Source organism: Methylobacterium sp. Leaf125 (assembly GCF_001423085.1).
Classification (GTDB): domain Bacteria; phylum Pseudomonadota; class Alphaproteobacteria; order Rhizobiales; family Beijerinckiaceae; genus Methylobacterium.
Window position 1 is genome coordinate 56714 of record NZ_LMNU01000001.1, and the last position, 228593, is coordinate 285306.

Annotated in this window: 206 protein-coding genes and 4 pseudogenes (1 of these 210 cut by a window edge); 112 read left to right on the plus strand and 98 right to left on the minus strand. The window is 70.0% G+C overall.

Annotated features, from left to right (window positions below; translation table 11 throughout):
• Nucleotides 1-243, plus strand: partial view of a CsbD family protein gene (locus ASF58_RS00255; RefSeq protein ID WP_055945897.1) — the 3' portion only. The gene continues 102 nt to the left of window position 1, outside the view; only the last 243 of its 345 coding nucleotides appear in the window; its start codon lies off the left edge, out of view; the stop codon is at nt 241-243.
• Between the two features lie 73 nt (nt 244-316).
• Here the strand turns inward: ASF58_RS00255 and ASF58_RS00260 are convergent, their stop codons facing one another.
• The 3 genes from ASF58_RS00260 to ASF58_RS00270 form a co-directional block, all read right to left on the minus strand.
• Nucleotides 317-1102, minus strand: a complete 786-nt coding sequence (locus tag ASF58_RS00260; RefSeq protein ID WP_055945900.1) for a 3-hydroxybutyrate dehydrogenase — start codon at nt 1100-1102, stop codon at nt 317-319.
• 128 nt (nt 1103-1230) lie between these two features.
• Nucleotides 1231-1974, minus strand: a complete 744-nt coding sequence (locus tag ASF58_RS00265) for an acetoacetate decarboxylase (RefSeq protein ID WP_055945904.1) — start codon at nt 1972-1974, stop codon at nt 1231-1233.
• Nucleotides 1975-2003: 29 nt separating this feature from the next.
• Entirely contained in the window at nt 2004-3122 is a 1119-nt protein-coding gene (locus ASF58_RS00270; RefSeq protein ID WP_055945907.1) for a patatin-like phospholipase family protein, read from the minus strand.
• A 535-nt stretch (nt 3123-3657) separates the two neighbouring features.
• Here ASF58_RS00270 and ASF58_RS00275 point away from each other — a divergent pair.
• Together ASF58_RS00275 and ASF58_RS00280 are read left to right on the plus strand one after the other, a co-directional pair.
• Entirely contained in the window at nt 3658-4620 is a 963-nt protein-coding gene (locus tag ASF58_RS00275) for an acetyl-CoA carboxylase carboxyltransferase subunit alpha (RefSeq protein ID WP_055945910.1), read from the plus strand.
• Between the two features lie 330 nt (nt 4621-4950).
• Nucleotides 4951-6438, plus strand: a complete 1488-nt coding sequence (locus tag ASF58_RS00280; protein ID WP_156375495.1) for a murein L,D-transpeptidase family protein — start codon at nt 4951-4953, stop codon at nt 6436-6438.
• Between the two features lie 34 nt (nt 6439-6472).
• On the opposite strand, the gene ASF58_RS00285 is transcribed toward ASF58_RS00280, so the two are convergent.
• The 4 genes from ASF58_RS00285 to ASF58_RS00300 all read right to left on the minus strand — a co-directional run bounded on the left by ASF58_RS00285 (nt 6473) and on the right by ASF58_RS00300 (nt 11142).
• The gene (locus ASF58_RS00285) at nt 6473-7099 is read right to left on the minus strand and encodes a LysE family translocator (RefSeq protein ID WP_055945913.1); all 627 of its coding nucleotides are present in this window, start codon (nt 7097-7099) and stop codon (nt 6473-6475) included.
• Between the two features lie 165 nt (nt 7100-7264).
• The gene (locus ASF58_RS00290; RefSeq protein ID WP_055945918.1) at nt 7265-7522 is read right to left on the minus strand and encodes a hypothetical protein; all 258 of its coding nucleotides are present in this window, start codon (nt 7520-7522) and stop codon (nt 7265-7267) included.
• Between the two features lie 133 nt (nt 7523-7655).
• Nucleotides 7656-8372: a PhoH family protein gene (locus ASF58_RS00295; protein WP_055945921.1), complete on the minus strand. Its 717-nt coding sequence runs from the start codon at nt 8370-8372 to the stop codon at nt 7656-7658.
• 403 nt (nt 8373-8775) lie between these two features.
• A complete protein-coding gene (locus ASF58_RS00300) occupies nt 8776-11142 on the minus strand; it encodes a UvrD-helicase domain-containing protein (RefSeq protein WP_055945923.1) in 2367 nt (788 codons plus the stop codon).
• Nucleotides 11143-11341: 199 nt separating this feature from the next.
• Between ASF58_RS00300 and ASF58_RS00305 the strand changes: the two genes are divergently transcribed.
• Both ASF58_RS00305 and ASF58_RS00310 read left to right on the plus strand, forming a co-directional pair.
• Nucleotides 11342-11593 (plus strand): hypothetical protein, encoded by a 252-nt coding sequence (locus tag ASF58_RS00305; RefSeq protein WP_055945926.1) that lies wholly within the window; start codon nt 11342-11344, stop codon nt 11591-11593.
• A gap of 115 nt (nt 11594-11708) precedes the next feature.
• Nucleotides 11709-15317 (plus strand): AsmA family protein, encoded by a 3609-nt coding sequence (locus ASF58_RS00310; RefSeq protein WP_055945930.1) that lies wholly within the window; start codon nt 11709-11711, stop codon nt 15315-15317.
• Nucleotides 15318-15327: 10 nt separating this feature from the next.
• Here the strand turns inward: ASF58_RS00310 and ASF58_RS00315 are convergent, their stop codons facing one another.
• The gene (locus ASF58_RS00315; protein WP_055945933.1) at nt 15328-17481 is read right to left on the minus strand and encodes a S9 family peptidase; all 2154 of its coding nucleotides are present in this window, start codon (nt 17479-17481) and stop codon (nt 15328-15330) included.
• 452 nt (nt 17482-17933) lie between these two features.
• Between ASF58_RS00315 and ASF58_RS00320 the strand changes: the two genes are divergently transcribed.
• Entirely contained in the window at nt 17934-18368 is a 435-nt protein-coding gene (locus tag ASF58_RS00320; RefSeq protein WP_055945938.1) for a MucR family transcriptional regulator, read from the plus strand.
• Between the two features lie 213 nt (nt 18369-18581).
• Nucleotides 18582-19493 (plus strand): DUF6456 domain-containing protein, encoded by a 912-nt coding sequence (locus tag ASF58_RS00325; RefSeq protein WP_244477141.1) that lies wholly within the window; start codon nt 18582-18584, stop codon nt 19491-19493.
• Nucleotides 19494-19511: 18 nt separating this feature from the next.
• On the opposite strand, the gene ASF58_RS00330 is transcribed toward ASF58_RS00325, so the two are convergent.
• The 3 genes from ASF58_RS00330 to ASF58_RS00340 form a co-directional block, all read right to left on the minus strand.
• A complete protein-coding gene (locus ASF58_RS00330; protein WP_055945943.1) occupies nt 19512-19937 on the minus strand; it encodes a SufE family protein in 426 nt (141 codons plus the stop codon).
• A 69-nt stretch (nt 19938-20006) separates the two neighbouring features.
• Nucleotides 20007-21047, minus strand: coding sequence for a PAS domain S-box protein (locus tag ASF58_RS00335; RefSeq protein WP_055945946.1), 1041 nt, complete (start codon nt 21045-21047; stop codon nt 20007-20009).
• Nucleotides 21048-21192: 145 nt separating this feature from the next.
• Nucleotides 21193-22197 carry a D-glycerate dehydrogenase gene (locus ASF58_RS00340; protein WP_055945949.1) on the minus strand — a complete coding sequence of 335 codons (1005 nt, stop codon included), beginning with the start codon at nt 22195-22197 and terminating at the stop codon, nt 21193-21195.
• A 277-nt stretch (nt 22198-22474) separates the two neighbouring features.
• Between ASF58_RS00340 and ASF58_RS00345 the strand changes: the two genes are divergently transcribed.
• Entirely contained in the window at nt 22475-23056 is a 582-nt protein-coding gene (locus tag ASF58_RS00345) for an SH3 domain-containing protein (protein WP_055945952.1), read from the plus strand.
• Between the two features lie 25 nt (nt 23057-23081).
• On the opposite strand, the gene ASF58_RS00350 is transcribed toward ASF58_RS00345, so the two are convergent.
• Nucleotides 23082-23513, minus strand: coding sequence for a cupin domain-containing protein (locus ASF58_RS00350; RefSeq protein WP_055948488.1), 432 nt, complete (start codon nt 23511-23513; stop codon nt 23082-23084).
• A 241-nt stretch (nt 23514-23754) separates the two neighbouring features.
• Nucleotides 23755-27807, minus strand: coding sequence for a diguanylate cyclase (locus ASF58_RS00355; RefSeq protein ID WP_156375496.1), 4053 nt, complete (start codon nt 27805-27807; stop codon nt 23755-23757).
• A 1112-nt stretch (nt 27808-28919) separates the two neighbouring features.
• Here ASF58_RS00355 and ASF58_RS00360 point away from each other — a divergent pair.
• Entirely contained in the window at nt 28920-30200 is a 1281-nt protein-coding gene (locus tag ASF58_RS00360; RefSeq protein ID WP_055945958.1) for a terminase family protein, read from the plus strand.
• 35 nt (nt 30201-30235) lie between these two features.
• On the plus strand, nt 30236-31441 hold the full coding sequence (locus ASF58_RS00365; protein WP_055945962.1) for a phage portal protein: 1206 nt from the start codon (nt 30236-30238) through the stop codon (nt 31439-31441).
• Nucleotides 31442-31923: 482 nt separating this feature from the next.
• Here the strand turns inward: ASF58_RS00365 and ASF58_RS00375 are convergent, their stop codons facing one another.
• The gene (locus tag ASF58_RS00375; RefSeq protein WP_055945966.1) at nt 31924-32238 is read right to left on the minus strand and encodes a hypothetical protein; all 315 of its coding nucleotides are present in this window, start codon (nt 32236-32238) and stop codon (nt 31924-31926) included.
• Nucleotides 32239-32426: 188 nt separating this feature from the next.
• Here ASF58_RS00375 and ASF58_RS00380 point away from each other — a divergent pair, with 188 nt between their 5' ends.
• From ASF58_RS00380 to ASF58_RS25505, 3 genes are all read left to right on the plus strand, one after another.
• Entirely contained in the window at nt 32427-33059 is a 633-nt protein-coding gene (locus ASF58_RS00380; RefSeq protein ID WP_055945968.1) for an HK97 family phage prohead protease, read from the plus strand.
• Nucleotides 33060-33199: 140 nt separating this feature from the next.
• The gene (locus tag ASF58_RS00385) at nt 33200-34390 is read left to right on the plus strand and encodes a phage major capsid protein (RefSeq protein ID WP_082512837.1); all 1191 of its coding nucleotides are present in this window, start codon (nt 33200-33202) and stop codon (nt 34388-34390) included.
• Nucleotides 34391-34918: 528 nt separating this feature from the next.
• Nucleotides 34919-36772, plus strand: a complete 1854-nt coding sequence (locus tag ASF58_RS25505; RefSeq protein ID WP_156375497.1) for a hypothetical protein — start codon at nt 34919-34921, stop codon at nt 36770-36772.
• A 214-nt stretch (nt 36773-36986) separates the two neighbouring features.
• Here the strand turns inward: ASF58_RS25505 and ASF58_RS00390 are convergent, their stop codons facing one another.
• Complete coding sequence (locus ASF58_RS00390) at nt 36987-37934, minus strand: trypsin-like serine protease (protein ID WP_244477142.1); 948 nt, start codon at nt 37932-37934, stop codon at nt 36987-36989.
• A gap of 113 nt (nt 37935-38047) precedes the next feature.
• Nucleotides 38048-38857, minus strand: coding sequence for a trypsin-like serine protease (locus ASF58_RS00395; RefSeq protein WP_082512740.1), 810 nt, complete (start codon nt 38855-38857; stop codon nt 38048-38050).
• 40 nt (nt 38858-38897) lie between these two features.
• On the opposite strand from ASF58_RS00395, the gene ASF58_RS00400 reads away from it, so the two are divergent.
• From ASF58_RS00400 to ASF58_RS00435, 8 genes are read left to right on the plus strand one after another with little or no spacing between them, the layout of a single operon-like run.
• Nucleotides 38898-39467 (plus strand): hypothetical protein, encoded by a 570-nt coding sequence (locus tag ASF58_RS00400; protein WP_055945975.1) that lies wholly within the window; start codon nt 38898-38900, stop codon nt 39465-39467.
• Between the two features lie 24 nt (nt 39468-39491).
• Entirely contained in the window at nt 39492-39860 is a 369-nt protein-coding gene (locus tag ASF58_RS00405) for a head-tail adaptor protein (protein ID WP_055945977.1), read from the plus strand.
• A complete protein-coding gene (locus ASF58_RS00410; protein WP_055945980.1) occupies nt 39857-40291 on the plus strand; it encodes a DUF3168 domain-containing protein in 435 nt (144 codons plus the stop codon). The genes ASF58_RS00405 and ASF58_RS00410 overlap by 4 nt, the downstream gene beginning before the upstream one ends.
• Nucleotides 40292-40339: 48 nt before the next feature.
• The gene (locus ASF58_RS00415; protein ID WP_055945983.1) at nt 40340-40747 is read left to right on the plus strand and encodes a phage major tail protein, TP901-1 family; all 408 of its coding nucleotides are present in this window, start codon (nt 40340-40342) and stop codon (nt 40745-40747) included.
• Nucleotides 40747-41070: a gene transfer agent family protein gene (locus ASF58_RS00420; RefSeq protein WP_055945986.1), complete on the plus strand. Its 324-nt coding sequence runs from the start codon at nt 40747-40749 to the stop codon at nt 41068-41070. The genes ASF58_RS00415 and ASF58_RS00420 overlap by 1 nt, the downstream gene beginning before the upstream one ends.
• Nucleotides 41067-41285: a phage tail assembly chaperone gene (locus tag ASF58_RS00425; protein ID WP_055945989.1), complete on the plus strand. Its 219-nt coding sequence runs from the start codon at nt 41067-41069 to the stop codon at nt 41283-41285. The genes ASF58_RS00420 and ASF58_RS00425 overlap by 4 nt, the downstream gene beginning before the upstream one ends.
• A 16-nt stretch (nt 41286-41301) precedes the next feature.
• Entirely contained in the window at nt 41302-41877 is a 576-nt protein-coding gene (locus tag ASF58_RS00430; RefSeq protein WP_055945992.1) for a phage tail tape measure protein, read from the plus strand.
• A gap of 20 nt (nt 41878-41897) precedes the next feature.
• Nucleotides 41898-42551 carry a DUF2460 domain-containing protein gene (locus ASF58_RS00435; RefSeq protein WP_055945995.1) on the plus strand — a complete coding sequence of 218 codons (654 nt, stop codon included), beginning with the start codon at nt 41898-41900 and terminating at the stop codon, nt 42549-42551.
• Here ASF58_RS00435 and ASF58_RS00440 read toward each other — a convergent pair.
• A complete protein-coding gene (locus ASF58_RS00440; protein WP_055945998.1) occupies nt 42532-43482 on the minus strand; it encodes a pyridoxamine 5'-phosphate oxidase family protein in 951 nt (316 codons plus the stop codon). The two genes, ASF58_RS00435 and ASF58_RS00440, sit on opposite strands and share 20 nt — an antisense overlap.
• A 28-nt stretch (nt 43483-43510) precedes the next feature.
• Nucleotides 43511-44125, minus strand: coding sequence for a glutathione S-transferase (locus ASF58_RS00445; RefSeq protein WP_055946002.1), 615 nt, complete (start codon nt 44123-44125; stop codon nt 43511-43513).
• A gap of 147 nt (nt 44126-44272) precedes the next feature.
• On the opposite strand from ASF58_RS00445, the gene ASF58_RS00450 reads away from it, so the two are divergent.
• Genes ASF58_RS00450 through ASF58_RS00460 form a run of 3 tightly spaced genes read left to right on the plus strand, consistent with a single transcriptional unit; the run spans nt 44273 to nt 46605 of the window.
• Nucleotides 44273-45178, plus strand: a complete 906-nt coding sequence (locus ASF58_RS00450; protein WP_055946005.1) for a LysR family transcriptional regulator — start codon at nt 44273-44275, stop codon at nt 45176-45178.
• Nucleotides 45179-45218: 40 nt separating this feature from the next.
• On the plus strand, nt 45219-46112 hold the full coding sequence (locus ASF58_RS00455) for a DUF2163 domain-containing protein (RefSeq protein WP_055946008.1): 894 nt from the start codon (nt 45219-45221) through the stop codon (nt 46110-46112).
• A 37-nt stretch (nt 46113-46149) separates the two neighbouring features.
• Entirely contained in the window at nt 46150-46605 is a 456-nt protein-coding gene (locus ASF58_RS00460) for an NlpC/P60 family protein (RefSeq protein WP_055948495.1), read from the plus strand.
• On the opposite strand, the gene ASF58_RS00465 is transcribed toward ASF58_RS00460, so the two are convergent.
• Nucleotides 46602-46976 carry a helix-turn-helix transcriptional regulator gene (locus ASF58_RS00465; RefSeq protein WP_055946011.1) on the minus strand — a complete coding sequence of 125 codons (375 nt, stop codon included), beginning with the start codon at nt 46974-46976 and terminating at the stop codon, nt 46602-46604. The two genes, ASF58_RS00460 and ASF58_RS00465, sit on opposite strands and share 4 nt — an antisense overlap.
• 56 nt (nt 46977-47032) lie before the next feature.
• Nucleotides 47033-47287, minus strand: coding sequence for a type II toxin-antitoxin system RelE/ParE family toxin (locus ASF58_RS00470; RefSeq protein ID WP_055946015.1), 255 nt, complete (start codon nt 47285-47287; stop codon nt 47033-47035).
• An 85-nt stretch (nt 47288-47372) separates the two neighbouring features.
• Here ASF58_RS00470 and ASF58_RS00475 point away from each other — a divergent pair.
• Nucleotides 47373-51266: pseudogene (locus ASF58_RS00475) on the plus strand (glycoside hydrolase/phage tail family protein).
• A gap of 42 nt (nt 51267-51308) precedes the next feature.
• Complete coding sequence (locus ASF58_RS26920; protein ID WP_055946018.1) at nt 51309-52829, plus strand: DUF2793 domain-containing protein; 1521 nt, start codon at nt 51309-51311, stop codon at nt 52827-52829.
• Between the two features lie 15 nt (nt 52830-52844).
• Here ASF58_RS26920 and ASF58_RS00485 read toward each other — a convergent pair whose 3' ends face one another.
• Nucleotides 52845-53066: a hypothetical protein gene (locus ASF58_RS00485; protein ID WP_055946022.1), complete on the minus strand. Its 222-nt coding sequence runs from the start codon at nt 53064-53066 to the stop codon at nt 52845-52847.
• 87 nt (nt 53067-53153) lie between these two features.
• Here ASF58_RS00485 and ASF58_RS00490 point away from each other — a divergent pair, with 87 nt between their 5' ends.
• From ASF58_RS00490 to ASF58_RS00515, 6 genes are all read left to right on the plus strand, one after another.
• A complete protein-coding gene (locus tag ASF58_RS00490; RefSeq protein ID WP_082512742.1) occupies nt 53154-53921 on the plus strand; it encodes a lysozyme in 768 nt (255 codons plus the stop codon).
• Nucleotides 53922-53971: 50 nt separating this feature from the next.
• The gene (locus ASF58_RS00495) at nt 53972-54508 is read left to right on the plus strand and encodes a hypothetical protein (RefSeq protein WP_055948498.1); all 537 of its coding nucleotides are present in this window, start codon (nt 53972-53974) and stop codon (nt 54506-54508) included.
• 48 nt (nt 54509-54556) lie between these two features.
• Nucleotides 54557-54904, plus strand: a complete 348-nt coding sequence (locus ASF58_RS00500; protein WP_055946025.1) for a hypothetical protein — start codon at nt 54557-54559, stop codon at nt 54902-54904.
• 9 nt (nt 54905-54913) lie between these two features.
• Nucleotides 54914-55123 (plus strand): hypothetical protein, encoded by a 210-nt coding sequence (locus ASF58_RS00505; protein ID WP_055946027.1) that lies wholly within the window; start codon nt 54914-54916, stop codon nt 55121-55123.
• A 100-nt stretch (nt 55124-55223) separates the two neighbouring features.
• Nucleotides 55224-55595 carry a PepSY domain-containing protein gene (locus tag ASF58_RS00510; protein ID WP_055946030.1) on the plus strand — a complete coding sequence of 124 codons (372 nt, stop codon included), beginning with the start codon at nt 55224-55226 and terminating at the stop codon, nt 55593-55595.
• Nucleotides 55596-55697: 102 nt separating this feature from the next.
• The gene (locus tag ASF58_RS00515) at nt 55698-56375 is read left to right on the plus strand and encodes a response regulator transcription factor (RefSeq protein WP_055946034.1); all 678 of its coding nucleotides are present in this window, start codon (nt 55698-55700) and stop codon (nt 56373-56375) included.
• 2 nt (nt 56376-56377) lie between these two features.
• Here the strand turns inward: ASF58_RS00515 and ASF58_RS25510 are convergent, their stop codons facing one another.
• On the minus strand, nt 56378-56524 hold the full coding sequence (locus tag ASF58_RS25510) for a type II toxin-antitoxin system VapC family toxin (RefSeq protein WP_200930152.1): 147 nt from the start codon (nt 56522-56524) through the stop codon (nt 56378-56380).
• A 62-nt stretch (nt 56525-56586) separates the two neighbouring features.
• On the minus strand, nt 56587-56826 hold the full coding sequence (locus ASF58_RS00520; protein WP_055946037.1) for a type II toxin-antitoxin system VapB family antitoxin: 240 nt from the start codon (nt 56824-56826) through the stop codon (nt 56587-56589).
• A 285-nt stretch (nt 56827-57111) separates the two neighbouring features.
• Between ASF58_RS00520 and ASF58_RS00525 the strand changes: the two genes are divergently transcribed.
• From ASF58_RS00525 to ASF58_RS00560, 8 genes are all read left to right on the plus strand, one after another.
• On the plus strand, nt 57112-58530 hold the full coding sequence (locus tag ASF58_RS00525) for a sensor histidine kinase (protein WP_055946040.1): 1419 nt from the start codon (nt 57112-57114) through the stop codon (nt 58528-58530).
• A 208-nt stretch (nt 58531-58738) separates the two neighbouring features.
• Nucleotides 58739-60274, plus strand: coding sequence for a c-type cytochrome biogenesis protein CcmI (gene ccmI / locus ASF58_RS00530; protein ID WP_055946042.1), 1536 nt, complete (start codon nt 58739-58741; stop codon nt 60272-60274).
• 144 nt (nt 60275-60418) lie between these two features.
• Complete coding sequence (gene ccmE / locus ASF58_RS00535; RefSeq protein ID WP_055946045.1) at nt 60419-60940, plus strand: cytochrome c maturation protein CcmE; 522 nt, start codon at nt 60419-60421, stop codon at nt 60938-60940.
• A gap of 76 nt (nt 60941-61016) precedes the next feature.
• Nucleotides 61017-63017 carry a heme lyase CcmF/NrfE family subunit gene (locus tag ASF58_RS00540; RefSeq protein ID WP_055946048.1) on the plus strand — a complete coding sequence of 667 codons (2001 nt, stop codon included), beginning with the start codon at nt 61017-61019 and terminating at the stop codon, nt 63015-63017.
• A gap of 44 nt (nt 63018-63061) precedes the next feature.
• On the plus strand, nt 63062-63487 hold the full coding sequence (locus ASF58_RS00545; protein WP_244477189.1) for a cytochrome c-type biogenesis protein: 426 nt from the start codon (nt 63062-63064) through the stop codon (nt 63485-63487).
• A 209-nt stretch (nt 63488-63696) separates the two neighbouring features.
• The gene (locus ASF58_RS00550) at nt 63697-64392 is read left to right on the plus strand and encodes a DUF1007 family protein (protein ID WP_055946054.1); all 696 of its coding nucleotides are present in this window, start codon (nt 63697-63699) and stop codon (nt 64390-64392) included.
• Nucleotides 64383-65402 carry a nickel transporter gene (locus ASF58_RS00555; RefSeq protein WP_055946057.1) on the plus strand — a complete coding sequence of 340 codons (1020 nt, stop codon included), beginning with the start codon at nt 64383-64385 and terminating at the stop codon, nt 65400-65402. The genes ASF58_RS00550 and ASF58_RS00555 overlap by 10 nt, the downstream gene beginning before the upstream one ends.
• 91 nt (nt 65403-65493) lie before the next feature.
• Entirely contained in the window at nt 65494-66207 is a 714-nt protein-coding gene (locus tag ASF58_RS00560) for a hypothetical protein (protein ID WP_055946060.1), read from the plus strand.
• A gap of 109 nt (nt 66208-66316) precedes the next feature.
• On the opposite strand, the gene ASF58_RS00565 is transcribed toward ASF58_RS00560, so the two are convergent.
• Nucleotides 66317-66901, minus strand: a complete 585-nt coding sequence (locus ASF58_RS00565; RefSeq protein WP_055946063.1) for a histidine phosphatase family protein — start codon at nt 66899-66901, stop codon at nt 66317-66319.
• A gap of 152 nt (nt 66902-67053) precedes the next feature.
• Nucleotides 67054-67563 (minus strand): Fur family transcriptional regulator Irr, encoded by a 510-nt coding sequence (gene irr, locus ASF58_RS00570; RefSeq protein WP_055946066.1) that lies wholly within the window; start codon nt 67561-67563, stop codon nt 67054-67056.
• 335 nt (nt 67564-67898) lie between these two features.
• Here irr and fabA point away from each other — a divergent pair, with 335 nt between their 5' ends.
• The 3 genes from fabA to fabI all read left to right on the plus strand — a co-directional run bounded on the left by fabA (nt 67899) and on the right by fabI (nt 71134).
• Nucleotides 67899-68480, plus strand: a complete 582-nt coding sequence (gene fabA / locus ASF58_RS00575) for a 3-hydroxyacyl-[acyl-carrier-protein] dehydratase FabA (RefSeq protein WP_055946069.1) — start codon at nt 67899-67901, stop codon at nt 68478-68480.
• 133 nt (nt 68481-68613) lie between these two features.
• Entirely contained in the window at nt 68614-69840 is a 1227-nt protein-coding gene (gene fabB, locus ASF58_RS00580; protein ID WP_055946072.1) for a beta-ketoacyl-ACP synthase I, read from the plus strand.
• Nucleotides 69841-70300: 460 nt separating this feature from the next.
• Nucleotides 70301-71134 (plus strand): enoyl-ACP reductase FabI, encoded by an 834-nt coding sequence (gene fabI / locus ASF58_RS00585; RefSeq protein ID WP_055946075.1) that lies wholly within the window; start codon nt 70301-70303, stop codon nt 71132-71134.
• Between the two features lies 1 nt (nt 71135).
• Here the strand turns inward: fabI and ASF58_RS00590 are convergent, their stop codons facing one another.
• From ASF58_RS00590 to ASF58_RS00610, 5 genes are all read right to left on the minus strand, one after another.
• Nucleotides 71136-71705 carry an NUDIX hydrolase gene (locus ASF58_RS00590; RefSeq protein WP_055946078.1) on the minus strand — a complete coding sequence of 190 codons (570 nt, stop codon included), beginning with the start codon at nt 71703-71705 and terminating at the stop codon, nt 71136-71138.
• Between the two features lie 76 nt (nt 71706-71781).
• Nucleotides 71782-71961 carry a hypothetical protein gene (locus ASF58_RS00595; protein ID WP_055946080.1) on the minus strand — a complete coding sequence of 60 codons (180 nt, stop codon included), beginning with the start codon at nt 71959-71961 and terminating at the stop codon, nt 71782-71784.
• Between the two features lie 24 nt (nt 71962-71985).
• The gene (locus tag ASF58_RS26595; RefSeq protein ID WP_244477143.1) at nt 71986-72435 is read right to left on the minus strand and encodes an RNA polymerase sigma factor region1.1 domain-containing protein; all 450 of its coding nucleotides are present in this window, start codon (nt 72433-72435) and stop codon (nt 71986-71988) included.
• Nucleotides 72436-72635: 200 nt separating this feature from the next.
• A complete protein-coding gene (locus ASF58_RS00605) occupies nt 72636-73679 on the minus strand; it encodes a YihY/virulence factor BrkB family protein (protein WP_055946086.1) in 1044 nt (347 codons plus the stop codon).
• Between the two features lie 64 nt (nt 73680-73743).
• Nucleotides 73744-74751 carry a LysR family transcriptional regulator gene (locus ASF58_RS00610; RefSeq protein ID WP_082512743.1) on the minus strand — a complete coding sequence of 336 codons (1008 nt, stop codon included), beginning with the start codon at nt 74749-74751 and terminating at the stop codon, nt 73744-73746.
• Nucleotides 74752-74878: 127 nt separating this feature from the next.
• Here ASF58_RS00610 and ASF58_RS00615 point away from each other — a divergent pair, with 127 nt between their 5' ends.
• The 5 genes from ASF58_RS00615 to ASF58_RS00635 all read left to right on the plus strand — a co-directional run bounded on the left by ASF58_RS00615 (nt 74879) and on the right by ASF58_RS00635 (nt 79838).
• On the plus strand, nt 74879-75502 hold the full coding sequence (locus tag ASF58_RS00615) for a YceI family protein (protein ID WP_055946089.1): 624 nt from the start codon (nt 74879-74881) through the stop codon (nt 75500-75502).
• Between the two features lie 34 nt (nt 75503-75536).
• Nucleotides 75537-76139 carry a cytochrome b gene (locus ASF58_RS00620; RefSeq protein ID WP_055946092.1) on the plus strand — a complete coding sequence of 201 codons (603 nt, stop codon included), beginning with the start codon at nt 75537-75539 and terminating at the stop codon, nt 76137-76139.
• A complete protein-coding gene (locus ASF58_RS00625; protein ID WP_055946094.1) occupies nt 76136-76717 on the plus strand; it encodes a YceI family protein in 582 nt (193 codons plus the stop codon). The genes ASF58_RS00620 and ASF58_RS00625 overlap by 4 nt, the downstream gene beginning before the upstream one ends.
• Nucleotides 76718-77066: 349 nt before the next feature.
• Nucleotides 77067-78545, plus strand: coding sequence for an MmgE/PrpD family protein (locus ASF58_RS00630; protein ID WP_055946098.1), 1479 nt, complete (start codon nt 77067-77069; stop codon nt 78543-78545).
• Nucleotides 78546-78650: 105 nt separating this feature from the next.
• Nucleotides 78651-79838 carry an MFS transporter gene (locus ASF58_RS00635; protein WP_200930171.1) on the plus strand — a complete coding sequence of 396 codons (1188 nt, stop codon included), beginning with the start codon at nt 78651-78653 and terminating at the stop codon, nt 79836-79838.
• A 67-nt stretch (nt 79839-79905) separates the two neighbouring features.
• On the opposite strand, the gene ASF58_RS00640 is transcribed toward ASF58_RS00635, so the two are convergent.
• Nucleotides 79906-80985, minus strand: a complete 1080-nt coding sequence (locus ASF58_RS00640) for an acyltransferase (protein WP_055946103.1) — start codon at nt 80983-80985, stop codon at nt 79906-79908.
• A gap of 121 nt (nt 80986-81106) precedes the next feature.
• Here ASF58_RS00640 and ASF58_RS00645 point away from each other — a divergent pair, with 121 nt between their 5' ends.
• The gene (locus tag ASF58_RS00645; protein WP_162242020.1) at nt 81107-82477 is read left to right on the plus strand and encodes an O-antigen ligase family protein; all 1371 of its coding nucleotides are present in this window, start codon (nt 81107-81109) and stop codon (nt 82475-82477) included.
• Here ASF58_RS00645 and ASF58_RS00650 read toward each other — a convergent pair.
• Nucleotides 82425-83516 (minus strand): acyltransferase, encoded by a 1092-nt coding sequence (locus ASF58_RS00650; RefSeq protein ID WP_162242021.1) that lies wholly within the window; start codon nt 83514-83516, stop codon nt 82425-82427. The two genes, ASF58_RS00645 and ASF58_RS00650, sit on opposite strands and share 53 nt — an antisense overlap.
• Nucleotides 83517-83732: 216 nt before the next feature.
• Here ASF58_RS00650 and ASF58_RS00655 point away from each other — a divergent pair, with 216 nt between their 5' ends.
• The gene (locus ASF58_RS00655) at nt 83733-85262 is read left to right on the plus strand and encodes an oligosaccharide flippase family protein (protein WP_055946113.1); all 1530 of its coding nucleotides are present in this window, start codon (nt 83733-83735) and stop codon (nt 85260-85262) included.
• Nucleotides 85263-86158: 896 nt separating this feature from the next.
• Here the strand turns inward: ASF58_RS00655 and ASF58_RS00660 are convergent.
• On the minus strand, nt 86159-88378 hold the full coding sequence (locus ASF58_RS00660; RefSeq protein WP_082512746.1) for a polysaccharide biosynthesis tyrosine autokinase: 2220 nt from the start codon (nt 88376-88378) through the stop codon (nt 86159-86161).
• A 927-nt stretch (nt 88379-89305) separates the two neighbouring features.
• On the minus strand, nt 89306-90490 hold the full coding sequence (locus tag ASF58_RS00665; protein WP_082512747.1) for an acyltransferase: 1185 nt from the start codon (nt 90488-90490) through the stop codon (nt 89306-89308).
• A gap of 341 nt (nt 90491-90831) precedes the next feature.
• On the opposite strand from ASF58_RS00665, the gene ASF58_RS00670 reads away from it, so the two are divergent.
• Nucleotides 90832-91965 carry a glycosyltransferase family 4 protein gene (locus ASF58_RS00670; protein WP_055946121.1) on the plus strand — a complete coding sequence of 378 codons (1134 nt, stop codon included), beginning with the start codon at nt 90832-90834 and terminating at the stop codon, nt 91963-91965.
• Between the two features lie 34 nt (nt 91966-91999).
• Here the strand turns inward: ASF58_RS00670 and ASF58_RS00675 are convergent, their stop codons facing one another.
• Entirely contained in the window at nt 92000-92284 is a 285-nt protein-coding gene (locus ASF58_RS00675) for a hypothetical protein (RefSeq protein ID WP_055946125.1), read from the minus strand.
• 668 nt (nt 92285-92952) lie between these two features.
• Between ASF58_RS00675 and ASF58_RS00680 the strand changes: the two genes are divergently transcribed.
• Nucleotides 92953-98268: a VCBS domain-containing protein gene (locus ASF58_RS00680; RefSeq protein WP_082512749.1), complete on the plus strand. Its 5316-nt coding sequence runs from the start codon at nt 92953-92955 to the stop codon at nt 98266-98268.
• Nucleotides 98269-98584: 316 nt separating this feature from the next.
• On the opposite strand, the gene ASF58_RS00685 is transcribed toward ASF58_RS00680, so the two are convergent.
• From ASF58_RS00685 to ASF58_RS00700, 4 genes are all read right to left on the minus strand, one after another.
• The gene (locus ASF58_RS00685) at nt 98585-99697 is read right to left on the minus strand and encodes a glycosyltransferase (protein ID WP_055946131.1); all 1113 of its coding nucleotides are present in this window, start codon (nt 99695-99697) and stop codon (nt 98585-98587) included.
• A 302-nt stretch (nt 99698-99999) separates the two neighbouring features.
• Nucleotides 100000-100578 carry a hypothetical protein gene (locus ASF58_RS00690; RefSeq protein ID WP_055946134.1) on the minus strand — a complete coding sequence of 193 codons (579 nt, stop codon included), beginning with the start codon at nt 100576-100578 and terminating at the stop codon, nt 100000-100002.
• A 314-nt stretch (nt 100579-100892) separates the two neighbouring features.
• Nucleotides 100893-101345 (minus strand): acyltransferase, encoded by a 453-nt coding sequence (locus tag ASF58_RS00695; RefSeq protein ID WP_055946137.1) that lies wholly within the window; start codon nt 101343-101345, stop codon nt 100893-100895.
• Nucleotides 101346-101354: 9 nt separating this feature from the next.
• Complete coding sequence (locus ASF58_RS00700; protein WP_055946140.1) at nt 101355-102464, minus strand: glycosyltransferase family 4 protein; 1110 nt, start codon at nt 102462-102464, stop codon at nt 101355-101357.
• Between the two features lie 84 nt (nt 102465-102548).
• On the opposite strand from ASF58_RS00700, the gene ASF58_RS00705 reads away from it, so the two are divergent.
• A complete protein-coding gene (locus tag ASF58_RS00705) occupies nt 102549-103184 on the plus strand; it encodes an SGNH/GDSL hydrolase family protein (RefSeq protein ID WP_082512750.1) in 636 nt (211 codons plus the stop codon).
• 322 nt (nt 103185-103506) lie between these two features.
• Here the strand turns inward: ASF58_RS00705 and ASF58_RS00710 are convergent, their stop codons facing one another.
• Complete coding sequence (locus ASF58_RS00710; protein ID WP_082512751.1) at nt 103507-104823, minus strand: polysaccharide biosynthesis/export family protein; 1317 nt, start codon at nt 104821-104823, stop codon at nt 103507-103509.
• A gap of 541 nt (nt 104824-105364) precedes the next feature.
• On the opposite strand from ASF58_RS00710, the gene ASF58_RS26835 reads away from it, so the two are divergent.
• From ASF58_RS26835 to ASF58_RS00725, 7 genes and pseudogenes are all read left to right on the plus strand, one after another.
• Entirely contained in the window at nt 105365-105616 is a 252-nt protein-coding gene (locus ASF58_RS26835; protein ID WP_156375499.1) for a hypothetical protein, read from the plus strand.
• An 825-nt stretch (nt 105617-106441) separates the two neighbouring features.
• The coding region (locus ASF58_RS26840) for a heparin lyase I family protein (protein ID WP_156375533.1) at nt 106442-107338 on the plus strand (897 nt) is incomplete at its 3' end.
• 1972 nt (nt 107339-109310) lie between these two features.
• A pseudogene (locus ASF58_RS26845) lies at nt 109311-109949 on the plus strand (hypothetical protein); the annotation flags it as partial.
• A 19-nt stretch (nt 109950-109968) separates the two neighbouring features.
• Nucleotides 109969-110456: pseudogene (locus ASF58_RS27410) on the plus strand (calcium-binding protein); the annotation flags it as partial.
• A 99-nt stretch (nt 110457-110555) separates the two neighbouring features.
• The coding region (locus ASF58_RS26600; RefSeq protein WP_280137528.1) for a calcium-binding protein at nt 110556-110933 on the plus strand (378 nt) is incomplete at its 3' end.
• Between the two features lies 1 nt (nt 110934).
• Nucleotides 110935-111558: pseudogene (locus ASF58_RS26605) on the plus strand (calcium-binding protein); the annotation flags it as partial.
• A gap of 332 nt (nt 111559-111890) precedes the next feature.
• On the plus strand, nt 111891-113339 hold the full coding sequence (locus tag ASF58_RS00725; RefSeq protein WP_055946152.1) for a phospholipase D-like domain-containing protein: 1449 nt from the start codon (nt 111891-111893) through the stop codon (nt 113337-113339).
• On the opposite strand, the gene ASF58_RS24670 is transcribed toward ASF58_RS00725, so the two are convergent.
• From ASF58_RS24670 to ASF58_RS00740, 3 genes are all read right to left on the minus strand, one after another.
• Nucleotides 113230-114057 carry an endonuclease/exonuclease/phosphatase family protein gene (locus ASF58_RS24670; RefSeq protein WP_082512754.1) on the minus strand — a complete coding sequence of 276 codons (828 nt, stop codon included), beginning with the start codon at nt 114055-114057 and terminating at the stop codon, nt 113230-113232. The two genes, ASF58_RS00725 and ASF58_RS24670, sit on opposite strands and share 110 nt — an antisense overlap.
• 70 nt (nt 114058-114127) lie before the next feature.
• Nucleotides 114128-115054, minus strand: coding sequence for a histone deacetylase family protein (locus ASF58_RS00735; protein WP_055946158.1), 927 nt, complete (start codon nt 115052-115054; stop codon nt 114128-114130).
• 94 nt (nt 115055-115148) lie between these two features.
• The gene (locus ASF58_RS00740; RefSeq protein WP_055948501.1) at nt 115149-115697 is read right to left on the minus strand and encodes a cupin domain-containing protein; all 549 of its coding nucleotides are present in this window, start codon (nt 115695-115697) and stop codon (nt 115149-115151) included.
• 180 nt (nt 115698-115877) lie between these two features.
• Here ASF58_RS00740 and ASF58_RS00745 point away from each other — a divergent pair, with 180 nt between their 5' ends.
• The 6 genes from ASF58_RS00745 (at nt 115878) to ASF58_RS00770 (ending at nt 122817) form a co-directional block, all read left to right on the plus strand.
• On the plus strand, nt 115878-117215 hold the full coding sequence (locus ASF58_RS00745) for an aspartate aminotransferase family protein (protein WP_055946159.1): 1338 nt from the start codon (nt 115878-115880) through the stop codon (nt 117213-117215).
• Nucleotides 117216-117249: 34 nt separating this feature from the next.
• A complete protein-coding gene (locus ASF58_RS00750) occupies nt 117250-118749 on the plus strand; it encodes a CoA-acylating methylmalonate-semialdehyde dehydrogenase (RefSeq protein ID WP_055946162.1) in 1500 nt (499 codons plus the stop codon).
• Between the two features lie 737 nt (nt 118750-119486).
• Nucleotides 119487-120653 (plus strand): nucleotide sugar dehydrogenase, encoded by a 1167-nt coding sequence (locus tag ASF58_RS00755; protein ID WP_055946165.1) that lies wholly within the window; start codon nt 119487-119489, stop codon nt 120651-120653.
• Nucleotides 120654-120667: 14 nt separating this feature from the next.
• Nucleotides 120668-121111, plus strand: coding sequence for a glucuronosyltransferase (locus ASF58_RS00760; protein WP_244477144.1), 444 nt, complete (start codon nt 120668-120670; stop codon nt 121109-121111).
• Nucleotides 121108-121578: a glycosyltransferase gene (locus tag ASF58_RS00765; RefSeq protein ID WP_055946168.1), complete on the plus strand. Its 471-nt coding sequence runs from the start codon at nt 121108-121110 to the stop codon at nt 121576-121578. The genes ASF58_RS00760 and ASF58_RS00765 overlap by 4 nt, the downstream gene beginning before the upstream one ends.
• Nucleotides 121579-122085: 507 nt before the next feature.
• A complete protein-coding gene (locus ASF58_RS00770) occupies nt 122086-122817 on the plus strand; it encodes a hypothetical protein (RefSeq protein WP_055946171.1) in 732 nt (243 codons plus the stop codon).
• A gap of 266 nt (nt 122818-123083) precedes the next feature.
• Here ASF58_RS00770 and ASF58_RS00775 read toward each other — a convergent pair whose 3' ends face one another.
• The 3 genes from ASF58_RS00775 to ASF58_RS00785 all read right to left on the minus strand — a co-directional run bounded on the left by ASF58_RS00775 (nt 123084) and on the right by ASF58_RS00785 (nt 126565).
• Entirely contained in the window at nt 123084-123419 is a 336-nt protein-coding gene (locus ASF58_RS00775; RefSeq protein ID WP_156375500.1) for a hypothetical protein, read from the minus strand.
• Between the two features lie 685 nt (nt 123420-124104).
• Entirely contained in the window at nt 124105-125100 is a 996-nt protein-coding gene (locus tag ASF58_RS00780) for an SDR family oxidoreductase (RefSeq protein ID WP_055946177.1), read from the minus strand.
• Between the two features lie 118 nt (nt 125101-125218).
• Nucleotides 125219-126565 carry a sorbosone dehydrogenase family protein gene (locus ASF58_RS00785; RefSeq protein ID WP_055948505.1) on the minus strand — a complete coding sequence of 449 codons (1347 nt, stop codon included), beginning with the start codon at nt 126563-126565 and terminating at the stop codon, nt 125219-125221.
• 282 nt (nt 126566-126847) lie between these two features.
• On the opposite strand from ASF58_RS00785, the gene ASF58_RS00790 reads away from it, so the two are divergent.
• Both ASF58_RS00790 and ASF58_RS00795 read left to right on the plus strand, forming a co-directional pair.
• Nucleotides 126848-127795 carry a TAXI family TRAP transporter solute-binding subunit gene (locus tag ASF58_RS00790; protein WP_055946180.1) on the plus strand — a complete coding sequence of 316 codons (948 nt, stop codon included), beginning with the start codon at nt 126848-126850 and terminating at the stop codon, nt 127793-127795.
• Between the two features lie 61 nt (nt 127796-127856).
• On the plus strand, nt 127857-128369 hold the full coding sequence (locus tag ASF58_RS00795) for an SRPBCC family protein (RefSeq protein WP_055946183.1): 513 nt from the start codon (nt 127857-127859) through the stop codon (nt 128367-128369).
• A 24-nt stretch (nt 128370-128393) separates the two neighbouring features.
• Here the strand turns inward: ASF58_RS00795 and ASF58_RS00800 are convergent, their stop codons facing one another.
• Nucleotides 128394-129869, minus strand: a complete 1476-nt coding sequence (locus ASF58_RS00800; protein WP_162242023.1) for a sensor domain-containing diguanylate cyclase — start codon at nt 129867-129869, stop codon at nt 128394-128396.
• Between the two features lie 309 nt (nt 129870-130178).
• On the opposite strand from ASF58_RS00800, the gene ASF58_RS00805 reads away from it, so the two are divergent.
• Entirely contained in the window at nt 130179-130433 is a 255-nt protein-coding gene (locus ASF58_RS00805; protein ID WP_055946190.1) for a hypothetical protein, read from the plus strand.
• 25 nt (nt 130434-130458) lie between these two features.
• On the opposite strand, the gene ASF58_RS00810 is transcribed toward ASF58_RS00805, so the two are convergent.
• Complete coding sequence (locus tag ASF58_RS00810; protein WP_055946193.1) at nt 130459-130746, minus strand: MTH1187 family thiamine-binding protein; 288 nt, start codon at nt 130744-130746, stop codon at nt 130459-130461.
• Between the two features lie 263 nt (nt 130747-131009).
• Between ASF58_RS00810 and ASF58_RS00815 the strand changes: the two genes are divergently transcribed.
• Nucleotides 131010-131555 carry a hypothetical protein gene (locus tag ASF58_RS00815; RefSeq protein ID WP_244477190.1) on the plus strand — a complete coding sequence of 182 codons (546 nt, stop codon included), beginning with the start codon at nt 131010-131012 and terminating at the stop codon, nt 131553-131555.
• Nucleotides 131556-131660: 105 nt separating this feature from the next.
• Here the strand turns inward: ASF58_RS00815 and lpdA are convergent, their stop codons facing one another.
• The 8 genes from lpdA to gloB all read right to left on the minus strand — a co-directional run bounded on the left by lpdA (nt 131661) and on the right by gloB (nt 142904).
• Entirely contained in the window at nt 131661-133061 is a 1401-nt protein-coding gene (gene lpdA, locus ASF58_RS00820; RefSeq protein WP_055946198.1) for a dihydrolipoyl dehydrogenase, read from the minus strand.
• 114 nt (nt 133062-133175) lie between these two features.
• On the minus strand, nt 133176-134498 hold the full coding sequence (odhB, locus tag ASF58_RS00825; protein WP_055946201.1) for a 2-oxoglutarate dehydrogenase complex dihydrolipoyllysine-residue succinyltransferase: 1323 nt from the start codon (nt 134496-134498) through the stop codon (nt 133176-133178).
• 110 nt (nt 134499-134608) lie between these two features.
• Entirely contained in the window at nt 134609-137581 is a 2973-nt protein-coding gene (locus tag ASF58_RS00830) for a 2-oxoglutarate dehydrogenase E1 component (RefSeq protein ID WP_055946206.1), read from the minus strand.
• A gap of 193 nt (nt 137582-137774) precedes the next feature.
• On the minus strand, nt 137775-138659 hold the full coding sequence (gene sucD, locus ASF58_RS00835) for a succinate--CoA ligase subunit alpha (protein ID WP_055946209.1): 885 nt from the start codon (nt 138657-138659) through the stop codon (nt 137775-137777).
• 8 nt (nt 138660-138667) lie between these two features.
• Nucleotides 138668-139864: an ADP-forming succinate--CoA ligase subunit beta gene (gene sucC / locus ASF58_RS00840; protein WP_055946213.1), complete on the minus strand. Its 1197-nt coding sequence runs from the start codon at nt 139862-139864 to the stop codon at nt 138668-138670.
• Nucleotides 139865-139999: 135 nt separating this feature from the next.
• Complete coding sequence (mdh, locus tag ASF58_RS00845) at nt 140000-140962, minus strand: malate dehydrogenase (RefSeq protein WP_055946216.1); 963 nt, start codon at nt 140960-140962, stop codon at nt 140000-140002.
• A 273-nt stretch (nt 140963-141235) separates the two neighbouring features.
• On the minus strand, nt 141236-141865 hold the full coding sequence (locus ASF58_RS00850; RefSeq protein ID WP_338011819.1) for a TetR family transcriptional regulator: 630 nt from the start codon (nt 141863-141865) through the stop codon (nt 141236-141238).
• Between the two features lie 259 nt (nt 141866-142124).
• Entirely contained in the window at nt 142125-142904 is a 780-nt protein-coding gene (gene gloB, locus ASF58_RS00855; protein ID WP_055946218.1) for a hydroxyacylglutathione hydrolase, read from the minus strand.
• Between the two features lie 249 nt (nt 142905-143153).
• Here gloB and ASF58_RS00860 point away from each other — a divergent pair, with 249 nt between their 5' ends.
• From ASF58_RS00860 to ASF58_RS00885, 6 genes are all read left to right on the plus strand, one after another.
• Nucleotides 143154-143888: a methyltransferase domain-containing protein gene (locus tag ASF58_RS00860; RefSeq protein WP_055946221.1), complete on the plus strand. Its 735-nt coding sequence runs from the start codon at nt 143154-143156 to the stop codon at nt 143886-143888.
• A 4-nt stretch (nt 143889-143892) separates the two neighbouring features.
• Nucleotides 143893-144630: a MarC family protein gene (locus tag ASF58_RS00865; RefSeq protein ID WP_055946224.1), complete on the plus strand. Its 738-nt coding sequence runs from the start codon at nt 143893-143895 to the stop codon at nt 144628-144630.
• Nucleotides 144631-144707: 77 nt separating this feature from the next.
• Nucleotides 144708-145505, plus strand: a complete 798-nt coding sequence (dapB, locus tag ASF58_RS00870) for a 4-hydroxy-tetrahydrodipicolinate reductase (RefSeq protein ID WP_055946227.1) — start codon at nt 144708-144710, stop codon at nt 145503-145505.
• 211 nt (nt 145506-145716) lie between these two features.
• The gene (locus ASF58_RS00875; protein ID WP_055946230.1) at nt 145717-146355 is read left to right on the plus strand and encodes a 2,3-bisphosphoglycerate-dependent phosphoglycerate mutase; all 639 of its coding nucleotides are present in this window, start codon (nt 145717-145719) and stop codon (nt 146353-146355) included.
• Nucleotides 146356-146366: 11 nt separating this feature from the next.
• Entirely contained in the window at nt 146367-147044 is a 678-nt protein-coding gene (locus ASF58_RS00880; protein ID WP_055946233.1) for an alpha-ketoglutarate-dependent dioxygenase AlkB, read from the plus strand.
• Nucleotides 147045-147191: 147 nt separating this feature from the next.
• A complete protein-coding gene (locus tag ASF58_RS00885; RefSeq protein ID WP_055946236.1) occupies nt 147192-148151 on the plus strand; it encodes a hypothetical protein in 960 nt (319 codons plus the stop codon).
• A gap of 222 nt (nt 148152-148373) precedes the next feature.
• Here the strand turns inward: ASF58_RS00885 and grpE are convergent, their stop codons facing one another.
• Nucleotides 148374-148991 carry a nucleotide exchange factor GrpE gene (grpE, locus tag ASF58_RS00890; protein WP_055946239.1) on the minus strand — a complete coding sequence of 206 codons (618 nt, stop codon included), beginning with the start codon at nt 148989-148991 and terminating at the stop codon, nt 148374-148376.
• A gap of 104 nt (nt 148992-149095) precedes the next feature.
• A complete protein-coding gene (locus tag ASF58_RS00895) occupies nt 149096-151885 on the minus strand; it encodes a [protein-PII] uridylyltransferase (protein WP_055948511.1) in 2790 nt (929 codons plus the stop codon).
• Nucleotides 151886-152142: 257 nt separating this feature from the next.
• Here ASF58_RS00895 and ASF58_RS00900 point away from each other — a divergent pair, with 257 nt between their 5' ends.
• The 3 genes from ASF58_RS00900 (at nt 152143) to ASF58_RS00910 (ending at nt 154176) form a co-directional block, all read left to right on the plus strand.
• Nucleotides 152143-152622, plus strand: a complete 480-nt coding sequence (locus ASF58_RS00900; RefSeq protein WP_055948513.1) for a hypothetical protein — start codon at nt 152143-152145, stop codon at nt 152620-152622.
• 190 nt (nt 152623-152812) lie between these two features.
• A complete protein-coding gene (gene rpiA / locus ASF58_RS00905; RefSeq protein ID WP_055946242.1) occupies nt 152813-153520 on the plus strand; it encodes a ribose-5-phosphate isomerase RpiA in 708 nt (235 codons plus the stop codon).
• Between the two features lie 68 nt (nt 153521-153588).
• The gene (locus tag ASF58_RS00910) at nt 153589-154176 is read left to right on the plus strand and encodes a DUF2059 domain-containing protein (RefSeq protein ID WP_055946245.1); all 588 of its coding nucleotides are present in this window, start codon (nt 153589-153591) and stop codon (nt 154174-154176) included.
• A gap of 153 nt (nt 154177-154329) precedes the next feature.
• Here ASF58_RS00910 and ASF58_RS00915 read toward each other — a convergent pair whose 3' ends face one another.
• Together ASF58_RS00915 and ASF58_RS00920 are read right to left on the minus strand one after the other, a co-directional pair.
• Nucleotides 154330-155703: a PleD family two-component system response regulator gene (locus ASF58_RS00915; protein ID WP_055946247.1), complete on the minus strand. Its 1374-nt coding sequence runs from the start codon at nt 155701-155703 to the stop codon at nt 154330-154332.
• Between the two features lie 60 nt (nt 155704-155763).
• Nucleotides 155764-156144 carry a response regulator gene (locus ASF58_RS00920; protein ID WP_055946254.1) on the minus strand — a complete coding sequence of 127 codons (381 nt, stop codon included), beginning with the start codon at nt 156142-156144 and terminating at the stop codon, nt 155764-155766.
• 75 nt (nt 156145-156219) lie between these two features.
• Between ASF58_RS00920 and ASF58_RS00925 the strand changes: the two genes are divergently transcribed.
• Together ASF58_RS00925 and ASF58_RS00930 are read left to right on the plus strand one after the other, a co-directional pair.
• Complete coding sequence (locus ASF58_RS00925) at nt 156220-156522, plus strand: DUF3572 domain-containing protein (protein WP_055946257.1); 303 nt, start codon at nt 156220-156222, stop codon at nt 156520-156522.
• A gap of 149 nt (nt 156523-156671) precedes the next feature.
• Complete coding sequence (locus ASF58_RS00930; RefSeq protein WP_055946260.1) at nt 156672-157079, plus strand: DoxX family protein; 408 nt, start codon at nt 156672-156674, stop codon at nt 157077-157079.
• 24 nt (nt 157080-157103) lie between these two features.
• Here ASF58_RS00930 and ASF58_RS00935 read toward each other — a convergent pair whose 3' ends face one another.
• Together ASF58_RS00935 and ASF58_RS00940 are read right to left on the minus strand one after the other, a co-directional pair.
• On the minus strand, nt 157104-157763 hold the full coding sequence (locus ASF58_RS00935; protein ID WP_055946262.1) for a methyltransferase: 660 nt from the start codon (nt 157761-157763) through the stop codon (nt 157104-157106).
• A gap of 67 nt (nt 157764-157830) precedes the next feature.
• Nucleotides 157831-158433, minus strand: a complete 603-nt coding sequence (locus ASF58_RS00940) for a hypothetical protein (protein WP_055946264.1) — start codon at nt 158431-158433, stop codon at nt 157831-157833.
• A gap of 133 nt (nt 158434-158566) precedes the next feature.
• Between ASF58_RS00940 and ASF58_RS00945 the strand changes: the two genes are divergently transcribed.
• From ASF58_RS00945 to ASF58_RS00955, 3 genes are all read left to right on the plus strand, one after another.
• Entirely contained in the window at nt 158567-159856 is a 1290-nt protein-coding gene (locus tag ASF58_RS00945) for a DNA topoisomerase IB (RefSeq protein WP_055946267.1), read from the plus strand.
• A 120-nt stretch (nt 159857-159976) separates the two neighbouring features.
• On the plus strand, nt 159977-160987 hold the full coding sequence (locus ASF58_RS00950; protein WP_055946270.1) for an SDR family oxidoreductase: 1011 nt from the start codon (nt 159977-159979) through the stop codon (nt 160985-160987).
• Between the two features lie 128 nt (nt 160988-161115).
• A complete protein-coding gene (locus ASF58_RS00955) occupies nt 161116-162525 on the plus strand; it encodes a cytochrome ubiquinol oxidase subunit I (protein ID WP_055946273.1) in 1410 nt (469 codons plus the stop codon).
• Nucleotides 162526-162583: 58 nt separating this feature from the next.
• Here the strand turns inward: ASF58_RS00955 and ASF58_RS00960 are convergent, their stop codons facing one another.
• The 9 genes from ASF58_RS00960 to crcB form a co-directional block, all read right to left on the minus strand.
• The gene (locus tag ASF58_RS00960) at nt 162584-163267 is read right to left on the minus strand and encodes a response regulator transcription factor (protein WP_055946276.1); all 684 of its coding nucleotides are present in this window, start codon (nt 163265-163267) and stop codon (nt 162584-162586) included.
• A 261-nt stretch (nt 163268-163528) separates the two neighbouring features.
• On the minus strand, nt 163529-164425 hold the full coding sequence (locus ASF58_RS00965; RefSeq protein ID WP_055946280.1) for a diguanylate cyclase: 897 nt from the start codon (nt 164423-164425) through the stop codon (nt 163529-163531).
• Nucleotides 164426-164524: 99 nt separating this feature from the next.
• Nucleotides 164525-165055: a hypothetical protein gene (locus ASF58_RS00970; protein WP_055946283.1), complete on the minus strand. Its 531-nt coding sequence runs from the start codon at nt 165053-165055 to the stop codon at nt 164525-164527.
• A gap of 227 nt (nt 165056-165282) precedes the next feature.
• Entirely contained in the window at nt 165283-165552 is a 270-nt protein-coding gene (locus ASF58_RS00975) for a hypothetical protein (RefSeq protein WP_082512841.1), read from the minus strand.
• Between the two features lie 204 nt (nt 165553-165756).
• On the minus strand, nt 165757-165915 hold the full coding sequence (locus ASF58_RS26610; protein WP_200930155.1) for a hypothetical protein: 159 nt from the start codon (nt 165913-165915) through the stop codon (nt 165757-165759).
• A gap of 93 nt (nt 165916-166008) precedes the next feature.
• A complete protein-coding gene (locus tag ASF58_RS00980; protein ID WP_055946289.1) occupies nt 166009-166335 on the minus strand; it encodes a hypothetical protein in 327 nt (108 codons plus the stop codon).
• A 17-nt stretch (nt 166336-166352) separates the two neighbouring features.
• Nucleotides 166353-166547 (minus strand): hypothetical protein, encoded by a 195-nt coding sequence (locus ASF58_RS00985; RefSeq protein ID WP_055946292.1) that lies wholly within the window; start codon nt 166545-166547, stop codon nt 166353-166355.
• A 211-nt stretch (nt 166548-166758) separates the two neighbouring features.
• A complete protein-coding gene (locus ASF58_RS00990) occupies nt 166759-167196 on the minus strand; it encodes an EamA family transporter (protein ID WP_055948516.1) in 438 nt (145 codons plus the stop codon).
• Nucleotides 167197-167218: 22 nt separating this feature from the next.
• Nucleotides 167219-167587: a fluoride efflux transporter CrcB gene (gene crcB / locus ASF58_RS00995; RefSeq protein ID WP_055946296.1), complete on the minus strand. Its 369-nt coding sequence runs from the start codon at nt 167585-167587 to the stop codon at nt 167219-167221.
• 400 nt (nt 167588-167987) lie between these two features.
• Here crcB and ASF58_RS01000 point away from each other — a divergent pair, with 400 nt between their 5' ends.
• Nucleotides 167988-169103, plus strand: a complete 1116-nt coding sequence (locus tag ASF58_RS01000; RefSeq protein WP_055946300.1) for a DUF2778 domain-containing protein — start codon at nt 167988-167990, stop codon at nt 169101-169103.
• Nucleotides 169104-169167: 64 nt separating this feature from the next.
• Here the strand turns inward: ASF58_RS01000 and ASF58_RS01005 are convergent, their stop codons facing one another.
• Genes ASF58_RS01005 through ASF58_RS01015 form a run of 3 tightly spaced genes read right to left on the minus strand, consistent with a single transcriptional unit; the run spans nt 169168 to nt 172980 of the window.
• Nucleotides 169168-171435 (minus strand): xanthine dehydrogenase family protein molybdopterin-binding subunit, encoded by a 2268-nt coding sequence (locus tag ASF58_RS01005; protein WP_055946303.1) that lies wholly within the window; start codon nt 171433-171435, stop codon nt 169168-169170.
• Between the two features lie 10 nt (nt 171436-171445).
• The gene (locus ASF58_RS01010) at nt 171446-172459 is read right to left on the minus strand and encodes a xanthine dehydrogenase family protein subunit M (RefSeq protein WP_055946305.1); all 1014 of its coding nucleotides are present in this window, start codon (nt 172457-172459) and stop codon (nt 171446-171448) included.
• Nucleotides 172456-172980 (minus strand): (2Fe-2S)-binding protein, encoded by a 525-nt coding sequence (locus tag ASF58_RS01015; RefSeq protein ID WP_055946308.1) that lies wholly within the window; start codon nt 172978-172980, stop codon nt 172456-172458. The genes ASF58_RS01010 and ASF58_RS01015 overlap by 4 nt, the downstream gene beginning before the upstream one ends.
• A gap of 433 nt (nt 172981-173413) precedes the next feature.
• Here ASF58_RS01015 and ASF58_RS01020 point away from each other — a divergent pair, with 433 nt between their 5' ends.
• The 5 genes from ASF58_RS01020 (at nt 173414) to ASF58_RS01040 (ending at nt 180510) form a co-directional block, all read left to right on the plus strand.
• Entirely contained in the window at nt 173414-174808 is a 1395-nt protein-coding gene (locus ASF58_RS01020) for a M20/M25/M40 family metallo-hydrolase (RefSeq protein ID WP_055946310.1), read from the plus strand.
• 191 nt (nt 174809-174999) lie between these two features.
• Nucleotides 175000-175707, plus strand: a complete 708-nt coding sequence (locus ASF58_RS01025) for a hypothetical protein (RefSeq protein ID WP_055946313.1) — start codon at nt 175000-175002, stop codon at nt 175705-175707.
• Nucleotides 175704-177608: a glycosyltransferase gene (locus tag ASF58_RS01030; protein WP_348271563.1), complete on the plus strand. Its 1905-nt coding sequence runs from the start codon at nt 175704-175706 to the stop codon at nt 177606-177608. The genes ASF58_RS01025 and ASF58_RS01030 overlap by 4 nt, the downstream gene beginning before the upstream one ends.
• Nucleotides 177605-179659, plus strand: a complete 2055-nt coding sequence (locus ASF58_RS01035; protein ID WP_055946317.1) for a glycosyltransferase — start codon at nt 177605-177607, stop codon at nt 179657-179659. The genes ASF58_RS01030 and ASF58_RS01035 overlap by 4 nt, the downstream gene beginning before the upstream one ends.
• On the plus strand, nt 179656-180510 hold the full coding sequence (locus ASF58_RS01040) for a hypothetical protein (protein WP_055946321.1): 855 nt from the start codon (nt 179656-179658) through the stop codon (nt 180508-180510). The genes ASF58_RS01035 and ASF58_RS01040 overlap by 4 nt, the downstream gene beginning before the upstream one ends.
• A gap of 26 nt (nt 180511-180536) precedes the next feature.
• On the opposite strand, the gene bioD is transcribed toward ASF58_RS01040, so the two are convergent.
• The 9 genes from bioD to ileS all read right to left on the minus strand — a co-directional run bounded on the left by bioD (nt 180537) and on the right by ileS (nt 191318).
• Nucleotides 180537-181235 carry a dethiobiotin synthase gene (gene bioD, locus ASF58_RS01045; protein ID WP_055946324.1) on the minus strand — a complete coding sequence of 233 codons (699 nt, stop codon included), beginning with the start codon at nt 181233-181235 and terminating at the stop codon, nt 180537-180539.
• A complete protein-coding gene (locus ASF58_RS01050; RefSeq protein WP_055946326.1) occupies nt 181232-182005 on the minus strand; it encodes a ferredoxin--NADP reductase in 774 nt (257 codons plus the stop codon). Before ASF58_RS01050 ends, bioD begins: the two co-directional genes overlap by 4 nt.
• A gap of 146 nt (nt 182006-182151) precedes the next feature.
• Nucleotides 182152-183087, minus strand: coding sequence for a ring-cleaving dioxygenase (locus ASF58_RS01055; protein ID WP_055946329.1), 936 nt, complete (start codon nt 183085-183087; stop codon nt 182152-182154).
• 103 nt (nt 183088-183190) lie between these two features.
• The gene (locus ASF58_RS01060; protein ID WP_055946332.1) at nt 183191-183796 is read right to left on the minus strand and encodes a HupE/UreJ family protein; all 606 of its coding nucleotides are present in this window, start codon (nt 183794-183796) and stop codon (nt 183191-183193) included.
• Nucleotides 183797-183959: 163 nt separating this feature from the next.
• A complete protein-coding gene (locus ASF58_RS01065) occupies nt 183960-185258 on the minus strand; it encodes a pitrilysin family protein (protein WP_055946335.1) in 1299 nt (432 codons plus the stop codon).
• A gap of 87 nt (nt 185259-185345) precedes the next feature.
• Complete coding sequence (locus ASF58_RS01070) at nt 185346-186725, minus strand: pitrilysin family protein (RefSeq protein WP_055946338.1); 1380 nt, start codon at nt 186723-186725, stop codon at nt 185346-185348.
• A gap of 155 nt (nt 186726-186880) precedes the next feature.
• Complete coding sequence (locus ASF58_RS01075) at nt 186881-187516, minus strand: hypothetical protein (protein ID WP_055946341.1); 636 nt, start codon at nt 187514-187516, stop codon at nt 186881-186883.
• Nucleotides 187517-187724: 208 nt separating this feature from the next.
• Nucleotides 187725-188213, minus strand: a complete 489-nt coding sequence (gene lspA, locus ASF58_RS01080) for a signal peptidase II (RefSeq protein ID WP_055946344.1) — start codon at nt 188211-188213, stop codon at nt 187725-187727.
• 123 nt (nt 188214-188336) lie between these two features.
• Entirely contained in the window at nt 188337-191318 is a 2982-nt protein-coding gene (ileS, locus tag ASF58_RS01085; RefSeq protein WP_055946346.1) for an isoleucine--tRNA ligase, read from the minus strand.
• A gap of 403 nt (nt 191319-191721) precedes the next feature.
• Between ileS and ASF58_RS01090 the strand changes: the two genes are divergently transcribed.
• Nucleotides 191722-191988, plus strand: coding sequence for a hypothetical protein (locus ASF58_RS01090; RefSeq protein ID WP_055946349.1), 267 nt, complete (start codon nt 191722-191724; stop codon nt 191986-191988).
• On the opposite strand, the gene ASF58_RS01095 is transcribed toward ASF58_RS01090, so the two are convergent.
• Nucleotides 191979-192860 (minus strand): DMT family transporter, encoded by an 882-nt coding sequence (locus ASF58_RS01095; RefSeq protein WP_082512758.1) that lies wholly within the window; start codon nt 192858-192860, stop codon nt 191979-191981. The two genes, ASF58_RS01090 and ASF58_RS01095, sit on opposite strands and share 10 nt — an antisense overlap.
• A gap of 327 nt (nt 192861-193187) precedes the next feature.
• Between ASF58_RS01095 and ASF58_RS01100 the strand changes: the two genes are divergently transcribed.
• Nucleotides 193188-193481: a hypothetical protein gene (locus ASF58_RS01100; RefSeq protein WP_055946352.1), complete on the plus strand. Its 294-nt coding sequence runs from the start codon at nt 193188-193190 to the stop codon at nt 193479-193481.
• Between the two features lie 56 nt (nt 193482-193537).
• Here the strand turns inward: ASF58_RS01100 and ASF58_RS01105 are convergent, their stop codons facing one another.
• The gene (locus ASF58_RS01105; RefSeq protein WP_244477191.1) at nt 193538-194074 is read right to left on the minus strand and encodes a MarR family winged helix-turn-helix transcriptional regulator; all 537 of its coding nucleotides are present in this window, start codon (nt 194072-194074) and stop codon (nt 193538-193540) included.
• Nucleotides 194075-194509: 435 nt separating this feature from the next.
• On the opposite strand from ASF58_RS01105, the gene rfbF reads away from it, so the two are divergent.
• Genes rfbF through ASF58_RS01130 form a run of 5 tightly spaced genes read left to right on the plus strand, consistent with a single transcriptional unit; the run spans nt 194510 to nt 199137 of the window.
• Nucleotides 194510-195277, plus strand: a complete 768-nt coding sequence (gene rfbF, locus ASF58_RS01110) for a glucose-1-phosphate cytidylyltransferase (protein WP_055946355.1) — start codon at nt 194510-194512, stop codon at nt 195275-195277.
• Nucleotides 195278-195319: 42 nt separating this feature from the next.
• The gene (gene rfbG, locus ASF58_RS01115; protein ID WP_244477147.1) at nt 195320-196444 is read left to right on the plus strand and encodes a CDP-glucose 4,6-dehydratase; all 1125 of its coding nucleotides are present in this window, start codon (nt 195320-195322) and stop codon (nt 196442-196444) included.
• On the plus strand, nt 196441-197700 hold the full coding sequence (locus ASF58_RS01120; RefSeq protein ID WP_055946357.1) for a class I SAM-dependent methyltransferase: 1260 nt from the start codon (nt 196441-196443) through the stop codon (nt 197698-197700). The genes rfbG and ASF58_RS01120 overlap by 4 nt, the downstream gene beginning before the upstream one ends.
• Before the next feature lie 4 nt (nt 197701-197704).
• A complete protein-coding gene (locus ASF58_RS01125; protein WP_055946359.1) occupies nt 197705-198235 on the plus strand; it encodes a dTDP-4-dehydrorhamnose 3,5-epimerase family protein in 531 nt (176 codons plus the stop codon).
• Nucleotides 198232-199137 (plus strand): NAD(P)-dependent oxidoreductase, encoded by a 906-nt coding sequence (locus ASF58_RS01130; protein ID WP_055946362.1) that lies wholly within the window; start codon nt 198232-198234, stop codon nt 199135-199137. Before ASF58_RS01125 ends, ASF58_RS01130 begins: the two co-directional genes overlap by 4 nt.
• Before the next feature lie 12 nt (nt 199138-199149).
• Here ASF58_RS01130 and ASF58_RS01135 read toward each other — a convergent pair whose 3' ends face one another.
• Together ASF58_RS01135 and ASF58_RS01140 are read right to left on the minus strand one after the other, a co-directional pair.
• The gene (locus ASF58_RS01135) at nt 199150-199536 is read right to left on the minus strand and encodes a response regulator (RefSeq protein ID WP_244477148.1); all 387 of its coding nucleotides are present in this window, start codon (nt 199534-199536) and stop codon (nt 199150-199152) included.
• Nucleotides 199537-199731: 195 nt separating this feature from the next.
• Complete coding sequence (locus tag ASF58_RS01140; protein WP_055948532.1) at nt 199732-200985, minus strand: adenosylmethionine--8-amino-7-oxononanoate transaminase; 1254 nt, start codon at nt 200983-200985, stop codon at nt 199732-199734.
• Between the two features lie 218 nt (nt 200986-201203).
• Here ASF58_RS01140 and ASF58_RS01145 point away from each other — a divergent pair, with 218 nt between their 5' ends.
• The 4 genes from ASF58_RS01145 to ASF58_RS01160 all read left to right on the plus strand — a co-directional run bounded on the left by ASF58_RS01145 (nt 201204) and on the right by ASF58_RS01160 (nt 208198).
• Nucleotides 201204-203453, plus strand: a complete 2250-nt coding sequence (locus tag ASF58_RS01145) for a TonB-dependent siderophore receptor (RefSeq protein ID WP_082512759.1) — start codon at nt 201204-201206, stop codon at nt 203451-203453.
• Nucleotides 203454-203669: 216 nt separating this feature from the next.
• On the plus strand, nt 203670-205865 hold the full coding sequence (locus ASF58_RS01150) for a TonB-dependent siderophore receptor (protein WP_055946365.1): 2196 nt from the start codon (nt 203670-203672) through the stop codon (nt 205863-205865).
• Nucleotides 205862-207112, plus strand: coding sequence for a PepSY-associated TM helix domain-containing protein (locus ASF58_RS01155; protein ID WP_244477149.1), 1251 nt, complete (start codon nt 205862-205864; stop codon nt 207110-207112). The genes ASF58_RS01150 and ASF58_RS01155 overlap by 4 nt, the downstream gene beginning before the upstream one ends.
• A 72-nt stretch (nt 207113-207184) precedes the next feature.
• Complete coding sequence (locus tag ASF58_RS01160) at nt 207185-208198, plus strand: bifunctional riboflavin kinase/FAD synthetase (RefSeq protein ID WP_055946370.1); 1014 nt, start codon at nt 207185-207187, stop codon at nt 208196-208198.
• Nucleotides 208199-208206: 8 nt separating this feature from the next.
• Here ASF58_RS01160 and ASF58_RS01165 read toward each other — a convergent pair whose 3' ends face one another.
• Nucleotides 208207-208761 carry a YcgN family cysteine cluster protein gene (locus ASF58_RS01165; RefSeq protein ID WP_082512760.1) on the minus strand — a complete coding sequence of 185 codons (555 nt, stop codon included), beginning with the start codon at nt 208759-208761 and terminating at the stop codon, nt 208207-208209.
• A 302-nt stretch (nt 208762-209063) separates the two neighbouring features.
• On the opposite strand from ASF58_RS01165, the gene ASF58_RS01170 reads away from it, so the two are divergent.
• From ASF58_RS01170 to ASF58_RS01180, 3 genes are all read left to right on the plus strand, one after another.
• Nucleotides 209064-211307, plus strand: coding sequence for a PBP1A family penicillin-binding protein (locus ASF58_RS01170; protein ID WP_055946373.1), 2244 nt, complete (start codon nt 209064-209066; stop codon nt 211305-211307).
• A gap of 147 nt (nt 211308-211454) precedes the next feature.
• Nucleotides 211455-212048, plus strand: a complete 594-nt coding sequence (locus ASF58_RS01175) for a DUF1214 domain-containing protein (protein WP_244477150.1) — start codon at nt 211455-211457, stop codon at nt 212046-212048.
• Entirely contained in the window at nt 212045-212641 is a 597-nt protein-coding gene (locus ASF58_RS01180) for a hypothetical protein (protein WP_055946376.1), read from the plus strand. The genes ASF58_RS01175 and ASF58_RS01180 overlap by 4 nt, the downstream gene beginning before the upstream one ends.
• A gap of 8 nt (nt 212642-212649) precedes the next feature.
• Here ASF58_RS01180 and ASF58_RS01185 read toward each other — a convergent pair whose 3' ends face one another.
• Together ASF58_RS01185 and ASF58_RS01190 are read right to left on the minus strand one after the other, a co-directional pair.
• Nucleotides 212650-213465, minus strand: a complete 816-nt coding sequence (locus tag ASF58_RS01185; protein ID WP_055946377.1) for a hypothetical protein — start codon at nt 213463-213465, stop codon at nt 212650-212652.
• 22 nt (nt 213466-213487) lie between these two features.
• Nucleotides 213488-213700, minus strand: a complete 213-nt coding sequence (locus ASF58_RS01190) for a hypothetical protein (protein WP_055946379.1) — start codon at nt 213698-213700, stop codon at nt 213488-213490.
• A 603-nt stretch (nt 213701-214303) separates the two neighbouring features.
• On the opposite strand from ASF58_RS01190, the gene ASF58_RS01195 reads away from it, so the two are divergent.
• Complete coding sequence (locus tag ASF58_RS01195) at nt 214304-214516, plus strand: hypothetical protein (protein ID WP_244477193.1); 213 nt, start codon at nt 214304-214306, stop codon at nt 214514-214516.
• A 75-nt stretch (nt 214517-214591) separates the two neighbouring features.
• The gene (gene gshB / locus ASF58_RS01200) at nt 214592-215548 is read left to right on the plus strand and encodes a glutathione synthase (protein ID WP_055946383.1); all 957 of its coding nucleotides are present in this window, start codon (nt 214592-214594) and stop codon (nt 215546-215548) included.
• Nucleotides 215549-215622: 74 nt separating this feature from the next.
• Here gshB and ASF58_RS01205 read toward each other — a convergent pair whose 3' ends face one another.
• The 4 genes from ASF58_RS01205 to oxlT are packed head-to-tail and all read right to left on the minus strand — an operon-like array spanning nt 215623 to nt 220381.
• Complete coding sequence (locus ASF58_RS01205; protein ID WP_055948543.1) at nt 215623-217179, minus strand: acyl--CoA ligase; 1557 nt, start codon at nt 217177-217179, stop codon at nt 215623-215625.
• A gap of 20 nt (nt 217180-217199) precedes the next feature.
• Nucleotides 217200-218210: a 2-dehydropantoate 2-reductase gene (locus tag ASF58_RS01210; RefSeq protein WP_055946386.1), complete on the minus strand. Its 1011-nt coding sequence runs from the start codon at nt 218208-218210 to the stop codon at nt 217200-217202.
• 55 nt (nt 218211-218265) lie between these two features.
• The gene (locus ASF58_RS01215) at nt 218266-219030 is read right to left on the minus strand and encodes a fumarylacetoacetate hydrolase family protein (RefSeq protein WP_055946388.1); all 765 of its coding nucleotides are present in this window, start codon (nt 219028-219030) and stop codon (nt 218266-218268) included.
• Between the two features lie 4 nt (nt 219031-219034).
• Nucleotides 219035-220381 (minus strand): oxalate/formate MFS antiporter, encoded by a 1347-nt coding sequence (oxlT, locus tag ASF58_RS01220; RefSeq protein WP_082512762.1) that lies wholly within the window; start codon nt 220379-220381, stop codon nt 219035-219037.
• Between the two features lie 356 nt (nt 220382-220737).
• On the opposite strand from oxlT, the gene ASF58_RS01225 reads away from it, so the two are divergent.
• From ASF58_RS01225 to ASF58_RS01245, 5 genes are all read left to right on the plus strand, one after another.
• A complete protein-coding gene (locus ASF58_RS01225) occupies nt 220738-220950 on the plus strand; it encodes a CsbD family protein (RefSeq protein WP_055946396.1) in 213 nt (70 codons plus the stop codon).
• Nucleotides 220951-221096: 146 nt separating this feature from the next.
• On the plus strand, nt 221097-221480 hold the full coding sequence (locus ASF58_RS01230) for a CsbD family protein (RefSeq protein ID WP_055946399.1): 384 nt from the start codon (nt 221097-221099) through the stop codon (nt 221478-221480).
• A 160-nt stretch (nt 221481-221640) separates the two neighbouring features.
• On the plus strand, nt 221641-222423 hold the full coding sequence (locus ASF58_RS01235) for a creatininase family protein (RefSeq protein ID WP_055946401.1): 783 nt from the start codon (nt 221641-221643) through the stop codon (nt 222421-222423).
• A 252-nt stretch (nt 222424-222675) separates the two neighbouring features.
• Nucleotides 222676-223284, plus strand: coding sequence for a sigma-70 family RNA polymerase sigma factor (locus ASF58_RS01240; protein ID WP_055948545.1), 609 nt, complete (start codon nt 222676-222678; stop codon nt 223282-223284).
• Nucleotides 223277-223936 (plus strand): NrsF family protein, encoded by a 660-nt coding sequence (locus ASF58_RS01245; RefSeq protein ID WP_055946404.1) that lies wholly within the window; start codon nt 223277-223279, stop codon nt 223934-223936. Before ASF58_RS01240 ends, ASF58_RS01245 begins: the two co-directional genes overlap by 8 nt.
• 5 nt (nt 223937-223941) lie before the next feature.
• Here the strand turns inward: ASF58_RS01245 and ASF58_RS01250 are convergent, their stop codons facing one another.
• A complete protein-coding gene (locus ASF58_RS01250) occupies nt 223942-224520 on the minus strand; it encodes an isochorismatase family cysteine hydrolase (RefSeq protein WP_348271567.1) in 579 nt (192 codons plus the stop codon).
• 323 nt (nt 224521-224843) lie between these two features.
• Here ASF58_RS01250 and ASF58_RS01255 point away from each other — a divergent pair, with 323 nt between their 5' ends.
• Nucleotides 224844-225698 (plus strand): manganese catalase family protein, encoded by an 855-nt coding sequence (locus ASF58_RS01255; RefSeq protein ID WP_055946408.1) that lies wholly within the window; start codon nt 224844-224846, stop codon nt 225696-225698.
• A gap of 66 nt (nt 225699-225764) precedes the next feature.
• Here ASF58_RS01255 and ASF58_RS01260 read toward each other — a convergent pair whose 3' ends face one another.
• From ASF58_RS01260 to ASF58_RS01270, 3 genes are all read right to left on the minus strand, one after another.
• Nucleotides 225765-226640: an alpha/beta hydrolase gene (locus ASF58_RS01260; RefSeq protein ID WP_103709001.1), complete on the minus strand. Its 876-nt coding sequence runs from the start codon at nt 226638-226640 to the stop codon at nt 225765-225767.
• 138 nt (nt 226641-226778) lie between these two features.
• Nucleotides 226779-227633, minus strand: coding sequence for a 2,3,4,5-tetrahydropyridine-2,6-dicarboxylate N-succinyltransferase (dapD, locus tag ASF58_RS01265; protein WP_055946411.1), 855 nt, complete (start codon nt 227631-227633; stop codon nt 226779-226781).
• 246 nt (nt 227634-227879) lie between these two features.
• Nucleotides 227880-228281, minus strand: a complete 402-nt coding sequence (locus ASF58_RS01270) for a hypothetical protein (RefSeq protein WP_146056331.1) — start codon at nt 228279-228281, stop codon at nt 227880-227882.
• Between the last annotated feature and the right edge of the window lie 312 nt (nt 228282-228593).

Consider the following 228593-nt stretch of genomic DNA (forward strand, 5'->3'; position numbering starts at 1 on the left):
GGCCGCTACCGCGAGGCCGAGGGTCGCGCGCAGGACATCTACGGACAGGCCAAGGACACCCTGCGCGACGTGGCCGACAACGTCTCGGATTACGCCGGCGACGCCTACGAGCGCGGCGGCACCTACCTGCGCGACGGCAGCCGGGTGGTGGGTCACCGCGTCGAGGAGAACCCGTTCATCGCCCTGGTGATCGCGGGCGCCGTCGGCTACGGCCTCGCCCTGCTGCTGCACGGGCGCCGCTAGAACCCAGCCCCGCTCCGTCCCGCTCCGACCGCCGTCGCGGCGGGACGGAGCGGGGCGGCCATGCGGGACCGCGCTACTGCGCCGTCCAGCCGCCATCCATGGCCATGTTGGCGCCGGTGATCTGGCTCGCCGCATCGGAGGCCAGGAACACGGCCAGGGCCGCCACCTGGTCGATGGTGACGAACGCCTTCGTGGGCTGCGCCTTGAGCAGCACTTCGTTGATGACCTCGTCCTTGGTCATCCCGCGCGCCTTCATGGTGTCGGGGATCTGGCTCTCGACCAGGGGCGTCCAGACATAGCCCGGCGAGATGCAGTTCACCGTGATGCCGTGCGTCGCGAGTTCGAGAGCGGCCGTCTTGGACAGGCCGACGAGGCCGTGCTTGGCCGCCACGTAGGCGGACTTGAAGGGCGAGGCGACCATCGAGTGCGCCGAGGCCGTGTTGATGATGCGGCCCCAGCCGCGCTGCTTCATGCCGGGGATCGCGGCCCGCATGGTGTAGAAGGCGGAGGACAGGTTCAGGCTGATGATCTGCTCCCACTTCTCGGGCGGGAAGTCCTCGATCGGCGAGACGTGCTGGACGCCGGCATTGTTCACGAGCACGTCCACGGAGCCGTAGGTCTCCTCCGCCAGTCGGATCAGCCCCTCGATCTCGGCGGGCTTGGTCAGGTCGGCCGGCGAATAAGCCGCCTTCACGCCGAACTCGGTTTCGATCCCGGACCGCGCCGCCTCGATATCCTCGGGCTTGCCGAAACCATTGAGGACGATGTTGGCTCCCTCCTTGGCGAAGGCGCGGGCGCAGGCCAGGCCGATGCCGCTGGTGGAGCCGGTGACGACGGCGGACTTGGATTTCAGGATCATGGAAGCCTCCTAGGGGCAGTCTTCGACGAGGGGGACCCAAGCGCGCCGGACAGGCGCGCGGTCGAACAAAGCCTGAGCGCGGTGGCCGGTCCGGGCAGGGTCGGGCACGACGCGGGACGTCTGGTCGATCAGGCGAGATAATCGTGCAGCACCTGCCCGTAGGGCAATGTGAAGTCGACGACCATGTGCCGGCCGCCGACGATGCGGCGCACGGGCAGGTCGGCCACCCGGCAGTTCACGTGCGGGATCAGGTGAAGGCGGGCCTCCCCCTCCCAGGCGCCGTGGACGGTGATGTCCTCCAGGCGATAGCCGACGAGTTGCGCGACCTTCGGGCCGCCGCCGACATCCGGCAGCAGCTTGAGGTTGACGTTGAGCTTGCCCAGGCCCTGCTTCACCGCGGCGAGATCGTGCTCCAGGCTCCGATGCTTGTAGGTCATGGTGCCCATCGCGACCCGCTCGTCGTCGTAGTGCAGCGTGCCCGTGAGGGTGTCCTTGGTGAGCTTGAGGCGGGGCACGCCCCACTTCTTCGGGAAGCCCCAGATCTCGCGCCCGGCCGTGATCGGCGGCTCGTCGTCGAGGTACATTTGGATCGAGAAGTTGCAGGGCTCGCCGTTGAAGCTGGCGAGAGCTCCCGAGCCGCTCTCCTCGTAGTCGCCGAACCCGGAGGAATCCGGCATCTTCATCCACTCGTAGTAGACGAGGTTGTCCGGGTGCGGCTCCAGGGGCTCGGGCAGGGCCCGACGCAGGGCGTCCGCATCGGTCTCATAGGTCACGATCAGGTATTCGCGCCGCAGGAAGCGATACGGCCCGCGCGGGTAGCTCGGGCTGAAGGCGGGCATCGAGGGCGTCTCGAGGATCTCGTCGCGGGTCACGGGCTCGTCTCCCTGGGGGTGAAGGGCGTTCAGTCCTGCGCGGCGCGGGTCAGGTCGAGCACGCAGATGCCGCTCGCGTCGGGCCGGCGGTCGTGCCAGGCGGGCGCTCGCAGGGACCGGCGCATGTCGTCGAGCCCCGCGGCCCAGTGCTCCAGCATGGTCGTGCGCGAGAACTCGTAATCCTTCGAATTCCCCTCGTAGGCCTTGCGACGGTAGATCAGCTGCATGATCGTCACGACGTTGTCGTGACTGATCCCTCGCAGAAACTCGACATCGGGGTCGCCGAGCCATTCGGGCGGCAGCTTGGCCAGGAGGCTGCGCGTGGCGGCCTTGGCCTTGCGGATCTCCAGGCTCATGTCGGTGTTGAGCCGGGTCCGGCTGGAGAAGCGGATGTCCTTCTCGCGCTCGGCCGCGTCGATCAGGGTCCGGGGCATCGCTCCGCGCGCGGAGAACAGGTCCACCTGGAACACCATGAGGTCGCGCCCGCGCTCCTCGTCGAGGACGTATTGCAGCGGCGTGTTCGAGACGATGCCGCCGTCCCAGTAGGGCTCGCCCTCGATGGTGACCGGCGGGAAACCCGGGGGCAGGGCACCGGAGGCCATGATGTGCTCGGGCGTGATCCGGTCCCGCCGGGTGTCGAAGTAGGCGAAGTTTCCGGTGCGCACGTTGACGGCGCCGACGCTGAGGCGGGTCGGCCCCGCGTTGATCAGGTCGAAATCCACGAAGCGTTCGAGGGTCGCGCGGAGCGGGGTCGTCTCGTAGTAGCTCAGCGCCTCCGGCGCGCCGGCCGGATAGAAGCCGGCGGGCGGAAAACGGGGCGTGAAGAAGCCGGGCACCCCGAAGGTGGCGATCCAGCCCGCGCTCGCCTCGTTGAACGCTGCCCGGGCCCTCTCGCCGGGAAACCAGGGCGCTCCCGTCACCCCGGAGGAGACGAGCTCCCAGAAGGCTCTCATTCGCTCCACGCGCCGCTCGGGCGGGTTTCCCGCGATGAGCGCCGCGTTGATGGCTCCGATGGAGATTCCCGCGACCCAGTCCACCGCGTGGCCCTGGGCCGCCAGCGCCTCGTAGATGCCCGCCTGGTAGGAGCCGAGCGCCCCGCCGCCCTGGAGCACGAGAACGTTGGTTTCGCCGCTGGGAAATGCCGACACGACAGGCCCTCTCGCGATATGGACCACCCACCGCCTCGGGGATCCCGCGAGTCGTCCCGCCAACGGCGAGGCGCCAACCCACGGTTGCCCGGTGCGTGCGGCGCACCATGACGCAAGCCCGGGGCGACCGCCATCCATCGGATGGGACGAAGCGGCTCGGTTGTCAGGCCCTCGATCTTCGCCCAGCGGCGCCCGGCTTCGGCGGCAGGACCGCCCGGTCGGGTTGGCCGCCGAAACGGTGAGACATGGCTGTCTGGCGGGAGGGTCTGACGAGGGTGTCCGGCGAGCGCGTCGGCAGAGAGTGCCGGGCCGGATTCGCGTCCGAGGCCCTCGACACCTGGGCCGAACGTCCGGCCGAACCGCGCCCGCGAGTCTCGCGGTCGGGCCCGACCCGGGCCCTGTGGACGGTTGACAGGCGGAGTTCCTTCGCCAACACCCCCCGCCCAGTCGCGGCTTTTCCCGCACGCCCTCCGCCGCCATCGTCCCTGACCCGGCCGCCCCGCGCGCGATGGCGACGAACAAGGATCCCTGACCCATGTCGGTGACGCGCTCCTATCTCGACTTCGAGAAGCCGGTGGCCGAGCTCGAATCCAAGCTGGAGGAGCTGAAGACCATGGCCGCCCGCGACGGTGCGGTCTCGATCAGCGAGGAGGTCGGCCGCCTGGAGGCCAAGGCCGCCTCCGCCCTCTCGGACATCTATGCCGGGCTGACCCCGTGGCAGAAGACCCAGGTCGCCCGCCATCCGCAGCGGCCGCACTTCATCGATTACTGCGCCGGCCTGATCACGGATTTCAGCCCGCTCGCCGGGGACCGCGCCTTCGGTGAGGACCAGGCGATCGTGGGCGGCTTCGGACGCTTTCGCGGCCGTCCGGTCTGCGTGCTGGGCCAGGAGAAGGGCTCCACCACGGAGACTCGCCTGCGGCACAATTTCGGCATGGCCAAGCCCGAGGGCTACCGCAAGGCCGTGCGCCTGATGGAGCTCGCCGATCGCTTCGGCCTGCCCGTGCTGGCCTTCGTCGACACCGCCGGCGCCTTCCCGGGCATCGAGGCGGAGGAGCGCGGCCAGGCCGAGGCCATCGCCCGCTCGACGGAGGCCTGCCTCGCCCTCGGCGTGCCGAATGTCGCGGTGGTCATCGGCGAGGGCGGCTCGGGCGGCGCCATCGCGCTCGCCACCGCCAACCGGGTGCTCATGCTGGAGCATGCGATCTACGGCGTGATCTCGCCGGAGGGCGCGGCCTCGATCCTGTGGCGCGACCAGGGTCGCGCGTCGGACGCCGCCACCGCCATGAAGATCACCGCCCAGGACCTGCTGCGCCTCGGCATCATCGACGGCATCGTGCCCGAAGCGACGGGCGGGGCCCATCGCGGACGCGAGGCCGCGATCGAGGCGACGGGGGCCGCCATCGAAGCCGCCCTGGTGGAGTTCCAGGGGCTCGGCCCGGACGAGATCCGGGACCGGCGCGCGGCGAAGTTCATGGAGATCGGTCGGAAGCTCTAAGATCGCGACACTCCGCCGCAGATCGAGGCGGGAACCAATGGGCCCGTCGGCTTGCCGGCCGCTGCCAAGGTTTCGCCACATCGACGCGCGGCGGAGCGATGGCGAAAAACCTGCGAAATCAATCCGTTTCCTTCCCGCCCGCCCGACGCGGCGTCAAATGCGGCGAGATCGCGTCGACGGGCCGGTGATGTCCGCAATCCACATCCCGCCCGGGCCGCCGCGGCCGTCTCCTTGCGGTAACAACCGGGTAAGTTTAACGACGCTAAGGGGTTGGGGAGTGGCATGCCACGGGCGTGAGCCCGGGGCTGCGTGACTGAGGATAGGTTCCCCATGGCTATGCGCCCGCTCGTGGCCGCCGGTTTCGCTCTGCTCGCCCTGTCGCTCGGCGCCTGCCAGGACGGTTCGACGGGCGGTGGCGTTCCGCTGCGGGCCCTGGCCCCGGTGCCGCCGAAGACCCTCGCGCTGATGGCCCAGAAGGGCATGTCGCAGAGCGATCCCATCCTGATCCGTGCCTACAAGCGGGAAGCGGAGATGGAGGTGTGGAAGCGCGGGACCAACGGCCAGTACGCCCTGCTCAAGACCTTCCCGATCTGCCGCTGGTCGGGCCAGCTCGGCCCGAAGACCAAGCAGGGCGACCGTCAGGCGCCCGAGGGCTTCTACACCGTGACGCCGGGTCAGATGAACCCGAACTCGTCCTACTATCTCTCGTTCGACACTGGCTATCCGAACGCCTACGACCGAGCAAACGGGCGCACCGGCAACTACATCATGGTGCACGGCACCTGCTCTTCGTCGGGCTGTTTTGCCATGACCGACGAGTCGATGGGCGAGATCTACGCCCTGGCGCGCGATTCCTTCGCCGGCGGCCAGCGCGCATTCCAATTTCAGTCGTATCCGTTCCGGATGACGGCGACCAACATCGCCAAGTTCCGCAACGACCCCAACGCGCCGTTCTGGAAGAACCTCAAGGAAGGCTCCGACTACTTCGAGGCCCTGCGCGAAGAGCCGCGGGTCGGCCTGTGCGGAACGAAGTACGTCTTCGGCGGCGCCGACGCGGCGGCCGGCTCCTGCACCCCCAAGGTCGAGCCCCAGGTGGCGGAGAAGCGTGAGCGCGACAACCGCGAGATCGCCGACCTGATCGCCAAGGGCGCGCCCGCGACCCGCTTGGTCTACGACGACGGCAGCCAGAACCCGGTGTTCCGCGGTCCGCAGACGCCCGCCAGCACTCTCACCTTCGCGAGCCTCGGCAAATCGACCTCCGAGCCCGAGCTGCCGTACGATCCCAAGGAATATGCCCAGCACAAGCTCGGCGACGTCAGCCGCCCCGAGAGCTTGGCCGCCGGCGAGCGCGAGATCGAGGTCGACGCCAAGGGCCGTCCGGTGATGATGGCTGCGGCCGCTCCGATCCCCACCAAGGCCGCCGCCGCGAACCTCGCCCGGAAGGGCGCCGCGCCGTCAGCCAAGCCCGAGCCCGTGGTGGCCGAGCCGGCCAAGCCCGCCCGGGTGATGGTGGCCGACGCCGAGGGCGATCCAGCCGCCTACAAGAAGCTGATGGGCAACCTGTTCAGCAACGGCGCCCCCGCGACCCCGGCCGCCGACGCCGCCACCGTCCCGGCCGTGGCTGCAGCCGAGCCGGAGCCCGTCGCGGCCAAGCCTGCGGCTAAGCCCGCGCCCGCGAAGGCGGCTCACGCTGCCCTCGCCCCGGCCAAGGGCGGCAAGCCGGACGAGGACAAGGCGGCGAAGCCGGCCCACAAGACCGCCTCGGCGGCCATGACTGCGTCGCCGAAGACCACCGGCTCCACCACGCCCAAGAATTGAGGCGCGGAATCGTCTTGAGCCGAGTTGCCCCGGTTCAGCGCGTGCCGAGGAGCATGGCGCCGAAGCCGAGGAAGATCCCGCCGGTGATCCGGTCGAAGGCCCGCCGCAGCGCCGGACGGGTCAGGGATGCGGCGAGCCGGCGGCCGCCGAGGGCGTAGACCCCGTACCAGAACAGCTCCGCCGCCGCGAAGGTGACGACCAGGATCGCGAATTGCGGGGCCTGCGGCCGCGTCGGCTCGACGAATTGCGGCAGGAACGCGCTGGCGAACAGCAGGAGCTTGGGGTTGCTCAGGCCGATCAGCAGCCCGTCGCGGTAGAGACGACCCAGCCCGACCGGCGCCGGGATCCCCGCAGGGCCGGGGATCTCCAGCGCTCCGTCCTGCCCGCGCCAGGCCCGGACGCCGAGCACGACGAGGTAGGCGACTCCGGCGTAGCGCAGGCCATCGAACAGGACCGGCGAAGCCAGGAGGACGGCGCTCAGTCCCGCGGCGGAGGCCACCAGCACGAGGACCACGGCGCTGAGGCATCCGGCCATGGCGGCGAGGCTGCGGCGCCAGCCGACGCGGACGCTGCGCGCCAGGATGTGCAGCATGTTCGGCCCCGGCGTGCCGGACAGGAGGAAGACGGCGCTGAAGAACAGCCACCAGGTCTGGAAGGTCACGGCCGGTCTCCCGATCGAGGGCGCGCGCCCCGGGCGCGATACCGGCAATCTCCTAGCAAACGGCGCCCGGGTCGGCGCCCGGCCGGGACGCGGGGCAGCCCGGCGCCCAACGAAAAAGGGCCCCGCGAGGGACCCTTCTCCAGATCGGTCAGACCGATCGACCGATCACATGCGGTGCATCATCCGGCGCTCCATGCGACGGTGCATCATGCGGCGCTCCATGTGACGGCGCATCATGCGACGCTCCATGCGACGGTGCATCATGCGACGCTCCATCCGGCGCTCCATGCGCATCTGAACGGTGGACACCGTCTCGGGGGCGGTCACGCCCATCGGGGTGCCCGGCGCGGCCGAGGCGGAGGTGGCGAGGCTGGCACCGCCGAGCGAGGCGAGCACGGCGAAAGCAAGGGTCAGTTTCCTCACGTGTAGACTCCCATTCTCTTTTGGCCGAGCGCGGCACCCGGTTGGTTCTCTCGCGCACGAGGCCGAGAAATTTGTGTCGCGCACCGGAGTGAGCGGCAGGCCCCGTTCCGACCTGCCGCTGACAACACCTGAGTCAGAGATTCGTTTCCTCGAAAGCGCGCACCCACTCAGCACAAATTCCGGAGCGGACGATATCGTCGAGGGTAAATTCTACCACCGGGATCGGCATCATCCGACTTTTGATCAGGTGGATCACCGTGCGAAGGCCCGACGTCTCGCGTAAGTCCGTCTGGGAGACGTCGCCGTTGATGATCACCTGGCAATCGTCGCCGATGCGGGTGAGGAACATCTTGATCTCGGCGGTAGTGGTGTTCTGCGCCTCGTCGAGGATCACGAGGCAGTTCTTGAAGGTGCGCCCACGCATGACCTCGAAGGGCACCACCTCGATGTCGCCGGTCTTCACCGCGATCTCGAAGGCGGCCTCGCCCATGCGCTCCTTCATGGTCTCGGTCAGGGGCGCAACCCAGGGGGCGATCTTCTCTTCCAGCGTTCCGGGGAAGAAGCCGAGGGAGCGGCCGGATGGCACGTTCGGCCGGGTGATGATCACCTTGGCGATACGGCGCTGGCGGAGTTGATCGGCGGCGCGGGTCCCGGCGATGAAGGTCTTGCCGGTGCCGGCGGGGCCGAGAACGATAACCTGTTTGTGAAGGGCAAGGGCGTCGAGGTACTGCGCCTGCCGGTCGGTGAGGGGCTGGATCGGACTGAGATTGCGTTCTTCGTCGAAGCGGGTCTTGTGCAGCCGGACCGGACGGTCCTCAACGAGTTCAAGTCGTGCGCGGCGTCTCTTCATCGATCAACACTCCAACCGGACTTGCCAACCTGGATTTAATCTGAGCCTGACTTGCTGAACTTGCTTCGCATCACTTGTGACTGATCCCGTTTCGGCGATCCTTTCGACCTCGCCCGCTTCACAGCCAATCCGGAGACCGCCCTCAAGTTCCGGGCGGGTCCCTCAAGGCTGTGGATTCCCGATACGGCCCCGATGACCGCAGGACGTTGCGTTGCACGCACCATGCCGCGCCGGGCGCGACAGGGGCGTGACAACAACTATTCTTGAAAATGATGTAAAAAGTCTGCGCCGATGCTGCACTGCGGGGGAAAGGCGGCCGCAATTGCCGATTGCCCCGGGCTGTGTCGTGGAAGACGCAGTCCGCATCCGTGCGTCGCTCTCCGCAGCTATGGCGTCCCGCGTATCAGGCCGCCTGAATGAAGCTGTCGAGGACCATCTTCCGGCCGGCCTTGTCGAAATCAACGGTCAGCTTGTTGCCGTCCACACCCGCCACGGTGCCGGGGCCGAACTTGGTGTGGAACACCCGCATGTCGACGCTGAAGGCGGAGGGTGCGCCCGTCGACTTGGCGATGAGTTCGCCCTCGATCTGGCGCGGGCCGCCCCGGCTGGCCGGCGAGCGGTTGCCGACCCCGTAGCCGTTGGCGTTTCCGGACTGCGCCGTGTTGGCCTGGGCCCGCTGCCAGCCCGGCGTGCCGTAGGACGAGCCGAAGGGCGTCGGGTTCCGGTCGAAGCGCGAGGCCCCGGCCGAGAAGTGGGCGGGCGCGTCGATCACGTCGACGCTGTCCTCGGGCAATTCGTCGATGAAGCGGCTCGGCACCGTGGAGGACCACAGGCCGTGAATGCGCCGGTTGACGGCGAAGGACAGCTTGGCGCGCTTGCGGGCCCGGGTCAGGCCGACATGGGCGAGGCGGCGCTCCTCCTCCAGCCCGGCCCGGCCGCTCTCGTCGAGCGCCCGCTGGTTCGGAAACAGGCCATCCTCCCAGCCCGGCAGGAAGACGGTGTCGAATTCCAGGCCCTTGGCGGCGTGGAGGGTCATCAGCGAGACCCGGTCGGCGCCCTCCTGCTCGCTGGCCTCCATGACCAGCGAGACGTGCTCGAGGAAGGCGGCGAGGTCCGGGAACTCCTCCATGGAGCGGACGAATTCCTTGAGGTTCTCCAGGCGCCCGGCCGCATCGGCCGACTTCTCCTTCTGCCACATCTCGGTGTAGCCGGATTCCTCCAGGATGGTCTGGGCCACCTCCGAATGCGGCTGCGTCCCCACCAGCCGGGACCATCGTGAAAAGCTCTCGACCAGGGCGCGGACGCCGGACCGGGCGCGGGGCTTCAGCTCGTCGGTCTCCACGACGAGGCGGGCCGCCTGAAGCAGCGGCACCCGCTCGGCCCGCGCATAGGCGTGCAGCGCCTGCAGGGTGGCGTCGCCGAGGCCCCGCTTGGGCGTGTTGAAGATCCGCTCGAAGGCGAGGTCGTCGGAGGGGTTGGCCGTGACGCGCAGATAGGCGAGTGCGTCGCGGATCTCGGCCCGCTCGTAGAAGCGCGGTCCGCCGATGACCCGGTAGGGCAGGCCGAGCTGGACGAAGCGGTCCTCGATCTCGCGCATCTGGGCCGAGATGCGCACCAGCACGGCGATCTCCGAGAGGGCATGCTGCTTGGCCTGGAGACTCTCGATGGCCTCCGCCACCTGGCGGGCCTCCTCCTCCGAATCCCAGGCGCCCGACACCGTCACCTTCTCGCCGGCGACGTCCTCGGTGCGCAGGGTCTTGCCGAGGCGGCCCTCGTTCTTGGCGATGAGGCCCGAGGCGGCGCTGAGGATGTGGCCGGTGGAGCGGTAGTTGCGCTCGAGGCGGACCACGACGGCGCCGGGAAAGTCGTGCTCGAAGCGCAGGATGTTGTCGACCTCGGCGCCGCGCCAGCCGTAGATCGACTGGTCGTCGTCGCCCACGCAGGCGACGTTGCGGTGACCCTGCGCCAGCAGGCGCAGCCAGAGGTACTGGGCGACGTTGGTGTCCTGGTACTCGTCCACGAGGATGTAGCGGAAGCGTTGCTGGTAGTTCTCCAGCACGTCCGGGTTCTCGCGCCAGAGCTTCAGACAGAGCAGCAGCAGGTCGCCGAAATCGGCGGCGTTGAGGGTCAGGAGCCGGGCCTGATAGGCGGCATAGAGCGTGCCGCCCTTGCCGAAGGCGAAGGCCTGGGCCTCGCCGGGCGGCACCTGCTCGGGCAGCAGGCCGCGGTTCTTCCAGCCGTCGATGGCCGAGGACAGGGCCCGGGCCGGCCAGCGCTTCTCGTCGATGTTCTGGTCGACGATGACCTGCTTCATCAGCCGAAGCTGGTCGTCCATGCCGAGGATCGTGAAGTCGGAGCGCAGGCCCACCAGCTCCGCGTGCCGGCGCAGGATCTTGGTGCCGATGGCGTGGAAGGTGCCGAGCCAGGGCATGCCCTCGCCGGCCGGCCCGATGAGCCCGCCGATGCGGTGCTTCATCTCGCGCGCGGCCTTGTTGGTGAAGGTCACCGAGAGGATGTCGAAGGGCCGCGCCTTGCCGGTGGCGATCAGGTGGGCGATTCGCGTCGTCAGCACCCGGGTCTTGCCGGTGCCGGCCCCGGCCAGCACGAGCACCGGCCCGTCCGTCGCCTCGACGGCGCGGCGCTGCTCGGCGTTCAGCCCTTCGAGGTAGGGACTGCCCTGCGGCCGCAGGGAGGCCATGGCACGGGCGGCGATGGAGGTCGGGGCGGCGTCGGAGGCGGTGGGGCCGGCCGCGTCGGAGTGCTGGGTCATGCCGCATCCCTGGACCAAAACGCGAACGGCGTCGAGGGTGATGCCCGTGTCGGCGGCGCGTCGACGAGGGCGCGCCCCCTGGATTTCGGGCTGACACCGACGCAGCGCCGCAGGAGCCTGAGATTTGGGAACTCGCCTTTCCAACGATGCGTCGTCTTACCAGATCAGATCTCATTCCGTCATCGCCAAGGACGCCGCCATGCGTAGCTCCCCCGCCCTTCTCGCCGGCCTCGCCGTTCTCGCCGCCAGCCCGGCCCTCGCCCAGGTCTCGTCGCGGGGCGTCGACAGCCTGAATGCCACCAACGAGCGCCTGTCCAACCGCAGCGAACTCCGGGGCATCGAGCAGCGCCAGCAATTCGACACCAACCAGTCGCGCCTGCAGATCCAGCGCAGCGACCTGTTCCGGCCGAGCGCGCCCCCTGCCCCGATCGTCGTTCCGGGCCGTCGCTGAGCCGCAGCGCGGGGACGCCGGAGGCGGCGCGGGCCCTGGCGCGCTGGGGCCTTGCCTGTGCTATGTCCGCCGGCGAAGCGGGACCCGGTCCGGATGACGAGGCGGAACAGAGACGGTGCGTGACATCCTGACCGCGCTGGCGGGCGCCGTCATCCTGCTCCTCGTCGCGGCGCTCGCCGTCCCGCCTTTCGTGGCCTGGGAGGGCTATCGCGGCACGATCGACCGGACGATCGCGCGCTCCCTCGGGGTCGCCGCTCAGACCGAGGGCCGTATCGGCGTCCGGCTCCTGCCCTCGCCACGCCTCAAGCTCGATCGCCTGCGGCTGGGATCCGGGGCTGGCGCCGCGCAGAAGTCCACCCTCGACCAGCCCCAGCTCGACCTGCAGTGGATCAAGGCCGAGATCGCCCTGGCGCCGCTGCTGAAGGGCGAGATCCGCTTCACCGAGACGCGGGTCGGCCGGGCGGAGGTCAAGCTCCCCGTGACCGATGGCGAGGCGATGCTGCTGCCCGCGCGCGGGCTCTCGGCGGCCCTGCGGCGCGACCTCGCCATCGAGGATCTGTCGATTCGGCAATTCGTGCTGACGACCCAGGTGCCCGCGACCGGCCGGACGGAGCAGTTCTACGCCGAGGCGCTGCAGGTCTCGGCGCCGGCCCTCGTCGGACCCTGGCGGGCCGAAGGCACCAGCCGGGGCGTTCCCTTCCGGGTCTCGACCGGCGAGCTCGGACCCGACGGCGTCAGCGTGAAGATCGCGGGCGGCGGCGACACGCAGCCCCGCTTCGAGGCCGATGCCCGCATCGGCCTCGCCCCCGCCGGAACGGGAACGGGCGGCCGGCGCCTGGCCTCGGCGGTGGCCGAAGGCAGCGCCCGGATCGTCGTCGGGCCGCCGGTCCAGGCGGCGGGCGCCTACCTGCCCTTCTCGCTCGCGGGCAAGTTCAAGGGGCGCGGCCTGACGGCCCGATTCACCGACGTCGCCCTTGAGATCGATCCCGGCGGCCAAGCCCTGCGCCTGGGCGGCACGGGTCAGCTCGACCTGAAGCAATGGCGCGGTGCCCTGGCGCTCTCCGCCCGTCGCCTCGACCTCGACGCCTTCCTGACCTCGGCGGCCGGGCAGGCGCTGATCGCCCGCGGCGTGCCGAGCACCGGCAGCCGCAACGGCCTCGGACTGCCGATCATGGTCGATCTCGATCTCGCGGTGGAGAGCCTGGCCCTCGGCCTCGACGAATGGACGGGCCTCGCCGCCAGCGGCACCCTCGACCGCACCGGTGGCGTGGTGCTGCGCCGGCTCGACGTCACGGCGCCGGGCGCCGCGGTCCTGGGCGCCAGCGGGGAGATCGACACCGAGACCGGCCTGCGCTTCACCGGGCACCTGTCCCTCGACACGCCGGCCTCCGACGGGTTCGGCCGCTACCTGCGGCGCCTCGGGCTCGAAGGCCCTGCCGTGGCGGTGATGGACGGCCGTCCGGTGCAGGGGACGACCGACCTCTCGGTCGCCGCCGGCACGGTGTCCCTGCGCAATCTGCGCCTCGGGCTCGGCGAGGCTCGCATCACCGGCAATGCCCGCTACATCGCGGCCGAGGGCACGGAGCGGGGGCGCTTCGACGCGCAGCTCGCCGCGCAGGGCCTCGACATCGCCGCCCTGCCGGTGCTGGGCAGCACCCTCGCCGACCTGCGGGGCCACGATGTCGGGATCACGCTCCAGGCCCGGGACGTGCGCTACGGGACTGCCGGCACCCATGGGGGCAACGGCACCATCGCGGCGAGCATCCAGTCGGACGGCCCGAGCCTCGTGGTCGACAGCCTCGACATCACCGACCTGGCCGGCGCCAATGCCAAGCTCTCGGGCCGGATCAATCCGGACGGCACGGGTCGGATCGCCGGGCAGGTCTCGGCGGCGGTGGCCGCTCCCCTGTTCGCGCTCCTCGACCGAGTCTGGGTGACGGAGGCCCGCCAAGTCCCGGCCTTCCTGCGGAACGGGGCCCTCGACCTCGCGGTCAACATCGAGCGCGATGCGGGCGCGGCCGACACGCTGCGGGTCGGGGCGAAGGGCAACGCGGCGGGCGGCACCCTCGACCTCGACCTTCTGAGCCGGGCCGGCCGCATCGACACCCTCGACCTCACCATCGCGACGGCGAACGCGGCCTCCTGGTTCGGGCGCACCGACGTCCCGGCCCTGCGCCGGCCCGGTCGCCTGCGCATCGCCGGCGTGCCCGCCCCGTCCGATGACCCCGCGTCGCCCGGAGGCCTCGCCCTGCGCCTGAGCGGGACGGTCGCCGACATCGCGATCGCGACGGTCCAGCCGCTCCGCCTCGACGCCGCCGAGACCTTGCCGCGAGGCGGCGAGATTCAGCTCGCCCTGCCCGATCTCGCGCCACTCCTCACCCTGGCGGGCAGCGCCGGGCCGATCCCCGGGCCGCTCCCGGCCGATCTCGGCCTGCGCCTGTCGCGCGCCGGCCCGGACCTGCGCCTGGGGGTCGTCGGTCGGATCGCCGGCCAGCCCGTCTCGGCCGACCTCACCCGCACGGCCGAGGGCGCGATCGGCGGCAGCGCGTCCCTGACCCGCCTGTCCCTGCCGATGCTGGCCAGCGCCACCATCCTGCCGACCGAAGCCCCGCGCGGGCCGGGGCAGAGCCCCGCGAGCGCGCGGTTCGCGCCGGTACCGGCGGGCCGGCCACCCGTCTCCCTCGGCCTCCGGGTCGACAGCCTCGAGCTCGGGCGTGGGCTTACCGCCACCGGCGCGACCCTCGGTGTCACCCTCGACGGCGAGACCCTGACCCTGCGTGACCTCGACGCGACCCTCGCCGGCGGACGCATCGCGGGACGCGTGACCTCGACACGTCAGGGCGGTGCCGCCGCGCTCTCCGGCGAGGGCCAGATCACCGACGCGACGATCCCCGGACTGATCGGCCCGGGGTCGGTGGAAGGTCGTGTCACCGCCCAGCTCCGCTTCGGCAGTTCGGGTGAGAGCCTGACCGTGTTGATGAACAACCTCGGCGGCAGCGGCACCCTCACGCTCACCGACGTCAGCCTCCCGGGGGCCGATCCGGCCGGTCTGGATCGGGCGCTGACACTGGCCCTGACCGAGGACGACCCCCTGCGAGAGGGCCGCCTTCAGGCCCTCGTGGCCGAGGAACTCGGCGCAGGCCCGCTCACCGTGAAGGGATCGGTTTCCAGCCCTGCGAGCCTCGTCGGCGGCACCCTGCGCGCCGGCCCGCTGACCTTGGCCCTCGGATCCGCCCGCTGGATCGGAACGCTCGGCATCGACCTGCGGGACGCACGCATCGATGCGCGCGGGTCTCTCGTCGCGAGCCAGTCGCCCAAGGGCTGGAGCGGGGCGAACCCGTCGATCCAGCTCGGCTTCAGCGGTCCGATGCGGAATCCCGAACGCAGCATCGACGCCGGACCTGTAACGAACGGGCTCGCCGCCCTGGTGCTTCAGCGCGAACTCGAGAAGATCGAGCTGTTCGAGGCCGACCAGAGCGAGCGCCAGCGGCGCCGCGCCCGCATCGAGATGGACAAGGCCCGCATCCTCGCCATCAAGGCCGCGGCGGACAAGCTGGCGGCCGAGAGAGCGGCCTCCGAGGAAGCCGCCCGCCAAGCACGTCTGCGGGCGCAGCAGGCGGCCGACGAGGCCGCACGCGAAGTGCAGGCGCGCGAGGCCGAGGCGGCACGCCGCCAGGCCCCGGAGGCGAATGCTCCGCAACCCGAGGCGGCCCCTCGCCCTTGAGCGAGAGCCCTCAGGCCCTGCCGACGGCCTGCAGGGCGAAGGCCTGGATCAGGCCGACCTCCTCCAGGCGATCGAAGCGCCCAGCGGCGCCGCCATGCCCCGCCTCCATGTTGATGCGCAGGAGGATCGGTCCACCCCCCGTCATGGTCGCCCGCAGGCGCGCGACCCACTTCGCCGGCTCCCAGTAGGTCACGCGCGGGTCGGTCAGGCCACCGAGCGCCAGGATCGCGGGGTAAGCCTTGGCCGCCACGTTGTCGTAGGGCGAGTAGGCCAGGATGGTCTCGAAGGCCGCGAGGCTCTCGCGCGGGTTTCCCCATTCCGGCCATTCGGGGGGCGTCAGGGGCAGTTCACCATCCAGCATGGTGTTCAGCACGTCGACGAAGGGCACGTCGGCGACGATGCCGGCAAACAGCTCGGGCGCGAGGTTGGCGACCGCACCCATCAGCATGCCGCCGGCCGAGCCGCCATGCGCCACGATGCGGCCCTGGGCGGTGTAGTTGGCCTCGATCAGAGCGCGGGCACAGGCAACGAAATCCGAGAAGGTATTGGGCTTCTTCTCGCGCTTGCCATCGAGGTACCAGCGCCAGCCCTTCTCGGTCCCACCCCGCACGTGGGCGATGGCGTAGACGAAGCCGCGGTCCACCAGGGACAGCAGGTTGGTGCGGAAGGCCGCCGGCATCAGCGTCCCGTACGAGCCGTAGCCGTAAAGGAGCAGCGGGGCGGTGCCGTCGAGCGGGCAGTCGCGCCGGTGCAGCAGCGAAATCGGCACGGTCTCGCCGTCCGGTGCGGTGGCGAACAGGCGCCGGGTGACGTAGTCCGCAGGATTGTGGCCACTCGGAACGGCTTGCCGCTTGCGCAACTGCCGGGCCCGGGTGACGCAATCGTAATCGTAGGTCTCCGCGGGCGTCGTCATCGACGAGTAGGTGAAGCGGATCACCGCCGTCTCGAACTCATGCCCCGGCTGCAGGCCGAGGGAGTAAGCCTCCTCGGCGAAGGCCACCACGTGCTCGTTGCCCTTGGTGTCGCGCACGACGATGCGCGGGCGGGCATTCTCGATCTCGAGGCGCACGAGATGGTCGGCGATCACGTGCTGGTGACGGATCATGACGCCCGGGCGGTGGGCAATGACGTCGGCCCAGTTCTGGCGACCGGGAGCCTCCACCCGGGCGGTGACGATCTTGAAATCCTCGGCCCCGTCGGCATTCGTGAGGATGAAGAGGTGGTTGGCCCAGTTCTCGACCGAGTAGATCAGCAGCGGCTCGCGCGGCTGCACCACGGTGAGCGTGCCCTCCCCCGTCCGACGATCGAGCAGATGAACCTCGGACGTCTCGTGGTCGCTGGCCGTTACCGTGAGGTAGTCGCCTGACTGCGTCTCCTCGATATGGACGAAGAAGCCGGAATCGGCCTCCTCGTAGACGAGGGTATCAGCGTCCTGCGTGGTACCGAGGCGATGGCGCATGACCCGCGCGGGCCGGTGGTTGTCGTCCACGGCGACGTAGAAGAATGCTAGGGAATCGGCGGTCCAGACCACCTCACCGGTGGTCGCTTCGACGCGGTCCGTCAGCTCGGAGCCTGAATCAAGGTCGCGCACTCGAATGCTGTGCAGTTCCGAGCCCTTGGTGTCGGCACTCCAGGCGAGCAACCGGTGGTCGTCGGAATGGACGGCTGCGGCGATCTCGAAGAAGGCCAGCCCCTCCCCCTCGCGGTCACCATCGATGAGGATGGCCTCCCCCTCTTCCGGCCCCCCGTCGGCCGCCGTCTCGGCGCCCTGGCCGGGGATCACCACGACGGTGCGCGGACGCCGGCACACCAACGGATGCTGTCCACCCTCGCGATGGCGGGTGTAATAAGCATGGGGGCCGTCGGGTTCGGGCACACTGCTGTCGTCCTCCCGAATCCGCGCGCGCATCTCGGCAACGAGTGTTTTGCGCAGTGCAGCGGTGCTCGCGAGCGCAGCGTCCGAGTAGGCGTTCTCGCTTGCCAGGTGTTCCCGGATATCAACAGGTAAGGCCGCGGGATCCTTGAGGACATCCCGCCAATTGTCAGCCTTCAGCCAAGCATAGTTGTCGCGGATCATGCGACCATGGACTTCGTAGGTGTGCGGGCGCACGTCCGCGACCGGAGCGGTGGCCGAAACCGAAATGCTTGTTGACTGGGAAGCCATTGCGAAAAATCCTGACGCAGGGTCGAGACACGGAGACGCGTCGCTCCACGTTGTCGTGCCATGTGGCGCGGACGTGGGCAGCAAGCAAGCATGCGGGCCGCCGTGAGCTGAACCGACGAACGCGGCTGCGGCTGCGGCAATCTGTCCAAGGGTTTCACGGGGCTGGTGCTCAGTCAGCTGGGATGAAGATCCCGAGAATTCGGCACGGTTGAAATATTGTTCGCAACAGTTGCTTGACGTTATCGAACTGCGCATGCCCGTCTTGCGATGTCATCGAGAATAGCATATCAAGAAATCGTAGCAGGCGAAGTTGCTGCGCATTCTATAGCGCATGCAGGACACACGGTGACGCTGCGGGATCGCCCCACAGAACGAGCGAGCATCGGCGCGATGGCGGTCGAGTTGCTTGCGTACCTTATCCACTGCACCGCGTCAGGAGAGCTCTTCCGATTATGACCGACATCGAACACTCCGCGGATTATGTCGAACTGACCGTCGACATCGTTTCGGCTTACGTGAGCAACAACCCGGTGCCTCCCGGCGAGTTGGCTCAATTGATCACGCGCATTCATGGGGCGCTGACCCAAATTGCCAGCGGGCAGATCGAGGCCAAGGCGCCTGCAGCGTCGCTTCAGCCCGCAATCTCCGTGAAGAAGTCGGTGACGGCCGATCACATCATTTGTCTCGAAGACGGCCGGACCTTCAAGTCGCTGAAGCGCCACCTGCGTGCCAAGTACGACATGAGCCCCGAGCAATACCGCGCAAAGTGGGGCCTGCCGCCCGACTACCCGATGGTTGCTCCGAACTACGCCAAGGCGCGCTCCGACCTGGCGAAGGCGATCGGTCTCGGACAAACCCGCAACGGAAACTACGACGAAGCGGCGTAAGCTTGCGAGCGCTCCGGAGCGCCCGCGGCGTCCGGAGCCTATCTGCGTTTGCGAAGTTCCTTGAAGCGCGTGTGACCGGGCCCGATCATTCCGAGTCGGGACTGGCTGATGGGCGTTCGGCGAAATCGCCGTCAAGACTTGTGTTAGGATATTTTTCCCGTACTGTCGGCATTCCGGCGCGTGGCGCTGTCGTCTTGAGTACTGGAACAAAACATGAACATTGAGCGGACTGTCCCGTCGATCGCTGCCGTGCAGCCGGCTCAGGAGCACGGATCCCGCCTCGCGCGCCCTCAGCCCGCCCATCGCGGAAGCGAGACGCTGGGCTCCGAAGCCCGTCGTTTTCTCAACGCCCTGGCGCAGGAAGGGGCCTACGCGCTGCCCGATCCCACCGAGACGGAGGACTGGATTGTCCGGGAGGGCGGTACCGGCATCTCCATCGGGGGTGGTCGCTTCGGACGAAGCGCCGGTGCCGAACTGCTGGCACGTGATCTGGCGGAACACGGCTCGGGACGCCGGGCCCGCATGACGATCAGCCCGGCGGGACGGGCGCGGCTGCGCAGGGAGGCGGCCGGCTCGCAGACACCGTATCTCGCCCAGCACCTCGATCTCGTGAGCAGCTCCCTCGCGCCGGATCGGCCGGTCCGGGATGCATCCGAGAGCCCCCTGGCCTGGATGGCACGGCGGCGGGATCGCGACGGCACCCCCCTCATCGACGCAGCCTGCTTCGAGGCGGGGGAACGCCTGCGACGGGACCTGACCGGGGCGGCGCTGATGCCGCGGATGGGTCAGGATTGGAGCGGTGTGAAGGTCGATGGATCAGGTCCGCGGGATCCGGCCGCAGGCTCCAACGCAATGCTGGCCGCTCGCCAGCGGGTCCGGGCGGCCCTCGACGCTGTCGGCAGCGACCTGTCCGGCCTGCTGATCGACCTGTGCGGCTTCCTCAAGGGCCTCGAGCGGATCGAGGCGGAGCGACGCTGGCCGGCCCGCTCGGCGAAGGTGGTGGCGCGCATCGCCCTGGCGCGCCTGGCCGAACATTATGGACTGGAGCGCGCCGCGGTCGGACCGGACCGTGCCCGCCCGCGCCTGTGGCGGGACGCTTCGCTGAACGTCGCGCGGCGGAGCTGACCGGTTCTGGGGGGCCGTTCAGGCGGCCGTCAGGCGGATCGCGTCCCGGTGGATGCGCTCCGCCATGGCCCGGACGCCGTTGGAACGCTTCGAGGTCAGATGGGCCCCGAGCCCGATCTCCTTGAAGGTCTGGAACACATCGACCTTGGCGATGTCTTCCGGCGCCTTGCCGTCGTGCAGGGCCATGACAAGGGCAATCAACCCCTTGGTGATCACGGAATCGCTGGTCCCGCGCAGGTGCAGGCGGGGCGGGGCCTCGGCGCGGTCGATACGGGCGTCGACCCAGACCTGGCTCTCGCAGCCATGGACTCGATTCTCCTCGGTCAGCAACGCCTCCGGGAACGGCGGCAGGGCTCGCCCGAGTTCGATCAGGTACTCGTAGCGGTCCGGCCCCTCATCGAGGATGCTGAAGTTGTCGATGATCGTCGCGATGTCTGGAAGCATGGGTGGGGGAACGGCTCCTGCGCAGCGGCACCCTCGCGCATATAGTTCATCCCAGCGCCAATGCGATCCTCAGGACGGCTGCGCGAGGACCTCGGGCAGTTGCAGTTCCAGGGGCTCGGCGGCGGTGCCGACGCCCCGAACGGCGATCTCGGCCTGGGACGCATAAGCGGCGATCAGGCGAGGGCCGAGATTTGGTACCTCGAGCTTGCCAGGGGCAGCGCCCTCCCCCGCGCCGGAGACGATGCTCAGGCGCACGGGGCCGCCGGCTGCCGCGTCGATCTGGATCGCGATGGCGCAAGCGACCGTCTCTGCGGTGGTGTCGAGGCATTCCGACACCACCTCGGCGACGATCATCCCCAGGGCGTTGGCGGTGCGCGGCTCGACCAGGCTGCTGCCGTGACCGCCGACGGTGACGCCGATGCGCCCGGCCCGGCGCAATTGGCCGAGGCCGGAGGCGAGACGGTGCAGGTAGTCGCGCAGGTCGATGGAGGCGATGTGCGGTGCCTCGTGCAAGTGCTGCTGCACGAGGGCGATGGCACGGACCCGCTGACCGAGCGCCTCGAAGCTGCCCCGGCAGGGGGCCGGCGCGGCGCGGCCGTAGAGGCCGATCAGGCTGACCATCACCTGGAGGTTGTTGCGCACCCGGTGGTAGACCTCGGCGAGGAGCGCCTCCTTCTCCACCAATGCGCGCTCCGAGTGCTCCTCGGCATGCTTGCGGTCGGTGATATCGAAGCAGGTCCCGAGGAAGCCAACGAAATCGCCGTTCTCGAGCAAGGGCTTGGCGGTATCGAGAAGCCACCGGTAAGCGCCGTCGTGCCGGCGCAGGCGGAACTCGGACGTGAAGGGTTCCTGGGCGGCGAAGGCCTTGGCCACGATGGCGGCATGGCGCTCGAGGTCGTCGGGATGGAGGCCGCGGCGCCAGCCGTGGCCGAGTTCCTCCTCGACCGAGCGGCCCGTGAAGGCGAGCCAGGACTCATTGTGATGGACGGCGGCTCCCTGGGGATCGGCACGCCACATCATCAGAGGCACGAAATCGGCGAAACGCCGGAACTCGCCGCACCCCATTACACTCACCGATGCCGCCTCGGTCGACGGTGTGTCCGCGGCCATGATGTCTCGATCCACCCGTTCCAAACACCGACCCCGCCCGAGCCAGCGCCGGTCAACGTGCCGGGCATGGGCCCGTTCCGATCCTACGTTGTGATGGGGGGCCGCCATCCGCTGCAGGCATGGATGCCGCGGGACAGCCCCACCGTCAGAGCATGCTCGGCAGGATCCGGTCGGGCGGGCGGTGCCCGTCCATGAAGGTCTTGATGTTGATGATGACCTTTTCGCCCATGTCGACGCGGCTCTCGTGGGTGGCCGAGCCCATGTGGGGCAGCAGCACGACCTTGCCGGCGCGGGCGAGCTTGACCAGGCGGGGGCTGACCGCCGGCTCCTGCTCGAAGACGTCGAGGCCGGCCCCGGAGATGTCGCCGGCCTCGAGCAGGCGGGCGAGGGCGGTCTCGTCGATGACCTCGCCGCGGGCGGTGTTCACCACGACGGCCTCGGGCTTGAGGAGCTTGAGGCGGCGGGCCGAGAGCAGGTGGTAGGTGGCCGGCGTGTGCGGGCAGTTCACCGACACGATGTCGACGCGGGCCAGCATCTGGTCGAGGGATTCCCAGTAGGTCGCGTCGAGGTCGCGCTCGATCTGGGCCGGGACGCGCCGGCGGTTGTGATAGTGGATCTGCAGGCCGAAGGCCTTGGCCCGGCGGGCCAGGGCCTGGCCGATCCGGCCCATCCCGACGATGCCGAGGCGCTTGCCGGTGATTCGGCGGCCGAGCATCCAGGTCGGCGACCAGCCGGTGGTCCAGGCGTCGTCCGGAATGATCCGGGCGCCCTCGGTGACCCGGCGGGCCACGGCGAGGATCAGCGCCATGGTCATGTCGGCGGTGTCCTCGGTGAGGACGCCGGGGGTGTTGGTGACGGTGATGCCGCGCTCCAATGCCGCGGCGACGTCGATGTGGTCGACGCCGTTGCCGAAGTTGGCGATCAGCCGCAGGTTCGGGCCGGCCTGGGCGAGGAGGCCCGAATCGATCTCGTCGGTCACGGTCGGGACCAGGACGTCGGCCTCGCGCACGGCCGCCATCAGGGCGTCGGGCGCCATCGGGGCATCGTCGGTGTTGAGTCGGATCTCGAAGAGCTCGCGCATGCGCGCCTCCACGACCTCGGGCAGACGCCGCGTGACGACCACGAGCGGCTTGCGCTTCAACGACGACATGCACCCTCCCCGCGAACGGTGTCGGCCAGCCCCGATCCGACCCGGCCGGTCTCCGGCGCGATCTCCGATGCGAGGGCGACACCGCCGGCTTACCGCGCGTTAACCACGCACCGGTCAAGACATTCGAGACGACCGAGCCGACGGCCGGAAGGCCACGACCCCAGGGTCCTCTCGACCCTGAGGCCTCTCTACCAGAGAGGCCGCGGAACACAATGCACGCCGGGGCCGGCCGCCAGCCTTCGGCCCGCAACCGGACAGCGTGAAGGATCACCGGACGATGCGCGCGCCTGCCCTGCTCCTCACCCTCGCGACCCTCCTGTCGGCCGGCGCCGCCGCGGCTGCCCCGGCCTCGGGGGCCGGGCCCGACGTCGCCCTGGGGCCGGTGACGAAGCTGCCGCTGCCGCGCTACGCCAGCCTGAAGACCGACCGGGTCAACCTGCGCGAGGGGCCCTCGAAGGACCACCGCACCCTCTGGGTGTTCCAGCGCGCCGGCCTGCCGGTCGAGATCGTCGCCGAGTTCGAGACCTGGCGCCGCATCCGCGATTCGGAGGGCACCGAGGGCTGGGTGCTGCACTCGCTGCTCTCGGGCCGGCGCACCTCCATCGTCACCGCCGGCAAGGCAAGCGACAAGGGAAGTGACAAGGGGGGCGACAAGGCCCCGGTGCCGCTCTACGCCAAGGCTGACGAGGCCTCCGGCGAGGAGGCCCGCCTCCAGGCCGGCGTCATCGGCAGCGTCAAGACCTGCACGGGCACCTGGTGCCGGATCATCGTGGCGCTGCCGCAGCGGCGCGGCGACGTGGACGGCTACATCCGCCAGGAGCGGCTCTGGGGCGTCTACCCCAACGAGAAGGTCGAGTAGGCCGCCCCCGCGGGACGGGCGCCGCTCACGATTGCCGCATGCACGCTTGCCGCATGAAGGTGTCGGGCGTGCCCGTGCCGTCGCTGACGAAGCGGATGTCGCGAGGCTCGCGCCGGGGCGTGTCGACGGAGAGGAACACCATCGGCTGCTCGAGGATCTCCGGCACCGAATGCACCACGCCGCGCTTGAAGAACACCAGCTTGCCGGGGCCGACCTCCACCGGCGTCTCGTCGCCGAACTTCATCAGGCAGCGCCCGGACAGCACGTAGAGGTACTCGTCGCAGGAGGCGTGGCTGTGCGGCGGCGTCGGGTGGTAGACTCGGAACACCCGGGCGCTCGCCGCCGGATCGTCGGTGAAGCGGTGATCCGCCACCATGGTGTCGGAGGTCTCGGGCAGGCGCGCGGCCTGCTCCGCCACGTCGAAGACGCCGTGCGCCGTCAGGCTGTCCGTACTCATCGCCCGCATGTCCTTCCCGTTCCTCGGATGTCCGACAGCCTAGCGGAAAACGCAGCGCCGGGGAGCCTGTCGGCCCGCCGATTCCGCCGTCCCGTCCCAGCGGCCCGGACGGCTCGGGCTCCGCGGCGCGGCGCGGCGGCGTGGTGCGCGCGGCGGCGAGCCAGGCGCGGAGGACGCGCGTCCCGCCGTCGATGCGCCCCGCCTGCCGGATGGTCCGGCGGGCCCGGGCGGCGGGCCGGCCTCACGCGGAGGCCCGTTGCGCCTCGGGGGCCCCCTGGGCGGCGCCGGTCCAGTTCCGGAGGAACCAGGGTATGCGCGCGCCGATCATCGGCTTCGCGTAGAGGTAGCCCTGCGCGTAATCGCACCCCATCCGGACGAGCTGCTCCGCCTGCCCCCGGGTCTCGATGCCCTCCGCCGTGACCTGGAGATCCAGGCTGTGCCCGAGGCCGATCACCGCCGCCACGATGGCGGCGTCATCCGGGTCCTTCTCCATGTTGCGCACGAAGCTCTGGTCCACCTTGATGTGGCCCACCGGGAACTGCTTCAGATGCGTCAGGGACGCGAAGCCCGTCCCGAAATCGTCGAGCGTCACCAGCACGCCCGCGTCGTGCAGGCGCTGCAGCGTCTGCGGCACGCAATGGGAGCCCTTGCCCAGGAAGACGGTCTCCGTGATCTCCAGTTCGAAGGCGGCGGCCGGGACCTGGAACTGCTCCAGGACGGCGAGGACGTGGCCGGCGAGATCCGCCTTCCGGAACTCGGCGGAGGCGAAGTTCACCGCGACGCGACCGAAGGCGAGGGCGTCCCCGTGCCAGCTCCGCATGTCGGCGGCGATCTGCCGGATCAGGCAATCCCCCAGGGCCGTGGCGAGCTCGGGATCCTCGAAGACCAGCCCGAAATAGCCGGGCGTCACCAGGCCGTGGGTCGGATGCTGCCAGCGCGCCAGGGCCTCGAAGCCGACGACGGCGCCGGTCCGCAGGCAGACCTTGGGCTGGTAGAAGGGCACGAAGGCGCCGGCGTCGATCCCGGCGCGGATTTCCGCGATGAGGCCGACGCGGTGTTCGGTTTCGGCGCGCATGGACGGATCGAACACGACGGCGCGGTTCCGCCCCGACGCCTTGGCGCGGTCGAGCGCGATATCCGCATCCTTGAGCAGCTCGAGGCCATCGCGGTGATGGTCGGGAAACGCGGTGATTCCGATGCTGGCCTTGCAGGTGAGCGCGCGGCCGCGATAGCTCAGCGGCGCGCGAAGCCGCTCCAACAGCGTCGATGCGAACGGAACCGCGTGCGCGAGCCCCGGCGCCTCGGTCAGGAACAGCGCGAACTCGTCGCCGCCGAGGCGCGCCACCGCATCCCGCGGGCCGAGACCGGCCCGGAGGCGCTGGGCGACCTCGACGAGCACGGCATCCCCCACGTCGTGGCCCAGGGTCTCGTTCACGTCCTTGAACCCGTCGAGGTCGATCAGCAGCAGGCTGACGCACGCCCCCGCCCGCTCGGCCTCCGTCAGCGCCGCCTCGAGCTGCTGCAGGAAGAAGCCGCGGTTGGCGAGGCCCGTGAGGCCGTCGTGATGGGCGACCGACCAGGCATGCTCCTCGGCGCGCTTGCGGTCCGTGATGTCGAAGGTGATGCCCACGATCCGGTCGTCGGTGACCCGATCGGCCCGCATGATCAGCCACATCATCGGCCCCGCGGGATGGAAGTACCGGAACTCGACCGCGTGCGCGGTTCCGCCATAGGCGACGAAGTTCTCGACCTGCGGCCGGTCGGCCGGGTGGACCTGGTCGATCAGCAGCGCGATCGACCCCGAGCCGATGCCCAGGAAGGCCATCGCGTTGGCCGAGCGGGTGGCCAATCCCGTCGTCATGTCCCGCTCCCAGGCGACCATGCGCCCCGCCTGGAGCGCCAGGCGCAGGCGCTCCTCGCTGCTGCGCAGGGCGGAGTTCGCCTCGCGCTGCTCGGTGACGTCGTGCATCGCCCCGACCATGCGGAGGGCCCGCCCGGCCTCGTCCCGCACGATGAAGCCCCGGTCGATCACCTCCGCGTAGGTGTCGTCAACGCACAGGAAGCGGTACGCCTCGTCCCACCGGTCGTCCGGCCCCCCGACGGCCTCCTGGACGGAGGCCAGGACGCGGGCCCGGTCATCCGGGTGGATCCGGCCGGCCCACGATGCGCCGCCCTGGTCGCTTCCGGAATCGCCTTCCCCGAAGAGATGCGGAGCGGCCTCGCTCCACTGGGTCTCGTCGGTCGTCAGGTCCCAGTCCCAGACGGCGTCGCGCGTCGCACGCACGGCGAGGCGATGGCGCTCCTCCTGGATGCGCAGCGCTTCCGTGGCCTGGCGCGCCTCGTGGATGTCCGTCGCGACGCCGACCCACTCGACGAGCCGGCCGGTTTCGTCCTTCAGCGGGACGGCGCGGGCCGAGATCCAGCGGTACCCGCCGGACGCGTGGCGGGCCCGGTACTCGACGACGCCGGTCTCCGCCGTGGCGGTGATCCGCCGCCACGCCGACAGCGCATGGGCGCGGTCCTCGGGATGGACGACGTCGAGCCATCCATCGCCCCCGGCGGCCCCCTGGTCCTGGCCCGTCTGGCGTTCCCAGCCCCCGCTGTCGATGATGCGGCCATCCGGGCCGGCCCGCCAGACCGTCGAGGCGCTGGCGTCGATCAGCGCCGTGTAGCGCTTCAGGATCCGCTGCAATTCGCCCTCGGCATCGGCATCGGCCTGCGGGACGCGTTCGGAGGACCCTGCGGGCACCGGGGCGGTCGGCGCGCAGGCCGGGCTTCCCGCGTCCCGTGCGCCCGCGACCAGCACCCGGTTGCGGCCCTGCCGCTTGGCCTCGTACAGGGCGACGTCCGCGGCCTCGAACCACGCCTCCGTCGTCAGGCCGGGGCCGTGCGCGGCGTGCACGACGCCGCAGCTGACCGTGACGACGCCGTGATCCTGGCCGGCATGCGGCATCCCTTCCGCGACGATGGCCTGACGGACGCGCTCGGCGCAGGCGAGGGCCTCCGCCTCGGTCGCAGGTGCGAGGATCAGCGCGAATTCCTCGCCGCCGATCCGGCAGGCGAGACCGCCCGCGGCGCGGGCCTCGCGCATCAGGGTGGCGGCGATGGCCTTCAGCACCCGGTCGCCCGCCAGGTGACCGTACAGATCGTTGTAGCGCTTGAACCGGTCGGTATCGAACAGCAGCAGCGCCATGGCGTCCGGCCCGGCTTCTGCGCGGCCCGCCGCCAAAGCCTCGTCGAACTGCCGGCGGTTCGCCAATCCCGTCAGGGCATCGGTGCTCGCGAGGCGGACGAGTTCGAGGCGCGTCCCCTCCGCGGCGTCCTCCGCGCTGATCCGGCGGCGCAGCTCCCGATGGAGGAAGACCGACAGGACGCTCGTGGCGGCACACATCGCCACCAGGACGAGGGCGAGGGACAGGGCCTTGGGCCGCCAGGCCTCGTTGATCGAGGCGATGCTGAGGGCCACGTTGATGCGCAGCGGCCAGCGTCCGACGCGCTTGAAGGTGTACAGGCGGTCGACGCCGTCCATGGACGACGAGGCGATCAGCTGGCCGGAATCCTCCCGGATGAAGCGCTGGACGCTGGCCACGGAAGACATGTCGCGGCCGGGCAGGAGCGAGTCGGCCGGCGTTCGGACGAGCAGGACCCCGTCGTCGTGGAAGAGGTTGATGGCGGCCTTCGCCTCGGTGTTGAGGCGGCGGAAGATCTCCGTGAAGTAGGCGATCTCGATGGTTCCGATGACGACGCCGGCGAACGACCCGTCCGCGTAGCTGACGCGGCGGCTCAGCGGCAGCACGAACCGGCCGCTCACGCCCGACCGCATCGGCCGCCCGAGATGCAGCCCGAGATCCGCACGGTCCCGGTGGACCCGGAAGTACCGGCGGTCCGACGCGTTCAGGCGGCGCGGAACGACCGAATGGGAATCGACGTAGGCTTGTCCGTGCTCGTCCAGAACGAAGATGGAGCCGAAACCCGGTGCCGAGGAGGCCCGGTCGAAGAGCGCGAGCCGCCGGACCTCCGGGGAGATGCCCTCCAGCTCGGGCGATTGCAGGCGCTCGACGACGGCCTGGAGCGAGAGATCGTAGAGCTCGATATCGCGGTCGAGGGTGCGCTCGGCACTGCGGAGCAGGGTCTCCGACGTGAGGGTGGCCTGGCTCCAGGCATGCTCGCGCATGTTCAGGACGACGCCGCCGGTCATGGCGCAGAGAACCACCACGACCGCCACGCTGAAACCCGTGATCACGCGCGAGAGGTGAGTCGGGCGCTCCATGTTCAGCGTGTGCGGGCGTGACACCGTGGGACCCAGACAAGAAACCACCGATCGGAAGCGAGATCGTGCTGACAAAATACTAAGATCGCGTTGCCACCGCAGTCAGTCGTCGGAAGTCTTCGGCTCGAGATCTGGCTCCCGAAGATCTCAGCGGTTTCGATCCCCGTCCGATACCGTACTGAGGCGCGCAAATACCTGCCGTTTTCTCGAACGGACGCTCCAGGCCGCATCGTGTCAGGCCCCCGCGAAGCCGCGGACTTCGGAGGTCTGCCGGTCGGCGCGCGAATTCTGCCGACCGCGCGACCGCCCCGCCCCCGGGTGCCGCGCCGGCAGCCACGATCCCGGCCCCGCGGGACACTCGGGCGATCTACGAATAAAATCCGAATTAGGATTATATATTTGACACCGCGACGCTCCTGGGGTATCCCTACGGCAAGCTCAGGAAGTGCGGGTGGCAAGGGAGGCGGCGATGGCGAAGCTCGTGCCGATCGTCGCGTCGATCCGGGGGGCCGTCGAGGCGGCCATGCGGGACACCGCGCGCCCCGTTACCGCCATCGCGGCCGAGACCGGGGTGCGGGTCACCACGATCCGGACCTGGAACAAGCGCTTCGGCTGGCGCCCCGCGGCGGCGACGGCCTCCACGGCCTTCACCCCCGCGCGCTGGAAGCCGGCGCGGCGGGCGGCGGTGGCGCGGCTCTACCGTGAGGACTGGATCGACATCGGCGACCTGGCCCAGGCCCTGGGCGTGGCCCGGCACCGGGCCGAGGCCCTGTTCGCCCAGTGCGGCCTGGAGGGACGCCGGCCCGGCGAGGTCGGGCGCGCCCTGGGCCTGGACACCGATCCCCGCCGGATGCGGGCGGCGCTCCGGGCGCAGATCGCCCGGCAGATCCTGCATTTCGACGCGGCCCTGAACGGGGCGGCGGGCGTTCCGGCCTTCGACAGCGCCCGGGTCCTGCGGGATCTCGGCGGGCTGAAGCGCCTCCTCGACGAGACCACGGATGACGGGCGGGGAGAACGCGATGGCTCGGCTTCCGGCGACAGCGGCGGTTCGTCCGGCGATCGGTTCGCCGACGATCTGCCCGCCCTGCGCGCGGAGATCGCGCGCCGTGCTGAGGCGCTCGGCGGCGAGCGGGCGGATGCCGGTCCTGCTGGCGAGCCTGCCGCCGGCCCAGATCCGGGCCCTGGCGACGGACTGGCTCCTGGCGGCGCGCGACGACCAGCTTCCGCCCTGCCCAGCCCTGGCGGACTGGACCACCTGGGCGGTGATCGGCGGGCGCGGCGCGGGCAAGACCCGGACGGGGGCGGAGTGGGTCCGCGCCCTGGCGCTGGGTGACCCGGCCTTCACCGCCCGCCCGGTCGGGCGCATCGCCCTCGTGGGCGAGACCTTCGCGGATGTCCGCGACGTCATGGTGGAGGGTCCGTCCGGCCTCCTCGGCCTGCCCGGGCAACGGCCGCGCTGGTCGCCCTCGCGCCGGCGCCTCGAATGGGACAACGGCGCAATCGGCCTCGCCTTCTCGGCCGAGGAGCCGGATTCCCTGCGCGGGCCCCAGTTCGGCGCGGCCTGGTCGGACGAGATCGCCAAGTGGCGCTACGCCGAGGCCGCCTACGATATGATCCAGTTCGGCCTGCGCCTGGGGCACCGTCCGCGCGGCCTCGTCACCACCACGCCCCGGCCGATCCCGCTCTTGCGGCGGATCCTGGCGGATCCGCTGACCGTGGTCAGCCGGGCGCGCACCGCCGACAACGCGGCGAACCTCGCCCCGGCCTTCCTCGCGGCGGTGGTGGGGCGCTATGCCGGCACCCGCCTCGGGCGCCAGGAGCTCGACGGCGAGCTGATCGCGGACCGGGCCGACGCCCTCTGGCAGCGCGACCGCCTGGAGGCCGCCCGCGTCCCGACGGCGCCGGACGCCCTGCGCCGCATCGTGGTGGCGGTGGACCCGCCGGCCTCCTCGAAGGCCGGGGCGGATGCCTGCGGGATCGTCGCCGCCGGCCTCGACGCCGCGGGCCAAGCCTACGTGCTGGCCGACGCCACCCTGGCCCGGGCCGCCCCCGAGGCCTGGGCCGCGACGGCGCTGGCGCTCTACCACCGCCTCGCGGCCGACAGCCTCGTGGTCGAGGTCAACCAGGGGGGCGAGATGGCCACCGCCGTCCTGCACCAGGTCGACGCCGCCGTGCCGGTGACCCCCGTGCGGGCGACGCGCGGCAAGTACCTGCGGGCCGAGCCGGTCTCGATGCTCTACGCGCAAGGGCGCGTCCACCACGTCGGCGCCCTGCCGGCGCTGGAGGACGAGCTCTGCGATTTCGGGCCGGACGGCCTCTCCTCCGGCGCCTCGCCGGACCGCCTCGACGCCCTGGTCTGGGCCCTGACGCACCTGCTCCTGCGCAGCGGCCCCGAGCCGCGCATCCGGCGCCTCTGACCGCCGTTCCACACCGATGCTTCCGCGAGGCCCCGATGGCGAACCTCCTCTCCCGGCTCGTGCGCCGGGCCGCCCCCGACACCAAGGCTGCACCGGACACCAAGGCCGCCCCCGACACCAAGGCCGCTCCCCTCGCGGCAGCCGTTGCGGGCGTCGGCGTCGCCTTCTACGGCGAGGGCCGGGCCTCCTGGACGCCGCGGGACATCGGGGCGCTGGCCCGGGCGGGCTTCCAGCGCAACGCCATCGTCCACCGGGCCGTGCGGCTGGTGGCCGAGGCCGCCGCCGCCCTGCCGCTCGGGCTGGCGGGGGCCGGCGTCGCCGAACCGCACCCGCTGACCGCGCTGCTGACCCGGCCGAACCCGCGCCAGGGCGGCGCGGCCCTGCTCGAATCGCTCTACGGGCACCTGATGGTCTCGGGGAACGCCTACCTCCAGGCCACGGGCCTCGACGGCGTGCCCCGCGAGCTCCACGCCCTGCGTCCCGACCGGATGCGGGTGCTGCCCGGCCCCGACGGCTGGCCGGCGGCCTACGACTACGCGGTGGGCGGCCGCACCCTGCGCTTCGACCAGGGCGGGGACGGGGTGCCGCCGATCCTTCACCTCACCCTGTTCCACCCCACCGACGACCATTACGGCCTCGCGCCGATGGAGGCGGCGGCCGCCGCCCTCGACATCCACAACGCGGCGGGGGCCTGGAACAAGGCGCTGCTCGACAACGCCGCCCGGCCCTCCGGCGCCCTGGTCTTCGCCACCGCCGCCGGCGCCACCCTGAGCGACGCGCAGTTCACCCGGCTCAAGGGCGAGCTCGAGGCGAACTACCAGGGCGCCGGCAATGCCGGGCGGCCCCTGCTGCTGGAGGGCGGGCTCGACTGGAAGCCCCTGTCGCTCTCGCCCAAGGACATGGATTTCGTCGAGGCCAAGAGCGGCGCCGCCCGCGAGATCGCCCTCGCCTTCGGGGTGCCGCCCCTGCTGCTCGGCCTGCCCGGCGACAACACCCATGCCAACTACGCCGAGGCCAACCGCGCCTTCTACCGCCAGACCGTGATCCCCCTGGTGCGCCGCACCGCCGAGGCCCTGGCCCACTGGCTGGAGCCGGCCTTCGGCCCCGCCCGCCTGGAGCCCGACCTCGACGCCATCGAGGCCCTGGCCCCCGAGCGCGAGAGCCTGTGGCGCCGGGTCCAGGCCGCCGACTTCCTCACCGAGGCGGAGAAGCGCGAGGCGGTGGGCTACGGGCCGCGCTGAGGTCGGACGGTCCGCCGACCCGAGCCGCGGATCCTGCGTCTCGGGACCCGTCCGAACCCGGAGGATCCGTTTCGGACCGGCTCGCCAGCCGCACCTGCGCCGACCCGGAGCAGCGGACGAACGCCACCGGGCAAGCCGGAACGTGCCGGTCCTCGGAGACGAAGACGGTGCCCTCGGCCTTCGCCTGGGCGATGAGCAGGTGATGCCATGGATCCCCGTGCTGCCGGGGAAGGTCGCCGAGGGCCAGCAGATGCGCCGGGGTGATCCCGACGCTGTCGAAGCCCTGGCCCCGCACCGCGTCGAGGATGCTGCCGGGATCGGCCTTGAGCTGCCCGACCCGCACCTTCCCCTGGATCTCCCGAGGGACGCGACCGAGACGCGGACGTCGTTGGCGGGGTCCGCGATCAGGTCCTGGGCGGCCCGGCCGAGTCTCGGGTCTGCGAGCAGCCACCGGAGCAGGGCGTGGGTGTCGAGGAGAAGCCTCACGCCTCCTTGCCCTCCGCATCTTCGCCCTCCGCATCCTCGCCTTCCGCATCCTCGCCTTCCATGGCGGCCAGCGGCTCAGGGGGCAGGACATCGAAATCCGGTGCCCTGTCGATCTGCCCGCGCAGGGTGCCAGGCCGGCGCCGAGCTGACGGTGGGGGCGGCGGAACGATCGCGATCACCGCGTGGCGGGCAGTCACCGCGAAGGACGCACCATGGCGCACCTGGCGCATGAAACCGGCGAAGTTGCCGCAAAACTCGCGCACGCCGACCTTTCGCGACGGCACCGGTGACGCCTCGTCGTCGTGGGCCACGACCCGCCTCCACTGTGCACACACGATGTGGACACCGGGGAGCCAAGCGGTCGACGCGAACCGCCCGGGTCCGTCGCACCGCGGCTCTCCCCCGGCCCCGGCCCCTTACGGGGTCCCGACCGGGGCAGCCCGGACAAGGATCCGATCGGGGGACCGTCCCCCTCGCAATCCCCGCCGCGGAGTCTCCCATGGACGGCCATTTCACCGGCTATGCCAGCCTGTTCGGCGTGCCCGATCTCGGGCGCGACGTGGTGGCGCCGGGCGCCTTCGCGGCCAGCCTCGCGGCGCGGGGCGTCGCGGGGGTGCGGATGCTCTGGCAGCACGATCCGGCCGAGCCGGTGGGACATTGGCTCGCCCTGCACGAGGATGCCCGCGGCCTGCGCGTGGCGGGCCGGCTCAACCTCGCGGTCCAGCGCGCCCGCGAGCTCGACGCCCTGCTCGGCGCGGGCGGCCTCGACGGGCTCTCGATCGGGTTCCGCACGGTGCGGGCGCAGCCCCAGCGGGGCGGCCTGCGCCGGCTCGAGGCGATCGACCTGTGGGAGATCTCCCTGGTCACCTTTCCGCTCCAGGCGGGCGCGCGGATCGCGGCCCCGGTCCAAGCCGGCGCAGCCGTGATCCAGGCCGGCGCAGCCGTGATCCAAGCCGGCGCCGCCGTGATCCCAGGCGGGGCAGCCCCGGTCCAGGCCGGCGCCGCCCTGGCGCAGGACATCCGGGCCCTGGCCCACCGCATGGCGCCGCCCCGGCGCGCGGCTTCCCCCTTCACCCGGCCCGGGCCCCGGCCCGCCGCCATCCTGCCCGCCCGCCCCGCGAGGTTCGCATGACCGTTCCCGTCCCGTTCGAGACCCACGCCGCCGCCCCGCACGCCCCCGAGGTGAAGGGCGCCCTGCCGCTCCTGGAGGACAAGGCCGCGGGCCGCGTCCCGCACGAGCCGGCCCCGACCGATCCGGGGGTGGCCACCGCCATGGCCGAGCTCGCCCACGCCTTCGAGGCGTTCAAGGAGACCAACGACGCGCGGCTGGCCGCCATCGAGGGCCGCGCCCCCGGCGACGTGCTCACCGAGGAGAAGCTCGCCCGCATCGACGCCGCCCTCGATACGGCGCGCACCCGGCTCGACCGCCTCGCCCTCGACGGCCGCCGCCCGCCCCTGGGACAGGGTGCGCCGGCGCCCCGGGACGCGGCCAGCGTCGAGCACAAGGCGGCCTTCGACCTCTATGTCCGGGCCGGCGAGAGCGGCGGCCTGAAGCGGCTCGAGGAGAAGGCCCTCTCGGCCGGCTCCGGCCCGGATGGCGGCTACCTCGTGCCGGCCGAGGTCGAGCGCATGGTGCTGACCCGCCTCGCCAACCTGTCGCCGATCCGGTCGCTGGCCACGGTCCGGGTCATTTCCGGCGGGCAGTACAAGCGCGCGGTCTCGGTGCGCGATGCGGTCTCGGGCTGGGTCGCCGAGACGGCGCCGCGGCCGCAGACCGACACGCCGCTCCTGTCCGAGCTGACCTTCCCGGCCATGGAGCTCTACGCCATGCCGGCGGCGACGCAGACCCTCCTCGACGACGCCATCGTCGACCTCGATTCCTGGCTCGCGGACGAGGTCGAGACGGCCTTCGCCGAGCAGGAGAGCACCGCCTTCGTCACCGGCAACGGGGTCAGCCGCCCGCGCGGCTTCCTGACCTACGACCTCGTGGCGAACACCGCCTGGGTGCCGGGCAAGATCGGAACCGTCGCGACGGGCGTCTCCGGCGGCTTCGCGGCCGCGAACCCGTCCGACGTGCTGTTCGACCTCGTCTACGCCCTGCGGGCGGGCTACCGGCAGAACGCCACCTTCGTGATGAACCGGCGCCTGCAGAGCACGATCCGCAAGTTCAAGGACGCGGACGGCAACTACCTGTGGCAGCCGCCCCTGGCCGCCGACCGCGCGGCGACCCTGATGGGCTTCCCGGTGGCGGAGGCGGAGGCGATGCCGAACGCGGGCGCCAACAGCCTCTCGCTCGCCTTCGGCGATTTCCGCCGCGGCTACCTGGTGGTGGACCGCGCCGGCTTGCGGGTGCTGCGCGACCCCTACTCGGCCAAGCCCTACGTGCTGTTCTACACCACCAAGCGCGTCGGCGGCGGCGTCCAGGACTTCGACGCCATCAAGCTCCTGGCCTTCGCCGCCTGAGCCGGACGCCCCCGGACCCCCGGGCCCGGGGGCGTCCGCTCCGAAGAACGCAGATCAATGTCCGGGTTCGGCCCAAGTCTTTGCATGACGACGGGCTCGGCGGACTTCAGAAGTTGGAGCCTAGTGTAGCGGGTTGGTGAACCGATTCCCAATGCACGGGATCGACCCTTCTTAAATTTGGCAGGGCGCTCAGAACAGTCCCTGTGTTCGTTCTTCATGGCGAGCCACACATCGCCCTCGGCATACCTGCCAAGATCATCCATGATGACACTCACCAGACGGTAATAATCCAGAATAACTCTTACTATATTACCACACTATAATTATATATGTTAGATCTTTATCATAAACCAAAGTAAATCCAGCATATCCGATACAGAAATTCATCCCTACGATGCATGCCTGGACCTGTCACGAAATCGGGCGCTCACGCTCGGAGATCTGAGGGTTCTCTTCCAACTCAGTAACGATCATGAGGGACAGCCAACACGCTGCTCCTCATTGTTTTCAAAAAGTAGGAACACGCGAATGCCCACGATCGATACCACGAACGCCGAAAATATTGCTGTCCGGGTTGGCAGCGGCTTTTTTCAAACAGAAACGGCCACCAAGGCAGAGGGCTGGCCAGAGAACAGTAACAGCTGGGCCCATCTTATTTCTTCCACGCACACAAATCTAAATGAATATTACGCCATGCAGATAGCAGGAGGGTCCTTCGACAACAACAATTTCTTTGTTCGCAAGACAATGGGTAATGGCATCACGCCGTGGCGCAAGATTTGGCACGATGATAATTTTCATCCGAGCGTCTCACAAAAAACGACATCCTATCGTGAGCTAGGATTTATCGGTGACGGTAACTCCCATCCTGTCAAAAATTTTTATCCCAGCGTGGCCGCAGCTCAGGCGGTATTCCCGCGATGTCAGACTCTTAATGAAGAGATCGACGGCCTCGCCATTCAGCGTGATATCGATCTTCAGGCTTCGGCCTTCAACGGTCGCGCCATCATCGTCCTGCCTGCCTGTGAGGCCTTGATCACAAATCCGATCGACGCGACGAACGTTGACCTTCACCTCACGGGCGCTCCGGGCTTGATCACCAAAATCAGCGTGACAGGCGGAGCGCAAAGCGCTCTGATGCAGGGCAACTGGACCACTGGCTCGTCGAGGACGCTCTCGCTTCAAAACATTGCATTTAAAAACAATGCCACCGACAAAACAAATAGTTTTGGTTTGTTTGCGCACCACTCTGCCAGCAACGGCCTCCTCAACGCGTTGATCGTTCAGAACTGTTCGTTCCACTTCTTCCCGGCCGGAGTCGGCCTAAAGAACATCGGGCGTGGCGTCGATTTTTCAAACGTCGTTGTGTCTGGACCCGATTTTGTCAAGCAATCGAATGGTGGTGTGCAAGTGTGGGGCACCCAGGCTGCCACCTACGGCATATTCTCGCATCGCTACTACAACGTCTTGGTCTCAAACTACCGTTGGGGCTGGGATTTTCAGGGTGACCGCTGCTCCATTGAGGGTCAGTCGTTCTTCGCCTGCGCAGCATACAACGGTGATGGTCTGATCAACGTCAACCATAACGGTCTCGGCAACGATGGTAGCAGTGGATACAGGAGCCTGCTCTGGTCTTTCGACAACTGCGATTGGGAAGGCCTAGGCATGGCCATACAAATGAAAAACTGCACGAACGTAAGAATAAACGGCGGCTTTTGGATTTATCATGCCCGCTACAATATTGCTGTGGACCGAATTTACTATTTCGACAATACGCCCCTTCCCGAAGGTTGGGAGCGGTCGATCATGAATTTCGAGACTTGCAGTGATGTTGTGGTCAACGCGACTCAGCTCGCTACGCAGTACATGAACAACTCCTGCCTCGTGAACGTCGGCGCCGGCTGTACGAGCATCGTGCTACAGAATAACATCGTGACGACCTACGGCGAGACCGGAAACGGCTTCCGCCTTGCGGGTGCAGTGTCGAACCAGTGCTTCGAGACCGGGACGCGTTGGCTCTCGTGGGCAGGTGGGCCAAAAATCGTCTATCAAGGCAGCACCGAGCAGCAAAAGCAGATCAGCCAGACTGATGCGGCAGCGCACGGCGGGACTGTTGACAGCGCGGGTCGCTACGATTTCTCCGGCTACTCCGTACTGACTTCGGATAGCGCTGGTATGAACTCAGTTCAATTACCCCTCCGATCGAACGGCCAACCGTTTTTTCTAGAAACTCCATTCCTAAATCTTCAGACCGAACATGGCAGCACGCCAGTTGGACCGGTGAGCATCAAGTCTCGATCGACCCGAAACTTTACCCTCTACACCAACCAAGCTGCGGCCAACTTCACCTACGGCTTGAATTGGTCGGCCAAGGGTCGATAAGACCGAGCACGACTTTGGCAGTCTCGTTTGAAGGGCCGTCACGAGCCATTTCTCAGGCTCACGAGGCATCCTTCACTGACTTGAGGCACTCAGGATTGCAGGAGATTCAGACAACTTTCCTGTTTTGGGCGTGCGTTTAGGTCAGTATCCCATTCAGCCAAAGTGAAGCTAAGGCGGGTCGAGATCAGGGCGGCCTGGCGGCGGCTCGAGCGCCCTAGCGCCGGCCCGGCTTGGCCATCCAGTCGGACCGGGTCGCGCCGATGGCGGCGCCGGAGGGCATGCGGGCGAACTCGGCCGCGCGGGCGTTGATCCAGCCGGCATGCTCGCCGGTGGGCGTCACGGCGGTGAAGCCGCCGCAGGCGGTGCGGGCCTTCCGGTCCTGGCGCATGGCGCCGCTGGACCAGCTCACCACGCCGACGATCTGGTAGCCGCCGGGGCCGCCGCGCAGGATCGGCCCGCCGGAATCGCCGAGGCAGGCGCCGGCGCCCGCCGTCTCGGCCATGCGGCGGCGGTCGGTGACCACCGTGACCCGGTTGGCGACCTGCAGCGAGCCGATGGAGACGAGGTGGGCCTGGCGCAGGGTCCGGGCGGTGTTGCGCCGGTTCTCCGCGACCACGCCGAAGCCCGCGATGTCGACGGCGTCGCCGGTGTTGATGGCGCCGCCGCGGGGATCGAGGGGCTGGAAATCGTCGCTCAGGGGCTCGGCGAGCTTGATCAGCGCCAGGTCGATGCCCGGCTGGTCCTCCGGCGTGGTGCCGGGCACGAAGTCGGGATGCATGGCGAAGGCGATCGCGTTGATGCGGCGCTGGCGGAAGGCCCGGTCGACCGCCACCACGCTGTAGCCGGCCTGGTGCATGACGCAGTGGGCGGCGGTGAGCACGAGGTCGCGGGCGATGAGCGTGCCCGAGCAGATCTCGCCCTGGGTGCTCTCGATCCGCACCACCGAGGCGCGCAGGCCGTTGGGATCGCGCGACACCTCGCCGTTGATCACCGCGAAGGCCGGCAGGGGCGCCAGCGCGCCGAGGGCCGCGGCCAGCGCCGCAGCTCCGAACCGGAGGCGGGTGGGACGGGTCTGGGAGCGCCCAGCCTTGCCGGGGGCAGCCTGCTTGTTCGGGGCCGTCATCGTGTTGAAGGCAGCCTTGCGCAACGCGGTCGGCAACATCGTGTCTCTCCCGCGTCCGGCGATGTTCTGGACGAGAACGGCGTGGAGCCTATCGGAACGCAATGGCTCGGCCAAGCTCTGGTTCCGTGGACGTTTCGTCCCGACGGATCCGCTCAGGCGCCGGACCAAAGCGCGGCGCTGCCCCAGCCCGACAGGGTCCGGTCGATCCAGTCGCGCTGCGGGCCGAGGAGGACGCCCTGGGAGACGCCGCCGCAGGCCTTGCCGGCGGCCCAGGCGGAGACGGCGAGGACGGCGGGCCCGACGCCGATCGGCCCGCCGGAATCGCCCTGGCAGGCGCTGGCGCCGCCGGGACCGGCCCCGAGCCAGACCAGGATGCGGCTCGGTCCGTGGGGCTCGATCACGCCGAGCTCGACGCTGCGATAGGTGCCCGTGCTGCGTGCGTCCCCGGCGGCGGCGACGCCGTAGCCGGACAGGGTCAGGCGCTCGCCGGCCCGCGGCATCGCGGCGCTGAGGGCGGCCGGTAGGAAGCGGGCCGGCAGGGGGCTGGCCAGGCGCACCAGGGCGAGGTCGACCGAGCGCCGGCGGCCCGCCACCGCGCCGGCATCGTAGCCCGGATGGAGCGCGCGGGCGGCGATCTCGGCCAGCACCGGCGCGCCGGTCGCGTCCTTGTAGTGCACCCGGTGCTCGGCGCGGGCCGCCACGCAGTGAGCGGCGGTGAGCACCGCGTCCGGGGCCACGACGATGCCGGTGCAGACGCCGCCATTCGCGGACAGCACCATCACGGCCGAGCCCGCCGCCTCGGGGGCGGGGCGGCCGCCCACCACGGCGCCGGCCGGCCCGGAGACCTGCGGACTCAGAACCAGCAGGGCCCCCAGCAGGGACCCCGGCAGGATCAGGGATCTCAGCGAGGCGAGGCCCCCGCGCCGCGTCGCGCGGCGGGTCCGGCCAGCGTTGCGCGCCATCGCGATCCCTTTCCTGGACGGCCCCCACACGGAGACGACGATGACCCCACTACGCGTCGACAGCGCCTTCGTCGAGCCGGTGACGCTGGCGGAGATGCGCGGCGTCCTGCGCCTCGACCCGGATGACGGCGGCGCCGAGGATCCCCTGGTGGAGCGGCTGATCGCGGCCGCCCGGGCACAGGTGGAGGTGGCCACCCGGCGCATCCTGACGCCGGGGCGCTATCGGCTGATGCTCACGGCCTGGCCCGGCGACGGCTGGCTGCCCCTGCCGCTCAGCCCCCTCGTGGCGGTGGCGCGGGCAGGCCTCGTCGACCCCGGCGGCAGCGTCACCGACCTCGCCGCCGGGCTCGTCCGGCTCGGCCCGGACGGGATCGAGACGCCGGGCCTCGTCGTCGACCCGGCGGTGCCGGCCCTCGACCGGCGCGCCGCCCTGGTCGAGGTCGAGGCGGGCTACGGCGGCGCCGGGCCGCCGCTGCCGCCGGCCCTGGCCCAGGCGATCCGGCTCCTCGTGGCCCACGCCTTCGAGCATCGCGGCGACGGGCCCGGCGACGCGGGTCCCCCGCCGGCCCTCGCCGCCCTGGTCGCGCCGCTGCGGCGGATGCGCCTCTAGCGCCTCGTCCCGGAGATCTCCGCCATGCCCCAGCCCCTCACCCGCGTGCCCATCGGCGCGCGCCGCCGCCGCTTCGTGCTCGAACGTCCCGTGGAGACGCCGGACGGCTTCGGCGGCGTGGTGCGTCGGTTCGAGGCCGGTCCGCTGCTCTGGGGCGCGATCGAGCTCCTGCGCCCGGTCGACCGGCTCCGCTTCGGCCGCGCCGAGGCGGTCGCCACCCACCGGGTCCGCTTCCGCTTCGGCCCCACGGTCACGCCGGCGATGCGCCTCGCCAGCGGCCCGCGCCGCTTCGCCGTGCGCAGCGCGGGCGATCCGGACGGGCGCCGGCGCGACCTCGTCTGCGAGGTCGCGGAACTGATGGCCGAGGAACGGATGGTCGAGGCCGACGCATGAGCCTCGCCCCCTCCCCCACCAGTCCGCTCCTGGCCCTGCGCGCCGCCATCCTGGCCTACCTCGCCACCGACGCGCCCCTGGCGCGCCTGATGGGCGGGTCCCTGCGCCTCGCCGACGAGCCGCCCCGGGGCGTCGCGCCGGTCTACGCCCTGTTCGGGGACGCCGAGATCCGCGACGATTCCGTCGACGGCGCCCGGCGCCACCGGCACGCCCTCCCCCTGACGGTCTTCGCCCGGCCGGGCTCGCTCCGCAGCGCGGTGGATGCCGCCGAGCGCATCGCCGACCTCCTGTTCGACGCGCCGCTCGCCCTCTCGGGCCACGCCCTCGTGCGCCTCGATCTGGAGGCCATCGCGGTGCGGCGCGATCCCGCCAGCGGCGAGGCCCGCGCCACCCTGACCCTGCGGGCGATCACCGAGCGCCTGTCCGCCTGAGTCCCGAACCCCGAATCCCGCCCCCGAATCCCGATCTCGGAGCCCCCCATGGCAGCGCAACGCGGCAAGGACCTGCTCATCCGCATCTCGACGGCCAGCGGATTTCTGGCGGTGGCGGGCCTGCGGGCCCGGCAGATCGCCTTCAACGCCGAGACGGTGGACGTGACGAACGCCGATTCCGCTGGGCGCTGGCGCGAGCTCCTGGCCGGGGCCGGGGTGCGCCGGGCAGCCCTCTCGGGCTCCGGAGTGTTCCGCGACGAGGCCTCCGATGCCCGCCTGCGGCAGGTGTTCTTCGACGGCACCCTGGAGACCTACCAGATCGTGGTGCCGGGCTTCGGCACCCTGGAGGGCGCCTTCCAGATCACCAGCCTGGAATACCGGGGGGATCACGCCGGCGAGGTGACCTTCGACATGGCCCTCGACTCGGCCGGCCCCCTCGCCTTCACGGCCGCCTGATGGCGAACCGCCGGCGCGGCGAGGTGGCCCTGGCCCTGGGCGCCGAGCGCTACACCCTCTGCCTCACCCTGGGGGCCCTGGCCGAGCTCGAGGACGCCCTCGGGGCCGCCGACCTCACCGACCTCGCCGCCCGCTTCGGCGACGGGCGGCTCAGGAGCCGCGACCTGATCGCGCTCCTCGGCGCGGCCCTGCGGGGCGGCGGCCACGCCCTCGACGCGGCGGCCGTCGCGGCCCTGCCGCTGGCCGGCGACCTCGACGCGATCGGGACGGCGATCGGCGCCGTGCTGGCGGCGGCCTTCGGGGAGGCCCCCGAAACCCCTTGAGCCCCACGGGCGGGACCGCGCCGGAGCCGCCCTCCGCCTTCCCGTGGGACGAGGTGCTGGCGCTGGGCCTGGCCCGCCTGCGCTGGCGACCGCGCGATTTCTGGCGCGCCACGCCGCGCGAACTGATGGCCGCCGCCGGCCTCACCGGGCCCCGCACCGCCCTCGACGGGGCCGCCCTGCGGGACCTGATCGCCCGCTTCCCCGACCCGACCTGATGCGAGGGACCCCGCCATGGCCGAGACCGACCCCGACCGCGGCACCGCCGCCCGCGCCCGGCAGCTGGAGACCCTCGACGGGCTCGCCCAGCGCTTCGGCCGGAGCCTGTCGAAGGCGCTGAGCCTCAATGTCGGGGCCGGGCGCCAGCTCGACAGCGTGCTCGGCACCCTGGCGACGAAGCTCTCCGGCATGGCCGCCAAGGCGGCCCTCAGCCCGGTCAGGGCCGGGATCACCCGGCTGGTGAACGGGATGCTCGGGGCCGGCGGAGCCGGCGCGGACGCGGCCTTCTCCGCCGGCGGAGTCCTGCAGCAGGGCCGGGTGCGCCCCTTCGCGGCCGGCGGCGTGGTGGCCGCCCCGACCTACTTCCCCATGCGCGACGGCCTCGGCCTGATGGGCGAGGCCGGGCCGGAGGCGATCCTGCCGCTGAAGCGCGGCAGCGACGGACGCCTCGGCGTCGCGACGGGCGGCCAGGCCGCCGCCCCGGTGACCATCCACATCGCCACCCCGGACCTCGAGAGCTTCCGCCGCTCGGAGGCGCAGGTGGCTGCCGGCCTCGCCCGGGCGGTGGCCCGGGGCCGGCGCGGCCTCTGAGGCGAACGGAGGAACGCACCATGGCCGACGACCCGACGAGCGACTTCCACGAGGTCCGCTTCCCCCTCGATGTCGCCCTGCGCGGCAGCGGCGGCCCCAGCCGCCTCACCGAGATCGTGACCCTGGCCTCGGGCCGGGAGCACCGCAACAGCCGCTGGGCCGATTCCCGCCGGCGCTACGATGCCGGCTTCGGCATCCGCACCCTCGACGCCCTGCACGCGGTGCTGAGCTTCTTCGAGGAGCGGCGGGGCCGGCTCTACGGCTTCCGCTACCGCGACCGCGTCGACGCCACGTCCGGCCCGCCCTCGCGCGGGATCGCGGCCACCGACCAGCTCCTCGGCCTCGGGGACGGGACCACCCGCGTGTTCCAGCTCGCCAAGACTTACGGCACCGGGACCGCGCCCTATCGCCGGACCATCGCCAAGCCGGTGGCCGAGAGCGTGCGGGTGGCGGTGGACGGCGTCGCGGTGCCGGCGGCCCAGGTCGCCTGCGAGGCCGCCACCGGCCGGCTCACCTTCGCGGCCGACGCCGTGCCGGGGGCGGGGGCGCGGGTGACGGCGGGCTTCGCCTTCGACGTGCCGGTCCGCTTCGACACCGACGACCTCACCGTCGACCTGTCCGCCTTCGCCGCGGGGGAGATCCCGCGGGTGCCGCTCATCGAGATCGTGCCGTAGCCGGGGCGAACCGCAGCGGCCAGGCGCCCGGGCGCCGGATCACGGTGCGGGGCGTGAAGCGCCAGAGGCGCTCGGCGCCGGGAAGCTCCGCGAGATCGGGGGCGTCGAGCACCACCTCGGGCCGGCCGGTCATCTGCAGCAGGTCGCCGGTCGCGAAGTCGACGAACAGGAGCCCGGCGCGCGGGTTGGCGAGCATGTTGCCCAGGGTGTTGAAGAACCGGTTGCCGGAATAGTCCGGCACCGTCAGGACCCCGTCGGCCCCGACCCGGACGAAGCCGGCGGGGCCGCCGCGATGCGAGACGTCGACCTGGCGGCGGCCGTCCGCGCCGACGGCGTAGCTCGCCACGAACAGCGTCTCCGCCCCCGCCACCAGGGCGCGGGCCTGCGCGTCCAGGTGGTGCGACCGCTGCGGGGCGGCGGGCGCCGGCGGGACCGGTTCGGGATCCGTCCGGACCCGGATGTATTGCGGGCAGTTGCCGAAGCTCTGCGCCACGCGGATCGCGAAGCCGTCCGGCCCGTGGCGCATCACCGTGCCGTTCAGGCGGTTGCGCCGCCGCGTGCCGAGATCGATCCCGAGGAGGCCGAGGGCGGCACCGTCCGAGAGCCCCGCCTCGGCGGGATCGTCGGGCTGGGGCGCCCCCCGGACCCGCAGGTGCGCGGGGTCGGGCGCGTCGAGGAAGCCCGGCGCCCCGGTCCGCACCGTCGCCCAGGCCTCGCCGTCCGGGTCGACCGTCCCCAGCACCACGTAGGGCAGCTGGCGATAGAAGGCCTGGTGCTGCTCGATCAGGTGGTCGCGGATCACGCGGGGGCCGAGCTCGGCCATCCGCTCGGCGACGCCGACCCGGGCCTGGAGGGCGGTCTCGCCCGCGTGCCAGGGCGGGGCGGGACGGATTTCCGTGGGCGAGCGGGAGGGGACGTCGGTGGGAGACATGTTTGTTCTCCTGCGGAAAGGGTGAGGGTCAGGCGGCGCGCAGCCCTGCCGGCGTCTGGGGGAACGGCACGAAGCCCGGCAGGGCCTCGATGCGGGCGAGCCAGGCGCGGACGGCGCCGTAGGGGGCGAGGTCGACGTTCCCCTCGGGGGCGGCGGCGACGTAGCTGTAGAGCGCCACGTCCGCGACGGTGGGGTGGTCGGCGGCGAGCCAGGACCGCCCGGCGAGCTCGGCCTCGAGACGCCCGAGGATGACGTGGGCCCGGGCGATGACCTCGGCCGCGTCGAAGGCGGCGCCGAACACCGTGATCAGGCGCGCGGCCGCCGGGCCGAAGGCGATGGGGCCGGCCGCCACCGAGAGCCAGTGCTGCACCCGCGCCGCGCCGGCCGCGTCCTCCGGCAGCCAGTCGGTGCGGCCGAGGCGCTTGGCCAGGTAGACCAGGATGGCGTTGGAATCCGGGACGACCGTCTCGCCGTCGACGAGCACCGGCACCTGGCCGAACGGATTCAGCGCGAGGAAGTCCGGCGCCCGGTGCTCGCCCCGGGCGAGGTCGACCTCGACGATGGCGCAGGGCTGGCCGACCAAGGACAGGAACAGGCGGGCCCGGTGGGCGTGGCCGGACAGGGCGACGTGGAACAGCTTCATGGCAGGTCTCCTCGGGGACAGGGGCGGCACCCGAGCCGGGCGCCGGCGTCATCCGCATTCAAGACCATCACCTGCCTGGGCAGAATACGCTTTCCCTGCAAGCCACCGTTCCACAGAATGGAATAATCGGGAGTGGCGGAGGGCGGCATGGATCGGTGGCAGGCGATGCGGGTCTTCGTCCGCGTGGCGGAGGCTGGGGGCTTCGCCGAAGCGGCGCGCCAGCTCTCCCTGAGCCCGCCGGCCGTGACCCGGGCGGTAGCGGCCCTCGAAGCGCGGATCGGGGCGCGACTCCTGACCCGGACGACCCGCTCGGTGAAGCTCACCGAGGCGGGCGCGCGCTACCTGGAGGATTGCCGGCGCCTCCTGGCGGAGATCGCGGAGGCGGAGGCCGCCGCGGCCGGCTCCTACGCGACGCCCTCCGGCACCCTGACGGTGACGGCGCCGGTGCAGTTCGGACGCCTCTACGTGCTGCCGGTGCTGACCGAATACTTGGCGCACCACGCCGCCGCCTCGGCCCAGGCGCTGTTCCTCGACCGCGTCGTCAACATGATCGAGGAGGGGGCCGATGTGGGCGTCCGGATCGGCCCCCTCGCGGATTCCGGCCTCGCGGCGATCCGGGTCGGCACCGTGCGCCGGGTACTCTGCGCCGCGCCGGACTACCTCGACCGGCACGGGACTCCCGGGACGGCGCGGGACCTCGCCGACCATGCCGTGATCGGCTCGGCGAGCCTGGGTTTTGGGAGCCCGGGTTTTGGGAGCCTGGGTTTTGGGAGCGCTGCGTCGCGGCCGCGGCTGACCTGCAACACCATCGATTCCGTGCTGGCGGCAGCCCTGGCCGGCCAGGGCCTCGCGCGGCTCCTGTCCTATCAGGTCGCCCCGGCCGTGGCGGAGGGGCGCCTGCGCCTCGTCCTCGACGATCCGGAGGCGGCGGCGATGCCGGTCCACGTCGTGAGCCCCGAGGGGCGGCGGGCGCCCGCCAAGGTGCGGGCCTTCATCGATCTCGCGGTGGCGCGGCTCCGGGCCGACCCGCGGGTCAACCCGGCCCGCGCCTGAGAATCCCGCCGGCCGGACCGCCTGCCGAGGAGCCTGGACCATGCGCGACCTGCCCCCCGACCTCGCCGCGCATCTCGCCGGCGGGGCGACCACGCTCTGCCATTGCTGGGCCCTGACCCGGCGCGACGGCGCCCGCCTCGGCTTCACCGACCACGACCGCGACCTCCGCTTCGGCGGCCTGACCTACGCCGCCCGCTCCGGGCTGGAGGCGGCCGAGGCCAGCACCGAGCTCGGCTTCGCCATCGGTGGCGGCGAGGTCGCCGGCGCGCTCTCGGCGGTCGGGCTCACCGACGCCGACATCGCCGGCGGGCTCTACGACGCCGCCGCGGTGGAGACCTGGCTGGTCGACTGGCACCGGCCCGAGACGCGCCTGCTCCTGGCGATCGGCACGGTGGGCGAGGTGCGCCGAGCCGGCACCGCCTTCGTGGCCGAGCTGCGCGGGCTGATGGACCAGCTCGACGCCGAGCGCGGCCGGACCTACCGCGCCACCTGCGGGGCCGACCTCGGCGATGCCCGCTGCCGCGTGGACCGCACCGACGCCCGGTTCGCCACCACCGGCACGGTGCTGGCCGTGCCGGAGCCCGGCCGCCTCGCCGTCGCCCTGACGGGGTCTTTCGCGCACGGGTGGTTCGCCGGGGGGCGCCTCGCCTGGATCGGCGACGGCCAGGCCGGACAGGAGGCCGAGATCCGCGACCAAGCCGGCGCGACGGGGACGATCCACCTGGAGCTCTGGCAGGCCCCGCCGCGTCCGGTGGCGCCGGGCGACCGCTTCCGTCTCACGGCCGGCTGCGACAAGCGCCGCGCCACCTGCCGCGAGAAGTTCGCCAACGTGCCGAATTTCCAGGGTTTCCCGCACCTGCCGGGCAACGACTTCGTGCTGCGCTCCGCCCCCGGCTCCGGCCCGGGCCTCGACGGCGGCAGCCTGTTCCGGTGAGGCCGCCATGACGTTTGAACCGATGACATCCGAGACCATGACATCCGAGACCATGACCCCCGAGACGATCGTCACCCTGGCGCGGACCTGGATCGGCACGCCCTATCGTCACCAGGCCTCCCTGAAGGGCGTCGGCTGCGACTGCCTCGGGCTGCTGCGCGGGGTCTGGCGCGAGGCCCTCGGCCCGGAGCCCGAGGCGGCCCCGCCCTACGCCGCGTCCTGGGCGGAATCCGCGCCGCCCGGCCGCGATCCCCTGGCGGAGGCGGCCGGGCGCCACCTCGTGCCCGCCGCGGGTCCGCCGCGGGCCGGCGACGTGCTGCTGTTCCGCTTCCGCGCCTCCCTGCCGGCCCGGCACTGCGCCCTCGCCACCGGCGCGGGCACGATGATCCACGCCCATGACGGCGCCGCCGTCACGGAAGTGGCCCTGACGCCCTGGTGGCGCCGCCACCTCGCCCACGCCTTCCGCTTCCCGGGCGTGGGGGGTGGGGCCTAGCCGACGAGGTCGTCGATCGTGGCGGACAGGACCTCGGCAATCCGGCGCAGCGTGTCCACGGTGCCCTCGCGCTTGCCGGTCTCGATCTGCGACAGGAAGGGCTGGGCGATCCCGGCGGCCTCCGCCAGGGCGCGGGCCGTGAGGCCGCGGTGCTCGCGCCAGACGCGGATGCGGTTCTCCCCGCCGAGGATGCGGTCCACCATCCCGGAGGGCAGCAACTCCTCCTCGCCGGCAGCGAGCCGGCGGCGGAACTCCCCGACCGCGAGGCGGTCGGCATTGTCCTCGGCCGCCTCGCTCAGGGCGCGGAAATCGGCCTCCGACAGAACGACCAGGCGCTCGCCGGCCGGGGTGACGATGGTCTGGGCGTTCATGGGTGAGAATCCCTCAGGGGTGGAAATCCGATCCGGCAGTGTCCCATTCGGCAAGGTCATTCGTAGGCGCTGCCCCGAGGGGCGACCCGGATCACGGCGAGGATCTCGCCCTGGTCCGTATAGACGACCCGCCAGTCGCCGACGCGCAGGCGAAAGACTCCCGGCTCGCCCTTGAGGGCCTTCACGTTGTTGGCCTGGGTGGCCGGATCGGCCGCCAGCAGGGCGATCTTGGCGCAGATCATCGCCGAGACGTTGGCCGGCATCCGGCTCAGCGTTTTCAGAGCCGCCTTGCTGTAAGCGATCCGTTTCACCTCTGACACATAGCATAAAGCTATATCGTCGCAAGGGTGACATCGCCCCGACGTCTCAGCCCTCGCCCCGCTATCGGAGCCCGCCATGGCCACGCTGATCCTGCAAACCGCCGGGGCGGCGGCCGGTACGGCGCTGGGGGGCCCGATCGGCGGGATCATCGGCAGCGCCCTCGGGGCGGCGGCGGGCTCCGGCATCGACGCCGCCCTGTTCGGAGGGCTGGCGGGCGGGCGCACGGTCGAGGGGCCGCGCCTCTCCGACGTGGCGGGGCTCAGCTCCGGCGAGGGCGATCCCATCCCGCGGGTCTACGGCCGGGCCCGCATCGGCGGCACCCTGATCTGGGCGACCCGGCCCCTGGAGGTGGCGAGCACCGCCGCCGCCAGCGCGGCCGGCGGCAAGGGCATCGGCGGCGGCAAGGTCAAGCGGACGAGCTACGCCTACTTCGTCGATCTCGCCATCGGTCTGTGCGAGGGCCCGGTGGCGGGCATCCGGCGGGTCTGGGCGGACGGGCGCGAGCTCGACCTGACCATGGTCACCCTCCGCCTGCATGTCGGCGACGCGGACCAGGCGCCGGACCCGCTCATCGTCGCCAAGGAGGGAGCGGCGAACGCGCCCGCCTATCGTGGCCTCGCCTACGTGGTGTTCGAGCGCCTGGCGCTCGCCGCGTTCGGCAACCGGATCCCGCAATTCGCCTTCGAGGTGCTGCGCCCCGTGGCGGGCCTCGCCGGGATGATCCGGGCGGTCTGCCTCATCCCTGGCTCCACCGAGTTCGGCCTCGACCCGCTGCGCGTCACCGAGGAGGCGGGCTACGGCACGACCCGCCCGGCCAACCGGTTCCAGCTGCAGGCGGGCACCGACGTGACCGCCTCCCTCGACGCGCTCCAGGCGCTCTGCCCGCGGCTGGCCCGCGTCTCCGTGGTGACGAGCTGGTTCGGGGACGACCTGCGCGCCGGGCGCTGCACCCTCGCGCCCCGGGTGGACAACGCCGCCAAGGTGACGAGCGGCGACGTCTGGTCGGTGGCGGGCCTGCGCCGCGACTAGGTGGCGCCCGTCTCGACCGGCCCCGGGGGCGGCCCGGCCTATGGCGGGACGCCCTCGGATGCGGGCCTGACCCGCCTGGTGGCCGACCTGCACCAGCGCGGCCTCGCGGTGGTGCTCTACCCCTTCGTGATGATGGACGTGCCGGCGGGCAACGCCCGGCCGGACCCGCGCGACCCGGCCGCCGCCGGCCAGCCGGCCTATCCCTGGCGCGGGCGCATCACCTGCGACCCCGCCCCCGGGCAGCCGGCGAGCCCGGACGGCAGCGCCGCGGCCGGCGCGCAGGTGGCGGCCTTCCTCGCGCAGTATCGTCCGTTCGTGCTGCATTACGCGACCCTGGCGGCCGCCTGGGCCGCGGCGGGGAATCCGCTCGCCGGCTTCATCCTCGGCAGCGAGTTCGTCGGCCTCACCCGGGTGCGGGCGGAGGCGGGCCGCTACCCCGCCGTGGAGGGCTTCCGCAGCCTGGCGACGGCCCTGCGCCAGCGCCTCGGCCCGGACGTCAAGCTCGTCTACGCCGCCGACTGGACGGAATACGGCGCCGACGTGCGCGACGGCGGTGCCACAGTCCGCTTCCCCCTCGACGCGCTGTTCGCGGACCCGGCCATCGACGCGGTGGGGATCGACTACTACCCGCCCCTGACCGACTGGCGCGACGGGGACGCCCATGCCGACCTGGCGCTCGCCGATTCGATCTACGACCCGGCCTACCTCAAGGGCCGGCTCGGGGCCGGCGAGGCCTTCGACTGGTCCTATGCCGGCGAGGCCGACCGGGCGGCGCAGGTCCGCACCCCGATCACCGACGGGCGCTTCGCCAAGCCCTGGATCTTCCGGGCCAAGGACCTCGTGGGCTGGTGGGCGAACCCGCACGTCGAGCGGGACGATGGTCTCGAGACCGGCGCGACGGCCTGGGTGCCGCGGGGAAAGCCGATCTGGCTCACCGAGATCGGAGTGCCGGCGGTGGACAAGGGCACCAACGGCCCCAACGTCTTCCCCGACCCGAAATCCGCCGAGAACGCCCGCCCGCCCGCCTCGCGCGGCAGCCGCGACGACCTGATCCAGGCCCGCGGCCTCGCGGCGATCCTGGGGCGGTTCGACGCCGGCCTGCCCGGCTTCGAGGCCGCCCACAACCCGGTCTCGCCGGTCTATGGCGGGCCGATGGTGCCGGCGGACGGGATCTTCGTCTGGTGCTGGGACGCCCGGCCCTACCCGGCCTTTCCCGACTTCGACACCGTTTGGGCCGATGCCGGCAACTGGCCGGTGGGACACTGGATCGGCGGTCGGATCGAGGGGCTGGAGCTCGACCGGCTCGTCGCCGCGATCCTGGCCGATCTCGGGATCACCGTGCCGGCCGCCATCACCGCCGACGCGACCCTCGACGGCTACGTCATCGACCGGCCGATGTCGGCCCGGGCGGCCCTGGAGCCCCTGGCGCAGCTCTACGGCCTCGACGTCTCCGCCGCGGCCGGCACGCTGATCGTGCGCGGTCCGCGCCGGGCCGTGCCGCTGCCCCTCGCGACGGACGACCTCGTGGTCTTGCGCGACGCGGAGGCGCCCCTGGCCCGGGTCCGGGCCGAGGAGGCGGAGCTGCCGCGCTCCCTGGCGATCGGCTTCACCGACGGCGAGACCGCCGAGTACCGCCGGGCGAGCGCCGCCGCGACCCGGCCGACCGGCCGGCGCCGGCGCGAGACCCGGATGGAGGCCGCCGTGGTGACCCGGCGCGCCTGTGCCGAAGCCCTGGCGGAGGCCGCCCTCGACGCCGCCCTCGCGGCCCGCGACACCGCGCGCTTCACCCTGAGCCCGCGCCGGATCGACCTGGCGCCGGGCGACCTCCTGGCCCTGCCGGGGGAGCGCCTGCCGCACCGGATCCTGCGCATCGCCGACAGTCCGCGCGGACGCACGATCGAGACGCGGGGCGTCCCCCTCCAGGGCCGGGCGCCGCGCGCGGGCGAACCGGCCGGATCGCGCCCGCGCCGGGCGGTGCCGGCCCTGGCCGGGCCGCCCTTCGCGGTCGCCCTCGACCTGCCGGCCGACCGCGGCACCCCGACCGCCCTGCAGGCGCTGGCGGTGACGGCCGACCCCTGGCCCGGGCCGATGGCGATCTGGCGGGCGGAGGGCGAGGACGCCCCGCTGGTGCCGCAGGCCTTCGTCGACCACCCCGCCTGCCTCGGCGAGACCCTGGCGATGCTGCCGCCCGGCCCGCTCTGGCGCTTCGACCGGGTCACGGCCCTCACGGTCCGCCTGCGCCATGCCGGGGACCTCGAGGCCATCGGCGAGGCGGCGGCCCTGGCGGGCGGCAACCTGTTCGCGGTGCGCAGCGCCGGGGACGGGGCGATCGAGCTGATCGCGGCCGCCGGCGCCACGCTGGTGGGACCGGACACCTACCGGCTCACCGGGCTCCTGCGCGGGCTTGCCGGCAGCGAGGCGCAGGCGGGGCGCGCGGCCCCGGCCGGCAGCCTGATCGTGCGCCTCGACGGGGCGGTGGTGCCCCTGGTCGAGCGCCTCGACGAGGCCGGCCGTCCCTTCCGCTACCGCATCGGCCCGGCGGCGCGCGATCCGGCCGATCCGGCCACCGTCGCGCTGCGCGCCACGGCGGGCCTCACCGCCCTCCACCCCTTGCGCCCCGTCCACCTCCGGGCGCGGCGGGCGCCGGGGGGCGTGCGCCTCGCCTGGATCCGTCGGGCCCGGCGCGACGGCGATTCCTGGGACGCCGTCGAGGTCCCGCTGGAGGAGCCCGAGGCCTACCGGGTCACGGTCTACGCCGCCGAGGGCCGGCTCCTCCGGACCCTGACCGCAGACCGCGCGGACCTCCTCTACGCAACGGCGGACGAGGCGGCGGATTTCGGCGCACCCCAGAGTCGCCTCGACGTGGCGGTGGCGCAGGTCGGCGCGGCGGCCGGGCCCGGCCCCGAGACCCGGGCGCAGGTGCCGGTGGAGCCCGCCTGATCCCGCGATTCCCCCCAGTCCCGAGAAGCCCGGAGCCGGACGATGCCCGAGACCACCCCGACCTTGGCGCTGCCGCTGATCGCGGCCGGCCAGGCCCAGAAGCACGTCACCCACAACGAGGCCCTGATCCAGCTCGACGCCCTCGTGCAGCTCGCCTGCCGCGGCAAGGACCTCGGCGCCCCGCCGGCCAGCCCCGCCGAGGGCGACCGCTACCTCGTTCTGAGCGCCGGTCCGACCGGGGCCTGGACCGGCCTGTCCGGCCAGATCGCCCAGTTCCAGGACGGGCGCTGGCGGGGCCTCGCGCCGAAACCGGGCTGGCTCGCCTGGATCCTCGACGCGGACGAACTCTACGTCTTCACGGCGGCCGGATGGGTCGGGTTCCGCAGCACCCTCCGGCAGCTCCAGACCCTGACCCGCCTCGGCATCGGCACCACGGCCGACGCCGCCAACCCCTTCGCGGCCAAGCTCAACACCGCCCTCTGGACCGCCCTGACGACGGCCGAAGGGGGAACCGGCGACCTGCGCTACACCCTCAACAAGGAGGCGCCCGGCAACGTGCTCTCCCTGCTGTTCCAGAGCGCCTTCACGGGACGGGCCGAGATCGGGCTGTCGGGCAACGACGATCTCACGATCAAGGTCGCGCCCGACACCGGCGGGTTCCGGGAGGCGCTGCGGGTCGACCGGGCGACGGGCCGGGTCGACCTCGCCGGGCCGCTCCCCGCCACCCTCCTCGGGGCGCCGGCCCTCCGCCTGACCCAGGACCTCGCCACGGCAGCCGCTCCCGACGGCAGCCGATTGGCCGGCGGCCTGACCATGCAGGCGTCGAGCGGGGGCCTGTCCTGGACCGTTGCCGGCCTCGCCGGAACGGGCGGAACGTCGGGCGGCTTCCCGGGGGGCCTCGCGGTCTTCGTCAAGCCGGCGGACGGCACCCGCGCCGGCGCCCTGCGCGAGGCGGCGCGCTTCGGACCGGACGGCAATCTCGGCCTCGGCACCAGCACTCCCGCGACGACGCGGCTCGGGGTGGCGGGCATCATCGCCCACACCGCCGACAACAGCTGGAGCCTCGGCACGCCGGCGCTGCGCGCCTCGGTGCTCTACGCCGGAACCGGGGCGATCAGCACCTCCGACGCCCGCGAGAAGACGCCGGTCGCTGCCCTCTCGCAGGCCGAGATCGCCGCCGCCCGCAGCCTGGCCCGGGAGATCGGCACCTTCCGGTTCCATGACGCCGTGGCGCGGAAGGGGGATGGGGCCCGGCGCCACGTCGGCCTCACCGTCCAGCGCGCCGTCGCGATCCTGGAGGCCGAGGGTCTCGATCCCTTCGCCTACGGCTTCGTCTGCCGCGATGCCTGGCCGGCGGTCGCCCCGCAGGAGGCCGTCGCGGGCACGGAGGCCGTGCGCGACGCGGACGGCACCACGATCGCGCCGGCCGTCCCGGCGCGGGCGGCGTACCCCGGACGCGAGGCCGGCGAGCGCTACGGCTTCCGCACCGACCAGCTGCTGCTGTTCCTCGCCCGCGGCCTCGAGGCCCGGCTCACCGCCCTGGAGGCGGCCGCCGGTCCCTGATCCGCGTGGTCGCGGTCAGCGCAGGTATCCCGCCGCCCGCAGGTCGGCCTCGACCGCCGCGCACAGGGCGGCCAGCGGGTTGTCGTTCTGGGCGGCGGGCGGCGTGACGGGCCGCATGGGTGGGAAGGCCAGATCGGGCGGAAAGGCCGGATCGGGCGGCTGCGTCGGCTGTTCCCGGGCAATGTCGCCGGTTTCGGCCTCGCGTCGCAAAGCTGCCGAGATGAGCTTTCGCAGCATGTCCGCTTCCCGATTCCACCGCCTGTCCAAGTAGCGCGCCAGTTATCGCGCAAGTCTAGTCATCAATCAATCAACCGGAGACAGGGCATGAACCTCAGTGCCATCGGCGAAGCCGTGCTCATCGCGCGGGAGGGGCGCCGACTCACGGCCTATCGCGACAGCGTCGGGATCTGGACCATCGGCATCGGCCACACCGCGGCGGCCGGGCCGCCCCTGGTGACGCCCGGCCTGCGCCTGAGCGAGGCGGCCTGCGACGCCCTCTTCCGGCGCGACGTCGCCCGCTACGTCCGGGCGGTGGACGACGTCGTCCGAGACGCCTTGCCCGACCCCTTGCCCGACGCCTTGCCCGACCACGCCTTCGACGCCCTGGTCTCGCTCTGCTTCAACATCGGCCCGTCGGCCTTCGCGCGCTCCACCGTCGTCCGGCACCTGAAGGCCGGCGACCGCGACGGCGCCGCCGCTGCGATCCTGCTGTGGAACCGCCCGGCCGCGCTGATCCCGCGGCGCGGCGCCGAGCACGACCAGTTCGTGACGCCCTACGACCGCGCCCTGCCGCGGGCACGCCGGAGCGACACGGCGCCGGTTCCCGCGCCGAGTCCCCTGGCGCCGTCCCTTCCTGCGCCCCTTCCTGCGTCCGTTCCCGCGTCTCTTGCCACGCCTCTTGCCGCGCCTCTTGCCGCGTCTTTTGCCCCGTCCCCGCACCCACCCCTGCCCGCGCCGCGCCGAACCGTGCCGCGCGTCCCGCCGCTACCGAGCCGCGGCCCCGATCCGGCGCCCGATCCGGCACCTGGGCGGCCCGTCACCCTGGCTCGCCTGTGGGCCAACCTCCGCAACCGCCTGCGCGGCGGCCCCTGAGGGCCGGTCTCCCCGCCCTCGCTTCGATGTCCCCACCGATGGAGTCCGCGATGTTTCGATACGTCCCCGTCACCCTGCGCGCCCGCCCCTTCGCCACCGCGAGTCTCGCCCTCGCCCTCGCCCTCGCGGCGCCCTCCGCCGCGTCGGCCGCATCGCCGACCGCCGCCGTCACCGTCCCCTGGGGCGATGCCCTCGCGGCGGCCATCCAGGGCATCGGCAGCGTGGTGGTCCCCCTCGCGGTCACCGCCCTGATGGCGGCCCTGGCGCGGATCGCCGGTCCCCTGCGGGTGCTGATCACCGCCAGTCTGGTGGAGCATCTGGTGCGCAATGCCGGCGCCTACGCGGTCAACGCGGTGGCGGGGGCGGCGCAGGGCCGCACGCTGACGGTCCCGGTGGGATCGCTGGTGATCGCAGGGGCCGTGCAGCGCGGCCTCGACGCGGCGCCGGGCTGGCTGATCCAGGCCGCGGGCGGCGTGGACGGCCTCGGCGAGAAGGTGTTTCGCAGCCTCCCCCTGGCGGCGGAGGCGACGGTCGCCAACACGCTGGTGCCCGCGCTCCGGGCGGCGCGGATGCCCCGGCCGGCCTGACCGACCGGTGCCTTCGCGGGCGGGGGGAGTCTCACGAGGGAGGGGGCCTTGCAGAAGATCGCCCTGGAAGCCGCGCACCTGCTCGTCTCACAGGAAGGCGCGGGATGGATCGTCGCCGTCCTCCTCGGCCTCGCCTGCTTCCATCTCCACCGGGAATCGATGCGCGCCCAGGAGGCGCGCCTCGGGGACACCGGCGCCACCGCGACCGCCCTCGAGCGGGCCTCGCAGAGCCATGCGGCCGTGGCGGCCGCCCTGGAGAGCCGGACCCGGGTGCTGGACGACCTCGCGCGCGTCATCGCCGAACTCGCCCGCAGCGTCGAGCGCAACGACGAGCGCGCGCGGGAGAAGCTGGACGACATCCTGCGCCGGCTCACCGAAACCCGGCCACGCCCCTGAGGACACGCCATGGATCGCCTCGCCTTCCTGCTGAACCGTCGCCGCGACCGCCGCCGGGTGGCGGCCCTGCGCCTGCACGCCGCCCGGGCGGGGTTCGACCGCTCGTCCCTGGCCCTGCGACGGGCGGCCCTGGCGCATATCGACGGCCAGGCCCTGGTCGGAGCGACGCTGCGGGCGACCCTCGCGCGGCTCGCCGCCCAGGGCCCCGGGCCGGCCTGACCCGCCCGCCCCCGGGAGACCGGCGGGAACCGAATGGCCGAGGTTGGGCTTGGCTCCGCATTCAGGGCACATTCAGTGCATCCTCCCTAGACATCGTCCCATGCGCATCCTCCTCGCCCTGGTGTTGATCGGACTGACCGTCGCGGGCTTCGCGACGGGCTCCATCGACACGTTCGCGGAGGAGACGACGGCGGGGACCGGGGCGATCGTCGCGCCGCTGGCCGCCATCCCGCGCAGCGAGACCTGCCTCAGCCCGGCGGACCTGCGCGAGGCGGTGGCGGACAAGCGGGTGATCGCCCCGGTGGCGGCCATCCGCGCCGCCCGCCAGGTGATCCCCCGGGCCGAGATCCAGCGGGCGCGCCTGTGCCGGAACGACGAGACCCTCGTCTACCTGCTCACCGCCCTGCGCCGGGACGGCCAGTTCGTCCACGTCGTCGTCGACGCCACCACCGGGCAGGTCAGCGGTCCGTGAAGGGCTTTCGACCGGAAGCCGTTTCGCGCCGGCGCGGAGACGTCTAACGTGCGGGCCGCGCCGACCCGCGGGTCCAGGCCATCATCGTAGGAGTTCGGGACCGTGCGGTTGCTCGTCGTGGAGGATGACCGGGACATCAACCGGCAGGTGGTGAACGCCCTCGAGGAGGCCGGCTACGTCGCCGACAAGGCCTTCGACGGCGAGGAGGGCGGCTATCTCGGCGAGAACGAGCCCTACGACGCGATCATCCTCGACATGGGCCTGCCCAAGACCGACGGCGTCAGCGTGCTGCAGAAGTGGCGCCGGGCCGGCATCAAGACCCCGGTCATCATCCTCACCGCCCGGGACCGCTGGTCGGACAAGGTCGACGGCTTCGATGCGGGGGCCGACGACTACGTCACCAAGCCCTTCCACATGGAGGAGTTGATGGCCCGCGTGCGCGCCCTGCTGCGGCGCGCGGCCGGGCACGCCACCAGCCAGATCGCCTGCGGGCCCGTGGTGCTCGACACCCGCTCCGGCCGCGTCTTCGTGGATGGCAACCCGGTCAAGCTGACCAGCCACGAGTACCGGCTGCTCTCCTACCTGATGCATCATACCGGCCGGGTGGTCTCGCGGGCCGAGCTGACGGAACACCTCTACGACCAGGATTTCGACCGCGATTCCAACACCATCGAGGTCTTCGTCGGCCGCCTGCGCAAGAAGCTCGCCGTCGATCTGATCCAGACCGTGCGGGGCCTCGGCTACCTCGTCGATCCCAACCAGCCCGCGCCGCGGGTGTGATCTCAGCAGGCTCCGGCGAGGTCGGTCCGCGCGAAGCCGTCGCCGTTGAAGTGCAAGGGGGCGGTATGGATCTTGGCCATCGCGTCGGCGAAGCAATCGCCCATGTTGAGTTGGGCCGGGTGCCCCGTTCCCTTGCCATACTGGGCCAAGGCCGCGATCGCCTACCTGCCTCTGGGGGGGATCGCCACCGGGGCCGAGGCGTCGACAAACATCAGGCATCACCGCTGATTTCGTCGTAGACAGCCTGGTCGGCTTCGAGGCCGGTCAGTGGATAGGAAGCGATACGCGCCTGTATCGGCCGAATCCGCTCACGCAGGCTGAGCGTCTCGGCATCGCGTCGCAATGCGTTGCCGACGGCAAGCTTGAGGGCGTCGGTGAGAGCAGTGCCCTTTCGCTCGGCGCGCATGCGCACGAGCCGATCGGCTTCGGGGGCGCGGATGTGGAGTGCCATGGTCGAGTCTTCGCCCCTCTCCGCGCATTCTGCGATCCTGGGATCACGGACGGCCATCCGAGCCGGCTTGCGAAGTCTCTCGCGAAGCCCTTTGCGAAGCCTCTTGAAAAGCCACTCGCAAAGCGCCTTTCGAGACGTCTGGCGCAACGCATTCGCCAGGCGCGTCGGCATCCGCACACGCGAGACGGCCCCCGATGTGAACGGAACGTCGCCACCCTGTCTCCATCGATCCGTCGCGCGGCCGGGGGCATTGCGCAAAGATCACACATCGACGACGGACGCCGCATGATCCCCTCCCCCTCCTGGCTCCCGATGCGCCGCCGCTCGATCGCGGTGCGCCTCGCCACCTCGGCCCTGCTGGCGAGCTCGGCGATCCTGCTGATCGCCGCCTGGATCCTCACGACCCTGTACCGCGAGAACACCGAGCGGGCCTTCGACAGCCGCCTGCTGGTCTACGCCAACAACCTCGCCACCGACCTCGTCTCGCCCAACGACCCGGAGAGCCGCTCTTTCACCCTGAGCGATCCGCGCTTCGACCTGCCCCTGTCGGGCTGGTACTGGCAGATCGGCCGGCCCGACGCGAAGCCGCGCGACCTGCGCACCTCGCGCTCCCTGGTGGGCGTGCCCCTGAAGGCGGCCGGCACCCCCGACACCAAGGCGGGCATCGGCCAGATCCGCCAGGGCTACGGCCGGGCCCAGGACGAGCGCCGCCTGCGCATCATCGAGCGCGACGTCGATCTCGGCGAGGAGGGCCGCTACACCGTGCGGGTCGCCGGCCCCGCCGACGAGATCGAGAACGACGTCGACCGCTTCCGCTTCTCGCTGATAGTCACCTTCGGGCTCCTCGGCCTGTCGCTCGCCCTGACGACCCTGCTGCAGATCCGCTTCGGCCTCGCGCCGCTCGCCAAGCTGCGCACGGCGCTCGGCGCCATCCGGCGGGGTGAATCGGACCGCATCACCGGCGAGTATCCGCGCGACATCGCCCCCCTGGCGGGCGAGGTGAACCTGCTGATCGAGACCAACCGGGAGATCCTGGAGCGGGCGCGGACCCAGGTCGGAAACCTCGCGCATGCCCTGAAGACGCCGCTCTCGATCATCGTCAACGAGGTCGGCGCCGCCGATGCGCCCGGGGAACTCGCCGCCAAGATCCGCGAGCAGGCCGCGGTGATGCGCGACCAGGTGAACTACCACCTCGACCGCGCCCGGGCCGCGGCGCTCGCCGGCACCCTCGGCACCTCGACGGAGGTCGAGCCGGCGCTCGCCGGCCTCGTGCGCACCTTCGGCAAGATCTACCGCGACAAGGACATCGCCTACGAGGTCCACGTGCCCGCCGGCCTGCGGTTCCGGGGCGAGCGCCAGGACTTCGAGGAGATGATCGGCAACCTCGTCGACAACGCCTCGAAATGGGCCCACGGCCGCGTGGCGATCCGCGCCGAGGCGGTGGGCAAGAACGATTATCCCCACCTTCTCGTGGCGATCGAGGATGACGGACCGGGCCTCGCCCCGGAGGACCGGGCGGACGTGCTCGGCCGCGGCCGCCGCCTCGACGAGACCAAGCCCGGCTCCGGGCTCGGCCTCTCCATCGTGGCCGACCTCGCGGCGCTCTATCGCGGCCGCTTCCGCCTGGAGGAGGCGACGCTGGGCGGCCTGCGGGCGGTGATCGAGGTGCCGGGCGATGCACCGGCCGGCGTAGCCCCGCACTGAGCCCGCGGGCCCGCCGACGGTCGCGCGCCGGCATGAGGGCGGCCGATCGCCGGCCGGGATCGCGGCGCCCGGTTTCCCCGCCCGCCGTCATGCTCTAGGGTTGCGCCCTCCCCCCGAAGTGCTGCGCGTGACACCGTGTCGCCCGAGGCTCGCATCGTGCCGGCGGGAGCCCGCGTCTACATGCAAGCGGGGCAGCGTTCGGGGCGTGATGACGGCACTTTGGTTCATACTGGCGTTCATGACCGGCGCGGCGGTGTTCGCCCTGCTCTGGCCGATGTCGCGCCGGGCCAATCCCGCCGCTCCGCCGGAGGGCGGTGGCCTCGCCACCGAGACGGGCTTCTACGAGGACCAGCTGCGCGAGATCGAGCGGGACGAGGCCCGCGGCCTGATCGCGGCCCCGGAGGCGGAGGCCGCGCGCACCGAGGCGGCCCGGCGGCTTCTGCGTGCCAACCGCGCCGGCGTCCCTGCCGCCCAGGACATCGCCGAGCCGGCCCTGCGCCAGCGCCGGGCGGCCTCGGCCTTCGCGCTCTCGACGATCCCCCTGGTCGCGCTCATCGCCTACGGCCTCTACGGATCGCCCCACATGCCCTCCCAGGGCCAGGCCGAGCGGGCAGCGGCCCAGAACGGCGACCAGGACCTGCTCAAAGCCATCGGCCAGATCGAGGCGCGGCTCGCGGCCGACCCCAGCGACGGTCGTGGCTGGTCCGTGCTCGCCCCCGTCTACATGCGCATGGGCCGCTTCGACGACGCCGCCCATGCCTACGAGGCCGCCACCCGCATCCTCGGCGAGAGCGCGCAGCGCCTGTCCGACTGGGGCGAGGCCCTGGTGGCGGCGGCCAACGGTGCCGTCACGCCCCAGGCCAAGGCCATCTTCCAGCGCGCGGTCGAGATCGACGGGCAGGTCGCCAAGCCGAAATTCTACCTGGCGCGGGCGGCCGAACTCGACGGCGACATTCCCCAGGCGGTCCAGCGTCTCCAGGCCATGGCCGACGCGGCGCCGGCCGACGCGCCCTGGCTGCCCCTGGTGCGCGAGAACCTGGCGCGCCTGAAGGGCGAGGCCGCGCCCGGCCAGATGAAGCCGCCCGAGCCCGGCGCCGCGGCCGCCCTCCAGGCCCTGCCCCCGGCGAGCCGCGACGGCGCCATCCGGGCCATGGTCGACAGCCTCGACAAGCGCCTGGCCGACCGGGGCGGAAGCCTGGAGGACTGGCTCCGCCTGGTGCGCTCCTACGGGGTGCTTCAGGAACGCGACAAGGCGAAGGACGCCCTGGAGCGGGCGCGCAAGGCGCTCGGCGACGATCCCGAGGCGAAGACCCGCCTCGACGCGATCGCCGCCGAAGCCGGTCTGGCCGGGGCTTCCACGGATCCGGCCGCGGCCACGCCCGCGCCGTCCGCCTCTTCCACGCAGACCGGGACCGCCTCCGACGAGGCCGCCCGAGCCGGCACGGAGGCCGCCGTCGCGGCCGTGAAGGCGATGCCGGCGGCCGAGCGCGACGCCGCCATCCGGGGCATGGTCGCGGGTCTCGATCGCCGCCTAGCCGCGAAGGGCGGCAGCGTCGACGACTGGCTGCGCCTCATCCGCTCCTACAGCGTGCTCGGCGAACGCGAGCGCGCCCTGCAGGCCCTCGATCGGGCCCGCATGGCCTTGAGCCCCGACGCGGGGGCGATGGAGCGCCTCGGCGAATTGTCGCGCGAGCTCAGCCTCCAGCCCAGCGCGAAGCCGGGCAATGCGGCGGCAAGACCTTAGCCCCTGACAATCGGTCCCGGCCCCGGCCCTTGACCCGGGTGGCGCCCCGGCCGACACCGGAGGCTGCAAGACACCCCGCCCGGAGGCCCGGCGCGGGACGCGCCCCGCCCCATCGTCCGAGCCATCAACCGGGACCCTGCCCACGTGACCCGCAAGAGCCGCCGCCTGATCCTGATCGCCGCCTGCGGCGCCGTGCTGGCGCTGGCGCTCGGCCTGATCCTGTCGGCCATGAGCGGGTCGATCGTGTTCTTCCGTTCGCCCACCGAGGTGGCCGCGCAGACCGTGGCCACGGGCACGCGCTTCCGCCTCGGCGGCCTGGTGAAGGACGGCTCGCTCCAGCGTGGCCCGGACCAGACCGTCGACTTCGCGGTGACCGACACCAACGCCACCATTGCGGTCCAGTACCGTGGCCTGCTCCCAGACCTGTTCCGCGAGGGCCAGGGCGTGGTCGCCGAGGGCACCCTGCTGCCGGGCGGCGTCTTCCGGGCCGACACGGTTCTGGCCAAGCACGACGAATCCTACATGCCGCGCGAGGTCGCCGACGCCCTCAAGGCGCAGGGCCGGTGGCAGGAGGGCAAGGGCATGGTCGACAAGCCCGCCGCGGCCGCCCCCGAGACCAAAACGGCCGCCGGCGACAAGACCCTCGGTCAGCGCAGCGAGCGATGATGCCGCGCGTGCCCCGGCCGGTTTCCCTCCGGCCCCGCGTCCCGCGGCACATCCTCCCTTGGAAGGACACCCCGCCTTGCTGATCGAGGTCGGCCATTTCGCGCTCGCCCTGGCGCTCGCCCTCTCCCTGGTCCAGGCGGTCATGCCGGTCTGGGCTGCCCGTTCGGGCGACCAGGCCCTGCGGGCCGTGGCGACGCCCGCCGCCCTCGGCGCCTTCGCCTGCATCCTGTTCGCGTTCGGGGCGCTGACCTACGCCCACGTCACGTCGGACTTCTCGGTCCTCAACGTGATCGAGAACTCCCACACGGCGAAGCCCTTCCTCTACAAGATCTCCGGCGTGTGGGGGAACCACGAGGGCTCGATGCTGCTCTGGGTCCTCATCCTCGCCCTGTTCGGGGCGCTGGTGGCGGTGTCGCGCGAGTCCGTGCCGCCGACCCTGCGGGCGAACACCCTGGCGGTGCAGGGCCTGATCACCTTCGTGTTCGTGCTGTTCATCATCACGACCTCGAATCCGTTCACCCGGGTGAGCCCGGCCCCGGCGGAGGGCAACGACCTCAACCCGCTGCTCCAGGATTTCGGCCTCGCGGTGCACCCGCCGCTCCTCTATGTCGGCTATGTCGGCTTCTCGATCACCTTCGCCTTCGCCATCGCGGCGCTGATCGACGGCCGCATCGACGCGGTCTGGGCCCGGGCCGTGCGGCCCTGGACCCTGATCGCCTGGAGCTTCCTGACGCTCGGCATCGCGATGGGCTCGTACTGGGCCTATTACGAGCTCGGCTGGGGCGGCTGGTGGTTCTGGGATCCGGTCGAGAACGCCTCGCTGATGCCCTGGCTCGCCGGCACCGCCCTCCTGCATTCCACCGTGGTGATGGAGAAGCGCGACGCCCTCAAGGTCTGGACGGTGCTGCTGGCCATCCTCACCTTCTCGCTCTCGCTGCTCGGCACCTTCATCGTGCGCTCGGGCGTGCTGACCTCGGTCCATACCTTCGCCACCGACCCGACCCGCGGCGTCTTCATCCTGGCGATCCTGATCCTGTTCATCGGCGGCTCGCTCACCCTGTTCGCCTGGCGGGCGCCGATGCTGCGCCAGGGCGGCATCTTCGCGCCGATCTCCCGCGAGGGCGCGCTGGTGATGAACAACCTGTTCCTGGCCGCCGGCTGCGCCACCGTCTTCGTCGGCACCCTCTACCCGCTGCTGCTGGAGATGCTGACCGCCGAGAAGATCTCGGTCGGCCCGCCCTTCTTCAACTACACCTTCGTGCCGCTGGCGATTCCGCTGCTGCTCATCGTGCCCTTCGGCCAGACCCTGGCCTGGAAGCGCGGCGACGTGCACGCGGCGACCCAGCGCCTGTTCGCCGCCCTGGCCGCCGCGCTGGTGGTCGGCCTCGCCGTGACGGCCCTGACCTGGGGCGGCCCGATGATGGCCCCCGTGGGCATCGGCCTCGGCGCCTACCTCGTCATCGGCTCCGCCATGGAGATCGTGTCCCGCGCCCGCGGCTACGGCAACAACCGCGCCCGGGGTGCCGCGATCTGGCGCCGCGCCGCCGGCCTGCCGCGCTCCGCCTGGGGCACGGCGATGGCCCATGCGGGCGTCGGCGTGGTGGTCCTGGGCATCGCCGCCCAGGGCTGGGCGACCGAGGGGCTGAAGACCCTCAAGCCCGGCGAGTCCCTTGCCTCCGGCCCCTACGTGGCGACCCTCGACCGGGTCGGCCCGCGCACCGGCGAGAACTACGCCGAGACCACCGCCTTCCTGACCATCCGCAACGCCGGCGGCGACTTCGTCGGCACGGTGGAGACCGGCAAGCGGTTCTATCCGAGCCGCAAGATGACGGTGACGGAATCCGGCCTGCTGACCATCGGTGCGAGCCAGGTCTATGCCAGCCTCGGCGAAGTCCTCCCGGAAGGTGCCATCGGGCTGCGGCTCTACTACAAGCCCCTCGTGCTGCTGATCTGGCTCGGCGCCGTGGTGATGGCCCTCGGCGGCGCGATCTCCCTCACCGACCGGCGCATGCGCGTCGGCGCCCCGGCGCGGGCACGGGCCAAGCCCGTCCCGCCCGGCATGGCCCCCGCCGAATGAGCCGGGTCGCGCGCCTGCCGCGCCTCGCCCTGGCGCTCGGGCTGATGCTGGCCGGCGCCGGCAGCGCCCAGGCGGTGCAGCCGGACGAGGTGCTGAAGGACCCGGTCCTGGAAGCGCGGGCGCGGGACATCTCGTCCGGCCTGCGCTGTCTCGTCTGCCAGAACCAGTCCATCGACGATTCCGACGCGCCCCTCGCCCGGGACCTGCGCCTCATCGTGCGCGAGCGCCTGACCGCCGGCGACGACGACCGGCAGGTGCAGGCCTACGTGGTCGGGCGCTACGGCGAGTACGTGCTCCTGCGCCCCGTCTTCGCCCTGCACACCCTGCTCCTGTGGCTGACCCCGGTCGCGGTGATCGGTCTGGGCCTGTTCGGCCTCTGGCGCCTGTCCCGCCGCCGCCCCGCCGCGGCTGCCGCAAGCCTCAGCGCCGAGGAGCGGGCGGAGATCGCGGCCCTGACCCGGCGGGACTGAGCCAAGCCGGCGAGAAGTCGCGCCGGCCGTCGACGTCGATCTCGTCCGCCCCGCGACGCGGCCTCTGCGGATCTGGGACGGGGACCGGGCGCGCGGCGCCCGCGCCTCGCTTTCGCCCCAGTGCGGCACGAGACAGGCCCCTGGCGACGGATCCCGCAGCCGGCGCAGCTTTACGAAGTCTTTACCCTGACTCGCGAGCGTCCCGTGCCATGCCGATCGCCTCGCTTCCCCACATCGCCGCCCTGGCCGGAGCCGCCCTCGTGGCCGCCCTGTCCGCGCTCCCCGCACAGGCGCATCCCCACGTCTGGGTGACCACCAAGGCCGAGATCGCCTATGGCGAGGGCGGCCGCGTGACCGGTGTCCGCCACGCCTGGACCTTCGATGCCTCGTACTCGGCCTTCGTGACCCAGGGGCTGGACAAGAACAACGACGGCAAGCTGACGCCGGACGAGCTCGCGGGTCTCGCCGCCGAGAACACCGCCAACCTCGCTGAATTCGCCTACTTCACGAAGATGAAGGTCGGCGGCAAGGAGCAGGCCTTCACCGATCCCGTCGAGCCCCGCATGGCGATGGAGGGCGACAAGCTGACCCTGAGCTTCCTCCTGCCCTTGAAGTCGCCGGTGGCGCAGGGCCGCGGCGTGACGGCCCTGGAGGTCTACGACCCGACCTTCTTCGTCGCCTTCAGCCTCGCGGAGGGTGCGGATGCCGCCCGCCTCGCCGGAGCCCCGGCCGGCTGCGCCGCCACCCTCACCCGCCCCAAGACCGAGACGCCCGACGCCAAGACGGGCGAGACCAAGCCCGGCGAGACCAAGCCCGGCATGTCGGAGGCGTTCTTCGAGGCGCTGACCTCGGCCTCGAACTACGGCCTCCAGTTCGCCAACCGGATCATCGTCGCGTGTCCGTAGGCAGCGCCCTCGACACCGCCCGCCCGGATGGGCGGTCCCGCCTCGCCCGGCAGGTCCTCCTCGTCCTGGTGGCCGTCGCCCTCGCGACCCTGATCGTCGCCGGCCTCGCCTGGCTGGTGAGCCCGAGCGTGACCGCGCCGCCGCCGCGCTCGCCCTTCGGGATCGGTTTCCGCGAGGCCGCCCCGTCCGCCACCGGCCTCGGGGGCCGGATCCTCGCCCTGCAGGCGAGCTTCTCCCGCAGCCTCCAGACCGCGGTGCAATCCCTGAAGGCGGGGGGCGCCTGGGGCCCGATGATGCTCCTCGGCTTCGCCTACGGCGTCTTCCACGCCGCCGGGCCGGGCCACGGCAAAGCGGTAATCGCCGGCTACATCGTCGCCGGCGAGCGGGCCCTCACCCGCGGCTTCAGTCTCAGCTTCGCCGCCGCGCTGCTCCAGGCCCTGGTCGCCATCGCCCTCGTGGGCGTCGGGACCCTGGTGCTCGGCGCCACCGCCGCGGGCATGACCCGCGCCGGCACGGTGATCGAGACGGTGAGCTTCGCCCTCGTGGCGCTCCTCGGCCTCAGCGTGACCTGGCGCAAGGCCGGCCGCTTGGCAGGGCACTCGGTAGGGCGCACCGATCCGGCCTGCGCCCCCGGCTGCGGCCACGTCCACCTGAACGATGCCGCGGCCCTGGCCCGGCTCGAGTCGTGGCGCGAGCGCGCCGGCGTCGTGCTGGCCGCGGGCACGCGCCCCTGCGCCGGGGCGGTGCTGATCCTGGTCTTCTCCGCCTCGCAGGGCCTGCTGGCCGCCGGCATCGCCGCGACCCTGGCCATGGCCCTCGGCACCGCGCTGACCACCGGCACGCTGGCCAGCCTCGCGGTCTTCGCCAAGGCCTTCGCCCTGCGCCTGGCGGGCGGACGCGGACAGGCCGGGGCGCTCGCGGTCGGCGGGCTCGAACTCCTCGCCGGTGCCTTCGTGCTGGTGCTCGGCCTCGCCATGCTGGCCGGGCTCGCGGCCGACCTCGGCGGCTGAACCCTTCGCAAACCTTCCCGCGCAGACCGTCCCTCGCCAACCCCGCGAGGCCGTGGCACTCTCGCGCTGCGAAGACGGAGAGAGCGCGGGCATGGCGGCAGGCTTCGAGCATATCCTGAACTGGCGGCTGCTCGCCGGCTCGCACGACTTCCCCGGCCCGGATGGGGGCACCTGCATCAACGAGGCGGCGATCGTGGCCGCCGGCCTGCCCTACCGGGCGATCCGCGCCTCGGCCGATTGCCCGCCCTGCTTCTCGCCGCCGCTCGCCGCCTACGCCCTCGGCCTGAACGACGGCATGCCCGATCCCGAGCGGCCGCGCCTGATGGCCTTCGTGCTGCGCCTCTCCGGCTCGGCCGACACCCCGGCCGTGGAAGCGGAGCGCGTCGCCTTCCTCGCCCTGGCGAGCGTCCGGCGAATTCTGCCGCCGCTCCTCGATCTGGCGGGCCTGCCCACCCTCGCAGCCGCCTGCGACGGGGCCGGGGATGCGGAGCGGGCCCAGGCCGTCGCTCGGGCCGCCGCCTGGCAGGGCGGTGCGCAAGCGCAGGACGCCTCGCAGCGGGGAGCCTGGGCGCAAGGGGCCCGTGCCGCGGCGGTCGCCCGGGCCGCCACCGCCGCCGGGAAGGCCTTCGCGGATGCGCGCTGTGCGGCCGAGGTCGCGGAGGGCGCCGCGCCCTTCGTGACGGAAACCTGGGCGAGCGCGGTGACGATCCTCGACGAGGCGCTGGAGATCGGCCGCCGGGCGGCGCCCCTCGAGCGGGCGCTGGTGCAGCGGCGCCTGGACGCCGCGCGGTCGGGGTCGGTCTAGGGTCTGTCAGGCTCATCTTGAACCAGACAGACCCTCAAGTCCTGTCTTGAGGTTTGTCGTTTCGGGATACCCGGTTCCCAGTGATCCCTGACAGACTCCAGAGCCCGGCTCAGACCGGAACGGGCGCCGCCATCGGGTCGAAGGTCACGGTCTGGCAGTTGTCGAGCCAGACGCCCGTCAGGTGATAGAAGAAGGTGCCGTGGCCGACCACCGCGATGCTGCGCTCGGGCCGGGCCGCGAGCCAGTCGCGGAAACCGAGGACGCGGGCATCGAAGAGGGGGCGCGGCTCGATATGGACGCCGCGGGCGTCGGGCTCGCCCTCGGCGTGCCACCAGATCTCCGGCAGGTGGTCGACGGCGACGTCCGGGAACTCGGCGGCCAGCACCGAGGCGGCGCGGCCGACATCGCAGCTGCTCTCCTGGCACTCCCGGTGCAGGACCTCGACCAGGATGCGCGGGCGGCTCGGATGGTCGCTGAAGATGCCCTTGGTGGTCTGGATCGCCCGGGTCAGGGGCGAGGTCACGACGAGGTCGAAGGGGATGTCGTGCAGGGCCGCCCGGGCCGCACGGACCTGTCCCTGGCCCCGCTCGGTCAGCCGGGCATCGACGTGGCCGGGGTCCTGGCCAGTCAGGCGGTGGGCGGCGTTGAAGGTCGATTCGCCGTGGCGGACGCAGACGATGCGGGTGGGGGCCATACGGGTCCGGTTTCGCTGGGATGGAAAAACGGCGTGCCGGCGACAACCCCGCGAGGCGGGCCATCGTTGCGCGGCGCGTCAGGGCACCGCGCCAACGAAAAAGGCCCGGTTGCCCGGGCCTCGATGACGGTGCGTGCGGACGCGGCGGACGGTCAGGCCTTGCGGGCCACCGGGCCGCGGCGGCGCAGGCGGACGATCACCTCGACGCCGGCGATCTCCATGCCCTCGGGGGCATCGGGCAGGGAATCCACGGTGATCCCGCAATCGGGCATGTCCAGCACCTGGCCCTCGTCCTCGAGGAAGAAGTGGTGGTGCTCGCTCGGATTGGTGTCGAAGTAGGCCTTCGAACCGTCGAGGGCGAGCTGGCGCAGGAGGCCGGCCTCGGTGAACTGGTGCAGGGTGTTGTACACGGTGGCCAGGGACACCGGCACCTTGGCGCGCATCGCCTCGTCGTAGAGCATTTCCGCCGTGAGGTGGCGATCGCCGCGGCCGAACAGCAGCCAGCCCAGGGACAGGCGCTGGCGGGTCGGGCGCAGGCCCGCCCGGCGCAGGCGGTCGCGCAGGTCCGACAGCGGGCAACCGCGACGGCCGGCGGCCGTGTCGCCGCCGGGAACGGAGGCCCGTGCGTTCAGCACGGCCTGCAGGGGCAGAAGGTTCGACATCGGGCGTACAAACATCCCACGCGGAAAACGAGAAACTCAGCGGATACGTATACGGAACCCGCCGTCGCATCGCAACCCGAGCTGCACGCGGGGCTGGTCCCCCGCCCGCATGGCGGACCCGCCCGGCAGGTCGCGCACCGGGGTGGCGGCGGCGGATTGGGACGCTGGGAACGGGTGGGCAGCTTTGAGGCGCACAAGCCCTGTGTTAACGAAGCGCCGATTTCACGCCGCAGCGTCGGCCGGATCGGCCCGTGCCGATTCCACGCCGGCGACGGCGGCGCGACGCCGAGGGGCCCCGCGCCCCGGACCCATTCCTGAGGACCGATCCGCTCATCATGTCTTCTGCTTCCGATCCGAACGCTCCGTCGGGCACCGCTCCGGCGACCGCCGCGCCCCAGCGGGCCTCGCACTATTCCTACGAGGAACTGCTCGCCTGCGGCCGTGGCGAGCTGTTCGGCGCCGGAAACGCGCAGCTGCCGCTGCCGCCGATGCTGATGTTCGACCGCATCGTCTCGATCGGCTCCGAGGGCGGCGCCCATGGCAAGGGCCACGTGCTCGCCGAGTTCGACATCCGGCCGGACCTCTGGTTCTTCGGCTGCCACTTCAAGAACGACCCGGTGATGCCCGGCTGCCTCGGCCTCGACGCCCTCTGGCAGCTCGTCGGCTTCCACCTCGGCTGGCTCGGCGCCCCCGGCCGCGGCCGGGCGCTCGGCGTCGGCGAGGTCAAGTTCACCGATCAGGTCCTGCCGACGGTGACCAAGGTCGTCTACGGCATCGACATCAAGCGGGTGCGCCTCGGCAAGCTGGTGCTCGGCATCGCCGACGGCTGGCTGGAGGCGGACGGCACCCGGATCTACGAGGCCAAGGACCTGCGCGTCGCGCTGTTCCAGGCCCAGGGCGAGGCCGCCGGCGGCTGAGGCCGAGGCCGCCGGCAAGTCCGGCGCAGTTGAGATCGGGACGTCCGCGTCCTACGTGAGACCCACGCGAAGGTGCCGTCTCGAGAACAAGCACCGTGAAGAGCAAGCCCCGGCGGCGGAGAGCATCGTGTCCATGCGGCGTGTCGTGATCACCGGGATGGGCATCGTCTCATCCATCGGCAACAACACCGAGGAAGTCCTCGCGTCCCTGCGGGAGGCCAAGTCCGGCATCGGGCGGTCGGCCTCCTACGCGGAGCACGGCTTCCGCAGCCAGGTCGAGGGCCGTCCCACCCTCGACCCGGAGGGCGTCGTCGACCGGCGCGCCATGCGCTTCCACGGCGGCGGCACCGCCTGGAACCACGTCGCCATGGACCAGGCGATCCGGAATGCCGGGCTGGAGGCGGGCGACGTCTCCAACGACCGGACCGGCATCATCATGGGCTCGGGCGGACCGTCCACTAAGGTCATCGTCGAATCCGCCGCCATCGCGATCGACAAGGGTCCCAAGCGGGTCGGTCCCTTTGCCGTGCCTAAGGCCATGTCCTCTACCGCCTCGGCGACCCTGGCGACCTGGTTCAAGATCAAGGGCGTGAACTACTCGATCTCCTCGGCCTGCGCCACGTCCAACCACTGCATCGGCAATGCCGCCGAGGTCATCCAGGGCGGGCGCCAGGACATCATCTTCGCGGGCGGCTGCGAGGACCTCGACTGGACCCTCTCGGTGCTGTTCGATGCGATGGGCGCCATGTCCTCGAAGTACAACGACACGCCGGCCCGGGCGTCCCGCGCCTACGACGCCAACCGCGACGGCTTCGTCATCGCCGGCGGCGCCGGCGTCCTGGTGCTCGAGGAATACGCGCACGCCAAGGCCCGCGGCGCGACGATCTACGGCGAGATCGCCGGCTACGGCGCCACCTCGGACGGGCACGACATGGTGGCCCCCTCCGGCGAGGGTGCGGTCCGCTGCATGCGCCAGGCGATCGAGGGCCTGAAGGGCGCCAGGATCGACTACATCAATCCGCACGCCACCTCGACACCGGTGGGCGACGACAAGGAGATCGAGGCGATTCGCGAGGTCTTCGGACGCGGCGACGCCTGTCCGCCCATCGCCGCCACCAAATCCCTCACCGGTCACTCCCTCGGGGCGACGGGCGTGCAGGAGGCGATCTACTCCCTGCTGATGATGAACAACGACTTCATCTGCGAGAGCGCCCATATCGACGAGATCGACCCGGCCTTCGCCGACATGCCGATCCTGCGCCAGCGTCGGGACGGGGCCAAGCTCGGGCACGTCCTCTCCAACTCCTTCGGGTTCGGCGGCACCAACGCCACGCTGGTTCTCAAGCACGTGGACGCCTGAGGGCGACGGAACCGGGTCAGGCTTAACCCCTGGCCCGCCCCGTTAAGGAACTGGAGAGACCTTCCGCCGTTCATTGTTTCTATGGATTGCTGGAAGGCACAGCCATGTTGTGGTTCACCCTGGGAACCGTCGGCGGCCTCGCCCTTGCCGGGTCCACGGCCGTCTACATCAAGCAGGTCATGATCGACCGCGCCAATTGCGACACCGACGGCTACTTCTAGCGTCCGCGTCGCCTCGGCTGCACGCAAAGGCCCCGTCCCGGCTCAGGCCCGGACGGGGCCTTTGCGTTTGGGCTCGGCGCTCGCACCGTGCCAAGCACTCTCATCGTGCCAAGCGCCTTCATCGTGCCAAGCGCCTTCGGGCTCCGGCCGGATTGGACAGGGCCACGACCCCCGGGCTAAGCCTCCAGCCAACGATGACGGGTCCGAGGGACCCGAGGATCCACGACCGGGGGACGTGCATGACGGGTTTGATGGCGGGAAAGCGCGGCCTCATCATGGGGGTCGCCAACGATCACTCGATCGCCTGGGGTATCGCCAAGGTCCTGCACCGCCACGGGGCCGAGCTGGCCTTCACCTACCAGGGCGACGCGCTGGGACGCCGGGTGACGCCACTGGCGGCCTCCGTCGGCTCGGATATCGTCCTGCCCTGCGATGTCGAGGATATCGCCAGCGTGGACGCGCTGTTCACCGCCCTGGACGCACGTTTCCCCGAAGGCCTCGACTTCGTCGTCCACGCCATCGGCTTCTCCGACAAGGGCCAGCTCAAGGGCCGCTACGTGGACGTCACCACCCGCGAGAATTTCTCGCGGACCATGACGATCTCGTGCTTCTCCTTCACCGAGATCGCGCAGCGCGCGGCCAAGCGGATGCCCCGCGGCGGGTCGCTCCTGACGCTGACCTATGGCGGCTCGACCCGGATCATGCCGAACTACAACGTCATGGGCGTCGCCAAGGCGGCCCTCGAGGCCTCCGTGCGCTACCTCGCCGGCGACCTCGGCCCGGACGGCATCCGGGTCAACGCCCTCTCGGCGGGCCCGATGCGGACCCTGGCCGGGGCCGGCATCGCCGATGCCCGCCTGATGTTCAATCACCAGAAGGCGCACGCCCCCTTGCGCCGGACGGTGACGCAGGAGGAGGTCGGCGGCTCGGCGATGTACCTGCTCTCGGACCTGTCCGGGGGCGTCACCGGCGAGATCCACTTCGTCGATTCCGGTTACAATATCATCTCGATGCCCCGCCCCGACGTGCTGCAGGCGCAGGACGAGGCCGGGGTCATCGGCGAGGCGGTCTAGATCAGCCCGCGAACAGCTCGGGCCGGCGGGCGCGCAGGGCGAGGACCAGGGTCAGGGTCTTGAGGTCGGTCAGCTCGCAGCGATCGGCCATCCGGGCAAGCTCGGCCAGGGGCATCTCGACGACCCGGATGTTCTCGTGCTCGCCGTCCGCGCCCCCGCCGCCGTCCACCCGGTCGGTGGCGGCGTAGGCGGCCAGGAACAGGTGGATGCGCTCGGTCGAGATGCCGCCGCAGGAATAGGTGGCGCCGACGAAGTCGAGGTCGCCGAGGCGCAAGCCCGCCTCCTCCAGCACCTCCCGCCGGGCATTGTCCTCCGGGGTGCCGTCGTCGATCAGGCCGGCCGGCGCCTCGAGCTGGCTCTGCTCGCCGGCGACGTAGAGGGCCGGTACGCGCAGCTCCCGCACCAGGGTGGCGACCCGCCGGGCGGGATCGTAGGGCAGCACGCCCACGGAATTTCCGTGATCTTCGATCTCGCGCTCGGCCTCCCTGCCGTCGGCGAGGCGAACCCGGGCCAGCGAGAAGCGGGTCCAGCCCTCGTGGAGGGTCCGCAGGCTGAGGATCTCGGCTTTCATCTCGGGTACGATTCCTTCTCGCCCGGGGGCGGGGTCCGGCTGGGCCATGGGCGCCGGCCTGTCGTGTGGGCGACCGTCAGGGACCGCCCGCCAGGGCGCCCTCGATAACCATGATGAGTTCGTCGAGATTGACCCGGCCGTCGATGGTCACGAAGCCCGGCTCGCCGGCCTCGACCGAAAGGCCGTGCTCGCTCACCTCCGCCTGGCGCTTGAGTTCGGCGATGATCGCCTCCGCGATGGTCGTCTGAATGTCCATGGTCGGTCTCCCCCGCGTCGCGGTTCATCGCCCGAGGGCGATCAGGATCGCCCCCACCAGCACCAGCACGATCAGGCCCGCCACCAGCACGGCGTTCCGGACCCGGCGCCCCTCGGCCGACGGTGCCGTCCCGACCGGGTCCTCTTCGGCAGCGACCGGCGCAACCACCCGGGACGCCAGCGCGTCCGGGCGCGGCGCGGCCAGTGCGGCGTCGCCGGAAGGCAATCCCGGCGCGGGCGCGAGGGGCAGCGGCGCGATCCCGTCGGGATGGGCTCGCCCCGTGAGCAGGTCCTCCAGCTCCACCGGGATGCCGGCGGCCTCGAGATCCAGGACCACCTGCGCGATCGCCTCGGCGCTCATGCTGTGGATCGGCAGGGCGGCCTGCAGGTCGGCCGGGGTGAGCTCGCCCTTCTGCCGCCCGAGGGCGATGAGCCGGTCGAGGTCCCGTTGCGCGAAGGTCGGCGCGGCGCTCACCACGAGCGCGCCGCGGGCACGCCTGCGCCTCCTCCGGACCGTGCCGCGGCGGCCCATGCCCGCCCTGGCCCGGGTGGTCGTGCGTGTTGCGGTCCGGCCATCTGCCACTCCCGACGCTCTGCCGTCGGAAAACCCGTCGGGCGTCGGCGCTGTTCCCGGGCTCACGGGGAAGACGGCGCCGCCCGGTCCCGGGCCGGCGCTCAGTCCTGGCTCGGCCCGACGCTGTCGGCGGCGAAGGCCTGGCGGACGCCCAGGGGCTTCGGCCGGCCCTCGGTGCTGTCGCAGCCGGTCTGGCGCTCCATCTCCGAATTGATCTCGGCACCCACGAGGACGATGACGATCGACAGCCACATCCAAGTCATGAAGCCGATGCCGGCCCCCAGCGACCCGTAGATGCGGTTGTAGCTGTCGAAGCTCGCCACATACCAGGAGAACACCCCCGAGGCGCCGACCCAGAACAGCGCCGCGAGGCTGCTGCCCCAGGTCACCCAGCGCCACTTCGCCCGGTTCCGGCTCGGGCCGTAGCGGTAGATCAGCGACAGGCTGAGGGTGACCACGCCGAGCAGGGCCGGCCAGCGCACGATCTGCAGGATGGTGTCGGTGGCGGTGATGAAGCCGAGGCGGTCGAGGATCGCCGGGAGCAGCACCACCGCGCTGGTGGAGACGAGGAAGAACACCACGCTGGTGATCGTGAACAGGAAGGTGGTGGCGTAGAAGCGGATCAGGCTGCGCTTCTCGCGCTCCTTGTAGATCACGTTGAGGGCGTCGAAGAGCGCGCTCACGCCGGAATTGGCGCTCCACAGGGCGATCAGCAGGCTGATGCCGGACGTGGTGCTCAGGGAGCCGGTGCTGCGCTGCGCGATCCGCACCAGCTGGTCGGAGACCAGTTCCAGGGCGCCCGGCGGCAGGATGTCCGCCAGCAGGCTGACATGCTGGCTGATGACGTGCGGATCCGAGAACAACCCGTAGATCGACACGACCGCGACGAGGCCCGGGAATACCGCCAGCAGGGCGAAGAAGGCGACGCCGCCCGCCGTGGTCAGCACCCGGTCCTGCGGCATCGCCCAGAACACCCGCCACAGGATGTCCCGCCAGCCGGCCTTGGGGATGTCGACAGGATCGGTCGCACCCCGGCCGCGGCCGGGCTCGTGCGTGCGCTGGCGCGCCTCGGCCAGCTCCTGCGGGTTCAGGGCGCGGGTGCTGACCGAGCGCCAGTCCTGACCCTCATCTTCGTCTCGCACCATGCCGACACCCTGCCGGACCGCTCGTCGCCGGAACGCCGCTACGCGGGGCGCGCCGCCCCCGGGATCACACTCTGCCTGAACTCTCGTCATAGGTCGCCACCGATGCCGCCACGGGCGTGGGACGATCGAGCCCGGACAGGGGACAGATCGCGGCCCGCCGGGCCATCTCGGTGCGGACGTGCTCGCGGAACAGGCGCACCCGCGCGGGGAGTTCGCGGCCCGCCAGGGTGACGGCGCGCAGGGTCCCGCCCCGGCTCGCCCAGTCGGGCAGGACGCGCACGAGGTCGCCCCGGGCCAGGGACTTGGCTGCGACGAGGCTCGGGATGTGGCCGATCCCGGCCCCGGCCAGGGTCAGGCGCAGCACGGTGGCGAAATCCGTGGCCCGCACGGCCGGCCGCAGGGTGATGCCGGCCTCGCGGCCCTCCACGTCCGAGACGAGGATCTGGGTGGCGCCGAGGCGCTCCCGGGCCAGCACCACGTCATGCGTCGCCAGCTCGGCGATGTCGGCCGGCCCCGGGCGCTGGGCCAGGTAGGCCGGGGCCGCGTAGAGGCCGATCGTCAGGTCGGCCAGGATCGGGGCGGTGTAGCCGCTGTCGGGATGGTCGCCGCCGCCGAGGCGCAGGGCGAGGTCGACCCGGTTGGCCGCGAGATCGAGGCGGCTGTCGGTGATGAGGAGCTCCAGGGTGATCTGCGGGTGCCGGGCCCGGAAGCTCGCCACGAGGTCCGGCAGCACCTCGACCCCGAAGTCGATCGAGGCCGTCACCCGCAGGTGCCCCCGCGGCAGGGTGCGGGCGCCGCGGGCCGTCTGCAGGGCCTCGTCCAGGAGGGCGAGGCTCTCCAGGGCCCGGGCGTGGAAGGCGAGCCCCTCGGCGGTGGGCGAGACCGCCCGCGGCGTGCGGGCGAGCAGCGTCACCTTCAGCACCGTCTCGAGGCGGGCGACGCGCCGGCTGACGCTGCCCTTGGTCTCGCGGAGGAAGGCGCCGGCCTGGGTCATGCTGCCGAGATCGACCACGGCGCAGAAAGCCCGGACGTCGTCGAGGTTTCCGGCGAAGGTTTCCAGATGCGCAACCATGTGTCCCCGATTAGCGCGCTATCGCACCCGCGGGAAGCGGCCTATTGGCGCTTCACCGAACCGGTGCCCAGACGCCACCCTCATCGGCGCCCTCATCCTCGGCGCCCTCATCCTCGGAGCGAACCCCGTGATCCGTCTCTCCCCGTCCCTCGTCGCCCAGACCGTGTCCCTCGCCCTCGCGTTCGCCGCGCCGGCCCTCGCCCAGACCCCGCCGACCCGCGACCCGGCCCAGATCCAGGCCGGCACCTACGCGGTCGATCCCGGCCACACCCAGGTCGGCTTCACCGTCTCGCATATGGGCTTCTCGAACTACTCGGGCGGCTTCTCGGACGTCTCAGGCACCCTGGAGCTGCAGCCGAAGACCCCTGCCGCCGCGAAACTGTCCATCAAGATCCCGGTGGCCTCGGTGATGACGACCAGCGAGAAGCTGACCGGCGAGCTCAAGGGCGACCAGTGGCTCGACGCGGGCAAGTTCCCCGAGATGACCTTCGTCTCCACGAAGGTGACGCCCGAGGGCAAGGACAAGGCGAAGGTCACCGGCGACCTGACCCTGCACGGCGTGACCAAGCCGGTGACCCTGACCGTCACCCTCGTGGGCGCCGGCGTGAACCCGCTGAACAAGAAGGTCACCGTGGGCTTCGAGGCCACCGGCACGCTCAAGCGCTCGGATTTCGGCGTGAAGACCTACGTACCGCTAATCGGCGACGACCTGCACCTCACCATCGCGGGCGCCTTCGAGCGCAAGGAATAGGCCGCACCGTCCACCCCGTCGAAGGGAGCGCGTCATGATCGAGACCGTCCGCGCCGCGCCCCGACCGCGCTACACCCGCGTCGCCATCGCCCTGCACTGGCTCAGTGCGCTGGCGGTTCTGGGGCTGATCGCGATCGGTCTCGCCATGACGCACGGGGACCTGGCGCCGATGCGCCGGTTCCAGCTCTACCAATGGCACAAGTCGGTGGGCCTCACGGTGCTGGCCCTGACGCTGCTGCGCCTCGGCTGGCGCCTGGCCCACCGGCCGCCGCCCCTGCCCGCGACGCTGCCGGCCCGGGAACGGGCCGGGGCGCACGCGGCCCACGCCCTGCTCTACGGGCTGCTCGTCGGCCTGCCGCTCGTCGGCTGGGCCGTGGTCTCGGCCTCGCCCTTCAACCTGCCGACCGTGCTCTACGCTGTCGTCCCCTGGCCGCACCTGCCGGTGCTGCCGGAGCTGGCGAACAAGGCCGCCGTGGAGGCGGTGCTGAAGCAGGTCCATGCCTGGGGGGCCTGGATCCTGATCGGTCTCCTGCTGCTGCATGTCGGCGCGGCCCTGCGCCACCACCTCGTCCTGCGCGATGACACCCTCCGGCGGATGCTGCCCCGCGCCCCGCTCAAGTCCGGATCCGAAGCATGATCGCCGCTCGTCTCGCCTTCGCGGCCGCCCTCGCGGCGGCGCCCCTGGCCGTCCCGGCCTGCGCCCAAGCCGCGGCCTGGACCGTCGATGTGGCCAAGAGCCGGATCGGGTTCTCCGGCATCCAGGTCGGTGCGCCGTTCCAGGGCCGGTTCAAGCGCTTCAGCGCGCAGATCACCTTCGACCCCGCCGCCCCGGAGACCGGACACGCCGTGGTCGACATCGACCTCGCGAGCGCCGAGACCGGCGATCCCCAGCGCGACACCTCCCTGCCCCAGGCGGAGTGGTTCGACGTCAAGGCCACGCCGCAGGCCCGGTTCGAAGCGACGCGGTTCGTCGCCAAGGGCGGCGACGCCTACGAGGCGGTCGGCAGCCTGACGATCCGCGGCATCCGCCGCGATGCGGTGCTGCCCTTCCGCCTGACACGCACGGGCGCGACGGCGCGCGCAGTGGGCCACCTCGATCTCGTGCGCACGCAGTTCGGCGTCGGACAGGGCCCCTGGGCCTCGGGCCAATGGGTCGCACTGGAGGTCGGCGTCGACATCGACCTCGCCGCGACGGAGACGGCCCCCAAGCCCTGAAACGGACCGAAAGCAACCCTGCCGCCGCTCGGGTGGGCGAGATGTGTAACGGCCCGGTCTCGAGACAGACTCGGCCGCGTCCCTACGATTGTACGGCACGGGGATGACACGCCGGCAGCGAGCCCCGCGCATGCTCCGCGGCTCGGATACTGTGCGTCTCATCGGCTATTTTGTTTCTGACACGTAACGCGTGCGCAAAACGCTTGGGCTGTGCGCACAAAGCGGGAGCCCTGCTGCGACGGTCGGGTTATTCCTCGGGTCCGGTCGCGCCGGCGGCTTCGGTCCCGGCGCCCCCGGCACGGCGGCGCCCATGCGGGCGCCGGCCGCAAGTCGCCAGAGGAAGAGAGCCATGCCCGTGCCGACGATCGACCGCCGCGCCCTGCTCGGCTCCGCGAGCCTCGCGCTCGTGGGAACCGGCAGCGCCGTCCGTCCCGCCCAAGCCGCGCCGGAGACGAAGACCGAAGCCAAGGCCGATCCGAAGCCGGTGCCGCCGGAGGTCACCCGGATCCTCGCCCGCTACGTGGTCGGCGCGCGCTACGCGGACCTGCCCGAGGCCGTCCGCCGCGAGGGCATCCGCACCCTGCTGAACTGGGTCGGCGTCGCCATCGGCGGATCGCATCACGAGACCCTGGACGTCGCGGTCTCGGCCCTGAAGCCGTTCTCCGGCCCGCCGCAGGCCGGGCTGTTCGGGCGCCCCGAGCGCTTCGACATCATGAATGCCGCCTTCCTGAACGGCGTCGCCAGCCACATCTTCGACTACGACGACACCCACCTGAAGACCGTGATCCACCCGGCCGGCCCCGTCGCCTCGGCGATCCTCGCCTACGCCGAGATGAACCCGGTCTCGGGGGCGGATTTCCTCAACGCCCTGGTGCTCGGCGTCGAGACGGAATGCCGGATCGGCAACGCGGTCTACCCGAACCACTACGATGTCGGCTGGCACATCACCGGCACCGCCGGGGTGTTCGGGGCGGCGGCCGCGACGGGCAAGCTGATGGGCCTGTCCGAGCAGCAGATGGTCTGGGCGCTCGGGCTCGCCGCGTCGCAGCCCGTGGGCCTGCGCGAATCCTTCGGCTCCATGAACAAGAGCTTCAATCCGGGCCGGGCCGCATCGAACGGTCTGTTCGCCGCGATCCTCGCCGCGAAGAACTACACGAGCTCGGACGGGATGATCGAGGCCAAGCGCGGCTGGGCGAACACCATCTCGACGAAGCAGGATTACCGCGAGATCACGGAAGGGCTCGGCACCCGCTACGAGGCGGCGCTGAACACCTACAAGCCCTTCGCCTGCGGCATCGTCATGCATCCGGCCATCGACGGGGCGGTGCAGCTGCGCAACGAGAACCATCTCACCGCCGACGCGATCGAGCGGGTCGACATGAAGGTTCATCCCCTGGTGCTCGAACTCACCGGCAAGACCGCGCCGCGCACCGGCCTCGAAGGCAAGTTCAGCATCTACCACGCCGTCGCGGTGGCGCTGGTGGAGGGGGCCGGCGGCGAGAAGCAGTTCAGCGACCGGGCGGTGAACGACCCCGCGATCGCGGCCCTGCGTGCCCGGGTGAAGCCGGTGGTCGACCCGGCGATCCGGCCCGAGCAGGTGGAGCTCACGGTGGTGCTGAAGGACGGCCGCAGCCTGCCCCGGCGCATCGAGCATGCCCTCGGCAGCGTCGAGCGGCCGATGTCGGACGCGGCCCTGGAGACCAAGTTCACCGACCTCGCGGACGGGATCCTGCCCGAAGCCCAGGTGCGCCGGGTCATGGACCTGTGCTGGCGCATCGCCGAGTTGCCGAATGCCGGCGACGTCGCCCGGGCCGGCGTCCAGGCCTGAACCGCAGAGGATCGGGATCGACGGGCCGATCCCGGCCGCGTATGGCGAAGCCCGCTCCCGGGCCTCGCCCCGCGCATCACCTCCCCGCGCCTGCCCCCAGCAAGGATCACGGACCTGAAGGCCGAGTTCTCGACCACGCGCCTGATCGTGATCCTGGCCTTCGCCGGTTTCGCCAGCACCTTCGCGGGCCGCTCCATCGAGCCGCTGGTCGGCGTGCTGGCGCGCGACCTGCGCAGCGATCCCCACACGGTGGCGCTGCTCTCCACCGCCTTCGCCCTGCCCTACGCGCTGATCCAGCCGATCCTCGGCCCCGTCGGCGACGCTTTGGGCAAGGAGCGGATCATCGCAATCTGCCTCGGCATCCTGACCCTGGCGCTGGCTGCCTGCGCGCTGACCACCAGCCTCGACACCCTGTTCGTCCTACGGATGATCGCCGGGGGCAGCGCTGGCGGCGTCGTGCCCCTGGCACTCGCCCTGATGGGCGACCGCATCCCGATCGAGCGCCGGCAGGTCGCCATCGGTCGCTTCCTCGTGGCGGTGATCCTGGGGCAGCTCTCGGGTTCGACCTTCGCGGGCCTGATCGAGGGGGCGATCGGCTGGGCCGGCGTCTTCGCCATCACCGCGGCGGTGGCGGCCCTCGGCTGCAGCGCGGCGCTCCTCGGGTTCGACCGCAGCGCGGCGGCTCCGGCCCGGCGACCGGAATTCCACACGGCCGTGGCGCGCTACCGCACCATCGTCGGCAACCCGCGCGCCCGCATCCTGTTCGGGGCAGTGTTCGTCGAGGCGATCGCGGTGTTCGGGATCTTTCCGCACCTCGCCCCGCTGATCGAGGCGCGCGGCGAGGGGGGCGCCCGGGAGGCCGGCCTGGCTCTGGCCGGCTTCGCCGCCGGAGGACTGCTCTACTCGTTCTCGGTCGGCCTGCTGCTGCGCTTCCTCGGCATGTCGCGGATGCTGATCGGCGGCGGCCTGATCTGCGCCGGCGCCCTGGTCACCATCGGCCTCGCCGGCACCTGGCAGCTCGACTGCGCCGCCCTGGTGGCCATGGGGCTCGGCTTCTACATGCTCCACAACACCTTCCAGGTGCAGGTGACCGAGGTGGCACCGACCGCCCGCGCCTCGGCGGTGGCGCTCCACGCCTTCTCGTTCTTCTGCGGACAGGCCCTGGGCGTGGCGATCCTCGGCGGCGCCCTCCAGAGCCTCGGGCAGCTCACCGCCCTCAGCCTCTGCGCCGTCGTCATCGCCGTCCTCGGCCTCGTCACCGCCCGGCGCCTGGCGGCGACGCCGTCGCGCTGATGCTGCCAGGGGTGACGGAGAGGCCGCGCGGCAACAGCCCGCGTGCCGCAGAACCGGTGAGCCGCCGTCAGCTCGTGAACCGGTCGAGTGTTGCGGAACGGCGCAGCACGAGCACCTTGAACAGGATCGGCCCGAACAGGCCCGCGATGAAGGTGACGACGATCAGCCCGACGAAACCAGCCCCCGTATAGGGCAGGACCTTCAAATAGACGGCCTTCGCCAGGCCGATGAAGACGGTGTTGAAGAGATAAATCGCCAGGGCAAAGCTGCCGATCGCCAGCAGGATCCGGTCGCGCGCGACGAGACTGCTGAGCATCAATCCGTGCAAGGCCGGCATCGACAGCAGGCCGACGACGAGCAGCGCATCCCACCCGTTCGGAACGCGCGTCACGATTCCCAGCGCCAGGACGAAGACGACGGCACTCAGCGGCAGGTAACGCCGCATGGCCGGCAGGATCGCCTGGCGATAGGCGGCGGCGCAGCAACCCGCGACGAAGAAGATGAAGAACCCCATGATCCGGTCGGCGAACAGCACATCGGCCACCGGAAGAGCGTGAAGAACCAGGGCGATGGCTGCGATCACCGGGAACGAGCCGCGCGTGAGGCGCCACAGCACGGGGAAGGCGACCGAGTAGACGAACAGGACCCAGAGGTACCAGATGGAGAAGACCGGGCTGGTTTTCGTGGCGAAGACAGCATCGTAGAGGCCCCCGCCGACGCCCCGCGGAGCCTCGTCCACGTACATGACGTGCGAAGCCACGGTCTTGCCGACAATCGTGAGCACCAGCATGATGCCGAAGGGCGCCAGCAGGCGCAGCGATCTCTGGCGGACGAGGCGCCCGTAGGCGGCCCCGATGCGCAGATGGCAGCCCGTATAGAAGAAGACGAAACCGCTCAGATACATGAAGAAGGGCATGTGGAACGCATAGATCGCCAGCTTCAGCTGTGCGTACCAAGCCTGCTCGCCCAGGGTCCCGGACTTTACGAGGTGGCCCAGGACCACGAGGGTGATCGCCAGTCCCTTCGCCCGATCGATGTCCAGGAGCCGCTCGCGCTCGGCAGGGGCGGCCCGGAGGCCCGGCGATGCGGTTCCGTCCGCTGAAGCAGGCCCGTGCGCCGGGCTGGTCGTGGCTGCGAACGTATCCATGGTAACGCTATAGACGAGGGGGAACTTTCGCGGAAGCTCTCCGGCGCGGTGTCAATCGACAGCCGTCCGAGATGCCGCTATGGGTTGGCCGACCGGGTCGCCACCCGTGGGGCTGACGCGCATGACGGATAAAACAGGTAAAGCGGATTCGCTCGAAGGCTTGGTCGCGATGATTATCGTCGGCTTTCAAATGCTCTCGACGTTTCTGCCGCTCGAGAACTATCTAGCGCCTCAGTACCGGCTTGCAAACGACCCGGTTGTTGTCACGGCCTTCCCGTCGGCAACCCTCACGCTTGTCATCACCATTGCCTGTCTCGCGTTCTTCTCTTTCCGAGATGTCGACAGGATGATGCAAGCCGCACTCAAGTCTTGGCCGCTGCTGCTCTTCTGTGCCTATGCCTTCGTGAGCGTTACGTGGTCGGCGGAGCCGAGCACGGTCATCAATCGGTGCGCGCGGCTCACGATCATTGTCGTGTATCCCATCTACCTCGTACAGCGCTTCGCCTACGACGAGTTGCTGAAGCTGCTCACGCGCGCCTTTGCGATCGCGGCGGTGAGCAGTTACGTGGCGGTGGCCTTCTTCCCCGCCTACGGCCTCAGCCTGCTCAACGGCTACACCGACGCATGGCGCGGGGCCTCGAGCCATAAGAACTTCCTCGGCGCGACCGCCGCGCTCGGCAGCCTGGTGGTGTTCGAATCCTTCCGGCGCCGCGCCTCGAATCGGCTTTTTGCCGCCGTCACGTTCCTCGCGCTGCTGGGCCTCCTGGTCAATGCGCGGTCGGCGACCGGCGCCATCAGCGCGCTGATCTGCCTGGTGATCGCCGCGATCTCGCTGCTGCGCAGTCCGTCGGACAAGGTGCTCGTCACGCTGCTGCTTCTGACCGTGGGGCTTGTCCTGGCCCTGGTCCAGCAATCCACCGACCTGCTCAGTCTCGTCGGCCGCAGCAGCGATCTCACCGGGCGGACGCCCATCTGGCAGGCGGTTTGGTACATCATCCAGCGCCGGCCCATCCTGGGCTACGGCTACGGCTTCTGGAACATCAAGTCGTCCGAGACGCAGATCATCGACGGCCTCGTCGGCACGAGCGTCCCCCACTCGCACAACAACTGGCTGGACGTGTGGATTCAGCTCGGCGTGGTCGGCGTCGCGCTTGCCGCCTTCCTGTTCCTGCGGGCGGGCCGGCTCTCGCTGCGGGCGATGAAGCTCGGCTCGGCCACGACGATGCTGCCGAGCCTCCTGATCCTCAATATCTTCATCCGCGGCTTCAGCGAGACCGTCCTGACCGACCCAGGCACGGCCTCGATGTTCTGGCTCGCCCTGTCCTTCACCATGCTGACGGACGAGCTGAGTCGGGTCGGCCAGACAGAGCCGGTCACGGCGTCCGGGCGACGCGCCGTCGGCGCCGGCCGACAGGGAGGCGTTCGGCGTGCCGCCGGGGTTATGCGCCCCGAGGCACATCCCCCCGGCGCTTCGGTGTCAAAAGGCTCGTGATCGGCCGTTCGACGAAGAGGTGGACGATGATCCCGGCGGCGACGGCGGCCGCGACGGTCGCGATGTAGGCCATGTTCGGTCCGACATACGCCTTGAAGGGCCCCGCCATCAGGACCTTCACGGCGATCGAAGCGACCGGCTCGTGGATCAGGTACACCACGTAGGAGGCCGCCCCGAGGAGACCGAGGGTGGCGTCGAGGCGCGGTCGGGGCCGGTTGGGCAGCGCCAGCAGAGCCGTCATCAGCACGGCGTAGCAGGCGAGATAGGCCAGCGTCAGCGGCACCGGACCACCGAGGATGCCGGAGCCGGAGCGCCACTCGCCCGCGAAAAGGGCGATCAGGCCGGCGATGGCAACGGCCGACAGGAGCGGCAGGACGCGCGTCAGGCGGGCGAAATACGCGGAGCGGTAGAGCCAGGCCACGCCCAGTCCCATCGCGAAGCCGAGATTGTGCACGCCCAGCAGCTTGTTGATCGGCATGAGGTAGTCGGGCTCGACGAGCCGGAAGGCGACCGTGACGAGGCACGCCAATTGCCAGGCGACGAAGGCTCCCATGCCCAGGGCCGGGCGTAGGATGACGAGACCGAAGAACAGGTAGAAGACGAACTCGTGCTGAAGGGTCCAGGCCGGCGCCAACGTCAGGAGGCCCTCACGCGGGATCAGTAGAAGGTCGAGGATGAATTTGGGCAGCGTGAGGGCTCGATCGGCTCCGTAGACCGGGTGAGCCAGGAACAGCAATCCGAGCGGTACGACGGTGAGATAGAACATCGGCAGGATCCGAACCGCGCGCTTCCGGAAGAACGTCCCGATGCGATGCGGTTGCCCGATGTCCCGGGCGTGGGCGGTCGCGATGATGAAACCACTCAGGACAAAGAAGAACTCCACTCCGGAATGACCGCCCTCGAAGATGCGTCCGCCTGTCGTCACGCCGAAATACTTTTCGGTGAAGCCGTAGACATGAAACAGGCAGACGAGGAGTGCCGCCACGCCGCGCCCATACTGCAGGCTCATGATCGTGCGCGACCCGGAGGCGGAAGGCACCGCGTGCGGATGTCCGGCAACCGATACCGACGCGGCCTCCCGCATGATGACGGCCATATCTTCCTCTCAATCGATCTGGGGTCCGACCCACCGGCCGCGCCCGACAGGTGCCACGAAGCCACAGGTGCAGCAAGTTCACGGCCATCCCGGAAGCGAGGCGTCGTCTCGATCTCCAGGAACCGGGACAAAGCGTGCGGCACATCCTAAGGATCAGCCATGCCCAATCCTGATCGCCCCGCCTCCGAGGCAACCTCTGGCCTGTCCCAGGCCGCCATCCCGCCCGCGATGCCCAATCCGGTCGAGGGGACGGCGGCCGACGGCGCCACGGCGTCTGCAGCGGCGGGCTCGGGAACGACGGTCCGGGCGGCGATTTTCCGAGGAAGCGCGTTCCTGTTCGGACGCCAGATCATCTCGATCTTCCTCAAGTTCATCGGCGTTCTGCTGATCAGTCGTCTTCTGGGACCCGAGCGCTACGGCGCCTACGTGGCGGCCATCGGCGTCTACCAATACGGGCTGAGCCTCGGGCAGGCCGGCATCGGCGTCTGCCTCCTGCGCCACGAGAAGGAGCTGACGGCGGAGGAGTACGGGACGAGCTACACGCTCCTCGCCGCAACGGCCCTCGCCCTCGTGGTGGTGATGGAGGGCAGCGGCGCGCTGCTCGCCGGATACGTCAACGTCGAGGGCTTTCGCGACGTCCTGAGCGTTCTCGTCCTCGCGATCCCGCTCCAGGTGCTCGCGATCCCCGCGACCGCGCGCGCCGAACGGGCGCTCGATTATCGCTCGGTCGCGACCATCGAGCTCTCGGGTCAGTTCGCCTATTATCTGATCGCGGTTCCGCTGGTGCTCGGAGGCAGCGGTGCCGTCTCGCTGGCCGTGGCCTGGGTCGGGCAACAGGGCGTGTCGTTCGTGCTCGCCCATGTGCTGACACGCACCTGGCCCGTCTTCCGCTGGCAGTCCGCCGCGGCCCGCCACCTGCTCGGCTACGCCTTCTCGTTCTCGGCGCAGAACTGGATCTGGCAGGCGCGCAGCCTCGTCAATCCACTGATCGTCGGCCCCGCCTTCGGGGCGTCCGCGGTGGGCATCGTCGGCATGACGGTCGGCATCGTCGAGATGTTGAGCGTCCTCAAGACGATCGCCTGGCGGCTTTCCGTTGCGGTGCTGCGCTCGGTGACCTCCGACGTCCCGCGGCTCCTGCGGGCCATCACGCAGGGCATGGAACTGCAGACGCTCGCCATCGGCTCGATCCTTCTCGCCTTTGCTTGGTTCGGCAAGTGGGTCGTGCCGCTCGTCTTCGGCGAGCGCTGGCTGCCGGTGCTCGACATCTACCCTTATCTTGCGCTGTCTTACCTGACGATGGCGCCGTTCAACATGCACACCGCGACGCTGTCGGTTCTGAACCGGAACTGGCCCCTCGCCGGCTACCATATCGTCCACGTGGCGCTGTTCGCCGGCGTTGCCGCCATCGCCGTCCCGCTCTATGGCCTGCGCGGATACGGCTTCGGCGAGGTGGCGACGCTCCCGGCCTATGCCATCCTGCACCTCATCCTCGCCCGTGCGGTCGGAAGTCCCGATTACCGATTGACCGCCCTGTGGTGGGGTGCCGCCGCGATCGGGCTGTTCTGGCGTGAGCTGGGCCCTTGGGCCATTGCCGTGCCGTTCATCGCCCTGCTCCTGCCCCCCTCGCTGCGCCGGCTGCGCAGCCTGGGCGCCCCGCTCCTGGAGCGCTTTCACCGGCGGAGATCCTGACGTTCGGGAAACGGGGCGCTTCAGGTTCGGCCTCCAGCCGAACGTCAGGGCTTCCGACGCGGTCGAGCGCGGATGCTTCCTGCTCGGTCGGCCACGGGCGCTTCCGAGCAGGTTCGACACCCGATCCCAGGGTTGGATGGTGCGATCCTCTTCGCGGAGTCGTGGGAGGTGCTCGGGGTGGAATTCGGCAGGATCGCGCCGAGCGCGGGTCCGTCGCGCGATCCGGTCCCATCGAGCCCCCCCCCCGGAGAGCGCACTCGAAGCGCCAAGGGCCTTCACCCGGGGACGCTCGCCAAGACCGTCGGTCCTCGCGCGGGACGGACGCGACCTCGAACTTTGCCTGCAGGAGCGGATTGAATCCACGATCGACGCGGCGGGCGCCGACATCTGCGGCGATCACCGTCGCCTCTCATCGCCACATGGTGTCGTGGGCGACGGCTTTCAGCCGGGCGAGGCATGGCTCCCGCGCCGAGCCATTGCGGCCACAGCCGGCAAGTCCCCGTGGGACTTCACGCCCGAACAGGCGAAACCCGCGCTGCCAGTCCGGAGGTGAAGTTTGGGCGGGGGTGAAGTTTGGGCGGGGGTAAAGCTTGGCGTGGAGACGTGACCGGGACCGGGTCGCCGCACTCCCGCCCAGTGGGTGCGCAGGCAATCGTCGGAACCGGGCCTGGACGGGAGACGCCGGCGCGTCGATCCATCCCCCGCGCGACGCAGGGCAGGGACTGCCCGGCCGCCCGACAGGCGTAGAGGTGCGGATACGACCACCGGAGCCTCCGCTATCGGAGGCTCCGGTCGCTGATGGGCGCGCATCGAAGCGCTTGGCCTTCGATGTCCGTCAGAGGTCTTGGGCGCGCCGCGCGGACATGCGCCGCGCGGCGTGATTGAAGCCGGCGGCCTCAGGCGGCCTCAGGCCTCTCGTGGTAGTAACTGGTGTAGTAAGCGCCCTTGTAGCCTTCCAGGCGCTGCAGTTGCGCCGGACTGGCCTTGTTCAGGATGACCCCGAGCAGGCGGTCACGCAGGAACTCGGTTCCGTCGAGGGCTTCGGCGACGGCCTGGCGTGAGGTCTTGTTCCACTCCACGACCATGACGAAGCAATCGATCATCGAAGAGACGGCGCGGACGTCGACCACGGGCAGGACCGGCGGCAGATCGATCAGGACATAGTCGAACTGACGACGCGCCGCCTCGAAGACCGAAGCCATCGCTTCCGACGACAGCAACTCGGCGGTCTGCCACATGCGCTTGTTCAGAACGGCGGGCAGCAGCCGGAAGCCTGTCTCGGAATCGACCTGCACGACATCGGCGACGGAACGGCTTCCGCTGAGGACCTCGATCAGCCCCTCCCGGGCCTCCGGGGCCAGGAGGCGCGTCAGCGACGGATTGCGCAGGTCGCCGTCGATCACCAGGACCGAGCGGCCCGAGGCTGCTATGGTCCCGGCCAGGTTCGCGACGACGGTCGTCTTGCCCTCGTTCGGCAAGGCCGAGACGATACCGATCACCCGGCTCTGACGGTTCATCGCGCTGATGTCGGCTGCGACCTTCACCGCGCGCAGGGACTCGGAGAAGCGCGAGAAGGGTGCGTCGACCGCCTGTCGCGCCATGGCGTTCCTCAGAAGCCCAGCCGTGGCGGGGATCGGCGCGGCGGGAAGGCGTGCCGCATTGGGCAGGATGCCGAGGCACTCGACCTGCGTTTCGGACTCGACGTCGGCGGCGGTGCGGAAGACGCGGGCGCCGAGCTTCTCGCGTCCGAGAGCGGCGGCGAAGCCAAGCAGGAGGCCGAGCGCCAGGGCCCCCGGCAGGATGATGATCGTCTTCGGCGAACTCTTGCGCTTCGGGGGCGTCGCGGCCGAGATCAGGCGCGCATCGGTGACGGGGAAGTTCTGCTGCTGCGTCGCTTCCATGAAGCGCTGGAGGAACGTGTCGTACAGATTCCGGTTGGTCTGGGCCGAGCTGGTCAGATCGCGAAGTTTGACCTGGGCCTGCCCGGTCGTCCCCGCACTCGTGACCAGCGAGGCGAGACTGTCCTGCAGCGACTTCTCGCGGGTACGGGCAATCTCGTACTCGCTCTTGTAGGTCTCGGCGATCCGATTGACCTCGTCGCGGATGGAACGACGGATCTCCGTCATCTGCCGGACGAGGTTCTGCACCGAGGCGTGGGTCGCGCCATAGCGATTCGAGAAGTCCGCCTGGCGGGCGGACAGGTCGAGGTACTGTGCCCGGAGCCTGGTGATCACGTCATCGCGAAGCGCATCGGTCACGGTCGCGTTCGGAATGTCTTCCTTGCTGACCTGGTTGATCCGATCCAGGCGGGCCTTCGCCTCTGCCGTAGCCGCGCGGGCGGATACGAGCTGGCTGTTGACGTCACCCAGTTGCTGTTCGGTCAGCAGGCCACGACCCGTGTCGATGATGTTGTTGTCGGCCCGAAACTTCTGGACTTCCGCCTCCGCGACCGTCGCCTGTTCGCGCAACTCCCGAATACGATCCTGCAGCCACTTGCTCGCGCGCTTGGTCGCTTCGTAGCGGCTCTCGAGCTCGGTCGTGGCGTAGGCATCCGCGATGGCGTTCGCGATGGCTGCGGACTTGACCGGATCGATCGACGTGTAACTGATCTCGATCGCGTAGGTCAGTCCGACGCGCTTGATCTGCAGGTTGCGCTCGAAGGCCGCGACCGTCGCCTGCTCCTTCTCCGCCGCCGTGGCCGGCTCGTCCGAGCCGAAAAGGTTGATGATCGACCGGATCAGGCCACCATCCGCGAAGATCGGGTCGTCGACGAGCTTGAGGTCTCGGATCACCGCGAGGGCGATGCTGTCGGACTTCAGGATCTCGACCTGGCTCTCGACTCCGGTTGAGTCGAACACCTGATCGCCGACCACCTGCTGTTGCGAGGAGAGAAGCTGATTCTTGCGCGTATCGATCAGCAGGGTTGCGTAAGCCGTAAACTTGGGCTGCGCGGTCAACACATAGATGAGAGCAAGCATAACCAGCGGAACAGCCACCGCCAGGATCGTCGGCCATTGCCGCTGCGCGATTTTGACATAGGTCGCGATCTCAAAGCCACCACTCGGCATCGCCTGGTCGACCGATGCAGGTTGGCTAAGATTGTTTACCCTAAGCATTCTTAACCTCTAGCAAGCATACATCAGGGCCGTACCTGCAAGGGCCTGGCCAAGCGGCAATCCTGATCTAATTTTTTGGTGCGGTGTAACGGTCGTGTCGGAACCGTACTCATCCCATCCGAGTGTCTATCAAAATCCCGGCTTGGGCGTAAGGGCGGAAGTTCGCAATCTCCAAGACCGGTAAAAATCAGTCACGTCGCTTCGCGACGCGAAGCTTGAATTCGAGTCGGCAAACAGAACCGTAGCGAGTCAAATCGGCAGGATCACGGCATAGATGAGTCTACATTGGACAGTGTCGGACTGCTGGATTGCGCTTCATCAACGCTTCTGCGAGATTGATCAACGGAATCGTAAATCCAACGATGCAACCTCGCCCGACCTGACGGTTTCATGACGTGACTGGTCGAACTTCACGGGCAGGCATGGAAAAACGCGAGATCTCATTGTGTTGCGGTTGATATCTCTAGTCCTTCTACTGTGCCTCTGCAATTTTGCCCATGCCCAGGGCGCCGGCCAGGGCCAAACTGCGAAATGCTCGCCGAGTGGCGCACAGCAATGCGACAGCGGCGTCATCATGTGCCAAAACAAGTACTGTTCGGTACTGGGGAACCCTGACAGGCTCGAGTATCGCGCCTGCCGGCAAAACTGCTACTTCAATTATGCGCGATGCCGACGGGACAATGGCTGCCAATCCTGAACTTGCACGCCCGTGATGACGGTGCCCCGGCCCGACGCGGGCCGGGCCGCAAGGTCTCGGATCGCCACACCGGCGGTCAGCGAGAGATTGGCTGAGCTCGAACGGGGCAGAAGACCAGGCGCCGCAATCTGACCCACACGCTCGGCGCAATCCCGATGCGCGCTGCGTTCAACCCTCATCGCAGGGTTCGCTCGGCAAGTTCTATTGGTAGGAGGCCTGCCGTCGGGATGTCAGCGCACGAGGCCGCCAGCCACGTCCGCCGACGCGGCGCCGGGATGCCGCGATGGCCCGATGAAGCGTCGTCTTAGTATCCCGGTCAGGGGACGCTCGATCAGGACGTGATACAGGCACCCCGCCGCAGTCCCGCCCGCAACCAGCGCGGTGAGCACGAGGCCGAGCGGCACGTCCTGGGGCAGAACCCGCAGCAGGAGATGGATGAGCGCAGCCAGGACGACCGGGTGGATCAGGTAGATCGCGTAGGACGCCGACCCAAGAAAAACCAGAACCGAGGGGACGCGCAGGCGTCCCGAGCGCTCCAGTTCCACAAGTCCCGCGATCAGAGCCGCCGCAGGCAGGCCGAACGCGAGTCGAAAGACGAGGGAGATGTCCGGGAACTGATTGCCGAGGGCCATGAAGGACGCGAAGGCCAGCCCTCCCCCGATCGCAACCAGGGCCGGCCGTGACACCTTTGCCCGGGACAGGAAGATCGCCGTTGCGACCCCGAGGAGGAATTCGAGGTTGTAGGCCGACAGCAGGATGTTGAGCGGGAGCGGGAGGGGTGGGAAGGCCTGCGCCACCAGGATCGCGACGAACCAGATGCGAAACAGCCAGGTGCCCCATCGGCCCAAAACGATCGCGAGGCCGAACAGAACGTAGAACATCATCTCGTAGACCAGCGTCCAGGCAACGCCGATGATCAGCGGCTTGGGCCAGGGCACGAGGGTGAGGGAGGCGAGGGTGGTGTCGAACTCGCGGTCGAAGCCCCGGCCGAAACCCGGGCTCAGGTAGAAGGCAATCGTCACCGGGATCAGGATGCCCCAGTAGGGTGGATAGATGCGGATCAACCGACGCAGGGCATAGCCCTTCAGGCGCGACGGCCGTCCGATGTCCGACCAGTGCATCCAGGCAATGATGAAGCCGCTCAGGACGAAGAAGAAATCGACCCCGACATGAAAGATCTCGAAATGCCCATCCAGGAGCATCGTGTTGTATAATCGCGGCTCGGCGATGTTCCGACTGGCGTGATAGACGACGACCAGGAGTGCAGCGATGCCTCGCGCCGCCTCGATCCCGGTAAATCGCTGACGGGGCGCGCGTGGGCCGCGCGTATCACCGGGGACCGCAGACGTGTCGATCGTCGCTTGATGCGTCCGAATCTGCGACGCGTCGCCTCCGACGGCTGGCCTTTGGTCCAAGGGGTATCACCATCGTTGCGTTTCGGGACCGGGCACGGTGCGGCGCACCATAGACCGGCGGGATCGCACGAGATAGCCACGTGCCAGATGCCTTGCGCAGGCCGCGACGCAGCCCGTATGCCGGCTCCCTTGACGTCGCTGATTATGTGTTCTTGACAAGGTTGGCTATGGCCTGCAGGCCGTCGGGCCTCGTGCAGGACGGTCCACCAGCGCGTTTCGGCGGCAGGACATCGAAAACCCAGCCCGGTCCTGACGGCCGCCTTCGGCGACGACGGCGCAGGCAGCCCTGCACCGCATGTCCAACGCAGCCGGTTCCCCCTTCTCCCGCGCCGAGGTCCTTGATGCGCATCTTCCAAGTCTTGCCGCGGCGCATGCGCTTCGAGGCGCGTCACGCCACGTCGGTCGAACTCTGCGTCGCGGACTGGGTCGCGGGCAGCCGGTACCGGTCTGGGACGACCGTGTTCGCCGAGACCGGGGGTGCGCCGCTCCTCGACGTGTCGATCGAGCGCTTCGCACCGGCCCGCCGGCTCGCGAGCTACCGAACGGCCTGGGACCTCAGGCGGGCCGTCGCCCGACGGGGATGCGACCTGATCGTCTTCCAGCAGCACATTGCGACAGCCGCGCGCATTGCAGCGCTGAACCCGTCGTTGCCGATCGTGCTCCAGACACACAACTTCGTCGCGCCCTCGGCGACCGGCCCGGCTGCCGCAGCGCTCGATGCCCTGACGGCGTGGCGCCTCAATCGGCTCGGTGGGATCACCTTCGTCAGCGAAACCACGCGGCGCGATTTCGAGACGCGCTGGCCGCAGGTCCGGGTGCCGCGGACCGTCGTGAGCAACGGCTTCGACTTCTCAGGCTGGACGCCGAAGGTGCCCCGCGCGAAGCAGGTGCTCTTCGTCGGCCGCGCCCAAGAGGATAAGGGGGCCCTGGAGGCCGCCGAGGGTGTTGCCCGCTTCGCGGCACGCTACCCCGCGTGGGGCGCGGTCTTTGTCGTGTCCGAACCCGAGCGCAATCCGACCTACTTCGACGCCGTCAAGGCGGCCCTCGCTCCCATGGGGCCGCGGGCCGAACTCCTGACCGGGGTTCCGTTCAGCCGGATCAAGGCGCTGAACGAGTCGGTCGCCATTTCCCTCGTGCCATCGAAGTGGATCGAGCCCTTCGGACGGACCGCCGTCGAAGCCCATGCCGGCGCGGCGACACTCGTTTCGTCGGGCACGGGTGGCCTGCGCGAAATCAGCGGCGATTGTGCGCTCTATCTCGAGGCCGTCACGCCGGAGGCGATCGAGACGGCCCTCGCGCGTCTTGCGCAGGACCCGTCCCTTGCGGAGGGATTGGCGCGCGAGGGCGCAGCACGCGCCCGTCACCTCTGGCGCCTGACGGCCCCGGGCGTGCCGGCATCGGAGCGAGACGCGACGATCTGCGAGCGGCTCGATGCCTTCTACGACGAGGTCGTACGATCCTGGCGTCCCGCGTGACCCGGCCCCGTTCCCCGCGGACACGTGGACGAGACTAGGCGGCCCGCCCCATCGCAGACGGTCCCGCGGCAGCCGCCTGGCGGGCGGCCTCCGATGCCTGGACCCGCTTTCTCAGGTCGCCGGCTGCGGTCACGGCCGCCTCGCTAACGAAGGCCGACATGTAGGCCAGGGCGACGTCGGACGGCAGCTTCACGCGTGTCAGACCGTCATGGGACCGGCGACGGCTCCACATGCGCGCGCGCGCGATCTCGCGAGCGCCATCGGAAGCGACGCCGTAATGGGCGCCGAGCTCATCGTAGGTGATCCAGATCTGCGGCATCTGTCGGGTCCAAGCTCGCGAGTGACAAAGGAAGACGTCAATCAATCTATCGCCATAGTCGGGGGCAAGGCGTTATCGATCTATGAAACACACAGGTTCCGAGCGATTGGCGGCTGCTGTTTAGTTAACGGACCCAAAAGCCTTCGGCGGTGTTTCGGTCCGCGTTCATCGCATCCTTGAAGCCCGCGAGAATCCTGCGCCTCCGGTCGAGTTTAGGGCCGCGAAGCCGGCGCGCTGAAGAACAGCGCAAGGAATTCATAGAGGTTTGGCCAAGAGCCGCACCCACCCCTTCAATTTTTCGTGAAGTGTTGTGCCAGCGAGAGTTCCTGGCGGCACAGTCGCTCAATCCTACCACCTTGGTCGGACCCAGTTCACCGCGTGCTGACGGGCAGTCATCGAAGAGCGGGCAAAGTGCCGATCAGAGAAGGTCGCCGTCGAAACTTCGGGCAAATCGTATGCGCTCAATCAACGCAGCTTCGGCAATCTCGACAGCGAGGCCTGGGCTCACGCGGCGATGGCACAAGGCTTGCCAACGGAAATCATTAACCCTACCACCCCGTCACTCTTCCGCCCGCCTGAATGATGCACCGCCACATATTCTTCTAAATCGTTCGGTAGGCCCCAAAATCACCGGCTTTACGGTTAATAATTTCTCATAGGACGTCATAATGGCTGGTGTAGTTGTATCCGCGGAAGATTGGAAAACGAAGTCTCCAATCTATTACACGCTGGGTCTCGGCAACCACGACTACACCGTCTACAACGCCGGCAGTGGCTATGGCTTCAACCAGTATGCCACCTGGGCAGTTCGCTCCGTCGGTCCTGATTCACTCCGCTTCGAGGTGCGCTCCGGCGACGTGAACTGGTACGATGTGGGTACCGGCAAGGAAAGATCTGAGATCGGCAGTACGGAGCATGTCACGTACGGCACGCCGATGCACATCTCCTACAAATTCGAGATGGAGCCTGGGGCAAAGATTACAGCCACCTGGATGGTGCTCGGGCAGATCCATCACGACTTCCTGACCGACGAGCAGGTATCTCCACCTCCGTTCGCCTTTGATACGTATCGCGACGATCGAATCGGAGCAACGATCCGCTGGAAGGATGCGGACGGAAATATCTACGCACAAGAGATCTTCCGCGATACGACCGGGATCGTTCGCGGACAGACCTACCAGTACGATGTCTACGCAAACTTCGACAACGGGACGAACGGCCGTCTCGTCATCGTGCGCGATGGTGTCGTTGTTGCCGACTATAGCGGCCCGCTCGGATTTGCCCCGGCGGGAGAAGGCACCGTCTACTGGAAGGAAGGCCTCTACCGCTATCACGCACCCGAGACCGTGGCGCTCGTCTACTCGGATCTCGACATCACCTACGGCGACAACGTTCAGATTCCGGCCGTCGGTACGACGAGCCACGTGCTCGCGGAGGCCCCGACGCTTCATCTGGATCGGAACGAGGGCATCGGGTCAGCCGTGACCGCCACGTTCTCCGGTCATGCCGCTGCCGGTAGCACGGTCGCCATCTTCGACGGCCCGACCTTCCTGACGACCGCGACCGCCGACGAGACCGGGCGCTTCACGGCCGATCTCAAATTCTCTTCGGGCAGCCATCTGTTCACGGCCGCGACCGTCGATGGGTCCGGCGTTCTCTCGAAGGTCTCATCCGAAATACCGCTGGAGGTCGGCACCTCGGCCGATGTGGTCGCACGCCTGACCTACCTCGACGCGATGACCAGTCTCGGCGCGATCGAACTGACGGACACCCACACCCTCACGGTGACGTCGCTTGCCCAGCTCAAGTCGCTCGTCGCGACGAACAGCGATACGCTGTCCCTGATCGATGGCGGATATAACTTCGGCTTCTGGTCAGGCGTCACCGGATACCGGACCTTCACGACCTACGACACGACCGGAACCGCCACCGAGGCGTTCACGACCTCGGTCAAGAACGGGGATGTCGCCCAGGTTACGCATAAGATCTACGACACGACAGCCTATGTGACGATGGAGATCGTTGCCTACCATATCACCGGTCAACCCTATAGCTGGGCCTACCGGGCCTTCACCGACAGCAACAAGCAGATCACGCTCGAGCAGTACCGCGACGACAATTCGCTTTTCTACGCAAGCTACGCGTATAAGGACGGCAGTTCCGAGACCAGGAACTACGATGACGCCGGGATCATCGTGACCGACACGTTCACGGCAGTGGACGGAACGACGACGACGACGACGTTTACGGGCGGCGTTGCGACGGCACAGCAGATCGCCCATGCGGATGGGTCGATCGTCGACGTGACCGATCCGACCGCGTTCGTCAGCCCGGGACCGGGTGTCTCCACGCCGGATGTCGCGCCGGTCGACCCCGCCGAGCAGATGCGCCTGCATCACGGGGACGACTTCTATATCGTCAAGGCCGATAGCGCTCCGATCTACGAGGGCATCGGGGGCGGTAACGACAGTGTCTACACGACCCTCCATGACTACCACTTGGCCGACAACGTCGAGAACCTGATCTACACGGGGACGGGCGACGCGCAGCTCAGTGGCAACGCGGTCGCCAACGTTCTCTCGGGCGGAGCCGGCAACGACACGCTCGACGGCGGAGCGGGCGCCGACACATTGTCGGGCGGCCTGGGGGACGACCTCTACATCGTCGATGATTCGGGCGACGTGATCGTCGAAGCGGCGAGTGCGGGTTTCGACACCGTGCGCAGCTCGGTCAGCTACACGTTGGCGGACAATGTCGAAGCGCTGGTTCTGGTCGGCTCAGCACCGCTCCAGGGAACAGGCAATCAGCTCGACAACATGATCGTCGGCAACAGCGGCGACAACGTTCTGCTCGGTCTCGACGGGAACGACACCTTGATCGGTCGGGGCGGCAACGATCGGATCGATGGCGGTGCGGGCACGGACATAGCGGTCTTCTCCGGCCCGCGCGCCGAGTACGACATCAGCTACTCGGCCGACACCGATACCTTCACCATCGTCCATGCAGGCGGTCTCGGCGATCATGGCACGGACAGCGTCACGAATGTCGAAGTGTTTCGCTTCGACGACGGCGACACCCTCGCGTCCGATCTCGTCGTCAACGATGCGCCCATCACGGTGGACGACACCGTCACCCTGACTCTCCCACCCGGGGGCCATGCCTCGGTCGGAGCGACGACGGGCGTGCTGGCCAACGACAGCGACCCAGACGGCGACCCGTTGCTCGTCGTCACGTCGATCGATCCGCTGACGGAATTCGGCACGCTGCATGGCGCCTATGGCGACCTGATGCTGAACGCGGACGGGTCCTACAGCTACGTGCTCACGAGCGCGGACCTGCCCGACGGCGCGCATCCGACCGACGTCTTCACCTACTCCGTCACCGATGGTCACGGCCACGTCCAGACCGCCTCGCTGACCGTCGCACTCAATCGCGCCGCCGCCTCGCATGACACCACGCAGTCGGTCCTGACGGCGACCGGGGAGTCGCAGAGCGGCAGCGTCCTGGCGGATTGGGTCGACCCGGATGGGGACGCCCTCTCGGTCGTCTCGCTCGGAAACGACCCCTCCGGCGTCGGGCAGGTCCTGCATGGCAGCTTCGGAGACCTCGTCCTCGGCGCGGACGGGCGGTACACCTACACGGTGACGGGCGTTCCCGATGTGGTCGGGAGCCATGCCAGCGATGTCTTCACGTTCACCGTCGATGATGGCTTCGGCGGGCGAGTCGACGCCACACTTTCGATGGAACTCAACCGGGCGCCTGTCCTCGACCCGACGGACAGGACGATTCACGCTGACGCGAACGGGACCGGCGCCAACGAGAGTGGCGTACCGTTCAGCACGCTGGTCTCCGGCTTCGACCTCGACGGCGATGCCATGACGCTGGTGGGTGTCGGTCTTCATGGCAGTGCCGACCCCATGGTGGCGATTTCCGAGAGCCGGACCACGATCGCCGGCCACTACGGCACGTTGTCCGTCATCGCCGGAGGTCTGTTCGCCTACACCCCGGACGAGACGGCGGCCGCGACCGCAATCGGCAAGATCCACGACGTCTTCGACTACCGCGTCGATGATGGACATGGTGGCTCAACGACCGCGACCCTCGACGTGCTCGTGAACCGTTCGCCGGTGGCGAACACCGATGTCGGCCTCGTCCAGCAGTCGAGCCTTCAGGTCGACGCAGCAGCCGGCGTCCTCGCCAACGACAGCGATGCAGATGGCGACGCGTTGAAAGTTGTGGAGGTGTCCGGTGCCCAAGGAATGGGGACCGCCGGTGTCGGCATCGCTGGCGCCTTCGGCAACCTCACCCTCAACGACGACGGGTCCTACTCCTACGTCCGTACGGTGGACGTTCCGATCAACGCGGTCGTGCACGACGTCTTCTCGTACACGGTCGCGGATGGCGTCGGCAGCACGCAGACCTCCACCCTCGACCTGACGGTCGCCGGCCCGGTCGTGATCCCGGCAATCTCCGGCGTGTCCAGCGGCAGCGTCATGGAGGACAAGGCCTTCGTCGTGAACGGAGACCTGGCGATCTCGACCGGGGTCCCCTTCCTCAGCTCGGACGTCCAGACGAACTACGGGACGTTCCACCTCGATGCCGATGGACACTGGACCTACACGCTCGCCAATGCGACCGACGCGGTGCAGAGCCTCACGGCCAACGACCTGTTCACCGAGACGTTCACGGCGCGTTCGGCCGATGGTTCGGTGAGCCAGGACGTCGCCGTCCTGATCCGGGGCTACAACGACGCCCCCGTGATCACGGGCAACACCATCAGCACGGTCAGCGAGGATCGGATCAAGGTTGCGTCCGGCACACTCGCCGTCACGGACCCGGATACCAACCAGAGCGGCTTCATCGCGTCCGGCGTGCTGAGCGGGCAGTATGGCGACTTCTCCATGGCGTCGGACGGCGCCTGGAGCTACACGCTCAACAATACCAGCGAGGCCGTTCAGTCGCTCGGTGCCGCCGATGTCCAGAACGACATCTTCCGGGTGACGACGATCGACGGAACGGCGACGAACATCCGGATCGCGGTGAAGGGCGCCAACGATGCGGCCGTCATCACGGGTTCGACGATCGGGACCGTCAAAGAGGACATGGCCCTGACGGCGACTGGCACGCTCTCGGTGGTGGACCGCGATGCCGGGCAATCCGTGTTCAAGGCCGGGACGGTTGCGGGGCTCTACGGTTCGGCGACGATCGATGAGACCGGAAACTGGACGTACACGCTCGATAACGGCAGCCAGGCCGTTCAGTCCCTGGGCGCGTCGGATGCCGTGACCGACATCCTGCAGGTCAAGAGCTTCGACGGAACCGCAGCGGCCCTGAAGATCCTGGTGCGCGGCACGAACGATGCGGCTGTGATCAGCGGGACGAGCAGCGGTCTGTTGAAGGAGGACACGGTGCTGACGGCCAGCGGCGACCTGACGATCGCCGATTCGGATGTCGGTCAAGCTGCCTTCAAGGCTGGGACGGTGGCGGGGCTCTACGGCTCGGCCACCATCGATGCGGGCGGGCACTGGGTCTACACGCTCAACAATGCCAGCGAGGCCGTCCAGTCGTTGGCGGCGGGTGAGCGCGTCTTCGACCGCCTGAGCGTCACCTCGGCCGACGGTACGCGTGGTGGGCTCATGATCTCCGTCGTCGGCGTGAACGACGCGCCGGTCGCGAAGTCCGAGGGTCTCGTCGCCGTTGCCGGCACGGCCCTCACCGGCGCGGTTCACGCGGTCGACGTGGATCACAACGCTGCGTTCAACTTCAAGCTGGCGAGCGGCCCCGAGCACGGGCAGCTCGCCTTCGGATCCGACGGCGGCTTCACCTACACGCCCACCGCCGGCTATGTCGGCGCCGACAGCTTCACCTTCCTAGCCCGCGATGCGATGGCCCAGGGGCCGATCGGGACCCTGTCGATCGACGTGACGGATCCGTCCCACGCCATCCTCAAGCACGACCACCTGGCGGATTACATGCTCGCGTGAATGCCGGGCTCGGCTTTCCGATGACGTGGATTTGATCCGCGACGGACGGCCTTGCAATCGACCCTGCGGCCGGTTTCATCCTGGATGAGACCGGCCGCTGGACGTTCAGACAGGGGCTGGTCCGGTCGTGGGACGCGCCTGTGCACCGACGATCTCGCGCGCAACGCTCGCAGGTTCGGCCGGAGCGGCATCGATGCGCGGCATTGGCCGAGGCTCGCACCGTCTAGGACCGCTTGATCACACCCTCCACGCCGAGGGCGATCGCGCCAGCTCAGCCAAGGTCGCGGGCGGGACGCACACCCAGCGTCGACGTCGGTCAGCGCGCCAGGATTCGACGGAACGCGGCAATGTATCCGGCGGCGCAGTTCGCGACCGAGAACTCCCTGCCCCGCGCTGCGAGAATCTCGGGTCTCAGCGGCGCGTCCAAGGTCTCCGCGAGAGCGGTGGCCAAGGCAGCAGGGTCCCCGACAGGGACGAGGCGGCCGAAGCGACCGTTGTCGAGGATCTCCGACGGCCCGAACTCGCAATCGGTGCTGACGACCGGCGTGCCGCACGACATCGCTTCGGCGAGCACCAGCCCGAATCCCTCGTAGCGTGACGAGAGCGCAAGGACATTGGCGGCCGCCATCGCCGGCAACGGGTCGTCGAGGAAGCCCGGCATCGACACCTGCGCCCCGATACCCAGACTGCCGGCCAGTTGCGCCAACTCACCGCGCAACGGCCCTTCCCCCAGGAGCACGAGGGCGTCGTCGGGCCTCTGGAACATTGCGAAGGCACGCAGCAGGGTCGCGTGATCCTTCTGCGGAACGAAGCGCCCGACCGAGAGGACCACGCGTTGCGCCCGCGGCCACCAGGCGGGCAGCGCTGCGGCGGATACCGATCGCTCCGCATTCACCGTCCCGTTGTAGATGACCGAGATCCGCGCCCGGGGCAGGCGCGCGAGCCGCGCCGTCTCGTCGGCGACGCCGCCCGACACGGCGATGACCCCGGCGGCGCGGGGCAGCGCCATCGCGTAGAGCCACGGCAGCGCGGTGTTCTTCAGGCCGGGTCTGCGCGCCTGATGGGAGAGGGCGTTGTGTTGGCTGACGACGATCTGGGTCGGGACACGCGCGAGGATCTTCGCCGCGATCGCGGTGACGTTCATGTGCTCCATCGCCGAGAGCAGCAGATCGGGCGGGGCGCGGCGCAGATCGGCGACCAAGCGCGGCAGGGCCTTGAGTTGGCGCTCCGCATCGAGCGAGCGCACCGGAATACCGGGCGGGACCGCGTTCAGAAGCTCGCCCCGACGGCGATCCAGCAGGAACTCGACCGCAAAACCAGCCGCCACGAAGGCCGGGGCGAGGGTCAGGTAGAGTCGTTCGGCACCGCCGCCGCTCAGGTCCGGCAGATAGATGGCCAGCGAAGGCCGGCCCGGGGTTTGCGGCGTCATGAAACGTCCTCGCCTCCTGCGACCCTGTCCGATGACCTCGCGCCCGCCCGGCGCACCCGTCGGGCTCGCACCCCGAAGGTCCACCGATCAGGCTTTGCCGCGTTGCAACAGGTTCTTGTTAAGTCGCAGAGCAGTGATGCGCCAGGGCGTCCTGTGCGGAGTTCACCGGGGGCGAGGGGCAGCCTGCGCGGATGGGTCGGCTGCAAGAGCGAACCCGCTCCGCTGGGCCTTCCGCCGAGCCCTGACGCCCCCTCTCGGGGCGGCGCTGTACCGATCCGGCATGGCCCTGACGATGGGCCGCCTCATTTGATCGGTTGGATCGGCCTCAGCGGATTGACGATGAGATTGTCCCGAAACACGTTGGTCTCCGGTGCAGCCAGGCGCTGGCTGCCCAGGAGACGCTTGCTCGATTCCTCGGGCTGCCGGCTCGGCGGCAACCCTGCGGCGGCCGTCGGCATAAACACCGCGTTGAAGCTCGCGAGGGCGTCGGGCTGCTCACGCTGACGCAGCTGTTCGAGCATCTGCCGCGCGATGGTCGGCTGGCCACTGAAGACGCAGGCATTGGCCGCTTGGCCCAGCCCGCGGCCGATCGACCGCCTCTGATCCGCGGTCGCAATCTTGAGGTTGTCGAGGACCGGCGTCAGCGCGGAGCCGGGCGAAGCAGTCAGGACCAACGCCGTATGCGAGGTCAACTTGATGCCGGCATCGGGATATTGCTCCAAGACCCCCTCAGGTCTCTTCAGGAAGCTCTCCACGGTCTGATGCGTCTCGCTGGCCGACAGCTTCGAGCAATTCGCAGCGCGCGCGGTGGTGGCAGCCACGAGAGATGCGCTGCAAAGCATCGCGGCGAGGGCGAGGCCGGCCGAGAACCCGGAAGGCATGGTCCACCTCATAGTCGACGGGACTGATCTCCCGCATCAGGTCGCTCTCTAACAGAGTCGAACGCCGCAGGGCTATCCCGCATGGTGGCACGCCCCTTCCATCTCCAATCCCGGAGCGGACTGCCTTCAAGGGCCCTGTCCCGGGCACCCGAACGGCTTCCTCGCTCAGGCACGGGCCGGGTCGTGAAACCCGGTGTCTCTACAGGGGCGGATCCTGCAGAGGGGGATCCTGCACGAGGCTGCCGGGACCGGAGAACGCCTCGCGGGAGATCCCCGCCGCGCGGTCCGAACCTGCCCTCGATCTCGAACCGTTTCTACACGGCCAAGACCGACGGAGGAGCGGAGTCCAGAAACTGACCGTAGGCTCCGACCTGGATGTCGCGCCGCACGATCCGGGCGGGGCTGCCGACGACGACGCAGCGCGGGGGCACGTCCTTCGTCACAACGCTGCCCGCACCGACGACGCATTCGTCGCCGATCTGAACGCCCGGCAGGATGATGCTGCGGCCACCGATGAAGCAGCGCCGACCGATACGGGTATGACTGTACATCCGGCGGGTCCGGTCGTGGGTCAACACGGCCACATCGAACGCCACGTAGCTCTCTTCCCCGACATGCACGCCCTTGGGGTACGTCAAATCGAAGCGCGTCGTGAGCGAGAACTCGCACGTGGGGTGCAGATCCATCCCCCAGAGACGCGTGTAGTAGACCCGTTTCAGATAAACGAGCACGTGTCGCAGTTTCTTGAGCTTGTTCAGCGTGGCCATGCTCGATGCCTAAACCAACTTAGCGGAAGATTTGCCGCGCATGGCGGGGTCGCCGGCCGGCAGCGGCGGTGTCCGGTCGTGTTGCACCGAGTCGTATAGGTCCGCGAGCGCGGGCAAGACGGCCTCCTGGCTATAGCTCGCCTGCACCCGGATACGCCCGGCCTTGCCCATCCGCGCGCGAACCGTCCCGTCGATGGCCAGCGCGCGCAGCGCGTGGGCGAGGGCCGTCACGTCGCGAGCCGGGACCACGCGACCTTGAACGCCGTCCTCGACGAGTTCCGGCAGGCCGCCGACATCGGTCGTCACCACGGGCAGGCCGTAGGCCATCGCTTCCAGCACGCTCATCGGAAGTCCCTCGTTGTGCGAAGGAAGGACGTAGATATCGGCCTCGTCGAGCAGTTGCGCCTTGCGCGCCGGTCCGACCCAGCCCTCGAACGAGACGAGACCAGCGAGTCCCAGGGCCTGGGCGCGCGCCGCGGCGGCCTCGACCTCGCCGTTACCACCTACGATCAGCCGGAACGGCGGCAGTTCCGCCCGCACCATCGCGAGGGCCTCGAGGAGATCGTAGATCCCCTTGCGCACGCCGACCAAGCCCAGAAACAGCAAGGTGAGCGGTTCGCCCGTGCCGCGCGCCGGACGGGCCGGCACGGTGACGTAGTTTGGCAGAACGACCGTTTTCGCCGTCGGCGCGATGCCTGCAACGAAGTCGCGCCAACTCTGCGACAGGACCACGACCCGGCTCGCGCGTGCGAGCTGCGCCTGGATCGCCCCTTTGAGCCGCGGCGTCTGACGCTCGTAGAAGCTCTTCATCTCCGAGCCGTGAAGGTGCAGGATGACCGGTACGCCGCGGCGCCGCGCCAGTCCCGCGAAGATCGCCTTCCGCCAGAAGCTGCCTTTCATGGCCGCGTGGATGTGGACGAGCGTGACGGGCCGTGTCGCCAGGAGCCATGCGTATCGTGCGAGGCCCTTCAGGAGCAGCAGCTGGCGACCGACAAAGGACCCTTCGGCATAGGAAGCGACCAGATGAACGTCCTGTGCCTCCAGAAAACCGTCGTCGCGATAGCCTTCGACAACCGAGCGCATCCCGCCGCGAGCGGTCGGCCAGACCATGACCTTCATTGAATCTCCAGAGCAATTGCGGCTTGCCTGAGCGCGGCCGGTACCCTATCCGACGCGTGTTCGAATGCAAAGGGAAGCCGGGCCGTGACCGCACCGCCGCAAGGTCTCGCCGCGCGTGCGACCGGGACCGGTCCGGATGACGTCGCCGCTCCCCTCACGGTCGTCACGGTCGGCACCAGCCTGACGTCCCGGGGCGGATGGCAGGAGGCCCTGGAGCGCCAGTTGTCCGTGCGCCTGGTTCGGCCGGTCTCCGTCCGGATCGTCGCCCGGGCTGGCGAGACATCCCTGTGGGGCTGCGCGAATCTGGAGGCGGTCGTCGCGCTGAAGCCGGATGTCGTGCTGGTGGAATTTGCGACCAACGACGCGGCCCTGCAACGACGCCTGTCGCTCGGCCGCAGCCTCGCCGCCATGCGCACGATCCTGGAGCGGCTGCTCTCACTCACGCCCCGGCCCCGCGTCGTCGTGATGGCGATGAACCCGGTCTCCGGCCTGCGCGGACTCGTTCGGCCGCGGTTGAAGGCCTACACCGCGGCGCACCGTGACCTCGCACGGGCGCTGGGCGCGGAATTCCTCGACCATCGGCCGGCCTGGCACCGCCTTGGCCGCGCCGCCCGCGCACGCGCCATTCCCGACGGACTGCACCCGATGGCAGCCGAGGCCGCGGCGATCATGGTTCCGGCCCTGGTCGAACACCTCGGCCGACCGCAGGACGCGCACTGAACGAAAGGGCATCGGCCCGATCTGGGTTCGATCTCGGAACACGGTCGACCAAGTGACCAGGCGCGTGCGGAGCGCGACGACCGTGCGACGACCGTGTGACGCTCCCTGTTGGCCAGCCCAACAAAATCAGCAACACCATCCCGTATCCGAGGCGGGCGACGGGCCGATCGGTTCCGCCAGCGACCCCGGGAGAATGACGGGGCCATCATCGGCTGGGCCGACACCGCTCTCCCGCGCCGCCTAATCCTTTTCGGAAGCAGGCGCGTGCGGGCATCGCGGAGAGCGATGCCCGCACGCGCGATCAAGCGCTTCGATCGGACGATTACCGTATTGTCGCCGCCCCGACGCTGACATCGTAGAACGGCGCGGTCGTGGACCGAACCATGCCGAAGAACTTGTTCACCTCGGTCGACTGGGATGTCGACACGTAGATGATGTCCTTGTTTCGCATGAAGAACGAGCTCGACAGGAACAATCCGTCGGCCTGCGCGAGATTGACCGTATAGATGGTCGGCACAAGATCGCTGGCATACCGGGTCGTGTCGACGCCCATCTCGCTCAGGGTCCGGCGCGATTCCATGCGGTAGACGAACACCGCCGTCGGATCGGCCCGTGCATCGTCGAGGCCGCCGGACTTCGCGATCGCCTCTGCCAGGGTCATGTTGTCGTTGTCGAAGGGGAACCGGCGATTGTTGATGCCGCCGACCGAGCCGGGCGGCAAGGTGGCACCCAGCGTCATGAAGATCTTGGGCTCACGCGAGAGATAGACCGCATCCCCAGCGGCAAGCTGGATGTTCTGCGACGGGTTCTTCACGAGGTTCGTCATCAGGGCCTGCTCGGTGCGACCGCCGCGCTGAACCGTGATCAACGTTTCGTAGGCCGGGCTGCGGGGACCGCCCGCGCGTGCAATCGCGCCGAGCAGTCTCATGCCGCCCGGATCGAGCGAGAAGCGCGTCGCCAGATTGACGTCGCCCAGGATGGAGATGTCGTTGCCGTGACGCTCCACCTGCGTGACGATGACTTGAGGCTCGATCGCCCGCTTGGCGAGAAGCTGGGCGATCTCCTTGCCGACCTGATCGGCCGTCCGGCCGGCAACCCGGATGCTTCCCGCATAGGGCACACTGACCATCCCGCTCGCATCAACCTGCTGGTTCGGCACCTGCACGAAGTTGCCGCTCCGCGAGCTGGAATCGCTGGGGATGAACAATCCACCGCTCTGCGCTTCGAAGACCGTAATCGCCAGGACGTCTCCGATCGCGATGCGCCCCTGCGATCCACCGCTGCGGTTCGCGAGGGATCGGAAAGACGGCGTGGCCCCGACGGTGGTGCGGTTGGCGACGCTCAACGACGTCGGGCTCAGGGATACGAGAGCGAAGCTGAGTGCCTCCGGCGCCGGCTCGATGGTGACATCGGCGGAGGAACGGACCGTTGACGCAATGGGGCCGTCGCGCGGCGTGATGGTGCACGCAGCGCTGCAGACGGTGAGAGATGCAGCCGCTAAGCCACGCGCAAGAAAGCCATAGCTTCGCACGGAATATATACCTCGAAAATTGATCTTTGGCCTTCCAATCATTCGCGATAATGCCCCACAAAACAAGGCGACGAAGTTCGTTTTCCCGAAGCTGTTGCATGAAGGCATCGAGTCTCGCGAAGAGACAAATCTGCCCCGATCCTGCCCTTATCCAATTGTGCATTGTAAGGTAAATATTCTTCATAGGTCTTCGTCGACCGACAAGAACTCCAAGACACAATCAGCGAAGATGAGGTCTGTCGCGGCCTCCAGGCAGGTCGCCCACAAAGGTTTCACAGCCCGAGCGCCGCGATCTGCACGAGCAGACACGCATGCGGAACCGCTTCCTCCGGCGCTGGATCTGCTTCCACGCGCAATGGGGCTAGATCAAGTCCGGCGATCGCGTGTGGGGTGTGCAGAACGGTGATCGCTGTCCGCAACCGGATCCGGACGCCGCCGTGGCGCCCCCCGCAGACGGGGCGATCGAGCGCTTGCCGCCCATCATCGCGGACGGTCGACGCAGCGTCCGGTCGGAAAACGCGCAGGCCGAGCGGCTGCCAAAACCAGGATAGGCGCAGCGGCCTTCTGTGTGCGATACTGCAGCGCTTCGAAGGTGTGGACCCGGACAATGAACTCAAGATGTCTATCGCTGTTTCTTGCGGGAGCGGTCTTGCTCGGCGTGACGGGCACCCTGCTTGAGGGAGCGCCGGCACGGGCGGCAGATGTGGTCGAGCGGATCCGGCTTCCCCTGCGTGGAACCGTGAGGCCTCCCTGCCGCGAGACTCGGCCGGACCACCTGCTCGAATGTGTCCCGAGCGAAGAAGTGCTGATTTTGCCGGACGAGCCCGCCGCGAACGCGGTCTACACCCTGCGCCACGCGCATCGGCCGCACTATCCCCAGCTATTTGTCTGGGGGCCCTGAGCGGATCGCAGAACCTCCGGCAGTCCCGTTGCTCGGGAAAACACCCGACGACGCGGGCCGCGGCCGGCGTCGTTTGATGCGATGAACGTTGGCCGGTCGCCCGCGGCAGAGAACGAGGCGACCGAGCGGTGAAAACCAGGGCAGCATCCGCTCAGGGGCAGTGCCATTCGAAGCGAGGCCGTAGCGCCTCGTGCCCGATTTGCTGAGAGCGGTCGGGCTCTGGGCTGCGACCGCCTGTACGCTCAGGACGTGCTTCCGCGCCGCACGATTAGGAGGATCGCCAGCCCCGCGCCGTGGCATGTTCGCGGGTGATCTCCTTCGGCTCGGCCAATTCAGGCACCGCAATGCCGCGACCACGGCCCACGGACCGTGGGGAGACGGCGGCTTCACCCTTCTGCGCCAAGGCTCCCCCATCAGGATGCTCGAGAGGCTCGCGCGCGCGGCGCGGCGAGAAAGCCGTCGTGCCCCTGCCCCGCCTCTCTGGGGCTGCCCAATCCTGACACGCGATGCGCTGGGACGTCAGGGTCCGCTATCTTTCCAGACTCCACATCATCGCCGGTCCGGCATTCCTCGTTCGACGCATGCCGTTGCTTGAGCGGATCGCTCGCCGAGCCGAGCCGGGCGCAATCGGCTTGCCGAGGAGCGCCTAGTTATCCCGGCCAACCAACGGCGCGTTTTGGTCCAAGCCAAGTCGACACGAATTTAGCAACTGGGAAGACTAACAATTGGTTGTCCGGATGGACCACCTTCTCTCGATAAGACTCATCGGATGTACGAATCGGACTGTTACGCCTTGGGCATCAAAGTTCAAAGCGCGAGAATACCATGGGTGCCGTTGTCGTCGATCCGAAAGACTGGAAACCCGCCAGCCCGATCTATTATCTGCTCGGACTCGGCAATGACGTCTACAATGTGCTCAATGCCGGCTCCGGCTACACATACGATTCGTCCGCCAGCTATGCCCTGACCTCCCCGGACAACAACACGCTGCGTTTCGAAGTTCGGGCCGGCGACAACAACTGGTACGACAAGGTCACGCGATCCGAGCGTTCGGAAGTCTCGAGTACTGAGCTGATCAAGCAGGGCGTTCCGGCCGAGATCTCCTACAAGTTCACCCTGGAGCCCGGCGCGGCGAACACCGCCAAGGGCTGGCTCGCCTTCGGCCAGCTGATCCAGGATGCCACCGACGGCCAGGCCGGCGCGCCTCCCGGCATGTCGATCAACATGGTCGGATCACGGGGGCGGCGAACAGGTTGTCGGTCGGAATGTCGAAGAAGCCCTGGATCTGCCCGCGCATCCCGGCCTCGAGGGCGCGGAGCTGCTCCAGCTTCTCGCGGGCTGGAGCCCGGCGCGGCGAACACCGCCAAGGGCTGGCTCGCCTTCGGCCAGCTGATCCAGGATGCCACCGACGGCCAGGCCGGCGCGCCTCCCGGCATGTCGATCAACATGTTCGGCGAGAAGATGGCCGTGATGGTGCGCTATCGCGATGCCAGCGGGACGATCGTCGAGAAGAAGGTCTTCCTCGACACCCAGGACATCCAGCGCGGCCACACCTACGACATGGACATCAAGGCGGTGTTCGACGCCACCGGCAACGGCCGTCTCGTGGTCGTGCGCGACGGTCAGGTCATCGCCGACTACACCGGCCCGATGGGCTACGCCGACACCAAGGGCGTCTACTGGAAGGAGGGCATCTACCGCTCGCCCGCCGCCGAGACGATCNCAGGTCATCGCCGACTACACCGGCCCGATGGGCTACGCCGACACCAAGGGCGTCTACTGGAAGGAGGGCATCTACCGCTCGCCCGCCGCCGAGACGATCGCCGCCACCTATTCCGACCTGCAGATCAACATCGGCGACATGGTCGACATGCCCAAGGCGGGCGCGGCCTATGTCGCGGCGGCGGCGGCGCCGACCCTCGCCCTCGTCACCGGCGCCGTGGCCAAGGACGGGACCGTCGGCGCCACCTTCAAGGGNGCGGGCGCGGCCTATGTCGCGGCGGCGGCGGCGCCGACCCTCGCCCTCGTCACCGGCGCCGTGGCCAAGGACGGGACCGTCGGCGCCACCTTCAAGGGAGACGCGGCGGCCGGTGCGATCGTCAAGATCTACGATGGTTCTCAGCTCGTCGCGCAGGGCGTCAGCGGCGCCGATGGCCACTACACCATCACGATGTCGGGTGTCGCACCTGGGACCAACGTCTTCACCGCCGCCACCGTCGACGCCAAGGGTCACCTGAGCAAGGTGTCGGCGGAAACGGTCGTCGAAATCGGGAATTCAACGGATATTCTCGCGCGCATCGATCTGATCGCGGCGAAATCAGGCGTCGCAGCGGTGTATCTGACCGACAATCACGTCTTCACCGTCGCCTCGCTGGCGCAGATGCAGAGCATCATTGCGATCGATCAGGACGTCCTGTCGAAGATTTCCGGCGGCTATCAGTTCCAGTTCTGGAGCGGTACGGCGGACAACCGAACCTTGTCCCGCTACGATGCGAACGGCAGCCTGATCAACACCTACACCGCGACGACCAAGGATGGCGTGCTCGTTCGCGAGACTATCGTCGACGCAACAAGCAACGCCACCTACGCGAAGGAAATCTATCAGTACGGCATCACGGGCAAGAGCTACACCACGAGCTACCAAGCCTACGACAAGACTGGCAACGTCGTTCTCGCGACGCGAAGCCATGCGGATGGCACGCTGGATTACTCATCGAAGATCGATGCCAGCGGTACGGTGACGAAGGTCTATGATGCCGTCGGCAAGCTCAAGTCCGCCACGCAGCTCACGAGTGACGGCGTCACCATCGTGACCAACTACGATGCGAGCAGCACCGTCACTTCGAAAGTGACGACGTATAGCGACAAGTCCAATCGCATCGAGAGCTACAAGAACGGCGTCCTCACGAGCGAAGTCATCACACACACCACCGGTGGACCGGTAGCGAAGGAGTCCTTCCTCTATCAGGTCACCGGCCAGTCCTACGTCACCCTGCATCAGAATTTCTCGGCCTCGAACCAGCTCCTGACGGAGTTCAAGACCCGGATGGATGGATCGCTCGATGCGGTCACCTGGCTCGCGACGGACGGTTCGACGCGCAGCCGCACCTACGACGCCAACCATCAGGTCTCCTCCGAGCGGATCGTGCTCACCGACAAGTCGACGGACGTGAAGACGTACGTCTCCGAAGTTCTGACCCGTGAGGTGATCACCCGTGCTGACGGCACGAAAGAGTCGTGGGACTTCAACGTCTCGGGGAAGGCCTACGGCAGCATCCACCGCTGGTACGATGCTTCGGGCAAGCAGACCAAGCTCGAATACGTGGCCGACAAGTGGGTCGATACCAAGTTCGCGTCTGCGCTCGAGGGGGTCGAGGCTGCGCCGACGCTCGCCATGGTTCATGGAACAGGCACGGCGCCGCTCCTTCGCAGCCTGGCGGCGATCGCGCCGACGGCCGAGACGAAGATGGTCGACGGCGCGCTCTCTGCAGCGCTGAAGGGCGAGGCGCTCGCGGGCTCGGCCGTCATGATCTACGACAACGGCAACCTGATCGGGACGACGACGGCTCGGGAGGACGGAACCTACAGCTTCGTCGCCTCGAACCTCGGGGTGGGTCGGCACGTGCTGAGCGCCTCGTCCATCAGCGATGCGGGCCACTTGAGCAAGGACTCCGCTTCGGTGGTGGCCTTCGTGATGACCGCCGCAGACTTCGTGAAGCAGATCGGGTCGGTCAATGCCACTGCGGGCCTCGCCGGCGTATGGCTCACCGACAGTCACGTCCTGACTGTTCCGGCGGGGTCCCTCAAGGACTACATCGCACGCTACGGTTCCGCGCTCGGTGCCCTCGAGGGCGATTACACTTTCCAGGTGCGATCCGGAGCGGGCGATCAGGAAATCGTGAAGCTCTACGATAAGTTCGGGAAGCCCACAGACGCGATCAAGTTGGAAACGCTCGATCTCGGTGCAACCAAGACCGTCGCGCAGTTCGCGGCCTATGAGCATATCGTCACCCACGACGATGCGGCGCATTTCGGCGACACCGTCACCCTGACGGTCTCCGACCGGGGCGCGCTCGACCTCTCGGACAAGCTCGATCACGCGCGTGCCGCCTTCGTCTACGCCTCGGATGCCGGGAACAGCCTCACCACCGGCCTGAAGAACGACACCCTGGTGGGCGGACTTGGCAACGACACGCTGAATGGCGGCGCCGGAGCCGACCGGATGTACGGCGGGTTCGGCAACGACACCTTCGTGGTCGACAATGCCGGCGACGCCGTCATCGAGTACACCAACCAGGGCAGCGACACCGTCCTCGCCTCGATCGCCTACGCGNTTCGGCAACGACACCTTCGTGGTCGACAATGCCGGCGACGCCGTCATCGAGTACACCAACCAGGGCAGCGACACCGTCCTCGCCTCGATCGCCTACGCGCTCACCGCCAACGTCGAGAACCTGACGCTCACCGGCACCGACGCCATCAACGGCACCGGCAACACCCTGGCCAACATCCTCACCGGCAATGACGCCGCCAACACCCTGTCGGGCGGCGCYGGCGACGACCGGCTGGTCGGTCTCGGCGGCAACGACACGCTCGACGGCGGCGTCGGCAACGACACCATGGTCGGYGGCACSGGCGACGACACCTACGTCGTCAACGCGCGCGGCGACGTGGTCGTCGAGGCCGCCARGGARGGCATCGACACCGTGCTCTCCGCGATCAGCTACGATCTCGGGGCCAACCTCGAGAACCTGACCCTGACCGGCACGGCCGACCTCAAGGGCAGCGGCAACGACCTCGACAACGTCCTCGTCGGCAACACCGGGCATGCGTCCCGTCCNCCGCGATCAGCTACGATCTCGGGGCCAACCTCGAGAACCTGACCCTGACCGGCACGGCCGACCTCAAGGGCAGCGGCAACGACCTCGACAACGTCCTCATCGGCAACACGGGCAACAACCAGCTCTACGGCAATGCCGGCAACGACCGCCTCGACGGCGGCCTCGGCGCCGACATCATGGCGGGCGGCACCGGCAACGACACCTATGTCGTGGACAATGCCGGCGATACGGTCATCGAACTGGCCAATCAGGGCACCGACACGGTCGAGGCCTCGATCTCGTACACCCTGGACGGCGGCGTCGAGAACCTGACGCTGACCGGCACGTCCAGCATCGACGGCACCGGCAACGCCCTGGCCAACGTGCTGACCGGCAACACGGGCGACAATCATCTCTTCGGTGGCGCCGGCAACGACACCCTCTCCGGCGGGGCGGGCAACGACACGCTCGACGGCGGCACGGGCAACGACACGCTCNACGGGCGACAATCATCTCTTCGGTGGCGCCGGCAACGACACCCTCTCCGGCGGGGCGGGCAACGACACGCTCGACGGCGGCACGGGCAACGACACGCTCTATGGCGGCACGGGCGACGACACCTACATCGTCGACAGCCCGACCGAGCGGGTGATCGAGCTGGCCAATGAAGGCACCGATACCGTCCTTGCCTCGGTGACGTTCAAGCTGCAGGCCAACCTGGAGAACCTGACGCTGACGGGTCGGGAGGCCATCAACGGCACGGGCAACTTCCAGTCCAACATCCTGATCGGCAACAGCGCGGCCAACGTCCTCGACGGCAGCGGCGGCAAGGACGTGCTCATCGGCGGGGGCGGTGCGGACACCTTCGTGTTCCGCGCGGGCGAGACCAACGGCGACAAGGTCATGGACTTTACCGGCGTGGGTGCGGCGGCGGGTGACCATCTGGAGTTCTACGGCTTCGGCTCGGGCGCCACGCTGAGCCATACCGCCGGGACGGACCTCTACACGATCAAGGCGGATGCGGCCCATGGCGGCGCGAGCGAGACGTTCCAGCTCGTGGGCGTGACCAACCTCGACCTTCTCACCGGCCCGGGACACAACGACGTCGTGCTGTTCGCCTGAGGACCTCGCAACCCGACCTTGTGTGCCCTTGGGGAGGAGAGCCACAAGGTCGATAAGTGCGGGATCACGTTTCTCGAGGAGGCGAAGGGTCTGACCGGACGTGTCCGGTGGCCCGGCCTGTCAGGTCGTCGGACGAGCCCGCTTGACCGCGCATATGGTCTGAGGATGCGCGCGCTTGGCCGACCTGGCGCGAGGCCGGGTTGGACCGCCCCACCCGTGCGTCGGTCGCTCCGCGTGCCGCGTTCCCGGCGACGCACGCGAACGCGACGCAAACGTGGTGCTCCGGCCGACCTTGGCGTATGCCCCCCGGGAAGCGCGAAGCGGGAGCGGCGTTGGAACAGGCATTGCTCTCATGGATCGGCGCCCTCACGTCGATCCGGACCGAGGTTTTCTGGGTCCTCGGGGCCACTCTCTCGGGCCTCGTCAGCATCCACGTCCTTCTGCGCAAGCGGGAGGTCGGGGCGGCCATCGGCTGGATTGGCCTAGTCTGGCTGGCGCCCCTGTTTGGCAGCGCGCTCTACGCCCTGTTCGGGGTCAACCGGGTCACTCGACGGGCGCAGAAGCTCCGCATCAAGCCCTCTCAGGCCAGCCCACGGCGCGCGGATGGCGCGCCGCCGCCGCCGCCCGTCCTGCCGGAGCGATTCCAGCCCCTCGACCAGGCGGTCCGACGCATCACCAGCCTTCCCCTGGAGGCGGGCAACCGGATCGTGCCGCTGCGCAACGGCGATGCGGTCTATCCGGCGATGCTGACCGCCATTCGTGAGGCCCGGCACTCCATCGCCCTGTCGAGCTACATCTTCCGCAAGGATGAGATCGGCCGAGCCTTCCTCGACGCGCTGGAGGATGCCCATCACCGGGGCGTCGCCGTCCGGGTTCTCGTGGACGGCATCGGCAGCGGCTACTTCTTCGCTTCGGTCTATGGCGGCCTGCGCCGCCGGGGCGTGCCGGTCGGCCGCTTCATGCATTCGGTCCTGCCCTGGCGGATGCCGTTCCTGAACCTGCGCACCCACAAGAAGCTGCTCATCCTCGACGGGACACTCGCTTTCACGGGCGGCATCAACATCGCCGACGAGAACCGGGTGGCGTCCCATCCGCCGGACCCGGTGCGCGACGTTCATTTCCGCATCGAGGGGCCGGTCGTGATCCAGTTGACCGCGGCCTTCGCCAGCGACTGGGCCTTCGTGATGGACCAGGAGCTGGAAGGCCCCGCTTGGTTTCCGCCCCTCGCCCCGCGCGGCGAGACGCAGGCCCGCGTCGTCTCTTCCGGTCCGGACGCGGACCTGCGCAAGATCGAACTCGTGGTGCTCGAGGCGATCACCTGCGCCCGGACCAGCATCCGCCTGATGACGCCCTACTTCCTGCCGAGCGAGGTGCTGGTGAGCGCCCTGTCGCTGGCAGCCCTGCGCGGCCTGACGGTGGACGTCATCATCCCGATGGACAGCGACCACGCGGTGGTCGACTGGGCGACCCGGGCCCACGTGGATCCGCTCCTCCGCAGCGATGTCCGGATCTGGCTCGACGACCCGCCCTTCGATCACGCCAAGCTCCTCGTGATCGACGATGCCTGGTGCTTCATCGGCAGCGCCAACTGGGACACCCGCAGCTTCCGCCTGAACTTCGAGCTGAACGTCGAGGTCTATGATCCCGGGCTCGCCCGGCACCTCGATGCGTTCATGAAGGAGAAGATGAGCGTCCGGCTGACGCGCGAACACCTGTCCCGGCGCGGTCTCCCCGTCCGGCTGCGCGACGCAGGCGTCCGATTACTCCTGCCATACCTTTGATGCGCTCCGGCGCCGCCGTGTCCTTCAGGACGGTCTCGTGGGTGGGAGCCAGGTGCACGATGATCGGCCGGTGATCCGAGGCGCCGCGCGGCAGCACGCTGCGCCCGTGGCAGGTCAATCCGCGCACGAGGCAGCGGTCGAGCCGCAGGGGCACCACCCGCGCCATGGCGTGGGTCGGCAGGCGCGGACCGACGTCGCGGAACCCGGGCAGGAGCGTCGGCCCCACCAGGTTGTAGTCCCCAATGACGGCAGCCCGGTCCGGCAGGCTCTGCTCGATGCAGCGCAGTTGCCGCCGGTTGAGCATCTGGCCGTGCGAGAGATGGACATTGGCGACGCCGAATTCGCCGAGATCGATCACCTGGCTCACCCGGTCGAACATCGCGCCGGCGGGAAGCTCGATGGCCTTCGGGGGCGTGGCGAAGGGCGTCGGGCTCCAGACCGCGAGGCCGTGAATGCGTCCGGGCATCTGTGCCCAGGCGTAGTGGCCGCCGACCTTGGCCTGCAGGGCCTCGATATCCTTGGTCGCCTCCTGCATCAGCACGAGGTCGGGCTGTTCGCGCTCGATCAGCGCCGCGATGCCGGCGACATTCGCCCCGACCCGTCGCAGGAGATTCCAGCTGACGATCTTGCGAAGTCCGGGCCGGTCTTGGCCCGGGCGCCCATGGGAGTTCTGGAGGGCACGGGCAGTCAGGCGCGCGAGGCGGCGATCGTTCAGCATCGTCACATAGGTGGGTCAGGCACGCCCGGCGGAAAGACCGGGCCGGGACGCGGGCATGGGCTTTCGCGCCTCACGACTCCATGAGCACGGCGACGTGCGCCGCCGTGGATTCGGCGAGACCCTTCAGGTCGTAGCCGCCCTCGAGCAGGGAGACGATGCGCCCGTCGCAGGCCTGCCCCGCGATCTCCATCACCTGGCGCGTGGCCCAGGCGAAGTCCTCCGCCTCCAGCATCAGGTTGGCCAGGGGATCGCGCCAATGGGCATCGAAGCCTGCCGAGATGATGATCAGGTCGGGCCGGAAATCCTTCAGGCGCGGCAGGATGCGCGCGGTGAAGGCTTCGCGAAAGCGCTCTCCATCGGCGCCGGGCTTCAGGGGCGCGTTGACGATCGTGTCGTGATCGCCGGATTCCGAGACCGCGCCGGTGCCGGGATAGAGCGGCATCTGGTGGGTCGAGCAGAACAGCACCGAGGGATCGGCCCAGAAGATGTCCTGGCTGCCGTTGCCGTGGTGCACGTCCCAGTCGACGATGGCGACGCGGTCGACGCCGTGCACCGTCCGGGCATGGCGGGCGGCCACCGCCGCATTGTTGAACAGGCAGAAGCCCATGGCGCGGGTCCGCTCGGCATGGTGCCCCGGCGGCCGCATGGCCGAGAAGGCGTTCCGGGCCTGCCCCGTCATCACGGCGTCGACCCCCTGGACCGCGGCCCCGACGCCGCGCAGCACGCAGTCGATGGTGCCGGGCGACAGCACCGTGTCGGAATCCACGTGGACCAAGCCCTCGGTGGGTGCCGCCGCCACCATCGCCCGCACCCACTCCTCCGGATGCGCCAGCGCCACGGTCTCCAGGCTCGCGGGCTCCGGGGCCCGGCGGTCGAGGGTCGCGAAGGCCTCCGTTCCCAATGCTTCCTTGACGGCCTGCATCCGCTCCGGCCGTTCCGGATGTCCGTGCGGCGTCCGGTGCCCGAGGGCGGCGTCGTGGCTGAAGAGGATGGTCATGCGGCGCTCCCGGGCCTGCGTCTCAGCGTGGTATACCAGATGAGCCGCGGGAGGCCAGCACCGTGACGCAGGAGGGGCGCGCGGGGGCCGCGTCTCAGAAGGTCGGCGGCGTGCAGGCGCTGACGACTTCGCAGGCGACGGGGCCGACGCAGCGGAAGCGATGCGGGCGGCGGCTCTCGAAGGAATAGGCGTCGCCCGGACCGAGGATGCGGCGCTCGGCATCCACCGTCACCTCCAGGCGGCCCGACAGGACGATGCCGCCCTCCTCGCCTTCGTGGACCAGGAGCACCCGGCCGGTATCGGCACCGGGCTCGTAGCGCTCCTTCAACAGCTGCAGGCCGCGGCCGAACAGGTTGTCGCCCACCTGCCGGTAGGAGATCGGTCCCTTGCCGATCTCGGTGAGTTCATCGGCCCGGTAGAACGCCTTGCGCGGACGCTCCGGCTCCACGGCGAAGAACTCGGACAGGCCGATGGGAATGCCGTCGAGGATGCGCTTGAGGGCGCCGACCGAGGGGTTCACGCCGTTCGATTCGATGAGCGAGATCGTCGAGTTCGGCACGCCGGTGCGCTTGGCGAGCGCGCGCTGCGACAGGCCGTGCAGGGTGCGGATGGTGCGCAGGCGCGCACCGAGATCGACGCTCATCATACCCCCTGGAGTCGCCCCTCGGGCGGACCGCCCTGTTAGGGATGTTCAGGATTCACCGACATTGCCCCCGGAGGTCCCATCTTTTCAAGGAGATCGCGCGGAGAAGAAAAGGACTTGTTCGTTCCACGCAATCAGCGCCTCCTCCGGGTCCATAGACGTCCCCACGGGAGGATCGCCATGGATCACCACCACGCCGCCAATGCCCCCGGGCTCGACGCCTACTGGATGCCGTTCACGGCCAACCGGCAGTTCAAGGCGGCGCCCCGCCTGCTCGCCTCGGCCAAGGGCATGCACTACACGGCCACGGACGGGCGCAGCGTCCTCGACGGCACCGCCGGCCTCTGGTGCGTGAATGCCGGGCATGGGCGCCAGGGCATCGCCTCGGCGGTCGAGCGCCAGCTCACCACCCTCGACTTCGCGCCCTCGTTCCAGATGGGCCATCCGGCGGCGTTCGACTTTGCCGAGCGCCTCGCGGCCATCGCGCCGGGCGGCCCGGAGGCCGGCCTCGACCGGGTGTTCTTCACCGGCTCCGGCTCCGAATCCGTGGACACCGCCCTGAAGATCGCGCTCGCCTATCAGCGCGCCATCGGCCAGGGCACGCGCACCAAGCTGATCGGGCGCGAGCGCGGCTATCACGGCGTCGGCTTCGGCGGCATCTCGGTGGGCGGTCTCGTCAACAACCGCCGCGTCTTCCCGCTGCTGCCGGGCGTCGACCATCTGCGCCACACGCATGACCCCGAGCGCAACGCCTTCTCGAAGGGCCTGCCCGCGCACGGGGCCGAGCTCGCCGACGACCTCGAGCGCCTCGTCGCCCTTCACGGGGCCGAGACCATCGCGGCCTGCATCGTCGAGCCGGTGGCCGGCTCCACCGGCGTCCTGCTGCCCCCGACGGGCTACCTCGAGCGCCTGCGCGCGATCTGCGACCGGCACGGCATCCTGCTGATCTTCGACGAGGTCATCACCGGGTTCGGCCGCCTCGGCACCCCCTTCGCCACCGATTATTTCGGCGTGGTCCCCGATCTCGTCACCACCGCCAAGGGCCTCACCAACGGCACCCTGCCGATGGGCGCGGTCTTCTGCGCGCGCCGCATTCACGACGCGCTCATGCACGGCCCCGAGGCGGTGATCGAGCTGTTCCACGGCTACACCTATTCGGGTCACCCGGTGGCCTGCGCGGCGGGCCTCGCCACCCTCGACATCTACGCCCAGGAGGGCCTGCTCACCCGCGGAGCGGAGCTTGCCGAGGACTGGGCCGGCGCCATGCACGACCTGCGCGGCGCGGCGCACGTCATCGACATCCGCACCATCGGCCTCGTCGCCGGCATCGAGCTGGCGCCGCGACCCGGCGCGCCCGGCGCACGGGCCTACGACGTCTTCGTCGATTGCTTCGAACGCGGCCTGCTCGTGCGCGTCACCGGCGACATCGTCGCCCTGTCGCCGCCGCTCATCGTCGAGCGCGACCAGATCGACACCATGGCGTCGATCCTCGGCGACGCCATCGCCCGCGCCGCCTGAACGCTTCTCGCCTCTCTGTCCGTCAGGATCCCCGATGCCCACCGCGATTCATCACTTCATCGGCGGCCGGCTTGCCGCCGGCACGGCGACGCGCTCCGCCCCCGTCTTCAACCCGGCCACCGGCGAGGAGACCGGCCGGGTCGCGCTGGCCAGCCCGGCGGACGTCGACACGGCGGTGGCCGCCGCCAAGGCGGTCGCCCGTGACTGGGCGCTGACGCCTCCCTTGCGCCGCGCCCGCATCCTCAACGCCTTCCTGCGCATCGCGGAGGACCGCACCGACGAGCTCGCCGCCCTCATCACCGCCGAGCACGGCAAGGTGCTGTCCGACGCCCGCGGCGAGATCCAGCGCGGGCTGGAGGTGGTGGAGTTCGCCACCGGCATCCCGCAGCTCCTCAAGGGCGAGGTCACCGAGAACGTCGGCACCCGCGTCGACAGCCATTCCCTGCGCCAGCCCCTCGGCGTGGTGGCGGGCATCACGCCGTTCAACTTCCCCGTCATGGTGCCGATGTGGATGTTCCCGGTGGCGCTGGCCTGCGGCAACTGCTTCGTGCTGAAGCCCTCCGAGCGCGACCCCTCGCCCGCCCTGCTGGTGGCAGCCTGGCTCAAGGAGGCGGGTCTGCCCGACGGCGTCTTCAGCGTGGTCCACGGCGACAAGGAGGCGGTCGACGCCCTGCTGCATCACCCCGACATCGCGGCGGTGAGCTTCGTCGGCTCGACCCCGATCGCCCGATACATCTATGCCACCGCCACCGCCCAGGGTAAGCGCGCCCAGTGCCTGGGCGGCGCCAAGAACCACATGATCGTCATGCCGGACGCCGACCTGGACCAGGCGGTGGATGCGCTGATGGGCGCGGCCTACGGCTCCGCCGGCGAACGCTGCATGGCGATCTCGGTGGCCGTGCCCGTGGGCGAGAAGACCGCCGACGCCCTGGTGGCCCGGCTGATCCCGAAGGTACGGGCCCTCAAGGTCGGGCCCGGCACCGATCCTGAGTCGGAGATGGGCCCCCTCGTGACGCGGGTCCACCGAGACAAGGTCAGCGGCTACATCGATGCCGGCGTGGCCGAGGGCGCGGAGCTCCTCGTGGACGGGCGCGGCCTGAGCCTGCAGGGCTACGAGGGCGGCTACTTCCTCGGCGGCACCCTGTTCGACCGGGTGACCCCAGAGATGTCGATCTACCGGGAGGAGATCTTCGGCCCCGTCCTGGCGATCACCCGGGCTCCGGACTACGCCACGGCCGCACGCCTGATCAACGCGCACGAATTCGGCAACGGCACGGCGATCTTCACCCGGGACGGGGATGCCGCGCGCGAGTTCGCGCACGGGATCGAGGTCGGCATGGTGGGCATCAACGTGCCGATCCCGGTGCCGATGGCGTTCCACTCCTTCGGCGGCTGGAAGGCCTCGCTGTTCGGCGACCACCACATGCACGGCCCCGAGGGCGTGCGCTTCTACACGCGCCTGAAGACCATCACCACGCGCTGGCCCACCGGCATCCGCGCCGGCGCCGACTTCGTCATGCCCACCATGGAGTAGTGGGCCGGGAGCCGTCGCCCCGCCCCGGACGTGCCGGGAGGCCTCGGCTCCGCTGCAAGCAGTCCGGGTGACGGCGCGGCGCGAACCCCGTCCGTCAGCGTGCAGGCCTGGCGGAGAGGCCGCGCGGGTGCCGGTGCGCTCCGGCAGTGGGATCCGGACCGGCCAGCTCCGAACCGGGCTAACCGGGACGGTCGGTCAAGCGCAAAGCCGCCGGATACGGAGACACGGGCGCGGCGCCGGCCTCAGCTTCGCGGTCGATGCCGGATGGGATCGGCCGCGACGCGGCCCGTGCAACTCCTGACATCGGGCATACACGCCTCGCGCCGTCAGGGCGCCACCGACCAGCCAGGGTATTCGGTCCGCGATTTGCCGGCAAAGCCCCCACCGCAGCGGCGCGTCAGGCGTCTCAGCGACGAGGCGGAGCATTCTGTTTCGACGCGCAACGCGCACGCGATCAGGCCTGCCTCCAACCCTGCAGATCGCCCGCTAATGGGATGCGGCATGGCCCGCGTGGCGGTTGTGCGCGGACCCGCCTCTCCGTACGCGAAGAGGCATTCGCGAAACAGATCGCGGTGCCTCGTCCGCCTGCTCACGCCCTGCAATACCTCATGCCGAGACTGCCGGGAGAAGGCGTGATGAGAGGGGAGCAGGACGCTCTCCGAAGGCCCCGCGCTTGAGTATTGCGGCGCAATAAACTATTGATCGCGCTTGCTGGAACGAATTGGAAGGTGAGCCTGATGAAGGTGGCCGTCGCGGGTCTTGGATATGTCGGTATTTCAAATGCCATTCTCCTAGCTCAGCACAATGATGTTGTCGCCTTCGATGTCGTTCCATCCAAGGTTGAAATGTTGAATCAAAAGACCTCTCCCATCGTGGACACCGAGGTCGAGGACTATCTGGCGAATCGCAGCCTAGGCTTGAAAGCAACTGGCGATCGAACAGAGGCCTATAATAATGCCGATTACGTGATCATTGCGACGCCGACTAACTACAATCCAGAGACCAACTACTTCGACACCCAGCACGTCGATTCAGCAATCAGCGATGTACTGGCCGTCAACCAGAACGCCGCAATCGTGATCAAGTCCACGGTTCCGGTTGGCTTCACGGCCTCGGCCCGCGAACGTTTCAACACGAGCAACATCATGTTTTCTCCGGAGTTTCTTCGGGAAGGCAGGGCGCTCTATGACAACCTCTATCCGTCACGCATCATTATTGGCGAGCATTCTAGGCGCGCGGAGAAATTCGCCGAATTGCTGGGCGAAGGTGCGATCAAGAAGGACGCCGACGTTCTCTTCACGAATTCGAGCGAAGCCGAGGCAATCAAGCTCTTCTCGAATACTTATCTTGCCATGCGCGTGGCCTTCTTCAACGAGCTCGATACGTACGCCGCCCAGCACGGTCTGAATTCACGCGAGATCATTGGTGGGGTCAGCCTGGATCCACGGATCGGCGGCCACTACAACAATCCGTCGTTCGGCTACGGCGGCTACTGCCTCCCGAAAGACACCAAGCAACTGCTGGCCAATTATACCAACGTCCCGCAAAACCTGATGCGCGCGATCGTCGACGCGAACTCGACCCGCAAGGATTTCATCGCAAGCGATATTCTGGCGCGCAAGCCGAAGACTGTTGGGATCCATCGTCTTACGATGAAACATGGATCGGATAATTTCCGAGACTCGTCCGTCCAGGGTGTCATGAAACGTATCAAGGCGAAAGGTATCTCCGTCATCGTCTACGAGCCGGCCATGGCGGACGAGACGTTCTTCAACTCGCCTGTGGTCAATGACTTGGCCCAGTTCAAAGCAATGTCAGATATTATCGTTGCCAACCGTCTGTCGTCCGACCTCGTCGATGTCGAAGCCAAGGTCTACACACGCGATCTCTTTGGCAACGATTGAGAGGAACGCAAATCGTGACGAAAGTTTTGGCGGTCGCCTCGATGGGCGGTCACTGGGAGCAATTGCAGATCGTGGCAGAGGCGTTCGACGATAAGGACGCCGTGTTTGTGACCACGACGCAGGATCTGCTCAAGCAGGCCAATCGCCAGGGATTCGTGGTCAAGGACTGCAATCGGAATCGTCCCGGCGATACGCTCACCTGCGTGTGGCAGTGCATCAAGATCATCCGGAACGTCCGGCCCAACGTCATCATCTCCACCGGAGCGGCGCCTGGGCTGATCTGCCTTGTCCTCGGCCGCCTGACCGGCGCCAAGACGATCTGGATCGACAGCTTCGCCAATGTCGAGAAGCTTTCCATGTCGGGAAAGATCGCAGGCTACATCGTGCACGAATGGCTGACGCAGTGGAAACACTTGGCCACGCCGAAGGGCCCCTTCTATCGCGGTGAGCTGCTGTGATTATCGTAACAGTCGGCACCCAGCTGCCGTTCGATCGTCTGATCAAGATGATGGACGACATCGCTCCGGACCTTGGAAAGCCGGTAATGGCTCAGACAGGGGTGGGAACTTACACGTGTCGGAACATTCAGGCGGCAGCCAACTACTCGCCAATCGAATTCGATGACTATGTGAAAAAGTGCGACGTCCTCGTCGCGCACGCCGGCATGGGCACGGTGTTGAAGGCGTATAAGTATCGCAAGCCCATCATCATCGTTCCGCGGAAAGCGGCGCTCGGCGAGCATCGGAACGATCACCAGATTGCGACCGTCTCCCAGCTCCGCTCGCGAATCGGCATCCACGCCGCTGAAACCGAGGAGGAACTTCGATCGCTGCTGTCCCGGGATCTTGAGCCCGCTCTGGTCACGAACGACATGCTGGAGCGTCGGGGCCAACTCGTCGGCTTCGTGCGGAACCTGGTCGCCTAGCGGCGGGCGCCCTCCGCGTTGATCCCGATGCGTGTGATGGCAGCGCGGACGTCGGGTTTCCATGGCGCTCCCGAGTTCCGAGGGGGTTCGAGACGGTGGGGGATCGGTCTTCGATGGCCCTCCCCGCGGTCGCGTCAAAGAAAACGTCGGCCGGTCGACCCTGTCGACAGAGGTGAGGCGCGGCAAGGATATGGCACCCGGATGCTCACTTGGGCGTTGAGCCACCGGGACATGGATCGCATAAGTCGGGCTATGCCGGGTGTCCGGGAGCCTTCCGATCTCGCGAGGATGCCGCCATCACGAAACGCGCTCGTCTATTCACCCGACGCCCGGCTCGATGAGGACGAAGCGGACACGCGGGGGGCGAGTCGCGGGGACCAGCCAAGGCGCGGCGAGCGACCACGGAATCGGCGGCAGCCACGGCACCCGGTCGCCGACTCAGCGATAGGGCCGACGGCAAGTCCAGCGATGGTGTCCTGATCTCACAGCAACGCAGAGCGAGGCGCCATGACCGACATCATCGAGCACACCGACGGCCAGCGCATCAGTGAGGATGGACACGCTGTACGGTTCATGTTGCCGGCCTGGCGACACGACCACCCGATCACAGGCGGGGTGTGCACGGACAGGGTGCTCAACGGCCGGAGGGTTCGAACCTTCAGCATCCAGAAGGGCGACCTGTCAGCGGGTGAGGCGCGCCAGTATGCGGGACGGGTGAAGGACGCACCGGCCCGGGCAATGGCGGTGTTCGACGTCAGCAAGGCGGATGTTCGGCCTCCGGGCAAATTGATGCGGGCGAGCTTCACGATCACCGTTCACCCGGGCCTGCTGATGACGCACGATTGGTGCGGGATCTGCCAGTACAATTCACGGCCCAGCCCGGGTGAGCGCTGGCGGAATCCACCCTTCGCGATCGGCATGAAACCCAGGGCCCGGAACTCCCGAGAAGAGGTGTTCTACGTCGATTTGACCACCTTCCCGACAGCAGGGTCGCAGGAGCAAGGCCGTCACATCGATCTGGGACCGAAGGCGCTGCTCCCCTTGAAACGGGATCGCCCCTACGCCCTGCTGAAGGTGAAGGTCGATGACAAGCTGATCGTCGATTATGCCGGCCCGACCGGCTACGCCAACTTCGCCGGATGCTTCTTCGCCTACGGTCTGTACCGCTCCCCCTGGTGCCCTGGCTGTGAGGGCTTGACCGCGAGCTTCGCGGACGTCGTCGAGGGCGCGGTGGGTTAGGGACGCTCGTCTCGGTCATTCAACGCGCGGCGATACCGCAGCATCCCATCCTGGCTGCGCCAAGTGCCCCGTCAGCCGATGGCCATGCATCCGCGGCGCCGCACCCTTCGCGGCACCGCCTGCCATCGAAGGGCGGTGCCGGCGCATGTCGCACCACCTGCAGACCGAAGCGGGCCAGGGCCGCAGCAGCTGCGGTGCGGAGGCTCGCGCCAAGCTCCCGCTGCCCGTTCAAACGACGGGCCATCCTTCGCACCGTGCTGGCCGCTTCACGGCTTGGGATCCTTGGTCAAGACGTACGAGCGACTGGACCCTGAAATCGTGACCGTCATTTGCTGACCCTCTATCAGGCCGATGTACTGGCGAGCTCCGATCTGAAACACGATCATCCCGCCCGTCACGTTCTTGATGACCAACGGACTCCATTCGAAGGGCTTGTCCGGATTGTCGTTCGCCTGAACGGCATCTTGATCGACCCGGATCTGAAGATCCTCTCCCACCCAATGCCCTTCGAGGAATTTGCGCATGTTGAGTTGGGCGCTCGCCGGGACAAGACCAAGCAGAAGCCCTATCGCCACGTTCAGCAAGCATCGGGTGATTTTCAAAGCGCACCTCCGGTGCTCGCGTAGCATTCTTCGGATTGCACCGCCCCCTCCGACGAAGCACCGTTACGAGGCGCGTGGCGCAGCCATTTTCCACCTGGGACGTCGGCACCGCAACGACGCATCGGCCATCGCGCACTGACTGACGGCAGAGCCTCGCGGGCCGCCAGGAGCCCCCATCGGCGCCTAGACCAGGGCGGGTGTCTCGTGAGCCATTCGCGGCGGAGGATCCACCCGGATCACAGGAGCCGAGAGGCCATCCTGAGGCCTGTCGCAATCAGAATGCGACCGGCTTCGGGCAGCGACCATCGCCGGCAGGGCCGCGTGGCTCTGCATCGTCCTCGACGCGTCGGTCGATCACCCAGCGCTGGCCGCTCCCGTGCTCTGGGCATCGCCGTCTCCGTCCGCCACCAGGGCATCGCCGACGCGGCCGCGAGGGTCTTCGGCGCCCAGGCTCCTGACGCGACGCGCGTCGGAGACGAGGCGCGCGACCTCGGCACCGAAGCGGCATCACCGGTTCGGAATGAAGGCGTTGTCGAAGGGGGCACGGCGAACTTGCCGCGCGGGGTTCGGGCTCATCAGCCTCTTCGCGGATCGAAGCCACCGAGCCGGCCCTCTCGCGCCGGGTCCGACGCCGACCGGCGGGCGCGGCGGGATGTTCAGCCCGCCGGCCGCGCGTCTCCTGCCTTCAGGGGCCGCCGCGCCCACCGACGGCGCCGAAGACCTGGCCCGTGGAGTAGCTTGCCTCGTTGGAGGCGAGCAGGACGTAGATGCCCGCGAGTTCGGCCGGCTGCCCCGGCCGCCCGATCGGCGTGTCCTTGCCGAAATTCGGCAGCTTCTCCGGCGGCTGCCCGCCGCAGACCTGGAGCGGCGTCCAGAAGGGCCCCGGCGCGACCGCATTCACCCGGATGCCGCTCTCCGCCAGTTGCTTGGCGAGACCCTTCGAGAAATTCACGATCGCCGCCTTGGTGGCGGCGTAGTCGAGCAGGTTCTCGGAAGGTTCGTAGGCGTTGACCGAGGCCGTGTTGATGATCGCCGCGCCGGGCCCGAGATGCGCGAGAGCGGCTTTGGTGATCCAGAACATCGCGTACACATTGGTCCGGAAGGTCTGGTCGAGTTGCTCGGTGGTGATATCGAGGATCGAGACCTGGGACTTCTGATAGACCGCGTTGTTGACGAGAATGTCGAGGCCACCGAGTTCGCGCGCCGCATCCGCCACCAGGCGCTGGCAGAAGGCCTCCTCGCGGAGGTCGCCCGGCAGCGCCACCGCCTTGCGTCCGGCCTGCCGGATGAGCGCCACCACCTCGGCCGCATCCGGCTCCTCGACCGGCAGGTAATTGATGGCCACGTCCGCGCCCTCGCGGGCATAGGCGATGGCCGCGGCTCGGCCGATGCCCGAATCGCCGCCGGTGATCAGCGCCTTACGGCCGGCGAGACGTCCGGACCCCTTGTAGCTGGTCTCACCATGGTCCGGGCGCGGCACCATCCGGCTCGCCAGCCCCGGCCACGCCTGCTGCTGCTTCTCGAAGGGGGGCTTCGGATAGCTGCGCGCCGGGTTCGGAGCGGTGTCGGTCTGCGCGACCTGCTCCTGGGCGCCCGCAGAACTTCCCAGGACGGCCACCATGCCGGCGGAGAGGCCCCCGACGAGGGCGCGCCGCGAGGGATCGGTCTTGGTCTCTGTCATCAGGACTTTCGCTGCTCATCGAGACGGCAGGCTGGACGATCGCCGCCCCCTGGGAGACCCGCAGCCCGGCCGCCCGTCATTGGGGGCGGACCGGGGTCGGCGATCGGGGGGGAAGTGCCTACTGGGTCCGGGTGGAGGCGCTCACCCGCCAGATCGTCTTGCCGACATCGTCCGAGACCAGCAGGGCGCCGGTCTTGTCGAGGATGACGCCGACGGGACGTCCCTGGGCCTTCTCGTCGGCATTGAGGAAGCCGGTCAGCGCATCGACCGGCTGCCCGGTGGGCTTACCGTCCTTGAAAGGCACGTAGATCACCTTGTAGCCGCTCTTCGGCCGGCGGTTCCACGAACCGTGCTGCGCGACGAACAGGCCGCTCTTCCAGGCCTCCGGCAGGCTGCTCGCCTGCGAGAACGCGATGCCGAGGGAGGCGGTGTGGGTGCCCACCGCATAGTCCGGCGCGATCGCCTTGGCGACGAGATCGGGCTTCTGCGGCTCCACCCGCGCGTCGACGTGGTTGCCCCAGTAGCTGTAGGGCCAGCCGTAGAAGCCGCCCTCCTGCACGGAAGTGATGTAGTCGGGCACGAGGTCGCTGCCGATTTCGTCGCGCTCGTTCACCGCCGTCCAGAGCTTGCCCGTCACCGGCTCGAAACCGAGGCCGTTGGGGTTGCGCAGGCCGGTGGCGTATTCGCGCATCTGCTTGGTGCGAATCGTGTATTCCCAGATCGCCGCGCGGCCGGTCTCCTTGTCGAGGCCGTTCTCGCCGACATTGCTGTTCGAGCCGACGGTCACGTAGAGCTTCTGCCCGTCGGGGCTGGCGATGACGTTCTTGGTCCAGTGGTGATTGATGCCGGACGGCAGGTCGACGAGCTTTTCCGGTGTCGCGGTGATTTCGGTCTGGCCCGCCTGGTAGGGCACCTTCACCAGCGAATCCGCGTTGGCGACGTAGAGGTCCGACCCGACCAGCGCCATGCCGAAGGGCGAGTGCAGGTCCTTCAGGAGCACGTGGCGCTCCTCGGCGACCCCGTCGCCGTTCGCGTCCCGCAGCAGGACGATCCGGTCGGGGCTCTTCACGCCGGCGCCGGCCAGGCTCTTGACCTTGTCGGCCACCCAGTCCGCGACGCCGGTGGAAGGGTCGTCGGTCTGCGGCTTGTTGGCCTCGGCCACCAGCACGTCGCCGTTGGGCAGGAGGTACATCCAGCGCGGATGGTCGAAACCATCCGCGTAGGCCGCCACCTGCAGCCCATCCGCGGCCTGCGGCTTGGCGCCATTCTCCCAGCGGGCAACGCGGGCGATGTTCACGGTGGGCATCAGGGTCGGATTCGGAGCCGGCAGGGTCGGACTCGCGCCCTGTCCGGCCGAGGCCTCGAGCGTGGCCTGCTCGGGATAGACGATGAAGCGCACGAAGGCCGCGCCGCCGACGAGAACGACGGCCAGGGCCGCGAGGCCGAGTTTCGATCGGGTCCGCATGATGATCTCGTCAGCTGGCATGGTGCGCGAGGCCCAGCGGGCCACGCCTCATCGGATCAAGCATCCGAGACCGGTTTTGGCTCCATCGGCAGGGGTGACGGTTCGTTTGCGGCAGCCCCTTGCGCAGGCTCCCTCGCCTCCGCTTGAATGCTGATCGCGACCCTGCACGCGCGAGGCGATCTCCGCAGGGACGCGGCGGCCCACGATCCCGCGGGCCATGTTCCCGCGGCCCACGATCCCGCAGGCCATGTTCCCGCGGCCCATGATCCACCGGATGGACCCATGCTCAGGCGCTCGTTCCTCATCGCGGCCACGGCGGCAACGCTGGTCCCGTCCCGGCGGGCGCGATCGGCCGGCGGGCTCGTCCTGGCGACGGCGACGCCCGGCGGCTCGTTCCCCGCCTTCGGCCAGGCGCTGGTGGAGGCGCTCCGCACGGTCGATCCCGCGCTGTCCATCGCCCTGCAGCCCTCCAAGGGCTCGGCCGAGAATGTCGGCCTCCTGAAGGGCGGTTCCGTCGATCTCGCCCTGGTCCAGGGCGACTATGCCTATGACACCCTCAAGGCCGAGCCCGCGGCGGGGCCGCGAATCACCGTGGTCGCGCCGGTGAACGCCTCGCCGGGCCTCTTCGTCGTCCCGGCCGCCAGCCAGATCCACGGTGTGCCGGACCTGCGCGGCAGGCGCGTCGTGCTGGGCACCCACGCCTCCGGCCTCACCGTCATGGGCCGGACCGTCCTGGCAGGGTCAGGCCTCGACCCCGACCGCGACATCGCGCCGATCCTCCTCGACCGGGCCGGCGACGGAGCGGTCATGGTGCAGGACGGGCGCGCCGCGGCGCTCTGGGGGGCGGGGCTCGGCTGGCCGGGCTTCCGCACGCTGGGGGAGGCGCCCGGCGGCGCCCGCTTCTTCGGGCCGCCCGCCGATGCGATCGACCGCATCCTGGCGCTCGGAACCTCCCTCCGCCGCCGCACCGTTCCGGCAGGGGCCTTCGCGGGGCAGCACGCGCCCATCGAGACCGTCGGCTCCTGGAGCTTCGTCCTCGCCCGGCCGGACATCGACGGCGCGCAAGTGGCACGCTTCGTGGCGGCCTTGGCACGAAGCCAGGCGAGCCTCGCGCGGATCTACCCGCAGGGCGGCGACAGCGACCCGCGCAACCTGATCGACGCCGTGCCGCGGGGCTGGCTGCACCCGGCAAGCGCCGCCTACCTGCGCGACAGCGGAGCGCTTCCGTGAGCGGAGGCGCAACCTTCCCTCTCGTCAGCCGGTTGCGCTGAGCGGAAACGGGGGGAATGACATGCGGCAGGCCATCCTGGGAGTCACCCTCACGCTCCTCGCCGGCCCAGCCAGCGCGATCGAGGTCTCGCGCAGCCGCGACATCCCGGCCCCGGCCGCCGCCGTGTGGGCGCTCATCGGCGGCTTCTGCTCCATCGCCCTGTGGCACCCGCAGGTGGTCGCCTGCGAAGCATCCGGAACCCGGGACGACGCCGACCGGGAGGACAACGAGCCCGTCCGCCGCCTCGTCGTCGCCGGAGGCCTCGGCACCCTCGTCGAAGCCGAGACCCGGCGCGATGAGGCCGGGATGAGCTACAGCTACGCCTTCATCGAGGGGCCCCTACCGGTGGCGGCCTACAATGCCACCTTGCAGGTCCGGCCGAACGGCGCCGGCGCGACGGTGGTGTGGAGCGCCACCTTCGACCCGGCCGGCATGAGCGAGGCCGAGGCCCGGGTCGACATCGAGGGCGTCTACGACCAAGGCCTCGACGGCATCGCCCGGGAGCTCGGCGCTCCGGCGACCCGCCCGCGATAGGTCCCCGCGACCCCCGATCCGGGATCAGCCCGCGGCGAGGCGAAGACCGGCCTTGTCCCGGCGCCGCACCTGGACCTGGTTGCGCCCGTTCGCCTTGGCCGCGTAGAGCGCCTGGTCCACCGCCTCGACGAAGGCGGCGGCGTCGGCCGCCCGGATTTCGGGGATCTGCGCCAGGCCCAGGCTGACGGTGAGCACCCCGAGGGGGCTGCTCGCATGCGGGACCTTCCAGCCCGCCACGGCCTCGCGGATGCGGTGGGCGACGATCTCCGCCCCCGCCGCGTCGGTCTCGGGCAGAATCACGGCGAATTCCTCACCACCGATGCGGCAGGCCGTGTCGGAGGCATTGGCGATGCTGGCCTCGATGGAGCGCGCGATCAGCCGGAGGGCCTCGTCGCCCCGCTGGTGCCCGTAGCGGTCGTTGAAGCCCTTGAAGTAGTCGGCATCGAGGACGATGAGGGAGAGGGGCAGCTGGTTGCGGACCGCACGGCGCCATTCGCGTTCCAGCGCATCGTCGAACCGTCGCCGGTTGGCGAGGCCCGTCAGGGCATCGGTGGTGGCCAGCTTCTCGAGCTGGACGTTGAGGTCGAGGGCCGCCTGCTCCGCCGCCCTGCGCTGGTGCAGCTCGCGGCGGAACAGCCAGGTCAGGACGATGGTGGAGGCGCACAGGCTCAGCACCACCCCCCCGAGGACCAGGGCGCGGTGCCACCAATCGGCATAGATCTCCTCCGGCGCCACGGCGATGCTGAGGTGAAGCGGCAGGTCGCCGACCTTGGTGAACACGAAGTCGCGGCTGCCCTCGCCGACCATCGCAGGGCCGGTGAAGCGGCCCTCCGGTGCATCGAAGAACTTCCGGTAGCTGTCCGTGGCCGAGACGCTCCGCCCGATGACGCCCTCGTCGTAGGGCTCGCGCATGACGATCGTGCCGCCCGGACCGTAGAGGGTGACGGTGCCGGCATGATCGGCACCGACGGCGGCGAACAGCTGGCGGAAGTAGTCGAGATAGATCGAACCGAGCACGACCCCCGCGAAGCTGCCATCCGGGTCCGACAGGCGCCGGCTGATGATCAGCACCCGCTTGCCCGTGAGGCGCGAAACCAGGGGCTGGCTGATGTGCAGCTCGTTGCCCGGGTGAGTGATGTGGTACTGGAAATATTCGCGGTCGGCGTAGTTCAGCGGCTCGGGGGCGAGGGATTTCGAGCTGATGATTAGCTTCCCGACTCGGTCGAACACCAGGGTGTGGCCGAAGTTCTCGGCCGTGGCGGCGCGATCGAACAGGATCATCTGCCGGAGCTCGGGATCCGCCTGGGCCAGATCGGGAAGCTTCAGGCCATCGACGACGGCCCGCAGGGAGAGATCATAGAGCTCGATGTTCCGGGCGATATCGCGCCCCAGAACCTGCACGAGGCTCCGCGACGTCACCTCCGAGCGCCGGGCCGAATCAAGGCGCATCTGCCAGAGCATGAAGGCCGAGACGGCGCAGAGACCGATAATCGAAAGCAAGTTGATGGCACTCAGCCACCGGGCCGAATGCGTCCATCGAAATCGCTGCAGCAGGACGGGTCGCTTGGGCATCGTCAGCACCCTGACATCCATCGTTGATCTGCGGTCAGCGCGGCGTGAGCAAGGAGAACGACCGCCGCCAGAGTCCTTTCATCACCGAGAGCCAGTTAATTCTTTCTCCGTTTCCTGCGTATGCGTACGCTGATGGACCATTGCGGATTGGCGGGCGGGCGGATCAAGGACCGTTCGGCCGCGTTGCCCCGGCGACGCGGACCGAACCGGACGGCGCACAGGACGGAAGGACCCTTCATGGCATCCCGGCATCGTCACATCCTGCTCCTTGCCTTCGGGCTGGCCGGCCCGGCCTTCGGGCTGGCAACCCCGGCCGCGGCCCAGGCACCGGCCGTCGCCCCGCCTGCGAGCAGGCAGGCGCACGACGAGGCGGTCTGCGCCGCGCAGGCCGACAAGAACGCGTTCACGGGCGCGCATCGTGAGACCTACCTGCGGGAATGCGTGGCGGGCGAGAAGCTCGATCGACCGAAGACGGATCCGGCGAAGCCGTGACGATCCGCGCCGCCGCGGATCCCGTTCAGAGAACGGCCTTCAGCTTGTCCGCCATGGACTGTTCCTTGTCGCGCCGCGACGAGAACGCCATGGTGAAGAAGACCCGCTGAACACCGATCTCGCTCAATCTGGCCTCGCAGGCCTCGATGAGGGCGCAGATGTCGCTGAGTTCGCCCTCGATATTGGTCCCGTTGGCATGCATCTCGGCATTGAGGGGACTGGCGTCGATGACCGCCTTGATCTCTTTCACGTAGGGCGAGACCGAGGGGCCGACGCCCATCGGAACGATGCACAGATCCGCCACGACCTTCATGATGTGTCTCCCGGTGCCTGCTGACGCTGTCAGAGGTCGCACGCGCTCCGGTCTGTCAACCATGTCCGGACGCCGACCGCTCTCACCGCGGGGCCGCTGGTGGATCAGGGCGGGGGGAACGGAATCCGCATCTTCGCCGTATCTGCTGACCGACGGGGACCCCTCCGCGCCTCACGGGGCGCGTCTGTCGAGAGGTCCGGAGGACAGGAGACGATCGAGCCTTGACCGACAGGTTTCGCGCCCTCGCCGCGGCGATCGCCGCTCTGCTGCTGTCGACGGCCTGGGAAGCGCCGGCCCAGGCCGCGACCGAGGCACCGGCCGTCGAGGTGGAGGCGGTGCGCCCGGGACCGCCACCGCCGCTCCCCGATCTGGCCGATCCCAACGGGCGTGCCGGCGAGCCCTTGAACCAGCCCGGCCCGAACTCCGGTATTCCGCGGGCGCTTCGCGGCTCTGCCGACCGAGCCGGTGGCCCGGCCAACGACCTGACCGAGGTCGACCGGCCGGATGAGCCGCCGCTTCCCAAGGCCGATCTCGCGCAGGTGCTGGAGGGCAAGGCCCTGTTCCACGGCAATTATTGCGGTGCCGGCCAACGGGGCGAGGGCTTGCCGCCGACCGACGATCTCGATGCCGCCTGCCTGCGCCACGACGCCTGCTTCGATGCGGCCGGGCATCGGTCCTGCGCCTGCAACGTCCGCCTCGAACGGGAAGCGGCCGCTGTCTCCGAGCGGCCGGGCCTCTCGCGGCAGGTTCGCGAGCGTGCCCTCAGCGTGGCCCAGGCCGCCGAGGTGATGGACTGCCAAGCCCCCTGACCGCCCTCTCGACGATGGCGCGGCTCGGCGACGTGATGCCCCCAACGAAAACGGCCGCCGCTCGTGACACGACGACCGTCTTCGTTCTCGGAAAGGCGCTGCGGCTCAGATGTGGATCGCGCGCTTGCCGACCGCGAGGGCGGCTTCCTTGACCGCCTCGGTAAGGGTCGGGTGGGCGTGGCAGGTGCGGGCGACGTCCTCGGCCGAGGCGCCGAACTCCATCGCCACCGCGACTTCCGCGATCAGGTTGCCGGCATCGGCCCCGACGATGTGGACGCCGAGGACACGATCGGTGGTGGCGTCGGCCAGGATCTTCACGAAGCCGTCCGTGGTGTGGTTCACCTTGGCACGGCCATTGGCGGTGAACGGGAACTTGCCGCTGTTGTAGGCAATGCCGTCCTTCTTGAGTTCCTCCTCCGACTTTCCGACGGAAGCGACCTCAGGGTAGGTGTAGACCACGTTCGGGATGACGCCGTAGTTCACGTGACCCGACTGGCCGGCCAGCAGCTCGGCCACGGCGACACCCTCGTCCTCGGCCTTGTGGGCCAGCATCGGCCCGGCGATGACGTCGCCGATGGCGTAGATGCCCGTGACGTTGGTGGCGTAGTGGCTGTCCGTCTGGATGCGGCCCTTGTTGTCGAGGCCGACCCCCACCGTCTCCAGCCCGAGGCCTTCGGTATAGGGCACCCGGCCGATGGCCACGAGCACGACGTCGGCCTGCAGCTTCTCGGCCTCCCCGCCGGCGGCGGGCTCCACCGTGACGGTGGCGGCGCCGTCCTTGACCTCGACGCCCGTGACCTTCGACGAGAGCTTGAACTGCATGCCCTGCTTGCCGAGGATGCGCTGGAACTGCTTGCCGACTTCGCCGTCCATGCCCGGCAGGATCCGGTCGAGATACTCGACCACGGTGACCTCGGAGCCGAGGCGGCGCCAGACCGAGCCGAGTTCGAGGCCGATGACGCCGGCGCCGATGATGAGGAGCCTGCCCGGGACCTTCTCCAGGGTGAGCGCACCGGTGGAGGAGACGACGACGGTCTCGTCGATGGTGACGCCCGGGAGCTTGGTGACGTCCGAGCCCGTGGCGATGACGACGTTCTTCGTCTCCAGGAGCTGGTTGCCGCCATCCTCGGACAGCACCTCGACGCGGCCGGCACCGGCGAGGCGCGCGGTGCCGCGATAGGCGTCGATGCCGTTCTTCTTGAGGAGGAACTCGACGCCCTTGGTGTTGCCGTCGACGCCGTCCTGCTTGAACGTCATCATCTTCGCGAGGTCGAGTTCGGGCGCGCTGACCATCACGCCCATATCGGCGAAGTGCTTGCCCGCCTCTTCGAACGCCTCGGAGGCGTGCAGCAGGGCCTTCGACGGGATGCACCCGACGTTGAGGCAGGTGCCGCCGTGGGAGGCCCGCTTCTCCACCACGGCCGTCTTGAGGCCGAGCTGGGCGGCGCGAATGGCGCAGACGTAACCGCCGGGGCCGGTGCCGATGACGACGAGATCGTAGGACATAGGAATCTGACTCGCTGGATTGGGCGGCGGGTCATGCCCCACCATCGAAGTACGAAGCGCACGGAAGCGTCCGGCCGCGCGGGAGCGCGGCCGGCGGACGGCAGCTGCCGGGCCTTAGAGGTCGAGCACGAGGCGTGCCGGATCCTCCAGCGCCTCCTTGACGCGCACGAGGAAGGTCACCGCCTCCTTCCCGTCGACGATGCGGTGATCGTAGGACAGGGCGAGGTACATCATCGGGCGCGCCTCGATCTTGCCGGCGCGCACCACGGGGCGCTCCTCGATGCGGTGCATGCCGAGGATGCCGGATTGCGGCGCGTTGAGGATCGGCGTCGACATCAGCGAGCCGTAGATGCCGCCGTTGGTGATCGTGAAGGTGCCGCCCTGCATCTCGTCGATGGAGAGCTTGCCCTCGCGGGCCTTCTTGCCGAAGCCGGCGATCTTCTTCTCGATGCCGGCGATCGACAGGTCGTCGGCGTCGCGCACCACCGGCACCACGAGGCCCTTATCGGTGCCGACGGCGATGCCGATGTGGTAGTAGTTCTTGTAGACGAGGTCCTGCCCGTCGATCTCGGCGTTCACCGCCGGAACGTCCTTGAGGGCGCCGATCACCGCCTTGGTGAAGAAGCCCATGAAGCCGAGCTTGGTGCCGTGCTTCTTCTCGAAGATGTCCTTGTACTGGCTCCGCATCGCCATCACGGCCGACATGTCGACGTCGTTGAACGTCGTCAGCATCGCGGCACTGTCCTGCGCGTCCTTGAGACGGCGGGCGATGGTCTGGCGCAGCTTGGTCATGCGCACGCGCTCCTCGCGCGCCGCATCGTCGGGCTTCGAGGGTGCGCGCGGGGCGGCGGGCTTGGCCTCCCGCGCGGGGGCCGGTGCCGGGGCGGAGGGAGCCTTCGACGTGGCCTCGAGCATGTCGCCCTTGGTCACGCGGCCATCCTTGCCGCTGCCGTTCAGGGTCGCGGGGTCGATTCCGGACTCACGCGCCATCTTGGCGACCGCGGGGCCGTGATCGCCGCTCTCCCGAGCCGCCGGCGGGGCGCCATCGCCATGGTTGCCGTAGCCGGCCGAGGTGTCCTGGGCCGGCGCTTCCGCGGCCTTGGTCTCGGGCTTGGTCTCGGACTTAGTCTCGGACTTGGTCTCCGTCTCGGGCTTGGTCTCGGCCTTCTTCGGTGCCGCGGCCTTGCCCCCGCCGGCCCCGGCCTCGACGATCGAACCGAGGAGCGCGCCGGGCTCCACCGTCTCGCCGTCCTTGGCCAGGATCTCGCCGAGCTGACCCGCGGCCGGCGCGTTCACCTCGAGGGTGACCTTGTCGGTCTCGAGTTCCACCAAGGGCTCATCGGCCGCCACGGCGTCGCCCGGCTTCTTGAACCAGCGGCCGATGGTGGCCTCGCTCACGGATTCGCCCAGGGTCGGGACGACGATATCGGTTGCCATGGTTCAGTGTCCGTCCGGAGGGGTTGGGACGCCGCTCTGCGGCGCCCTCGGATCGAGAAACGTGGGGGCGAGTAACGTGGAGGCGAGTAACGTGAAGAGAGGGCCGGCGGTCAGACCGCCAGCGCCTCGTTGAGGAAGGCCTGGAGCTGGGCCTGGTGCTTGGAGAGCATGCCCACCGCCGTGGAGGCGGAGGCCGGGCGACCGACGTAGCGCGCACGCTTCACCGGCGACTGGGCCTGGCCGAGCACCCATTCGAGGTAGGGCTCGACGAAGGCCCAGGAGCCCATGTTCTTCGGCTCCTCCTGGCACCACACCACCTCGGCGTTGCGGAAGCGCGCCATCTCGTTGGCCAGGGCCTTCAGGGGGAACGGGTAGAGCTGCTCGACGCGCATCAGGTAGACGTCGTTGACGCCACGCTTCTCGCGCTCCTCGTAGAGGTCGTAATAGACCTTGCCCGAGCACAGCACGACGCGCCGGACCTTGTCGTCCTTCACGAGCTTGATGCCGTCCTCGTCGCGCTCGGCATCGTCCCAGAGCACGCGGTGGAAGCTCGAGCCCTCCGCCATGGCCTCGATCGGCGAGACCGCCTTCTTGTGGCGCAGAAGCGACTTCGGCGTCATCAGGATGAGCGGCTTGCGGAACTCGCGGTGCAGCTGGCGCCGCAGGATGTGGAAGTAGTTCGAGGGCGTGGTGCAGTTGGCGACCTGCATGTTGTCCTCGGCGCACATCTGCAGGAAGCGCTCCAGGCGGGCGGAGGAGTGCTCCGGGCCCTGGCCCTCGTAGCCGTGCGGCAGCAGCAGGGTCAGGCCCGACATGCGCAGCCACTTGCGCTCGCCCGACGAGATGAACTGGTCGATGACCACCTGGGCGCCGTTGGCGAAGTCGCCGAACTGCGCCTCCCACAGCACCAGGGCGTTGGGCTCGGCCGCGGAGTAGCCGTACTCGAAGCCGAGCACCGCCTCCTCGGAGAGCATCGAGTTGATGACCTCCAGGCTGGCCTGGCCCTCGCGGATCGAGTTCAGCGAGGTGTAGCGCTGCTCGTTCTCCTGGTCGATCACCACCGCGTGGCGCTGCGAGAAGGTGCCGCGCTCCACGTCCTGGCCCGAGAGGCGGACGCGATTCCCCTCGATGAGGAGCGAGCCGAAGGCCAGCGCCTCGGCGGTGGCCCAATCGATGCCCTGGCCCGAGTCCACCGCCTTGGCGCGGTTGTCGAAGAAGCGCTGGATCGTCCGGTGCAGGTGGAAGCCGGGGGGCGGCGTGGTGATGCGCTGGGCGATCTCCCGCAGGGTCTCCACCGGCACGCCGGTCTTGCCGCGGCGCGGATCGTCCACGTCCTCGCGGACGGCCTTGAAGCCGGCCCAGCGGCCGTCGAGCCAATCGGCCTTGTTGGCCTTGTAGTTCGTCGCGACCTCCAGCTCGGCGTCGAGCATGGCGCGGAACTCGGCCTTGCGCGCGTCGAGCTGCTCCTGGCTCACCACGCTCTCGGCGACGAGCTTCTTGCCGTAGGTCTCCAGCGCCGTCGGGTGCTTGCGGATGCGCTGGTACATCTTCGGCTGGGTGAAGGCCGGCTCGTCGCCCTCGTTGTGACCGAAGCGGCGGTAGCAGAGCATGTCGATGACGACGGGCTTGCCGAACCGCTGGCGGTACTCGATCGCGATCTTGGCCGCGAAGGTCACGGCCTCCGGGTCGTCGCCGTTGCAGTGGAAGATCGGCGCCTCGACCATCTTCGCCACGTCGGACGGATAGGGCGAGGAGCGCGAGAAGCGCGGATCGGTGGTGAAGCCGATCTGGTTGTTGATGATGAAGTGGATCGAGCCGCCGGTGCGGTGTCCCTTCAGGCCGGACAGGCCGAGGCACTCGGCCACCACGCCCTGGCCCGCGAAGGCCGCGTCGCCGTGGATGAGCAGCGGCACCACGCGGGTGCGCTCCACCGTGGGCTTGGCCCGCTGGTCCTGCTTGGCGCGCACCTTGCCGAGCACGACGGGATCGACGATCTCGAGGTGCGACGGGTTCGCGGTGAGCGAGAGGTGGACGTTGTTGCCGTCGAAGGCACGGTCCGACGAGGCACCGAGATGGTACTTCACGTCGCCGGAGCCCTCGACTTCGGCCGGGTTGGCCGAGCCGCCCTTGAACTCGTTGAACACCGCCCGGAAGGGCTTGGCCATCACGTTGGTGAGCACGTTGAGCCGGCCGCGGTGGGCCATGCCCACGACGATCTCCTCGGCACCGAGCGCGCCGCCGCGCTTGATGATCTGCTCGAGGGCCGGGATCATCGCCTCCGAGCCGTCGAGGCCGAAGCGCTTGGTGCCGGTGTACTTGAGGTCGAGGAACTTCTCGAAGCCCTCCGCCTCGATCAGCTTGTTGAGGATCGCGCGCCGGCCCTCGGGGGTGAAGGTGATCTCCTTGCCCTTGCCCTCGATGCGCTCCTGAATCCACGCCTTCTCCTCCGGGTTGGAGATGTGCATGAACTCGACGCCGAGCGTCTGGCAGTAGGTGCGCTCCAGGATCTCGACGATCTCCCGGATGGTCGAGAATTCGAGGCCGAGCACGTTGTCGAGGAAGATCGGGCGGTCCCAGTCCTTCTCCTCGAAGCCGTAATGCTGCGGATGCAGTTCCTCGTGGTCGCCGCGGGGGGCGAGGCCGAGGGGATCGAGCTTGGCGTGCAGGTGGCCGCGCATGCGGTAGGCGCGGATCAGCATGATCGCGCGGACCGAATCCTTCGTCGCCTGCTCCACCGAGATCCCGGGAGCCGAGGCGATGACGGCCCCCTTGGCCGGGGCCGTCGCGGTGTCGGACTTGGCGCGGATCTTGTCGCCCATCGCCTTCTCGACGGTGGCCCAGTTGCCGTCGAGGGCCGAGACGATCTCGCCGTTGGCGTGAATCGGCCAGTTCGGCCGCTCCCACGAGGCGCCGGCGGCGTTCTTCTCCGCCAGGCCCTTGTCCTCGTTCAGGGACCGGAAGAACGTCTGCCACTCGGGGTCGACCGAGTTCGGATCACGGGCGTAAGACGCCTGCAGCTCCTCGATATAGGCGGCGTTGCCGCCGTAGAGGAACGAGGTTTCGAGCGCGTCCTGGCGTGCCATCGTTCGGGTCATCCTGCCGCTGTGCGGGGTCCTCCGCCGGGGAGGCCCCCTGCCCGACCCCATCCGCGCGGATCGCGGCCGGGATCGGATGTCTCGGGAAAGACGCGGGCCCCGATGGGCTCGCGTCGCTCAGTCGTCAGATGGGGTCGCGGACCTGAACCTCGTACAACGCGAGGCCCGCGTCCCGTGCGTGTCAGCCGCGCAGGACCTCGACGAGGGTGCTGCCGAGGCGGGCCGGCGAGGGCGAGACCCGGATGCCGGCCGCTTCCATCGCGGCGATCTTGTCCTCGGCGCCGCCCTTGCCGCCCGAGATGATGGCGCCCGCATGGCCCATGCGGCGACCCGGAGGCGCCGTGCGGCCGGCGATGAAGCCGACCATGGGCTTCTTGCGGCCGCGCTTGGCCTCGTCGGCGAGGAACTGCGCCGCCTCCTCCTCGGCCGAGCCGCCGATCTCGCCGATCATCACGATCGACTCGGTCTTGTCGTCGGCGAGGAACAGCTCGAGCATGGAGATGAACTCCGTGCCCTTCACCGGGTCGCCGCCGATGCCGACCGCGGTGGTCTGGCCCAGGCCCGCATTGGTGGTCTGGAACACGGCCTCGTAGGTCAGCGTGCCGGAGCGGGAGACGATGCCCACCGAGCCCGGCTTGAAGATGTTGGCCGGCATGATGCCGATCTTGCACTGGCCGGCGGTGACGATGCCGGGGCAGTTCGGCCCGACGAGCCGGGACTTCGAGCCCTCCAGGGCGCGCTTGACCCGCACCATGTCGAGGACCGGGATCCCTTCCGTGATGCAGACGATGAGCGGGATCTCCGCCTGGATCGCCTCGCAGATCGCGTCCGCCGCGCCCGGCGGCGGCACGTAGACGACCGATGCCGTCGCGCCCGTGGCCTCGCGGGCCTCCGCCACCGTATCGAAGACCGGCAGGTTGAGGTGCTTGGAGCCGCCCTTCCCCGGGCTGGTGCCGCCGACCATCTTGGTGCCGTAGGCGATGGCCTGCTCGGAGTGGAAGGTCCCGTTCTTGCCGGTGAAGCCCTGGCAGATGACCTTGGTGTTCGCGTCGATCAGGATGGACATGGGTACTCTCAGCCCTTCTTCACGGCGGCGACGATCTTCTGCGCGGCGTCGTCGAGGTCGTCGGCGGGGATCACGTTCAGGCCGGAATTCCGGATGATCTCCTTGCCCTTCTCGACGTTGGTGCCCTCGAGGCGCACCACCAGGGGCACCTGCAGGCCCACCGCCTTCACCGCCGCGATCACGCCGTTGGCGATCACGTCGCACTTCATGATGCCGCCGAAGATGTTGACCAGGATGCCCTTCACCTGCGGGTCGGCGGTGATGATCTTGAAGGCCGCGGTGACCTTCTCCTCGGAGGCACCGCCGCCCACGTCGAGGAAGTTCGCCGGCTCCTCGCCATAGAGCTTGATGATGTCGAGGGTCGCCATGGCGAGGCCGGCGCCGTTGACCATGCAGCCGATGGTGCCGTCGAGGGCGATGTAGGCGAGATCGTATTTCGAGGCCTCGATCTCCTTGGCGTCCTCCTCGGTCTCGTCGCGGAGCGCGACGATGTCGGGGTGGCGGTAGAGGGCGTTCGAGTCGAAGGAGATCTTGGCGTCGAGACACTTGAGATGGCCATCGCCGGTGAGCACCAGCGGGTTGATCTCGAGCATGCTCATGTCCTTGGCGGTGAACGCCTCGTAGAGCCGGGTGGTGAGGTCGCCGGCTTCCTTGGCCTGCGCGCCGCTGAGGCCGAGCGTCTTGGCGACGAGGCGGCCGTGATGGGGCATCACGCCCGTGGCGGGATCGACCGAGAAGGTGACGATCTTCTCGGGCGTGTCGTGCGCCACCGTCTCGATGTCCATGCCGCCCTCGGTGGAGACCACGAACGCGACCTTTCCGGTCTCGCGGTCGACCAGCATCGAGAGGTAGAACTCCGCCTCGATCTGGGCGCCCTCCTCGATGTAGAGGCGGTTGACCTGCTTGCCGGCCTCGCCGGTCTGGATCGTGACCAGGGTCTGGCCCAGCATTTCGCCGGCGAACTGCTTCACCTCGTCGAGGGACTTGGTGACGCGCACGCCGCCCTTGGCGCCGGCGGGAGCGCCCTTGAAGGTGCCCTTGCCGCGGCCGCCCGCGTGGATCTGCGACTTCACCACCCAGACCGGGCCGCCGAGTTCCCGGGCGGCCGCCTCGGCCTCTTCCGGCTTGAAGATCGCCACACCCTTGGAAACCGGCAGGCCGAATTCCTTCAGCACCGCCTTGGCCTGGTACTCGTGAATGTTCATGGATGAGAACCTCAGCGTCATCCCGGGGCCGCGCAGCGGGGCCCGGGATCCAGAAACACAGGTTGCGATCCAGCCTGCCGCATCGGCGGCCCTGGATTCCGGGCGCGCCCGCGGCGCCCCGGAATGACGGTCGACCTAGGCCAGTGCGGGGTTCACGCCCTTGCAGGCCTCGATCAGGGTCTTCACGGCGCCGACCGACTTGTCGAACATCGCCTTCTCGTCGCCGTTGAATTCGACCTCGAGGACGCGCTCGACGCCGTTCGCGCCGATCACGATCGGCACGCCGACATACATGTCGGAGACGCCGTACTCGCCGTTGAGGTAGGCGGCGCAGGGGAGCACGCGGCGCTTGTCGCGCAGGTAGCTCTCGGCCATGGCGATGGCCGAGGCGGCGGGGGCGTAGAAGGCCGAGCCGGTCTTGAGCAGGTTGACGATCTCGCCGCCGCCCTTGCGGGTGCGCTCGACCATGGCGTCGAGCTTCTCCTGCGTGGTCCAGCCGAGCTTGACCAGGTCGGGGAGGGGTACGCCGGCGACCGTGGAGTAGCGCACCAGCGGGACCATGTCGTCGCCGTGGCCGCCGAGCACGAAGGCGGTGACGTCCTCCACCGAGACCTTGAACTCGTCGGCGAGGAAGTGGCGGAAGCGGGCCGAATCGAGCACGCCGGCCATGCCGACCACCTTGTGGGTGGGCAGGCCGGAGAACTTCTGCAGGGCCCAGACCATCGCGTCGAGGGGGTTGGTGATGCAGATGACGAAGGCGTCCGGCGCGTGCTGCTTGATGCCGGTGCCGACGGCCTCCATGACCTTCAGGTTGATCCCGATCAGGTCGTCGCGGCTCATGCCGGGCTTGCGCGGCACGCCGGCGGTGACGATCACCACGTCGGCCCCCGCGATCGCCGCATAGTCACTGGCGCCCGTGTAGGTCGCATCGAAGCCGTCGACGGGCGCGGATTCCGCGATGTCGAGACCCTTGCCCTGCGGAACGCCGTCGGCAATGTCGAACAGCACGACGTCGCCGAGTTCCTTCAGGCCGGCGAGGTGCGCGAGGGTTCCACCGATCTGTCCAGCGCCGATGAGCGCGATCTTGCTGCGTGCCATGGGGGAAACGAACCTCCGGTCCTTGCGTGGCGGTCGCGGCGCTGGGAGGCTTGAAAAACCACCGGCGCGTTGCTGCGGCGGTGTGTGGCGGAAAAGGCCCAGGGCTTCAACCGAGGCACGAAGGGCAAAGCAGGGCGAAGGTCAGGACGGGTGCCGGCCGGGCTCCCGGCCGCTCGGAAAAAACCGTTCAGGACCGGAGAGTTAGAGAAACGAGCGCCGAGTTTACCCCGGGATCGAGCCCAAGTGACAGAGAGGAAATTCTGTCACAGAGCCTCAGAGCGTCCCCGTCCGCAACACCTTCTGGATCGCCAGAATCACGGCGCCGAGGCGGGCTTCCACGAGGTCGCGCGGCAGGTCGGCATCGTGCTGAATCGCCAGCGGATGGGTGAAGCGGTAGCTGGCGTCGAAGATATGGGCGATGGCCCGCTCCCGGTCGCGGGCGATGAAGGCACCGGCCCCGATCCCTTCCTCGACGACCCGCTCGACCAGGCTGCGCAGCCGGACCCGGTGACGCCGGGCGATGGGCCGTGCCCCCACGGTGGCGTCGAGATGGACGGCGAAGAGGTTCGGTTCGTGGACCAGGGTCTCGCGCTGGACGCTGGCCAGGGCGGTGAGCAGGCGCTCGATCTTGTCGTCGGCCGGGTCCGGCGCGTCCGCGATGCGGGCGAGCTCCGCCTCGACGTCGCGCAGCCAGCGCCCCGCCACGGCATCGAGGAGCGCGTCCTTCGACGGGAAGTAGCGGTAGACGTTGGCATGCGTCATGCCCGCTTCGGCGGCGACGGCCACCACGGTGACCCGCTTGGGACCGAGGCGCCGCAGGTGCTCCGTGGCGACGGCGAGGAGCCGCGCATCGACGGCCAGGGGAGCCGCGGCCCGTGGTGCCGGACGCGCGACGCGCGGCACCGTGAGGCGGACGGCGCTGTCCGGGGCTTTCCGGTCGTCCGACGGTTCGCTTCCCCCGCTCTCGCCGAGGTCGATCTCATGCCCGAAGGCGAAGGGCGGGCCGGGCGGCTGCATCAAATCGGACACCGGGGCTCGTGGATGGACGGGATGGACCGATCCGGACAGAGCCGCTTCGCGAGAAGTGGATTTCCACCCGGAAAGTCCAACGAGGCCAATATCAATGACAGCACCAGCCTCGCTGTAACGCCCCTTTAACGACTCAGAACCGGTTCTTCCAGGCCCTCAGTGCGGCAAAGACAACCGACGGCTGGGTGCCGGGGGCGAGATCCACCCCTTGGGCGAGGCTCGGCTCGCCGGCGCGCAGGAACGGATTGGTCGCGCGCTCCGCCCCCAGGGTGGTGGGAATCAGGAAGCGGCCCTCCGCCCGGGCCCGCTCGGCCTCGGCGGCCCGGGCGGCGAGGGCGGCATTGCCGGGCTCGGCCGCCCGCGCGAAGCGGGCGTTGGAGAGCACGTAGTCGTGGCCGCTATAGACCTGGGTCTCGTCCGGCAGCGGCAGGAAGCGCTCCAGCGAGCGCCACAGGGTGGCGGGCTCGGCCTCCATCACCCGGCCGCAGCCGAGGGTGAACAGGGTGTCGCCGGCAAAGATCACGCCCGCCGCCTCGAACCAGTAGGTGACATGGTCGGCGCAGTGCCCCGGCGTCTCCCAGACCCGCGCCACGAGGTCGCCGACCCGGACGACGTCGCCCTCCGCGACCGTGGCGTCGACGTCCGGTACGCCGTCGCCGGCCTTCAGGGGTGCCGTCACCCGGGCGCCGGTGCGGCGCTTCACCTCCGGGATGCCCTCCACGTGATCACCGTGCCGATGCGTGACGAGGATGTCGGTGAGGGTCCAGCCGGTCTCGTCGAGGGCCGCCAGCACGGGGCCGGCCTCGGGCACGTCGATGGCGGCGCAGGCGCCGGTGGCGGGATCGCGGATCAGGACCCCGATGTTGTCGCTGCGGCACAGGAAGGTGCGGATCTCGGGCTTCGGGGCGCTCATGGGGCTTCCTTCCGGACGGGGACGGGCCGCGCCGACGCGGTGTGCGGCGGACCCTCGGTGCGGCACAGGAAGATGGGTGCGGCAGGAGACAGGTCCAGGGGCGGTTTCCCCGCTCCTATCCGGGGCCTTGGGCCGATCCGGGCTTGTCGGGCCGGGCGTCGCCCCCCATTGATGCGGGTGAGCCTTTCTCGTCGCGCGCCTTCGAGCCGATCCCGACCCGAGCCGCGCGATCGTACCGAAACCCGAGCCATGCGCCTCGACGTCACCGATCTGCGCGCCTTCTATGCGAGCCCCCTCGGGGGGGTGACGCACCGCATCGTGGCGCGCGCGATCCACGGCTTCCTCGGCTCGGTCTCGGGCCTGCGGGTCCTTGGGCTCGGCTACGCCACGCCCTATCTCGGCCCCGTCCACGTCATCGCCGAACGGACACTGGCCTTCATGCCGGCGACGCAGGGCGTGGTGAACTGGCCCGGCAGCGGCCGCTCCTGCTCGGCCCTCGCCGACCCGACCATGATGCCCCTGCCGGAGGCGGCCGTGGACCGGGTGATCCTCGTCCACGCGCTGGAATCCGTCGAGAGCCCGACCGAACTCCTGCAGGACGTCTGGCGCGTGCTGACCCCGGGCGGCCGCATGATCCTGGTGGTGCCGAACCGCCGGGGCGTCTGGGCCCGGCGCGACGCGACCCCCTTCGGCCATGGCCAGCCCTACAGCCGCTCGCAGCTCGCCCGGCTGATGCGCACCACCCAGTTCTCTCCCGAGGGCTGGGCCGAGACCCTCTACATGCCCCCGGTGGAGAACCGGCTGCTGCTGCGCACGGCGAGCGCCTGGGAGCGGATGGGCACGAGCCTGTCGCTGCCCTTCGCCGGGCTGCACGTGGTCGACGCCACCAAGCAGCTCTACCGTCCCGTCGCCGTGCGCCGGGTGCGCAAGGTGGCCCGCCTCGCACCGGCCCGCGTGCTGGTGCCCGCCCCCTCGCCGGGCTGAGCGGATGCTGAGCCTCATCGCCCCCGAAGCGGCCCTGCAGAGCTTCGTGCTCGCCTTCTCCTCGCTGTTCTCCATCGTGAACCCGGTCGGCTCGTCGCTGATCTTCGCGCAGGTGACGGCCCTGAACTCCCATGCCGAGCGCCTGGAGCTCGCCAAGCGCATCGGCTTCTACGCCGCCCTGATCATGCTCTCGACGCTCTGGGCCGGCGCGCCGATCCTCAACTTCTTCGGCGTCTCCCTGGCGGCTCTGCGCATCGCCGGGGGCCTCGTGGTGGCGGCCTCGGCCTGGACGCTGCTGACGGCGCCCGAGGCGCGAGAGGCGCGCAAGCAGGCGGAGGCGACCCGGGAGCCGGCGGGAAACGCGGCCGGGAACGCGGCCGGAAACCCGGCCGGGAGCTCGGTCGGGAACTTGGCCGAGATCGCGTTCTTTCCCCTGACGCTGCCCTTCACCACCGGACCCGGCACCATCGCGGTGGCGATCGCGCTGGGCTCCAACCGTCCGGCCCCGGGCCCCGACCGGATCGGCTTCTACGTCGGCATGTCCCTGGCGGCGCTCGCCATCGCCGTGCTCGTGCGCTTCACCTACGGCTCGGCCGACCGGGTGGTGACCTGGATCGGTCCCGTGGGCGCGCGGGTGCTGGGGCGCCTCTTCGCCTTCCTGCTCCTCTGCGTCGGCACCCAGATCACCGTGAACGGCGTCACGGACGTGCTGGGGCCCCTGCTGGCGCAGGCGGGGCGCTGATCCTTGTCCGGTCCGTCCGGAGGCTGTACCGCAACGCGCACGCGGCAGTGGGCAACAATCTCTGGAGGCTGAGGACGATGCGGCTCGTGGTGGTCGGCGCCGACGGGCGCATGGGACGGATGCTGATCCGCGCGGTGGCGGAGACCGAGGGCTGCACCCTGTCGGGCGCCATCGAGCGCGCCGGCTCCCCCGCGCTGGGGCAGGATGCCGGCACGCTCGCGGGCCTCGCGCCCCTCGGCGTCGCCGTGACGGACGATCCGCTGCCGATCTTCGCGGCGGCCGAGGGCGTCCTCGACTTCACGGCGCCGGCCGCCACCACCTTCTTCGCCGAGCTTGCCGCCCAGGCCCGCATCGTCCACGTGGTCGGCACCACGGGCCTGCAGGAGGCCGATCTCGCCAAGCTCTCGGCGGCCGCCCACCATGCCCGCATCGTGCGCTCGGGCAACATGTCCCTCGGGGTGAACCTCGTCGCCGGCCTGGTGCGCCGGATGGCGGCGGCCCTCGGGGAGGATTTCGATATCGAGATCGTCGAGATGCACCACCGCATGAAGGTCGACGCCCCGTCCGGCACCGCCCTCCTCCTCGGCGAGGCGGCGGCGGCGGGGCGTGGGGTCTCGCTCGCCGACACCCGGGTCTCCGCCCGCGACGGGCATACCGGCGCCCGCCGGCCCGGCGACATCGGCTTCGCCACCCTGCGCGGCGGTACGGTGGTGGGCGACCACAGCGTGGTCTTCGCCGGCCCGGGCGAGCGGATCACCGTCAGCCACCATGCCGAGGACCGGGCGGTCTTCGCCCGCGGCGCGGTGCGGGCCGCACTCTGGGCCTTCGCCAAGCCCCCCGGCCTCTACGGGATGGACGACGTTCTCGGGCTGTAGAGACATCCGAACTTGAGGAAGTTCATGGGTTGTCAGGCGTCGCCAGGCATTCATACGGAGCCCGCACCGGGCCGGCACGTTTCGTCATCTGCCGTTCAGACTTACGCGCGCATGAGCCGCCCGATGCGCGCTCGCTGCGCTGCACCATCGTCCTGTGCCCGCGCCTCTGCCGAGGCCGTGCCGTCTCAAAGACCAAGAGGATCATCCCCCGATGGATCGCCTTCTCGTCCTCGCTCGTCATGGCCAGAGCGAATGGAACCTCAAGAAGCTGTTCACGGGCTGGCGTGATCCCGAGCTGACGGATCTCGGCGTCGAGGAAGCCCGCAATGCCGGGCGCTGGCTCAAGGAGCAGGGCTACGGCTTCGACGTGGCCTTCACCTCCAACTTGAAGCGCGCCCAGCGCACCTGCGCGCTGATCCTGGAGGAGATGGGCCTGGAGGGGGTCGAGACGATCCGCAACGAGGCGCTGAACGAGCGCGATTACGGCGATCTCTCCGGCCTCAACAAGGACGACGCCCGCGAGCGCTGGGGCGACGCCCAGGTGCACCAGTGGCGCCGGTCCTACGACGTGCCGCCGCCCGGCGGCGAGAGCCTGAAGGACACCGCCGCGCGCGTGCTGCCCTACTACATCCAGTTCATCCTGCCCCGCGTCATGGCGGGCGAGCGCGTGCTGGTGGCGGCCCACGGCAACTCCCTGCGCGCCCTGGTGATGGTGCTCGACGGCATGACCACGAAGACCATCGCCAGCCTCGAGATCGCCACCGGCATCCCGCTCGTCTATCAGCTCAAGGCCGACACCACGGTGGAGAGCAAGACGGTGCTGGAGCACGACATCGACCATAAGGTCTGACCACGGCACCGATGGAGTCCCCTGATCCGGCCGGGATCGTCCTCGTTCCCGGCCTGCTCCATCTGCCGGGCTACCTCGACGCGGCGGCGCAGGCACGCCTCGCCGCCGAACTCGCGACAGCCCTGAGGGCCGCCCCGCCCTACACGCCGCGGATGCCCCGCACCGACCAGCCCTTCTCGGTGCGGATGTCGAATTGCGGGCCCCTCGGCTGGGTCTCCGACCGGGCGGGCTACCGCTACCAGGCACGCCATCCCGTGACCGATACCCCCTGGCCGGACATCCCACCCACGGCGCGGGCCGCCTGGGACGCCCTGTCGGGGTATGGCGCTCCGCCCGAGGCCTGCCTCGTCAACCTGTACGAGGCCGACGCCCGCATGGGCCTGCACCAGGACCGGGACGAGGATGCCCTCGACGCGCCCGTCCTCTCGCTCTCGCTGGGCGCCACCGCCCTGTTCCGCTACGGCGGCCTCCGGCGCTCGGACCCGACCCGCTCGGTGCGCCTCCGGGCCGGTGACGCGCTCGTGATCGGCGGGCCCGCACGGCTGATCCATCATGGAATCGACCGCCTCGTCCCGGAGGCACCGGACCTGCTCCAGGGCACCGCCCCCGGACCGGTGCCGGATTTCCTCATGCCGGGCGGGCGCTGCAACCTGACCCTGCGACGCGTGACGCGGCCCTCGGACGCTTGACAGCGGCGGGGTGTTGAGCCGACCCATCGCGACAGCCTCAGCGCCGGACCGCTCCCGCCACGGGACGGACGGCGGACCTTGCCCAGCGGACCTTGCCCGGCGGACCTTGCCCGGTCCGAGACCGGGGCCTTGCGGAGATTCGATACGATGCGTCTGCGTAACCTCGTTCGTCCCGTTTCCCTCCTGGTCCTCGTCCTGGGGCTGGCAGGACCCACCCTGGCGGCCGACCCCGTCTTCCCGCCGAGTTCGCGCTTCGGCTTCGACCCGCCCTCCGACATGGTCTCGTCCAAGCGCTTCTCCGGCCTCGAGCGGCTGGAAGGCGGTGCCACGGTCTCGGTGGTCGAGCTGCCGGCCAACGCCTTCGCCGACCTGGAGACGAACTTCACCGATGCGAACCTGAAGGCCCAGGGCTTCATCGTCACCAGCCGACAGGCCATCAAGGTCGCGGGCGACGTCGACGCGGTGCTGTTCACCGGCGAGCAGCCGGCGGTGGAATCGGCCGGGACCCCGGCGATCAAGAAGTGGATGCTCCTCGTCGGCGACCCGAGCGTGACCGGCATCATCATCGCGCAGGCGACGCCGGATGCCGAGACCGAGGAGACCATGAAGCGGCTGCTGACCGGGATCCACATCCGGCCGGCGCTGACCCTGGAGCAGCAGGTCGCCGCCCTGCCCTTCCGCATCGGCAACGACGCCGGCTTCCGTCCGGTGCGGGTGCTCGCCGGCAATTCGGTGCTGCTGACGCAGGGCACGAAGGACGAGATGCTCGGCCTGGAGCAGCCGATCCTGGTTCTGGCCCAGGCGGTGCAGCCGCCGCCGGCCACGGAACAGCGCGACGCCTTCGCGCGGGCGGCGCTCTACTCGAACCAGACGATGAAGGACTTCGTGATCGAGCGGGCCCAGAGCTACCGCCAGAACGGCGTCGACTGGCACGAGATCGTGGCGCGCGCCGTGGACACGGCCTCCGGCACGCCGGTGGTGATCTCGCAGACGATCCGCTTCGCGCCGGACGGCTACCTGCGCGCCGTCGGCGTCGTGAAGGCCGAGAAGCGCGAGGGCGTGCTGGCGAAGTTCCGCGAGGTCGTGGACAGCGTGCAGCTGCGGTAGGGGCACGCCTCCCCGCCCTCCACGGGGCGGGGGTGGTCGCCCGGGCGACGGGTCGCGTTCTGACCGCTCGGCCGGTTGCCCCACAGGCAGGGGGTGCAGGATGTCAGACCGTCGGCGGCTCTGGATTCCGGGCTCGCCTGCGGCGCCCCGGAATGACGCTGCGGTCTCGGCGGCGATCCCCCTCCCCGGGCGGAGAGGGGTGGTGCTGCGCTTAAAGGCGCGTCAGGCGGCGTCGGCTGGATTGGCGGCGGTCGGCTTCGGTCCGCCCTTGGCCACGCCCACCAGGGCGGGGCGCAGGACGCGGTCGCCGATGATGTAGCCGGCCTGCATGACCTGCACGACGGTGCCGGCGGGAACCTCCGGATCCGGGACCTCGAACATGGCCTGGTGGCGGTTGGGGTCGAAGCGCTGGCCCTTCGGCTCGATCAGCTTGACGCCGTGCCGCTCCAGGGTCTTGGCGAGATCGCGCTCGGTGAGCTCGATCCCGTCGATCAGGGCCTTGAAGGCGCCGTCGGCACCGGTCCGGTCCGCTTCGGGAATGCTCTCGAGGGCCCGCCGGATGTTGTCGGCCGAATTCAGGAGATCGCGGGCGAAGTTGGTCACCGCGTAGGCGCGGGCATCGGCCACCTCGCGCTCGGTACGCCGGCGCAGGTTCTCCATCTCGGCCAGGGTGCGCAGCACCCGGTCTTTGAGCTCGTCGCGCTCGGCCACGAGGGTGGCCAGCGCATCGGCCTGCATCGCCTCGCCGGATCCGGCAGACTCGGCCTGCGCGGCCCCTGGGGTCTCCTCGACCGCCTGGGCCGGGTCGCGCCGCTCATCGTGCATGTCGTTCGCCATCATGTGGTTTCGTCGGGGATTGTCGGTGTCGGGGTTGGCGCTGATATCAGGCGGTGACGCCCTGAAATCAAGCGCGCAGCGCCGCCTCGCTTCCCGTACGCCGCGGCTCAGGCCTCGCGCGGGGGCGGCGAGTCGATCAGCGCATCGAGCCCTTCAGCCCGGAGCGCGGCCACGTCGCTGGCGAAGACTTCCATCACGGCCGTCCGAATCGCCACCTGGCGGTCGGGCTGGGTCACCCGGGTGCCGGTGAGGTCGGTGACGTAGAACACGTCCACCGCCCGCTCGCCGAAGGTCGCCACATGGGCCGAGGTGATGTTGAGGCTGAGCCGGCTGAGCGCCGTGGTCAGTTCGTAGAGGAGGCCCGGGCGGTCGAGGCCGGTGATCTCGATCACGGTCTCGCGGCTCGACAGGGCATTGTCGATCGCCATGTCGGGCGGCACCAGGAAGGTCCGCGACCGCTCGCTCGGCGGGTGCTTGTCGGCCACGAGGTCGGCGATGCGGATCTCGCCGCGCAGCGCCTTCTCGATCGCGGCGGTGATGCGGCCGGCCCGGCGCAGCTCGTCCTCGTCCCGCTCGAAGGCGCGCGAGATGAAGATCGAATCGAGGGCGAAACCGTCGGTGGTGGTGAAGATCTGCGCGTCGACGATGTTGCCCCCCGAGGCCGCGCAGGCCCCCGTGACAATGGCGAGCAGGCGCGGATGATCCGGCGAGTAGATCGTCAGCTCGGTGACGCCGCGGACCGGATCGGTCTCCGTGGCGGTGGCCACGGTGCGCCCCTCGGCCGTCAGCGCCTTGACGAAGCCCGCGTGCTTGTACTGGCGGGTGGTGTCGACCTTCAGCCAGTAGGCCTGGTTGTGGCGCGCCGCGTAGGCGTCGAACAGCTCGGCCTGCCAGTCGCTGAGCTGCTCGCGCAGGGCCATCTGGATCAGGCGGACCCGGTCGGTGCGGGCGATCTCCGAATGGCCGCCGGAGAGCACCACCTCGGTCTCGTCGTAGAGGGTGCGGATCAGGGTGCCCTTCCAGGCGGTCCAGACGCCCGGTCCCACGGCCTTGATGTCGGCCACGGTCAGGATGGTGAGGAGCTTCAGGCGCTCCAGGGTCTGCACCACGCCGGCGAACTTCTCGATGGTCTTCGGGTCCGAGAGGTCGCGGCTCTGGGCGGTCATCGACATCAGCAGGTGATGCTCCACCAGCCAGGCCATGAGTTCGGTCTCGGCCGGGGTCAGGCCGAAGCGCGGCCCGAGCTTCTCCGCGATGGCGGCGCCCGCGATGGAATGGTCCTCGGGCCGGCCCTTGGCGATGTCGTGCAGCAGCACGGTGACGTAGAGGGCGCGCCGGTTGCTGATCGTGTTGATCAGGCGGGTGGCGAGGGGGTGCTCCTCCTCGGTGCGCCCGGACTCGATGGCCGAGAGCACCCCGAGGGCGCGCAGCAGGTGCTCGTCCACCGTGAAGTGATGGTACATGTTGAACTGCATCATCGCGACGATGCGGCCGAAATCCGGGATGAAGCGACCGAGCACGCCGGCCTCGTTCATCAGCCGCAAGATCGTCTCGGGCGAGTTCTTCGAGGTCAGGATGTCGAGGAAGAGCCGGTTGGCCTCCTCGTCCGCCCGCAGGGAATGGCCGATCAGGCGCAGGGCGCGGTTGGCCGCCCGGGTGGCGTCGGGGTGGATCGGCAGGTTGTGCCGGTCGGCGAGCCAGAACAGCCGGATCAGGTTCACGGGGTCGCGGCTGAAGGCGTCCGTGTCGCGCAGGTTGATGCGGCCGTGATCGTCGACGAAGTCCTCCGCCTCGATGGCGGTGGCGCGGAAGCGGTCGCGGAAGCGGCCGATCCAGCGGTCGAGCACCGGGGTGCGCTTGGCGTGGCGCGCCTCCAGGGCCGCGCAGACGATGGCGGTGAGGTCCCCGACCTCCTTGGCGATCAGGAAGTAGGCCTTCATGAAGCGCTCGACGCCGGAGAGCCCGCCGCGGGGCTCGTAGCCGAAGCGCTCGGCGATCTTCGGCTGCAGGCCGAAGGACAGGCGCTCCTCGGCCCGGCCCGTGACGAAGTGCATGTGGCAGCGCACCCGCCACAGCAGCTCGTCGCAGCGCTCGAACACCCGGTACTCCTCGGGCGTGAACAGGCCGGCGGCCACGAGCTCGCTCTGGTCGCGGACCCGGTAGGTGTACTTGGCGATCCAGAACAGGGTGTTGAGGTCGCGCAGGCCTCCCTTGCCGTCCTTGACGTTGGGCTCGACGAGGTAGCGCGAGGCGCCCGCCTTCGAGACCCGCGCGTCGCGCTCGCGCAGCTTCGCCTCGACGAATTCCGGTGCGGTCCACATCACCAGCTCGGTGTCGAAGCGGGTGACGAGCTCCTCGAACAGGGCGCGGGTGCCGAACAGGTAGCGCGCCTCGAGGAGCGAGGTCCGGATGGTCATGTCGGCCCGGCCCTCGCGCAGGCACTCCTCCACCGAGCGGGTGGCGTGGCCGACCTTCAGCTTGAGGTCCCAGAGGACGTAGAGCATCGCCTCGACGACGCTCTCGGACCAGGCGGTCTGCTTGTAGGGCAGCAGGAACAGGAGATCGATGTCCGAGCCCGGGGCCATGGTACCCCGGCCGTAGCCGCCGGTGGCCACCACGGCGAGCTGCTCGCCGGTGGAGGGATTGTCGTTCGGATAGAGCCGCCACACCACCGCGTCGTGGATGGTGCGGATCACCGCGTCGGTGAGGCGGCTCAGGCGCTGGGCGCAGGCGATGCCGTCGCGCTCCTCCAGGAGCCGCGCCTCGGCATCGGCGCGCCCGAGCTCGATCACCCGGCGCAGCTCCGGCACCAGGACCGCCCGCAGGCGCGTCGCCTCGCGGGCGTCGCGGTCCAGGTTCTCGAGGATGTCGTGGAGGGCGGCGACGGCGTCGAACATGGCCAACCCCGTTAGCATGTTGGCAGAATGACGCCAGCGGCATCACCGCGCGGGCCCCGCGCAGGGGCGGGATCGCGACGCGTTTTCACCCGCGTCCCGCGCCGTCGCGGCGTTCTGCGTTCCGGCCAGCGATGATCCGGCGGGCCACGGTTGCGCCGCAAGCCGGCGCTAGCGCTGCGTCGTCTCCGATCCGAACCCCGCCGCCCCGCGCACCCCAGCATTCACGAAGGCTCCCGATGCGTTCGATCCTGCCTCCGATGTCCGTCCGCCCCGCCCGGGCCCTCGTCGCTCTGGCCGGCCTTCTCCCGGCCCTGGCCGCGCCGGCTTGGGCCGCTTCCTTCGAGTTCGTGCCGGCGCCCCAGATCGACCTCAACCGGGTCTATCGCGTCGACAAGGTCACGGGCGAGGTGACCTCCTGCCAGTACGGCCTGCGCGAGGGCGCGGTGGGCAGCGTCGGCGTCACCGTCTGCTACGGCGCCGGCGAGGGCGCCAGCGCCCAGGCCCCGTCGGAATACGGCCTGGTCGCCTCCCGCCACACCCGCGAGGCGGGGGTGTTCCGGGTCAATTACCGCACCGGCGAGATGAGCATCTGCTACGTGCAGCTGCAGAAGGAGGCGGTGGTCTGCACCGCGCAGGCGAATCCGGCGAGCCCGGGGGCCGACGAGGCCCCGGCCACCGGCGCGGCGCCGGGCCGGGTGGGTCCGAGCGCCACGCCGCCCCAGGGCGCCCGTCCCTGACCGAGCCCTCTCCCGACCGCAACCCCTGTCCCGACCGCAGACCCTGGCACGCCGCGTTGGACCGTCCGGCCCGGCGTGCTAGGGGCACCGGGCGCGCCGGCCGGCCGCTGGCGCGCCCCAGTCGATTCGCCCCTCGCCCGAGCCCTCCCATGCCGCACGCCTTCCCCCTCCCCGCCGCCGGAGCCTTCGCGTGAGCGGGCCGGATCTGCGCCGCGCGGCGGCCGAGGTCGCGGTCGGACTGGTGACGCCCGGGATGCGGCTGGGGATCGGAACCGGGTCCACCGCCAACGTCTTCGTCGAACTCCTGGGTGCCCGCGTCCGGGATGGCCTCGACGTCGTCGGCGTGCCCACCTCCGAGGCGACCCGGGTCGCGGCCGAGGCCGCCGGCATCCGCCTCGCCACCCTGGACGCGCTGCCCGAACTCGACTTGACCATCGACGGCGCGGACGAGATCGACGGGGCGATGCGCCTCGTGAAGGGCGGCGGCGGCGCGTTGCTCCGCGAGAAGATCGTCGCCTTCGCCAGCCACCGGATGGTGGTGATCGCGGATGCCGCCAAGCGCGTCGAGACCCTCGGGGCGTTCCCGCTGCCGATCGAGGTCAACGCCTTCGGCCTCGGCGCCACCCGCCGGGCCGTGGCCGCCGCCCTGCAGGCGAGCGGCTGCACCGGCCAGCTCGTCCTGCGGGCCCGGGACGGCACGCCCTTCGTCAGCGATGGCGGCCACCACATCCTCGACGCCCATCTCGGACGCATCCCGGATCCCGAGGCCTTGTCGGGTGCCCTCTGGGCCGTGCCGGGCGTCGTCGAGCACGGCCTGTTCCTCGGCCTCGCCACCGGAGCCATCCTGGCCGAGGCGCGCGACGGGCAGGCGGTGGTGAGCCGGCTCGGAACCGTCTGAGGGCGCTCACCCCCATCTCCCGCCCTTCCCATCCTCCCCTTCGCCGAACCCCTCCCGGAGCGTCCGCCATGTCCCGCCGCCTCGCCGCCCTGGCCGCCCTCGTCCTCGCCAGCGCCCCCCTGGCCGCCCAGGCCCAAACCCCGGCCCAGAAGCCGCCGGCGGCCAAGCCCGGCGCCAAGCCGTCGACGCCCGCTGCCGCACCGGCGCCGAGCACGCCCGCCGCGCAGACACCCGCCTACTCGGCGAACCACCTGGCCCTCGCCCGCGAGGTCATGCTGAATTCCGGCATCGCCCGGTCGTTCGACTCGATCATCCCGGCCTTCGCCGAGCGGATCCGCCAGGGCGCCGTGACCCGGCCCGAGCTCTCCAAGGACCTCGAGACGGTGCTGACCTCCCTCGAGCCCGAGATGGAGCTGCAGAAGCAGGCGATGATCGACACCGCCGCCCGGATCTACGCCGCGCGCCTGTCCGAGGCCGAGCTGAACGAGATCGCGACCTTCTTCCGCTCGCCCGCCGGCAAGCGCTACGTCGAGACCCAGCCGCAGGTGCTCGACGAGATGGTCCAGGCCATGCAGAACTGGACCCAGGACGTCTCGGAATACATCATGGTCCGGGTCCGTGCCGAGATGGCCAAGAAGGGCCACCAGCTGCAGTAGCGGGCTTCGGGGCCCGGGCGGCGCGGCGGCCGGGCTTCAGGCCGCCGCCGCTTCGACACGGTTCCGGCCGGGCTTCAGGCCGCCGCCGCCGCTTCGACGCGGTTCCGGCCGGGCTTCAGGCCGCCGCCGCTTCGACGCGGTTCCGGCCGGGCTTCAGGCCGCCGCCGCTTCGACGCGGTTCCTGCCGGTGCTCTTGGCCCGGTACAGGGCGAGGTCGGCCCGCTTGAGCATGTCGGCCGGCCCGACATCCTCGGCCCGGCGCCAGGCCACGCCGATGGACACCGTCACCGGCACCATGCGGGTGTCGCGCTGGATGGCGAACGGCACCGCCTCGATCCGCTCGCGGATGCGCTCGGCGATGGCGTAGGCCCCCTCCGCCTCGGCATCCGGCAGGATGATGACGATCTCCTCGCCACCGTAGCGGGCCACGATGTCGATGCCGCGCGTATGGGTGCGGATGCGCTCGGCGAAGGCCTTGAGCACCTCGTCGCCGGCCTCGTGGCCGTAGGTGTCGTTGATGGACTTGAAGCGGTCGATGTCGAGCATCAGCGCCGCCACCGGACGGTTGCGCAGGGCCGCCTCGCCGAACAGCGCGCCGAGGTGGCTGTCGAGGTAGCGCCGGTTGTGAAGGCCCGTGAGGCCATCGGTGACGGCGAGTTCCATCGAGGCCTGGACGGCGCCCCGCAGGGCGTCCGAGAAGCGGCGGCGGCGCACCTGCGTGCGCACCCGGGCCACGAGCTCGTTCCGGTCCACGGGCCGCATCAGGTAGTCGTGCACGCCGAATTCGAGCCCCCGGATCACCCGGGCGCGGTCGTGCTCCTCGGCGATCATCATCACGGGCATCAGGCGGGTGCGATCGAGGGAGCGCAGCTGGCTGCACAGGCGCAGGCCGTCGAACCCCTGGATGTCGAGGCTGACCAGGGTCAGGTCGAACGCGCCCTCCGCCGCCAGCACCAGGGCCTTGTGCGGGTCGGGCTCGACCGTGAGCGAATGGTGCTGGCCCAGGGCCGCCGAGAGGCGGTCGGCCGAGCCGGGACGGTCCTCCACGAGGAGGATCGAGGCGTTGAGGCCGGTCTCGGCGGCGGCGAGGGCCAGGGGGTCGCCGATCCCGAAATCCCGCGAGGCCATGGCGCGGGAGCGCAGCTCGTCCGTCACCGCCTTGAGGCGCACGAGGCTGCGCACGCGGGCGAACAGGGCCGTGTCGTCGATGGGCTTCGTCAGAAAGTCGTCCGCACCCGCATCGAGCCCGCGCAGGCGGTCGGAGGGCTGGTCGAGGGCGGTGACCATCACGACGGGCAGGTGGGCCGTGTTGGGATTGCTCTTGAGCCGGCGGCAGACCTCGAACCCGTCCATGCCGGGCATCATCACGTCGAGGAGGACGAGGTCGCAGAGACCCTTCTCGCAGATCGTCAGCGCGTCGGGGCCGTTCATCGCCGCCAGGACGTCGAAGTATTCCATGGAGAGCTTCGTCTCCAGGAGCTTCACGTTCGGGAAGAGATCATCGACGATCAGAATTCGGGCCGACATCGGTCCTCGCGCAGGGTCGTACTACGGGCCATCGGGAAGGCTATGAGCGAGGCGGGCAGGTCAGGCGGTCCTGGCGTCGCCGAGATACTGTCGGACGGTGGCGAGAAACTTCGCCACCGAGATCGGTTTCGACAGGTAGGCTTCGCAACCGCCCTCGCGGATGCGCTCTTCGTCGCCCTTCATGGCGAAGGCCGTGATCGCGATCACCGGGATGGCCTTGAGGTCGTCGTCTTCCTTGAGCCACTTCGTGACTTCGAGGCCGGAGACCTCGGGCAGCTGGATGTCCATGAGGATCAGGTCGGGGCGATGGGCCCGCGCGAGCTCGATCGCCTCGATGCCGTTGGCCGTCTTGAGCGTCGCGTAGCCATGTCCCTCCAACAGGTCGTTGAAGAGCTTCATATTGAGTTCGTTGTCCTCAACGATGAGCACGGTCTTCTTCATGGCCCGTTGTTCCCGGTGCGTGGACGGCCCATTGTCGTTCGACGCATGCCCCGCCTGAGGAGATTTAGCGGATACATGTTGACGAAACGCAAACCCAATAGCGGAGACGAATCCGCCGAAGGCGTGGCCCTGGCGGCCCTCGCCTGGATGGCCACCGACGACGAGCGCCTGTTCGCCTTCCTCAACGCCACCGGGGCGACGCCCGAGACCCTGCGGGCCAGTGCACAGGACCCCGGCTTCCTGGCCGGCATCCTCGATCATATCATGGGTGACGAGGCGACGCTCCTCGCCTGCGCGGAGGCCCTCGACACCAAGCCCGAGCGCATCGCCGCCGCCTGGCGCCGCCTCGGCCCGCCGGAGTTCGACGACGGAATGTAGGCGGGGCCGCGCGGCCGGATATCCCCTGGGATTGTCCTGCGAGGCTCGCCCCGTCCCCGGCCCCGCGCTATGGCTCGACGGCTTCGCGCGGGCGCCGTCCGCGCCGCGGGCCCTTCGATGCGGCCCCCCTCGCCGGAGACCCCTCGCCCATGTCCCTCGCCAGCCTCTCGACGACCTGGGCCCCGCGCCTCCTCAGCATCCTGCGCATCGTGGCAGGCCTGCTCTTCCTGGAGCACGGCACGCAGAAGCTGTTCGGCTTTCCCCTCCGGATGGGTGGGGGAGCGGGCCCCGCGATGATGTCGCTCCTGTGGTTCGCGGCCATCCTCGAAACCCTGGGCGGCGTGCTCATCATCCTGGGCCTGTTCACCCGGCCGGTGGCGTTCCTGCTCTCCGGCCAGATGGCGGTCGCGTATTTCATCGCCCACCACCCCAAGAGCCCGTTCCCGGCCCTCAACGGCGGCGATGCCGCGATCCTGTTCTGCTTCGTCTTCCTCTACCTGGCGGCCGCCGGCGCCGGCCCGTGGAGCCTCGACGCGCAGCGCCGCGGCCGGTTCTGAGCCGGCCTCCGCGCAGGGCGCGGCTCAGGCGCTGAAGCGCCAGACGCTGCTGCGCTTGACCTCGGCATCCTCCAGGGAGCGGCTCACCGGCACCGTGTAGGTGGCGAGTTCGGTGAGCCGGTCGCGGGGCAGGTAGGAGCGGCCGGGATCGCCCACCAGCACGGTGGCGCCGCGCGCGTGCAGGCCGGACAGCCAGGCGGTGACCCGGGCGGCGAGGTCCTGCTCGTAGAAGATGTCGGCGGCGAGCACCACGGCGGACCCCGGATCGGAGCCGATGAGGTCGCGCGACACCGCCTCGATGCGCTCCGCCACGCCGTTGGCCGCCGCATTGAGGCCGATGGCCGGGATCGCGAAGGGGTCGAGGTCGCTCGCCGTGACATGCTCCGCGCCGGAGCGCGCCGCCGCGATGGCGACGAGGCCCGAGCCGGAGGCGAAATCGAGCACCCGGCGTCCCGCCACGAGACCGGGATTGTCGAGGATGTAGCGGGCCAGGGCCTGCCCGCCGGCCCAGGCGAAGGCCCAGAACGGCGGCGGCAGGCCGATCACCGCCAGCTCGTCCTCGGTCTTCTGCCACAGCTCGGTGGCCTCGTCGGCCACGTGCAGGACGATCTCGGGCGCGTGCGGCACCGGGCGCAGCCGGGTGTTGGCCCGGATGAAGGCGAGGGGATCGGCCGACGGCGTCATGCGGGCGTTCTCTTGCGGGGCTTGCTCATGCGGGCGTGATCATGCGGGCGTGATCAAGCTGGCTCGATCATGCTCGGGCGAACTCGCCGTAGAGGGTGCCGGCGGCGACCGCGAGCCCGTCCGCGCCCGCCAGCGCCAGCGCCGTATCGGCCGGGTCGAGGCCCAGGGCGGCGGCCTCGGCCGCGGTCGCGCAGAGATAGCGGGTGGCCCGGGTGGCGAGGGGGCCCCGCAGCGCCCCGCGCAGGCCGAAGCGCGTCAGGCGCCCGGCGGCGTCCGTGCGGGCGTTCAGGGCCGCGGGATCGCCGGGCTGGTAGATCCGCGCCGCGATCCCCGACATGGCCGCGGCCGTGCCGCCGACCACGATCGCCCGGAGGCCGATGGCGTGGAGGAGGTCGGCCTCCAGCGCTTTCAGGATTCCGGCGAGCTGGCCCGCCTCGTAGCCCGCCGCCATCGGGTTGAGCCGCGAGGTCCCCAGCGCGAAGGGCACCACCCGGGCGCCCGCCGCCTCGATCGCCCCGCGATGGGCGTCCACCCGCGTCACCACCGTCGCGGACAAACCGGCAGCCCGGGCCGCCGCCACGAGGGGAAGGTCGCGGGCCGCGAAGCCCGCATCGTCGGGGGCGAGGAAGACGAGGCGCCGGGGTGCGGCGGCGGAAGCGGGGATATCCATCGGACGCGATGTAGCACGCTCCGCCCGGAACGAGGCATGGCGGAACAGGGCATGGCGGAACGGGGCATGGCGGAACAGGGACTAGCGCGGGCCCGTTGACGGCGAACCAGATCACCGCAGGGACGGGACCAGCATGGCCACGGCGCGCGACGAAGAGGGCACGGTCGCCGACCCGCGCGACGCCGCCGAGGAAGCGGGCCTGCGCTACGTCGACGACACCATGCCGGGCCTGACGCGTCGGAAGAGCGGGACGGGTTTCGCTTATCGCGACGCCCGGGGCCAGCCGGTGCGGGACGCGAAGACCCTCGCCCGGATCCGCGCCCTGGCGATCCCGCCGGCCTATACCGACGTCTGGATCTGCCCGCGGGCCAACGGTCACATCCAGGCGACGGGCCGCGACGCCAAGGGGCGCAAGCAGTACCGCTACCACCCGGATTTTCGCGCCGCCCGCGACCTCACCAAGTTCGAGCACGTCATGGCCTTCGCCGACGCGCTCCCGGCCATCCGCGCCCGCGTGGATGCCGACATGGGCAAGCGCGACCTTCCCCGTGAGAAGGTGCTGGCCACCGTGGTGCATCTCCTCGAGACCACGCTGATCCGCGTCGGCAACGACGATTACGCCCGTACCAACAAGAGCTTTGGCCTCACGACGCTGCGCGACCGGCACGCCCGGATCGCGGGTTCGGCGCTGACCTTCCGGTTCAAGGGCAAGAGCGGCAAGACCTGGGACCTCGGCCTCAAGGACCGCCGCGTCGCCCGGATCGTCAAGGCCTGCCAGGACCTGCCCGGCCAGGAGCTGTTCCAGTATCGCGACGCGGACGGCACCGTGCGCGACGTGACCTCGGCCGACGTCAACGCCTACCTGCGCGAGATCACCGGCCAGGACATCACCGCCAAGGATTTCCGGACCTGGGCCGGGACCGTCCTGGCCGCCCTGGCGCTGCAGGAATTCGAGGCCTTCGACAGCGAGGCCAAGGCCAAGAAGAACCTGCGGGCCGCCATCGAGGGCGTCGCCGCCCGGCTCGGCAACACGCCGACCATCTGCCGCAAGTGCTACATCCATCCGCAGGTGCTCGACTGCTACCTCGAGGGTGCGCTCCTCCTGCAGATCAAGGACGCGGTGGAGGACGAGTTGCGCGAGGACCTCACCGTGCTGAAGCCCGAGGAGGCCGCCGTGCTCGGCCTGCTCCAGGCACGCCTCGCCGAGGTCAAGGACGGCCAGGGCCGCGATCTCTCGACGGGAGCGGGAAGCCCCGGCGCGCGCAAGGCCACGCGCCGCCGGGCCACCAAGGCGGCGAAGTCCCTGGCTGCCCCGGCAGCCGCCGCAGAGGCGCCCGCGGCCAAGGAAGCGAAAGCCAAGGCGGCGACAGCCAAGATGGCGAAAGCCAAGAAGCCGGCCGCCGAGGCGGGCCAGGCGGCCTGAGGCGTCGTCGACCGCCCGGTCCGTCCGGGACCCGTGTCGTTTGGGCACGCGGTCCTCAAGGCAACAGCCGCACCCCTGGACCGTTGGCGCAGGCTGTCGTCGAGAAGGAAGCCGAAATCCATGACCAAGGTCGCGGTCGTCACCGGAGGAACCGCCGGAATCGGGCTCGCCACCGCCCATCTCTTCGCGCGGCGCGGCTGGGCCGTGGTCGTCATCGCCCGCGATGCCGACCGCCTGCGCGACGCGGAGGCCGACCTGACCGCCTACGGCCGCCCCGTCCTGGGGATCTCGGCCGACGTCGCGGACGCGGAGGCGATCGACGCCGCCGCCGAGCGGATCGAGCGGGAGTTCGGGCCGATCCGGGCCTGGGTCAACAACGCGATGGCGACGATCGTGAACCCGGCCGACCGGATCACGCCCGAGGAGTACCGGCGCGTCACCGAGACGACCTACCTGAGCCAGGTCTACGGGACGCTGGCGGCTCTGCGCCACATGAAGCCGCGCAACCGCGGCGCGATCATCCAGGTCTCGTCGGGTCTCGGCATCCGGGCCGCGCCGCTCCAGGCACCCTACTGCGCGGCGAAGTTCGCGGTCTCGGGCTTCACCGACGCCCTGCGCTCCGAGCTGATCCACGATCGCGTGGATGTCTCCCTCAGCGTGGTCTACCTGCCCGCCGTCAACACCCCGCAATTCAACTGGGCCCGCAACCGCACCGGCCACGGCCAGTACGCTCCCGATCCGGTCTACGATCCGCGCCTCTGCGCCGAGGCGATCGTCGCCGCGGCGGAGAACCCGAGCCGCGAGGTCTGGGTCGGCCACAGCACGGTGATGATGGCCGCCGCTCAGGCGCTGATGCCGGGCTACGCGGACAAGAAGGCCGCCACGATGTGGTCGGCCCAGCTCACCGACGAGCCGGCGCCCGACAAGGCCGGCAACCTGTTCGCCCCGGTGCCCGGCCATGTGGGCATCGACGGGCGCTTCTCGGACCGGACCAAGACGACGCGCAGCGCCTACTGGACGAGCCGCGACCGCGACCTCCTCGTGGCCGGGCTGACCGGGGTGGTGGCCCTCGGCCTGTTCGGGGTCGCGACCCTGGCCCGCGCGCCGCGCCGCCTGCTGCCGCGGCGCTGAGGAGTCCCCCGGGCCGCCCCCTGCGACCCGGTCGCCCGCCGCGAACCGGATGCAGCTTCGGCGTCTTCACGCTATAGCTGCTTCAGGGGTCCCTGCCATCGAGGCTCCGCATCGCATGAGGGTTTGCCATGGAAGTCGACGCGCTCCTGCTCTCGCGCATCCAGTTCGGCTTCACCATGGCCTTCCACATCATCTTCCCGGCCTTCACCATCGGGCTGGCGAGCTTCCTCGCCCGCCTGGAGGCGCAGTGGCTCTGGACCGGCAACCCGATGTACCGGAACCTCTACCGGTTCTGGGTGAAGGTCTTCGCGGTCTCGTTCGGCCTCGGCGTCGTCTCCGGCATCGTGATGAGCTACCAGCTCGGCACCAACTGGTCGCGCTACTCCGACTTCACCGGCAACGTGCTCGGGCCGTTGATCCAGTACGAGGTGATCACCGCCTTCTTCCTCGAAGCGGGCTTCCTCGGGATCATGCTGTTCGGCTGGGACCGGGTCGGCGACAGGCTGCACTTCGTCTCCACCTGCATGGTGGCGATCGGCACCCTGATCTCGGCCTTCTGGATCCTGTCGGCCAATTCCTGGATGCAGACGCCGGACGGCTTCGTCGTCGAGAACGGCCGGGCCATCGCCACCGACTGGTGGAAGGTGATCTTCAACCCGTCCTTCCCGATCCGCTACGCCCACATGGTCCTGGGCTGCTTCCTCACCACGGCCTTCGCGGTGGCGGGCATGTCGGCCTGGATGATCCTGCGGGCGCGCAAGGAGCCGGCCGAGAAGGTGGCGGGGGCCCGTCTCTCGCTCTCCATGGCGCTCTGGTTCGCGGTGATCTTCACGCCGATCCAGATCTTCGTCGGCGACACCCACGGGCTCGCCGTGCTCAAGCTGCAGCCGACCAAGCTCGCGGCGATCGAGGCGAACTGGGACCGGCAGGACAACATGCCCCTGCTGCTCTTCGCGATCCCCAACATGCAGGCGGAGAAGAACGACTTCGAGATCGGCATCCCGCGCCTCGGCAGCTTCATCCTCACCCACGACTTCTCGGGCGTGGTGCCGGGCCTGAAGGACGTGCCGCCGGACCAGCGTCCGCCGGTCTGGCCGGTCTTCTATTCGTTCCGCATCATGGTCGCGATCGGCATGGCGATGCTGGGCTTGAGCCTGTGGAGCCTCTACCTGCGCTGGAAGGGCACGCTCTTCTCGAACCGCTGGTTCCTCAACGCGGCGATGCTGATGACCCCCTCCGGGTTCGGGGCGGTCCTGTTCGGCTGGTTCACCGCCGAGATCGGACGCCAGCCTTACATCGTCTACGGGCAGCTGCGCACGGCGGACGCCCACTCGCCCCTGACGGTCAACGCCGTGACGACCTCGCTGATCGCGTTCCTGATCGCCTACGCCTTCATCTTCGGGTTCGGCAGCTACTACCTGGCCAAGCTCCTGCGAAAGGGTCCGGAGCCGCTGGAAGAGGCCATCCGCGGCGGCGACGTGGCCCAGAAGCCCAAGCGTCCCCTCTCCGCGGTCAACGAAAGTCTGACCCCCGCCTGAAAAACGTCTCGCCCGCCTGAAAAACGACTTGCCCGCCCGAGGGGCGTCGCGGCCCGGCTCAGAGCCGGGCCACGGACTCGCTCGCGTGCTGTCCCCGGGGGCGGTCGCCGCCCGTCGAACGGACCGGAGCGGCATCGACCACCGGCGTGAGGCCGAGGTGGCGGGCCAGGGCGACGAGATCCTTGAGACGCCCCGTCTGGGTCTTGCGGCGCAGGTTGAGGCGGTGGGTCTCCACCGTGCGCACGCTGAGGTTCAGGCGGCGCGCCACCTCCTTGTTGCTGAAGCCGGCGCTCAGGAAGCGCAGGATCTCGGCCTCGCGCGGCGTCAGGCCGTCGGCCGGCGCTACCGCCGCAGCCTCGTCCCAGGTCGGCTCGGCCGGGTTGGCGGCAAGGCTCAGGAGGGCCTCGCAGACGTCGCGCGGCGTCGCCGAGCGGGCGATGAAGGCGTCGGCGCCCGCATCCACCAGACGGGTCAGCAGGCCGGCCCGCAGCACCTCGAAGCCGACGAGGACGGCGAGGCCCGGCGCCCGGCCCTTGAGCGCCGCGATCCGGCCGGCGAGGCCCGGCTCGGGCTCCGCGCCGACGAACAGCAGGGCGACCTTGCGCGACGGCCCTCCCGATCCGGGCGCGAGCTCGCCCTCGCTCAAGGTCTGCAGGCGCGGCTCATGCTCGATGACGGCGCGAAACGCGGGTTCGAGCCCGAGGGGCTCGCCGACGATCAAAACTCCCACGGCGTCATTCATGCCGCTGCACTCCCCATTGTCCCACCGCGACACACCGCGGCGTTCCCTGGGAGGTTCAGATCAAGTTCCGTTCCAGAGCTTTACTGGCCAAATCTCAGTCTGGATTCGGGCGAAATCCCCCGAACATTGCCCAAGCCCCGCGGAAATCCGCGCGGTACTTTGGTAAACGGCCGGATTTCGCGGTCGGATCGGGAAGCTTGGCGTTTCGCAACGGCACAGGGGCGTCGCCGGATTAACCCTCGATTCGAGACAGGCTCGGACTCAGCCGGCGCGCGCCAGCACGAGGTCGGAGGCGGCGCTCACGACGCGGTTGCGTCCCGTCGTCTTGGCCTCGTAGAGGGCGATGTCGGCCCGCTTGAGAAGCCCCTCGATGGTGTCGCCCTCCGACCACTCGCTGACGCCGAAGCTGCAGGTGAGGCGGATCGGGACCCGGCCGCCGCGGATGCGCAGGGCTTCCATCGAGCGGCGCAGGCGGGTCGCCAGACCCTCGGCCTCGGCGCCGGTGCGATGGGGCAGGACGATGCCGAACTCCTCGCCGCCGAGACGGCCGACGAGGCCGTCGAGGGCGAGTTCGCGGCACACAGCCTGGATCGCCGCGTCGCCGACGTCGTGGCCGTACTCGTCGTTGATGCGCTTGAAGTGATCGATGTCGAGGAGGATGGCCGACATCTTGCCGTGATCCCCCACACGGTCGGCGGTATCGCGCGATTTCTGCAGGAAGGCGCGCCGGTTAAGCAGGCCCGTCAGCGAGTCCGTGTCGGCGAGGCGGATCAGTTCGCTCTGCATCGTGGTCAGGCGCTCGGCGGCCCGCAGGCGGGCATGCAGCTCCTCCGGTCCCGGCGGCTTCTCGATGAAGTCGTCGGCGCCACTATCCAGGGCCTCGGCGAGGTTCCGGGCGTTCCGGGCCGAGGACATGGTGATGACGTAGAGGGGACGATTGGCCTCGGCGAGCAGGCGGGCGGACCAGCACAGTTCGAGGCCGCCCAGGGGCCGAACCTCGAGACTGGTAATCAGCACCCGGACCGAGCCGGTATTCTCGACGAAGTTCAGGGCCTCGGCAGAATCGGTGAAGGCCGAGACAGTGTGCCCGTTGGGTTCGAGCAGCGCCGCGATCATCTTGAGCACGACCCGACTGGTGTCGACGAGGACGATATGCATGACGCGGCCTGACCACCTTCACGGTTCTTGACGTGAGAGTGGCACGAACAGATTAACCGCTTGCGAAAGCCGACTCGAAGTCTTCTTCCCGCAACCGCCTTACCGGCGCGAGATCTGGACCGGCGAAACCCGAACGGGAATGACGCGGGCGCCACCACCCGTCTCGGCGACCGGAGCCGCAGCCTGGAACGGCCCGCCGCGGGCCCGGGTCCGCTCGGCGCCGGCCGCGTCCGACCAGCGCCCCTGGCGGTTGCGCGTCAGAACCCGGGAGCGGCCCGGGGCTGCCGTGCGCAGCGCGGAGGGCTGCCCATCGATGACGTAGACCGTCGGCGTGCCGACCGAGGCGCTGCGGATCCCCGCCACCGTGGGGATGCCGTAAGTGCCGTAGCCCCAGGCGCTGGGCACGAGCTCGCTCGGGCGGGGGAAGCGGGTGAGCGGCGCACCGACATAGTCGCCGTGGAGCAGTGGCCCGCCATAGCCGTTCTCGGAACCGGCATAGGGATCCGTGCCGTAGGCGAGGTCCTGGCCCTGCGCCGCGCCGGCCAAGCCGGAGAGCACCAGGGTGCCGGCGAGGCCGACGACGCGGAGAGAGATTCCCCGGCGCGGCCGGATCTTCGAACAAGTGGTCATGCGGCGCCGAACTCCCACGCTGGCCGATTCGAGACAGAACCGGCGGCCGCATCCGTCGTTCCCCAAATCCCGGCGGCGTTCAGCGTCGAAGAGTGCTTACAGGGCGTGCCGGCCAGGGTCCCCATCGGAACGGAGCAGCCCCGGGGCGGCGGGCGACCGGACCGATGACACGAAAAAACCCTGCCTCGCGGCAGGGTCGGGTTCGCCTTGGTGGTCTCGGTCCGAAGTCAGCGGCAGGTGGTGACGCGGCGAACGATCCAGCCCTCGCCCTCGACCCAGAGGCGCTTGCGCGAGCGGCTGCAATTGACCGATTCGTCCTCGGATTCGGTCACGGCCGCGACGGGGGTGACGGCCGCTGTCACCACGGCGGTCTTGCCCGGCCCCTGGTTGGCGACCGGGGCCGCCATGGCGCCGGGGACGAGAATACCCGAGAACCCGGTTCCTGTCAGAACCGTCCCTGCCAAGGCGAAAGCGCCCACGATCGTGGACACGCGCAGTCGATTCGCTACCATCGAAAAGTCTCGCTCGCACATCCCTTGGTGGACGTGCCCTCAACATGTCGGGATCGTGCAACGGCGTGCCCAGCGGCGCGCGTTGCATCTTGGACTGTTAAGTCGCGAGAGGCCGGAAGGGTTGCAGTCAAGAGGGCGGACCGATCATGAATCCTTGAGCGGGATTTCGGATGCGGCCCGGACCAGAGCTCAGGGCAGCGCCGAGACGGAGATCATCGGCAGGGTGACCGCCAACTGGGTCACGGCCGGGCGTGGCAGGGCACGGTCCGACAAGACCAGGGCACCGAGCCCGAGGACCAGACTGAGAGCCAGGAGGCTCGTCTCGATCCCGCGATAGAACCCGTCCATCTCACACTCCCCGCGCGCCAACGCGAGGCCGTCAGCGGGCTCGCGTCGGCCATGTTCGGCCCGGGAGTGTGAGGGAATCGTAACCGTGACGGCTCAAGCGCGTCCGAGGGGGATCATGCGCGCGAGATCGGGCTCGGGCGGCTGCATCAGGGCCGCCGCGAGGTTGGCCTCCAGCACGATGAGATCGCAATCGGGATCCGGCTCCCAGCCGCAACGGCAGCCCTGCGGCCCCTCATGGGCCTGCGCAACCTGCCGATAGAGGGCGCCGACGACGCGGGCCGCCACCTCCAGCGCCGAGAGGGCCGGCAGGGGCGCCCGGTTCAGGCTCTGCCAGAAGGCGCGGCGCAGGGCCTCGTCGAGATGGGCCTCGGGCGACGCGGGCTCGGCGCAGGCCGGCACGGGGTGGGGTGGGGCCTCCATCCGCTCGTCCTGCCCGCTCACGCCCGGGCTCCCGAAGTCCGGTCGGACGGGCGTTCCCGCCAGTGGGCCGGCACCAGGGCGGGATCCGTCTCCGGAGCGCCCGCCAGGGCGTCGATGAGATCGGCGAAGCGATGCAGCCGCAGGTCGAGGGCCGAGCCGTCCCACCAGGCGATCCGCAGAGCGCCGCGAAGCCAGTCCAGCATGCGTTCCATGATCCCGCTCTCCTCTCGCGATCAGCGTCGTTGAGAGAGGGTTTGAGAGCTTAGTCTCCGCTTGGCAAGCAATTCCCACAACATTGGAATTGATTGAATCTTGTACGCGGCGAACGATCTACTGTCTTCGATTTGGAAGAATTCCATGCGCTGGAAAAAACGGCGCGGTGGCGGGGGCTTGATCCTGCGACAGCGCGGTGCCGGGCGGTTCTCAGGCCCGGTAGGCCACCAGGATTGCCCCGGCCGCAATCAGGGCGACGCCGATCCAGTTCGGCAGGGTCAGGCTCTCGCCGAGGAGAATCACCCCGAGGATCGCCACGAGGACGACGCTGAGCTTGTCGAGGGGGGCCACCCGCGCCGCATCTCCGAGGGCGAGGGCCCGGAAGTAGCAGAGCCAGGAGGCGCCGGTGGCGAGGCCCGAGGCCACGAGGAAGCCGGCGCTGCGGCCCGGGATCGCCGCGAGGCCCGTCGCCTGCCCGGTGGCGAACAGGATCGCGCCGGTGAGGGCGAGGATCACCACGGTGCGGACGAAGGTCGCCACGTCGGGGGGCACGCCGGTGACGCCGACCTTCGCCAGGATGGCGGTCAGCGCGGCGAAGAAGGCCGAGAGCAGGGCCCAGAACCGCCAGGATTGCAGCAGCGCGCTCAGCATCACGACGGCCCGGCCGGTCTCACAGGATCATCCGCATGACCATGAGGCCGAGGAGCAGGCCGGCGAGACCGAGGACCACCGAGCCGAGAATGTAGATGATGGCCGCGGCCACCTCGCCGCGCTCCAACAGGAGGATGCCGTCGAGAGCATAGGACGAGAAGGTGGTGAAGCCGCCGAGCACGCCGGTGGCCAGGAACAGCCGCATCGGCTGGCTGCCGCTGCGCATGGCGTACCAGCCCGCCAGCACCCCCATCAGGATCGAGCCCAGGATGTTGATGCCCATCGTGCCGTAGGGAAAGGCCGTGCCGAAGCGCAGGGCGGCGAGCCCGACGCCGTGCCGGGCCATGCCGCCGAGGCCGGCCCCGAGAAAGACGATGAGAAACCCCATGGCGGGTACGATCCCCCTGCAGCCGGCCGCCAGCCCGGCCCGGCGCTCAGGATACGCAGAAACTTCGAGCGGTTCGCCGTCGGGGCCCGGCTTGCCCCCGAGGTCCACAGGGCACGGACGGGATTTCGTGCCGGCGGCGGGCAGATCCGTGTCGCTCCGCCCCGCCGACGACCGTGGACGGAGGCTCCCGGCCGGCGCTGAACCACGTGGCGCAAGATTTCTGCACAAGATGCGTCGCGGTTTATCTGGGATTAACCAAGCTGCGGCTGAATAGGGTCAGTTAAGGTTGATGTTTTCCTAACGGGCACCTTCCGCCGCTCTCGTCTTCGCTTAACCTTCTCTTGAGGTCTGCGGCGATGGGCTGTGCCAGTTCGGGAACTGCGTATCCGAGTTCGCCCGCATGAACGACGCTGTGTACCCGTCCGGCCGCCGCCTCCGCCGCCGTCGCCGGCCCCACGGGCCGATGCTCCTGCGGACCTCCGCGGTGGCGTTCCTCTGCGCCGCCTTCCCGCACCTGACCGCGCCGGACGCACCCGTCCCGGCCGGCCCGGGACGGGCGGTGCTCGCGACCGCACCTGCGCCGAGCGCCTCCGCCTGGATGCTCGATCCGGTGCCGGTCCTGGGCTCCGCAGCCCGGGGGCTGGCCCAGGCGGCCCCGCTCAGCGCCGCCCTGCTGCCCGCCGCGGGTGCCGCCCGGACGCGGCTGGCGACGGCGACGCCGCGCCCCGCGCCGGTCCCGGTTGCTCCGGCCGCTCCGGCCGCCAGCCCGGTCCGGATCGCGCAGGCGCTGCCCCAGACCATCCCGCTGCCGGTGCCGCGCCCGGCCGGCCTCGTGGCCCAGGCCGAGCCGGCCCGCCTCGCGCTCCGCGCGGCGCCCGCCCTGCGCGCCCTGGCCACCCGCCGGACCCAGGTCGCCCGCGCGAGCGCCGATGCCGCGGCCGAGCGCTCCTTCTTCGACACGGTGTTCGGAACGCGCTCCGCACCGGAGCCCGAGGCGGAGCCGCGGACCACCCTCGCCTACGCGGCGGTGGATCCCAGCGTCGATCCGGGTCCGCGCCGGGTGATCGAGAGCAGCCCGGTGGTCGGCGCCGGCACGGCCGTCTACGACATCACCGCCCGCACCGTGACCCTGCCCAGCGGCGAGCGGCTCGAGGCCCATTCCGGCCTCGGCGAGAGCATGGACAACCCGCGCCACGTCCACCGCCGGATGCGCGGCTCGACCCCGCCGGGCACCTACGAGCTCACCGAGCGCGAGGCGCTGTTCCACGGCGTCCGGGCGATCCGCCTCAACCCGGTGGGCGGCAGCGCGGCGATCCACGGCCGCGACGGCATCCTGGCCCACACCTACATGCTGGGCCCCAGCGGCGCCTCGAACGGCTGCGTCTCGTTCCGCGACTACAACCGCTTCCTCCAGGCCTTCCTCCGCGGCGAGGTCCGCCGCCTCGTCGTGGTCGCCGGGCGCGGCGATGCAGGCCCGACCTTCGCCGAGCGCCTGTTCGGCCGCGCCACGCGCTAAACAGAAGAGCCGCGCGCCCGGACGGGCACGCGGCTCTCAAGACATCAAGACCGGCGGCGCGGGATCAGCCGATGATCTTGTCGCAGATGATCTTGTCGATGGTGATCGGCAACGTGCGGATGCGCTTGCCGGTGGCGTGGAACACCGCGTTGGCCACCGCCGCCGCCGTGCCGACGATGCCGATCTCGCCCAGGCCCTTCACGCCCATCGGATTGGCCGTGTCGTCCTCGTCCACGAAGATCACGTCGATGTCGTGGATGTCGGCGTGCACCGGCACGTGGTACTCGCCGAGATTGTGGTTCATGAACCGGCCGATGGTGTGGTCGAGCATGGACTCTTCCTCCAGCGCCGAGCCGATGCCCATCACCACGCCTCCGAGGATCTGGCTGCGCGCCGTCTTGGTGTTGATGATCTTGCCCGCCGCGATCGCCGAGACGACGCGGGTGACGCGCACCACGCCGAGGTCCTCGTCGACCTTCACCTCGGCGAAGATGGCCGAGTGGGTGTAGCCGGCGAATTCCTGGGAGTGATTGGAATCCGGGCCGGCCGAGCCGGTGGCCTCGATCTTGTCCATCCCCGCCTTCGCCATCACCTCCGTGAGGGCGATGCTGCGGGACGGGTCGCCCGCCACGGAGATGCGCCCCTCCTTGAAGACCGCGCGGTCGAAATCGACGTTGGCCAGCGGCGAATCGTCGAGGCCGCGGGCCAGGGTGAAGACCTGGGCGGCGATGTCGCGGCAGGCCTTCATCACCGCCGTGCCCGAGGAGGCCGCGGTCCAGGAGCCGCCGGCGATCGGCGCGTCGGCGAGCTTCGAGTCGCCGAGCTTCGTCGTCACGTCCGACATCGGAACGCCCAGGGCGTCGGCGGCGATCTGGGTCAGGATCGTGTAGGTGCCGGTGCCGATGTCGCCGGTCTGGTTGCCGACCACGAGCTTGCCGTCGGCGGTGAGGGTCGCCTGGGCGCTGGACTGCTGCATCAGGGCCTCCCAGATGCCGGTGGCCATGCCCCAGCCCACGAACTCGCGCCCCTCCTTCATGGAGCGCGGCTCCGGGTTGCGGGTCGACCAGCCGAAGCGCTCGGCGCCCTGGGCATAGGCCGCCCGCAGGGACTTGGAACTGAACGGCTTGTCCTGGGTCCGGTCCTTCTCGGCATAGTTCCGCAGGCGCAGGTCGATCGGGTCCTGGCCGGTCTCGTGGGCGAGCTCGTCCATGGCGATCTCGAGGGCGAACACGCCCGTCACCGCGCCCGGCGCGCGCATGTCGGAGGGGGTGTAGGTGTCGATCTTGGCGAGCCGGTAGTCGAGGGCGACGTTCGGGCAATCGTAGAGGATGCCCGACCAGTTCACGACCACCTCCTGGTAGTCCTCGAAGCCGGAGGTGCCGGAGATCGCCTCGTGCCGGACGGAGGTCAGCGCACCGTCGGCCTCCGCCCCGAGGGCGATGGTCTGGCGCACGTCGGGCCGGTAGCCGAAGGTGAACATCTGGTCGCGGGTCAGGGTCACCCGCACCGAGCGCTCCAGCTCCCGCGCCGCCATGACGGCGAGGAAGAGCTGGTATTGCGGGCGAAGCCCCGAGCCGAAGCCGCCGCCGAGATAGGGGTTGAGGACGTGGACGTCGTCCTTCTTCATCCCGAACACGCCGGTGATGTAGCCGAGGCTGTTCGAGACGCCCTGGATCTTGTCGTAGACGGTGAGCTTGCCGCCGCCTTCCCAGACCACGGTCGAGGCGTGGGGCTCCATCGGGTTATGGTGCTCGACGGCCATATGGTAGTGGTTGGTGAGCTGGACCGGGGCGGCCTTGTAGGCGCCGTCCGCATCGCCCCAGGGCGCCGGCGGCGGCTTGATGCCGGACCGCTTCTTCGGCGGCACGTAGGCCACATCCTCCAGGGTCCGCAGATCGGTGGTCGGCGTCTCGGCCTCGTAGGTGAGCTTCACCAGCGAGGCGGCGTAGCGCGCCGTGCCGAAATCCTCCGCCACCACCAGGGCCACGGGCTGGCCGCTGTAATGGACCTTGTCGTCGTAGAGCGGCCGGAAGGGCGAGCCCGGAGGCGCGACCTGGTCCTGGTAATTGTAGTCGAGCCAGGCGGTGCGCGGCCGGTTCTCGTGGGTGAAGACCTTGACGACGCCCGGCACCGCCTCGGCGGCGGCGGTGTCGATGGAGAGGATGCGGCCGCGGGCGATGCCGCTCGAGACCACGTAGCCGTGGGTCAGGTCGGGGGCGGCGAACTCGCCGGCGTACTTCGCCTGGCCGGTGACCTTGGCCGGGCCGTCGACGCGGCTCTGGGCGGTCCCGACATAGGTGTCGGTGCCTGAGGTGCTGATGCTGTGGGCCATGGGGGTTCCTTCAGGCGATGCGCTTGTCGGACTGCGACTGGGGCGTGCCGGCGGCGGCCTGGGCGAGGCCGCGGGCGATGGCGCGCCGCGCGAGTTCGATCTTGAACGCGTTCTCGGATTGGGGCTGTGCCTCGGCCACGACGATCTCGGCGGCCGCCGCGAAGGTCTCGGCGGTGGCGGGCTTCCCGATCAGGGAGGCCTCGGCATCGCGGTTGCGCCAGGGCTTGTGGGCCACGCCGCCCAGGGCGAAGCGCGCGGTCCGGATGGTGTCGCCGTCGAGCTTGATCACCGCCGCCACCGAGACGAGGGCGAAGGCGTAGGAGAGCCGGTCGCGCAGCTTCAGGTAGGTGTGGTGGGCACCGAAATCCTCGTCGGGCAGGTCGACCGAGAGCACGATCTCGTCCGCCGCCAGGGTGGTGTCCCGCTCAGGGGTGTCGCCCGGCAGACGGTGGAAGTCGGCGAAGGGAATCGTGCGCTCGCCCCCCGGGCCGGCGACCCGGACCGTCGCCTCCAGGGCGGCCAGCGCCACGCACATGTCGGAGGGGTGGGTGGCGATGCAGGACGGGCTCGTCCCGAAGATGGCGTGGATGCGGTTGACCCCGCCGATGGCGGCGCAGCCGGTGCCGGGCTCGCGCTTGTTGCAGGGGGTGGCGTCGTCGTAGAAATAGTAGCAGCGGGTGCGCTGCAGGAGGTTGCCGCCCGTGGTGGCGGCGTTGCGCAGCTGGCCCGAGGCGCCGGCCAGGATCGCGCTCGACAGCAGCGGATACCGCGCCTTGACCCGGTCGTCGTAGGCCACGGTCGAATTCGTTACCAGGGCGCCGAGGCTGAGGCCGCCATCGCGCGCCTCGATCCGGTCGAGGGGCAGGCGGGTGATGTCGACGAGGCGCTCGGGCCGCTCGACGTTGTACTTCATCAGGTCGACGAGATTGGTGCCTCCGGCGATGAAGCGGGCCTGGGTGCCGGACGCGACGGCGCGGACCGCCTCGTCGACGGTGGTCGGGCGGACGTAATCGAAGCGGTTCATTTCGCGGCTCCCGCGTGCATCACGTCCTCGATGGCGTCGACGATGTTGGTGTAGGCGCCGCAGCGGCAGATGTTGCCGCTCATCGCCTCCCGGATCTCGTCCCGCGACTGGGCATGGCCCTCGGAGAGCATGCCCACCGCCGAGCAGAGCTGGCCGGGCGTGCAGTAGCCGCACTGGAAGGCGTCGTGCTCGACGAAGGCCGCCTGAAGCGGGTGCAGCCCGTCAGCTCCGGCCAAGCCCTGCGCTCCGGCCAAGCCCTCGACCGTGGTGATGCTGGCTCCATCCTTCATCACCGCCAGCGTCAGGCAGGAATTGATGCGCGTGCCGTTCACCAGCACCGTGCAGGCGCCGCACTGGCCGTGGTCGCAGCCCTTCTTGGTGCCGGTGAGGTCGAGGTCCTCCCGCAGGAGGTCGAGGAGTGTGGTCCAGGGGGCGACCTGAAGCGTCCGGCTCTCGCCATTGATCGTCAGGGTGATGCCAAGGGTGTTGGCAGCATGGCTGGAGCCGCTTTCGATGAGCATGGCGGTATCCGTGGCTTGCGCGGCGCGAAAGGCGCGACGCCGCTGGTGTTCGGAAAAAACTCGCAGGGGCGGCGGCGGGGGAAAACCATCCGCCCCGTCCCGGTCCACTCGATAACAGTTCCAAAAAGCTGGTGTTCCCGCCGGGTATCCCTGCGCCGGGTTCACGTTTGACGGGAGCACCACTTGGCGACCCGATCCCGTGGCCGCGCCTCGGACCGATGCGGGGCCGCCGCGGTCGCCCGCCCGGAGGCCGCTCGGAGGCCGCCCGCGCCGGGGGCCGGCTGTCGGCCGCCCCTTCCCGATCACCCACCGGCCCGCCGTGACGGTCCCCTGGTTGCTTGGCGCGGGCGCGTTGCGCTAACCCGGTGGCGCCACGTGTGCCGCCGCCTGTGCCGCCACGCGCCTGAGCCACTCGCCTGATCAAGGACGCCCGATGACCGCGCTCGCCCCCGTTCTCAACGACATCGACCGCGACCTCGACAACGCCCTGGAGCGGCTCTTCGCCTTCCTGCGCATCCCCTCGATCTCCACCGATCCGGCCTTCGCCCCCCAGTGCCGCGAGGCCGCGAGCTGGCTCGCCGGCACCCTGACGGCCCTGGGCTTCGAGACCGGGATCCACGAGACCTCCCTGCACCCGGTGGTGCTGGCCCATGCGCCGAAGCCCGGCACCCCGCACGTGCTGTTCTACGGGCACTACGACGTGCAGCCGGTCGACCCCCTGCATCTCTGGGAGACGCCCCCCTTCGAGCCGCGCCTCGCCACCGATGCCGCCGGGAAGCAGAAGATCGTCGGGCGCGGCGCCTCGGACGACAAGGGCCAGGTGATGACCTTCGTCGAGGCCTGCCGGGCCTTCAAGGCGATGGAGGGCGAGCTCCCCTGCGGCGTCACCCTCCTGATCGAGGGCGCCGAGGAGAACGGCTCGCAGGGGCTGCCCGAATGGGTCGCGGCCAACCGCGACAAGCTCGGCGCCGACATCGTCCTCGTCTGCGACACCAGCATGTGGAATCCGACCACGCCCGCCATCACCACCTCCCTGCGCGGCCTCGCGTATTTCGAGGTGAAGGTGACCTGCGCCGACCGCGACCTGCATTCGGGCTTCTTCGGCGGCGCGGCGCGCAACCCGATCCACGTCCTGTCCAAGATCATCGCCGACCTGCACGACGCCGACGGAAAGGTCGCGCTGCCGGGCTTCTACGAGGGCGTGCGCGAGACGCCGCCGGAGGTGCTGGAGCAGTGGCGCGGCCTCGACTTCACGGCGGAGACGTTCCTCGGACCCATCGGCCTGTCGGAGCCGGCCGGCGAGCGCGGCCGCATGCTGATTGAGCTGATCCAGTCGCGTCCCGCCTGCGACGTCAACGGCATCATCGGCGGCTATACCGGCGAGGGCACCAAGACGGTGATCGCCGGCCAAGCCAGCGCCAAGGTCTCGTTCCGCCTCGTCGACGACCAGGACCCCGAGCAGCTCGCCCGCACCTTCGAGGCCTTCGTGCGCGCGCGCATCCCGGCCGACTGCGCGGTGGAGGTGATCTGCTACAAGGGCAGCCGCGCCATCAGCCTGCCCTTCGACATGCCGGAGCTGGAGACCGCCCGCGCCGCCCTGGCCGAGGAATGGGGCGTGCCCGCCGTGACCATCGGCGCCGGCGGCTCGATCCCGATCGTGGGCGACTTCAAGCGCCTCCTCGACCGCAACACGCTGCTGATCGGCTTCGGCCTGGACGACGACCGCATCCACTCGCCCAACGAGAAGTACGACCTCAACAGCTTCCACAAGGGCACCCGCTCCTGGGCTCGCATCCTGGCGGCCTTCGGGGCGCAGCGGGCCGGCTGAGCGGCCCCGTCGTCTCCCGTGGCGCGCGGCTTCGCACCCTGGCGCCTCGCCGATCCCTTCCGGAGCCTGCGCCGATCCCTTGGGGGCACGCGCGTGACGACACGCCACCCTCTCCCGGAAAGAGAGGGTTGGGGTGACTTTCGACCGTTCGAGATCCGCGGATTCACGCTCCGCTCGAGTCCCAAGGCCGCATGACCGCCCCTCCCGACCATCCAGCCCCCCGCGAAGCCCGCCTGTTCGCGGCCGGCCACGGCGTGCTGGTCTGCCGCTATCCGGTGGCCACCGATCTGCCGATTCCCCTCGCGGTCCCGGAGCCGCCGGGCCTGCGCCTGCTCAGCTGGACCTTCACCGGCTTCGGCGGCCCTGAGTCCGATCCCGCCGGGCTCCTCGTCCTGCAGGACGGGGCGGCGGCCCTGGCGGAGGGCGGCGTCCTGACCCTGGAGACGCATTTTCGCGACCAGGCGATCGCCTGTCCGAAGCCCCGACCCGTGGCGGAGCTGGCGCGCCCCGCGCGCGCCGCCCTCGGGGAGGCGGTGCTGGCCGCGGTGATGCCGGACACCCTCGACGCCCTGGCGACGCTGTTCCCGCTCCTGGCGCCCGCCGTCGCGGAGAGTCCGGTGCCCGAGACGGCGCCCCGCCTCGCCCTCGCGGGCGACGATGCGCACCGGGCCACGCTTTCGGGCTCCACGGTGCCGAACTACCTGCTGCTGCGGGCCGGCAGCACCTGGAGCTGCGCCCGGGTGGCGACGGCCGAGCTCCGCTTCGGCCCCGCCCCCGAGATCGACCTCACCCTGGCGCCGGCCTGGGGCAACCCCCGCGGGGCGACCGTCGAGACCGCCTTCCTCCTCGGTCCCGGCACCGTCACGCCGGCCCGTCTTCGCCGCGAGGGCGGACGGTGAGCGGCCCGGCGATCCTCGTGGTGGCGCCGATGCCGGCGTTTCCGACCAGCGCCGGCAACCGGCGCCGGCTGCTCACCACCTGCGCCGCCCTGCAGCGCGGCGGGTACGCGGTCGACCTCGCCTATTATGCCCATGAGGACCAGATCTACCGCCGCTTCGGGCAGCACCCGCCCACCGACGAGGCCGCGGCGGCGGGCCTGTTCCGGCACACCTTCCGGATCGAGCCGCCGGCGACCATCCCGCTCACCACCCGGTCGCGGTGCTTTTCCATCGACGACTGGTGCCCCGAGGCCGTCGGCGCCTTCGTGTCCTGGTACGGGAAGGCCTATCCCGAGACCGGCGCGATCCTGATGAACTACGTCTTCCTGTCGCGCGCCCTGGAGGCGGCGCCTCCGGGCGTGCTGACGCTCATCGACACGCACGACCGCTTCGCCGACCGGCAGCGCCAATACCGGCCGTTCCGGGCCGAGCCGAACTTCTTCTACACCGATCGGGCGGGCGAGGCGGCGGGCCTCGCCCGGGCCGACATCGTGCTGGCGATCCAGTCCGAGGAGGCGGCCTATTTCCGGACGATCACCGACCGCCGGGTTCACCTGCTGCCGCCGCGCTTTCCCGCCCGCCGGCCTTTCACCGCCCCGACCCGGGTCAGGCGGATCGGCTTCCTCGGCCACGGCAACGATCCGAACCTGTTCTCCATCCGGCGCTTCGCCGCGGCCTGGAGTGAGGGCTGGACCCCGGCCCGTCCCGAACTCGTCATCGCGGGGGAGATCAGCAACAGCCTCGGCCCGACCGCGGGGCCCGGTATTCACTTCGCCGGCTACCTGCCAGACCTGGAGGACTTCTACGACGGCGTCGACCTCGTGGTGGCGCCCATCCTCATGGGCAGCGGCCTGAAGATGAAGGTCGCCGAGGCCCTGTCCTTCGGCAAGCCCGTGATCGGCACCGCCCTCGGTTTCGAGGGCTTCGACCCCGTCGTGCCGGCCCATCGCCTGGACACCGCCGAGGCGGTGAAGACGCAGGTGCTGGCCCTGGCCTCGGACGCGGCCGAACTCACCGCGCTCACCCGAGCCTGCGCGGATCTGTTTGCCGGCTACAACGCGCGTGCGGAGGAGGCGGAAACCGCTTTGCTGGCAATGCTCTCTGTTTCAGACGGGAAACCATCAGGGGCCGATGCGCCGGCTATCCGCCCGGCAGCCACCGACCCGGATCGGCTCGTCACCGCCCTGGCGAGCGGACGCCTCACCTGCGAAACCTCCCTGCGGTCCGACCTGCGCAACGATCCCGACCTCGGCCTCCTGGTCGCCACCGAGCGCGTCGCCCCGCCGGGCGCCGAACCCTACACCCCCGCCCGCCGGCGCTGGTTCGCCCGGGCGGAGGCCGCGCAGACCGGGCACAGACCGGACGTGGCCGGGTCCGCGGATGCCGGCCTGGCCGGGCTCCGGCTCGCCCTCTCGCCGGAATGGGTCCGCGACCGGCGCCTGCCCCCGCCCCTCCGGGCGGAGCTCGCGGCGCAGCTGGCGGACGTCGCGGCGGATTGGGATGCCCAGGCGGTCCGCGTCGGCACCGCCGAAGACGAGACGACCCTGGCCCTGACGCTGCCGCGTCACCTCGCGTTCGGGACGCATCCCCACGCGGTCTTCCGGATCGGCACGCCGACGCGCGAGATCACCCTCGGACGTGTCACGCTTTTGAATACCAGCCGGATTTCGGTGTATTCCAGCCCGTATATCAGTGCGTATGCCAGCGCCCGCGCGGACCTCCCGGGGGCGCCGGCGGCCGTGACCTTCGCGGGGCTCGGGGCGGGCACGGCGGCGTCCACGATCCTGGTCCTGCACGACGATCTCATCGGCCGCATCACCGTCCTGCCCGACCCTCTGCCGAGCCCGGAGCCCCTTCCATGATGGCGGCCCCCGACATCCTCGACGCCCCGGCAGGCCGGAAGGCGGCCCTGGTCGAGGCCGCCCTGATCTGGAACGCGTTGTTTCTCAACGACGTCCGCATCGCGTTCCGGCCGGAGGCCACGCCCGTGATCTCGGTCGTGATCGTCTCGCGCGGAGCCCGACACCTGCTGGCCTGGACCCTGGCGAAGCTCGCCGGGCACCAGGCCTTCGCCGGGCCGGCATTCGAGGTGATCCTGGTCGACAACGCCTCCGATGCCGAGACACGGGCCCTGTTCGGGCGCATCGACGGCGCCCGGATCCGCCTCAATCCGGAGAATGCCGGCTTCGGTCCCGCCTGCAACCAAGGGGCCGCCGAGGCCCGCGGCCGCTACGTGCTGTTCCTCAATCCCGACATCGACCTGATGCCCGGCGCCCTCGCGGCCCTGGTTCGCACCTTCGCGGAATCCGACGAAATCGGCATCGTCGGTGGGCGGCTGGTGTTCCCCGGCGGCATCCTGCAGGAGGCCGGGGCCGGCTTCCAGGACGACCCGCAGCTGACCCATCCGGCCGGCCGCGGCGGTCTCGATCCCTTCGCGCCGGAGGCCTCCTACGTCCGCGACGCGGGCTACGTCTCCGGCGCCCTGCTGATGATCGAGGCCCGGCTGTTCACGGATCTCGGCGGCTTCGACGACCGCTTCGCGCCGGCCTATTTCGAGGACACCGACCTCTGCGCGCGCTGCCAGCAGGCGGGGCGGCGGGTCGTCTACCAGCCCCGGGCCCTGGCGATCCACGTGGAGAGCGGCACCAGCGTCCGGCGTGCCGACGTCGAGGCGCTCCTCGATCGCAACCGGGTCCGCTTCCGCGAGCGGCACGGCCCCTGGCTCTTCGGGCAGGGACCGCGGCGCACGGGCTTCGGCCCCCGCGACGACGCCCCCTTCGCCCTGCGCGTCCTCTACGTCGACGACCGGGCCCCGCATCAGGATCTCGGAGCCGGGCTGCCGCGGGCCAACACCATCGTCAACGCGATGGCGGACCTCGGCTACGCCGTGACGGTGTGCTCGGTCTATGGCGAGCGCGAGGAGCCGGCGACGACCTACCGCGATCTCTCGGACCGGATCGAAGTCATCGAGCCCTGCGGACGGGAAGGCTTCCGGCGCCTCGTCACCGAGCGGGCCGGGGTCTACGACGTGCTCTGGGTCAGCCGGCCACCGCATATCCGCATGGTGTGCGAGGTCCTGGCGGATCTGGGCCTGACCCCGCGGGAGGTCGGCCGCGCCCGCGTGGTGTTCGATTCCGAATCCCTCTACGCCCTGCGCGAGTTCGTCGTCGATGCCCTCAAGGGCCGGCCGGCGCCGGGGCCGGCCCTCGCCCGGGCGACCGCCCTGGAGCTGCGGACCATCGCGGCGGCCGACCGGGTGGTCTGCGTCTCCCCGGCCGACGCGCGCCTGCTGCGCCGGGCCGGGGTCGCGGATCCGGTGGTCCTCGGCCACGTCCAGGCGCCCCATCCGAACCCGCCCGGCTTCGCCGCCCGCTCGGGGTTCGTCTTCATCGGGTCCCTCGCCCGCGAAGGCGAGCCGAACATCGATTCCCTCGACTGGTTCTTCGGGCAGGCTTGGGACGCCCTGCGGGCGCTCCTGCCGGAGGCCCACGTCACCATCATCGGTGCGGTCGCGCCCTCCATCGCCGAGCGGCTGACCCGGCCCGGCGTCACCGTCCTCGGTCGCCTCGACGAGATCGGCCCCGTCCTCGATGCCGCCCGCGTCGCCCTTGCCCCCACGCGCTTCGCCGCCGGCCTCCCGCACAAGGTGCTGGAGACCGTCGCGCGCGGCCTGCCGAGCGTCATCACCCCGGTCCTGGCCGGACAGATGGGCTGGCCCGACGGCACCGGATACCGGGTCCATGACTGGCACGATCCCCGGGGCTTCGCCGAGACGCTGGCGCATCTCCACGCGGACGCGGCCGCCTGGACGCAGGTGCAGCGCGCCGGTCTCGCCCAGGTCGGCCGCGAGGAGGACCCCGAGGCCTACCGCGCCGTCCTGCGTCGGTTGTGCGAGGCGCCGACCTTCCCATGACACGCAGCCCGACGTTCCACGCCGTCCGCCTCGCGACGCCCCTGATCCGCCGGGTGATCCTCGGCCGTGTGCCCCGCCTGTTCGACGCGGCCTATTACCGGACGAACAACCCGGACGTGGCCCGCTCCGGCATCGACCCGTTCCTGCACTATGTCTGGCGCGGCGCGGCGCAGGACCGCGATCCCAGCGCCGATTTCGACACCGCCTTCTACCGGCGCCAGAGCGGCGCGACCCGCCTCGACCCGGTGCGGCATTACCTGCGCGCCGGTGCCAAGGCCGGCCTCGACCCGAACCCCGCCTTCAGCACCCTGATGTACGTGGCGCGCTACCCCGATGTCGGCCTGGCGGGGATCAACCCCCTGGTGCATTACCGCCAGGACGGGCGGGCGGAGGGCCGCGTCGCCGCCCCCTCCGCCTCGCAGCCGGAGGAATGGGTGCCCTTCCAGGGGGTCCGCGAAGCCCAGCGCTGGGCTTATCCGGCGCAAGCCTCGCCTCGCTTCGCCCTGACCCTGAGGCGCGACGTGCCGGTCTCGGCCTGCCCCAGCGTCCTGCCTCGGCTCTGCCTCGTGCTGACCCTCGATGGGAACGAGATCGACGGACTGGTGCAGAGCTTCGACGCCTTCCCGGACTCCGCCGCCGACGCGCTCACCCTCGCGATCGACACCGCCCTGCGCCCCCATCCGCCCCGCCCCACCCTGGTCCTCGCCCTCGAGCAGTGCTTCCACGGGCCGGGCCCCGGGGGCACGGTCCTGCTGCGCTACGCGGAGGCGCGGATCTGGGACGTGCTGCCGGAGCGCCCGCACGTGCTCCGGCTCTGCCCGGCCGGAGCGCTCGCGCTTCGGGTGCTCTGAGGCGCCTCCGGCGAGACTGCCGGCGTTCAGGCGGCGGAGGCCGGGCGCACGAGATCCGCGAGGTCGACCGGGCAGTCGCCGTTGCGGGCGATGACGATCACCGGCACGGCCTGGTGCCGGGCGATGGCCCTCGCCACGAAATCGGGCGGGGTCGGCGCGTCGGGGCTGGCGCAGACGACGATCCCCAGCAGGGGAACGCCGTGCGCCTGCAGGGTCTCGGCCGCCGTGAGGGCATGGCTGATCGCGCCGAGATAGGAGCCGGAGACGAGGAGGGCCGGCAGGCGCAGGGCCTTGAGCCAGTCAAGGCCGGTCGCCTCCCCCGTCACCGGGCTCATCACGCCGCCGACCCCCTCGATCAGCAACGTGGTGTCGGGCGGCGTGGCCGCGATCTCTCGCCGGCACCAGCCGACGAGGTCGTCCAGGGCCAGGGTCCGACCCTCGCGGGTCGCGGCGAGATCCGGGCTCAAGGGGGCGGTGAAGCGCCAGGGCGAGCAGGCGGCGACCGTCTCGGGCGTCGTCGCCAGGCCCTGCGCCGCGAGCAGGCGTCCGGTGTCGCTCTCCGCGAAATCCGCGGCATCGAGGGGCGGGACGCCGCTCGCCAGGGGCTTGAGGGTCCGCACGCCGCGGCCCAGGGCGCGCAGCCGCCGCGTCAGCGCGGCGGTGACGTAGGTCTTGCCGATCTCGGTCCCGGCGCCGGCGACGAAGACGGCGCGCGTGCCGCTCACTTCTCGACGAAGGCCTTCTCGATGACGTAGTGGCCGGCCTCGCCGTGATTGCCCTCCTCGTAGCCGCCCTCGGTCAGCAGCTGGCGGGTGTCGCGGATCATGTCGGGCGAGCCGCAGAGCATGAAGCGGTCGTTCTCCACCGACATCGGCGGCAGGCCGATATCCTCGAACAGCTTGCCCGAGGTCATCAGGTCGGTGATACGGCCGCGGTTGCGGAAGGGCTCACGGGTCACGGTCGGGTAGTAGATCAGCCCGGCGCTGATCACCTCGCCGAGAAACTCGTGGTTCGGCAGATCCTGGGTGATGGTCTCGCCGTAGGCGAGCTCCTGCACCTGGCGGCAGCCATGGACGAGGACGACCTTCTCGAAGCGCTCGTAGGTCTCCGGATCCTTGATGATCGACATGAAGGGCGCGAGGCCGGTGCCGGTGCCCAGGAGGTAGAGGTTCTTGCCCGGCATCAGGTTGTCGAGCACCAGGGTGCCGGTGGGCTTCTTGCCGACGATGATCGGGTCGCCGACCTTGAGGTGCTGCAGCTTCGAGGTGAGCGGGCCGTTCGGCACCTTGATCGAGAAGAACTCCAGTTCCTCCTCGTAATTGGCCGAGACGACGCTGTAGGCGCGCAGCAGCGGCCGGCCCTCGACCTCGAGGCCCATCATCACGAACTCGCCGTTGCGGAAGCGGAAGGCGGGATCGCGGGTGGTGCGGAAGGAGAACAGCGTGTCGGTCCAGTGATGGACACTCAGCACACGCTCCTCGTTGAACTTGCTCATCGACGGTCCGTCTCGAATTTCGCTCGAATCTCGAAGCTTTGCGTGGGGTCTTCTCGCACCTGCGGTAGGCCCGTCAAGGCGGCGCGCGTACGCAGGCACACGCGCGTGCAGTGGCTTGGAATCGTTCTTAATTCTGCCCCGGCCCGTCAGAGGGGCTTCAGGCCGGCCTCGATCTCCGCGCGGCGGGGTTCGAGGAAGGGCGGCAGGGCCAGGCGCTCGCCCAGGGTCTCCATCGGCTCGTCGGTGGCGAAGCCCGGCCCGTCGGTGGCGATCTCGAACAGGATTCCGTTGGGTTCTCGGAAGTACAGGCTGCGGAAATAGTAACGGTCCACCGGGCCGCTGGAGGGCATGCGCCGCTGCTGGAGGCGATCGGCCCAGGCCGCATAGTCGGTGTCCGGGATGCGGAAGGCGACGTGGTGCACGGCCCCGGCGCCCTGACGGGCGGGGGACAGCTTCGGTTCGGCCACGAGGTGGAGTTCGGCGGCGGGGCCGCCCGCACCCATGCGATAGACGCGTACCTCGCCCTCGGGAAGCTCATAGTTCCGATCGTGATTCATGCCGAGGATCTCGGTGAGCACGGCCTCGGTCCGCTCGATCTGCGCCACGCTGAGGCGGATCGGCCCGAGACCCCGGATCTGATGCGCCGCCGGTACGGGGCTCTGCGCCCAGGGATGGGCCTCGCCGGCGCCCCCGTCCTCCAGCAGCATCAGGCGCTGACCCTCGCCATCCTCGAAATCCAGGGTGAGGCGCCCGTCGCGCTCCACCGGCACCGCATGGCTTACGCCCTGCCGGGCGAAGTGCTCGCGCCACCAGTCGATCGCGGCGGCGCCCGCAACGCGCAGGCCGGTGCGGCTGATGCTGTTGGTGCCGCGCCGCTCGCGCGGCGCCGGCCAATCGAAGAAGGTCACGTCGGTGCCGGGCGAGGCGAGACCGTCGGCGTAGAACAGGTGGTAGGCCGAGACGTCGTCCTGGTTCACCGTCTTCTTCACCAGCCGGAGGCCGAGGACCCGGGTGTAGAAGGCCAGGTTGTCGGCCGCCTGGGCGGTGATGGCGGTGAGGTGGTGGATTCCGGCGAGTTGCATCGGCTGATCCCTGAGCGACGGGCGGACCCGTCAGATGGGGCGGCCTGTCCGAAAACGAAACGGCCCCCGGGAGGGGGCCGTTCGACGACGTCGGGTGGGGCGCTCAGAAGGCGCCGGCGAGAAGACCGAGGCCTGCGAGCGCGAGGCCCGCGCCGGTCACCCGCAGGGCAGTGAAGCTCTGCACGAGCCGCCCGGCCGAGAGGCCGAGACCGAGGCCCACCGCGTGCAGGAGGGCGGTCGCCCCGAGGAAACCGAGACCGTAGGCGAGGCCCGAGCCGGTCTCCGGCATCTCGGCGCCGTGGGCATGCCCATGGAACACCGCGAAGGCGCCCACGAGGGCCATGGCGGCGGCGACCGGCAGGGCCGGACGCAGGGCCAAGGCGGCACCGAGCACCACCACCGAGAGGGCGATCCCGATCTCGACGAAGTGCAGCCCGATGCCGGCGACCCCGAGGGCGCCGCCGACGGCCATCATGCCGAGGAAGGACAGGGGGACGAGCACCAGGGCGCGTCCGCCGATGCGGACCGCGATCAGGCCCACCGCCACCATGGCGAGGACGTGGTCGAGGCCGCCGAGGGGATGGAGGAAGCCCTGGGTCAGGCCGGCGGCGGGCGCGTGACCGGGATGGGCCAGGGCCGGCGTCGCGGCGAGGCCCATCGCCGTCACGAGGGCGAGGCGGGCCGGCAGGGAGGCGAGGCGTGATGTCATCCGGACTGTCCCGAGCTTGAAAACCAGCGGTGCAGCATCGTCGCCGCCCCGGCGGAAACTAGCAACCGTCGTGCCCGCGGACAGGCCCGAGACACCGCAGCCGGGCGCGGCGGTTCGTCCACGGGCCCCGGACACCCGGGCGCCCCCGAACGTTCGTGATCCGTCAGACGTCCGTGGGACGGCCGGCGGCGACCACCAGCATCTTCCCGTCCGCGAAGGTGCGGGCCCCGGCGCGGCGGATGTCGGCCTGGGTCACGTTGGCCACCAGATCGTTGCGGCGGGCGATGTAGTCCATGCCCAGGCCCTCGAAGGCGATCTGCACGAGCTGGTGCGCGATCTTGGTCGAGGTGTCGAAGCCCAGTGCGTAGGAGCCGGTCAGGTAGTCCTTGGCCTTCTGCAGCTCCTCGTCGGAGGGGCCGTCCGTGACAAGGCGGCCGATCTCCTCGCCGATCACCGACAGGGCCTCGCCGACGCGCTCGTTCTTGGTGGCGGTGTAGCCCCAGGTCATCGAGGCGGCACGGTGGCTGACCAGGGACGTGCCCACCGAATAGGCGAGGCCGCGCTTCTCGCGCACCTCCTGGAACAGGCGGGAGGTGAAGGAACCGCCGCCCAGGATGTGGTTCAGGACGTAGGCCGGGATGAAGTCCGGGTCGCACCACGGAACGCCGTTCATGCCGAAACGGATCACCGATTGCGGCACGTCGAGATCGACCACGTGGCGCGCGCCGATGTTCTGCATCCGGGTCTGGGGCACCGCCGTGAGGGGGGTGGCCATGTCGAGCTTGCCGAACGCCCGGTCCAGGCTCTCCGCCAGGCGGGCGGCGTCGATGGCGCCCACCGCCGCGACCTTGACGGCCCCGCGCCCGATGATCTGGCGATGCATCGTCACGAGGTCGTCGCGGGTGATCGCCGCGATGCTCTCGGGTGTCCCGGAGGACGGGCGGGCATAGGGATGCCCGGCATAGGCCTCGGCGAAGAAGCGGCGCGAGGCCATCACGCCCGGATCGTTCTGCTGGTAGCGCAGGCCGGCCAGGGTCTGGGCCCGGACCCGCTCGATGGCGTCGGGGTCGAGGCGGGGCTTGGCCAGGGCCAGGGCCAGGAGGTCGATCGCCTCGTCGGCATGCTTGACCAGCATCTTGAGGGAGCCGCCCAGCGCGTCGGAGCCGGCATGGAAGGAGAGTTCGATGGCCCTGGCGGCGAGGCGCTCCTGGAAGGCGTCGGAGGTGAGGTCGCCAGCCCCCTCGTCGAGGAGGCGGGCGAGCATCTGGGCCACGCCGGCCTTGCCCTCCGGGTCCTGGGCCGCGCCGCCCTCGAAGGTGAAGGCCAGGGCGATCAGCGGCACCACCGGGGATTCGACGTGCCACGCCTCGATGCCGGGAGCGACCGCGACGGGAACCGCCTGGGTCGGCGAGGTCGCGGAGCGGGTGGCGGGGTCGAGCAGGTCGGTGGTGGCCACGGTCATGGGAACCTCATGCTGTGCGCGAGGCGCGGCGGCAGGAGCCGCGGCCTCTCGAATTGCGTGGCCCGGCCGTGAGGCCGGGAGCGGCCTTCAGGCCGCGTCGGCCTCGCGGGCCTTGGTCAGGTAGCCGGTGACGGATCGGGAGGGCGACAGGTAGCGCTCGGCCACGGCCACGAGCCGCGCCTTCGTCACCCCCTCGATGTCGGAGGGCCAGCGACGGACCTCCTCGATGCTCTCGCCGATGGCCAGCGCCGAGCCGTAGATGCGGGCGAGCGAGGACTGGCTGTCGGACGAATAGACCGTCTCGGCCACGAGCCGGGTCTTGGCCCGCTCGATCGCCTCGGGCTCCAGGGCCTCGGAGGGGACACGGCGCAGGACGCGGTCGACCTCCTCCTCCAGCTTTTCCAGGCTGACCCCCTCGGCGGGGATCGCGTAGACGGAGAAGCGGGTGTCGTCGATGGCCGAGCCCATGTACCAGGCGCCGGCATTCACCGCGACGCCGAGCTCCATCACCAGCTTGCGATACAGGTAGGAGGTGGAGCCGCCGCCCATGACTTCGGCCAGCAGCTCGAGGGCGTGGCACTCGCCGTCCCGCGCGGTGATGCAGGAGGGGGTGAGGTAGAGCCGCTGCAGGGTCGGCTGCTCGACCTTCGGATCGGCCACGGCGAGGCGGCGGAGCGCCCGGGGCTCCGGCTCCTTGGCGCGGATGCGCACGGGCCGGGCGCCCTGCGGGGTGACGCGGCCGTAGGTGTCGTCGGCCATGCGGCGGACGTCGTCCGGGGTCACGTCGCCCGCCACCACCAGGATGGCGTTCTCGGGCGTGTAGAAGCGCTTGTAGTAGTCGAGGGCGTGGGTGCGGTTCAGCTCCTCGATCTCGTGCATCCAGCCGATGATCGGCGTGCCATAGGGATGATGCACGAACAGGGAGGCGGCCATCGCCTCGGAGAGCTGCGCCGAGGGGTCGGTCTCGACCCGCATGCGGCGCTCCTCAAGCACCACGTCGCGCTCGGGCGCCACCACGGCGTCGTCGAGGACGAGGCCGGTCATGCGGTCCGCCTCGAACTCCATCATGGTCCGGAGGTGATCGCGGGCGACGCGCTGGAAATAGGCGGTGTAGTCGTAGGAGGTGAAGGCGTTCTCCTGGCCGCCGAGGCCCGAGACGGCCTTCGAGAAGGCGCCGATCGGGTGCCGCTCGGTGCCCTTGAACATCAGGTGCTCGAGGAAGTGGGCGATGCCCGACTGGCCCAGCGGATCATCGGCCGAGCCGTTGCGGTACCACACCATGTGGGTGACGACCGGAGCCCGGTGATCGGGCACGACCACGACGTCGAGGCCGTTGTCGAGGGCGAAGGCACTGACCTCGGGGCCGCCCGCCTCGGAACGCCCGAAGGGCGCGGCCTCGGCCCGGCCCGCGCTGGCATGGCCGCGCGCGGGTCCGAAGAGGGGCATGTCCTTCCTGAACAGGTGCATCGAAGCTCTTCCTTCCGCGGCCGGCCGCTCGCGAGGGCCGTCCGTCATGTTGGCATTGCGCCGGCTCCGCGCCACGGGGGTGCGGCGGAGGGGCAGGAAACGGGTCCGCGTGCGGTGACTCGCCGCCCCTGCGGCACCGGGCCGGACCCCGGGGTTCAGTTCGCGGAGCGCGCGCGCACGTAGGCGCCCGGATCGGACTCCTCACGCTCGCGATAGGGGTTGTTCACGGGGTCGCCGTTGGTCTTGGCGACCTTGCGCGGCGGCTTGCGGTAGCCGGTGGGCGGATCGGTGAGGACGTCGCGGTCCGGCTCGACCTGCGACGGCTCCGCGACCTCGGCGGAACGCAGGCCGAAGGGGTTCGACCAGAAGGAATTGCGATCGTCGTTCTCGCCCTCGGGCCGGCCCGGCTCGGTACGGCCCTGGGCGCTCGCGCGGCGGCCTCCGCGCATCTCGTCGATGGAGAGCGTCATGTTGTTGTCGTTCATCCGGCCCTGGGCGCCGCGGACGATCGGCTTCCGGGCCTCCTCGCGCTCCCGCTCCCGCTGGACGACCTCCGGATCCTTCGGCCACTGCGCCGAGGCTTCGGGCTGGCGCGGCGGCGGCAGCGACTTGCCGTCGAGCTTGGGCGGCATCACCAGGGGGGCACGCTCGCGGTAGGTGATCGCGGGCTTCTCGGGTTCGATCAGGCCGATGCTGCTGAGCGTGTCGCGCATGAACACGCCCTGCTGCGCCTGAGCGCTCCCGGCGGTCAGGATGCCTGCCACCACCAGCAAAGCCCGATGTCCGATCATGCTGTCCCCGCTCTCCGCCCGGTTGTGGGCCCCGGTTCCCCGAGCCCGGATGATCGCCTTGTGCCGCGATCTTGATCCGACCTCCTCGGCCTGACCCCGGTTTCAGGCGATCGTATGGCGCCTTGACCGCACTGCACCAGCCCAGCCGGCACAACGATCCCGGTTGTGGTTTACGGACCACAGGTCCGACGGAAACGACGGCGGAGCCTCAGAGCTCGGAACCGGTGCTCCGGGGGGCGGGCCGCAGGCTGTCGAGGATGAGGCCGACGACGCCCGCGACGATGGCCGCATCGGCGATGTTGAAGACGTACCAGGACCAGCTGCGCCAGTGCAGGTGCACGAAGTCGAACACCGCGCCGTAGGCCGCGCGGTCGATGGCATTGCCGAGGGCGCCGCCCGCAACGAGCCCGAGGGCCACGGCCAGCAGGCGCGAGTCCGCCCGTCGCATCCAGAGCGACAGGCCCAGGGCCGCGAGGCAGGACACCCCCACCAGCACCCAGCGGCCGATCCCGCCCTCCTGCTGGAACATCCCGTAGGAGACGCCCCGGTTCCACACCACGAGGAACTCGGCGAAGGGCGCGATCCGCCAGGGCTGCGTCAGCACCAGATCGGTGCCGAGATAGAGCCAGAGCTTCGAGGCCTGGTCGATGACCAGGGTGACGAGGAGCGCAACGAGGCCCAGGCGGGAGGGGGTCATGCGGGGGAAGTTGTCATGCGGGAGAAGGGGTCATGCGGGAGAGACCGTCATGCGGGAGAACCTCGCGCGCAGGGATGGGGCCTCCCCCCCCGGAAGGGGGGAAGGCAGGGGGCGGCGCCTGCGTCAGGCGGCGTTCGTGCCGGCATGCGCCGCGTCCCACTCGCGCAGGGCGCGGGCGTCGCGGGGCGTCACGTCGGGATAGTCCGGGTCGCTGCCGACCTCGGGCGTGACCCGCCAGGAGCGGGCGCATTTGCGGCCCTCGGCCGGGGCCGGCACCACGGCGACACCCCGCACGTCGTCGAGGCGGAACGCCTCGCTCGGGCCCTCGCCCGTCACGATGCGGAGGGCGGAGGTGATGCAGATATCGGCGAAGTCGACCCCCTCGACCACGGACCGCAGCTCCGCATCCGCGACGTAGACGGTGGGGGCCGCCTCCAGGCTCGCCCCGATGCGCTTGGCCGTCCGCTCGATCTCCAGGGCCCCGGTCACGACCCGGCGTACGCGACGGATCGTCTGCCAGCGGGCCGCGAGGGCGTCGTCCCGCCAGGCGGTGGGCGTCTCCGGCAGGGTCTGGAGGTGGACCGAGCCGGTCTCCGACGGGTAGCGGTCGAGCCAGGCTTCCTCCGCCGTGAAGGCCAGCACGGGCGCGAGCCAGATCGTGACCCGGCGGAAGGTCTCGTCGATGACCTGGAGGGCGGCGCGGCGCACCGGCGACGAGGCCGGGTCGCAGTAGAGCACGTCCTTGCGCACGTCGAAGTAGAACGCCGAGAGGTCGCCGGTCATGAAGCCGTTGAGGAGCGCCACCACCCGCTTGGTGTCGAAGGTGGCGTAGGCCTCGCGGATCTCGCCGTCGAGTTCGGACAACCGGTGCCGGATCAGCCGCTCCAGTTCGGGCAGCTCCGCGTGCGGGATCTCGGTGCCGGGCTCGAAATGCGCCAGCGATCCCAGCATCCAGCGCACCGAGTTGCGCAGCTTGCGGTAGGTCTCCGCGAAGGTCTTGATGATCTCCGGGCCGATGCGCAGGTCGTCCGCGTAATCGGAGGCCGCCACCCACAGGCGCAGGATATCGGCGCCAGAATCCTTGATGACGTTCTGCGGCGCGACGACGTTGCCCTTCGACTTCGACATCTTCAGGCCCTTGGGATCGAGAACGAACCCGTGGGTGAGGACGATGTCGTAGGGGGCGCGGCCGCGGGTGCCGGCGGATTCGAGCAGGGACGACTGGAACCAGCCGCGATGCTGGTCCGATCCTTCCAGGTACATCACCGTGTCGGTCCCGCCGTCGCGCTTGCGCGCGACGCCGGACAGGCCGGGGAACTGCTCGGGATCATCCAGCACGAAGGCGTGGGTCGAGCCGGAATCGAACCAGACGTCGAGGACGTCCGTGACCTTTTCGTAGTCCGCCGGATCGTAGTCGGGCGCCAGAAAGCGGGCACCGTCGGCATCCGTGAACCAGGCATCGGCCCCCTCGGCCTTGAAGGCGGCCTCGATGCGGGCGTTCACCGCCGCATCGCGCAAGACCTCGTGGGTGCCGCGCTTGACGAAGACGGTGATCGGCACGCCCCAGGCGCGCTGGCGCGACACCACCCAGTCGGGCCGGTTGGCGACCATGCCGTTGATGCGGTTCTTGCCCTGCGGGGGCACCCACTGGGTCTCGTCGATCGCCTTCAGCGCCACGTCCCGCAGGGTCTTCTCGCCGAGGGACGCGACCGGCCTGTCGAGGGCGATGAACCATTGCGGCGTGTTGCGGAAGATGACCGGCTTCTTCGAGCGCCAGGAATGCGGGTAGCTGTGCTTGAGCGTGCCGCGCGCCACCAGGGTGCCGGCCTCCGTGAGGGCGGCGATGACCGCCTTGTTGGCGTCGCCCTTCTCGCCCTTGTGGTTCAGAACGAGTTTTCCCGTGAAACCGGGAGCCTCCTCGGTCAGCGCACCGTCGGCATCCACGGTGTAGGGGATGCGGGTCTCGATGCCGCGCTGGGCGAGAGCCCGGCCGTTGGCCATCCAGACCTCGAAATCCTCGCGGCCATGGCTCGGGGCCGTGTGGACGAAGCCGGTGCCGGCCTCGTCGGTGACATGCTCGCCGTCGAGGAGCGGAACGGCGAAGTCGTAGCCGGGCAGGTGGCCGGCGAGCGGATGGCTCAGGGTCAGGCCGGCGAGTTCGGCCGGCGCGACGTCACGCAGCCGCTCGAAAGCCTCGACCCGGGCGCTCGCGAAGACCGAAGCCGCCAGGGCATCGGCGAGGAGGTAGCGGTCGCCGACCTTGGCCCAGTTGTCCTCCGCCGCGGCGGTGACGCGATAGAGCCCGTAGGCAACCTTCCGCGAATAGGCCACCGCCCGGTTGGCCGGCATCGTCCAGGGCGTGGTGGTCCAGATCACGACCCGGGCCGTCTCGAGGGCCTCCGTCGCCCCGCCGGTGATCCGGAAGGCGGCGAAGATCGCGTCGCTGACGACGTCCTCGTACTCGACCTCGGCCTCGGCCAGGGCCGTCTTCTCCACCACCGACCACATCACCGGCTTCGAGCCGCGATAGAGCTGGCCCGTCATCGCGAAGGTCATGAGTTCGCGGGCGATCGCGGCCTCGGCCGGGAACGACATGGTGACGTAGGGGTGGTCCCAGTCGCCGGTGACGCCGAGGCGCTTGAACTCCCCGCGCTGCACGTCGAGCCAATGGGCCGCGAAGGTCCGGCATTCCTGGCGGAACTCGATGACCGGCACGTCGTCCTTGTTGCGGCCCTTGGCGCGGTACTGCTCCTCGATCTTCCACTCGATGGGCAGGCCATGGCAGTCCCAGCCCGGCACGTAGTTGGCGTCGTAGCCGAGGGTGCCCTGCGCGCGGACGATGACGTCCTTGAGGATCTTGTTCAGCGCCGTGCCGATGTGGATGTTGCCGTTGGCGTAGGGGGGGCCGTCATGCAGCACGAATTTCGGCCGGCCGGCGGCCTGAGCCCGGATCTGGCCGTAGAGCCCGGTGGCGGCCCAGCGCTCCAGCAGCAGGGGCTCGCGCACCGGCAGGCCGGCCCGCATCGGGAAGTCGGTTTGGGGCAGGAACAGGGTCTTCGAGTAATCGCGCGCGGCGGCCGCGGCGGGAGAGGTCTGGTCGCTCATGGGCTGTCTGTGAGGTCTTCGGCGCGGGTCGGCGTTGAGGCGTTCGGCGGGCAGGACTGCCGCCGGGGCCGGCGGAATGGAGGCGAGACATCGCCCTCCCGGCCTTCGCATCGGTCCGCCGCGGCGGCCCTCAGGCGCAGGCCGGGCTCATAATTCGGGGCCGGGACGCGCTCGGCACGCCGAACCGCCCGCGTGGATCACCATCAACGCACATTCGGCGGCTTCTAGCAGCGGTGCAGGCGCGAGACCAGCGAGCTTTCCGCCACCGGCACACCGCGGGACGTTTCGAGGGGACCTTTTTCAAGCTCGGCCGTTGTCCCGCACGCGTTCGGGCGCCCCTCGCCTCGGCCGGGAACCGGCTCCGAGGGGCGACCGAGACGCGGCGTCATTGGGAGACACGATCATGAGAAAAGCTCTGCTCGCCGCCAGCCTCGTCCTGTCCGCCTTCGCCCTGTCGGGCGCGGCCGAAGCGCAGGGCCTGCCGGGCGGCATCCGCCGAGGCGCGGCCGAGGGCGACCGGGTCGCCGGTCCGGTGGGCGGCATCGTCGGCGGCGCCGTCGGCGGCGCGGTCGGGACCGTGAACGGGGCGCTCGGCATCGATCCGGGCCGTCGCGCCTACCGCACCCGCATGAAGTCCCGCCGCCACGCCCATCACCGCCGTCACCGCTGAGGCGGTGCGGGATCCCGTGGCCCGACCGCGCCGGCCGGCCGGCGGCGTCCACGGGATTCCTGGGCCAGCAGGATGAGCCCGGACCCGATGACGATGGACGCGCCGATCAGCGTCCATCGGTTCGGCACGTCGCCGAAGATCAGGTAGCCCAGCATCACCGACCAGAGCAGCTGGGTGTAGATGAAGGGGGCCAGCACGTTGGCCGGCGCCCGGGCATGGGCCAGGACCAGGAGCCAGTGCCCGAGGGTGCCGAACAGCCCGACCCCGATCAGGAGCGCCCAGGTGGCCCAGGCCGTCGGCGTGGTCCAGATCCAGGGCAGGAGCGGGGTCATCACCGCGAGCCCGGCCAGCCCCGAGTAGAAGACCGTCGTGGCCGTCGAATCGACGCTCGCGAGCTTGCGCGTGGTCAGCACGTAGAACGCGTAGCACAGCATGTTGCCGATGCTCAGGAGCACGGCGGGCTGGAAGGCGCCGACGCCCGGACGCACGATGACCAGGACGCCGAGGAAGCCGATCGCCACCGCCCCCAGGCGACGCGGCGACGACCATTCGCCCAGGAGCGGCCCCGCGAGCAGGGCCGCCATCAGCGGCGTCGCGAACTGGATCGACAGGGTCTCGGCGAGCTGGAGCTTGCGCAGGGCGAGGAAGTTGAGGGCCGTCGAGCCGAACAGCAGCAGCGAGCGCAGGACCTGGAGCGTGAGCCGGTTCGTCCGCGCCACCCCGGGCGTCCGGACCGGATTGAGGACCATCAGCACCAGCGAGACGTTCACCGCGTAGCGCATGAAGGTCGACAGCAGCGGATCGACGCCCAGGCCCGCCAGGGTCTTGGCCGAAGCGTCGAGGCAGGCGAAGAACGCCAGCGTGCCGCACATCAGCGCGATGCCGGCCAGGCGCCGGTTCGGGGGCGCGGCGCCCTCTGGTTGTGACCTCAACGACGTGATCCCGATCCGCGACGGCGTTCCGCCCGGTGTGAACGGCGCGGGGCCCAAGCTTTAAAGCAGGCGCGGGGCAGCGCACACCTGCGTGGGGATCGGGTCCGCCACGGCGACGGAGCATCGATCCGCGACGCGAAACCAGCTCGTTCGTAACCAGATGGTGACTCTCAGTTGCGATCGCGTCCGCGAATCGCCCGGCCTGCACGAAGTCTTATCGATGCCCGCTCAGGATCGCCGGCGAACGTCTCTGGCGGAGGGCCATCCATGGCGAAGACCATACCGTTGCTTGCGACCTTCGGGCTAATCTGCCTGATGGTTCTCCCCGCTCCGGGCATCCTGGGCCTGATGATCGGCCTCGGCTGCGCGATCACCATCGTGATCTGCGCCGCGATCTGGCTGTTCGACCGGGTCGCCACCCGCCTCGCCTTCTTCCTGGAACAGAGCAGCGAGCGCCTGTTCCGGCGCCGCCGGGCCGTGCATGCGGGCTCCGGCATGATGCGCAAGGCGAAGCCCCCGAAGGCCAAGGTCGCGGCGAAGGTCGCAGCCAAGGTCGCGTAGACCGCGGCGCGCGAGGGGGATCGGTTCGAGGGGGCGTGGTCCGGGGGTTGCCGGCGCTACAGCGCGTCCGGGACGGCCAGGCCGTCCGCCTCGTCCTCGTCCATCTCGGCATCGCCCTCGACCTCGTGACCGGTGACGCCGGAGGCTTCCGCGAGGTTGCGGGCGGCCTTGCGCAGGAGCTTGCGCAGGCGGCGCTTCTCCTTGCCGTCGAACCCGTCGAGGAGTTCGGCCTCGACCTCGTCCCACAGCCGCTCGATGGCGGCGGCCTTGGCGAGGCCCGTCTCGGTGAGGCGCACGCGGACGATGCGGCCGTCGCCGGCCTCGGCGCGGCGCTCGACGAACCCCAGGGCCGCGAGCCGCGAGATGGTCTTGGAGGCGGTCGGCGGACGCACCCGCAGGGTCGCGGCGAGGTCGCCCATCGTCATGGTCCCGGCCGCGGCAAGCGCCTGGACCACCTGTTCCTGTCCGGCGAAGAGATCGAGGCTGGCCAGCCGGTCGCCCACGCGGGAGCGGTGCAGGCGCGCGGCCTGGACCAGGGCCCAGCCCACGCTCTTGGCGCCCGGAGGCCGCAGGCGCTTGTCGGACTTGCTCATGCTCCGCTCGCCATCCGTGTCACCGCTCGTCTCGGGGAGCGACGCCATCACCGCGCGGGTCAAGCCCTCGCGGGGTTCGACCATCCCGCGCTCGTCAGCCGCCCGCATCGCTCGTGCCCTCTGCTCTCATACCCCGCGAACGATGGGCCCGCGCCGGTCAATCCGGGCACATCCACCGGCAACCGGGAACGTCCCTTCGTCCCGGGGCATGACCGGCCCGTATGAAGCTGGGATGACAGTGCCCGGCCCGGGGGCCCGAGCGGGCTGGAAAAGTCGGCTAAACGCCCGGTCGGTCCCGGGGCCCGCCCCGTGCCTGGACGAAGGCCGACCCCTCGACTAAGCCTTGCGCGACGGGGCGCACGCGTCCGCAGCGCGACTGTTCCCACACCAGGACCTTGTCCCGCGCCAGAACCTCCGACGACCACTCAGGAATCCATGAAGGCAGTCATCCTCGCAGGCGGTCTCGGCACGCGCCTCTCGGAGGAGACGGTGACCCGGCCCAAGCCCATGCTGGAGATCGGCGGCCGGCCGATTCTCTGGCACATCATGCAGATCTTCGCCGCCCACGGGGTGCGCGAGTTCGTGATCTGCCTCGGCTACAAGGGCTACGTCATCAAGGAGTTCTTCCTGAACTACCGGCTGCACCTGTCCGACGTGACGGTCGACATCGGGCGCGGCCACGTGGACTTCCACCGCAGCACCGCCGAGGACTGGCGCGTCTCGCTGATCGAGACCGGCGAGACCACGATGACGGGCGGGCGCCTCAAGCGGGTGCGCGACTATCTCGGCGACGACGACTTCTTCATGACCTACGGCGACGGCGTCGCCGACGTGGACCTGACGGCCCTGGCGGCCTTCCACCGGGCGCACGGCAAGCTCGCCACCCTCACGGCGGTGACGCCGCCGGGCCGCTTCGGGGCGCTGGAGCTGGAGGACGGCACGGTGCGGCGCTTCCGGGAGAAGCCCGCCGGGGACGGGGCGACGATCAACGGCGGCTTCTTCGTGCTCTCGCCGCGGGTGCTCGACCGGATCGCCGGCGACGCCACCGTCTGGGAGGCGGAGCCCCTGGAGGGCCTGGCCGCCGACGGGCAGCTCGCGGCCTACGTCCATGCGGGCTTCTGGCAGGCCATGGACACCCTGCGCGACAAGAACCACCTCGAAGCCCTGTGGGCGGGGGACGCGCCGCCCTGGAAGTGCTGGTAGTCTGGCGCCAGCGAAGATCGTTTCCGGAGATCGTTTCAGAGCGTGCAGCCCTCGCCCTTCCCGCAGCCCTCGCCCTTCCCCTTGCCGCGCACGCGCGGCCCGAATCCCGATCCCGCCTTCTGGGCCGGGCGGCGGGTGCTCGTCACCGGCCATACCGGCTTCAAGGGCGGCTGGCTCTGCCTGTGGCTGGAGCGCCTCGGCGCCCGGGTGAGCGGGCTGGCCCTGGCCCCCGACAGCACCCCGAGCCTGTTCGCGACGGCCGGCCTCGGCACCGGCCTCGACTCGCACCTCGCCGACATCCGCGACCCGGCGGCGGTGCAGGCCTGCGTCACCGCCACGGCCCCGGAGGTCGTCATCCACATGGCGGCCCAGGCCCTGGTGCGCGCCTCCTACCGCGACCCGCTGGCCACCTATGCCACCAACGTGATGGGCACCGCCCACGTGCTGGAGGCGGTGCGGGCGACGCCCTCCGTCCGGGCCGTCGTGGTGGTGACGAGCGACAAGGCCTACGCGAACCAGGAATGGCCCTGGGGCTACCGCGAGACGGAGGCCCTCGGCGGGCACGACCCCTACAGCAGCTCCAAGGGCTGCACCGAGCTGGTGGCGGCGGCCTACCGGGCCTCGTTCCTCGCCCAGCGGGATTGCCGGCTCGCCACCGCCCGGGCAGGCAACGTCATCGGCGGCGGCGACTGGTCGGAGGACAGGCTCGTGCCGGACATCGTCCACGCCTTCGCGCGGGGCGACTCGGTGGAGATCCGCGCCCCCCACGCGACGCGGCCCTGGCAGCACGTGCTCGAGCCCCTGAGCGGTTACCTCCGCCTCGCCGAATGCCTGTCGGGGGCGGACGGGGCGCGCTACGCCGAGGCCTGGAACTTCGGCCCGGCCGACGAGGATTGCCGGCCCGTGGCCCATCTCGTCGACGCCCTCGCCCAGGCCTGGGGCTCCGAGGCCCTCTGGCACCTGTCGGAGGCGATCCACCCGCACGAGGCGACCTTCCTCAAGGTCGATTCGGCCAAGGCCCGCACCCATCTCGGCTGGGACCGGCGCCTGCGCCTCGATGCGGCCCTGGCCTGGACCGCGGCCTGGCACCGGGCCCAAGCCGGCGGGGCTTGCGCCCGCGACCTGACCCTGGCGCAGATCGGCGCCTACGAGGCGCTCGCCGCATGATGGCCCCGACCCCGACCCCGACCCCGCCTCCGGCCCGAAGCTGCCGCGCCTGCGGGGCGCCCCTGCACCGGAGCGTGGCCGATCTCGGCCTGTCGCCCCTGGCCAACGCCTACGTGCCGGCCGACCGCGCCGATCGGGGCGAGAGTTTCCATCCCCTCCACGCCTTCGTCTGCGAGGCCTGCTGGCTGGTGCAGCTCGAGGCCTTCGAGACGCCGGAGGCGATCTTCTCGGACTACGCCTACTTCTCCGGCTTCTCCGCCGGCTGGCTCGCCCATGCGAAGGCCTACGTCGCGGCCATGCAGGCGCGCTTCGGTCTCGGGCCGGACAGCAAGGTCGTGGAGGTGGCGAGCAACGACGGCTACCTGCTGCGCGCCGTCGTGGCCCGCGGCATCCCGGCCCTCGGCGTCGAACCGGCCGCCAACGTGGCGGCGGTGGCGCGCGCGCACGGCATCCCCACCGCGGTGGCGTTCTTCGGGGCGGAGACCGCCCGGCGTCTCGCGGCGGAGGGCCACGCCGCCGATCTCATGGCGGCCAACAACGTGCTGGCGCACGTGCCCGACATCCACGACTTCGTGGAGGGCTTCCGGATTCTCCTGAAGCCCGAGGGCGTCGCCACCTTCGAGTTCCCGCACCTCCTGCGGATGATCGCGGAGCGCCAGTTCGACACCATCTACCACGAGCACTTCTCGTACCTTGCCCTCGGGGTCGTCTCGGGGATCCTGGAGGCGCACGGCCTGCGGGTCTTCGACGTGGAGGAATGGCCGACCCATGGCGGCTCCCTCCGGGTCTTCGCCTGCCACGCGGCGGCCGCCCACCCGCAGGGTCCGGCCGTGGCCCGGGTGCTGGCGGCGGAGCGTGCCGGGGGCCTGTTCGACGCGAGCGGCTACGCCGCCTTCGCGGAGGACGTGGTGCGCATCAAGTGCACCACCCTCGCCTTCCTGGCGGAGCTGCGGCTGACGGGGAAGACCGTCTGCGCCTATGGGGCGGCGGCCAAGGGCAACACCTTCCTGAATTACTGCGGCATCGGTCCCGAGCTGGTGCGGGCCGTGGCCGACCGCTCGCCGCACAAGCAGGGCACGCTCCTGCCGGGGAGCCGCATCCCGGTGGTCGCACCGGAGGCCCTCCTGGCACGGCGGCCGGACTACGTCCTGATCCTGCCCTGGAACCTGAAGGACGAGATCGCCGGCGAGATGGCCGCCATTCGGGATTGGGGCGGGCGCTTCGTCACCGCGATCCCGCGCCTCGCGGTGTTCTGAGCCCATGCGCTTCGAGGCCCTGCCGCTCGCCGGCGCGTACCGGATCGTCCCGGAACCCCATGCCGACGCGCGCGGCTTCTTCGCCCGCACCGCCTGCGCGGAGGATTTCGCCGCGCGGGGCCTCGTCGGCGCCTTCGCGCAGTCCAGCATCTCCTACAATGCCCGGCGCGGCACCGTGCGGGGCCTGCACTTCGCCGCCGAGCCCCACGCGGAGACCAAGCTCGTGCGCTGCACGGCCGGCGCGATCCACGACGTCCTCGTCGACCTGCGGCCGGATTCCGCCACCTACCTCCGGTCCTACGGGGCCGAGCTCAGCGCCGGGAACCGCCACGCCCTCTACATTCCGGCGGGCTTCGGCCACGGCTTCCAGGCGCTCAGCGACGGCGCGGAAGTGCTCTACATGATCGACCGTCCCTACGTGGCCGGCAGCGCCCGGGGCCTGCGCTGGAACGATCCGAGCCTCGACGTCGCCTGGCCGGAGCCCGTCACGGTGATCGCCGAGCGCGATCTCGCCTATCCCGACTGGGTGCGGTGAGGGAGCGCGTCCTCGTCACGGGTGCGGCCGGCTTCGTCGGCCACCACGCCGTGAAGGCCCTGCGGGCGCGCGGGTTCGCGGTTCACGGCGTCGGGCGTGCCGCCTCTGCCGAGGCGGGCTGGCACGCCGCCGACCTGCTCGTCCCCGAGGAACGGCGCGCGCTGCTGGCGCAGGTCCGGCCGAGCCACCTCCTCCACCTCGCCTGGGATGCCGAGCCCGGCCGCTACTGGACCTCGGCGCGCAACCTCGACTGGGCCGCGGCCACCCTGGATCTCGCCCAGGCCTTCGCGGCCTCGGGGGGCCGACGGTTCGTGGGGGTCGGCACCTGCGCCGAGTATGCGTGGGGCGCGGCCCGCCTCGACGAGGCGACGACGCCCTGCCGGCCCGCGACGCTCTACGGCGCCGCCAAGGACGGGACGCGGCGTATCCTGGAGGCGTTCGCCGGGCAGACCGCGATGCGGTTCGCCTGGGGTCGGCTGTTCTACCTCTACGGGCCCGGCGAGCGTCGCGGGCGGCTGGTCCCGGACGCGCTCCAGGCGCTGACCGCCGGTACGGCGTTCCCGACCTCGCACGGGCTCCAGCGCCGCGACTTCCTGCACGTCGCGGATGCCGCCGCGGCCCTGGCCGCCCTGGTGGCGGGGGACGTGACCGGGCCGGTGAATATCGGCTCGGGCACGGCGATCCCAGTGCGGACGCTCCTCGAAGGGCTCGCCGCCCGGATCGGGGGCGCCGAGCACCTGGATTTCGGGGCCCGTCCCCTGAGCCCGACCGAGCCACCGGTCATCGAGGCCGGGACCCGCATCCTGACGGAGACCGTGGGGTTCCGGCCGCGCTTCGACCTGGCACGGGGCCTCGACGACACCGTGGCGTGGTGGCGGGCCCAGGGCCAGCCGCCGGCCTGACCGCTCAGGGCCTCAGCAGGGCAGCAGGCCCCTGAGCTGGGACAGGATGTCCTCGCCGGTGCAGGGCCGGGCGATGAACTTGGCTCCCTTCGGCATCCGCTCGGGATCGGGGGCAGCGCGCCCCGAGACGATCACGATCGGCAGCTGCGGCCGGGCCTCGGACACCGCGGTCGCGAGTTCGAAGCCGTTGGTCTTGCCGGACAACTCGACGTCCGTGATCAGGCCGCAGATGTCGGGGCGGGCCTGGATGATGCCGAGGGCCCGCTCGGCCGAGGCGCATTGCACGGTCTCGTATCCGCCATTCTCGAGAACGTCGCCGAGGTCCATGATCGTCAGGGCCTCGTCCTCCACCAGCAGGATCACCGGCCGGTCGTCGTTCGCCTTCGCCTCATCCACCACGATGCACCCTCCAGCCTGTCTGGCCGCGGGCCCCGCCCGGGACCGGGACCCGCGCGTGAAGCCCGGGGGCCCGCACGGCACGATCAGGGTCTCCGGGGATCCTGGACACTTCGGGGATCTTGGACACGGGGCCAGCGCAACGTCATCCCAACGAGCGACGCGGGCGTGGGTTGCACCGGATGCAGGGTCCCGCCGTCAGGAGGCCACGGCCCGCACCACCGTCCGCATGGCGTCGAGAAGCTCGGCCAGATCCTGCGCCGGGATGGTGAGGGCCGGCGTCAGGTAGACGATGTCGCCGAAGGGGCGGACCCAGGTGCCCCGCGCCAGGAAGCGGCGCTTCAGGTCGGCCAGGTCGGGGGCCTGGCGGAACTGCACCACCCCGATCGCCCCCAGGACCCGGATGTCGGCGACGTGCGGCAGCCCGCGCAGGGGTTCGAGGCCGTCCGCCAGGGCCCCCGCGAGGGCCGCGGCCTGGTCGAGGCGCGGCTCGCGCGCGAACAGGTCGAGGCTGGCATTGGCCGCCGCGCAGGCGAGCGGGTTGGCCATGAAGGTCGGCCCGTGCATGAGGGCGGCGCCGGGATCGTCGGCGAGGAAGCTCTCGAACACGGCCCCGGTGGCCACCGTGGCAGCCAGCGCCATCGTGCCCCCGGTGAGCGCCTTCGACAGGCACAGGATGTCCGGCACGATGCCGGCCTGGGTGCAGGCGAACAGGGTGCCGGTGCGCCCGAACCCGGTGAAGATCTCGTCGGCGATGAGCGGCAGGCCGTGGCGCCGCGCGAGCCGGGCCACGGTCGCCAGCACCTCGGGGGGGTGCATCCGCATGCCGCCGGCGCCCTGCACCAGGGGCTCCACGATCACGGCCGCCAGGGTCTCGCGCGCGGCCGCCAGGGTCGCGTCGAGGGCGGCGGCCTGCGCCGCCGTCCGGGGCAGGTCGCAGAAGACCTGGGTCGGCAGGTAGGCGCCGAAGCGCCGGTGCATGCCCTCGTCGGGGTCGCAGACCGACATCGCCCCGAGGGTGTCGCCGTGATAGCCCTCGCGGAAGGCCAGGATGCGGGTGCGCCCGGCGACCCCCCGGTTGATCCACATCTGCACCGCCATCTTCAGGGCGACCTCCACGGCCACCGAGCCGGAATCGGTGAAGAAGACGTGGTCGAGATCGCCCGGGAGCAGGGCCGCGAGGCGCGCGGCCAGCCGCTCCGCCGGGGCGTGGGTGAGCCCCCCGAACATCACGTGCGGCATCGCCTCGAGCTGCGCGGCCACGGCCGCCCGGATGTGGGGATGGTTGTAGCCGTGGGCTGCCGTCCACCACGAGGCGATGCCGTCGATCAGTTCGCGCCCGTCGGCGAGGACGATGCGCGACCCGTGCGTGCGCACGGCCTCCAGCGGCGGGGCCGCCCCCCGCATCTGTGTGTAGGGCCGCCAGAGATGTTGGATGTGCGGGCTGTCCATGACCCGCAGGGGATGGGCCGGCGCAGACCCCGGGTCAAGGCGGGGCGCGATGCTCCGCGTGGGACCCGGGATCATTCGGCATGAGGTTTAGTTTGTGAAATATATTGATATCCTGACATATATAACAGTATAGTTAGATATATTCCAATATACGCGACGGATATTGTTATAAAGTCAAGACTATCCTACGGCAGATCGACCCCCGACCAGGAGCGATCATGTCCCGTCAGGCCCGACGTCATCACCGCATCTCGTCCTGCGTCCGGAAACCTGCGGGTCCGGCCGCATGGATCTCGCCATGGACCTCGCCATGGATCTCGACGCGGTGGATTTCGGCGGGATGGATCTCGGGGGCCGCGCTCCTGCTCCAGGCCGGGCCGACGGCCGCGCAGCAGCCCGATTTCTCGTCCGTCGCCCTCGATGAGATCCGGGTCGCGGGCGACGGCGGGGCGGTGATCGGCTACCAGCCCCGGCGCACGAGCTTCGGAGCGGGGTCCGACACGGCCCTCCTCGACACACCGGCCAACATCGCCATCGTGCCGAACGCCGTGCTGCGCGATCAGCGGGTGCTGAGCCTCGACGAGGCCCTGCGCAACGTCAGCAGCGTGGTGCAGACCAACAGCCTCGGCGGCACGCAGGAGGCCGTCATCCGGCGCGGCTTCGGCTTCTCCCGTGACAGCTCGATCCTGCGCGACGGGCGCCGCACGGTTCTGCAGCAGAACTTCAACCATGCCATCGAGCGGGTCGAGGTCCTGAAGGGTCCGGCCTCGCTCCTCTACGGCATCTCGGATCCCGGCGGCCTGATCAACCTCGTCTCGAAACGTCCGGACTTCACGCCTCGCGGCTCCCTCGACCTGACCGGGACGAGCTTCGGCGGCGGTCTCGTCCAGGCCGACCTCACCGGCCCGATTCAGGACACCAACCTCGCCTACCGGGTCGTCGGCGATTTTCAGGACTACGCCTACTGGCGCAATTTCGGGCAGATCCGCCGGCAGGTCGTCGCCCCGTCGCTGACCTGGCGCGGTGACGACACCACCGTGACGGTGGGCTACGAATTCACGCACTACGCCATCCCCTTCGACCGGGGCACGACCTTCGACCGGCGCACCGGGCGCGCCCTTCGCGTGCCCCGCGACCGCCGCTTCGACGAGCGCGTCAGCAAGGTGGACGCCGAGAGCCATCTCGCCACGATCGATGTCGACCACAGGTTCGACGCGGATTGGAGGCTTCACTTCGGCTACAGCTATTCGCGGCTCGGCTACGACGACAACCAGATCCGACCCGTCGCCTACAATTCCGACACGCGCCTCCTGACGCGCCGGGCGGACGCGACGCGCGGCGGGGATTTCGAGGCCCACGTGGCCCGCCTCGACCTGACGGGGCGCTTCGAGACCTTCGGCCTGCGCAACGATCTCCTTGCCGGGGCGATGGTCGAGCGGATCGACTATTATCGGAAGACCAGCGTGCGGGGACCGAACGTCGGCGGGTTCGACCCGTTCGACCCCGTCTACGGCCTGATGGGCGCCTCCGACCGGGTCTCGCTGGCGGCCAGCAACAACCGCGACCGACTCAGCAACACCAGCCTCTATCTTCAGGATTCGCTCCACCTCACCGACCGGCTCATCCTGGTGGGCGGGATCAGCGCCCAGATCTACGACCAGCTCGCCTATGAGGGCCGCCCCGCCGTGATCTCGACCGCCATCGACGGCGTGAAGCCGGTGCCGCGGGCCGGGCTCGTCTACAAGCTCGCGCCCAATCTCTCGCTCTATGGAAGCTACACGCAGTCCTTTCGCCCCAACGTCACCGACCTCGATGTGACCGGGGCGCTGCTGCCGGAAGAGGGGACGGCCTACGAGGTGGGGGTCAAGGCGGAGGTCGCCGACGGCCTCCTGATCACCGGCGCGATGTTCGATGCCGAGAAGAGCAACGTGCTGATCACCCAGGTGATCGACGGCACCCGCTTCGGCTCGACCGCGGGCAAGGTGCGCTCGCGTGGCTTCGAACTCGATTTCGCGGGGCAGATCCTGCCCGACTGGGCCGTGATCGGCAGCTACGGCTTCACCCAGGCGGTCGTCACCGAGGATCCGGTGCTCGCCGGCAAGCAGCTCCAGAACACGCCGCGCGTCACGGCCTCGCTGTTCCTCACCCACCAGCTCGGCGCCGTCGCCGACGCGACGGCGTTCGGCTCGACCCTCCTCGGCCCTGGCTTCCTGGAGGCCGGGTTCGGCAGCCGCTACGTCGGGGGCCGCCCCGGAGACGCGGCCAACAGCTTCACCATGCCGGACTACGTGGTCTGCGACGCGTTCCTGTCTTACCGGACCCAAGTGAACGGCCTGCCGACCACTCTGCAGCTCAACCTGAAGAACCTGTTCGACGAGACCTATTATCCCTCGGCCGGCGCCAGCAACCTGCTGGTGGCGGTGGGCGAGCCCTTCCAGGCCCTGGTCACCGCCCGCGTCGCCTGGTGAGCGGGCGCACCGAAGCCGGGCGGGATGCCGGGTCACCACAGACTCTGATACCGGGACGAACCGGCCGGTCTGATCTTGCGTTCACTGCACGAGATCCAAGAATCATTCTAGAACTCGACTTCTCTTCTGTTTTTGAATGCTTCTAATATTGGCATTCACAATGGAAATTCCGCGGGGGAGCCGGTAGAGGTACCGGCTTCTCCGCACGGACCCGTCATGCCTTCCGCTCCCCGCCCGTTCGCCGCCACGCGGCGGCCCCTGCCGACCGGCCTTCTCCTACTCCTCGCCACCGGGACCGCCGTGCAGGCCCAGGGCGCTTCGGACCAGGCGGCGTCGCCGTCCGCCGTCACCCTCGAGGAACTCAGCGTGGCCGGTCTGGGCAACGGACTCGCCACCGTCGGCTACCAGCCCAGGCGCTCGACCTTCGGGGCGGGCGCCGACACCGCGATCCTCGACACGCCGGCCAACATCGCCGTGGTCTCCGCCGGGGTGCTGCGCGACCAGCGCGTGATCTCGCTCGACGAAGCCCTGCGCAACGTCAGCGGCATCGCCCAGACCAACAGCGTCGGCGGCACGCAGGAGGCGGTGGTGCGGCGCGGCTTCGGCACCTTCCGCGACGACTCGATCCTGCGGGACGGCCGGCGCACCGTGCTGCAGCAGAACTTCAGCTACGCCATCGAGCGCGTGGAGGTGCTCAAGGGCCCGGCCTCGCTCCTCTACGGCATCACCGACCCGGGCGGCCTGATCAACCTCGTCTCGAAGCGGCCCGAGTTCACCGCGCACGGCTCGCTCAACCTCACGGGGACGAGTTTCGACGGCGGCCTCGTGCAGGGCGATCTCACCGGACCGATCGCGGGCACCAACCTCGCCTACCGGATGGTGGCCGACCTCCAGAGCTACGCCTACTGGCGCAACTTCGGCCATCTCGGCCGGCAGGTCGTGGCCCCCTCGCTGACCTGGCAGGGCGACGACACCACCGTGACGGTGGGCTACGAGTTCGGGCATTACCGCGTGCCCTACGACCGCGGCACGATCTTCGATCCCCGCACCGGGCGCGCCTTGCGGGTGCCGCGGGACCGGCGCTTCGACGAACGTTCGAGCGAGCACGCGGCCACCAGCCATCTCGCCACCCTCGACGTCGACCACCGCTTCGACAACGATTGGAAGCTCCACTTCGGCTACACCTACTCCCATCTCGGCTACGACGAGGACCAGATCCGGCCGGTCACCTATGTCCCGGCCACCGGCCTCCTCACCCGCCGGGCCGACGGCACCCGCGACGCGGACTTCAACGCCCACGTCGCCCGCCTCGACCTGACCGGCAGCTTCGACACCGCCGGCCTGCGCCACGACCTCCTGGCCGGCGTGACCTACGAGAACATCGATTACGGCCGGCCCGACATCATCCGGGGTCCGAACCGGGCGGGGTTCAACCCGTTCCGGCCGGTCTACGGCACCCTCGCGGCGGTGCCGGTGATCTCGCCCGCCGACAGCAACCTGCGCGAACGCTTAGTGAATACCAGCCTCTATCTGCAGGACTCCCTGCACCTCGGCGACCAGTGGATCCTGGTCGCCGGGGTCAGCACGCAGATCTTCGACCAGTTCGGCGCCAAGGGGACGCCGGCGGTGGCCTATACCGACATCGACGGGGTCCGCGTCCTGCCGCGGGTCGGCCTCGTCTACAAGCTCGCCCCCCATCTCTCGCTCTACGGCAGCTACGCGCAGTCCTTCAAACCCAACACCTCGCTGGCCAACATCGTCGGAGCCCTGCCACCCGAGGAGGGGGAGTCCGTCGAAGTCGGCGTGAAGGCGGAGATCGCGGCCGGCCTGACCGTCACGGGGGCGATGTTCGACATCGACAAAGCGAACGTGCTGGTGACGCAGGTCAACGGCCAGGGCCTCACCGTGGCGACCACCGCCGGCAAGGTGCGCTCGCGCGGCTTCGAGCTCGACGTCGCCGGTCAGATCCTGCCCGACTGGGCGGTGATCGCCAGCTACGGCTTCACCCAGGCCGAGGTCACCCAGGATCCGGTGCTGGTGGGCAAGCAGCTCCTGAACACCCCGCGGGTCACCGCCTCGGCCTTCCTCACGCACCAGTTCGGGGCCGTCGCCGAGCCGGCGGAGTTCGGCGCGACGCGGCTGGGCGCCGGCTTCCTGGAAGCGGGCTTCGGGGCACGCTACGTCGGCGTCCGCCCAGGGGACGCCGCCAACAGCTTCGCTCTGCCGGACTACGTCGTCTGCGACGCGTTCCTCGCCTACAACACCCAGGTGAACGGCTTGCCGACCACGCTCCAGCTCAACCTCAAGAACCTGTTCGACCGCACCTATTACCCCTCGTCGGGGGGCAGCAACCTGCTGGTGGCGGTGGGCGAACCCTTCCAGGCCCTGGTGACCGCACGGGTGGCGTGGTGAGGTACCTGCGCGCCGTCCTGTTCCAGTTGCACTGGCTGCTGGGGCTCGGGGCGGGGCTGATCCTGGCCGTGGCGGGCGTCACCGGTGCGCTCCTCAGCTACGAGGACGCCATCGGCGAGGCCTTCGACGCGGACCTGATCCGCGTCGCCCCCCGGTCGGGGGATCCGCTCACGCCGGACGCCCTCCTGGCCCGCTTCCATGCCCAACGGCCCGACACGGTGGCGAACCTGACGCTCTCGGCCGAGCCCGCCACCGCCGCGATCGTACGGCTCGGGCGCGATCCCGCCACCGGCCAGCGGCCGCCCGCCCTCTACCTCGACCCCTATGACGGCACGGTGCGGGGCGCTGCGCGGACGGAGGAGGCCTTCGCGACCATCCGGCGCCTCCATCGCTGGCTGCTCCTGCCCGGCGACGGCAAGGGCTGGGGCCGGACCCTGACCGGCGCGAGCGTCGTCGCGCTCCTCGTCCTCCTCTGCACCGGTCTCTACCTGCGCTGGCCGAAGGTGATGTCCCTGCGGATCTGGCTGAAGCCCCATCTCCGGCAATGGGGCCGGCCGACCTACTGGTCGCTGCACGCGGTGGCCGGAACCTGGGTGCTGCCGGTCTACCTCGTCATCGCCCTGAGCGGGCTGTGGTGGTCCTTCGACGGCTATCGCGAGGTCGTCTCCGCCCTCCTCACCCGCGGCGAGACCATCACACGGATGGCGGATGGCAAGCCACCGGCGGAGAAGACGAACGGGCCGGCCGCCGGCCGGCGGGATGCCGCGGCGAAGGGCGAGGCTGCAGGTGGGGGCCGTCGGAAGGATGAGGGGCTGGGCAGCGCAGGAGCGCCGTCCCTCGACGCGGCCTGGTCGGCCTTCCGTACGGCGGATGACGGACACTTCACCCGTGCCACCCTGCTCCTGCCCGCGGGCCTCAGCGGGCCGGTGCGCATCCGCTCCGAGAATCGGAACGGCTGGCGCGACGACACACGGATCGAAGCGGCCAGTGCACGCATCCTCGTGCGCGAGATCGGAGGGGAGCGCCCGCTCGGCGTCCGCATCGCCGGCAACATGCTCGACGTGCACAGCGGGCGCATCTTCGGGCCCCTCGGCCCCCCGGTCTTCCTCGTCGCGGCCCTGACGATGCCGCTGTTCCTCGTGACGGGGCTACTGCTCTACATCGGGCGCCGCGCGGCGAAGGCGCGGCGGCGCGTGCAAGCGGGGGCGAACCCCACCGCGACCTCCGCACTCAGCCCGCGCGCTTGACCCTCCGACCGGTTTTCGACAGGTTCCGCCGCCACAGCTCCCGACCCCGACCGCTGCAACTCCTGAGATCCGATGTCGTCTGGCGACGAATCCGCCGTTCCGCCCGCCGCATCCGCGCCCGAGCGACGCTTCACGATCTGCCGCGAGGACGAGCTGGTGCCGCCCGCGATCGCCGGTGCCATCGCGGCGATCGGGAATTTCGACGGGGTGCATCTGGGTCACCGGGCCCTGATCGCCGCCGTGCGGGAGACCGCGCGGGAGGCCGCCCGCCCGGCGGTTGCCCTCACCTTTGAGCCGCATCCGCGCGCCTATTTCGCGCCGCATCTCCCCATGTTCCGCCTCACAGACGCGGACGCCAAGGAGATCGTCTTCGCCCATCTCGGCCTCGACGGGCTCATCGTGCGCCGCTTCGACGCCACCCTGGCGGGCACCGGCGCGCGCGACTTCGTCGAGGGGCTGCTGGTGCGCGACCTCGGTGTTGCGGGCGTCGTCATCGGCCACGACTTCCATTTCGGCCGAGGTCGCGAGGGCACCCCGGCGCTCCTCGCCGATCTCTGCGCGCAAGCGGGCCTGAGTTGCCGGATCATCCCTCCTGTCGCCCTGAGCGCGGGCGCGGAGCCGGTCTCGTCGAGTGCGATCCGCGCGGCCCTTACCGAGGGTGCGGTGGCGCGAGCCAACGCGCTCCTCGGCTATCGCTGGTTCGTCTCAGGCGAGGTCCGCCACGGCGACAAGCGCGGACGCACCCTCGGCTATCCCACCGCCAACGTGGCGCTGCCCGCCTGCAATCTCGCCCACGGCATCTACGCGGTCCGGGTGCGCCTGCCCGACAGCCGGGTGAAGGACGGGGTCGCCAGCTACGGCCGGCGCCCGACCTTCGATGATGGCGCCCCGCTCCTCGAGGTCAATCTGTTCGATTTCTCCGGCGACCTCTATGGCCAGACGATCGCAGTGGAGTTCCTGGAGTATCTCCGCGGGGAGGTCCGCTTCGACGGAGCGGAGGCCTTGATCGCTCAGATGCATCGCGACGCGGCCGAGGCCCGTCGGATCACCGCCGAGAATGCCGTCCCCTCGATGCTCGACGCCTGAGGCCACGCCTATTCGGCATCGTCCTCGGTCTCCGGCGTGCGATTGGGCCAGGTTACGATCCGATCGAGGAGTTCGTCGGCGGTGAACTCCTCCTCGTTGCCGGAGACGCGGCCACGCACGGAGATGCCGGCCTCGTGCACGCTGGCCGCGCGGCCTGAAACCAGCGGATGCCAAGCATAGAGATCGCGGCCTTCGCGGATCAGGCGATAGGCGCAGGTCGGCGGCAGCCACGGGATCGTGCGCACCGCCTCGGGCGTCAGGCGCACGCAGTCGGGCACCCGCTTCTGGCGGCGTGCGTAGTCGCGGCAGCGGCAGCCATGGCCGTCGAGGAGGGTGCAGCCGACATCGGTGTGGTAGACCTCCGCCGTATCCTCGTCCTCGAGCTTGAGGAGGCAGCAGCGACCGCAGCCGTCGCACAGGCTCTCCCACTCGACCGGGGACATCGCCTCCAGGCTCTTGGTCCGCCAGAACGGCTCGGCGGTCGGGGAAGCCGGGAGATTGGAACGGGCGGTTTCGGGGAAGGCCTGCTGCGTTTGAGAACGCGCGGCCGAGCGGTCCCGCATGGGGAACACCTTGGGCTGGGAGCGGCGAGGATCCGGATGATCCGCTCCTGTGCCGCAACGCGGCCCCGGGAGCAAGCGTTGCCGGCGCACGGCATGACGCCGCGCCGCGTCGGGAGGCGCCACGCCACCACGCCGCCCCATTCCAGCATCAAGGTTAAGAACAGGTTATGGCCTGCGGCGGCGGGACGCTTGCCCTTGTCGGGCGTTCCCGCGAACGAAGCCTCGCGGCCGGGCGCGGGTGTTGTTAGGATCGCGCGGGCCGGCGTCGTGCCGGAACCGGGTGCGGAAGGACTGGAACTCAGGTGCGCCTGCCCAAAGCGACCTCCCTCACGACACGGATCAAGCACGCCGCCCTCGCCTTCGACGCCTGGGTGAACGCGAGCCTGTACGACGGCGGCCGCACGGCGGGAGAGACCTACGAGCGCTTCCAGGAGCGCATGAACGTCTTCTCGGTGCGGGGCTGGAAACGCTTCGCCCTCGACCTGACCAGCGAGGCGGTGACCCTCGGTACGGGTGGCGCGGTCCTGATGCTTGCCCTGGCGCAGCCGGCCTTCAACCTGACCAGCGACAACTGGCTGAAGGCCCAGGACCTCGCCGTGACCTTCCTCGACCGCTACGGCACCGAGGTCGGACGGCGCGGCATCAAGCACGACGATTCACTGAAACTCGACGATTTTCCAGACATCATGATCAAGGCGCTGGTCTCCACCGAGGACCGGCGCTTCTACGAGCATTGGGGTATCGACCCCATCGGAACCGCCCGCGCGCTCGTGTCGAATTCGCGCGGCGGCGGCAACACCCAGGGCGGCTCGTCGATCACCCAGCAGCTCGCCAAGAACCTGTTCCTCACCAACGAGCGCTCCCTCGAACGCAAGATCAACGAGGCCTTCCTGGCGCTCTGGCTGGAGAGCCACCTCTCCAAGAACGAGATCCTGAAGCTCTACCTCGACCGTGCTTACATGGGCGGCGGCACCTTCGGCGCCGTGGCGGCGGCGGATTACTATTTCGGCAAGCCGCTCAAGGACATCACCCTGGCCGAGGCCGCGATGCTCGCGGGCCTGTTCAAGGCGCCGACCAAGTACGCCCCCCACGTGAACCTGCCGGCGGCCCGCGCCCGCGCTGGCGACGTGCTGCACAACATGGTCGAGGCCGGCTTCCTCACCGAGGGCCAGATCCAGACCGCCCTGCGCAACCCCGCAACACCAGTGACCCGGACCCGCGACATCACAGCGGACTACTATCTCGACTGGGCCTTCGGCGAGATCAAGCAGATGGCCGATGCCGGTCGCTTTCGCAGCGACCGCGTCCTCACCGTGAAGACGCCCCTCGACCTGACCATCCAGCGCCGGGCCGACGAGGTGGTGCAGAACACGCTGCGCCGCTTCGGAGACCAGTACGAGGTCGACGAAGCCGCCATGGTGATCCTCGATCCAGACGGGGCCCTGCGGGCGATGGTCGGCGGTGCCGATTACGGCGAGAGCCAGTTCAACCGCGCCACCGACGCCCTTCGCCAGCCCGGCTCATCGTTCAAGCCCTACGTCTATGCCGCCGGTCTCGCTTCAGGCCTGTATCGCCCGGACACCCGTGTCGTCGATCGGCCCGTCTGCATCGGCAACTGGTGCCCGCAGAACTATGGGCGCTCGTTCTCGGGTGCCACGACGCTCACCGTCGCAGTGGCGAAATCCATCAATACCATCCCGATTCAGGTGTCGATCGCCCTGGGCAAGGCGATGGGCATCTCCCACGAAGCCCGGGCGGCGGCCGCCGGGCGCAAGAAGATCATCGAGATGGCCCACGCCATGGGCATCACCACCCAACTGACCGATTCCGTCTCCCTGCCGATCGGCTCAGCGGAGGTGAACGTCATCGACCAGGCCGCCGGCTACGCGGTGTTCGCCAATGGTGGGCGCAGGGCCAAGCCCTATGCGGCCATGGAGGTCCGCAACTCGTCCGGGGATGTGATCTACCGCCATGCCGACGAGCCGATGCAGCAGGTGCTGTCGACCCAGGTGGTCGCCGACATGAACTACATGCTCACCAAGGTCGTCGAGGAAGGCACCGGCAAGCGCGCTGCACTGGAAGGCATCAAGGTCGCGGGCAAATCCGGCACCACGAACGCCTACCGGGATGCCTGGTTCGTCGGGTACACGGGCAATTACGTCGGCGCCGTCTGGTTCGGCAACGACGATCATACCTCCACCAACAAGATGACCGGCGGCTCGCTGCCGGCCATGACGTGGCATGACGTGATGGAAGTCGCCCACCAGGGTATCGAGCTCAAACCCATGCCGGGCCTGAAGGATCCGGGCCGTGCAGTGGCCCAGTCGGGGCAGAGCGCGGCCCCCGTGAACGCCGCGGCGAGCGCGGCCGGCAAACTCTCCCGGCGCTCCTTCGAGGTCATCGGCAGCATGAACGGCCTGTTCCGCCAGGTGGAGAAGACTTCCCTGAAAGCACCCGAGAAAACCTCTGCCCTTGAGCCCGTGAACGCCCCTGGCCCGGTGGCGGACGGGGTCCGCGCCGTCGGCGGCCGCATCGGCACACCGTAACCGGCGATCATGCGCATGACATTCGCCGAGACGGTCGCGCGGTTGCGTCCGGACCAGACCCGAACACGCTCTTCCGAGTCTCTGAGCCGGGAAGCAGGCCCGGTCTCCGAGACCGGCGGACGCGTGACGCGCGCACTGCGACACGGCGTGCGCAAGGCTTCGACCGTGACGCTGATCCTCTACGCCCTGGCACTGGGGGCGGGACTCGGCCTCGCAACGGCCGATTACGCCACGCGGGGTGGCTATCTCTTCGGCGGCGTCCGGGTGGGGGCCTGGACCGCTTGGCCGAAAGTCGGCTCCTTGGGTGCGGATCCTTACGCCCGTGCGGTCAACGCGCGGCGCGGCGAGATCCCACTGGCGATCGGTGAAGGCATGCTGCTCACGGCCGAACAGGATGAATCCGGACGGCAACTCGATGCCGCCTGCACCTACCGCGTGGCGGGCGTGACGCCGCCGGCCCGTGCCTGGACCGTGACGGTGGCCGGACGCGGGTCGCGCGTTTCGGATAGCGCCCCCATGCGCGAAGGCTTCACCGCCACCGAGATTTTGCGCGAGGCCGATGGGCAGTTCGTGATCACCCTTTCACCGGAGGTCCAGCCGGGCAACTGGCTGCCGATGCCCCGTGCCAAGGGGCCGGTACGGCTCGCCCTGCGCCTGTACGACACGCCCGTGGCCGCCAGCGCGGGCAGCCTCGACCGCTCGGCGGTGCCGGCCATCACCCGGACTGGGTGCGCCGTATGACGCCGCGGGGACGCTTTCTCGTCGCCAGCCTGTCGGGACTGGTTCTCGCCGGCCTCGTGCACGGGACCACAATCCTGCTGATTCCGCGCCTGGCGGAGTCCGATGCCCTATCGCGGGCGCGTTCCGGAGAGAACCTCGACCATCCTCTGGCGATCAACACCGTGGCGGCCGGCGACACCACACCGCCCGTGGAAGCGTGGCTTCCGATTCCGGATCCGGCGGTGGCGGTCGGGCTCTGCGCCTATGACCTCTCCGAGGGACCGATGCGGGTTTCAGCGCGCACGGGCGCACTGATGCTGTCCCTGGCGGTACACGGGCCGCGGGGGGCATTCTACGCGGTGACCGATCAGGCGGCGGTGCGCGGCGCCCTCGACCTCGTGGTGCTCACCCGGGCACAATACGACGAGGCGCTCGCCAACGCCGACGAGGACGAGGTCAGCCACGACGTCCGCATCGTCGCCGGCGACACCCGTGGGTTCGTGGTCGTGCGTGTGATCGCGGCCCTGCCGAGCCAACGCGCGGCGGCCGACGCGGCGGTACAGGCGGTCTCCTGCACCGTCGACAGCCCTGGCGACGAGAAGGCCGGCGGCTGAAGCAGCCCTCAATGCTTCGCGACGATCGGCCTCGGCGCAGGGATCGGGACCACACCGTCCGTCTCCGGCAGCAGCCCGCATCGGGCCTCGGCTTCCGGCGGCACCAACGGATCAAGCAGTGGCCTCCGTCCGTCGAGGGCGGCTAAGGTCTGTCCGACCGCCAAGCCTTCCGGCCCCGGCGCCTCGATCAGCAGGTGCTCGAGCGCATAGCGGTAGCGGCGGGAGCGGCGACCGGTCTCAAAGCGGACCCAGGCGATGAGGCAGCGGTTCTCGGCCACCCGCATGGCGGCTTGGCGTACGTCGCCGTCGTCCAGACTCTTGGCGAAGGGCAGGCTGCGCAGGCGCAGGGCGTCGCCCTCCTTCACCCGCATCGCCACAGCGGCGAATTGCGGGATCAGCCGGGCATCGGTGCCGATATCCTCCGACAGACGCCGGTAGCGCGACACTGGCGAGCGAAAGCTCTCAGCCATCAAGGTGTCGTGATAGGCGGCGGGATCGTCGGTTCGCCAGGAGGCGGGCAGCACCCGAGTGCGCGTGAGATTGGCGAGAATGTCCGTGAACGCGTCGTGCCCGGCCGCCGGCATGAGGAAGCGCCAGGCGCGATCGCGCAAGGCGCGTTCCTCGTCGGTGAAAGGAAAGGCCGAGGCTGGCTCCTCGCGCTCCCGCGCCGCCAGAGTCCCGGTGGTCTCGATCAGACTGTTCCAGGCGCCGGCCTTGGGCCGCCCGAAATCGCCCTCCTGCGCGCAGCCGGCGAGGAGCGCCAGCGTCGCGAAGGGTGCCAGGCGCAGGGCCTGCCGGCGTCCGGTCCGGGAAAAGGGTACCATGCGGGCGCGCGTCGGCCGGGTGTCAGGACCGGCGGCGCAGGCGCGGCGCGGGAGCTTCCGGCTCGGGCATGCGCTCGTAGCGAATTCCGGTGAAGAGCAGGATGGCGCCCCGCGGCGCATCCGCGTCCGCTCTCCGGAAGCGGCGCGCCGGGGCCGGGAACGTCACGACCGTGGCCGTCGGACGCTCGGGGCGGCGATCGGCGCCGCCGGTGTCGGGCAACCTGTGGGTGTTCATCGGCTGGTTTCCGATTCCATTCGATCTCTGAGGCGAGCCGTCGCCGGGCCTGCCACCACCGCATCCGGGCCGTTCCGGTATCGGGGTGATGCCGTCAGAGATCAGCATGGGGTGGTTAACGGAACCTTGCGATGGCCGGAGTGCCTTCGTCTTCCATGCCCCACTCACAGCAGGCCGATCGGGCGTGGCTTCCCTGCCACGCTCCTCGGCCCATGCCATGGCCCACGATTTGCTACGCCGTAGACTGCCCATGGCGGGCATTTCCTCCCTTGTACTCGGCCCCGCTCGCCCGGCGAGCGGGGCTTTTTTGCGGGAGCGGCGTCATCGTGGCGCTTCGAACCCCGCTGGGTGCGGGATCGAAGGCATGGAACACGCGGCGGCGGGAGCGCTTGCTAAGGGCCGGTCGCGCCCGATATGCCGTGTCGCTTCCGTTCGAACGACCTGACTCTTCGCGAACGCACTCTCCCATCCAACACATTATCCCTTTCGCACACCCCACTTTCGATTGAAGGACACCGCCGGATGCGCGTGGTTATCTCCCGACTCTTGAGCTCCACCAAAGGACTCAACACGGCCCTGCGGATTGCGCCGTTCGCCCTCCTGATGGTGGCGGTCAGCCCGGCCCAGGCCCAGCGTGAGGACCAGGGCCTTCAGCTGGGATGCGCGAACGATTATTTCCGCCTGTGTGCCGGCGTGGATCCCAACAGCCAGGATGCGGAACGTTGCATGGATCGCAACCGTGCCCGCCTGTCGCCCGAGTGCAAGGCCGCCATCGGCGACTACGACCGCCGTACCGGCGGGAAATCGCAGAAGTAAGGTGCCGCACGGCACACCGCGTTGCGGTCGGGACGGGCATCGACGCGGCCCGTCCCCAGACAGAGGTTTGACAGCATGACCCTGACGGTCGCGGTGCAGATGGATCCGATCCAGGCGATCCGGATCGCCGGAGACACCACCTTCGCGCTCCTGCTCGAGGCCCAGGCGCGGGGACACCGGCTGCTTCACTACACCCCCGATCGGCTGTCGATGCAGGGGCAGGTCGTGACGGCCCGCGTCGAGGCCCTCACGGTGCAGGACGTGGAGGGGGCGCACGCCACCCTTGGGCCGGTCGAGCGCATCGACCTGTCCAGCGTTGACGTGGTCCTGATGCGCCAGGACCCGCCCTTCGACATGGCCTACATCACCGCGACCCACATGCTGGAGCGGATCCACCCGCGGACCCTGGTGGTGAACAACCCGGCCGAGGTCCGCAATGCGCCCGAGAAGCTGTTCGTCCTCGACTTCCCGGAGCTGATGCCACCGACCCTGATCACCCGCGACAAGGCGGAAATTGAGGCGTTCCGGGCCGAGCATGGCGCCATCGTGATGAAGCCCTTGCACGGGCATGGCGGAGCCGCGGTGTTTCGAGTCCTGCCGGAGGACGCGAATTTCGGCTCGATGTTCGACCTGTTCTCGGTGACGTTCCGCGAACAATGGGTCGTGCAGCGCTTCCTGCCGCGCATCACCGAGGGCGACAAGCGCATCATTCTGGTGGACGGCGAGCCGATGGGCGCGATCAACCGAGTGCCTGCCCTTAACGACATCCGCTCGAACATGGTCCGCGGTGGAGCGGCGGCGGCTTCGGATCTCACCGAACGCGAGCGCGCGATCTGCACCGCCATAGGCCCGGAGCTGAAGCGTCGTGGGCTGATCCTGGTGGGGATTGACGTCATCGATGGCAATCTCACCGAGATCAACGTCACTTCGCCGACCGGCATCCGGGCAATCAAACGCCTCGGCGGGCCTGATCTGGCGGTCTCGGTCTGGGACGCGATCGAGAGCCGCGTCGGCAGGGTCCTGTCAGCCTGAGCGACGCCGAGAGTTGGACGACCCGTCCGGGCAGGTCCGGGATATCCTAGACCTGCCGCGTGTTCGTTTCAGCTTCAGACCAGACCCAGCTTCTGCGCCAGGCCGATCCGCTGGAGCTTGCCGGTGGCGCCCTTCGGGATTTCGTCCAGGATCATGATCTTGGCCGGCACCTTGAAGGCGGCGAGCCGCTCCGAGGCGAAGCCGCGCAATTCCTTCTCGACGAGGTGGTGTCCCTCGCGCAGCACGATCGCGGCGCAGACGTCCTCGCCGAGCTTGTCATGCGGCATCGCGAAGGTGACGCACTGCGAGACAGCCGGGTGGTCCATGAGGATCTCGTCGACTTCGCGGGGCGAGATCTTCTCACCGCCTCGGTTGATGATCTCCTTGAGACGCCCCGAGATGGTCAGGTAGCCCTCGGATGAGAGCGAACCCTGGTCGCCGGTGCGGAACCAGCCCTGCTTGGTGAAGGCTTCCGCATTGGCTTTGTCGTTGTTCTCGTAGCCCGCCATCACGTTGTCGCCGCGGATGACGATCTCGCCGGTCTCGCCGGCGGGCAGGGGCTCGCCATCCTCGTCCACGATGGCGATCTCCGGACCGGCGGCGAGACCGACCGATCCGGCGTAGTGGGGGCGCGGCGGGAGTGGGTTCGAGGCCATCTGGTGAGAGGCCTCCGTCATGCCGTAGGCCTCGATCAAAGGTGCGCCGAAAACCTCCTCGATTTCCTTCATGACCTGCGGCGGCATGGAGGAGGAGGAGGAGCGGATGAACCGCAGGGGATTGGCCTCGATGATCTCCCGGTTGCGGGAGGCGCGGCCCAGGATCGCCTGGTGCATCGTCGGCACCGCCGTATACCAGGTCGGGCGGATCTCGTTCATCCAACCGAAGAACTTCAAGGCGTTGAAACCCGGGGTGCAGCAGACTTGGCCGCCGGCCGAGAGCGGCGCCAGGATGCCGGCGATCAGCCCGTGGATGTGGAACAGCGGCATGATGTTGAGGCCCCGATCCTCGGCCGTGAAGGCCAGGGTGGTCCGGATGTTGCGGGCCGAGGCGCAGACGTTCGACTGCTTCAGGGGCACGATCTTCGGGCGCGAGGTGGTGCCCGAGGTGTGCAGCACGAGGCCGATATCGTCGGGCTGGGCCGGGCCGCCCTGGGCCGCCGGAGCTGCGGCGGAGCCCTCGAAGGATAGAATGAAGCTGCCAGCCCCCTCCGCCGGGGTGGGCGTCAGACGCACCACCGGCACCCCGAGGCGCGCGGCCACGGCCACGGCCGGGCTCTCGGAGCCTGCAGCGACGACCAGCAGGCGGGCGTTGAGGTCGGAGAGATAGAACGTGAATTCGTCTGCCTTGTAGCTCGGATTGAGGGGGGCCGCCGTCGTGCCCGCTCCGATGGCCATGAAGGCGGCCGCCATCTCCGGCCCATTGTCGAGGACGATGCCGACCCGATCGTTCCGACCAATGCCCTGCGCGTTGAGGGCCGCGATCGTGCGGTCCGTGAGCGTACGGAGCTGACCGAAGGTTAGTGGCACACCACCGGGGCTCGACAGGGCGGTGGCCTCCTCGGCCCCCGCGCGGATCAGGGCGTGGAGAGTGGTGGCGGCGGTCGTCGGTGCGGCGGTCTCGGCCATGGTCATCATCCTCGAATGTCTGGGGTTCAGGCCGGCGTAATGGAGAGGCGCCCCTGCGCTCGCTCCAGGCTCTGGGCGAGGAGGCGCATCAGGGCGTAGACGGTGTCGATATGGGGCGTCGGGGTGTCGGTGAGGCGCCCGAGTTCGATGATCGAGCCGACCAGAGCCTCGAGCTCGATCGGCCGCCCGGCCTCCACGTCCTGCAGCATCGACGTCTTGTGGGCGCCGACCTTCTCGGCACCCGCGATGCGGCGCTCGATGCCGAGCTTGAAGGTGACGCCGAGGCGGTTCGCGATCGTCTCCGCTTCCCGCATCATGTCGGCGGCGAGAGCGCGGGTTTCGGGAAACTGACAGATGTCCACCAGGGTGGCGTGGGCCAGCGCCGAAATCGGGTTGAAGCTGAGATTGCCCCACAGCTTGAGCCAGATCTCCGCCCTGATGTCGCTGGTCACCGGAGCGCGGAAGCCCGCCCTGATCAGGGTCTGGGCCAGGGACTGCACCCGCGGGGACATCGACCCGTCCAGTTCCCCGAGGCCGAAGCGGTGGCCCTCCACCACCTGAACCACGCCGGGCTCGGTGAGCACGGCGGCCGGGTATACCACCGACCCGATGACGTGTTTCGGGTCGAGGTGCTGGGCGATGAGGCCGCCCGGATCGGCGGTCTCCAGGTGCGTACCCGTCAGGTCCCCGCCATGCCCCTGCAGAAAGTACCACCACGGGATCCCGTTCTGCATCGTCACCACCATCGTCTCGGGTCCGATGAGGTGGTGCAGGTCGGCCGCGATCGGCCCGACCTGATGCGCCTTGACGGTGAGGAGCACGATGTCGTGCTGGCCCGCCTCGGCCATCGACTTGGTGGCCTTGAGGTTCGTCACGTGGATCTCGGAGCCGTCCTCCTCGATCAGCCGCATACCGTTCCGCTGGATGGCGTCGAGGTTGGCGCCGCGCGCGATGAAGGTGACGTCCTCGCCCGCATGGGCGAGGCGCACGCCGAGAAATCCTCCGATGGCGCCGGCGCCGACGATCGCGATGCTCATATGGGTGTCCTTAAAACCTGTCCTGATCACGGCCGCTTCGTGGGCGTCGGGTGTCTCATGAAACGCTGTTCGACAACACGCCGATGCCGGCGATCTCGACCTCCACCGTGGCGCCCTTGGGGATCGGGCCGCTGCCCACCGAGGTGCCGCAGGCAATGAGGTCGCCCGGCTCTAGGGTCATGTCCCGAGAGAGCTCGGCCACGAGTTCGGCGGGCCGGCGCATCATGTCGGCGAGAGGATAGCGCTGGCGCTCGCGCCCGTTCACCCGCACCGCCACATCGAGCACCTCGGGATCGATGCCGGTGGCTATCACCGGGCCGAAGGGGCCGAAGCCGTCGAAGCCCTTGGAGCGGGTCCAGTGCACGAAGCTCGGATCGGCCTTCAGCGCCTCCAGGGCGGTGACGTCGTTCACGCACGTGTAGCCGAAGATGTGCGCGGCCGCCGTCTCCGGCGTGAGGTCTCGACCGCGCTTTCCGATCACGATCCCGAGTTCGCCCTCGAACAGCAGTCGCCCTGAGCCCTCAGGCGCCGTGATCGTCTGGCCGCTCGCAAGGTAGCAGCTTGCCGGCTTTACGAAGTACAGCGGCACGTCGGGCCGGGTCAGGCCCTGCTTCTCTGCGGAGGCGTGGAAGTTATTCCACAGTGCGATGTACTTCGAAGGCCTGCACGGCAGGTCGAGGGTGACCTCGGAGAGCAGCAGGGTCGCGCCGGTGGGTGTCGGTTCGGCGAACAGATCGCCCGTGTGAACGTGGATGGTCTCGCCGTCGAGGCGGCCGAAGCCGCTCGCGCCGTCGTGGAGGTAGCGGAGCCAGCGTGCCATCGGGTCAGCTCCGGGCGATGAACCGGGCGCGCATCGGCTTCAGCACGAAGAGCGCGAGAAACCCGGCCAGGAAGGCCATGCCGGAGGCGGCGTAGAACACGTTCTGCCAGCTGCCGGTCTTGGCCTGGATCATGAGCAGGATGGGCAGGAGCAGGGCAGCGGTGCCCTTTGCGGTGTAGAGGAGACCGGCATTGGCCGCAGCGTTCTTGTCGCCGTAGGTGTCGCTGCAGGTGGCTGGGAACAGGGAGTAGATCTCCCCCCAGGCGAAGAAGACGAGGCCGGTCAGCAGCACGAAGGCCATGGGGATATGGGCGAACATCCCAAGCGCCAGGATGCCGGCACCCTCGATCATGAAAGCGATGACCATCGTGTTCTCGCGCCCGATCTTGTCCGAGACCCAGCCGAAGAACGGTCGCGTCACACCGTTGAGCACCCGGTCGATGGTGAGTGCGAAAGTCAGGGCCGGCAGGGTGATGCCGATGAGCGAGACCTCGACCCCTGCCACCTTGAAGTCCTTGGCGATGGGAGCGAGGGAGGCGGCCGCCATCAGGCCACCGGCGGCCATCATCACGAACATGAGGTAGAGAAGCCAGAAGACCGGCGTCCGGACCATCTCGGCGGTCGAGTACTGGCGCCGGGTGACGGTGTTCACAGTCGCGGTGCGGCCGGCCAGCATCCGATCCTTGAAGGCGGCGCTGGGCGAGACGAGGAGCAGCGCCGCCAGCATGACGATCAAGCCCTGGCCGAGGCCGAACACGAAGAAGGTGTGCTGGTAGCCCGAGTCGCGGATCATGTTGGCGATCGGGATCACGGTCAGGGCCGAGCCCGCGCCGAAACCGGCAGCGGTGAGGCCGGCTGCGAAGCCGCGCCTGTCTGGAAACCACTTCAGGGCATTGCCCACGCAGGTGCCGTAGACCGCGCCGGCGCCGACGCCGCTGATGGCGGCGGCCACGTACAGCAAGGTCAATGTGTCGGCATAGGCGTTCAACACCCAGCCGAGGGCGCAGAGGGCGCCGCCAAAGATGGTGACGAGGCGCGGACCGTACTTGTCGACGAACCAGCCCTCGATCGGCACCAACCAGGTTTCCATCACCACGAAGATCGTGAAGGCCCACTGGATCGCGGTGCGCTCCCAACCGAACTTCTGCTGGATCGGATCGACGAACAGGGTCCAGCCATATTGCAGGTTGGCGATCATCGACATGCACAGCACGCCGAGAACGAGCTGTCCCCACCGACCGAGCGGGGGCGCATCCACCTTCGCCGCAAGCTCCACGCGGCTTGCAGCGACGTCGGCGGGCGCGATCGACGTCGTCCCGGGCGGGACAGGCGCAGCAGTACGCGCGGTCATGGGCGGCTTCCTCGACTCAACTCTTGTTTGGGAGTTTCGGTTTTATCGGCAATTATTTTGAATTCAAGGATCTATACCTCGGGCAAACCTTCCGTTCGTCTGCAAAATTTTTGGGTTAAGCCGCTAAAAAATTTGAGATGCTGGGCGACCGGGCATCCGGACAGTCGATCTTCTTGCGGTGCAAGAGAGACGTTTGCGGCGCCGTGTCAGGAGGCATAGCCAACAGGGGGCCTCGCGTGCGGGGAACTGTCGGATAGGGAACCAACGGCAGTAGGCTCCGTTACGCTTGCCTGACGACGCCGGGTTGCATTCTGCGACCGGACGTTCAGCCTGACACCAACTTGATGGAGCGTTTGATGAGCAGCACGACGGACAAGATCAAGGGTCTCGCCAACGAGGCCGTCGGCAACATCAAGCAGGGCATTGGTTCGGCAACCGGCAATGAGAAGCTGCAGGCCGAGGGCAAGGCTCAGGAATTGAAGGGCGAAGCCCAGAAGACCGTCGGCGATGCCAAGGACGGCATCAAGGGTGCGGCCCAGAGCGCGGCCGACGCCGTCAAGAAGATCTGAGCGGATCGTCCCCGCGCCTCGGCTCCGGATGGGCCGAGGCGTCGGGCTGCCGGGCCGACCCGCCGCAGCATCGAAACAGTCCTGGCCGAAGAGACCGCGCACGTTCGGCTGTTCTGACAAGGGACGAGACGAGAAGGACTTTCAAGATGAACCGCGACCAGATCGAGGGTGGAATCCGGAATATCCGGGGTCGCGGGCGCTCCGCACTCGGTGCCGTGACTGGACGGGTTCGTCCGCAGGCCGAGGGCGCCTACGATCAGGCAGCCGGAGCCGTCCAGTCTGCCTATGGACGGGCCCGCACCACCGCCGATGAGATCCAGCGCGACGGAGCCCATATTATCGACGAGGCTCGTCACCGGAGCCGGGCGATCGCGGGCGACCTTCAGGACCGCGGTCGGCTGTATCAGGACGAGGCCGTCCGACGCAGTCGCGCCGTCGCCCGGCGGGCCGATGAGAACAAGGGTACCACGCTCCTCCTCGTGGCTGCCGCCGCGTTTGGCGCCGGTTGGCTCCTGCGACGCACCCGTTGAATCGTCGATCCATCCTTTGAGAGAGGGCCGGGGTGTTCATGCCTCCGGCCTTCTTCGCGTTCGACGGTCCGGTACGGCGCGCCCCTTGGAGGAGGCAGGGATTCCGTGGCAGGCAGGGCTGCGCGCGGCGTTCCGATCGCTTCGCCCGAGGAGAGCGGAGATGCCGATACGCCATTGGGCCGAGTTGACGACGGACGAGATCCGGGATCGCGACATGGGCCGGACCATCGCGGTACTGCCCGTCGCCGCCATCGAGCAGCACGGCCCGCACCTGCCGCTGGCCACTGACGCGATCATCGCCGAGGGCTATCTGGCGCGCCTCACGACGTTGTCAGCCGCAGATCTCGACGTCCTGCTCCTGCCGATCCAGGTCGTCGGCAAGTCCGACGAGCACGCGAGTTTCCCCGGGACCTTGTCACTGACCACCGCGACGGCCCTGGAGGCCTGGACCGGGATCGGCGATGCCGTCCGCCGCGCCGGTTGCGGCAAGCTCGTCATCGTGACCTCGCATGGTGGCAATAGCGGCCTGATCGACCTCGTGGCCGGTGACCTGCGCGGGCGCCACGCCATGGTGGCGGTGACCACCGCCTGGAGTCGGTTCGGCTATCCCGACGGACTGTTCCCCGAGGCGGAGATCCGTCACGGCATCCATGGCGGCGGCGTCGAGACCGCCCTGATGCTGGCCTTGCGGCCAGATCTGGTGCGACGTTCCGAGATCGCGAATTTCACGCCGCGTACGCTGGCCATGGCGCAGACCTTCACCCATCTGCGCGCGGGCCGTCCCGCTGCCTTCGCCTGGCGAGCGGAAGACCTCAACCCGGCCGGCGCCATCGGAGACGCCCGGCTCGGGACCGCGGAGGCGGGGGACCGTGCCCTCGACCACGGCGCCCGCGCCTTCCTCGATCTCCTGCGCGACGTCGACCGCTTCAGCCTTGTCGCGTGATCCGCTTTTCCGCGTGAGAGGAGAAGCTCGTGAGGTCGGTCCCATGCGCTCCGTAACCTCCGGGGAGACGGGAGCGAACAAGCCTGATGCGGGAGAGCCGACCCCGATGTCGGCCTCTCGGATCATGGAGCACCCCCGATGGCCTGTGCCGTCCCGGCTGGACACGATCGGCCGACCCTGCGGACCCGCGACGCCTTCGGCTGGGCGAAGGTCGTCCGGCACTCCGCGGCGGCCAGCGGATTCACCGCACGCATGAGCCAGGATCAGGCGCTCGCATCCGACATGGCAGCCGCACAATCAGGTGACGCGGAGGCCTATCGCCGCCTTTTGCGCGACTGCCTTCCGGTGATTGCCGGAATGGTGCGGGCGCAGGGGGTCCGAGCGGATGCCGTGGACGACGTGGTGCAGGACGTGCTGCTGACGATCCACCGGGCGCGGGCGACGTACGATCCGGCCCGGCCCTTCCTGCCCTGGCTGCGCGCCATCACCCAGCGCCGGGCCATCGACGGGATGCGCCGGGCCGGTCGCCGCCCGCGGGAAGTCCACGATCCCATCGCCTACGAAGCGGAGGTCGATCGGGGGCCGGCGCCGGGCCACCGCCTCGAGGCGCGCGACCGGGAGCGGGTCCTGGCCCGGGCCGTCGCCGCCCTGCCGGAAGGCCAGCGCCAGGCCGTCGAGCATCTCGCGCTTCAGGAGCGCAGCCTGGACGAGACGGCCGCCCTGACGGGGCGCACAAAGGGTGCCCTGAAGGTCAACCTGCACCGGGCACTGAAAGCCCTGCGACGGACGCTGGGATCGGGCTCCGCGGACCGGGACGAGGCCGGGCCCCGGGCGGGTGAGCGAGGAACCCACGATGTCTGACACGGCCCGAACCTCCGCGCATGAGCGTCTGGTGGACAGCCTCGCCGGCGGTCTGCGGCCCGTCCGGCGGCTGCCCGGGCCGGCCTTCCGGGCCCTCGCCTGGTGCGCGGCCGCCGCAGGGCTGGGCCTCGCCCTGATGCCCTTCGCCGATCTCGAGGCCCTGCGCACCCGCATGGCCGTGGCGGATCTGCGCTACGCCGCGCTCGGGGCGGTGCTGACCGCCGTCGCGGCGGCGGTCGCCGCGTTCCAGACCAGCGTACCGGGACGCGCCTCCACCTGGGCCCTGCTGCCCCTGGCGCCGGCCGCCCTCTGGATCGGAGCCAGCGGCGTCGGCTGCCTGCGCGATTGGGCGGTGCCTGGTGCCGATCCCGCCGACATGCACCAGACCGGCGGATGCGTCGCGTTCCTCCTCACCTTCTCGCTTCCGTTGTCGCTGGCTCTCGTCTGGATGCTGCGCCGGGCCTGTCCGCTGCGCCCCAATCTGACCGCTGCCCTGGCGGGGCTCTCGGCGGCGGCGGCCTCGGCGGCGCTCCTGGTGCCGTTCCATCCGCACGACGCCACCGCGACGGACCTCGCCCTGCACGCGCTCGTGGTCGGCCTCGTGATCGGGGCCAACGGCTTGGCCGGCGGACGCCTGCTCAGACATGGCTGACCGCCTCACGTCCAGGCGAGCAGGACCTCCTCGGTGGTCACGGGGTGGACCTGCTGGCCGTAGCGGCGATGGTACATCGTCAGCAGGGCATCGTGCGCCTCGTCGCAGGAGCTGCACAGGGCGTCGGTGACGACGAAGACCCGGTAGCCGAGGTCGACGGCTCCCAGCACGCTCGCGAGCACGCAGACCTCGGTCTCGCCGCCGGTCATCACCAGGGTGTCGACGCCGCGGGCCTGGAGGCGGGCATCGAGATCGGTGCCGAGCCAGGGGGAATAGACGGTCTTGTCCAGGATCTCCGCCGGCGGTGTGAGGCGGGCGAGGCCGGGGGCGAGGTCGACCAGGCCGGGCGGCAGCTGATCCCGGGTCATCGAGGCCCAGCGTCGGTAGTAGCCCGCCCAGGTGCCGCGACCCTCGCCGGGATGCTGGGCGGGGATGAAGCGGGTGAGGATGGTGCGCTCCGGATGCGCGGCCACGAGGCGCTCGACCCGCGGCAGGACCCGGGCCATCCAGGGCGTGTGCCAGTCGGTCTCCTCCAGGAACATGCGCTGCATGTCGACGCACAGATGCAGGCAGTTCGGCCCCAGCGCACCGGGGCGCGCACGCCACTCGCTCACGATCCCCTCCCCTGATTGTCCACGACAGGACCCTTGAGTGTCCACGACAGGCCCCGTGCCGGTCCGCCTGGATCAACCCCCGCTCGGGCCGCGAGTTCTGTGGAAAGATGCCGGTGCTCGAGGCTAGATGCGCCCTCAGCTGAAAGAAATTGCATCCTCTAAAAAATTGAACACCCAGTGACTCTCACGGTTCTCGGGATATCCGGAGACCAACGTCTCCGTATGCACGTCCATCGCACCGCCGTTATCGTGACGAGCGGGCTGTTTTTGTTCGAGCATGGCGAGATTTCTGCATGTTATACTATGATAAGCGCCTCCAATACCCGGTGAAGGTCGACAAGCCGGATCCGATCTTCGCACGCATGCTGCAGCAGGCGATCGGCGGCATCGAGGGCGAGATCCGCGTCTGCATGCAGTACTTCTTCCAGGGCTGGGGCGCGCGCGGGCCGACGACCAAGTACCGCGACATGCTGCTCAACACCGCGACGGAGGAGATCGGCCACATCGAGATGCTGGCCACCGCGGTGGCGCTGAACCTCGAGACCGCGCCGGCGACGCTGCAGGAGGCGGGGGCGGCCGATGGGGTCGTGGGCGCCGTGATGGGCGGCGGCAACCCGCGCCACACCATCGAGGGCATGCTGCACCGGCACGTCCTCTCCACCGGCATGGCGGCCTATCCGGCCAATTGCGACGGCGTGCCCTTCGACATGAGCCATGTCTACGCCAGTGGAAACCTCGCGGCGGACATGTATTGCAACGTCGCCGCCGAGACGACCGGCCGTGTCCTGGCGGTTCGCCTGTTCAATGCCGCCCATGATGCCGGCATGAAGGATATGCTGCACTTCCTCATCGCGCGCGACACCATGCACCAGCAGCAGTGGCTCGCGGTGATCGAGGAGATGGGTGGCCACGAAGGCAACCTGCCGATCCCGAACAGCTTCCCGCAGAGCAAGGAACACGAGAAGTTCAATTACAACTTCTTCGCCACCACCCGGGACGGCTCGCCGCCGCCGGCGGGGCGCTGGACCAGCGGGCCGTCCCTCGACGGCAAGGGCGTGTTCACCGTGGTCCAGAACGAGCCGATGGGCGAAGAGCCGAATCTCGGTCCGGCGCGGCCCGACAGCGGCGCGCAGACCCAGCAGATGTGAGGCGCGGGACGCGCTGGTATACCGGCGGGGTCGTGTCGAGGTCGCGGGGGTTTCGCCCCGCGCCGCTCAGCCGGCGCGGATCGCGTCCGCCACCTCGCCCGGATATTCCTCGTGCGGGCTGAGTGCGCCCGGCACCGAGGCCCGGGCGACCCGGCCGGTGGCGATCAGCGCGTCCATCTCGGCGCCGGAGCGGCGCGGGGCCCGCTCCGGCCGCAGGACCAGGATCGGCGGCAGGTCGGGGGCCTCGAACAGGTCGAGGAAGTCCCGGCGATTCGCGAACGGGTCGAGGCCGCCGGTGACGAAGGCGGCGGTGCCGAAGCGGCCGCCGTTCTGACGGGTGATGGCGTGCTTGTCGGCGATGACTCCGGGCGTGACGTGGTCGGGGTCGGCATAGACGTGGGCCCGCATCATCCGGCCGATGACGGGGCGGCTGATGTTGATGCGGTAGAGGGCGTCGCCCAGGAGCGGCAGCTCCACGGCCCGGCGCAGGCCGGCGAACAGGCCCCGGCGCTCCGGTCCCAGGGCGGTGGGCAGGGGCCCCCGCCAGGTCGGGGCAATCAGGACGAGGCGCGCGAACAGCCCGGGGTGGCGCCGGGCCGCGGCCATGAGGTAGCCGGCGGCGTGGCCGGCCCCGACCCCGAGGGCGTAGGGCCCGGGGGCCGCCGCCAGCAGGGCGTCGAGGTAGGCGTGCATCGTCTCCGGGGTCATGGGCACCCGGGCGCGGACATGGTCGCCGAAGCCCGGCCAGTCCGGCACGAGGCAGCGATAGGCGTGGCCGAGGTCCTTGGCCAGGGGCCGCATCTCGACCCGGGCGGAGATCGAGGACAGGGCAGGCAGCAGCAGGGCGTCGGGGCCGCTGCCGACGACGTCGTAGGGCGTCGGCACGCGACGCCCGGCGAAGGTCAGCGCGAAGCTGCGGGCGGAATGGGCCGGGTCGATCATCGTACGCCTCTCCCTCGCATCCGGAACGATCTCACCGGCCCCAGATGGGGCATGGCCGGCCGCACCGGCACGCGACCGAGCGCCGCCCCAGGAGGGGCTTCGCTCGGATTTCGGTCCAGCGACCCGGCGCCGCCCGGATCAGGTGCGCAGGAGCTCGTTGATGGCGGTCTTGGAGCGGGTGCCGGCATCGACGCGCTTGACGATCACGGCGCAGTAGAGGCCCGGGCCGGGGCTGCCGTCGGGCAGGTCCTTGCCCGGCGTGGTGCCGGAGACCACCACCGAGTAGGGCGGCACGCGGCCGTACATGACCTCTCCGGTGGTCCGGTCGATGATCTTGGTCGAGGCGCCGATGTAGACGCCCATGGAGAGCACGCTGCCCTCGCCGACGATCACACCCTCGGCCACCTCGGCGCGGGCGCCGATGAAGCAGTTGTCCTCGATGATGACCGGGTTGGCCTGCAGCGGCTCGAGCACGCCCGCGATGCCGGCGCCGCCGGAGATGTGGCAGTTCTTCCCCACCTGGGCGCAGGAGCCGATGGTCACCCAGGTGTCGACCATGGTGCCCTCGCCCACATGGGCGCCGAGGTTGATGAAGCTCGGCATCAGCACGGCGCCGGGGGCGATGTAGGAGCCGCGGCGCACGACGCAGCCGGGCACGGCGCGGAAGCCGGCCTCGCGAAAATGCTTCTTCTTCCAGCCCTCGAACTTCGAGGGCACCTTGTCCCACCAGGTCGCGCCGTCGGGGCCGCCATGGATGATCTCCATGTCGTTGAGGCGGAAGGACAGCAGCACCGCCTTCTTGAGCCACTGGTTGACCTGCCAGTCGTCGCCGACCTTCTCGGCGACCCGGGCCTTGCCGGAATCCAGGAGGTCGAGGGCCGCGTCGACGGCCTCGCGCACGGCGCCCTTGGTGCCGGTGTCGATGCCGGCGCGCTCCTCCCAGGCGGTCTCGATGGTGGCGGCGAGGTCGGTGGGGGACGCGGGGTGCGACATGGGGCAGGTTCCGGCAACGGATCGGGACGGGCCCCGTGCTTACAAAAGCCCGTCCGGCCTGTCACCTTCGCGGCCGCAGCGTCGCGCGGCCTCGCGCGGTATGCCGGCGGCCGCCCTGGCCCGGCCGGACTCGACCGGCCCGGCTCAGCCGGCCGGCCGGCGTCGGCCCGAAGACGTTCACCCGAAGACGTTCCCCCGCAGACCTGAACCCGGAAAAATTCGCCCGCCGACATCAGCCCGCGGTCGTCAGCCCGCAGTCATGGGCTTGGCGCTGGCATGGCCGCAGGCGTCGTAGCGCCGCTCGATGAAGAAGTAGTCCTTCATGGCGGTGTTGAAGTACTTGGCCGAGACCGAGACCTCGCGCCGGCCCGGCCGCCCCTCGGCAATGGGGCTGGGCACCCGCTCGATGGTGCAGCACTCGGTCTTGTCCCCGAGATAGTCGAGCCGGTTGGCATAGGCCCGTCCGCCGTGATCGCCGTTCTTGACGATGTCGCGGATCATGATGTCGACGTAGGCCTCGTCGGGCAGGGTGGCGTTGGTCTCGTAGCAGACCAGCAGGCGGGTCGACTGCTCGTAGATCAGGAATCCGGCACCCAGGACGGCCAGCCCGAAGAAGGCGACGGTCGCCGCCTGCGTCCTCCGGCTCATCGGTTGATCCTCCTGGCGCTCCGCCATCCCATGTCCCTCCGCAGGGCGCCGACCCGGGCCCGCGGGCACACGGGGCCCGGGCGTGCGATCCCGGGCCGAAGGCCGGGATGCCACGTGCGCCGGATATCACCTCCGACCGAGCTTGCACCCGATTCCATCACAAAGGGTTTCCGCGGAGGGGGTCGACGACCACAAAGGCCGGCCGGGTGCTGGCCAAGTGCCGGCAAAGGCCGGCTCCGGGCGGGATCGAGCGGATGCGGGTCCGAGACCGTCCCGCTGCCGCGTCCGCCGGCGGGCGCGAACGCGGCGGTT

Bases quoted from the DNA above. Each gene is read 5' to 3' on its own strand.
- ASF58_RS00260 (WP_055945900.1), bottom strand. From the start codon at position 1,102: ATGATCCTGAAATCCAAGTCCGCCGTCGTCACCGGCTCCACCAGCGGC.
- ASF58_RS00275 (WP_055945910.1), top strand. From the start codon at position 3,658: ATGTCGGTGACGCGCTCCTATCTCGACTTCGAGAAGCCGGTGGCCGAG.
- ASF58_RS00280 (WP_156375495.1), top strand. From the start codon at position 4,951: ATGGCTATGCGCCCGCTCGTGGCCGCCGGTTTCGCTCTGCTCGCCCTG.
- ASF58_RS00295 (WP_055945921.1), bottom strand. From the start codon at position 8,372: ATGAAGAGACGCCGCGCACGACTTGAACTCGTTGAGGACCGTCCGGTC.
- ASF58_RS00300 (WP_055945923.1), bottom strand. From the start codon at position 11,142: ATGACCCAGCACTCCGACGCGGCCGGCCCCACCGCCTCCGACGCCGCC.
- ASF58_RS00305 (WP_055945926.1), top strand. From the start codon at position 11,342: ATGCGTAGCTCCCCCGCCCTTCTCGCCGGCCTCGCCGTTCTCGCCGCC.
- ASF58_RS00315 (WP_055945933.1), bottom strand. From the start codon at position 17,481: ATGGCTTCCCAGTCAACAAGCATTTCGGTTTCGGCCACCGCTCCGGTC.
- ASF58_RS00320 (WP_055945938.1), top strand. From the start codon at position 17,934: ATGACCGACATCGAACACTCCGCGGATTATGTCGAACTGACCGTCGAC.
- ASF58_RS00325 (WP_244477141.1), top strand. From the start codon at position 18,582: ATGAACATTGAGCGGACTGTCCCGTCGATCGCTGCCGTGCAGCCGGCT.
- ASF58_RS00330 (WP_055945943.1), bottom strand. From the start codon at position 19,937: ATGCTTCCAGACATCGCGACGATCATCGACAACTTCAGCATCCTCGAT.
- ASF58_RS00335 (WP_055945946.1), bottom strand. From the start codon at position 21,047: ATGGCCGCGGACACACCGTCGACCGAGGCGGCATCGGTGAGTGTAATG.
- ASF58_RS00340 (WP_055945949.1), bottom strand. From the start codon at position 22,197: ATGTCGTCGTTGAAGCGCAAGCCGCTCGTGGTCGTCACGCGGCGTCTG.
- ASF58_RS00345 (WP_055945952.1), top strand. From the start codon at position 22,475: ATGCGCGCGCCTGCCCTGCTCCTCACCCTCGCGACCCTCCTGTCGGCC.
- ASF58_RS00350 (WP_055948488.1), bottom strand. From the start codon at position 23,513: ATGAGTACGGACAGCCTGACGGCGCACGGCGTCTTCGACGTGGCGGAG.
- ASF58_RS00360 (WP_055945958.1), top strand. From the start codon at position 28,920: ATGCCGGTCCTGCTGGCGAGCCTGCCGCCGGCCCAGATCCGGGCCCTG.
- ASF58_RS00365 (WP_055945962.1), top strand. From the start codon at position 30,236: ATGGCGAACCTCCTCTCCCGGCTCGTGCGCCGGGCCGCCCCCGACACC.
- ASF58_RS00380 (WP_055945968.1), top strand. From the start codon at position 32,427: ATGGACGGCCATTTCACCGGCTATGCCAGCCTGTTCGGCGTGCCCGAT.
- ASF58_RS00385 (WP_082512837.1), top strand. From the start codon at position 33,200: ATGGCCGAGCTCGCCCACGCCTTCGAGGCGTTCAAGGAGACCAACGAC.
- ASF58_RS25505 (WP_156375497.1), top strand. From the start codon at position 34,919: ATGCCCACGATCGATACCACGAACGCCGAAAATATTGCTGTCCGGGTT.
- ASF58_RS00390 (WP_244477142.1), bottom strand. From the start codon at position 37,934: ATGTTGCCGACCGCGTTGCGCAAGGCTGCCTTCAACACGATGACGGCC.
- ASF58_RS00395 (WP_082512740.1), bottom strand. From the start codon at position 38,857: ATGGCGCGCAACGCTGGCCGGACCCGCCGCGCGACGCGGCGCGGGGGC.
- ASF58_RS00400 (WP_055945975.1), top strand. From the start codon at position 38,898: ATGACCCCACTACGCGTCGACAGCGCCTTCGTCGAGCCGGTGACGCTG.
- ASF58_RS00405 (WP_055945977.1), top strand. From the start codon at position 39,492: ATGCCCCAGCCCCTCACCCGCGTGCCCATCGGCGCGCGCCGCCGCCGC.
- ASF58_RS00410 (WP_055945980.1), top strand. From the start codon at position 39,857: ATGAGCCTCGCCCCCTCCCCCACCAGTCCGCTCCTGGCCCTGCGCGCC.
- ASF58_RS00415 (WP_055945983.1), top strand. From the start codon at position 40,340: ATGGCAGCGCAACGCGGCAAGGACCTGCTCATCCGCATCTCGACGGCC.
- ASF58_RS00420 (WP_055945986.1), top strand. From the start codon at position 40,747: ATGGCGAACCGCCGGCGCGGCGAGGTGGCCCTGGCCCTGGGCGCCGAG.
- ASF58_RS00430 (WP_055945992.1), top strand. From the start codon at position 41,302: ATGGCCGAGACCGACCCCGACCGCGGCACCGCCGCCCGCGCCCGGCAG.
- ASF58_RS00435 (WP_055945995.1), top strand. From the start codon at position 41,898: ATGGCCGACGACCCGACGAGCGACTTCCACGAGGTCCGCTTCCCCCTC.
- ASF58_RS00440 (WP_055945998.1), bottom strand. From the start codon at position 43,482: ATGTCTCCCACCGACGTCCCCTCCCGCTCGCCCACGGAAATCCGTCCC.
- ASF58_RS00445 (WP_055946002.1), bottom strand. From the start codon at position 44,125: ATGAAGCTGTTCCACGTCGCCCTGTCCGGCCACGCCCACCGGGCCCGC.
- ASF58_RS00450 (WP_055946005.1), top strand. From the start codon at position 44,273: ATGGATCGGTGGCAGGCGATGCGGGTCTTCGTCCGCGTGGCGGAGGCT.
- ASF58_RS00455 (WP_055946008.1), top strand. From the start codon at position 45,219: ATGCGCGACCTGCCCCCCGACCTCGCCGCGCATCTCGCCGGCGGGGCG.
- ASF58_RS00460 (WP_055948495.1), top strand. From the start codon at position 46,150: ATGACATCCGAGACCATGACCCCCGAGACGATCGTCACCCTGGCGCGG.
- ASF58_RS00465 (WP_055946011.1), bottom strand. From the start codon at position 46,976: ATGAACGCCCAGACCATCGTCACCCCGGCCGGCGAGCGCCTGGTCGTT.
- ASF58_RS26920 (WP_055946018.1), top strand. From the start codon at position 51,309: ATGCCCGAGACCACCCCGACCTTGGCGCTGCCGCTGATCGCGGCCGGC.
- ASF58_RS00485 (WP_055946022.1), bottom strand. From the start codon at position 53,066: ATGCTGCGAAAGCTCATCTCGGCAGCTTTGCGACGCGAGGCCGAAACC.
- ASF58_RS00490 (WP_082512742.1), top strand. From the start codon at position 53,154: ATGAACCTCAGTGCCATCGGCGAAGCCGTGCTCATCGCGCGGGAGGGG.
- ASF58_RS00495 (WP_055948498.1), top strand. From the start codon at position 53,972: ATGTTTCGATACGTCCCCGTCACCCTGCGCGCCCGCCCCTTCGCCACC.
- ASF58_RS00505 (WP_055946027.1), top strand. From the start codon at position 54,914: ATGGATCGCCTCGCCTTCCTGCTGAACCGTCGCCGCGACCGCCGCCGG.
- ASF58_RS00510 (WP_055946030.1), top strand. From the start codon at position 55,224: ATGCGCATCCTCCTCGCCCTGGTGTTGATCGGACTGACCGTCGCGGGC.
- ASF58_RS00520 (WP_055946037.1), bottom strand. From the start codon at position 56,826: ATGGCACTCCACATCCGCGCCCCCGAAGCCGATCGGCTCGTGCGCATG.
- ASF58_RS00525 (WP_055946040.1), top strand. From the start codon at position 57,112: ATGATCCCCTCCCCCTCCTGGCTCCCGATGCGCCGCCGCTCGATCGCG.
- ccmI (WP_055946042.1), top strand. From the start codon at position 58,739: ATGACGGCACTTTGGTTCATACTGGCGTTCATGACCGGCGCGGCGGTG.
- ASF58_RS00545 (WP_244477189.1), top strand. From the start codon at position 63,062: ATGCTGGCCGGCGCCGGCAGCGCCCAGGCGGTGCAGCCGGACGAGGTG.
- ASF58_RS00550 (WP_055946054.1), top strand. From the start codon at position 63,697: ATGCCGATCGCCTCGCTTCCCCACATCGCCGCCCTGGCCGGAGCCGCC.
- ASF58_RS00560 (WP_055946060.1), top strand. From the start codon at position 65,494: ATGGCGGCAGGCTTCGAGCATATCCTGAACTGGCGGCTGCTCGCCGGC.
- ASF58_RS00565 (WP_055946063.1), bottom strand. From the start codon at position 66,901: ATGGCCCCCACCCGCATCGTCTGCGTCCGCCACGGCGAATCGACCTTC.
- irr (WP_055946066.1), bottom strand. From the start codon at position 67,563: ATGTCGAACCTTCTGCCCCTGCAGGCCGTGCTGAACGCACGGGCCTCC.
- fabA (WP_055946069.1), top strand. From the start codon at position 67,899: ATGTCTTCTGCTTCCGATCCGAACGCTCCGTCGGGCACCGCTCCGGCG.
- fabB (WP_055946072.1), top strand. From the start codon at position 68,614: ATGCGGCGTGTCGTGATCACCGGGATGGGCATCGTCTCATCCATCGGC.
- fabI (WP_055946075.1), top strand. From the start codon at position 70,301: ATGACGGGTTTGATGGCGGGAAAGCGCGGCCTCATCATGGGGGTCGCC.
- ASF58_RS00590 (WP_055946078.1), bottom strand. From the start codon at position 71,705: ATGAAAGCCGAGATCCTCAGCCTGCGGACCCTCCACGAGGGCTGGACC.
- ASF58_RS00595 (WP_055946080.1), bottom strand. From the start codon at position 71,961: ATGGACATTCAGACGACCATCGCGGAGGCGATCATCGCCGAACTCAAG.
- ASF58_RS00605 (WP_055946086.1), bottom strand. From the start codon at position 73,679: ATGGTGCGAGACGAAGATGAGGGTCAGGACTGGCGCTCGGTCAGCACC.
- ASF58_RS00610 (WP_082512743.1), bottom strand. From the start codon at position 74,751: ATGGTTGCGCATCTGGAAACCTTCGCCGGAAACCTCGACGACGTCCGG.
- ASF58_RS00620 (WP_055946092.1), top strand. From the start codon at position 75,537: ATGATCGAGACCGTCCGCGCCGCGCCCCGACCGCGCTACACCCGCGTC.
- ASF58_RS00625 (WP_055946094.1), top strand. From the start codon at position 76,136: ATGATCGCCGCTCGTCTCGCCTTCGCGGCCGCCCTCGCGGCGGCGCCC.
- ASF58_RS00630 (WP_055946098.1), top strand. From the start codon at position 77,067: ATGCCCGTGCCGACGATCGACCGCCGCGCCCTGCTCGGCTCCGCGAGC.
- ASF58_RS00640 (WP_055946103.1), bottom strand. From the start codon at position 80,985: ATGGATACGTTCGCAGCCACGACCAGCCCGGCGCACGGGCCTGCTTCA.
- ASF58_RS00645 (WP_162242020.1), top strand. From the start codon at position 81,107: ATGACGGATAAAACAGGTAAAGCGGATTCGCTCGAAGGCTTGGTCGCG.
- ASF58_RS00655 (WP_055946113.1), top strand. From the start codon at position 83,733: ATGCCCAATCCTGATCGCCCCGCCTCCGAGGCAACCTCTGGCCTGTCC.
- ASF58_RS00660 (WP_082512746.1), bottom strand. From the start codon at position 88,378: ATGCTTAGGGTAAACAATCTTAGCCAACCTGCATCGGTCGACCAGGCG.
- ASF58_RS00670 (WP_055946121.1), top strand. From the start codon at position 90,832: ATGCGCATCTTCCAAGTCTTGCCGCGGCGCATGCGCTTCGAGGCGCGT.
- ASF58_RS00675 (WP_055946125.1), bottom strand. From the start codon at position 92,284: ATGCCGCAGATCTGGATCACCTACGATGAGCTCGGCGCCCATTACGGC.
- ASF58_RS00680 (WP_082512749.1), top strand. From the start codon at position 92,953: ATGGCTGGTGTAGTTGTATCCGCGGAAGATTGGAAAACGAAGTCTCCA.
- ASF58_RS00685 (WP_055946131.1), bottom strand. From the start codon at position 99,697: ATGACGCCGCAAACCCCGGGCCGGCCTTCGCTGGCCATCTATCTGCCG.
- ASF58_RS00690 (WP_055946134.1), bottom strand. From the start codon at position 100,578: ATGCCTTCCGGGTTCTCGGCCGGCCTCGCCCTCGCCGCGATGCTTTGC.
- ASF58_RS00695 (WP_055946137.1), bottom strand. From the start codon at position 101,345: ATGGCCACGCTGAACAAGCTCAAGAAACTGCGACACGTGCTCGTTTAT.
- ASF58_RS00700 (WP_055946140.1), bottom strand. From the start codon at position 102,464: ATGAAGGTCATGGTCTGGCCGACCGCTCGCGGCGGGATGCGCTCGGTT.
- ASF58_RS00710 (WP_082512751.1), bottom strand. From the start codon at position 104,823: ATGCCTTCATGCAACAGCTTCGGGAAAACGAACTTCGTCGCCTTGTTT.
- ASF58_RS24670 (WP_082512754.1), bottom strand. From the start codon at position 114,057: ATGCTGAACGATCGCCGCCTCGCGCGCCTGACTGCCCGTGCCCTCCAG.
- ASF58_RS00735 (WP_055946158.1), bottom strand. From the start codon at position 115,054: ATGACCATCCTCTTCAGCCACGACGCCGCCCTCGGGCACCGGACGCCG.
- ASF58_RS00740 (WP_055948501.1), bottom strand. From the start codon at position 115,697: ATGAGCGTCGATCTCGGTGCGCGCCTGCGCACCATCCGCACCCTGCAC.
- ASF58_RS00745 (WP_055946159.1), top strand. From the start codon at position 115,878: ATGGATCACCACCACGCCGCCAATGCCCCCGGGCTCGACGCCTACTGG.
- ASF58_RS00750 (WP_055946162.1), top strand. From the start codon at position 117,250: ATGCCCACCGCGATTCATCACTTCATCGGCGGCCGGCTTGCCGCCGGC.
- ASF58_RS00755 (WP_055946165.1), top strand. From the start codon at position 119,487: ATGAAGGTGGCCGTCGCGGGTCTTGGATATGTCGGTATTTCAAATGCC.
- ASF58_RS00770 (WP_055946171.1), top strand. From the start codon at position 122,086: ATGACCGACATCATCGAGCACACCGACGGCCAGCGCATCAGTGAGGAT.
- ASF58_RS00780 (WP_055946177.1), bottom strand. From the start codon at position 125,100: ATGACAGAGACCAAGACCGATCCCTCGCGGCGCGCCCTCGTCGGGGGC.
- ASF58_RS00785 (WP_055948505.1), bottom strand. From the start codon at position 126,565: ATGCGGACCCGATCGAAACTCGGCCTCGCGGCCCTGGCCGTCGTTCTC.
- ASF58_RS00790 (WP_055946180.1), top strand. From the start codon at position 126,848: ATGCTCAGGCGCTCGTTCCTCATCGCGGCCACGGCGGCAACGCTGGTC.
- ASF58_RS00795 (WP_055946183.1), top strand. From the start codon at position 127,857: ATGCGGCAGGCCATCCTGGGAGTCACCCTCACGCTCCTCGCCGGCCCA.
- ASF58_RS00805 (WP_055946190.1), top strand. From the start codon at position 130,179: ATGGCATCCCGGCATCGTCACATCCTGCTCCTTGCCTTCGGGCTGGCC.
- ASF58_RS00810 (WP_055946193.1), bottom strand. From the start codon at position 130,746: ATGAAGGTCGTGGCGGATCTGTGCATCGTTCCGATGGGCGTCGGCCCC.
- lpdA (WP_055946198.1), bottom strand. From the start codon at position 133,061: ATGTCCTACGATCTCGTCGTCATCGGCACCGGCCCCGGCGGTTACGTC.
- odhB (WP_055946201.1), bottom strand. From the start codon at position 134,498: ATGGCAACCGATATCGTCGTCCCGACCCTGGGCGAATCCGTGAGCGAG.
- ASF58_RS00830 (WP_055946206.1), bottom strand. From the start codon at position 137,581: ATGGCACGCCAGGACGCGCTCGAAACCTCGTTCCTCTACGGCGGCAAC.
- sucD (WP_055946209.1), bottom strand. From the start codon at position 138,659: ATGTCCATCCTGATCGACGCGAACACCAAGGTCATCTGCCAGGGCTTC.
- sucC (WP_055946213.1), bottom strand. From the start codon at position 139,864: ATGAACATTCACGAGTACCAGGCCAAGGCGGTGCTGAAGGAATTCGGC.
- mdh (WP_055946216.1), bottom strand. From the start codon at position 140,962: ATGGCACGCAGCAAGATCGCGCTCATCGGCGCTGGACAGATCGGTGGA.
- gloB (WP_055946218.1), bottom strand. From the start codon at position 142,904: ATGAGCGCCCCGAAGCCCGAGATCCGCACCTTCCTGTGCCGCAGCGAC.
- ASF58_RS00860 (WP_055946221.1), top strand. From the start codon at position 143,154: ATGCGCCTCGACGTCACCGATCTGCGCGCCTTCTATGCGAGCCCCCTC.
- ASF58_RS00865 (WP_055946224.1), top strand. From the start codon at position 143,893: ATGCTGAGCCTCATCGCCCCCGAAGCGGCCCTGCAGAGCTTCGTGCTC.
- dapB (WP_055946227.1), top strand. From the start codon at position 144,708: ATGCGGCTCGTGGTGGTCGGCGCCGACGGGCGCATGGGACGGATGCTG.
- ASF58_RS00875 (WP_055946230.1), top strand. From the start codon at position 145,717: ATGGATCGCCTTCTCGTCCTCGCTCGTCATGGCCAGAGCGAATGGAAC.
- ASF58_RS00880 (WP_055946233.1), top strand. From the start codon at position 146,367: ATGGAGTCCCCTGATCCGGCCGGGATCGTCCTCGTTCCCGGCCTGCTC.
- ASF58_RS00885 (WP_055946236.1), top strand. From the start codon at position 147,192: ATGCGTCTGCGTAACCTCGTTCGTCCCGTTTCCCTCCTGGTCCTCGTC.
- grpE (WP_055946239.1), bottom strand. From the start codon at position 148,991: ATGATGGCGAACGACATGCACGATGAGCGGCGCGACCCGGCCCAGGCG.
- ASF58_RS00895 (WP_055948511.1), bottom strand. From the start codon at position 151,885: ATGTTCGACGCCGTCGCCGCCCTCCACGACATCCTCGAGAACCTGGAC.
- ASF58_RS00900 (WP_055948513.1), top strand. From the start codon at position 152,143: ATGTCCGTCCGCCCCGCCCGGGCCCTCGTCGCTCTGGCCGGCCTTCTC.
- ASF58_RS00910 (WP_055946245.1), top strand. From the start codon at position 153,589: ATGTCCCGCCGCCTCGCCGCCCTGGCCGCCCTCGTCCTCGCCAGCGCC.
- ASF58_RS00915 (WP_055946247.1), bottom strand. From the start codon at position 155,703: ATGTCGGCCCGAATTCTGATCGTCGATGATCTCTTCCCGAACGTGAAG.
- ASF58_RS00920 (WP_055946254.1), bottom strand. From the start codon at position 156,144: ATGAAGAAGACCGTGCTCATCGTTGAGGACAACGAACTCAATATGAAG.
- ASF58_RS00925 (WP_055946257.1), top strand. From the start codon at position 156,220: ATGTTGACGAAACGCAAACCCAATAGCGGAGACGAATCCGCCGAAGGC.
- ASF58_RS00930 (WP_055946260.1), top strand. From the start codon at position 156,672: ATGTCCCTCGCCAGCCTCTCGACGACCTGGGCCCCGCGCCTCCTCAGC.
- ASF58_RS00935 (WP_055946262.1), bottom strand. From the start codon at position 157,763: ATGACGCCGTCGGCCGATCCCCTCGCCTTCATCCGGGCCAACACCCGG.
- ASF58_RS00940 (WP_055946264.1), bottom strand. From the start codon at position 158,433: ATGGATATCCCCGCTTCCGCCGCCGCACCCCGGCGCCTCGTCTTCCTC.
- ASF58_RS00945 (WP_055946267.1), top strand. From the start codon at position 158,567: ATGGCCACGGCGCGCGACGAAGAGGGCACGGTCGCCGACCCGCGCGAC.
- ASF58_RS00950 (WP_055946270.1), top strand. From the start codon at position 159,977: ATGACCAAGGTCGCGGTCGTCACCGGAGGAACCGCCGGAATCGGGCTC.
- ASF58_RS00955 (WP_055946273.1), top strand. From the start codon at position 161,116: ATGGAAGTCGACGCGCTCCTGCTCTCGCGCATCCAGTTCGGCTTCACC.
- ASF58_RS00960 (WP_055946276.1), bottom strand. From the start codon at position 163,267: ATGAATGACGCCGTGGGAGTTTTGATCGTCGGCGAGCCCCTCGGGCTC.
- ASF58_RS00965 (WP_055946280.1), bottom strand. From the start codon at position 164,425: ATGCATATCGTCCTCGTCGACACCAGTCGGGTCGTGCTCAAGATGATC.
- ASF58_RS00970 (WP_055946283.1), bottom strand. From the start codon at position 165,055: ATGACCACTTGTTCGAAGATCCGGCCGCGCCGGGGAATCTCTCTCCGC.
- ASF58_RS26610 (WP_200930155.1), bottom strand. From the start codon at position 165,915: ATGGACGGGTTCTATCGCGGGATCGAGACGAGCCTCCTGGCTCTCAGT.
- ASF58_RS00980 (WP_055946289.1), bottom strand. From the start codon at position 166,335: ATGGAGGCCCCACCCCACCCCGTGCCGGCCTGCGCCGAGCCCGCGTCG.
- ASF58_RS00985 (WP_055946292.1), bottom strand. From the start codon at position 166,547: ATGGAACGCATGCTGGACTGGCTTCGCGGCGCTCTGCGGATCGCCTGG.
- crcB (WP_055946296.1), bottom strand. From the start codon at position 167,587: ATGGGGTTTCTCATCGTCTTTCTCGGGGCCGGCCTCGGCGGCATGGCC.
- ASF58_RS01000 (WP_055946300.1), top strand. From the start codon at position 167,988: ATGAACGACGCTGTGTACCCGTCCGGCCGCCGCCTCCGCCGCCGTCGC.
- ASF58_RS01005 (WP_055946303.1), bottom strand. From the start codon at position 171,435: ATGGCCCACAGCATCAGCACCTCAGGCACCGACACCTATGTCGGGACC.
- ASF58_RS01010 (WP_055946305.1), bottom strand. From the start codon at position 172,459: ATGAACCGCTTCGATTACGTCCGCCCGACCACCGTCGACGAGGCGGTC.
- ASF58_RS01015 (WP_055946308.1), bottom strand. From the start codon at position 172,980: ATGCTCATCGAAAGCGGCTCCAGCCATGCTGCCAACACCCTTGGCATC.
- ASF58_RS01020 (WP_055946310.1), top strand. From the start codon at position 173,414: ATGACCGCGCTCGCCCCCGTTCTCAACGACATCGACCGCGACCTCGAC.
- ASF58_RS01025 (WP_055946313.1), top strand. From the start codon at position 175,000: ATGACCGCCCCTCCCGACCATCCAGCCCCCCGCGAAGCCCGCCTGTTC.
- ASF58_RS01035 (WP_055946317.1), top strand. From the start codon at position 177,605: ATGATGGCGGCCCCCGACATCCTCGACGCCCCGGCAGGCCGGAAGGCG.
- ASF58_RS01040 (WP_055946321.1), top strand. From the start codon at position 179,656: ATGACACGCAGCCCGACGTTCCACGCCGTCCGCCTCGCGACGCCCCTG.
- ASF58_RS01050 (WP_055946326.1), bottom strand. From the start codon at position 182,005: ATGAGCAAGTTCAACGAGGAGCGTGTGCTGAGTGTCCATCACTGGACC.
- ASF58_RS01055 (WP_055946329.1), bottom strand. From the start codon at position 183,087: ATGCAACTCGCCGGAATCCACCACCTCACCGCCATCACCGCCCAGGCG.
- ASF58_RS01060 (WP_055946332.1), bottom strand. From the start codon at position 183,796: ATGACATCACGCCTCGCCTCCCTGCCGGCCCGCCTCGCCCTCGTGACG.
- ASF58_RS01065 (WP_055946335.1), bottom strand. From the start codon at position 185,258: ATGACCGTGGCCACCACCGACCTGCTCGACCCCGCCACCCGCTCCGCG.
- ASF58_RS01070 (WP_055946338.1), bottom strand. From the start codon at position 186,725: ATGCACCTGTTCAGGAAGGACATGCCCCTCTTCGGACCCGCGCGCGGC.
- ASF58_RS01075 (WP_055946341.1), bottom strand. From the start codon at position 187,516: ATGATCGGACATCGGGCTTTGCTGGTGGTGGCAGGCATCCTGACCGCC.
- lspA (WP_055946344.1), bottom strand. From the start codon at position 188,213: ATGACCCCCTCCCGCCTGGGCCTCGTTGCGCTCCTCGTCACCCTGGTC.
- ileS (WP_055946346.1), bottom strand. From the start codon at position 191,318: ATGAGCGACCAGACCTCTCCCGCCGCGGCCGCCGCGCGCGATTACTCG.
- ASF58_RS01090 (WP_055946349.1), top strand. From the start codon at position 191,722: ATGAGAAAAGCTCTGCTCGCCGCCAGCCTCGTCCTGTCCGCCTTCGCC.
- ASF58_RS01095 (WP_082512758.1), bottom strand. From the start codon at position 192,860: ATGTGCGGCACGCTGGCGTTCTTCGCCTGCCTCGACGCTTCGGCCAAG.
- ASF58_RS01100 (WP_055946352.1), top strand. From the start codon at position 193,188: ATGGCGAAGACCATACCGTTGCTTGCGACCTTCGGGCTAATCTGCCTG.
- ASF58_RS01105 (WP_244477191.1), bottom strand. From the start codon at position 194,074: ATGAGCAAGTCCGACAAGCGCCTGCGGCCTCCGGGCGCCAAGAGCGTG.
- rfbF (WP_055946355.1), top strand. From the start codon at position 194,510: ATGAAGGCAGTCATCCTCGCAGGCGGTCTCGGCACGCGCCTCTCGGAG.
- ASF58_RS01120 (WP_055946357.1), top strand. From the start codon at position 196,441: ATGATGGCCCCGACCCCGACCCCGACCCCGCCTCCGGCCCGAAGCTGC.
- ASF58_RS01125 (WP_055946359.1), top strand. From the start codon at position 197,705: ATGCGCTTCGAGGCCCTGCCGCTCGCCGGCGCGTACCGGATCGTCCCG.
- ASF58_RS01140 (WP_055948532.1), bottom strand. From the start codon at position 200,985: ATGGACAGCCCGCACATCCAACATCTCTGGCGGCCCTACACACAGATG.
- ASF58_RS01145 (WP_082512759.1), top strand. From the start codon at position 201,204: ATGTCCCGTCAGGCCCGACGTCATCACCGCATCTCGTCCTGCGTCCGG.
- ASF58_RS01150 (WP_055946365.1), top strand. From the start codon at position 203,670: ATGCCTTCCGCTCCCCGCCCGTTCGCCGCCACGCGGCGGCCCCTGCCG.
- ASF58_RS01160 (WP_055946370.1), top strand. From the start codon at position 207,185: ATGTCGTCTGGCGACGAATCCGCCGTTCCGCCCGCCGCATCCGCGCCC.
- ASF58_RS01165 (WP_082512760.1), bottom strand. From the start codon at position 208,761: ATGCGGGACCGCTCGGCCGCGCGTTCTCAAACGCAGCAGGCCTTCCCC.
- ASF58_RS01180 (WP_055946376.1), top strand. From the start codon at position 212,045: ATGACGCCGCGGGGACGCTTTCTCGTCGCCAGCCTGTCGGGACTGGTT.
- ASF58_RS01185 (WP_055946377.1), bottom strand. From the start codon at position 213,465: ATGGTACCCTTTTCCCGGACCGGACGCCGGCAGGCCCTGCGCCTGGCA.
- ASF58_RS01190 (WP_055946379.1), bottom strand. From the start codon at position 213,700: ATGAACACCCACAGGTTGCCCGACACCGGCGGCGCCGATCGCCGCCCC.
- ASF58_RS01195 (WP_244477193.1), top strand. From the start codon at position 214,304: ATGGTGGCGGTCAGCCCGGCCCAGGCCCAGCGTGAGGACCAGGGCCTT.
- gshB (WP_055946383.1), top strand. From the start codon at position 214,592: ATGACCCTGACGGTCGCGGTGCAGATGGATCCGATCCAGGCGATCCGG.
- ASF58_RS01205 (WP_055948543.1), bottom strand. From the start codon at position 217,179: ATGACCATGGCCGAGACCGCCGCACCGACGACCGCCGCCACCACTCTC.
- ASF58_RS01210 (WP_055946386.1), bottom strand. From the start codon at position 218,210: ATGAGCATCGCGATCGTCGGCGCCGGCGCCATCGGAGGATTTCTCGGC.
- ASF58_RS01215 (WP_055946388.1), bottom strand. From the start codon at position 219,030: ATGGCACGCTGGCTCCGCTACCTCCACGACGGCGCGAGCGGCTTCGGC.
- oxlT (WP_082512762.1), bottom strand. From the start codon at position 220,381: ATGACCGCGCGTACTGCTGCGCCTGTCCCGCCCGGGACGACGTCGATC.
- ASF58_RS01225 (WP_055946396.1), top strand. From the start codon at position 220,738: ATGAGCAGCACGACGGACAAGATCAAGGGTCTCGCCAACGAGGCCGTC.
- ASF58_RS01230 (WP_055946399.1), top strand. From the start codon at position 221,097: ATGAACCGCGACCAGATCGAGGGTGGAATCCGGAATATCCGGGGTCGC.
- ASF58_RS01235 (WP_055946401.1), top strand. From the start codon at position 221,641: ATGCCGATACGCCATTGGGCCGAGTTGACGACGGACGAGATCCGGGAT.
- ASF58_RS01240 (WP_055948545.1), top strand. From the start codon at position 222,676: ATGAGCCAGGATCAGGCGCTCGCATCCGACATGGCAGCCGCACAATCA.
- ASF58_RS01245 (WP_055946404.1), top strand. From the start codon at position 223,277: ATGTCTGACACGGCCCGAACCTCCGCGCATGAGCGTCTGGTGGACAGC.
- ASF58_RS01255 (WP_055946408.1), top strand. From the start codon at position 224,844: ATGTTATACTATGATAAGCGCCTCCAATACCCGGTGAAGGTCGACAAG.
- ASF58_RS01260 (WP_103709001.1), bottom strand. From the start codon at position 226,640: ATGATCGACCCGGCCCATTCCGCCCGCAGCTTCGCGCTGACCTTCGCC.
- dapD (WP_055946411.1), bottom strand. From the start codon at position 227,633: ATGTCGCACCCCGCGTCCCCCACCGACCTCGCCGCCACCATCGAGACC.
- ASF58_RS01270 (WP_146056331.1), bottom strand. From the start codon at position 228,281: ATGAGCCGGAGGACGCAGGCGGCGACCGTCGCCTTCTTCGGGCTGGCC.